The sequence below is a fragment of the Paenibacillus sp. KN14-4R genome (assembly GCF_052180255.1).
In the GTDB taxonomy this organism is placed as follows: Bacteria; Bacillota; Bacilli; order Paenibacillales; family NBRC-103111; genus Paenibacillus_AM.
Map to the genome: position 1 here is coordinate 4,042,843 of NZ_CP197466.1, position 230,686 is coordinate 4,273,528.

General features: G+C 43.4%; 207 protein-coding genes, 1 pseudogene and 1 other annotated feature (1 of these 209 cut by a window edge). Of the genes and pseudogenes, 80 read left to right on the top strand and 128 right to left on the bottom strand.

The features are described from left to right. Positions 1-74 precede the first annotated feature (74 nt). The 3 genes from ACSBOP_RS19925 to ACSBOP_RS19935 form a co-directional block, all read right to left on the bottom strand. Positions 75-1,208, bottom strand: a complete 1,134-nt coding sequence (locus ACSBOP_RS19925; RefSeq protein ID WP_442602220.1) for a PTS sugar transporter subunit IIA — start codon at positions 1,206-1,208, stop codon at positions 75-77. A 146-nt stretch (positions 1,209-1,354) separates the two neighbouring features. Further along, entirely contained in the window at positions 1,355-2,014 is a 660-nt protein-coding gene (locus ACSBOP_RS19930; RefSeq protein WP_442602221.1) for a rhomboid family intramembrane serine protease, read from the bottom strand. 35 nt (positions 2,015-2,049) lie between these two features. Next, entirely contained in the window at positions 2,050-3,252 is a 1,203-nt protein-coding gene (locus tag ACSBOP_RS19935) for an MFS transporter (RefSeq protein ID WP_442602222.1), read from the bottom strand. 183 nt (positions 3,253-3,435) lie between these two features. Here ACSBOP_RS19935 and ACSBOP_RS19940 point away from each other — a divergent pair, with 183 nt between their 5' ends. The 3 genes from ACSBOP_RS19940 to ACSBOP_RS19950 are packed head-to-tail and all read left to right on the top strand — an operon-like array spanning position 3,436 to position 7,072. Then, positions 3,436-4,611: a MalY/PatB family protein gene (locus tag ACSBOP_RS19940; protein ID WP_442602223.1), complete on the top strand. Its 1,176-nt coding sequence runs from the start codon at positions 3,436-3,438 to the stop codon at positions 4,609-4,611. 53 nt (positions 4,612-4,664) lie between these two features. Further along, positions 4,665-5,858: a MalY/PatB family protein gene (locus ACSBOP_RS19945; protein ID WP_442602224.1), complete on the top strand. Its 1,194-nt coding sequence runs from the start codon at positions 4,665-4,667 to the stop codon at positions 5,856-5,858. Positions 5,859-5,860: 2 nt separating this feature from the next. Further along, on the top strand, positions 5,861-7,072 hold the full coding sequence (locus tag ACSBOP_RS19950; protein WP_442602225.1) for a VanZ family protein: 1,212 nt from the start codon (positions 5,861-5,863) through the stop codon (positions 7,070-7,072). Between the two features lie 164 nt (positions 7,073-7,236). Here the strand turns inward: ACSBOP_RS19950 and ACSBOP_RS19955 are convergent, their stop codons facing one another. The 3 genes from ACSBOP_RS19955 to mscL all read right to left on the bottom strand — a co-directional run bounded on the left by ACSBOP_RS19955 (position 7,237) and on the right by mscL (position 8,906). Then, positions 7,237-7,932, bottom strand: coding sequence for an SDR family oxidoreductase (locus ACSBOP_RS19955; protein WP_442602226.1), 696 nt, complete (start codon positions 7,930-7,932; stop codon positions 7,237-7,239). Between the two features lie 88 nt (positions 7,933-8,020). Next, positions 8,021-8,362, bottom strand: coding sequence for a hypothetical protein (locus ACSBOP_RS19960; RefSeq protein WP_442602227.1), 342 nt, complete (start codon positions 8,360-8,362; stop codon positions 8,021-8,023). A gap of 100 nt (positions 8,363-8,462) precedes the next feature. Then, a complete protein-coding gene (mscL, locus tag ACSBOP_RS19965; protein WP_442602228.1) occupies positions 8,463-8,906 on the bottom strand; it encodes a large conductance mechanosensitive channel protein MscL in 444 nt (147 codons plus the stop codon). Between the two features lie 128 nt (positions 8,907-9,034). Between mscL and ACSBOP_RS19970 the strand changes: the two genes are divergently transcribed. Continuing rightward, entirely contained in the window at positions 9,035-9,652 is a 618-nt protein-coding gene (locus ACSBOP_RS19970) for a DUF3298 domain-containing protein (RefSeq protein WP_442602229.1), read from the top strand. A gap of 77 nt (positions 9,653-9,729) precedes the next feature. On the opposite strand, the gene ACSBOP_RS19975 is transcribed toward ACSBOP_RS19970, so the two are convergent. Continuing rightward, positions 9,730-11,019 (bottom strand): NCS2 family permease, encoded by a 1,290-nt coding sequence (locus ACSBOP_RS19975; protein WP_442602230.1) that lies wholly within the window; start codon positions 11,017-11,019, stop codon positions 9,730-9,732. A 263-nt stretch (positions 11,020-11,282) separates the two neighbouring features. Between ACSBOP_RS19975 and ACSBOP_RS19980 the strand changes: the two genes are divergently transcribed. Next, positions 11,283-12,773 (top strand): MDR family MFS transporter, encoded by a 1,491-nt coding sequence (locus ACSBOP_RS19980; RefSeq protein WP_442602231.1) that lies wholly within the window; start codon positions 11,283-11,285, stop codon positions 12,771-12,773. 129 nt (positions 12,774-12,902) lie between these two features. Here ACSBOP_RS19980 and ACSBOP_RS19985 read toward each other — a convergent pair whose 3' ends face one another. Beyond that, positions 12,903-14,162, bottom strand: a complete 1,260-nt coding sequence (locus tag ACSBOP_RS19985) for a Gfo/Idh/MocA family protein (protein ID WP_442602232.1) — start codon at positions 14,160-14,162, stop codon at positions 12,903-12,905. 251 nt (positions 14,163-14,413) lie between these two features. Then, positions 14,414-14,713 (bottom strand): dipeptidyl aminopeptidase, encoded by a 300-nt coding sequence (locus ACSBOP_RS19990; protein ID WP_442602233.1) that lies wholly within the window; start codon positions 14,711-14,713, stop codon positions 14,414-14,416. A gap of 128 nt (positions 14,714-14,841) precedes the next feature. On the opposite strand from ACSBOP_RS19990, the gene ACSBOP_RS19995 reads away from it, so the two are divergent. Further along, a complete protein-coding gene (locus ACSBOP_RS19995; protein WP_442602234.1) occupies positions 14,842-15,180 on the top strand; it encodes a DUF1904 family protein in 339 nt (112 codons plus the stop codon). A gap of 883 nt (positions 15,181-16,063) precedes the next feature. Here the strand turns inward: ACSBOP_RS19995 and ACSBOP_RS20000 are convergent. Both ACSBOP_RS20000 and ACSBOP_RS20005 read right to left on the bottom strand, forming a co-directional pair. Continuing rightward, positions 16,064-16,324 (bottom strand): metal-sensitive transcriptional regulator, encoded by a 261-nt coding sequence (locus ACSBOP_RS20000; protein ID WP_442602235.1) that lies wholly within the window; start codon positions 16,322-16,324, stop codon positions 16,064-16,066. Between the two features lie 15 nt (positions 16,325-16,339). Further along, positions 16,340-18,901, bottom strand: a complete 2,562-nt coding sequence (locus ACSBOP_RS20005; protein WP_442602236.1) for a CoA-disulfide reductase — start codon at positions 18,899-18,901, stop codon at positions 16,340-16,342. 272 nt (positions 18,902-19,173) lie between these two features. Between ACSBOP_RS20005 and ACSBOP_RS20010 the strand changes: the two genes are divergently transcribed. From ACSBOP_RS20010 to ACSBOP_RS20025, 4 genes are all read left to right on the top strand, one after another. Then, positions 19,174-20,598, top strand: coding sequence for an NAD-dependent malic enzyme (locus tag ACSBOP_RS20010; RefSeq protein WP_442602237.1), 1,425 nt, complete (start codon positions 19,174-19,176; stop codon positions 20,596-20,598). Positions 20,599-20,675: 77 nt separating this feature from the next. Beyond that, positions 20,676-20,828 carry an RAxF-45 family protein gene (locus tag ACSBOP_RS20015; protein ID WP_442602238.1) on the top strand — a complete coding sequence of 51 codons (153 nt, stop codon included), beginning with the start codon at positions 20,676-20,678 and terminating at the stop codon, positions 20,826-20,828. Positions 20,829-20,963: 135 nt separating this feature from the next. After that, entirely contained in the window at positions 20,964-22,937 is a 1,974-nt protein-coding gene (gene abc-f / locus ACSBOP_RS20020; protein ID WP_442602239.1) for a ribosomal protection-like ABC-F family protein, read from the top strand. Positions 22,938-23,002: 65 nt separating this feature from the next. Beyond that, a complete protein-coding gene (locus ACSBOP_RS20025; RefSeq protein WP_442602240.1) occupies positions 23,003-23,890 on the top strand; it encodes a methyltransferase domain-containing protein in 888 nt (295 codons plus the stop codon). Between the two features lie 68 nt (positions 23,891-23,958). On the opposite strand, the gene ACSBOP_RS20030 is transcribed toward ACSBOP_RS20025, so the two are convergent. Together ACSBOP_RS20030 and hrpB are read right to left on the bottom strand one after the other, a co-directional pair. Beyond that, entirely contained in the window at positions 23,959-24,552 is a 594-nt protein-coding gene (locus ACSBOP_RS20030; protein WP_442602241.1) for a dienelactone hydrolase family protein, read from the bottom strand. A 24-nt stretch (positions 24,553-24,576) separates the two neighbouring features. Then, positions 24,577-27,159, bottom strand: coding sequence for an ATP-dependent helicase HrpB (gene hrpB / locus ACSBOP_RS20035; protein WP_442602242.1), 2,583 nt, complete (start codon positions 27,157-27,159; stop codon positions 24,577-24,579). 249 nt (positions 27,160-27,408) lie between these two features. Between hrpB and ACSBOP_RS20040 the strand changes: the two genes are divergently transcribed. Beyond that, the gene (locus ACSBOP_RS20040; RefSeq protein WP_442602243.1) at positions 27,409-28,422 is read left to right on the top strand and encodes a PTS transporter subunit IIC; all 1,014 of its coding nucleotides are present in this window, start codon (positions 27,409-27,411) and stop codon (positions 28,420-28,422) included. Between the two features lie 162 nt (positions 28,423-28,584). Continuing rightward, a complete protein-coding gene (locus tag ACSBOP_RS20045; protein ID WP_442602244.1) occupies positions 28,585-29,922 on the top strand; it encodes a TrkH family potassium uptake protein in 1,338 nt (445 codons plus the stop codon). 50 nt (positions 29,923-29,972) lie between these two features. Here ACSBOP_RS20045 and ACSBOP_RS20050 read toward each other — a convergent pair whose 3' ends face one another. Together ACSBOP_RS20050 and ACSBOP_RS20055 are read right to left on the bottom strand one after the other, a co-directional pair. Beyond that, complete coding sequence (locus tag ACSBOP_RS20050) at positions 29,973-30,800, bottom strand: alpha/beta fold hydrolase (RefSeq protein WP_442602245.1); 828 nt, start codon at positions 30,798-30,800, stop codon at positions 29,973-29,975. Then, positions 30,800-31,777, bottom strand: a complete 978-nt coding sequence (locus tag ACSBOP_RS20055) for a MerR family transcriptional regulator (RefSeq protein ID WP_442602246.1) — start codon at positions 31,775-31,777, stop codon at positions 30,800-30,802. The genes ACSBOP_RS20050 and ACSBOP_RS20055 overlap by 1 nt, the downstream gene beginning before the upstream one ends. Positions 31,778-31,927: 150 nt before the next feature. On the opposite strand from ACSBOP_RS20055, the gene ACSBOP_RS20060 reads away from it, so the two are divergent. After that, a complete protein-coding gene (locus ACSBOP_RS20060; RefSeq protein ID WP_442602247.1) occupies positions 31,928-32,602 on the top strand; it encodes a hypothetical protein in 675 nt (224 codons plus the stop codon). A gap of 75 nt (positions 32,603-32,677) precedes the next feature. Here the strand turns inward: ACSBOP_RS20060 and tkt are convergent, their stop codons facing one another. From tkt to ACSBOP_RS20085, 5 genes are all read right to left on the bottom strand, one after another. Beyond that, positions 32,678-34,660: a transketolase gene (gene tkt / locus ACSBOP_RS20065; protein ID WP_442602248.1), complete on the bottom strand. Its 1,983-nt coding sequence runs from the start codon at positions 34,658-34,660 to the stop codon at positions 32,678-32,680. Positions 34,661-34,718: 58 nt separating this feature from the next. Then, on the bottom strand, positions 34,719-35,729 hold the full coding sequence (locus ACSBOP_RS20070) for a LacI family DNA-binding transcriptional regulator (RefSeq protein ID WP_442602249.1): 1,011 nt from the start codon (positions 35,727-35,729) through the stop codon (positions 34,719-34,721). 258 nt (positions 35,730-35,987) lie between these two features. Next, positions 35,988-36,737 (bottom strand): oxygen-insensitive NADPH nitroreductase, encoded by a 750-nt coding sequence (nfsA, locus tag ACSBOP_RS20075; protein ID WP_442602250.1) that lies wholly within the window; start codon positions 36,735-36,737, stop codon positions 35,988-35,990. 54 nt (positions 36,738-36,791) lie between these two features. Next, positions 36,792-37,448, bottom strand: a complete 657-nt coding sequence (locus ACSBOP_RS20080; RefSeq protein WP_442602251.1) for a metallophosphoesterase family protein — start codon at positions 37,446-37,448, stop codon at positions 36,792-36,794. Positions 37,449-37,454: 6 nt separating this feature from the next. Then, positions 37,455-38,294: an EcsC family protein gene (locus ACSBOP_RS20085; protein WP_442602252.1), complete on the bottom strand. Its 840-nt coding sequence runs from the start codon at positions 38,292-38,294 to the stop codon at positions 37,455-37,457. Positions 38,295-38,487: 193 nt separating this feature from the next. On the opposite strand from ACSBOP_RS20085, the gene ACSBOP_RS20090 reads away from it, so the two are divergent. Further along, complete coding sequence (locus ACSBOP_RS20090) at positions 38,488-39,030, top strand: DinB family protein (RefSeq protein WP_442602253.1); 543 nt, start codon at positions 38,488-38,490, stop codon at positions 39,028-39,030. On the opposite strand, the gene ACSBOP_RS20095 is transcribed toward ACSBOP_RS20090, so the two are convergent. From ACSBOP_RS20095 to ACSBOP_RS20160, 14 genes are all read right to left on the bottom strand, one after another. Continuing rightward, positions 38,997-40,766, bottom strand: a complete 1,770-nt coding sequence (locus ACSBOP_RS20095) for a sensor histidine kinase (RefSeq protein ID WP_442602254.1) — start codon at positions 40,764-40,766, stop codon at positions 38,997-38,999. The two genes, ACSBOP_RS20090 and ACSBOP_RS20095, sit on opposite strands and share 34 nt — an antisense overlap. A gap of 11 nt (positions 40,767-40,777) precedes the next feature. Continuing rightward, positions 40,778-41,458, bottom strand: a complete 681-nt coding sequence (locus tag ACSBOP_RS20100; protein ID WP_442602255.1) for a response regulator transcription factor — start codon at positions 41,456-41,458, stop codon at positions 40,778-40,780. A 32-nt stretch (positions 41,459-41,490) separates the two neighbouring features. Continuing rightward, positions 41,491-42,309 (bottom strand): C39 family peptidase, encoded by an 819-nt coding sequence (locus ACSBOP_RS20105; protein WP_442602256.1) that lies wholly within the window; start codon positions 42,307-42,309, stop codon positions 41,491-41,493. 691 nt (positions 42,310-43,000) lie between these two features. Beyond that, positions 43,001-44,146, bottom strand: coding sequence for an ABC transporter permease (locus ACSBOP_RS20110; protein ID WP_442602257.1), 1,146 nt, complete (start codon positions 44,144-44,146; stop codon positions 43,001-43,003). A 1-nt stretch (position 44,147) separates the two neighbouring features. Beyond that, a complete protein-coding gene (locus ACSBOP_RS20115) occupies positions 44,148-45,266 on the bottom strand; it encodes an ABC transporter permease (RefSeq protein WP_442602258.1) in 1,119 nt (372 codons plus the stop codon). A 30-nt stretch (positions 45,267-45,296) separates the two neighbouring features. Further along, the gene (locus ACSBOP_RS20120; RefSeq protein WP_442602259.1) at positions 45,297-46,232 is read right to left on the bottom strand and encodes an ABC transporter ATP-binding protein; all 936 of its coding nucleotides are present in this window, start codon (positions 46,230-46,232) and stop codon (positions 45,297-45,299) included. Between the two features lie 127 nt (positions 46,233-46,359). Beyond that, a complete protein-coding gene (locus ACSBOP_RS20125) occupies positions 46,360-47,484 on the bottom strand; it encodes a sensor histidine kinase (protein ID WP_442602260.1) in 1,125 nt (374 codons plus the stop codon). Positions 47,485-47,497: 13 nt separating this feature from the next. Continuing rightward, entirely contained in the window at positions 47,498-48,181 is a 684-nt protein-coding gene (locus ACSBOP_RS20130; RefSeq protein ID WP_442604542.1) for a response regulator transcription factor, read from the bottom strand. 71 nt (positions 48,182-48,252) lie between these two features. Continuing rightward, complete coding sequence (locus ACSBOP_RS20135; protein ID WP_442602262.1) at positions 48,253-49,152, bottom strand: ABC transporter permease; 900 nt, start codon at positions 49,150-49,152, stop codon at positions 48,253-48,255. A 699-nt stretch (positions 49,153-49,851) separates the two neighbouring features. Beyond that, complete coding sequence (locus ACSBOP_RS20140; RefSeq protein ID WP_442602263.1) at positions 49,852-50,856, bottom strand: ABC transporter permease; 1,005 nt, start codon at positions 50,854-50,856, stop codon at positions 49,852-49,854. 149 nt (positions 50,857-51,005) lie between these two features. Further along, positions 51,006-52,619, bottom strand: coding sequence for an ABC transporter substrate-binding protein (locus ACSBOP_RS20145; protein WP_442602264.1), 1,614 nt, complete (start codon positions 52,617-52,619; stop codon positions 51,006-51,008). 63 nt (positions 52,620-52,682) lie between these two features. Continuing rightward, positions 52,683-53,654: an ABC transporter ATP-binding protein gene (locus ACSBOP_RS20150; protein ID WP_442604543.1), complete on the bottom strand. Its 972-nt coding sequence runs from the start codon at positions 53,652-53,654 to the stop codon at positions 52,683-52,685. Then, positions 53,654-54,637, bottom strand: coding sequence for an ABC transporter ATP-binding protein (locus ACSBOP_RS20155; RefSeq protein ID WP_442602265.1), 984 nt, complete (start codon positions 54,635-54,637; stop codon positions 53,654-53,656). Before ACSBOP_RS20155 ends, ACSBOP_RS20150 begins: the two co-directional genes overlap by 1 nt. Before the next feature lie 224 nt (positions 54,638-54,861). Further along, a complete protein-coding gene (locus ACSBOP_RS20160) occupies positions 54,862-55,701 on the bottom strand; it encodes an SDR family oxidoreductase (protein ID WP_442604544.1) in 840 nt (279 codons plus the stop codon). A 347-nt stretch (positions 55,702-56,048) separates the two neighbouring features. On the opposite strand from ACSBOP_RS20160, the gene ACSBOP_RS20165 reads away from it, so the two are divergent. The 3 genes from ACSBOP_RS20165 (at position 56,049) to ACSBOP_RS20175 (ending at position 62,058) form a co-directional block, all read left to right on the top strand. Beyond that, a complete protein-coding gene (locus ACSBOP_RS20165; protein ID WP_442602266.1) occupies positions 56,049-57,806 on the top strand; it encodes a methyl-accepting chemotaxis protein in 1,758 nt (585 codons plus the stop codon). A gap of 145 nt (positions 57,807-57,951) precedes the next feature. Further along, positions 57,952-61,647, top strand: a complete 3,696-nt coding sequence (locus ACSBOP_RS20170) for a non-ribosomal peptide synthetase family protein (RefSeq protein WP_442602267.1) — start codon at positions 57,952-57,954, stop codon at positions 61,645-61,647. A gap of 27 nt (positions 61,648-61,674) precedes the next feature. After that, positions 61,675-62,058, top strand: coding sequence for a VOC family protein (locus ACSBOP_RS20175; protein WP_442602268.1), 384 nt, complete (start codon positions 61,675-61,677; stop codon positions 62,056-62,058). A 63-nt stretch (positions 62,059-62,121) separates the two neighbouring features. Here the strand turns inward: ACSBOP_RS20175 and ACSBOP_RS20180 are convergent, their stop codons facing one another. From ACSBOP_RS20180 to ACSBOP_RS20245, 14 genes are all read right to left on the bottom strand, one after another. After that, the gene (locus ACSBOP_RS20180) at positions 62,122-64,431 is read right to left on the bottom strand and encodes a cation-translocating P-type ATPase (protein WP_442602269.1); all 2,310 of its coding nucleotides are present in this window, start codon (positions 64,429-64,431) and stop codon (positions 62,122-62,124) included. A 279-nt stretch (positions 64,432-64,710) separates the two neighbouring features. Continuing rightward, the gene (locus tag ACSBOP_RS20185) at positions 64,711-65,577 is read right to left on the bottom strand and encodes a YitT family protein (protein ID WP_442602270.1); all 867 of its coding nucleotides are present in this window, start codon (positions 65,575-65,577) and stop codon (positions 64,711-64,713) included. A gap of 287 nt (positions 65,578-65,864) precedes the next feature. Next, positions 65,865-66,350, bottom strand: coding sequence for a CcdC family protein (locus tag ACSBOP_RS20190; protein WP_442602271.1), 486 nt, complete (start codon positions 66,348-66,350; stop codon positions 65,865-65,867). Between the two features lie 51 nt (positions 66,351-66,401). After that, on the bottom strand, positions 66,402-67,400 hold the full coding sequence (locus ACSBOP_RS20195; RefSeq protein WP_442602272.1) for an LLM class flavin-dependent oxidoreductase: 999 nt from the start codon (positions 67,398-67,400) through the stop codon (positions 66,402-66,404). After that, positions 67,400-68,638: an aminopeptidase gene (locus ACSBOP_RS20200; protein ID WP_442602273.1), complete on the bottom strand. Its 1,239-nt coding sequence runs from the start codon at positions 68,636-68,638 to the stop codon at positions 67,400-67,402. Before ACSBOP_RS20200 ends, ACSBOP_RS20195 begins: the two co-directional genes overlap by 1 nt. Positions 68,639-68,732: 94 nt before the next feature. Then, positions 68,733-70,652: an ABC transporter ATP-binding protein gene (locus ACSBOP_RS20205; protein WP_442602274.1), complete on the bottom strand. Its 1,920-nt coding sequence runs from the start codon at positions 70,650-70,652 to the stop codon at positions 68,733-68,735. Continuing rightward, positions 70,649-72,388, bottom strand: a complete 1,740-nt coding sequence (locus ACSBOP_RS20210; RefSeq protein ID WP_442602275.1) for an ABC transporter ATP-binding protein — start codon at positions 72,386-72,388, stop codon at positions 70,649-70,651. The genes ACSBOP_RS20205 and ACSBOP_RS20210 overlap by 4 nt, the downstream gene beginning before the upstream one ends. After that, the gene (locus tag ACSBOP_RS20215; protein WP_442602276.1) at positions 72,385-72,861 is read right to left on the bottom strand and encodes a MarR family winged helix-turn-helix transcriptional regulator; all 477 of its coding nucleotides are present in this window, start codon (positions 72,859-72,861) and stop codon (positions 72,385-72,387) included. The genes ACSBOP_RS20210 and ACSBOP_RS20215 overlap by 4 nt, the downstream gene beginning before the upstream one ends. A gap of 244 nt (positions 72,862-73,105) precedes the next feature. Further along, the gene (locus tag ACSBOP_RS20220; protein ID WP_442602277.1) at positions 73,106-74,125 is read right to left on the bottom strand and encodes a LacI family DNA-binding transcriptional regulator; all 1,020 of its coding nucleotides are present in this window, start codon (positions 74,123-74,125) and stop codon (positions 73,106-73,108) included. A gap of 137 nt (positions 74,126-74,262) precedes the next feature. Next, positions 74,263-77,358 (bottom strand): beta-galactosidase subunit alpha, encoded by a 3,096-nt coding sequence (gene ebgA / locus ACSBOP_RS20225; protein WP_442602278.1) that lies wholly within the window; start codon positions 77,356-77,358, stop codon positions 74,263-74,265. 359 nt (positions 77,359-77,717) lie between these two features. Next, positions 77,718-78,368, bottom strand: coding sequence for a stalk domain-containing protein (locus ACSBOP_RS20230; protein WP_442602279.1), 651 nt, complete (start codon positions 78,366-78,368; stop codon positions 77,718-77,720). Between the two features lie 192 nt (positions 78,369-78,560). Next, positions 78,561-79,088 (bottom strand): C40 family peptidase, encoded by a 528-nt coding sequence (locus ACSBOP_RS20235; RefSeq protein WP_442602280.1) that lies wholly within the window; start codon positions 79,086-79,088, stop codon positions 78,561-78,563. Between the two features lie 236 nt (positions 79,089-79,324). Continuing rightward, positions 79,325-79,861: a C40 family peptidase gene (locus tag ACSBOP_RS20240; protein WP_442602281.1), complete on the bottom strand. Its 537-nt coding sequence runs from the start codon at positions 79,859-79,861 to the stop codon at positions 79,325-79,327. 215 nt (positions 79,862-80,076) lie between these two features. Further along, complete coding sequence (locus ACSBOP_RS20245; RefSeq protein ID WP_442602282.1) at positions 80,077-80,946, bottom strand: hypothetical protein; 870 nt, start codon at positions 80,944-80,946, stop codon at positions 80,077-80,079. Positions 80,947-81,153: 207 nt separating this feature from the next. Between ACSBOP_RS20245 and ACSBOP_RS20250 the strand changes: the two genes are divergently transcribed. Continuing rightward, entirely contained in the window at positions 81,154-81,585 is a 432-nt protein-coding gene (locus ACSBOP_RS20250) for a MerR family transcriptional regulator (protein WP_442602283.1), read from the top strand. Between the two features lie 21 nt (positions 81,586-81,606). After that, on the top strand, positions 81,607-82,812 hold the full coding sequence (locus ACSBOP_RS20255; RefSeq protein WP_442602284.1) for an MFS transporter: 1,206 nt from the start codon (positions 81,607-81,609) through the stop codon (positions 82,810-82,812). A 68-nt stretch (positions 82,813-82,880) separates the two neighbouring features. Here ACSBOP_RS20255 and ACSBOP_RS20260 read toward each other — a convergent pair whose 3' ends face one another. From ACSBOP_RS20260 to ACSBOP_RS20275, 4 genes are all read right to left on the bottom strand, one after another. Next, positions 82,881-83,927: a beta-carotene 15,15'-monooxygenase gene (locus ACSBOP_RS20260; protein ID WP_442602285.1), complete on the bottom strand. Its 1,047-nt coding sequence runs from the start codon at positions 83,925-83,927 to the stop codon at positions 82,881-82,883. A gap of 3 nt (positions 83,928-83,930) precedes the next feature. Then, entirely contained in the window at positions 83,931-84,356 is a 426-nt protein-coding gene (locus tag ACSBOP_RS20265; protein ID WP_442602286.1) for a MarR family winged helix-turn-helix transcriptional regulator, read from the bottom strand. A gap of 373 nt (positions 84,357-84,729) precedes the next feature. Then, a complete protein-coding gene (locus ACSBOP_RS20270; protein WP_442602287.1) occupies positions 84,730-85,188 on the bottom strand; it encodes a hypothetical protein in 459 nt (152 codons plus the stop codon). A gap of 410 nt (positions 85,189-85,598) precedes the next feature. Continuing rightward, positions 85,599-86,648, bottom strand: a complete 1,050-nt coding sequence (locus ACSBOP_RS20275) for an HD-GYP domain-containing protein (protein WP_442602288.1) — start codon at positions 86,646-86,648, stop codon at positions 85,599-85,601. 255 nt (positions 86,649-86,903) lie between these two features. On the opposite strand from ACSBOP_RS20275, the gene ACSBOP_RS20280 reads away from it, so the two are divergent. Continuing rightward, positions 86,904-88,226 carry an anaerobic C4-dicarboxylate transporter family protein gene (locus ACSBOP_RS20280; RefSeq protein WP_442602289.1) on the top strand — a complete coding sequence of 441 codons (1,323 nt, stop codon included), beginning with the start codon at positions 86,904-86,906 and terminating at the stop codon, positions 88,224-88,226. Positions 88,227-88,428: 202 nt separating this feature from the next. Here the strand turns inward: ACSBOP_RS20280 and ACSBOP_RS20285 are convergent, their stop codons facing one another. Beyond that, positions 88,429-89,367 carry a DUF2167 domain-containing protein gene (locus tag ACSBOP_RS20285; RefSeq protein WP_442602290.1) on the bottom strand — a complete coding sequence of 313 codons (939 nt, stop codon included), beginning with the start codon at positions 89,365-89,367 and terminating at the stop codon, positions 88,429-88,431. A gap of 28 nt (positions 89,368-89,395) precedes the next feature. Beyond that, complete coding sequence (locus tag ACSBOP_RS20290; protein ID WP_442602291.1) at positions 89,396-89,605, bottom strand: hypothetical protein; 210 nt, start codon at positions 89,603-89,605, stop codon at positions 89,396-89,398. A gap of 402 nt (positions 89,606-90,007) precedes the next feature. Here ACSBOP_RS20290 and ACSBOP_RS20295 point away from each other — a divergent pair, with 402 nt between their 5' ends. The 5 genes from ACSBOP_RS20295 to ACSBOP_RS20315 all read left to right on the top strand — a co-directional run bounded on the left by ACSBOP_RS20295 (position 90,008) and on the right by ACSBOP_RS20315 (position 95,520). Further along, entirely contained in the window at positions 90,008-91,042 is a 1,035-nt protein-coding gene (locus ACSBOP_RS20295) for a BMP family protein (protein ID WP_442602292.1), read from the top strand. Positions 91,043-91,295: 253 nt separating this feature from the next. Then, positions 91,296-92,804: an ABC transporter ATP-binding protein gene (locus ACSBOP_RS20300; protein ID WP_442602293.1), complete on the top strand. Its 1,509-nt coding sequence runs from the start codon at positions 91,296-91,298 to the stop codon at positions 92,802-92,804. Next, positions 92,791-93,858 (top strand): ABC transporter permease, encoded by a 1,068-nt coding sequence (locus ACSBOP_RS20305; RefSeq protein WP_442602294.1) that lies wholly within the window; start codon positions 92,791-92,793, stop codon positions 93,856-93,858. Before ACSBOP_RS20300 ends, ACSBOP_RS20305 begins: the two co-directional genes overlap by 14 nt. Then, positions 93,842-94,747 carry an ABC transporter permease gene (locus ACSBOP_RS20310; RefSeq protein ID WP_442602295.1) on the top strand — a complete coding sequence of 302 codons (906 nt, stop codon included), beginning with the start codon at positions 93,842-93,844 and terminating at the stop codon, positions 94,745-94,747. The genes ACSBOP_RS20305 and ACSBOP_RS20310 overlap by 17 nt, the downstream gene beginning before the upstream one ends. A 41-nt stretch (positions 94,748-94,788) precedes the next feature. Continuing rightward, entirely contained in the window at positions 94,789-95,520 is a 732-nt protein-coding gene (locus ACSBOP_RS20315; RefSeq protein WP_442602296.1) for a nucleoside phosphorylase, read from the top strand. 97 nt (positions 95,521-95,617) lie between these two features. On the opposite strand, the gene ACSBOP_RS20320 is transcribed toward ACSBOP_RS20315, so the two are convergent. Together ACSBOP_RS20320 and ACSBOP_RS20325 are read right to left on the bottom strand one after the other, a co-directional pair. Next, the gene (locus ACSBOP_RS20320) at positions 95,618-97,399 is read right to left on the bottom strand and encodes an ABC transporter ATP-binding protein (protein WP_442602297.1); all 1,782 of its coding nucleotides are present in this window, start codon (positions 97,397-97,399) and stop codon (positions 95,618-95,620) included. Next, positions 97,392-99,122 (bottom strand): ABC transporter ATP-binding protein, encoded by a 1,731-nt coding sequence (locus ACSBOP_RS20325; RefSeq protein WP_442602298.1) that lies wholly within the window; start codon positions 99,120-99,122, stop codon positions 97,392-97,394. The genes ACSBOP_RS20320 and ACSBOP_RS20325 overlap by 8 nt, the downstream gene beginning before the upstream one ends. Positions 99,123-99,294: 172 nt before the next feature. On the opposite strand from ACSBOP_RS20325, the gene ACSBOP_RS20330 reads away from it, so the two are divergent. Both ACSBOP_RS20330 and ACSBOP_RS20335 read left to right on the top strand, forming a co-directional pair. Further along, positions 99,295-100,086, top strand: a complete 792-nt coding sequence (locus ACSBOP_RS20330) for a DUF6492 family protein (protein ID WP_442602299.1) — start codon at positions 99,295-99,297, stop codon at positions 100,084-100,086. A 5-nt stretch (positions 100,087-100,091) separates the two neighbouring features. After that, positions 100,092-101,468 (top strand): sugar phosphate nucleotidyltransferase, encoded by a 1,377-nt coding sequence (locus tag ACSBOP_RS20335; RefSeq protein WP_442602300.1) that lies wholly within the window; start codon positions 100,092-100,094, stop codon positions 101,466-101,468. Between the two features lie 69 nt (positions 101,469-101,537). On the opposite strand, the gene aspD is transcribed toward ACSBOP_RS20335, so the two are convergent. Together aspD and aspT are read right to left on the bottom strand one after the other, a co-directional pair. Next, positions 101,538-103,205 carry an aspartate 4-decarboxylase gene (aspD, locus tag ACSBOP_RS20340; protein ID WP_442602301.1) on the bottom strand — a complete coding sequence of 556 codons (1,668 nt, stop codon included), beginning with the start codon at positions 103,203-103,205 and terminating at the stop codon, positions 101,538-101,540. Positions 103,206-103,227: 22 nt separating this feature from the next. Further along, positions 103,228-104,916: an aspartate-alanine antiporter gene (aspT, locus tag ACSBOP_RS20345; RefSeq protein ID WP_442602302.1), complete on the bottom strand. Its 1,689-nt coding sequence runs from the start codon at positions 104,914-104,916 to the stop codon at positions 103,228-103,230. A gap of 158 nt (positions 104,917-105,074) precedes the next feature. Here aspT and ACSBOP_RS20350 point away from each other — a divergent pair, with 158 nt between their 5' ends. After that, on the top strand, positions 105,075-106,484 hold the full coding sequence (locus ACSBOP_RS20350) for an alanine/glycine:cation symporter family protein (protein ID WP_442602303.1): 1,410 nt from the start codon (positions 105,075-105,077) through the stop codon (positions 106,482-106,484). A 74-nt stretch (positions 106,485-106,558) separates the two neighbouring features. Here the strand turns inward: ACSBOP_RS20350 and ACSBOP_RS20355 are convergent, their stop codons facing one another. The 4 genes from ACSBOP_RS20355 to ACSBOP_RS20370 all read right to left on the bottom strand — a co-directional run bounded on the left by ACSBOP_RS20355 (position 106,559) and on the right by ACSBOP_RS20370 (position 110,704). Continuing rightward, positions 106,559-107,548: an ornithine cyclodeaminase family protein gene (locus ACSBOP_RS20355; RefSeq protein ID WP_442602304.1), complete on the bottom strand. Its 990-nt coding sequence runs from the start codon at positions 107,546-107,548 to the stop codon at positions 106,559-106,561. A 26-nt stretch (positions 107,549-107,574) separates the two neighbouring features. Continuing rightward, positions 107,575-108,483, bottom strand: a complete 909-nt coding sequence (locus ACSBOP_RS20360; protein WP_442602305.1) for a TSUP family transporter — start codon at positions 108,481-108,483, stop codon at positions 107,575-107,577. Positions 108,484-108,485: 2 nt separating this feature from the next. Further along, positions 108,486-109,304, bottom strand: a complete 819-nt coding sequence (locus ACSBOP_RS20365) for a TrmB family transcriptional regulator (RefSeq protein ID WP_442602306.1) — start codon at positions 109,302-109,304, stop codon at positions 108,486-108,488. Positions 109,305-109,633: 329 nt separating this feature from the next. Continuing rightward, a complete protein-coding gene (locus tag ACSBOP_RS20370; protein ID WP_442602307.1) occupies positions 109,634-110,704 on the bottom strand; it encodes a M23 family metallopeptidase in 1,071 nt (356 codons plus the stop codon). Between the two features lie 253 nt (positions 110,705-110,957). Between ACSBOP_RS20370 and ACSBOP_RS20375 the strand changes: the two genes are divergently transcribed. The 5 genes from ACSBOP_RS20375 to ACSBOP_RS20395 all read left to right on the top strand — a co-directional run bounded on the left by ACSBOP_RS20375 (position 110,958) and on the right by ACSBOP_RS20395 (position 120,996). Beyond that, positions 110,958-112,388: a PTS mannitol transporter subunit IICB gene (locus ACSBOP_RS20375; protein WP_442602308.1), complete on the top strand. Its 1,431-nt coding sequence runs from the start codon at positions 110,958-110,960 to the stop codon at positions 112,386-112,388. An 82-nt stretch (positions 112,389-112,470) separates the two neighbouring features. Further along, the gene (locus ACSBOP_RS20380) at positions 112,471-114,585 is read left to right on the top strand and encodes a BglG family transcription antiterminator (RefSeq protein WP_442602309.1); all 2,115 of its coding nucleotides are present in this window, start codon (positions 112,471-112,473) and stop codon (positions 114,583-114,585) included. Between the two features lie 30 nt (positions 114,586-114,615). Beyond that, the gene (locus ACSBOP_RS20385) at positions 114,616-115,053 is read left to right on the top strand and encodes a PTS sugar transporter subunit IIA (RefSeq protein ID WP_442602310.1); all 438 of its coding nucleotides are present in this window, start codon (positions 114,616-114,618) and stop codon (positions 115,051-115,053) included. 1 nt (position 115,054) lies between these two features. Beyond that, positions 115,055-116,200 (top strand): mannitol-1-phosphate 5-dehydrogenase, encoded by a 1,146-nt coding sequence (locus tag ACSBOP_RS20390; RefSeq protein ID WP_442602311.1) that lies wholly within the window; start codon positions 115,055-115,057, stop codon positions 116,198-116,200. 206 nt (positions 116,201-116,406) lie between these two features. Continuing rightward, on the top strand, positions 116,407-120,996 hold the full coding sequence (locus ACSBOP_RS20395; protein ID WP_442604545.1) for a S8 family serine peptidase: 4,590 nt from the start codon (positions 116,407-116,409) through the stop codon (positions 120,994-120,996). A 214-nt stretch (positions 120,997-121,210) separates the two neighbouring features. Here ACSBOP_RS20395 and cydC read toward each other — a convergent pair whose 3' ends face one another. Genes cydC through ACSBOP_RS20415 form a run of 4 tightly spaced genes read right to left on the bottom strand, consistent with a single transcriptional unit; the run spans position 121,211 to position 127,135 of the window. Continuing rightward, positions 121,211-123,004, bottom strand: a complete 1,794-nt coding sequence (cydC, locus tag ACSBOP_RS20400) for a thiol reductant ABC exporter subunit CydC (protein WP_442602312.1) — start codon at positions 123,002-123,004, stop codon at positions 121,211-121,213. Then, positions 123,001-124,722: a thiol reductant ABC exporter subunit CydD gene (gene cydD / locus ACSBOP_RS20405; RefSeq protein ID WP_442602313.1), complete on the bottom strand. Its 1,722-nt coding sequence runs from the start codon at positions 124,720-124,722 to the stop codon at positions 123,001-123,003. The genes cydC and cydD overlap by 4 nt, the downstream gene beginning before the upstream one ends. Beyond that, positions 124,722-125,738: a cytochrome d ubiquinol oxidase subunit II gene (gene cydB, locus ACSBOP_RS20410; RefSeq protein ID WP_442602314.1), complete on the bottom strand. Its 1,017-nt coding sequence runs from the start codon at positions 125,736-125,738 to the stop codon at positions 124,722-124,724. Before cydB ends, cydD begins: the two co-directional genes overlap by 1 nt. Next, entirely contained in the window at positions 125,732-127,135 is a 1,404-nt protein-coding gene (locus ACSBOP_RS20415) for a cytochrome ubiquinol oxidase subunit I (protein ID WP_442602315.1), read from the bottom strand. Before ACSBOP_RS20415 ends, cydB begins: the two co-directional genes overlap by 7 nt. Positions 127,136-127,559: 424 nt before the next feature. Between ACSBOP_RS20415 and ACSBOP_RS20420 the strand changes: the two genes are divergently transcribed. Continuing rightward, the gene (locus tag ACSBOP_RS20420) at positions 127,560-128,756 is read left to right on the top strand and encodes an MFS transporter (RefSeq protein WP_442602316.1); all 1,197 of its coding nucleotides are present in this window, start codon (positions 127,560-127,562) and stop codon (positions 128,754-128,756) included. Between the two features lie 122 nt (positions 128,757-128,878). Further along, positions 128,879-129,919 carry an S-layer homology domain-containing protein gene (locus tag ACSBOP_RS20425; RefSeq protein WP_442602317.1) on the top strand — a complete coding sequence of 347 codons (1,041 nt, stop codon included), beginning with the start codon at positions 128,879-128,881 and terminating at the stop codon, positions 129,917-129,919. Positions 129,920-129,972: 53 nt separating this feature from the next. Here ACSBOP_RS20425 and ACSBOP_RS20430 read toward each other — a convergent pair whose 3' ends face one another. Together ACSBOP_RS20430 and ACSBOP_RS20435 are read right to left on the bottom strand one after the other, a co-directional pair. Continuing rightward, the gene (locus tag ACSBOP_RS20430; protein ID WP_442602318.1) at positions 129,973-130,728 is read right to left on the bottom strand and encodes a TrmB family transcriptional regulator; all 756 of its coding nucleotides are present in this window, start codon (positions 130,726-130,728) and stop codon (positions 129,973-129,975) included. 72 nt (positions 130,729-130,800) lie between these two features. Further along, positions 130,801-131,400, bottom strand: a complete 600-nt coding sequence (locus ACSBOP_RS20435) for a sterol desaturase family protein (protein ID WP_442602319.1) — start codon at positions 131,398-131,400, stop codon at positions 130,801-130,803. A 480-nt stretch (positions 131,401-131,880) separates the two neighbouring features. On the opposite strand from ACSBOP_RS20435, the gene qoxA reads away from it, so the two are divergent. The 4 genes from qoxA to qoxD are packed head-to-tail and all read left to right on the top strand — an operon-like array spanning position 131,881 to position 135,682. Further along, on the top strand, positions 131,881-132,819 hold the full coding sequence (qoxA, locus tag ACSBOP_RS20440; RefSeq protein WP_442602320.1) for a cytochrome aa3 quinol oxidase subunit II: 939 nt from the start codon (positions 131,881-131,883) through the stop codon (positions 132,817-132,819). 33 nt (positions 132,820-132,852) lie between these two features. After that, positions 132,853-134,799 (top strand): cytochrome aa3 quinol oxidase subunit I, encoded by a 1,947-nt coding sequence (qoxB, locus tag ACSBOP_RS20445; protein ID WP_442602321.1) that lies wholly within the window; start codon positions 132,853-132,855, stop codon positions 134,797-134,799. Continuing rightward, positions 134,796-135,392, top strand: a complete 597-nt coding sequence (gene qoxC / locus ACSBOP_RS20450) for a cytochrome aa3 quinol oxidase subunit III (protein ID WP_442602322.1) — start codon at positions 134,796-134,798, stop codon at positions 135,390-135,392. Before qoxB ends, qoxC begins: the two co-directional genes overlap by 4 nt. A gap of 5 nt (positions 135,393-135,397) precedes the next feature. Further along, the gene (gene qoxD, locus ACSBOP_RS20455; RefSeq protein ID WP_442604546.1) at positions 135,398-135,682 is read left to right on the top strand and encodes a cytochrome aa3 quinol oxidase subunit IV; all 285 of its coding nucleotides are present in this window, start codon (positions 135,398-135,400) and stop codon (positions 135,680-135,682) included. Between the two features lie 110 nt (positions 135,683-135,792). Here qoxD and ACSBOP_RS20460 read toward each other — a convergent pair whose 3' ends face one another. Further along, complete coding sequence (locus ACSBOP_RS20460; RefSeq protein WP_442602323.1) at positions 135,793-136,323, bottom strand: dihydrofolate reductase family protein; 531 nt, start codon at positions 136,321-136,323, stop codon at positions 135,793-135,795. 65 nt (positions 136,324-136,388) lie between these two features. Between ACSBOP_RS20460 and ACSBOP_RS20465 the strand changes: the two genes are divergently transcribed. Further along, positions 136,389-137,291 carry a helix-turn-helix transcriptional regulator gene (locus tag ACSBOP_RS20465; protein ID WP_442602324.1) on the top strand — a complete coding sequence of 301 codons (903 nt, stop codon included), beginning with the start codon at positions 136,389-136,391 and terminating at the stop codon, positions 137,289-137,291. A 56-nt stretch (positions 137,292-137,347) separates the two neighbouring features. Here the strand turns inward: ACSBOP_RS20465 and ACSBOP_RS20470 are convergent, their stop codons facing one another. Further along, complete coding sequence (locus ACSBOP_RS20470) at positions 137,348-138,109, bottom strand: response regulator (protein WP_442602325.1); 762 nt, start codon at positions 138,107-138,109, stop codon at positions 137,348-137,350. 7 nt (positions 138,110-138,116) lie between these two features. Then, positions 138,117-139,703: an ATP-binding protein gene (locus tag ACSBOP_RS20475; RefSeq protein ID WP_442602326.1), complete on the bottom strand. Its 1,587-nt coding sequence runs from the start codon at positions 139,701-139,703 to the stop codon at positions 138,117-138,119. 84 nt (positions 139,704-139,787) lie between these two features. On the opposite strand from ACSBOP_RS20475, the gene ACSBOP_RS20480 reads away from it, so the two are divergent. Both ACSBOP_RS20480 and ACSBOP_RS20485 read left to right on the top strand, forming a co-directional pair. Continuing rightward, positions 139,788-140,822 (top strand): DctP family TRAP transporter solute-binding subunit, encoded by a 1,035-nt coding sequence (locus ACSBOP_RS20480; RefSeq protein ID WP_442602327.1) that lies wholly within the window; start codon positions 139,788-139,790, stop codon positions 140,820-140,822. A gap of 107 nt (positions 140,823-140,929) precedes the next feature. Then, positions 140,930-142,207 carry a dicarboxylate/amino acid:cation symporter gene (locus ACSBOP_RS20485; protein ID WP_442602328.1) on the top strand — a complete coding sequence of 426 codons (1,278 nt, stop codon included), beginning with the start codon at positions 140,930-140,932 and terminating at the stop codon, positions 142,205-142,207. Positions 142,208-142,334: 127 nt separating this feature from the next. Here the strand turns inward: ACSBOP_RS20485 and ACSBOP_RS20490 are convergent, their stop codons facing one another. Beyond that, the gene (locus ACSBOP_RS20490; protein WP_442602329.1) at positions 142,335-142,745 is read right to left on the bottom strand and encodes a hypothetical protein; all 411 of its coding nucleotides are present in this window, start codon (positions 142,743-142,745) and stop codon (positions 142,335-142,337) included. Between the two features lie 156 nt (positions 142,746-142,901). On the opposite strand from ACSBOP_RS20490, the gene ACSBOP_RS20495 reads away from it, so the two are divergent. The 9 genes from ACSBOP_RS20495 (at position 142,902) to ACSBOP_RS20535 (ending at position 148,882) form a co-directional block, all read left to right on the top strand. Then, entirely contained in the window at positions 142,902-143,381 is a 480-nt protein-coding gene (locus ACSBOP_RS20495; protein WP_442602330.1) for a DUF2975 domain-containing protein, read from the top strand. A 10-nt stretch (positions 143,382-143,391) separates the two neighbouring features. Continuing rightward, positions 143,392-143,595: a helix-turn-helix domain-containing protein gene (locus tag ACSBOP_RS20500; protein WP_442602331.1), complete on the top strand. Its 204-nt coding sequence runs from the start codon at positions 143,392-143,394 to the stop codon at positions 143,593-143,595. Between the two features lie 13 nt (positions 143,596-143,608). Further along, complete coding sequence (locus ACSBOP_RS20505; RefSeq protein ID WP_442602332.1) at positions 143,609-143,824, top strand: DUF3955 domain-containing protein; 216 nt, start codon at positions 143,609-143,611, stop codon at positions 143,822-143,824. Positions 143,825-143,947: 123 nt separating this feature from the next. Beyond that, a complete protein-coding gene (locus tag ACSBOP_RS20510; RefSeq protein WP_442602333.1) occupies positions 143,948-144,433 on the top strand; it encodes an anthrone oxygenase family protein in 486 nt (161 codons plus the stop codon). A gap of 166 nt (positions 144,434-144,599) precedes the next feature. Next, on the top strand, positions 144,600-145,670 hold the full coding sequence (locus ACSBOP_RS20515) for an SPFH domain-containing protein (protein ID WP_442602334.1): 1,071 nt from the start codon (positions 144,600-144,602) through the stop codon (positions 145,668-145,670). Between the two features lie 12 nt (positions 145,671-145,682). After that, positions 145,683-146,777 (top strand): hypothetical protein, encoded by a 1,095-nt coding sequence (locus ACSBOP_RS20520; protein WP_442602335.1) that lies wholly within the window; start codon positions 145,683-145,685, stop codon positions 146,775-146,777. Positions 146,778-146,930: 153 nt separating this feature from the next. Next, positions 146,931-147,293, top strand: coding sequence for a GntR family transcriptional regulator (locus ACSBOP_RS20525; RefSeq protein ID WP_442602336.1), 363 nt, complete (start codon positions 146,931-146,933; stop codon positions 147,291-147,293). A gap of 6 nt (positions 147,294-147,299) precedes the next feature. Beyond that, on the top strand, positions 147,300-148,193 hold the full coding sequence (locus ACSBOP_RS20530; RefSeq protein WP_442602337.1) for an ABC transporter ATP-binding protein: 894 nt from the start codon (positions 147,300-147,302) through the stop codon (positions 148,191-148,193). After that, on the top strand, positions 148,193-148,882 hold the full coding sequence (locus ACSBOP_RS20535) for a hypothetical protein (protein ID WP_442602338.1): 690 nt from the start codon (positions 148,193-148,195) through the stop codon (positions 148,880-148,882). The genes ACSBOP_RS20530 and ACSBOP_RS20535 overlap by 1 nt, the downstream gene beginning before the upstream one ends. A gap of 63 nt (positions 148,883-148,945) precedes the next feature. Here ACSBOP_RS20535 and ACSBOP_RS20540 read toward each other — a convergent pair whose 3' ends face one another. The 16 genes from ACSBOP_RS20540 to metG all read right to left on the bottom strand — a co-directional run bounded on the left by ACSBOP_RS20540 (position 148,946) and on the right by metG (position 165,287). Continuing rightward, positions 148,946-149,962 carry a fatty acid desaturase gene (locus ACSBOP_RS20540; RefSeq protein ID WP_442602339.1) on the bottom strand — a complete coding sequence of 339 codons (1,017 nt, stop codon included), beginning with the start codon at positions 149,960-149,962 and terminating at the stop codon, positions 148,946-148,948. A 135-nt stretch (positions 149,963-150,097) separates the two neighbouring features. Next, on the bottom strand, positions 150,098-150,724 hold the full coding sequence (locus ACSBOP_RS20545; RefSeq protein WP_442602340.1) for a DedA family protein: 627 nt from the start codon (positions 150,722-150,724) through the stop codon (positions 150,098-150,100). Between the two features lie 169 nt (positions 150,725-150,893). Continuing rightward, positions 150,894-151,499 carry a response regulator transcription factor gene (locus tag ACSBOP_RS20550; RefSeq protein WP_442602341.1) on the bottom strand — a complete coding sequence of 202 codons (606 nt, stop codon included), beginning with the start codon at positions 151,497-151,499 and terminating at the stop codon, positions 150,894-150,896. After that, positions 151,496-152,653: a sensor histidine kinase gene (locus ACSBOP_RS20555; protein ID WP_442602342.1), complete on the bottom strand. Its 1,158-nt coding sequence runs from the start codon at positions 152,651-152,653 to the stop codon at positions 151,496-151,498. Before ACSBOP_RS20555 ends, ACSBOP_RS20550 begins: the two co-directional genes overlap by 4 nt. Beyond that, positions 152,654-153,400, bottom strand: coding sequence for an ABC transporter permease (locus ACSBOP_RS20560; RefSeq protein WP_442602343.1), 747 nt, complete (start codon positions 153,398-153,400; stop codon positions 152,654-152,656). A 48-nt stretch (positions 153,401-153,448) separates the two neighbouring features. Next, positions 153,449-154,330, bottom strand: a complete 882-nt coding sequence (locus ACSBOP_RS20565) for an ABC transporter ATP-binding protein (RefSeq protein ID WP_442602344.1) — start codon at positions 154,328-154,330, stop codon at positions 153,449-153,451. Between the two features lie 197 nt (positions 154,331-154,527). Next, positions 154,528-155,355: a Cof-type HAD-IIB family hydrolase gene (locus ACSBOP_RS20570; RefSeq protein WP_442602345.1), complete on the bottom strand. Its 828-nt coding sequence runs from the start codon at positions 155,353-155,355 to the stop codon at positions 154,528-154,530. A gap of 136 nt (positions 155,356-155,491) precedes the next feature. After that, complete coding sequence (locus tag ACSBOP_RS20575; RefSeq protein ID WP_442602346.1) at positions 155,492-155,770, bottom strand: hypothetical protein; 279 nt, start codon at positions 155,768-155,770, stop codon at positions 155,492-155,494. Positions 155,771-155,870: 100 nt separating this feature from the next. Beyond that, positions 155,871-157,643 carry an ABC transporter ATP-binding protein gene (locus tag ACSBOP_RS20580; RefSeq protein WP_442602347.1) on the bottom strand — a complete coding sequence of 591 codons (1,773 nt, stop codon included), beginning with the start codon at positions 157,641-157,643 and terminating at the stop codon, positions 155,871-155,873. 24 nt (positions 157,644-157,667) lie between these two features. Further along, on the bottom strand, positions 157,668-159,413 hold the full coding sequence (locus ACSBOP_RS20585; protein WP_442602348.1) for an ABC transporter ATP-binding protein: 1,746 nt from the start codon (positions 159,411-159,413) through the stop codon (positions 157,668-157,670). Between the two features lie 320 nt (positions 159,414-159,733). Beyond that, the gene (locus ACSBOP_RS20590; RefSeq protein ID WP_442602349.1) at positions 159,734-160,204 is read right to left on the bottom strand and encodes a DinB family protein; all 471 of its coding nucleotides are present in this window, start codon (positions 160,202-160,204) and stop codon (positions 159,734-159,736) included. Between the two features lie 173 nt (positions 160,205-160,377). Beyond that, the gene (locus tag ACSBOP_RS20595) at positions 160,378-160,812 is read right to left on the bottom strand and encodes a hypothetical protein (RefSeq protein ID WP_442604547.1); all 435 of its coding nucleotides are present in this window, start codon (positions 160,810-160,812) and stop codon (positions 160,378-160,380) included. 2 nt (positions 160,813-160,814) lie between these two features. Then, entirely contained in the window at positions 160,815-161,882 is a 1,068-nt protein-coding gene (gene rlmN, locus ACSBOP_RS20600; RefSeq protein WP_442602350.1) for a 23S rRNA (adenine(2503)-C(2))-methyltransferase RlmN, read from the bottom strand. Positions 161,883-162,034: 152 nt separating this feature from the next. Continuing rightward, positions 162,035-162,583, bottom strand: coding sequence for a DinB family protein (locus ACSBOP_RS20605; RefSeq protein ID WP_442602351.1), 549 nt, complete (start codon positions 162,581-162,583; stop codon positions 162,035-162,037). Between the two features lie 68 nt (positions 162,584-162,651). After that, the gene (locus ACSBOP_RS20610) at positions 162,652-163,599 is read right to left on the bottom strand and encodes a helix-turn-helix transcriptional regulator (protein ID WP_442602352.1); all 948 of its coding nucleotides are present in this window, start codon (positions 163,597-163,599) and stop codon (positions 162,652-162,654) included. 44 nt (positions 163,600-163,643) lie between these two features. Next, a complete protein-coding gene (metG, locus tag ACSBOP_RS20615) occupies positions 163,644-165,287 on the bottom strand; it encodes a methionine--tRNA ligase (RefSeq protein WP_442602353.1) in 1,644 nt (547 codons plus the stop codon). A 51-nt stretch (positions 165,288-165,338) separates the two neighbouring features. Beyond that, positions 165,339-165,607 (bottom strand) — a binding site (T-box leader). Between the two features lie 189 nt (positions 165,608-165,796). On the opposite strand from metG, the gene ACSBOP_RS20620 reads away from it, so the two are divergent. Beyond that, entirely contained in the window at positions 165,797-166,588 is a 792-nt protein-coding gene (locus ACSBOP_RS20620; RefSeq protein ID WP_442602354.1) for an ABC transporter ATP-binding protein, read from the top strand. Positions 166,589-166,661: 73 nt separating this feature from the next. Further along, positions 166,662-168,353 (top strand): sulfatase-like hydrolase/transferase, encoded by a 1,692-nt coding sequence (locus tag ACSBOP_RS20625; RefSeq protein WP_442602355.1) that lies wholly within the window; start codon positions 166,662-166,664, stop codon positions 168,351-168,353. Between the two features lies 1 nt (position 168,354). On the opposite strand, the gene ACSBOP_RS20630 is transcribed toward ACSBOP_RS20625, so the two are convergent. From ACSBOP_RS20630 to ACSBOP_RS20640, 3 genes are read right to left on the bottom strand one after another with little or no spacing between them, the layout of a single operon-like run. Continuing rightward, positions 168,355-168,723 (bottom strand): DUF4180 domain-containing protein, encoded by a 369-nt coding sequence (locus tag ACSBOP_RS20630; protein WP_442602356.1) that lies wholly within the window; start codon positions 168,721-168,723, stop codon positions 168,355-168,357. Then, positions 168,720-169,946, bottom strand: a complete 1,227-nt coding sequence (locus tag ACSBOP_RS20635; RefSeq protein ID WP_442602357.1) for a CynX/NimT family MFS transporter — start codon at positions 169,944-169,946, stop codon at positions 168,720-168,722. Before ACSBOP_RS20635 ends, ACSBOP_RS20630 begins: the two co-directional genes overlap by 4 nt. A 3-nt stretch (positions 169,947-169,949) precedes the next feature. Further along, positions 169,950-170,630 (bottom strand): FadR/GntR family transcriptional regulator, encoded by a 681-nt coding sequence (locus ACSBOP_RS20640; protein ID WP_442602358.1) that lies wholly within the window; start codon positions 170,628-170,630, stop codon positions 169,950-169,952. Between the two features lie 160 nt (positions 170,631-170,790). On the opposite strand from ACSBOP_RS20640, the gene ACSBOP_RS20645 reads away from it, so the two are divergent. Both ACSBOP_RS20645 and ACSBOP_RS20650 read left to right on the top strand, forming a co-directional pair. Next, on the top strand, positions 170,791-171,222 hold the full coding sequence (locus ACSBOP_RS20645; protein WP_442602359.1) for a DUF6526 family protein: 432 nt from the start codon (positions 170,791-170,793) through the stop codon (positions 171,220-171,222). 123 nt (positions 171,223-171,345) lie between these two features. Then, entirely contained in the window at positions 171,346-172,416 is a 1,071-nt protein-coding gene (locus ACSBOP_RS20650; protein ID WP_442602360.1) for an LLM class flavin-dependent oxidoreductase, read from the top strand. A 78-nt stretch (positions 172,417-172,494) separates the two neighbouring features. Here the strand turns inward: ACSBOP_RS20650 and ACSBOP_RS20655 are convergent, their stop codons facing one another. Then, a complete protein-coding gene (locus ACSBOP_RS20655) occupies positions 172,495-173,088 on the bottom strand; it encodes a TetR/AcrR family transcriptional regulator (RefSeq protein ID WP_442602361.1) in 594 nt (197 codons plus the stop codon). Positions 173,089-173,253: 165 nt separating this feature from the next. Here ACSBOP_RS20655 and ACSBOP_RS20660 point away from each other — a divergent pair, with 165 nt between their 5' ends. The 5 genes from ACSBOP_RS20660 to ACSBOP_RS20680 all read left to right on the top strand — a co-directional run bounded on the left by ACSBOP_RS20660 (position 173,254) and on the right by ACSBOP_RS20680 (position 177,003). Beyond that, positions 173,254-174,141, top strand: coding sequence for an ABC transporter ATP-binding protein (locus ACSBOP_RS20660; protein ID WP_442602362.1), 888 nt, complete (start codon positions 173,254-173,256; stop codon positions 174,139-174,141). Then, positions 174,138-174,947 carry an ABC transporter permease subunit gene (locus ACSBOP_RS20665; RefSeq protein ID WP_442602363.1) on the top strand — a complete coding sequence of 270 codons (810 nt, stop codon included), beginning with the start codon at positions 174,138-174,140 and terminating at the stop codon, positions 174,945-174,947. The genes ACSBOP_RS20660 and ACSBOP_RS20665 overlap by 4 nt, the downstream gene beginning before the upstream one ends. A 449-nt stretch (positions 174,948-175,396) precedes the next feature. Beyond that, positions 175,397-175,726: an ArsR/SmtB family transcription factor gene (locus tag ACSBOP_RS20670; RefSeq protein ID WP_442602364.1), complete on the top strand. Its 330-nt coding sequence runs from the start codon at positions 175,397-175,399 to the stop codon at positions 175,724-175,726. Between the two features lie 20 nt (positions 175,727-175,746). Further along, on the top strand, positions 175,747-176,256 hold the full coding sequence (locus tag ACSBOP_RS20675; RefSeq protein WP_442602365.1) for an SRPBCC domain-containing protein: 510 nt from the start codon (positions 175,747-175,749) through the stop codon (positions 176,254-176,256). A gap of 15 nt (positions 176,257-176,271) precedes the next feature. Continuing rightward, positions 176,272-177,003, top strand: coding sequence for a class I SAM-dependent methyltransferase (locus tag ACSBOP_RS20680; protein WP_442602366.1), 732 nt, complete (start codon positions 176,272-176,274; stop codon positions 177,001-177,003). Positions 177,004-177,178: 175 nt separating this feature from the next. Here the strand turns inward: ACSBOP_RS20680 and ACSBOP_RS20685 are convergent, their stop codons facing one another. The 17 genes and pseudogenes from ACSBOP_RS20685 to ACSBOP_RS20765 form a co-directional block, all read right to left on the bottom strand. Beyond that, on the bottom strand, positions 177,179-178,015 hold the full coding sequence (locus ACSBOP_RS20685) for a hypothetical protein (protein WP_442602367.1): 837 nt from the start codon (positions 178,013-178,015) through the stop codon (positions 177,179-177,181). Between the two features lie 166 nt (positions 178,016-178,181). Further along, on the bottom strand, positions 178,182-179,177 hold the full coding sequence (locus tag ACSBOP_RS20690) for a hypothetical protein (protein WP_442602368.1): 996 nt from the start codon (positions 179,175-179,177) through the stop codon (positions 178,182-178,184). 156 nt (positions 179,178-179,333) lie between these two features. Further along, positions 179,334-179,672, bottom strand: a complete 339-nt coding sequence (locus tag ACSBOP_RS20695; RefSeq protein ID WP_442602369.1) for a DUF1801 domain-containing protein — start codon at positions 179,670-179,672, stop codon at positions 179,334-179,336. 34 nt (positions 179,673-179,706) lie between these two features. Next, a complete protein-coding gene (locus ACSBOP_RS20700) occupies positions 179,707-180,045 on the bottom strand; it encodes an ArsR/SmtB family transcription factor (protein WP_442602370.1) in 339 nt (112 codons plus the stop codon). 100 nt (positions 180,046-180,145) lie between these two features. Continuing rightward, complete coding sequence (locus ACSBOP_RS20705) at positions 180,146-180,481, bottom strand: zinc ribbon domain-containing protein YjdM (RefSeq protein WP_442602371.1); 336 nt, start codon at positions 180,479-180,481, stop codon at positions 180,146-180,148. A gap of 112 nt (positions 180,482-180,593) precedes the next feature. Next, entirely contained in the window at positions 180,594-181,226 is a 633-nt protein-coding gene (locus ACSBOP_RS20710) for a DUF2306 domain-containing protein (protein WP_442602372.1), read from the bottom strand. Positions 181,227-181,240: 14 nt separating this feature from the next. Further along, entirely contained in the window at positions 181,241-181,750 is a 510-nt protein-coding gene (locus ACSBOP_RS20715) for a GNAT family N-acetyltransferase (protein ID WP_442602373.1), read from the bottom strand. Between the two features lie 16 nt (positions 181,751-181,766). Next, positions 181,767-182,375 carry a VC0807 family protein gene (locus ACSBOP_RS20720; RefSeq protein ID WP_442602374.1) on the bottom strand — a complete coding sequence of 203 codons (609 nt, stop codon included), beginning with the start codon at positions 182,373-182,375 and terminating at the stop codon, positions 181,767-181,769. A gap of 14 nt (positions 182,376-182,389) precedes the next feature. Continuing rightward, the gene (locus tag ACSBOP_RS20725) at positions 182,390-182,977 is read right to left on the bottom strand and encodes a TetR/AcrR family transcriptional regulator (RefSeq protein WP_442602375.1); all 588 of its coding nucleotides are present in this window, start codon (positions 182,975-182,977) and stop codon (positions 182,390-182,392) included. 180 nt (positions 182,978-183,157) lie between these two features. Then, a complete protein-coding gene (locus ACSBOP_RS20730) occupies positions 183,158-185,530 on the bottom strand; it encodes an S-layer homology domain-containing protein (RefSeq protein ID WP_442602376.1) in 2,373 nt (790 codons plus the stop codon). A 183-nt stretch (positions 185,531-185,713) separates the two neighbouring features. Then, positions 185,714-186,028, bottom strand: coding sequence for an ArsR/SmtB family transcription factor (locus ACSBOP_RS20735; RefSeq protein WP_442602377.1), 315 nt, complete (start codon positions 186,026-186,028; stop codon positions 185,714-185,716). Between the two features lie 2 nt (positions 186,029-186,030). After that, a complete protein-coding gene (locus ACSBOP_RS20740; protein ID WP_442602378.1) occupies positions 186,031-186,453 on the bottom strand; it encodes an SRPBCC family protein in 423 nt (140 codons plus the stop codon). Between the two features lie 117 nt (positions 186,454-186,570). Next, positions 186,571-187,254 (bottom strand): YdeI/OmpD-associated family protein, encoded by a 684-nt coding sequence (locus ACSBOP_RS20745; RefSeq protein WP_442602379.1) that lies wholly within the window; start codon positions 187,252-187,254, stop codon positions 186,571-186,573. 160 nt (positions 187,255-187,414) lie between these two features. After that, on the bottom strand, positions 187,415-188,281 hold the full coding sequence (locus ACSBOP_RS20750; protein ID WP_442602380.1) for a M15 family metallopeptidase: 867 nt from the start codon (positions 188,279-188,281) through the stop codon (positions 187,415-187,417). A gap of 82 nt (positions 188,282-188,363) precedes the next feature. Beyond that, positions 188,364-189,459 (bottom strand): annotated as a pseudogene (locus ACSBOP_RS20755) (ATP-binding protein). After that, positions 189,452-190,147, bottom strand: a complete 696-nt coding sequence (locus ACSBOP_RS20760) for a response regulator transcription factor (RefSeq protein ID WP_442602381.1) — start codon at positions 190,145-190,147, stop codon at positions 189,452-189,454. Before ACSBOP_RS20760 ends, ACSBOP_RS20755 begins: the two are co-directional and overlap by 8 nt. Before the next feature lie 13 nt (positions 190,148-190,160). Continuing rightward, on the bottom strand, positions 190,161-190,748 hold the full coding sequence (locus ACSBOP_RS20765) for an NAD(P)H-dependent oxidoreductase (protein ID WP_442602382.1): 588 nt from the start codon (positions 190,746-190,748) through the stop codon (positions 190,161-190,163). A gap of 137 nt (positions 190,749-190,885) precedes the next feature. On the opposite strand from ACSBOP_RS20765, the gene ACSBOP_RS20770 reads away from it, so the two are divergent. Beyond that, positions 190,886-191,311 carry a MarR family winged helix-turn-helix transcriptional regulator gene (locus ACSBOP_RS20770; protein ID WP_442602383.1) on the top strand — a complete coding sequence of 142 codons (426 nt, stop codon included), beginning with the start codon at positions 190,886-190,888 and terminating at the stop codon, positions 191,309-191,311. Positions 191,312-191,376: 65 nt separating this feature from the next. Here the strand turns inward: ACSBOP_RS20770 and ACSBOP_RS20775 are convergent, their stop codons facing one another. The 4 genes from ACSBOP_RS20775 to ACSBOP_RS20790 all read right to left on the bottom strand — a co-directional run bounded on the left by ACSBOP_RS20775 (position 191,377) and on the right by ACSBOP_RS20790 (position 194,014). Next, entirely contained in the window at positions 191,377-192,150 is a 774-nt protein-coding gene (locus ACSBOP_RS20775) for a DUF4179 domain-containing protein (RefSeq protein ID WP_442602384.1), read from the bottom strand. Beyond that, the gene (locus ACSBOP_RS20780) at positions 192,143-192,718 is read right to left on the bottom strand and encodes a sigma-70 family RNA polymerase sigma factor (protein ID WP_442602385.1); all 576 of its coding nucleotides are present in this window, start codon (positions 192,716-192,718) and stop codon (positions 192,143-192,145) included. The genes ACSBOP_RS20775 and ACSBOP_RS20780 overlap by 8 nt, the downstream gene beginning before the upstream one ends. A 169-nt stretch (positions 192,719-192,887) precedes the next feature. Next, positions 192,888-193,589, bottom strand: a complete 702-nt coding sequence (locus tag ACSBOP_RS20785; RefSeq protein ID WP_442602386.1) for a lysoplasmalogenase — start codon at positions 193,587-193,589, stop codon at positions 192,888-192,890. A gap of 158 nt (positions 193,590-193,747) precedes the next feature. After that, the gene (locus ACSBOP_RS20790) at positions 193,748-194,014 is read right to left on the bottom strand and encodes an MmcQ/YjbR family DNA-binding protein (protein WP_442604548.1); all 267 of its coding nucleotides are present in this window, start codon (positions 194,012-194,014) and stop codon (positions 193,748-193,750) included. Between the two features lie 247 nt (positions 194,015-194,261). Here ACSBOP_RS20790 and ACSBOP_RS20795 point away from each other — a divergent pair, with 247 nt between their 5' ends. The 3 genes from ACSBOP_RS20795 to ACSBOP_RS20805 all read left to right on the top strand — a co-directional run bounded on the left by ACSBOP_RS20795 (position 194,262) and on the right by ACSBOP_RS20805 (position 198,996). Beyond that, positions 194,262-194,573 carry an ArsR/SmtB family transcription factor gene (locus ACSBOP_RS20795; protein WP_442604549.1) on the top strand — a complete coding sequence of 104 codons (312 nt, stop codon included), beginning with the start codon at positions 194,262-194,264 and terminating at the stop codon, positions 194,571-194,573. 79 nt (positions 194,574-194,652) lie between these two features. Next, positions 194,653-195,807, top strand: coding sequence for an MFS transporter (locus tag ACSBOP_RS20800; protein WP_442604550.1), 1,155 nt, complete (start codon positions 194,653-194,655; stop codon positions 195,805-195,807). Between the two features lie 24 nt (positions 195,808-195,831). Beyond that, positions 195,832-198,996 carry an ATP-binding protein gene (locus ACSBOP_RS20805; protein ID WP_442602387.1) on the top strand — a complete coding sequence of 1,055 codons (3,165 nt, stop codon included), beginning with the start codon at positions 195,832-195,834 and terminating at the stop codon, positions 198,994-198,996. A 62-nt stretch (positions 198,997-199,058) separates the two neighbouring features. Here the strand turns inward: ACSBOP_RS20805 and ACSBOP_RS20810 are convergent, their stop codons facing one another. After that, positions 199,059-199,844 carry an SDR family NAD(P)-dependent oxidoreductase gene (locus ACSBOP_RS20810; protein WP_442602388.1) on the bottom strand — a complete coding sequence of 262 codons (786 nt, stop codon included), beginning with the start codon at positions 199,842-199,844 and terminating at the stop codon, positions 199,059-199,061. Positions 199,845-199,958: 114 nt separating this feature from the next. Here ACSBOP_RS20810 and ACSBOP_RS20815 point away from each other — a divergent pair, with 114 nt between their 5' ends. From ACSBOP_RS20815 to ACSBOP_RS20825, 3 genes are all read left to right on the top strand, one after another. After that, positions 199,959-200,321, top strand: coding sequence for a MerR family transcriptional regulator (locus ACSBOP_RS20815; protein ID WP_442602389.1), 363 nt, complete (start codon positions 199,959-199,961; stop codon positions 200,319-200,321). Between the two features lie 89 nt (positions 200,322-200,410). After that, positions 200,411-201,580 (top strand): YhgE/Pip domain-containing protein, encoded by a 1,170-nt coding sequence (locus ACSBOP_RS20820; protein WP_442602390.1) that lies wholly within the window; start codon positions 200,411-200,413, stop codon positions 201,578-201,580. A 27-nt stretch (positions 201,581-201,607) separates the two neighbouring features. After that, entirely contained in the window at positions 201,608-202,231 is a 624-nt protein-coding gene (locus tag ACSBOP_RS20825; RefSeq protein ID WP_442602391.1) for a TetR family transcriptional regulator, read from the top strand. Positions 202,232-202,290: 59 nt separating this feature from the next. Here the strand turns inward: ACSBOP_RS20825 and ACSBOP_RS20830 are convergent, their stop codons facing one another. Next, the gene (locus ACSBOP_RS20830) at positions 202,291-202,926 is read right to left on the bottom strand and encodes a histidine phosphatase family protein (RefSeq protein ID WP_442602392.1); all 636 of its coding nucleotides are present in this window, start codon (positions 202,924-202,926) and stop codon (positions 202,291-202,293) included. A gap of 182 nt (positions 202,927-203,108) precedes the next feature. On the opposite strand from ACSBOP_RS20830, the gene ACSBOP_RS20835 reads away from it, so the two are divergent. The 4 genes from ACSBOP_RS20835 (at position 203,109) to ACSBOP_RS20850 (ending at position 205,989) form a co-directional block, all read left to right on the top strand. Beyond that, positions 203,109-203,627 (top strand): thioredoxin domain-containing protein, encoded by a 519-nt coding sequence (locus tag ACSBOP_RS20835; RefSeq protein WP_442602393.1) that lies wholly within the window; start codon positions 203,109-203,111, stop codon positions 203,625-203,627. A gap of 70 nt (positions 203,628-203,697) precedes the next feature. After that, on the top strand, positions 203,698-204,543 hold the full coding sequence (locus tag ACSBOP_RS20840) for a transporter substrate-binding domain-containing protein (RefSeq protein WP_442602394.1): 846 nt from the start codon (positions 203,698-203,700) through the stop codon (positions 204,541-204,543). Between the two features lie 17 nt (positions 204,544-204,560). Then, positions 204,561-205,229 carry an amino acid ABC transporter permease gene (locus ACSBOP_RS20845; protein ID WP_442602395.1) on the top strand — a complete coding sequence of 223 codons (669 nt, stop codon included), beginning with the start codon at positions 204,561-204,563 and terminating at the stop codon, positions 205,227-205,229. 13 nt (positions 205,230-205,242) lie between these two features. After that, positions 205,243-205,989 carry an amino acid ABC transporter ATP-binding protein gene (locus ACSBOP_RS20850; RefSeq protein ID WP_442602396.1) on the top strand — a complete coding sequence of 249 codons (747 nt, stop codon included), beginning with the start codon at positions 205,243-205,245 and terminating at the stop codon, positions 205,987-205,989. Between the two features lie 94 nt (positions 205,990-206,083). On the opposite strand, the gene ACSBOP_RS20855 is transcribed toward ACSBOP_RS20850, so the two are convergent. Continuing rightward, positions 206,084-207,544 (bottom strand): protein adenylyltransferase SelO, encoded by a 1,461-nt coding sequence (locus ACSBOP_RS20855; protein WP_442602397.1) that lies wholly within the window; start codon positions 207,542-207,544, stop codon positions 206,084-206,086. Positions 207,545-207,886: 342 nt separating this feature from the next. On the opposite strand from ACSBOP_RS20855, the gene ACSBOP_RS20860 reads away from it, so the two are divergent. Further along, a complete protein-coding gene (locus ACSBOP_RS20860) occupies positions 207,887-209,332 on the top strand; it encodes a DEAD/DEAH box helicase (protein WP_442602398.1) in 1,446 nt (481 codons plus the stop codon). Between the two features lie 61 nt (positions 209,333-209,393). Here ACSBOP_RS20860 and ACSBOP_RS20865 read toward each other — a convergent pair whose 3' ends face one another. From ACSBOP_RS20865 to ACSBOP_RS20880, 4 genes are all read right to left on the bottom strand, one after another. Further along, a complete protein-coding gene (locus ACSBOP_RS20865; protein ID WP_442602399.1) occupies positions 209,394-210,479 on the bottom strand; it encodes an alpha/beta hydrolase in 1,086 nt (361 codons plus the stop codon). Positions 210,480-210,711: 232 nt separating this feature from the next. Next, positions 210,712-211,068 carry a nucleotide excision repair endonuclease gene (locus ACSBOP_RS20870; protein ID WP_442602400.1) on the bottom strand — a complete coding sequence of 119 codons (357 nt, stop codon included), beginning with the start codon at positions 211,066-211,068 and terminating at the stop codon, positions 210,712-210,714. A gap of 98 nt (positions 211,069-211,166) precedes the next feature. After that, a complete protein-coding gene (locus ACSBOP_RS20875) occupies positions 211,167-211,613 on the bottom strand; it encodes a hypothetical protein (protein ID WP_442602401.1) in 447 nt (148 codons plus the stop codon). A gap of 254 nt (positions 211,614-211,867) precedes the next feature. Beyond that, positions 211,868-212,182, bottom strand: a complete 315-nt coding sequence (locus ACSBOP_RS20880; RefSeq protein WP_442602402.1) for a GRAM domain-containing protein — start codon at positions 212,180-212,182, stop codon at positions 211,868-211,870. 363 nt (positions 212,183-212,545) lie between these two features. On the opposite strand from ACSBOP_RS20880, the gene ACSBOP_RS20885 reads away from it, so the two are divergent. The 4 genes from ACSBOP_RS20885 (at position 212,546) to ahpF (ending at position 216,347) form a co-directional block, all read left to right on the top strand. Further along, positions 212,546-213,409, top strand: a complete 864-nt coding sequence (locus ACSBOP_RS20885) for an AraC family transcriptional regulator (protein WP_442602403.1) — start codon at positions 212,546-212,548, stop codon at positions 213,407-213,409. Between the two features lie 223 nt (positions 213,410-213,632). Beyond that, the gene (locus ACSBOP_RS20890) at positions 213,633-214,073 is read left to right on the top strand and encodes a GNAT family N-acetyltransferase (protein WP_442602404.1); all 441 of its coding nucleotides are present in this window, start codon (positions 213,633-213,635) and stop codon (positions 214,071-214,073) included. Positions 214,074-214,241: 168 nt separating this feature from the next. Beyond that, positions 214,242-214,805 (top strand): alkyl hydroperoxide reductase subunit C, encoded by a 564-nt coding sequence (gene ahpC, locus ACSBOP_RS20895; RefSeq protein WP_442602405.1) that lies wholly within the window; start codon positions 214,242-214,244, stop codon positions 214,803-214,805. Positions 214,806-214,817: 12 nt separating this feature from the next. Next, positions 214,818-216,347 (top strand): alkyl hydroperoxide reductase subunit F, encoded by a 1,530-nt coding sequence (gene ahpF / locus ACSBOP_RS20900; RefSeq protein WP_442602406.1) that lies wholly within the window; start codon positions 214,818-214,820, stop codon positions 216,345-216,347. An 85-nt stretch (positions 216,348-216,432) separates the two neighbouring features. On the opposite strand, the gene ACSBOP_RS20905 is transcribed toward ahpF, so the two are convergent. The 4 genes from ACSBOP_RS20905 to ACSBOP_RS20920 form a co-directional block, all read right to left on the bottom strand. Continuing rightward, entirely contained in the window at positions 216,433-216,969 is a 537-nt protein-coding gene (locus tag ACSBOP_RS20905; protein WP_442602407.1) for an S-layer homology domain-containing protein, read from the bottom strand. Positions 216,970-217,042: 73 nt separating this feature from the next. Beyond that, the gene (locus tag ACSBOP_RS20910) at positions 217,043-220,603 is read right to left on the bottom strand and encodes an RCC1 domain-containing protein (protein ID WP_442602408.1); all 3,561 of its coding nucleotides are present in this window, start codon (positions 220,601-220,603) and stop codon (positions 217,043-217,045) included. 293 nt (positions 220,604-220,896) lie between these two features. Then, a complete protein-coding gene (locus ACSBOP_RS20915) occupies positions 220,897-221,757 on the bottom strand; it encodes an NAD(P)H-binding protein (protein WP_442602409.1) in 861 nt (286 codons plus the stop codon). Positions 221,758-221,816: 59 nt separating this feature from the next. Further along, positions 221,817-222,242: a MarR family winged helix-turn-helix transcriptional regulator gene (locus ACSBOP_RS20920; protein WP_442602410.1), complete on the bottom strand. Its 426-nt coding sequence runs from the start codon at positions 222,240-222,242 to the stop codon at positions 221,817-221,819. 193 nt (positions 222,243-222,435) lie between these two features. Between ACSBOP_RS20920 and ACSBOP_RS20925 the strand changes: the two genes are divergently transcribed. Next, a complete protein-coding gene (locus ACSBOP_RS20925; protein WP_442602411.1) occupies positions 222,436-223,152 on the top strand; it encodes a DUF4386 domain-containing protein in 717 nt (238 codons plus the stop codon). 7 nt (positions 223,153-223,159) lie between these two features. On the opposite strand, the gene ACSBOP_RS20930 is transcribed toward ACSBOP_RS20925, so the two are convergent. The 3 genes from ACSBOP_RS20930 to ACSBOP_RS20940 form a co-directional block, all read right to left on the bottom strand. Beyond that, a complete protein-coding gene (locus tag ACSBOP_RS20930) occupies positions 223,160-223,744 on the bottom strand; it encodes a Crp/Fnr family transcriptional regulator (protein ID WP_442602412.1) in 585 nt (194 codons plus the stop codon). Between the two features lie 119 nt (positions 223,745-223,863). Next, complete coding sequence (locus ACSBOP_RS20935) at positions 223,864-225,366, bottom strand: malate:quinone oxidoreductase (RefSeq protein ID WP_442602413.1); 1,503 nt, start codon at positions 225,364-225,366, stop codon at positions 223,864-223,866. A gap of 584 nt (positions 225,367-225,950) precedes the next feature. Then, entirely contained in the window at positions 225,951-227,522 is a 1,572-nt protein-coding gene (locus ACSBOP_RS20940) for a sensor domain-containing diguanylate cyclase (RefSeq protein ID WP_442602414.1), read from the bottom strand. Between the two features lie 103 nt (positions 227,523-227,625). Between ACSBOP_RS20940 and ACSBOP_RS20945 the strand changes: the two genes are divergently transcribed. The 3 genes from ACSBOP_RS20945 to ACSBOP_RS20955 all read left to right on the top strand — a co-directional run bounded on the left by ACSBOP_RS20945 (position 227,626) and on the right by ACSBOP_RS20955 (position 229,961). Next, complete coding sequence (locus ACSBOP_RS20945; protein WP_442602415.1) at positions 227,626-228,063, top strand: LytTR family DNA-binding domain-containing protein; 438 nt, start codon at positions 227,626-227,628, stop codon at positions 228,061-228,063. 14 nt (positions 228,064-228,077) lie between these two features. Next, a complete protein-coding gene (locus ACSBOP_RS20950) occupies positions 228,078-228,506 on the top strand; it encodes a DUF3021 family protein (protein ID WP_442602416.1) in 429 nt (142 codons plus the stop codon). 150 nt (positions 228,507-228,656) lie between these two features. Then, a complete protein-coding gene (locus ACSBOP_RS20955; RefSeq protein ID WP_442602417.1) occupies positions 228,657-229,961 on the top strand; it encodes an alpha/beta hydrolase family protein in 1,305 nt (434 codons plus the stop codon). A gap of 118 nt (positions 229,962-230,079) precedes the next feature. Here the strand turns inward: ACSBOP_RS20955 and ACSBOP_RS20960 are convergent, their stop codons facing one another. After that, positions 230,080-230,686, bottom strand: partial view of a GAP family protein gene (locus ACSBOP_RS20960; RefSeq protein WP_442602418.1) — the 3' portion only. Its footprint extends 50 nt past the window's final position; the window shows 607 of its 657 coding nt (coding positions 51-657); the start codon falls outside the window, past its right edge; its stop codon occupies positions 230,080-230,082.

Consider the following 230,686-nt stretch of genomic DNA (forward strand, 5'->3'; position numbering starts at 1 on the left):
AACAAAAATAGTTTTTTTAGTAACACCTTATTTTACCTAATCCTACATGAAAAATCAACCTAACCATCACATCGTCACATGCCTCGAATGCCAATTAATTGCAGCAGATGCCCGAGACCCCGATTGAGCCATGCAATGGGCTCAACGACAAATACATACATGAGTATTCCTGTGATTGCGATACTGCATAAGGGTAAGAGAAGCAGCCACTTTACCTTTTCTAATTGGATTGGAATGATTCGAATCAGTTCAGTCAGTGCCGTGACAACATAGCCTGCTAGCCAACCAGCTGCTAGCCCCCCAAGCAGACCGCAGCCTGACGTCTGTGCAATCATGCCCCCTACGATACCCGGAGCAAACCCCGGTCTGTCCGCGATACTCACCGAGATATAAGCCGCTAATACAGGCACAATGAGTGAAAGAGCAATGCCTCCACCAATTTGGGCTAACATGACAGCCAGCCAGCTCGAATTGGCACTCGGATCTGTTACATCTATACCTAACATAAGGCTCAATATGAGCAGAAGCCCGCCACCAATAACAAGTGGAAGTACATGCGAAACACCACATGCAAGATGGTAATAAAATTTGCCCCATACCCCAACTGCCGTACGCTTACTGCGACCGTATGTTGGACGATTGCCTGTAATCGGGTCTAAGATAGCCATGCCCATCTGTTCCATGGTCACATCAGAATTAGTCGAATCTTCCATATCGATTTGTTGTTTATCAGCAAATGGAGGTTTATATAAAGCATCTTCCTGCATGGCTATCACCTCTATGGCTTGATTGGGTGTAATAGCAGCAGCAAGATTAGACCGGAAATCAGGCTCTCCTATACAAGCTGCCAAATGGGAAAGCATCTCGATCTGTAATTCACGCTGCTCCGGTGGGGTCACGATCATAAAAAACCAATGGGCCATTTGATCATCGAGCGATTCATAATCAAGGCCCACCTCACTGTAACCGTATACGAGTTGTAAAGACTTCACAGCAGCTGTGACTGCATGAGGAATTGCGACACCTTGTCCAAATCCTGTGGAGTCGAGTACTTCCCGTGCAATAATCGATTCTTTTAACGCTGCGACATCTTTTACATGCCCCTCATCCGACAGCGCGGCGATCAGTTCATCAATTACAGCTTCCTTCGTCTTCGCGCCCAAAGATAGAATGACGAGTTCCTCCGTCATCAGGTCTGCCATTCTCATCGCTGTCACGTACTCCTTCTCTCATTTAAAAGTGTATAAAAAAACGAATTACTTGCATTAGCATGTGCAAACTCCAACAAAAAAACAGTGACCATAGAAAAAACTACAGTCACTGCTTCCGTTTCTTATTTTTCAATGTGGAGTAATTAATGTCGAATAATGGAAGACTCATCTCCTGAACGCTTGCGAACCCGTCTCTTGATCGATAAGACAATAAGCGCTAGCGACACAAATCCGCCGATAAATCCACCTAAATGCGCATACACATCTACATTCGGTGTGATAATGGAAGATAAGAAACCCGCTCCGATAATGATCATAATCGTCTGCTTCGTTGCTTGATCCATGATGTCTTTACGGAATAAAGCTAAAAATAAATACGCCGCATAAATCCCATAAATCGCACCTGATGCCCCTGCCCCAATATAGTAATCTTTGTGTAACCATGCACTGAATATATTGCCTACGACTCCACTCACAAGATACAGCACCAAATACCTGATTTTACCGAGCATAATCTCCAGTGGTGGAGCGAATATGATCATTGCAAAGCTATTAAAGAACAGATGTCCTAACCCAACATGCAGGAACATTGCCGTAAAATAGCGCCAAAACTCGGGATGAAGCCCTGGTAAATCGAACATCGCTCCGAACTTGATGAGTGTTAACGAATCTTGTGAAGAGCCATACAACTGCATCAGGAGGAACATGATCACTTGAATAGCAAGCAGTGCTGTGGTGACTGGGTAATAACGAATGTATTCCTTGAAACTTTCTCTGCGCGCGAACATAACGGTATCGCTCACATCCTCTCCATTTAACAACCATTGATTTTTGATCGCTAAGCTTCTAAATCTATGTTGTCCATTTTCCTACTAGCACCAAACTTGGTTTGGAAAAATGATACCGTAAGTAAGCAAGCAATCGTCAACATCGCTAAACCGATAAACATCATGCTGCTAAAATCTTTAATTCCAAGCGCAAGAATGAGCATAATGATTCGTGTGAGACAAAGGAACCATTCTCTCCATACTAACATACGAGACTGCTGGACAACACCTAAGCTGCTCACAGCCTTAATTTGATCACCCGACCAAACGGTAATAAAGTAGAACATCCCCATCGTTGTAATCACATTCGCACAGATCCGTGTCACAGGATCTTGAACAAGCATTAACAACATCCCACTAGTGAGCAGAGCTACCGCCACTGTCAGCCAGCGATTGGACATGAACTTCAGCTTTTTGTATAGTACCAACGCTACGAGCGCAAACAACGTATACATCATATTTAAAAGTGCAATTTCCGTCTTATTTTCTGTCACACTAAATGTGAACAACAAGGCGAATAAACCTTGAAATTGAAGAATAAAGCCAGCTGCAAGACACGATAGAATAAACCACTTTGCACCTGATATGTTGAAAACTTTACGGATTCGCATCTCCTTCCAAAACGACCCTTTACTCGCCATATATGGAATCAATGAAACCTGCGGTAACTTCGTCGAAAAAAGCAACATCAGTGCGACAAAGAAAAACATGACAACAAACGAACCCGAGTACCCCATCCACTTAATAACAAGCGCCGATAAAAGTGGAACTGTCATGTTTAATATGTTACCTGTTATCGCGCTAATCGCCATATAGTTGCCGAAGTCTGTACCCTTACCTAAAGTCGATAAGCTAATATTTTGACCTGCCGAGAAAAATCCTTGCATAAGCCCAACTGGAATCGCAATACATGCAATCCAAAGCATTTGATTATCAAGCTGCAGCAGCGATAACAGCACAAATGCAATCGCACCCGAACATGCTGATAAGCCGTACAGCAATCGGATCGTTCGCCCAAACAACAATTGCGAAGCCATTCCATAAGCGATACCCCAGGCGACGAATAAGACCAAATTAAACCATGTCACATCAAAAATATGATTGCCCTGTTCCCAGATGTACAAGTTCACGAAAATCCCGATATAGATAATCACGATATTGGACACTACACCCATCAACAACAAGCTTCGTAATTCTTTCGATAAATTCATCATGCGTCCGCCTTTAGCCTGACATGGGTCTCTCTCATTCCAAATTGTATGAAATCACAAAGTTAGCTATACGTGGTCATTATACAATCAACTCTAACTAGTTGGAAATGTTTATTCATAATCTTGTAAATCCAAATTTTCCCTCGTACAATGAAAGCATCTTAAGGGGAAAAGAGGGTACTTACAATGCGATATAACTTTGATGCAATCATCGATCGAAATCATACTTTAGCCGCTAAAACCGATATGAGGATGAAATATCATGTTCCTGAGGATGCTCTCCCGATGTGGGTTGCCGATATGGATTTTGCTTCCCCGCCAGCGATAACAGATGCAATTCGCAATCGATTGGATCATCCTATTTACGGATATACTCATTTAGGAGATAACGGTCATGAAGCTGCAGTCCAGTGGATGAAGACACGTCACAACTGGACAATTGAACCTCAATGGATTGTACACGCTCCAGGAGTTGTTCCCGCACTGAACTGCATGGTTCGCGCATTTCTAAAACCAGGTGAAAAGGTCATCATCCAGCAACCGGTATATCCGCCATTCGTAAGTGTAGCCACTAACAATCATTTCGAGTATTTGAACAATGAGCTGCAAGAGATCAATGGCAAATATGAGATGAACTTAACCGACTTCGAGATGAAAGCGGCTGATCCCGCTACTAAGTTATTCATTTTATGCAATCCACACAATCCTGTTGGTCGAGTATGGAGTAAGGAAACTTTACTTCAAATTGCTGACATCTGCATCAGACATCAAGTCCTGATTGTAGCAGATGAAATTCATCATGATTTGGTATTCAAAGGCAACACACACATTCCAATTGCTTCTCTGTCTCCTGAAATCTCTCAGCAGACGATTACATGCACAGCACCGAGCAAAACGTTCAACATCGCAGGGCTACAAGCCGCTAACATCATCATTGAAAATGCCGATATACGTACTGCTTTTGTACGTGAGCTAGCGCGAACAAGCTTAGAAACCCCGAATGTTTTTGCTGGGATTGCATCAGAGGCCGCTTATCGTGAAGGAGCAGAGTGGTTAGACCAAGCGCTTGACTATATAGAAGAAAATAAACACTATGTCATGAACTACATCCAAGAGAAGCTCCCGATGCTGCGTGTATTTGATTCAGAAGCAACTTATCTCCTCTGGATTGATTTTAATAAACTTGAATTACAGCCAAAAAGGCTTACACAGTTCCTTAATCACGAAGCCAAAGTTTGGCTCAATGCAGGTTCAACGTTCGGATCAAGCGGCAATGGATTTGCACGTATGAATATTGCGTGTCCAAGATCCATTGTAATTGAAGCGATGGCACGTATTGAGAGAGCGATTAGGTTGTCATGAGGATGTATAGTGGATACAATAAAATTATCTTACTATTTTCGGAGGCCTCTTAGATGACATATGATTTTGACAAAATTGTAGATCGTAGTTGTTCCCATTCTGTAAAGTTTGACTCTAAATTATGTAACCAAATTCCTGAAGAAGCCATTCCAATGTGGATTGCTGACATGGACTTCGAAGTCGCTCCTGCAATAGCAAATGCTGTCCGCAAAAGAGCTGAGCATGCTGTTTTTGGTTACTCCAAATGTTCAGAAGCATATTTTGAAGCTGTCGTAAGTTGGATGCGTGACCGCCATGACTGGGCCATTATGCCAGAATGGATCGCGACTGCCCCTGGCGTTGTGCCTGCACTGAATTTTATCGTCCGCGCTTTCTTAGAACCGGGAGACAAGGTTATCATTCAGCAGCCTGTCTATTATCCTTTTATGAACATCATTACTTCTAATGGATTTGAATACCTGAACAATGAGCTTCAACTTGTGAACAACCGCTATGAAATAAATTTTGAAGATTTCGAAAAAAAGGCGCAAGATCCACATACCAAAATGTTCATTCTGTGCAATCCGCACAATCCGATTGGCAGAGTGTGGAGCAGAGAAGATCTAACAAGGCTTGCCGACATTTGTCTAGCCAATCAGGTCCTTATCGTCTCTGATGAAATTCATCATGATCTTGTGTTTCCTAACAGAGGCAATAAGCACATCCCGATCGCTTCGCTCTCACCAGCAGTATCCAAACGTACCCTTACATGCACAGCGCCGAACAAATCGTTCAATATCGCAGGTTTGCAATCCGCTAACATCATTATTGAAGATACGATCCTGCGCCAAAGCTTCGTCAATGAAGTGTGTAAATCCGGTGTAGGCACCTTTAACCCATTTGCACTCGTTGCAGCGGAAGCAGGTTATCGTGAAGGTGGACCCTGGCTGGATGCAACGCTTGCCTATATTGAAGGAAACAAGCAGTATGTCATGAAATTCGTCGAAGAAAAATTACCAAACTTGAGCGTCCTAGACTCAGAATCGACTTTCCTTCTCTGGATCGATTTCCGGAAACTCGGTATGGATAAATTGGAGCTCCAACGCTTCTTACGTCAAGAGGCGCTTGTGTGGCTGGATTCTGGGTTTATCTTCGGTGAGCTTGGTGCTGGATTTGAACGGATGAATATTGCATGCTCCCGTCGTATCGTGGAAGAGGCTATGAACCGAATTGAACATGCGGTTAATAAGCTTTTGGTACTGAGCTAGACATGAATGCTTATTTGTTTCCCATAAAAACAGCTCTGATCACTTTTCCGATCCTAGCTTTTTTCATTACATTGCCGTTCCTGATCTACCAATATCATAAATACAGTTACATAAATTGGCTGCGTGCTCTCGTACTGTATTCCATGTTGTTATTCTTATTAACTGCATTCTATCTCGTCATCCTGCCGCTGCCGGATGTTCGCAATACATGTGCCCTGCAAAAACCGGGTACAAAGTTCATGTCACTGCGCCCTTTTCAATTTGTGAATGATTTTTTAAAAGAAACCAAAGTGAATTGGGCACAGCCCATGTCTTATCTTCAGCTTTTCAAAGAGCGCTCGTTTTTACAAGTGATCTTTAACTTTGTGCTTCTTCTGCCGCTTGGTGTGTATTTAAGATACTACTTCCGTCGGACATGGGTTAAAGCGCTGATTATCGCTTTTGGTACATCCTTATTTTTCGAAATTACACAACTGACAGGCTTATACGGGATTTACAATTGTCCCTATCGTTTATTCGATGTTGATGATCTCATGCTCAATACAAGTGGGGCGATGTTAGGCTTTGCCATTACGCCTTTGTTTACTTTCTTTTTGCCGAAATCGAATCAATTGGACGCAAATGTAGATCTGACCACACGTCCAGTTGCATTCATTCGCAGATTGATCGCTTTGCAGATTGATTGGATCATTATTAGCATCGTGACACCAACGCTTGCATTCTCGACATCCTGGTTCATGCCTGCATTTATTATAGGTTCAGACATGTCAGTCACATCACTCACTTGGCTTGGGATTGTAATCTTCATTTACTTCATTGTAATCCCGTATCGAAACAATGGGTTTACGTGTGGGAAATGGATTCTTCGAATTAGAGTAGCAGGTCAGCATGAGCGCATTTCGTTCATCGAATTGTTGGAACGATACGGGCTATTGTATGGAGGTTTGTTAGGCGCTCACATCTTGATCACGCCCATCGGTGGGAGAATATCCAGCGGCGTTATCGTGATCATTCTAACGTTCTTGATCTTTGCCATCGATATATTCGTGGTGTTCGATGTCATTAGATGCTTGATCAAGCGTCATCGCACACTCTTCTACGAAAGATGGAGCGGAACGCGTAATATTATTGTCCCTCCAAAGCAAAAGGAGCTGACTGACACCGCGGAAGAAGCAAGTGAACCCGCTTCTGAAGATGACAATGAAACCGTCTAGTTGCTGTAAAAATAAGGAAATTTCCTTCTGATGTAAATGACATGCAAATTGACGTGCCAACTGGCACGTCTTTTTTGATAATTGAGCATTTTGCATAATTCCATTTTTAAATTACTGCAAAAATGCTCAATAAAAAACCTGGCTTATGATAGCCAGGTCCTTGCTTATTTTTGATTTTTAATAACAACTTCAGTTACAGTTAGCGATTTCCGTGGCTTAATATTATCCATGATAATATCCGCGATATCATGTGGGTCCATTAATTTCTTGGTTTGTTCCTCTGAAAATATTCCATCCCAAAACTCCGTCTTCATACCGCCCATGTATACCGCAAATACATGGATAGCCGTTTTTTTCAATTCTAGTGTTAGACTCTCTGTAAATCCCCTAACACCAAATTTACTGGCGCAATACACGGATTCCGTTACTTTCCCTTCTTTACCGGCAGTAGAAACAATATTAACAATGGTTCCTTCATTACGGTCTTTCATCCCTTTTAACACTTCTTGTGTGCAAAAAATGGTTCCTTTTAAATTAATATCGATCATTTGATGGACGGAATCTTCACTCAAGTTCTCTGCATCATCAAAATATCCAACACCCGCGTTATTAAACAGCAATTGGATGGGTCCAAGATCGCCTTGTATGGACTGAATGATCTGAGCAACTTGTTGTTTGGAGGAAACATCCACCTCATAAATAGAATAACCATGTGTTAAAGTTTTAGCCGTTTGCTCAAGCTTTGATTTCGTCCGACCGAGTAAACAAATGTGATAGCCTAGACTGGAATATTTGTAAGCAAGTGCAGCACCTAATCCACTGCCAGCGCCTGTTATAACAACAATATTATTTTTGCTCATACTTATCATCCTTTCGTGTAGTTCATTAGTTCATTTTAGCATAAAAAGAATCATCTGCTTGAAACCAAATTAACTGCACTCCTTGACGCTACCTATTAGATATATTTTCAATCCATTTATCTGAAACAACATAATTTGCAAATAACAAGACAATCACAATATATCTAAAAGCTATATTATCCGATTTAAAAAAATAAATAGCTGCTGATGCTAAAACTATCAAAAATATTGTTCTAACAATTAATATGAATTTGATTTTTTTATATTTTATTTGATTTATTTTATTTGATTTGAGTAATGTAAGTTTATTTTTATCTAATAATAAACTTACATAAAAATTATCATATTGTTGTTTTGAGAAATAATAAAGACCTATTAACAGAAGTAATATAACTACTATTGCAAAAACAATCAGTATGTAAAAAAGCATAATATATGTCTCCTTTTTAAAACCCGCAAGATGGACACTTTTTTAAAGTGTTTATCTTGCGGGTTTTTGTACAAGTCAAGAAGGGTTTTTAATATAATGCCTAAGCTTCTTTTACTTCTAAATGAGACGTGCAGTATTTACAGCGAGTAGCTTTAATTGGAACTTCAGACAAGCATTCCGGACACTCTTTGACAGACGCCGGCTTTGGCTCTTCTTTTTTACGAAAACGTAAGATTTGCTCCAAGACCATGAAAATCACGAATGCAATAATGAGGAAATCCAAGAAATTGGAAAGCAAGTTTCCATAATTCAAGGTTGGTGCATTAGCTGCTTTTGCTGCATCTAACGTATCATAATGTTCCCCATTAAGCGAAATAAACAGTGTTCTGAAATCCACTTTCCCTAATATTAATCCAATAAGCGGCATGATGAGATCGTTAACAATGGAAGTAATGACTTTACCAAAAGCACCCCCGATAATGACACCGATGGCTAGATCAATCATATTCCCTTTAAACGCAAAATCCTTAAACTTTTTAATCATCTTCAAATTTCTCCCTTCATTCGTTCCTTATTCAGTATTTCCGAATTTCTGCTGCTCCTACATCTGTTCCACAAAATAGAGGAAAAACCTTCCTCTTCACTCTATTTTTACGATAAGGATGTGTTTAGATGCCTACCTTCCAACCACCCGTCATCATTCATACAAGGACCCTCATTGCTCGTAATACCATCATTTATTATCCTGTTGTAACCGGACTTACTGACCCTGCTATCCAGCAGCACATCAATCAAACGATTTTACACGTTATGCACACATTAATGCAACAGCAGACGCATAAGCAAGATTCTTCCATTAGTCAAATGATTGGCGGTTATGAAATCAAAACCAATGAACGCGGCTTACTGAGCCTCACTCTCAGCAATTATGCCTTTTTGACACATCATGCCCATGGACTCACCTTGCTGCAGTCTCTTACCTTCAACATTCACACCAGACGCAGCTACACGCTTCAAGATTTATTTAAACCGAATAGTGACTATGTCAAAGTCTTATCCGACCTCATTGGCGTACAAATAAAAGAACGTCAAATCCCCTTACTTGGACCATGGAAAAGCATCCGTCCCGATCAATCCTACTACATTGCGGATAAATCGCTCGTTATCTATTTTCAAGAATATGAGATTAGTCCTTACTATGTCGGCACCCCGATGTTCCCCATCTCCGTGTACAGTATCGCGGATATCATCGATGAGAATGGACCTCTTGGCACAATGAGTGCCGAATGACTGACATGCAAGAAAAAAGCACAGTTGATGAGAGGATATCCCTCTAACAACTGCGCTTTCTCATGTCTATATGCGTGTTATCCCACAGCATGGAACACCAAGTTTAACAAGAACAATAGAGCAATAATCATTAACGGTATACCCACTTGCTTCCATTTGCCAGTTGCAATTTTTAAGATCGGATACAGTATAAAACCAATTGCCATGCCATCTACGATGCTAGACGTAAGCGGAATAGTCGCGATAACCAAGAATGCCGGAAGACCTTCTGTATAATCTTCAAAAGGTATCTCTTTCACGCTCTGGATCATCAGACCGCCTACAAGAATCAGGACTGGCGCAATTGCCGTGTCCGGAATCAGCTTAATAAACGGAATAAAGAACAAGGACAATAAGAATAACATACCTGTCGTTACGGCAGTAAGTCCTGTTTTCCCACCCGTTGTAATTCCCGCTGTACTTTCTACAGCTGACACGGTAGGACTCGTGCCTAATACACCTGACGCCACTACAGCAAGGGCACTGGCCTGCAAGGATCGGTTAAATTTCTCAGGCTGCTTCAACATTCCGAGCTGCCCGTGAATCAGACCCACATTTTCAAAGACAAGCACAAGCATGATCGAGAACGTCGCAATCCAGAAGGCAATTGTTCCTATACTTCCAAAGGACATCGCACCGATTGCCGAAAATGAATCACTTAGTGACATACTCGTTTGTCCTGCGTCTTCAAAGTTAATGGTTCCGCTAAGTGCAGCAAAGAGCGTACCCATCGCAATGCCGATCAGCAAATTGCCTGGAACATTCCGTACGAAGAGAATGAACATCACAATGAGCGTCGCAATCGTCAGCAGCACATGTACTTGACTCAGATCACCAAGTGCCACGATCGTACTCGGATTAGCTACGATGATGCCGCCTTTTTGAAGACCGATAAAAGCAATGAACAAACCTATTCCTACAGTAATCGCCTCTTTTAAGGAACGCGGAATCGCACGTTGAATCAGAGCGGATAACGACGTAAATGCAATGATTGTAAACAGAATGCCTGAGACAAACACAGCCGCTAAAGCTTCCTGCCACGAAAGGTGAAGTCCATGCACAACCGTATAGGTGAATAAGGCATTAATCCCCATTCCAGGTACGATTGCAAGCGGACTATTTCCCCAGAAACCCATTAACAAGCAACCTACAAAAGCCGTAAGCCCTGTTGCTACAATTCCAGCTTCAAAAGGAATCCCTGCATCTGCCAAGATTGATGCGTTTACCACGACAATGTAAATTGCCGTAATAAAGGTAACAAAACCGGCCATCATTTCTTTTTTCACATTGGTGTTATACTGGTTTAAACCAAATAATCGATTCATCATCCCTTTACTTCCTTTTAATAAACAGCCCCTCAACCCACCCAAACAGCAACTTTCTGCCATCATAGCAGTTATTATACCAGATATATGCAACCCCTGTGTGTGATGGAAAAGGTGACCTCTGAGAATTATTATTGCGCACTTGTCTCATTCTAACTCTATTAAGGGTCTAAAGTTGGTTGACGGATAAAGGAAACTCAGGTATCTTACTAAAGGAAATTAGACACAAAGCTAATTAGCTCATATACATAAAGGAGTGATGGCAAATGAGTGTAGTACAGACAAATAAAACAATGGTCATGATCGCCATAATGGTTGCCACGTTCCTCACCGCCATTGAAGGCACGGTCGTCAGTACCGCAATGCCTAAGATCGTCAGTGATTTGCACGGCCTTGAATTAATGAACTGGGTATTTTCGATTTATTTACTTATCTCCTCTGTTACCGTACCGATTTTCGGTAAATTTTCAGACTTATTTGGACGTAAGCGAGTATTAGTTATCGGAGTGCTTATTTTCCTATTGGGGTCCACATTATGTGGATTTGCGATGAACATGGAGCAACTGATCATTTATCGCTTTATACAAGGGATCGGTGCTGGTGCGATTCTACCTATATCCACGATCATCATTGCAGATCTGTATCCGTTTGAAAAACGCGCGAAGATGATGGGGCTTGTCGGTTTCGTATGGGGGGCTGCCGGCATCATCGGGCCGCTTGTTGGTGGATTTTTCGTCGACTTTGTGAGTTGGCACTGGATTTTCTTTATGAACATTCCATTTGGCATCGCAGCCATTATTCTTATCTTTATTTTCCTCAAAGAAAAAATGGAGAAAACAAAAAAATCGATCGATTATTGGGGCGCGCTTACGTTCTCAGCTGGATTATTAGCTCTCTTGTATGGGGTACAAAAAGGCAGCGAGGATAACAACTGGGTATCTCTTACTGTGCTTCTCTTATTCGCAGCATTCCTGATCTTCATGGCTGTGTTCGTTATCATTGAATCAAAGGTCAAAGAGCCGTTGATTCCACTTACCATCTTCCGATCAGTTGCGATCACATCATCCAATACGATTACATTTTTCGTACACGCCATTCTCATTGGTTTGATCGTCTATGTACCGATGTGGGTGCAAGGTGTACTCGGGTTTGGCGCAACAGAATCAGGGTTGATCCTTATGCCCATGTCGATTACGTGGACGTTCGGTTCCTTTATATGCGGCAAAATCATAGCCAAAGGTTTCCGAATCACATCGATTATCGGTACAGGGGTGTTACTGCTAAGCACCCTATGGTTGTCTACCGTTCATATGACGAGCTCGCATATTAACTTCTACTTCGTCTCTGCTTGTATTGGTATTGGTTTCGGGATTACGGTTACGCTCTATACCCTTATTGTACAATCTGCGGTAGAGCCTAATATGCGCGGGGTCGCTACCTCATCTAGCATGCTGTTCCGTACACTTGGCCAAACCATCGGTATATCCATATTCGGCAGTTACTTTAACATTGCCATTGCGCATCACCTTAGCACTAATCCTGCGGGTGCAGGCATTGAAGCTGCACAGATGAACCAACTCATTAATCCTGTTTTGGCGAGCCAGCTGCCCGATGCCACACGAACTGCACTGCGTGAAGTGCTTGTCTCGGGCATTCATGAGATTTTCCTCATTTTAATTGGGATTGCTGCATTCTCACTCATCTTAACGGCACTGCTACCGCGCAATGCGCAAGAAGCACTTAAGGGCAAGGCCTAATATAGGCCTATTGTAAAATACAAAAAAGCGGCTTACTTCGCTCCCGTGTTCATGACGGGGGAGCAAGTAAGCCGCTTTCTTATTGTTAGAGTGTGTTCAAAAAGTCTGATACTGCGGATAAAAGAAGCACTAGATAGTCAATAATTGTTTCGCATAGGTATTCAATTCAATCGGCTTCCCACCGTTTAAGCGGGACTCCTCCGCTGCGAATGCCATCAAATGACTACGTACAGAGGCAGATGCAGAAGTCAGGCCTTCTTGCCCGTTATATCCGCGCACTTCCTGCAAGAAACTCCGCACGATACCGCTGTCTCCACCGCCATGACCACTCGTCTGGACTGGGATCGTAATTTCTGTTTTCTGATGCGTAAGAAAATCATATAGTGTAATTTTATCTTCTTCTGCACGAAGTTCACCGTGCGTACCCATAATTTGAATGCGACGCTCCTGCTCAAACGTAAAACCACACATACTGAACATCGCAGTAGCACCGCTCGCGAACTCCATATTCACCACTTGATGATCCACAACATTGTTGTCACTGCGATACACACAGCGTCCATAATCGGTCTCACGCAAGCCTTGAATGATGTTCTCTCTTGTTAGATCGGGTGTAAAATGACGTGCCCAATCTCCAAACTCTTGGCTAAAATAAAACTTCGGTGCGGAGTACACACATGTCGTTTCCACTGGGCAATCTAGACAGCGAGCTGTCGATCCTTCCGGCGCGTTGCATTCATGGAAGTGCATCAAGGAGCCAAACGAACTAATGCGAGTACAAGGCTCATCCATAAGCCAGGACAAAACATCCATATCATGGCAGGATTTAGCGAGAATCATCGGACTGGATTTGTCAGAGTTATTCCAATTCCCACGTACGAAACTGTGTGCAATATGCCAGTATCCCACGTTCTCATTCAGTTGAATCGATACAACATCCCCAATTCGCTTCTCGGTGATGAGTGCCTTGATTCTGCTCCAGAGTGGCGTATAACGCATGACGTGACAGATCGTCAGTAAACGATCATTCTTTTTTGCCGCAAGCTCCATCTCCAAGCATTCTCTTGGGCTTGGTGACATCGGTTTTTCTAAGAGCACATGATACTTCTTATTCAGCGCTTGAATCGTCGGCTCATAATGCATGCGATCCTGTGTACAAATTACCGCAATATCTGCCATTTGCTCTTCTGCAAGCAATTGCTCCCATGATGCATAACAACGACCCTCTGCGATACCGTGAGTTTCTGCTGCTTTGGCAAGTCTTACCGGATCAGCTTCAGCAACAGCTACAAATTTCAATTCATGTGGGTAATGAAGTGCATAAGGTGCATAGCTTTCGAATCCTCTCGCACCCGCGCCAATTAACACTGCAGTTAATGGACTACTCATGGTATCTCTCTCCCCTTTGATACACTTTGAACTATTTTTCAAACCCCATCTTTTTCAGCATTGCTACATTGTTATTTTCGGTTGCATTTTTATCCAAAATATGTATAATACCCATCCTAATATACGATTTTTTTGTTGTCAATTAGAATTTTCTGAATATTTTGATCCGAAAAAAATCAACTAAAAGGGCTGTCCCATTGGTCTATTCACCCATGGTACAGCCCCTTCTATCTTGCATCCAAGTATTAGCCCTAATAAGGGCGGTTCAGGTTCATTAAATTTTGCAGCAAATTATCACGTGTGCGGTCTGGGCCATCTTCAATAGGTTCGCCCATATCCAACTTCTTCACATGAATTTTGTAATCGCGATCTGGAGCTACTGGGTGAAAATTCGTTGTACCGCCAAACGGCTCAACCTTATATCCTAATTCATCGAACATCTTAACGAGCTGCTCTGCTGAAGGTTTCTTGGGTTCTTGTTGTTCGATTAGACCCCGAAATGCCTTCGTCTCTCCTTCACGAATAACTTCAAAATGTACAATACATTCCATAGTGTCCGCTCCTTTGCGTTAAATCCAGATGTGATGGACATCATATTCCCATACAAAATTTCTATTATCGTTAACATTATAGTACTATTACTGCATAGAGAAGTAAAATCGAAAGGACTGAACTTAATATGCCACACATCCTTGTAAGAGGTATTCAAGTCGAGCAAATGTGCGAGATCAGTACGCCACTTGTTACCGAGCTCGCAGAATTGTGCGAATGCGATACGGATAATTTCATGATTGAAATCTTGCAAACAACTTCTGTTTTTGGAGGCAAAATCGTCGAAACTTACCCGTTCATCGAAGTCGCTTGGTTCGAGCGCGGCAAGGAAGTTCGTGACTCATTCGCCGAAATTGTCACCAAACACGTGCGTTCCCTCGACATTCCCGAAGTTGAAATTGCGTTTACAACTTTTCAGGAAAGCAGCTACTATATCAATGGTGTAAGCTGTTCGGACGAAGAGTAATTTAGCTACCACCTAACTGAATCCCTAACAACGAAGAAGCAAGCACACACGTACATGACGATGAGCTTGCTTCTTTGTTGTCTTTTAAATCAAATTAAATATTACCTTCTTAATCAAAACAGAAAGGTGGTTATCTATGGAACTTATATTAATATTGTTTCTCTTCATAATCATATCATCCCCATTTTGGGGGATATATGGACTTCGTAGAATTAGTGAAGGATACACTTATGATGAAACATATGACAAAACAACAAACATACTTCTAGTCATCTTCGGTGTACTCGAATTATGTTGCTTTTATCTGATGATTGAAAACAGCATATTTCGTCGGTTGCCCATATGGGTTGAAGTCCTATTGTGCCTCATAACCGCTTTAATGGGCTTAACATCAAGCATATTAGTACTTTTAAAGAAATCAATTAAGGTTTCCTATTATGTTCTAGCTGTATTAATATTTATAATTAGCGTGTTAATTTTCTTATATTTTATCTTTGGTCTTATTCTAATCAGCAGCTGGAAAACATTCTAAATCATTCAAAGATCTTTCTAATTCGGAGCAAAGTACGACCAAATAGCTACTATACTTCTCCTAACTGCAAGCCTAATCGAGGTATGTTATTTATATGTTCATTTCAACCGACTTACTATGTTCTTGCGGTACTTTTACTAGCCATAAATATCATTATTCTTTTACTTATAACTGCTTCCTTTTGCGGTGAATAACGACCGAGCGAAGCGAACAAAACGGTTCCGTAAAAGCGAAGCGTTCGCCTTTGTCCCCGGATTTTCACCACTTCAAACTTCATTCAAGAAATCCGGGGACAACAGCGATTGGAGGAACGTTTTGTTCGCGCAGCGGTCATATTTTTGCAAAAGTAGATTACCTCGTCTTCACCAACAAATCGACAGCCTGCTGAATAACCGCATCCGTACTGTTCCCTTTTTCCAATTCTTCTTTGATACAATGTGATAAATTGTCTCCTACCACGAGACCAATCGAACGATCCACTGCTGTACGTACAGCAGATAACTGCGTGACGATCTCGCGACAGTCCTTTTCATTTTCCATCATACTGAGCACACCTCGAATTTGCCCTTCGATGCGGCGCAGACGATTTTTCAACGAATCGCTATATTCCATAACGTTCACTTCCTCTTATATAAATAAGTTCAAACCAGCGTCCTCGGCATCGCCTAAATAGCTAGCCACCCCGCCATATTCGATTCCATCTAATAGCTCTTCCTGCTTCATACCCATTATATCCATGCTCATCGTACAAGCAACAAATTTTACGCCAGCTTCTTGTGCGTTTTTCATCAGTGTTGCCAGAGAATCAACATTTTTACGCTGCATCGCGTGTGCAATCATTTTTGGGCCCATACCCGCCATATTCATCTTGGACATCGGCAAATGGCCGACACCTTTAGGCATCATCATCCCGAACATTTTTTCCACAAAATCCTTGTTTACCGGCGGCGCATCCTGCTTCCGTAGAATGTTCAAGCCCCAGAACGTGAAGAACATCGTCACTTTCTTGCCCATCGACACTGAACCTAAAGCAATAATAAACGAAGCAATCGCCTTATCCAAATCACCGCTAAACACGACCAAAGTCGCGCCATCTTTCGGATTTGCAGGCATCACTGTAGCTGCAGATGCGGTTTGTGAGGATAAAGCGTTCGATACTTCCTCAGTCGTTGACGCTACTTTTCGATCTCCATCACCTTTGCGGATATGTGCATGCACCGTATTATTTTGCACAGACGACTCAAGTAATTCATGGCCTTTTTTCTCACACCACTTCCGAATATCTGCCGCAAAACCTGGGTCAGTCGCCTTCACTTCCAATACTTCGCCTGCCTGCATTTTTTCAACCGCATTGTATACTTGTAAAATAGGACCTGGACACTGCAAGCCGCAAGCATCGATCGTCACACTTGCTTGGACAAATGTCCCCGTATGAGACTTCGGCTGATTAAATGCTGCTTCAGCAGCTCTCACCGTTTCTTGACCGCTTGATCCACCATTATGACGTCCATTCCCAGTGGACATTCCACGCCGTGCTTCATTTTCCCGAAACACACTCGCATACGTGCGATATCCACCATCCAAGTTCTTCACTTGATAGCCATGTTCCATCAGAATTCGCGCAGCGAGATAGCCTCTTAATCCTACCTGACACGATACATACACGGTCTGATTCTTTGGCACTTCCGCCATTCGATCGCGCAAGTCATTCAACGGAATGTTGATCGAACCGGCAATAAAGCCCATTTCCCGCTCAATCGCATCACGCACATCAATGAGCAGGCCACCTTCGCGAATGATTCCATCGATCTCATGCCACTGCACCGTCTCCACAAGACCCTCGATTAGATTCGTTGCCACATTGCCCGCCATATTCACTGGGTCTTTAGCAGAAGAATACGGAGGGGCATAAGCAAGCTCTAATTCAGGAAGATCGAATACGGTCAGCCCACCTTTCATCGCAGTTGCGATCACGTCGATGCGCTTATCTGCTCCATCGAAAGACACCGCTTGTGCCCCTAAGATACGACCCGATTCTTTTTCAAAAATGAGCTTGAGAGAAATTGCAGCCGCGCCCGGATAATAGCTGGCATGCGAACTGGGATGAACATGAATGACTTCATATGAAGCCCCTACTCGCTGTAGTGTTTTCTCATTGTTCCCTGTTGCTGCAACGGTCAGATCGAATATTTTTGCAATCGCAGTCCCTAATGCGCCCTTATAACGCACATTACGACCATTAATAATATCTGCAACAACATGACCTTGACGATTCGCCCCCCATGCCAGTGGGACAACAGTAGGTTGACCATTAACAAGATCTGTCACTTCAATCGCATCCCCAATTGCATAGATGGATGGATCATTCGTCTGCAGCATGCTGTTCACTTTAATCGCACCGCGCAGTCCAAGCTCTAGACCCGCATCTTTTGCAAGGATATTCTCTGGCTGTACCCCGATCGCTAAGATGATCATATCAGTCTCCAGCTCTCTGCCACTGCTAAGTTTCACGAGCTTACCTTCATTTTCAAAAGATTGCACACCATCTTCAAGCAGCAGCTCCACACCTTTGGCACGCATGTGCTCTTGCACAATACACGCCATCTCATAATCGATCGGTGCCATGACTTGCTTACCCATCTCCACTAACGTTACCTGAATGCCTTGTTCCACGAGGTTCTCGACCATTTCCACTCCGATAAAACCGCCACCAATAACGACAGCTTGCTTCGGATGATTGTGATCGATATGATCTTTGATCCGATCTGTATCTGGAATGTTACGCAGTGTAAACAAATCTCGTGCTTTTTCTATGCCTGGTAAATCCGGTTTGATTGGCTTCGCCCCAGGAGAAAGCACCAGCACATCGTAGGACTCTTCATACGCCTCATTCGTACTTAAATTCGTTACCGTGACCGTCTTGCGATCCCGATTAATGCGAGTCACTTCGCTCAAGTTACGAATATCCAGTTGAAAACGCTTCGACATCCCTTCCACTGTCTGTACGAGCAGCTTCTTCCGATCTGTAATCGAACCGCCAATATAATAAGGAAGCCCACAATTCGCGAACGAAATGTACTCGCCACGCTCGAACATAATGATCTGATCTTGTTCATTTAAGCGACGAAGTCGTGCTGCTGTAGTCGCACCTCCAGCAACGCCTCCGACAATAATTACTTTTTTAGACATCATTCATCCTCCTTAATTAAAATATACCCACTGGGGTATATAATACCTATGGGGGTATTATGACACAAGTGACAACGCCTTGTCCAATGCAAATATTGCACCAAAACCAATCCAATTATTGCTATTTGGTGAAAACAATAATTAATGTTTCCTATTACGAGTTTTAAAATGTTCTATTAACTAAAAGTCTAATATACCAAACAACCTATGCTATGATATGGGTATATTTATGCAACATATTTTTATTTTCAGAATTCGTACAGGGGGAAATTATGGGAAACAAAATGATAGGTGCTAAAAGTATTATTCTTCGACTTGAAATCGTTACTGGGGAAATTAAATTCGGAAAAATCGCTCAATGCATTTCAGAAGCAGGCGGCGACATCGTAGCTATAGACGTCATTCATACCACATCAAATATGACAATTCGAGACGTGACAATTGATATCGTTGACACTTCTCATATTCAGAAAATTACAGATTCCATCAAAGAACTTCACGGCGTGAAGCTTGTTAACGTTTCGGATCGCACATTCTTGCTACACCTTGGTGGTAAGATCGAGATGAAACCAAAGACACCGATTCACAACCGTGAAGACTTGTCCCGTGTCTACACACCAGACGTTGCGCGTGTATGTATGGCGATTCATGAAGAACAGAAAAAAGCTTACTCACTTACAATGAAACGTAACTCCGTTGCTGTTATCTCCGATGGAAGCGCTGTACTTGGACTTGGAAATATTGGTCCTTATGCGGCAATGCCAGTTATGGAAGGAAAAGCGATGTTGTTCAAGCAATTCGCTGATGTGGATGCCTACCCAATCTGTTTGGATACGCAAAACGTCGAGGAAATTATCCAGACAATCAAAGCGATTGCTCCAGCTTACGGCGGAATTAACCTTGAAGATATTTGCTCCCCAGGCTGCTTCGAGATTGAAGAACGTCTACGTGCAGAGCTAGATATTCCGGTGTTCCACGATGATCAACACGGTACAGCGGTTGTTCTCTATGCAGGTCTAATCAACGCACTTAAAATCGTAAACAAGCCAATCGATCAAATCAAAGTCATCGTATGCGGTATTGGTGCGGCAGGCGTAGCTTGCAGTAACATCCTACTTGCAGCAGGCGTTCGCAACTTGATCGGCGTGGATCGTGAAGGTGCAATTTGTGCAGATAACGTGTATGAGAATCAAGTATGGAATGACTATGCACAACGTACGAACCCACATCGTCTATCCGGAGCATTGAGTGAAGTGATCGAAGGCGCTGACGTGTTTATCGGCCTTTCTCGTGGTGGGGTTCTAAAGCGTGCAGATGTGGAGAAAATGGCAAAAGATCCGGTTATCTTCGCAATGGCGAACCCATCTCCAGAAATTATGCCAGAAGAAGTCGAGGATATCGTAGGTGTAATCGCGACAGGCCGCTCCGACTATCCGAACCAAATCAATAACGTACTTTGCTTCCCAGGTATGTTCCGTGGCGCACTGGATTGCCGCGCAGCAACAATTAACGAGGAAATGAAACTTGCAGCTGCAGAGGCGATTGCATCCATCGTAACCGACGATGAACGCGATAAGTTCTACATCATTCCTTCTGTATTTAATACGAAGGTTGTACCTGCAATTAGAGAAGGCGTCATCCGTGCAGCAATCCGTACAGGTGTTGCAGGCCGCATTCCAAGCCAGTTTAGGAAATAATAGGCACTTCTGTGTTGAATATGATGTAAATTTTATGGTAAATTAGAATTAACTTATTTGAAAGGAGGTGAGGTAGGATGGATCGCAATGTAGTCCACAATCGTATTAGCCAATTGCCACTGGCATTATTTGGCATTATTCATGATGTAAAAGCACACGGGATCAGTCTGTCTTTTTACAATCAAACCAATACGATTCAACTAAATTGCGAGATGACACTCCTACCTTAACCTCAGACGTTTTGACGTATGAAGATCAAGGCTGTAGGGACATTTCCCTGCAGCCTTTTTCTGTGCAATAAGAGCCAGAATACTGATCTTACGAGGGCCTAAGCGAGTTGTCATCCATAGAGGAGAATATAACCCATGATGATGATAACTTTTCAACATATTCAAAAATATTACGGAGCCACGCTCGCGATCAGCGACGTAACTTTCGATGTGCGGCAGGGCGAAAGAGTGGCGTTAATCGGACGAAACGGCGCGGGTAAGACGACGATTTTCCACTTAATCAAAGGTACTTTAAAGCCTGATCAAGGACAAATCTCAATCCGCAAGGATTCAAAAATCGGCTTCTTAGCACAAATCCCGAACTATGCGGATATGACAAATGTATATGAAGTACTCGGAGAAGGCTTTCGGGAAATGCGGCTGTGGCAGGAACAAATGAAAGTGCTCGAACAACAAATGGCAGACCCTGAGCAGCTAGCAGATGCCGATGCACTTAATCAATTGCTTATGCAATATGGACGATTACAAGAAAAGTTCGAACGTGAAGGCGGTTATGAAATGGATGCGCGCATTGATCGGATCGCCAGTGGTTTGGGCATTCCTGCGTCGCAATATACAAGACCCTTCACTTCCCTATCCGGCGGGGAAAAAACGAAAGTGGGGCTTGCTGCCCTCTTGCTAACCCAACCCGATATTCTGCTATTGGATGAGCCGACCAACCATCTGGATATGAACGCCATCGAATGGTTGGAACAGTACTTAGTCACCTATAGCGGCACTGTGCTTGTCATTTCACATGATCGCTATTTTCTCGATAAAGTCGTAACGAAAGTTGTAGATATAGAAGATGGCGAAGCGAGTACTTACCATACGAATTACAGTGGCTTTCAAAAGGAAAAAGAGCTTCGGCTGCTCAATCAGTTCGCCGAATTCCAAGAACAGCAGAAGAAGATCAAGAAAATGAAAGAGTCTATCAAGCAGCTTATCGATTGGGGTAATCGTGGGAATCCACCAAACCCAGCCTTTCACACCCGTGCAGCTTCAATGCAAAAGGCGCTCGATCGGATGGAGAAAATCAAACGCCCGGTTCTTGAGCGTAAATCGATTGACCTGCACCTCACCCAAAATGATCGCTCAGGTAAGCAGGTGCTGACACTCGATGGCATTAGCAAAACACTCAGTAACAAAACGCTTTTCACCAATATTCAGGAGCAGCTTCAATACGGGGAGCGTGTTATGTTAATTGGCAACAACGGCACAGGAAAAAGTACAATTCTCAAAATGATCCTCGGGAATGTTCACCCGGATGAAGGGGACATTCGTGTAGGCTCACGCGTAGATATTGGATATTTGGCACAAGAAAATGCGCCTTTAGAGAATAAGAAAACCGTGCTCCAATACTTTCGTGAAGAATTAGGCATGGAGGAAGGTGAAGCACGCGGGCAACTTGCCCGATTCCTGTTCTTCGGGGCCGATGTGTTCAAGCAAGTCCGTGGTTTGTCTGGCGGTGAATGGAGCCGATTACGCCTCGCGCTGCTTATGTATCGCAAACCGAACTTGCTGCTGCTCGATGAACCGACGAACCACTTAGATATCGATTCACGCGAAGCGCTTGAAGAGACCTTAGAGGATTTTCCAGGTACACTGCTTGCCGTGTCGCATGATCGCTATTTCATCAATCGTCTCGCACATAAGATTTGGTCGCTGGATCGTGGATCCATCATGACGTATCTTGGGAACTTTGATCATTATTTGGAGAAAAGAGCGCCTCAAGTTTCAGGACTTACGTTCGGCGGGGATACCGCTCCTATAAGCGTAATAACACGACCGTCCGTGGATACAAGGCAAGATGAGGGTTCGAGTGGAAGAAAGACAGATGAGACTAAAGTCCGTTCAGGCAAGTCAGGGATAAAGCCTTTTACAATGGCTCGCTTGGAATCAGATATTGCGCAGTTGGAAGCTCGCTTGCAGGAACTTGATGCACAAATGTTGGCACCAGATACTTGCTCGGATGCTGAAAAACTTACGACTATCCAAACCGATCGGGATCAAGTCCAAGCCATGCTTGATCAGTTGTATGAGCGTTGGATGGTTTCATCTGACACATAATATATGTTGTAATGACATATATTATGTGTTATTATTCGGGAAACGTGCAGAGAGGAATGGTTTTCATGACTGAAGATAAGACAAAGCGACTTACGGTTTATCTACCTGAGAAAATGAAAGCAGATTTGGAACAAATGGCAGCAGAAACTGGACTCTCCATGACTCAGGTGATCGTCATGGCCACCCATAGCATACTTGCCAACTATAAGACGCACGGAAGTGCTATATTCGCCCATCTTACGAATGCCAGACAGCAAGAAGCTGCCTCTTTCGGCGCTCAATTACATGCGATAAAACAAGAAACAAACCAGATGCAGGCCTATTATGGCGCACGGGCTAATGAATATGAGGCGATTTATCATCGAGAAGATCCTGAATTTCAAGCAGAGTTGACGTTAGTTGGGGAGGCGATGAAACGCACACTAGCAAATCGTCATGTGCTCGAAGTCGCTTGCGGGACTGGCTATTGGACACAAATCGCGATGAATACGGTCAAGTACATTATGGGGATCGACATTCGTCCCGAGGTGCTTGAGATTGCGAAATCCAAAGAAATGCCTGCAAGTCAGGTGCAATTCACGCTTGGTGATGCGTATGAACTGAGTTCTATATCCGATTCATTCGATGCAGGATTAGCAAACTGCTGGTTCTCCCATATTCCGAAGAATAAGCTCGACGATTTCCTTCAAGGTTTCCATCGGAAGCTAGGTTCAGGTGCAGCAGTGTTTATGATGGACAATGTGTATGTCGCAGGTCGCGGTGGCGAATTATTAGTCAAAGAGAATTGCGAGGATACGTTCAAGCTTCGTCAGTTAGCGGATGGTTCTCAACATGAGATTCTGAAAAACTACTACACCAAAGAAGAACTGCTCGAAATTTTCAAGCCTTATGCAAAGGATTTAAAAGTATTTGTCGGTAACAGCTTCTGGTATGTGAGCTACACGGTGGCTTAAATGGAGATATATGCAAAAGGGGCACCTGATGAGGGAGCCCCTTGTTTCTTTTCAAAAAGTCTGGATTCTTATGCAAGCAATTGCTTCAGAAAATCAATGCTCTGTTCCACACATTGCCTGTGTTGATCTGGGCTGTATGTTTTGTAAAAAGGATTCATAAATCCATGATCAGCATCAACAATCGCAAGTTCCGTGTTCTTCTTCCCTTGAAGTTGGTTCGCTAAATCACGCACATCGAATGACTTTTCATTCGTAGCGAAGAACAGTAAGGTTGGACAAGCTGGTTCTTGTTCAATGTGATTACGAATTCTGGAACCATAGAATCCAATAACGCCATCCACCCCGAAGTTACTGCACAACCAAGCCATCGTTGCTCCAATGCTAAAGCCAAACAAATAGATCTGTCCGTACTTCTCTCTATGCTCACTCACAATTTGCTGAACATGCGTGACCGCTGCTGAAAAACCAATATCATTCACAAAATGCCGATACGCCTGCTCTTCTTGCTCCAAACTAAACATTCTCCCATGCAGTAAATCAGGAGTCAGAACATCGAATCCTTCTTTCAACAACAACGCTTTGAAATCAAGAATATGATCGTTTACTCCATAAATTTCATGAAGGATGATCACTAAAGTCTTTTTCGAAAAATGGTCTTGCATCGCTATGCGCTCCTTTCTTTACGGTTAGTTTCTTGGGCGAACACGGTTGGTCGGCATTGCCACTAACGGGTCATCTGGCCAATAGTGCTTCGGGTATCGCCCTTTAAGGTCTTTGCGAACTTCAAAGTAAGTCCCCCGCCAAAAGCTCGCCAAGTCCTGCGTCACTTGTACGGGACGTTGTGCAGGTGAAAGCAGGTGCAGCGTTAACGCCACTCTTCCGCGAGCGATTCGCGGTGTATCCGTTAATCCAAACATCTCTTGAAGACGTACAGCCAGTACAGGCGCACGCAAATCACTATAATCAATAGGAATACGCGAACCGCTTGGAACCGTGTAGTGCGTAGGTGCTTGCTTCTCTAACGTCCGCTGATGTTCCCATGTCAGCATCGATTCCAATACATGATTCATATTCAGACGCTGCAGATCACTTCGACTTTTCATGCCGAATATGTGCGGAGCTAGCCAATCTTCCAGCTCAGCAAGAAGTGCTTCATCTGACACACCCGGCCACTCCTTATCATGCATATGCATAAAGCGCAAGCGATCTAGGTACTGACGAGAGCTGCGATTCCACGGCAATATTTCTATCCCTTCCTCGATAACTCCCTGCAGCAGGGCAGATAAGATTGCTTCTGGATCAGGAGCAGAGAGCTGAACATCTTGCAGGTTGAACGCGCCTAATCTTGTCTGCTTACGAGCGCGTACCGCTTGTACCTCACGATTCCAAGCTACTTCTATTTTTTGTTCAATCTGATCTCCAAAATGCTTCTCCAACGTGCGTAGTTCAACAGGTGCTGCTAAATGAATGCGACTCTGTGTATCCAAATTTTCCACTTGTGCTGCAGCAAGATAAGCTTCATTTGAAAGCGGCTGTAACTGCGTCAATACCGCTCCACGACCATTACGAAGCAAGAATCCGTTCCCGTTCATCCTTCTTTGTGCGATCCGATCTGGATAAGCAAAAGCTACGAGCAGACCACAAGCATCAGCGGAAAAGCCATCAGCTTCACCAAGTTTCAACACCTGCAGCATTCGCTTCCAATTATCGGATTCGATTGCTACTCGGCGGCATGCCGCTAGATCAACCTCATAACCCTGTATCGAATAAGAGTCGCTAAGTTCGGTGCGTTCCATTGCCCGCCAACGACGTAGAATCTCTAATCGAATTCGAAGATCACTATTCGCGAAGCTGCCTTGCCCACGTATAATATCCCGTTCCCCGAGCAGTGCCGCAAGTTCACAAGCCAGTTCTCCAAGCTGTAATGGCATAGCCCGCAGCATCATATGAGCAAGCCTTGGGTGTGCACCGAGACCTGCCATTTGCTTACCATGCTCCGTTATGAGTCCTTGTTCATCCAGTGCCCCAAGCTCCCACAATAACGCTTGCGCCTTCCTAAAGGCTGCTTCAGGAAGGGGGTCAAGCCACTGTAATTCAGTCGGATTGGTAACCCCCCAAAGAGCTAACTCTAGTGACACAGATGCTAAATCCGCTTCCAGAATCTCTGGTGTACGGCGCGGCGCCAAATGTTGATCTTCCTGCTCGGTCCATAGACGGTAACATACTCCGGCCTGTTGACGTCCTGCTCGGCCCTGGCGTTGATCGGCAGATGCTCGTGATACTTGCACCGTCTCCAGTCTCATCATGCCTGTACGCACACAAAAACGCGGTACTCGCATGAGTCCACAATCGATCACGATGCGCACCCCATCAACCGTAAGACTCGTCTCTGCAATGGAAGTCGCTAGCACGATTTTCCTCTCACCCTTGCGGCATGGCATAATGGCCAGATCTTGCGCTTCTTGGGGCAAATTGCCGTACAAGGGGGCTATTCGAATATTTGTATCCAAACTGCATGTACGCAGTCTTTGTTCCACACGTCTAATCTCACCCGCTCCTGGAAGAAAGACCAGTATATCCCCCTCCTCATCCCGCAGAGCAGTCTGTATGCTCTGTACGGCACGCGTGACAAGGGCCTCCATTTCTTGCGTACGGCTTACGCCTAGAACGCCGCTAGCACGTACTCCATTCGTAACAGACCCCAAGTACCTCGTTTCAACTGGGTATGATCTCCCGCTGCTCATCACAATCGGAGCCCCGCCCATCAAATCTGCAACTGGCTCCGCTTCAATCGTGGCTGACATAACCAAAATACGAAGATCATCCCGCAGCACAGCCTGCGCCTGCAAGCACAATGCAAGCCCTAGATCGGCATGGAGATTACGTTCATGAAACTCATCAAAAATCACAACCCCCACACCTTCAAGTGCAGGATCGGATTGGATCATTCTCGTTAACACACCTTCGGTAATCACTTCAATTCGTGTGCGCGGCCCCACTTTTGTATCCAGCTTCACCCGATAGCCAACCGTCTCACCGACTTGCTCTCCCAGCGATGCTGCCATGTATCTTGCAACAGATCGAGCTGCAAGCCTGCGCGGCTCTAGCATCAGTATTCGGCTACCGCCCAGCCACTGCTCATCTAACAGCGCAAGCGGCACTTGCGTAGACTTCCCTGCTCCAGGTGGTGCGACTAACACCACATTGCTACTTGCGCCAAAGGTTTCTTTGAGCTGTGGTAATATCGTTTGAATGGGTAACTGCTCCACGATCTATTCCTCCATGACATTCCAATCTGATGATTTATTATGTATCATTTCTGAACAAAAAGAAAAACCACCGTGCATAGGTTAGTCGCCAATACGGTGGTTTTTCACGCTTTAACTATTTAGTTACTGCACACCACAGGTGTCCGCTAGTCCTTCCGATCCTCATAATTACATATTTTTTGGCGTAATGGGTTATGTTACCTGTGAAATATCTCCCAATTATTTTACAGCAAAGGATCGGCATCATTTATGAAAAAATATATCATGGAGCGTATCTTCAAAGCTTCAGCAGGAATCGCTCAAGGCATTTTGGTTACACTCGGAATTGGTTTACTTATCGAAAATATCGGCATGATTACAGGTCTACCTGCTCTTGTCACCATTGGCGCTACGACGAAATTACTAATGGCACCTGGAATCGGTGTCGGTATCGCTTATATGATCGGTGCCAATCCACTCACGATATTCTCTGCAATGGCCGCTTCAACCGTGGGTGCTGGTGCAATTACACTTACCGCTGGAGGTTACTTCATCCGAACAGGAGAACCTATTGGGGCCTTACTTGCTGCAACGCTTGCTACTTTTATCGGACGCCGGGTATCGGGTCGAACATCCCTGGACATGATGCTTGTTCCACTTTGTTCGGTCTTCATCGCTGGGTTAGTTGGCTTATGGCTATCTGCACGGATGATGCCACTTCTTGCAATCGTGGGAGGCTGGATTACAGGCATTTCTGCCATTAATCCGTTTCTTTCATCGATTGTGATTGCGGTTGTCTGGGGTATTCTCCTTCTATCACCTGCTTCCTCTACTGCTCTTGCAATTGCACTTCAACTATCCGGTGTTACAGCAGGTGCTGCTCTTGCGGGATGTGCGGCACATTGTATCGGACTAGCTGTCATTTCTGCAAAAGAAAACAACCTTGGTGCCACTCTTGCCCAAGCCGTCTGTACACCTAAGATTCAGCTGCCGAATATTACTCAAAATATAAGGATTATTGTCCCATCTCTAATTGCCAGTGCAATAACAGGCCCTGTCTCGACTTTCGTCTTCGGCATTGAAATTAGCAAAGAGTATGCAGGACTGGGCTTGTGTGCTCTCGTTGCTCCGATTCATCTTTTGACGAAATATGACGCCATGCTGATCATTCCCGCCATGCTGGTGACGTATGTGCTCATACCTGCCATTGTGTCTTATATCGTCTATCTGATTATGAAAAAAAGAGGCTGGATCCGCCCCGGTGACTTAAAAATCCCTTCCTAACCAACATCCACTTTACAAGTCAGACTCGAACTGGGATAATCTCCTTTTACCCTTTGATATATCCTTCATCGTGGATAAACAGACAACAAGGTATTTTGATATGGAAAGGTGTTGGCATTCGGTAATTAGATCTGTTCTTTGTCAACAAGGTGATCCCGTAAAATGTTTAGGAATAAGTATTTATCGCAATCTCCCCCACGTATATTAGCAATCGGGTTCGTACTTATTATTGCCCTCGGCACAATGATGCTCAAACTGCCATTCTCAACGAATAGTGGAGTTACAATTACATGGGTAGACGCCTTCTTCACAGCGACATCCGCAACGTGTGTAACGGGTCTTGTCGTGATGGATACAGGAACGACCTTTTCGGTTTTTGGACAAGTCGTCATCATCTGCCTGGTTCAAATTGGCGGTCTTGGCTTTATGACCATTTCGATGTTTTTTGCGCTCGTTCTGAAAAGGCGTATTTCGCTGCGTGAACGCCTCATTCTGCAAGCTGCGATGAATGCACATAGTTTGGAAGGTATTGTGCGACTGATTCGTCGAGTCTTGATCTATTCCTTAGCCATGGAAGGTATTGCTGCGATCTTGTTTACGATTCGCTGGTCATCGGAAATGCCGATCGAACGAGCGATTTACCATAGTATTTTTCATGCCGTATCGTTATTTAATAATGGTGGCTTTGACCTATTCGGTGAATTCACCAGCTTCCAAAAGTTCGTCAGTGATCCACTCATTAACATCGTCTCCATGATTCTAGTCGTCTCGGGTGGACTTGGTTTCATCGTACTCTCTGAAATTCTAGATTACCGAAAAACACGCCGGTTATCGCTGCACTCGAAAGTTGTCATTACGATATCCGCCACATTGACGCTTCTTGGGGCGATTGTGATTTTCGTATTTGAATTTACGAATACACGGACGCTAGGTTCGATGGATTTTGTGACCAAAGTCTACTCTGCGTTCTTCCAATCTGTCTCTGCGCGTTCATCTGGAACAAGTACCGTCGGTGTCGAAGATTTACGGCAAGCCACGCAATTTTTCATTATCTTAATGATGTTTATTGGTGCCTCTCCTGGCTCTGCCGGCGGGGGGATTAAGACGACAACGTTTGCGATTATGCTTGGGGCGATCATATCCATGTTACGTGGAAAAGAAGATGTTGTCCTATTCCGCAATCGTATTGCAAAAGAGCAAATCCTAAAAGCACTGACGATCATCTTCATGGCCTTATTCATGCTGGTAGGTGTGTCGATGATGCTCTCACTCACGGAGGGTAAGCAATTTCTCATGGTTCTGTTCGAGACCACATCGGCAGTCGGAACAGTTGGCATGTCGATGGGGCTTACGCCTGAACTAAGTACTTTCGGCAAAATTGTCTTGTGTCTCGTCATGTTCGTCGGTCGTCTCGGACCACTTACACTCGCTTACGCGCTAGGATCCAAACACAAAAAAGAATTATATCGCTACCCAGAAGGGAAGCTGATTATCGGATAAACAAGAAAAGACTTACTCCAAATTCAACTGCGGAGTAGGTCTTTTTTTCATTACAAATGGGATTGAATAAAGTTTTCCAATGAAGCTGCCAAACGCTCTGGACACTGTTCCATCAGTACATGGCCACAGCCTTCATAAACTTCAGTACGGATATGAGGCACTTGCTGCTTATACTGCTCAAATACGCGCTTGGGAATAAACCGATCTTTGGTGCCATGGATTAACAAGGTCGGGGCAGTGATCTGGTTCATTCGATTCGATAAGATACCTGTATCATCGTCAGCTAGTGTTTTGGCTATAATATCAGGCAGGTTAGGATGCGTATAGGGCTTCGTCCAATTTTCCATGAACGCAGGGGTCATATGGTCAAGAGGTAGTCCGAGCATTCTCGACATCACCTTAGGTTTCATCTGACTGCGCATTGCTTTACGGAACATACCGCTCAGCCAACCTTTTGAAGCCAACCATTTGATCGGAGGGAGCACCCCTTTGCGGAACCCATCAGGGGCAATTAATGCCAAGCTCTTAATCTGATCCGGTGCCTCCAGAGCAACATGTGTTGCTATTTCCCCTCCAAGCGAATGACCAACTAGATGGACAGGCCCGCAATCAAGTGATTTCAACATGGATATAATGCGCAACGACTGCGCGCGTTTGGAATACAGCGCATCCTTTGGTTTATCACTGAAACCCGCACCTAATAAATCTGGACAATATACGCGATAAGAGGAAGACATCTGTAGGGCTACATGCCGCCAGCAGTAATGATAGGCGGCTGTACCATGTAATAAAACGACAGGGGTTTGATTATGCGTGCCATAAACAGGAACATGCAAATTGCCTTCTGGCACTGGTATGTTAAGTACAGATGTATCCATTAGTCATCACCTCTGAAAGGAATTTGATCCGGATTGTCGATTAACCATTGAATGGTTTGTTTGATCATCTTTTGTGAATTGGCATAAGGCGCAAGAGACGGGTTAAGGATTAATAATAAATCCCACCATTCAATCAACCGATCGGAAGACATGGCATTCGAATGTTGGATAAATACTTGCAATTCCTTTAGCCCAAGCTGTGTGCCATCTTGCTGGAATAAGGATACATAATCAAGAGCTGCCAACTGCATATGTAGACTACTTTCTATTTTCCCATCGTTCATTAAAGCAATGACTGTTTCTGTTATTTGTGTATATTTCAATTGCCACGGTGAAGCCTCGATATGTTGTTCTCGCACGGCCTGCCAAAACGTCCCTAACATTCCCTTAATCTCTTGAGCAAAAGTCGCGTCACTCAACATCGCTTTCATTTTTGTCCACGCAGCAAGCTGTGACTCTGTTAAGATTTGCTGCTCAGGCACGAAACCAATATAAGAAGTGAGCATTTGCTCATTCCAATCTTCTGGCAGTTCTGGCTCAATGAAAGCATCGTGCATTTTGGCTGCTATAAAGTCCTGCCGCTGCTTCGTACTCTTATTGATAATTTCTGCAACATCATGGAGATAGTTCAATTGTGTTTCTGGATTGTCTTGTTTACTTGCCTGATGCAGAATATCTTTTATCTTTCCAAGATGATCTAATTGATGTTGGATGGCATCGATCTGCCATTTTATTGAAGAAGAGACGGGAATTTCATTGTGCAGCATCTGTTTGATGTCATTTACTTTGAATCCCAGGTACCGCAAAAACAAAATAAGCTCCAGCTGCCAAATATCTTCCTGATCATAGTATCGATAACCTACTGAACTAACATGAGAAGCAGGTAATAGGTTGATATCATCATAGTATCGGATAGTTTTTATCGTGGCTCCTGTTAGCTTCGACACTTCTCCGATTGCATAGTATTTTTCCGTCATTATTCTCACTCTCCTCCTTCTATTCATAGTATAAAGTCTCCCGTTAGAGGAGAGTCAACCACCCTCGTAAAAGCTTATAGCCCAGATGTTCCGTTTCCGTGTATAATTAATTTGCCAATATATAACAAACAAAGGATAGGGAGAGGTTCGATGAAAAAGAGTTGGAAAGTGCTCACCGGAGTATGTGCAGCCTTCATGATTGTAACGGGTTCTGTTGCAGCTGCAACATCCTTACCACGGATTTTTGTCAATAACAATGAATATGCCAGCAGTTATTTCCATTTAAACATGGTGAACGACAAGGCAATGGTATCCTTGCGATCCATAGTGGAGCATCTTCAAGGAAAAGTGACGTATACGGACGACACGATCCACGTGGAAATGCCCGAAGCATCCAAGCTAGCTAATCAAGTTCACAGTTTGGAACGAGGATTAGAGGCAGAGTCACCTGAAGATGCGGTTCAAACCTGGATTCGTGGCGTTCAAAGACGTGGCGGTGCGACGCAGTATGCTGTTCTATCACCAGCTCTTCGCGAAGCAACTAAAAAAGATTTCGAAGATTCCTACTGGGTAACTGGCGGCTCCAGTCCGCATATGGGGAAAGTCGCTAAGTTGAATTCCAAGGAAATCTCCCCCGATCAAGTTCAAATCTCATTCGATTACCCGCTCATTGCAAGCGGACAATCCTTTGATACAGGTAGTGCAGTCATCACGGTAGATAAAATTAAACGGGAATCATTCGATTATTGGGCCATTTCAAAAATTGCTTTAAAGAACCCTAATGATACAGGACTTATGATTGGGGCAGTTGAACTGAATAAATAACTAAAGAGCCCCCAACTCCGCATCAATTGCGGATTGGAGGCTCTTTCCTATTTTCCGGATAATAGCTATAAGTTCTTAAACCAAAGCTTTCACTTTGCTTACTACATTCTCAACAGTAAAGCCATATTGTTTAAGCAGCACGCCTGCTGGAGCAGATGCGCCGAATGTGTCGATACCAAGCACGTCGCCGTCTAGGCCAACGTATTTGTGCCAGCCGAGTGTTGCACCCATCTCGATTGCAAGGCGAGCACGGCATGCGCGTGGAAGAACGGACTCTTTGTACGCTGCTGGTTGCGCGTCGAACAATTCTTGAGATGGCATACTGATGACACGAGCATCGATACCAACAGCTAGAAGTGCTTCTTGTGCTTTCATCGCCAAGTTCACTTCAGAACCTGTTGCGATGAGGATCGCGTCTAGGCGTTCTTTTTCAGCACCGATGATATATGCACCTTTCTCTACAAGCTCAAGGGAGGAAGTAGCCATCACATCAAGCGGTTGACGAGTCAGTATGATCGATGTTGGCGTCTTGCTAGAAGATACAGCGAGCTTCCAAGCACCTTGTGTTTCACGTGCGTCTGCAGGACGGATCACGTTCATGTTCGGAAGTGCGCGCAGTGCAGCCAATTGCTCAATTGGCTCATGCGTAGGACCATCTTCACCAACTGCGATACTATCGTGTGTTAACACGTAAGTTACAGGCACGCTCATCAAAGAGGATAGGCGCATTGCTGCTTTCAAATAGTCGCTGAATACGAAGAACGTACTGCCGAATACGCGAAGACCTTTATGCACGGCCATACCATTCAAAATCGCAGCCATCGCGAATTCACGCACACCATATTGAATGTTACGGTTCGCTGGCTCAGCAGGTGTTAGCAAGCCTTCGCCTTTGATCATCGTCATGTTGGAATGAGCAAGGTCAGCAGAACCGCCCAAGAAGTAGTTCAAGTTCTTCGCAATTGCATTAATCGCATCTTGGCTGGAGTTACGTGTAGCTTGTTGGTAACCTGCTTCATGTGTCGGCAAGTCAGCAAATGTATCAGCAGGAAGTTCAGAACGAACTGCCATCATAAGCTCGTTGTAGAGCGCTGGGTGTGCAGCTTCGTATTGTGCCATAAGCGCATCCCATGCTGCCATTGCTGCCTGTCCACGATCAGCGACTGTTTCTTTGTAGTGTGCATATACTTCTTGTGGAATCTCGAACGGTTCGTGTGTCCAGTTGTATGCAGCTTTCGTAAGTTTGGCCTCATCTGCGCCAAGTGGTGCACCGTGAACTGCATTCGTACCTGCTTTACCAGGGGAACCGTGGCCGATTACTGTCTTCACCTCGATCAAAGTTGGACGCGCTGTATCGCGTTTTGCTTCTTCAATCGCTGCGTTTACAGCAGCTACATCCGTACCATCCTCAACGAGGATCGTCTGCCAACCGTATGCATCAAAGCGTTGACGTGTATTTTCCGTGTATGCCTCAGATAGATTTCCATCTAGACAGATGTCATTGGAATCGTACATCATGATCAATTTGCCTAACTTTTGGTGACCTGCAAAGGAACACGCTTCAGCCGATACACCTTCCATGAGATCGCCATCACCACAGATCGCGTACGTGTAATGATCCACAACAGCTAGACCGTCACGGTTATATTTTGCAGCCAAATGCTTCTCAGCAAGTGCCATACCTACTGCCATCGCAACCCCTTGTCCAAGTGGACCTGTCGTCGCATCTACACCTGCTGTGTGACCAAACTCAGGGTGACCTGGTGTTTTAGATCCATCTTGACGGAATTCCTTGATGTCTCCGATGGAAAGATCGAAGCCAGTTAGGTGAAGAAGTCCATATAGAAGCATAGAACCATGACCTGCAGATAATACAAAACGGTCACGGTTGAACCATTCTGGTGTTTGTGGATTAACTTGCAAATGCTTCGTCCAAAGCGTGTACGCCATCGGCGCAGCGCCCATCACAATACCCGGGTGACCGGATTTAGATTTTTCAATTGCATCAATACCAAGCGTACGAATGCTATTAATAGATTGTGTCATAATGGAGTTCATAAAATTCCCTGCCTTTCGAATGTTAAAATGTATCTCTCCATACTAGCACCTACCCTTACTATAATCGAGGGCTTGCTGTGCTGTTACGGATGATGAGTTCTACATCTAACACCTCCGTGCTTTGCACGAAAGTATTATTTTGCAATACATATATGAAGTTCGCTGCTGCCCGTCGCCCTATTTCATAAATGGGTTGTCTAATGGTTGTTAGTTTCGGAGACAGGTAGTGCGCGAACGAGATATCGTCAAAACCTACGACAGACACATCCTCTGGTATGCGTTTGCCAAGTTGAATTGCAGCTTCATATACCCCTATGGCCGTCAGATCATTTGTGGCAAATATCGCCGTTACATTCTGTTCAGCCATCAGCCCAAGTGCAGCTTGGCATCCGCCTTCTATCGTTAAATCCGCTGAGACGACAAGCTTCTCATCGTATAAGACGCCATGCGCTTTGAGTGCATCTTGGTAACCTCGCAGTCGCTCATTGATATTGCAAAGACCCTTGCTCTCCGCAATACATCCGATCTTTCGATGACCCAATTGAAGCAGATGCTGCGTAGCCAAGTAGCCACCTTTCCAATCGTCGACAACAATGCCGTTGTACTGCAGCTGCGAATCATGACGATCGAGAATGACAAAGGCGATGCCCTGTTCTTTGAGATACGTATAATAGTCCTGCGTGACCGTGTTCGTAGAGGAAATAATAACCCCTTCGACAAATCGTTCTTTAAGCACGTTGATGTACATCTTTTCTTTGTGTATATCGTTATACGAATTGCACAAAAATACGTTGTAATTGTGCTCACTTAGGCCATCTTCTACACCCTTGGTAATTTCAGCGAAAAATGGATTTGTGATATTTGGAACAAGCAGACCGATCGTTCTAGTCTTATTTGTTATCAATCCCCTCGCGAGTGCATTCGGGCGATAATTATGTTCCGCAATGATGGATCTAACACGTTTGATCGTGTCTTCACCAATGTTGTGGCACTTGTTATTCATAATCAAAGATACTGTCGTAATCGAAACATTCGCTTTCTTCGCAATATCTTTAATGGTGATGCTCACATACTCACTTCCTGTAGTAAAACGTTTTACTAATTCTTAAAAAAAAATCACAAATCGCTTTCTTCAAAGGAATTGTGTTCAATGTGCTTGGTTGGCACACTCTCATTATAAATACTTTTACGATGCAAAATCAACATTTGTCCATGCTTCGTGCTCGCTTTTGTGGGACGTCTCCGCCATTTTATCACAAAATGAAATAAAATAAATAAAAGTAAAAAAGGAAATTTATGTTATTTATTGAATTAATGGCTACTCCATTTACCTTTTATTCCATCCTTGCTGTTCCAAGTAAGATTTCATGTACATTCTAGATTGCTTGTTGAGCATATTCGCCATCTGGCTTGTCCACGTATCTTGACGTTTACCGCCTGTACGCTCTCCATAATAGGCTTTAATTGTGTTGTTATACTGTATGAGCTGATCCTTTGTCCGATTCTCATCCTGCTCGTATTCTTCTTCATGATACACATGCGCTAGCGGCAGACGAGGTTTTTGACTCGATTCTTGCAGCGGATAGCCGATTGTAATTGCAAAAAGCGGAATAACGCGCGAAGGCGTCTTCAGCACTTGGGCCACTTCGTCCAACTTGTTACGCAAGCCGCCGATGTAGCAAATGCCAAGCCCCATCGACTCTGCAGCAATAACTGCATTCTGCGCAGCCAATGTTGCATCAATTAACCCAACCATAAATTTCTCCGTACTCTCAAGTGCAGGTGTGACGTCGATTTCTTCCATCTGACCGATCAACTCATGACGGTGTAAATCAGCACAGAACACAAGCAAGTGACCGTTATGCTCCACATACGTCTGATTCCCGCACAATTCTGCAAGCCGCTTCTTCTTCTCAGGGTCCTTGATCCCAATTATGGAGTAGGCTTGGATAAAGCTTGATGTGGAAGCTGCCTGAGCCGCTTGCACAATGGTATGAATTTGTTCATCCGTTAATGGGCGATCCTCATATTGACGAATCGAGCGGTGATTTAGAATTGTTTCAATGACAGTGTTCATCTGCATGTCCTCCTTGGATGCCTTATTTTTGTAAAATTATGTAATTATCACACATTATAATACATCACCCATCTCTGTAGGCAAGTGGACAATCTCGATGACCTCTCCATCCGGGGTTACTTTAAGCGCACTCAATCCATTCGGCTTGTATGCACCTGTATCAATGTTCCACGCATGTGCACTTCTATCATACTCTGGTTTGCCCGATGGACATGGCGTATGCCCAATAATCTGCAGCTTCCCGATGTGCTTAAGCGGTGAACGATTCCACAACACACTTACCGGACTATCTTCTTCAAAAGGATCATTAGCCGCTATTGAAATACCCGCATGACTAACGAAAATGTGTTCATTCTCCCAACGAAGCGGAAGCCCTTCGATCCAATTCGTAACATCGGATAGTTCCATATTCGCCTTCTGAAGCTGCTCTAATGTGACCTGACCACACTGTCTAAGCCAATTATGATTCGGCCCATGAAAGATGTGTTCCATCAGTTCAAATTCATGATTTCCTTTTAAAAAGACAGCCTTCTCGCCATAAAGCTCCTTCAGCTCTCTCGCATAGTGAAGCGTCTCAGGTGTGAAATTCCCCCGATCAATCAAATCCCCCAGCTGCACTAGGATTTCCTGCTCAGGATTCCAATTGTCCTCTACAAGCTTACGAAACGTATGATAACAGCCATGAACATCTCCCACTACCAATAGATTCATCTCGTCCTACCTCTCATCTTCCCGTAACAACTCCATAATTCTCCGTTTGCGGTACAGCATCCTGCCTGTCTCGGCAACGTCTTCCACAGTCGATTTATTTAAAAATGCGCCAAACACCATCCCTACAACGGGAACCATCTGGAACAGTTTCTTCCATCCGAAATTATCAATATAAAGAACCACCGTCTCCCGCCAGCCTTGAATTTGCGAAGCAATTTGCTTTTGCTTCACTTCATCCCCAAAGGATGTCAGATCATCCAAAATCGCTTTTTTCCCCACAATATCGGAAGAAGAGAATTGCAAACATTTGACGATAAAAATACGCTCAGCAGGATCATTCGGGTCATACCCATAACAGATCGCTATCTCTTGCAGCACTTTCAGCGAAATACTGAGCACTGCGGGAATATCTATCGCAAGTGTGAAAATGCCGCCGAAGCCTGTCGTTGCACCTTGCATAAATGCCATATTCGTGCGCGATTTCCGCAAATCATCCGCTACAGCGTCCATAACAACAAGCGACAATGAATGGTTATCTCCCTCTTTATCGGTACCTGATTTTGCAGCATACTCCGCAGCTTTAGCGTCCAGCTTTTGGATAATATCCTTCTCGCTGATCAAATATTGCCCGCCCGTCTGGACATAACCGCCTACTTCATCAATAATTTGCCCAATCTTATCCTGCATAAATTTCGGTGTTAACCGATCCAATATGGCAAATGGCAATCGCCCTAACTTCTCCCAGAACCAAAGGGAACGCTGATCTTTCTCCCATGCTTCAATTTCCGCTAATGCTTTCATCCATTCTTCTTTCTTGTCCTTTTGATTCAAAACATGATTATTCATCGGATTATACCTACCCTCATTTACATTACAAGCATTTCTCTATATGATACGAAGCAGTCCCTCTTTGGTAGCGAGATTAGAAGATTAGAAGATGAGCAAACAAATTTAAGTTGCCTGTTTTTTTATGTATACATTTATTTCATAATTTCCTAGAATGGAAATATTGCTTTATTTGCACAGGAGGGTCCTCAACATGAAATCTGAAAGCATAACAAAACATTTTTACACATTAAATCAGCAAAGATGTAAATACTTGCCCAAAATACAATCATTGTCACAGGAGGAACTATGGCATCGAAATGAAGATGGAAAATGGTCGATCGGAGAGCATTTATATCACCTCTATTTAATTTTAAGAATGCTTAGAAGGGCAACTAGATTTTCTTTCGTACTTACTCCATATGCAAAATTAAAAAGAAATAAGCCATTTGCAACTGAAATAAATGACATTTATGCAGAATATAAAAACAAGAAAGGACGCGGAATGAGAGCCCCTAGAATGTTAGTACCACCAAAAAGGATACGCTATTCTTTGGATGCGAAAGCATTAGAACAATTACTATTGAACGAAACAAATGCAATGGAAGATTTGGTTCAAAATATGGAAGAAGATATTGCTGGGCACATTGTATTTTTAGATCCACTTGCCAATTATCCGAACCTCATTCAATCCATTCAGTTACTTGCTATACATGAGAATCATCATTTCACCATTATTGAAAATAGGTCAAAATAAAACATAACCCCTCTCGGCGTATTTATTACCCCAGCGTTTGCGCCGTGGAGGTCTAATATATTTTTCACAATCGCAAGCCCGAGGCCTGTCCCCACCGAATTACGCGAGGGATCAATGCGATAGAATCGGTCCCATATTCGTTCTAAATCTGCTTCGGGAATGTGGCTGGCCTCATTTTCGATGGCAATACGAATCTTACCCTCCATAGACTTGAACGTCACATAAATCGCTAACCCGCTAGGGGTGTAGGAAATAGCATTGCTGAGCAAATTCACTAGAACTTGTTCAATCCGATTACTGTTCCCCCATACAATTGGACTGCTGTCATCCACATTGAACTTTAAATTTTTATCCTCCAATTGAAAGACAAACTTCTCACTCGTTTTGATAACAAGGGGTCGTATGGAGAAGGCTGTCATGTTCAGCTTGTACGTGCCGGATTCGAATTTAGCCAGCTCCAGCATATCGGTGACAATTCGATTCATATAGGTAACCTCACCGGCTAATGCGTTAAAATAGTACTCGCTCTTATGCGCGGCTACCCCTTCTTGCAGCATGGAAATGCAGCTTTTCATCACGCTTAAGGGTGTTTTGAGCTCATGCGAGACACCTGCTACGAAATCCTTGCGTACTTTCTCAAGCTTACGCTCTTTATCTATATCCTGCTGCAGCTTACTATTGGCAACTTCCAGTTGATCGATATGACTCTTCAAATTCGCGGATAGATGATTAATACTGTTGGATAAGCTGCCAATTTCATCACTGGATGTCACAGGCAATTTTTCGTCAAAATGAAGATCGACCATCTGCTGCGTTACCCGCTTCATACGAATGAGTGGTCCTGCAATCATTTTGGAAAAATGCAACGATAGCAGGATGACGAAAACCACCGCACTTAGACAACCCAACAAGTAATACTTCCGCATCATTCCAACGGCTTCATTAACAGGCTGCAAATACGTCATGCCAAATAGGTATGACTTAATCCCACCGTTTTTAATAATCGGTTTAATGAACAACTTATTCGTGACGCCGCTTTCGACATAATCAATTGTTGTTATGGCGTCGGTCAATTGAATTTTACCAAGAACAAGCATCGCCTGAAAATATCGAATACTCCTCATAAATTCTAGACTTGTTAAGGCTGGTAATTCATCTTGATTTTTGGGCAAATGCAGCTTCGTTATCGTACCTTCAATTGTCGTCACTTTCTTTTCTTCATCCATGGATTGCTCGCTCTTCAGCAGCTTGTTGATTTCTGAGTTCATCCAATCGAATTGAGTTTTAATGGCATACCCCATAATCTGAAATGGATAAAACTTCCTACCTTGGAGAATGCCATAGGCGGCGATGTAATCACCTTCCAGAAGTTTATACAAGAGACGATTATTCACTTCTTTGAATGAAATATAATTGTTAAGTGGAATACGTATCTTGGATTGATGATACATCAGCTCAATGTAATAGTCTTCACCGATTTTCACGTTGCCCTGTGTATCCAAAATGGACAAGTACGTATGATTAGTTTCATAAAATTTTTCGATTAACGCGTTAACTTCATCCGGATCTTGTTTTTTGGACTCATACGCTTGGGAAAAGCTCTCCATCTGATGCGCCACTTTTTTCACTTTATTTTTCACATAATAATATTTAAAAAAATAGGTCTGTCCAACAAAAAAGGCTGCAAATACAAAGATAAACAGCGCCATCGTCCATATGAATAACTTAAAGGTCACACTTCGAGTCCTCATGCTTGTACCTCGAATTTATAGCCGGATCCAAATACAGTTGCAATATGTACAGCTTTATTACCTAGCTTACTGCGAAGGTTACGAATATGCGTGTTGATCGTACGATCACCCCCGTCATAATCATAGCCCCAAATATGAACAACAAGTGCTTCTCTTGTGATCACGAGTCCCTGGTTATCCATTAAATAATTCAAAATCTCGAATTCTGTATGTGTCAGATTAATTTCCTGTGCATCCACCGATACGATGCGGGAAGATCGATTGATGAGAATACCTGCAAGCTCAATCATGTTATCCGAATGCGATGAAGTAGGCTGCACCCGTTTCAGTAAAGAATTCGCTTTTGCAACCAAGACAGAAGGACTAAAAGGCTTTGTAACATAATCGTCTGCCCCCAGCTCATATCCTAGCAAAGCATCTTCCTCATCCGACCGCGCGGTCAACATAATAACCGGAACCGAAGACACACTACGAATATGACGGCATACTTCCCATCCATCCAACTTAGGCATCATGATATCCAGAATCACCAAATCAACTGTCGACTGGTCAAAGAGCGTAATGCCCTGTTGACCGTCAGCAGCTTCAATAACTTGATATTCGTTGTTCTGAAAATAATCGACAATCATTTCTCGTAAAATGGCTTTATCTTCAATTATAAGTACCGTTCGTTCCAAGCGGATCACCTAATCACGAATTAGTTCTTACATTACTTAGCCTCAGCCACAAGTTGTGGCGTTAGACCAATAGCTTGACGGCCCATTTGAATCCATGCTTGTTCAAAATCATACTTTCTCACTTTGCTTGCATTTCCAAGTGGGTCGTTGATATAAATATAGTCCTTATCATACCCTGTCATCACAACACTATGCTCACGGTATGTAACTTTAACTGGACCATTTGCTGTGTCCCATGTCTGGAAGCTACTCTCCGGCAATTCAGCATAGGAACCATTCGTGATGACCCATACAGGAGAACCATGATCGATCATCGTGTATAAATCTTTCATATCCTTGCCTGTTACATTCACCAATTGATTAGGCAAATAGGAGGAGCCCAGCTTAAATACGGCATCGGAATATACGCCTAGCCCTGGATTATCAAAAGAATACATATCCCCCACGAAACCTTCGTTCATATCGCCATGAAGATCATCATCCATAAAAGGAATCTTCGGCATGTTGCTCGCAAGCTCCATTTTCCCTACGTTAACGCCTGCAAATTGAAGCAACATCGTGAGGCTCGTTACCTCACAACCACGAGGAAGCTCCGGCATTTGATAAACAAGCGGAACATCAAGCTGTCTGCCTTCATCTTGACTCTGTTTCTGTGCATTCTGCTCCATAACCGTAGGACTCATCTGTGGAACAGCTTGTAAGTTATTATGCGAATCTATGGTTTGGTCGCTATCACTGGCAAGTGATTGATAGGAATCCCTATACCCCGTAAAGTATGAGCTATTTAAAGTAAGCACGAGGCAGAATGCTACGACAGGCAGCACATACACCCATAACTTATTCTTCTTCATGATGACAATCACACTCCCAATATTCGTAATCTCTCGTTGTCTAGTAAGAGTGTAATTGGGAGTTATCAAGATGAGATAAAGATAGATTCACACATCAATTAGTAATAGTTGTAAAAAAATGTATTGTGCCCATACGTTTGAGCGGGGGGAGGGGATGGCTAGGGGGTTCCAATCGCTGTTGTGCTCAAGTTCCTTGATTCGATTAAACAAAATGATGGAACTTGAGCACAATGGCGAACGCTCCGCTTTTCCACCCCCTAGCCATCCCCTCTTTTGTTCTACTTCGAGCTTTCTTCTCTATAATGCAAAAAAAATGCTTGGATAAAGGTTTATCCAAGCACTATTTCATATTCAATTTGTACTTAAATTCGGGATTAACGAATGCATAGTTTATATTGGAGTTGGTAATATGAAACGCTTACCAATCTACCAAGTTTACTATCCTTCTCTTGAATTATGCCAGAATAATTTTCCTGCATCATTTTTAATTGGGCTTCAATGGTCGGGCTGAATAATGCCTTAAAGAGCGTGTTCAAAAAGTCAAACGGAGGAGAAAAGAAGCAACTGGAGGAACGAAGTGTTCGCCTTTGAAATCGTGAAAATACCATATAATCTAATCAAATGTCACGATTTCAACAGCGACCGGAAGTGCTTTTTTTCTTCGTAGTGATCACACTTTTTGAACACTCTCTTAAATAAAGTTCTTCGCATGACTATTACGTCCAAACTTATAAATCGCGATCAAAAAGAATGCCACAGCGAAGGCACATATGATCAAGAAATTCATCGACAAGCTTCCAAAGCTGCTGCCTTTTTGCAATTGAGTCACTGTATCAAGCACCCAGCGTTGTGGAACAAAATCGCCAATCTGCTGAACCACCTTCGGCATAATATCGATTGGCCAGAAGCACCCAGCAAGCATGCAAGTAGGAACGAATATGAGATTCTGTAAAGAGCCAGAGGTGTTTGAGCTGTTGGCAAAAGCTACCGTCACGAGCGAGAAACCAATGGCTACTAAAGCGAACAGCATAAGGACCAACGACATCTGCCAGAATGGCAATCCTAGATCAAAATTAAACACATACCTCATCATCACGAGAGTGAAAATAATCTGAACCATCATCACACACATGTTCACAATCACATTAGAGAACACATAACTTCTAGCCTTGATGGGTGTTGTTAACAAACGATAATAAGTTCTGTTTTCTTTTTCCTTCAGAATAATCTCCGATAAGTTACCCGCGGATAACAACATAATCATCATTAGGAAACCAACCGCTTGGTACGTCATTATTTTATTTTTGGAAACATCTTCAAGTTTCGTGCTCTCTAGCTTAAACGAAGCATGTTGATAGTTATCGTACATGTTCTTGAACACAGCTGAATCACCTTTGGCAGCCTGACTAATGACTGTGATGTTATCGATATAACGATACAAATCATTCTTCACAAATGCTGTGATCTGCGCCCCTTTTACAGATACAATCTCAATATGATCTGGTTTTCCATCCTGTACAGATTGAGCGAACCCTGCATCGAACTTCACAACGCAATCCAATTTCCCGGATGTAATTTGATCATCGACAGCGGAGCTTTCGATGACTTTGACATCCACAGATTTAAGCTTCGTCAGAAACCCAATCGTATCGGTCGTAATCGGTTGATTATCCTGATTCACAATACCGATATGAAGCATCGGCTGCCCATAGTTTCCATAGGCAGCAAAGGCAATGAGAATACCAATCAGAGGTGTTAATAAGTAGAACAGCATCGTCTTCTTACTCTTGAAATTCACTCTAAAGGTATGTTGAATGAGCCAAAATAACTCGCGCACCTTACAACCCCTCCCTTTTTCTCATGGATACAATTGAAATGAGTATCATAATCACCGCGACAGCGATATTAAAGCCGATTGCCGGTATGGCTGCGGATAAATCGCCTGTGTAGATGATTTTCGTAACTGCAATCCGTACCCATGTGATCGGTGATAAATGCGTAATGATGTTAACGATTTGATCCGAAGTGTCAAATATGAAATAAGCACCGCCCAAGACGGAGAAGATCTGGATAGCGGTCGAAATGATAGATCTTGCTGAACCTGTCGATTTCGCCATATAACTTACCCCGATACCACAGCTGATCGCCAAGAGTACTTGTGTAATGAGCACGAGCGTAACAAGTCCTACATGGTCTCCCCAATTCGCATGGAACACATATTTACTAAATAGGATAAGAATGATCACATACAACGATTGAATCACAAGTGCCCCAATTATTTTACCGATAAAAATCTGCGCTTTACTAATCGGTGCCGCGATTAATCGATCTGCTGTGTGGGCGGCACGCTCGCCGCGTAATAAGTGTAGGGCAAACATGGCCCCGTACAGGGTAATCATCGATGTCATAGCGATGGCATAATAGTCCATGGCCCCCGGCTTATTCAGCGTATGAAGCGATGTCTCCTGGATATAATCCTGCTTACCGCCGCCTCCGAGCAATTGCATTGCGGCTGGATTAACCTTCGCCAGCTCCGAACCCACATTGTATTTATCTACGACTGTGGTGAGCATACCTTGAATAATGTTGCTCTCGATACTCGTGAGCTCACTGCCATAGAGCTGCACCCCATTAGGCCCAATATCCACAAATGCATCATAGCGGTTCTGCCGAACTTCTTCCTTCCCATCTTGATCCGGCGTCGCTTGAATAAAAGTAATCCCTGACTTACTCGCTTCTTCTGTTACCTTTTGAAAATAAGTGGAGAACGCCCCCGTGCTGTTATCTTGATAAAGCACCTGAATCTCTTTGACTTTTAAGGTCGTATCAAATGCATTGGAAAGAGCTGTTCCTAGAATCAACATCAATACAATTGGCAATGCCAGCATGAACAAAAATGATCTGCGATCCCGCAAACTGTTCTTTATTTCTTTAACCGCTATGTTAAAAATAATCACGTTGTCACCCTCCTTATCACCTGATTACGGTTAGTCCCGTAACTTTCTCCCTGTTAATGTTAGAAATACCATCTCAAGATTAGGTGCTTGTTCTTGCACCGAACGAATCTCGATATCTAGATTCATGAATAGCTGAATGATTTTATTCAAATTATTGACGCCAGTATCGGAATTGATCTTAACGATGTTCTCTTCCACTTGAATCGCCTTCACTCCGCTGATTTCTTTTACCTTCTCGACATTCAGATTCTGAGTTGACTTCACTTCAATCCAGATATCTTTTGTGTCCGTTATGATCGCTTTGAGCTGCTCTTTCGTGCCCTCTGCAATGATTTTCCCGTGGTCAATAATGGCAATTCGAGAGCAGATCTCTTCCACTTCTTCCATGTAGTGACTCGTATAAATGATCGTGCAGCCCATTTCATTGAGCTTACGAACCGATGCTAGGATGTAGTTACGTGATTGGGGGTCAATACCGACTGTTGGTTCATCCATAATGATCAGCTTCGGTCTATGTGCAATCGCACAGGCAATATTCAATCTCCGCTTCATCCCGCCTGAGAAGCTGCCCGGAATGCTCTTGGCTTTATCGCTAAGTCCTACGAAATGCAGAGCTTCCATCACCCTCTCATGCAGCTCTGCGCCACGTAATCCATACAACCCTGCAAAGAACTGTACATTCTCATAAGCAGTTAGATTCTCATAGATCGCAATATCTTGCGGGACGATACCAATGTTCATTTTGGCAAATTTATTAAACTTGTGGATGTCTTTACCGAGTATGGAAATTTGGCCATCCGTACTTTGGATCAGGCTGGAAATAATATGGATCGTCGTACTTTTACCTGCGCCGTTCGCTCCTAGAAAGCCAAAAATTTCGCCTTGTGCAACGGATAAGGACATATTGTCTACTGCGATAAAATCGCCATATTTTTTCGTTAAGTTTTTCACTTCTAAAATATTCATGGTTCACTTCTCCTCTTATTGAACTTTGTAAAGCAAGTATAGCGAAAAAGGATGAACCTCTATAAGTGCAGAAGTTCATCCTTTTCATATGAGAAATCTCATGTTGTTCATGTGAGGAATGGGATGCTTAAGTAGGAATGGGAAGCAGCGTCGTGACAGAGAATCCATCCGATCCATCGCTAATCACCGTACCGCTTAATGCAGCTGCGCGTTCTTCCATCCCGACGATACCGAGTCCTTTTTTAATGCGTGGTGTTCCTTTCCCATTGTCTTTCACCTTCGCTTTGACAAACTTGTTCAGCACTTGAATCTCAATGGAAATACTCGTCGCTTCTGCGTATTTCATCGTATTAGTCAGTGCCTCGGTAATGTTCTCGTGAATGATTTTCCACTGAATGGGCGTAATAATATCTAAGTTTCCTTGGTGTGTAAAATGAGTCTGGATCGCATGTTTCACTGTGAATTCATCAATGGCGAGCTTCATCCGATGAATGCCCATTTGTTCTGTAGGAGGCTTCTTATTCTTAAGGGTGAGTCGAATGTTTTCAATACCTTCTTTGGATATATGTATCGCATTTTGAAGCAGTTCAATTGATTTTTCTTTATCTAAGTCCATTAAACGCTTGGATGCTTCCATTTGAATTAAGGCAGAGGTCATGGAATGACCGATCTGATCATGGATTTCTTGTGAGATTCGATTACGTTCTTCTAACTTGTATGTGTATTCCGACTGCCGGATGAACTCGGTGTTCTCATGCAGCTTTTTGGTGATGCGCTGAATATCTTTACGTAATTGATCAGATTGTTCCTCGAGCTTCTCATATCTTGCTGCAGCGATGTGCATGGCAATGAGCAAAAACAAACTTAACAGTGCAGACAGACCATATATAGACAGATGTGCTGCATCGATGAGAATCATGCCAGGAGCAAGCGCAGTAATAGCAATCGTCCAATTATTCGTCGTGTAGTAAACAGCCAGCTCGTAGATCAAGATCGGCAGCATCAGGAGAAATATAGGATCTACTTTGGCGTAGGCCACCAGTACAATGATAATGGATAGCAGTATAAACGTTTGTCTGAGCCCATTTAGCTTGCCTTTAAACATTTGGACGACATAAATCGCCATGTTTGCGCATAGCAAAAGCAGCATGGTGATTACAAGCGTGGTAATGTCAGAAGTACCTTCTTGAGCAACATTAATGATGATATAGACTAATACAATAAATTTATTAAAAATGAGGACTAGTTCCATCGTTGTACCTCGTTTAGTCGATTTTGCCTGTCAAATAGTAAATAGCAATTTGTGTACGATGTTCAAGATTCGTTTTCCCAAGGATGGATGTGATGTAGTTCGCAATCGTTCCTTCGGAAATAAATAGCTGTTTGGAAATTTCCTTGTTGGATAAGCCTTTTGCAATATGCTTCATAATATCCAGTTCGCGCTCGGTGAATGGACTTGTATCGATAAGGGACTTCGTCTCTTTTGGCTCAGTTAAATTAGACTTAAGCTTCTCAAGTACAACGTCTTGCATCACGTTATTCCCGTTGTACACGCTGATGATCGCATCACGTATCCGCTCGGGGTCGTTATTTTTCAATAAATAGCCTTTAGCACCGTATCGAATGGCATCGAGAATATATTCATCATCATCAAAAGTTGTAATAATAAGTGGTTTCGTTGCCGTCTGCTCGCAAATGAGCTTGGTCGCCTCTACCCCGTTCATATTCGGCATACGCACATCGAGTAGCGCCACATCGACTTGATGCTTGAGGCAATAATCAAGTGCCTCCTGCCCATCTGATACCGTATCCAATACTTCAAAGTCTGCGTACGTGCTTAAGATCAGTTTCATGCCTTCACGAATAAATGAATTGTCATCTGCTAAAATAATTTTAATTGTCACTGTATCATCCCTTCGTTCAGTTATGTTCTTATTCCATTTATACATGAAAAAAGCAGAGCGAACAATCATTTCGCGCTGCTTTTACTATTGGGAACAGAGAACACTCATTTCACAACTTAATTTTTCAACCGTGGATCGAGAACATCGCGAAGTCCATCACCAAACAAGTTAAACCCGAGTACCGTAAGCATGATTGATACCCCTGGGAAAATAACGGTCCAAGGCTCTTTCTCGAAAAATTGCCTCGAATCCGAGATCATTTTCCCCCACTCCGCTTCAGGCGGCTGGGCACCGAGTCCAAGGAATCCAAGTGCTGCTGCTTCAATAATCGCAGTCGCTATACCTAGCGTTCCTTGCACGATAATCGGAGCTAAACTATTGGGGAGCAAATGAATGAACAAGATACGTCGATCCTTCATCCCTTGCGCCTTGGCAGCCATAATAAAATCCTCTTCCTTCAAGCTAAGTACCTTGGAGCGAACGAGCCTACCGAATGTTGGCACATTGACGATGGCAATAGCAAGCAAGGCATTTTCCAGAGAGGGTCCTAGTGCAGACACAATCGCAATGGCAAGCAGGATCCCTGGAAAAGCGAGTAAGATATCGAAGAAACGCGAGATCAGTATGTCTACCCATCTACCATAGTAGCCGGCAAAGACGCCTAAAATCGAACCCGCAATCATGGAGGCGATGACAGAGAAAAAGCCAACGGTCAGAGATATCCTCGCCCCATACACGATACGAGCAAATAAATCACGCCCCAGGTCATCCGTTCCGAACCAATGCGCGCTAGACGGCGGCAGTAGTCGATTCTCTAGCTCAGGGTGCTTATAGTCATAGCTTGTAAGCAGCGGTGCTAGCAAGGCAACCAAGATGAAAAACAAGATGATTACGGCACCAATCATGGCGAGCTTATTCCTGCGTAGTCCCCTCCAAGCATCACGCCAAGGGGAGTGGACTTCTTCGCTTGATTTGCTGCGTTGGGATGCCTGTGGCTCAAATGAGAGTTGTGGCATGGTTTCACCTCCAGAGTGTAGTGCTTTGTGTATGCCGACTGCGGGATGTCTATATCCTTCCTTGCTCTGTTGAAATCGTGTTCTCTTGATTAGGTTAAGAGAGGTCAGAACACGATTTCAAAGGATCACCGCTCCGCTTTCCAGGACATAGACATCCCTCCGTCTCCTTTCAAGCAGTCTTTCCCTAGCGGAAGCTTTGCTCTGCAAAGGCTTCCGCTTTCCCTTGCGACCTCACTTCGTTAGGCGCAAGTCTCTACTTACAAAGATGAGGCTCCGCCATGCTTGGTGGGGCAGGGACTTGCTCCGTATAACATCACGGAGTAAGCAACTTGCAAAGCAACCCTTGCCCCGAGGTTTAGGATGGGGCAAAAGAGACCTGAAGCGAGTGCTTCCCCAGATTGGGGGAAGCACAAGGCTTCGAAGAAATCCCGCTTTGGGAGCTGTGCGACCCAAACCTCCTGCCCACCCCCAAGCCGTGGAGTATGCTTGGGAAGTAGGGCTGTGGGTTAAAGCATCGAAGTGAGGGAGATGGAGGGTTGTTTAAGTCTTGGAGAGCGAAGCGGTGATCCTTTGAATTCATGTTCCCACCTTCCTAACCTAATCAAAGGAACATGAATTCAACAGAGCACGGAAAGACTTAAACAAACCCGCAATCGACCGCGCCCCCACGAGATCTTTCCACCCAAAGCGCCAACTCACCTACTTATAGCTAATCCGCGGATCAATGTACGCATACAACAGATCCACCAACAAATTAATCAACACAAAGATCAGCGCAATCACCAAAATCCCCGACTGAATCACCGGATAATCCCGGAAACTAATCGCATCATAGATATAACGTCCAACTCCTGGCCAAGCAAAGATCGTCTCTGTCAGCACCGCTCCCCCGAGGAGCAAGCCCGACTGAATACCGATCACCGTAACAACAGGAATAAGTGCATTTTTAAGAGCATGCTTATAGACAACGAAAAATTGCGAGAGTCCCTTTGCCTTCGCCGTACGAATAAAATCGGAACGCATAACCTCCAGCATACTCGACCGTGTCATGCGGGCAATAACCGCCATCGGAATCGTCGCTAGAGCAATTCCCGGCAAAATCAGATGCTTCAACGTTTCCACGAATTGATCGAATCGTCCTGCCAGCAAAGAATCGAGTACGTATAAACCTGTAATACTATCAACCGGATCGCGAATGTTCATCCGTCCAATCGATGGAAGCCACTTCAACTCGACAGCAAAGGCCCACTGCTCCATCAAACCAAGCCAAAATATGGGCATCGACACCCCAATGAGCGCGATAACCATACTCATGTAGTCAAACCAAGAGTTTTGCTTCCAAGCACTCAATATCCCTGCATTTACACCTACAAATACTGCAATTAGAATGCTTACAACCGTAAGTTCCAACGTTGCTGCAAGATAAGGCGTAATCTCCTTTGCAATAGACGTCTTCGTCCGTATAGAATTACCCATATCTCCAGACAACAGCTTACCCATATAGTTCGTGTATTGCTCATACCAAGGCTTGTCTAAACCCAACTGGAGCCGAAGCTCCTGCTTCGATGATTCAGTCGCTTTTTCACCCAGAATGACATCAGCCGGGTCCCCTGGAATGGCATGAATGATCGAAAATACAATCAAGGTCATGCCAAGCAGTACAGGAATGAGCATAAGCAATCGTCGCAGTGTGAAAGCCACCATATTGATTCACCTCCGCTACTACTTAACTCTTCAATAAGAAAGAACCGGAGCAGTCGGCCAAAGGAAACGTCTTGTAGCGTCTCTATGCAGACTGTGCATTTCCTAAGTGTATCCGCCTTCTGCTCCGATTCTATTCGAACGGGCTTTCCTTACTCGATAACCATATTCATGTACGTTTCTGAACCTGTTGGTGATGGCACATATCCTTTTAAGCCTTTTTTAGCTGCGAGCAGTGGTGTGGAGTGTACGAGTGGAACCCATGGAACGTCTGCTTTAATGATTTCCTGTGCTTTTTTATACAAATCTGCACGCTGCTTCTGATCCGGAGTGGATTGTGCTTTTAGAAGAATTTCGTGTAACGGATCGCTGGAATAGAACGCATAGTTATTACCGCCAATCGCTTCTTTATCCAGAGTCGGATACAGGAAGTTATCTGGATCTCCATTATCCCCTGTCCAGCCTATGAGGAAAATGTCATCCTTTTCACCTTTTTTCAAATCTTGCAGATAAGTCGCCCACTCTGGGGACTCAATTCTTGTCTTAATACCTAACTTTGCCAACTCAGCTTGCAGCGTTTCCGCTATCTTTTTCGCATTTGGCATATAAGGACGTGGAACAGGCATTGCATAGAATACGAGCTCACGGTCAAATCCATTTGGATAACCCGCTTCTGCTAACAGCGACTTTGCTTTTTCAATGTCATAAGGGTAATCCTTAATATCTTTGTTATAACCTAATAAGGACGGTGGCATTGTATTAACAGCTGGAATCGCTAATCCGCCAAAGAACGCCTTGATCAGCGCCTCTTTATTCACCGCATAGTTCAAAGCAAGACGTACTTTAGGGTTGTCAAAAGGTTTCTTCTTCTGGTTAAATCCGAAATATCCGATGTTAAAGGAAGGGCGTAAAATCTTTTGCAACGTAGCGTCACCTTCGACTGTTTTCAAATCATCCGGGTTTACATCTTCCATCAAATCCAGCTCACCGGAACGCAAGGCGGACAATCGAGCCGAGTTGTCAGGAATGGAGCGAATGATCAGCTTATCCGCTTTCGGTAAGCCTTTTCTCCAATAATCTTTATTTTTTTCTAAAGTAATAGAGTCATTACGTTTCCATTCTTTGAAAATGAAAGGTCCTGTTCCAACTGGATTATCTTTGTACTTCTCTTTGTTGTCTTTTATCGCCTTCGGACTCGCAATGCCGAAGAATGTCATCGCAATATTTTGAAGGAATGGTGCCTGTGGTTTGTTCAAAATAAACTGTACGGTTAAATTGTCCACGGCTTTAATTTCTTTAATGACGCGATTGTCCTTTGCACCAAACATATCGTTGTAGTAGTCAAAATGCTCTTCTCCAAACTTATAAGGACTCTTCGGGTCATGCCAGCGCATGAAGTTGAATACGACCGCATCTGCATTAAATTCAGTACCATCCGTAAACTTGATGCCTTTGTGAAGCTTGAAGGTATAGGTCAGACCGTCACTGGAAACTTCATAACTATCTGCCAAGTTCGGTTCAACTTCTGTCGTCCCTTCCTTGTAACGAAGCAATGTTTCCGTGATCTGTTGGGCAACTTTTGACGATTCGCCATCTGTTACAATCGCCACGTCTAGTGAAGCGGTATCGCCTCCACGACCAACGATGATCGTGCTTTGTTTGCCACCACTACTACTGCCCGTGCCCGTGCCCGTGCCCGAGCAAGCCGTGAGTACCGTGGACATCACCATAACGACGGATAGCGCCACTATTTTCCATTTTTTCATCCTACAAACCCCCTTCACTTTATCAAACAATCTATATAATCCAGCAGCGTTAAATCAGAGCTGCTAGTTATAAAGATGACAAGCCACGAAATGCTCAGAGCCCGTATCCTGAAGTGCTGGGCGAACCGCTCGACAAATTTCCATTGCATGCGAACATCGAGTATGAAAAGCACAACCTGCAGGTGCATTCGCCGGACTGGGGACATCACCCTGTAAAATAATGCGCTCCCGACGGTCACCATCAGGATCGATTGTTGGAACAGCAGATAAAAGGGCTTGGGTATAAGGATGCTTCGGATTGTCATACAATTTGTCCTTATTCGTAAGCTCAACAAGTCTGCCTAAGTACATCACACCTACTCGATCACTTATATGCTTCACAACGCCTAAATCATGCGCGATAAAAATATAGGTTAAGTCAAACTCCTTCTGCAGATCCTGCATCAGATTAAGCACTTGAGATTGAACGGATACATCTAATGCTGATACGGGCTCATCTGCAATAATAAGCTGCGGGTGAACCGCCAGCGCTCTAGCAATTCCAATACGCTGCCGCTGCCCACCCGAGAATTGATGCGGGTAACGTCTGACATGCGAGGCATCCAACCCCACCACATCGAGCAGATGCATGACACGCTCCTTGCGTTCTTTACTGCTGCCAATCTGATGGACAATCATGGGCTCTTCCAAAATACGCCCGACCGAATGACGAGGATTGAGTGAGGCGAATGGATCTTGAAACACCATCTGCATATCCCGACGTGCCCGGCGCAGCTGATCATCCGTCATTTGGGTGACATCCTTACCTTGAAACATCACTTGACCTGCCGTCGGTTCAATCAACCTCAGAATCGCACGACCTGTCGTCGATTTTCCACAACCACTCTCACCGACTAGGCCAAGTGTCTCTCCTTTTTTCACCGAGAAGGAAACATCATCAACCGCCTTGCACTGACCCACTTCCCGGCCCAAGATTCCACCTTTTATGGGAAAATACTTCTTCAAATGGTTCACCGTTAATAACTGTTGATCCATCATGCTCCCTCCTCTGGCATGTGCAGCCAGCAGCGGCTGCGATGATCTGCCTCAATTGCCATCAATCTTGGCATCTCTTTGTGGCATATCTCCATCGCATATTCACATCGCGGGGCAAAACGGCACCCTTGTGGCAGTGCTCTCGGACTCGGCACCGTACCAGGTATAGAGTACAGGCGATCTTGCTTCATGTTCATATCAGGCACAGATTGAATTAAGCCCTTCGTATAGGGATGCTGCGGATTTTTCAGAATCGCACGCTTATCCCCCTCCTCTACCACCTTGCCTGCGTACATGACGACAATGCGGTCACACATCTCAGAGACAACACCCAAGTCATGGGTAATCATCATAATCGCCGTACCTGATTTGCGGTTAAGCTGCTTCATCAAATCGAGTATTTGCGCCTGAATCGTCACATCAAGTGCAGTGGTCGGTTCATCGGCAATCAGCAGCTCAGGATCACAGGACATCGCCATGGCGATCATCACACGCTGACGCATTCCACCTGAGAGCTGGTGTGGGTACTGATCCACAACCGCTTCTGGACTAGGTATCCCAACTTTCCGCAGCATTTCGATCGTATGCTCCCGTGCCTCACGCTTGCTTATTTTACGATGCAGACGCACCGTTTCTACAATCTGATTACCACTCGTAAACACCGGGTTAAGTGAAGTCATCGGCTCTTGAAAAATCATCGCAATCTCATTACCGCGAATTTGCTGCATCCGACTCTCGGTTAAAGAAGCCAAGTTCTCTCTCTTAAATTCAATGGAACCGCTTACAATTCTTCCGGGTGGTTGAGGGATTAATCCCATAATCGAAAGAGACATTACACTTTTACCACAGCCCGACTCCCCAACGATCCCTAGAACTTCCCCTTTGCGGATTTGTATATCCACCCCATCAACAGCGGGCACACGACCCCGATCGGTAAAAAAATGAGTCTGCAAACCTTTAATCTCAAGAAGCGGTTCGGCCATGTATCCACCTTCCTTCAATTCCTAGTTTCGGTTCAATCGCTATTACGTTGTTATATGTATATTATATCTATCCAACTTCTATTATTCTCCTAATATAACATATCGATTATTAAATTCAATTATTTTCAAGTAATTTAATTAAATGGATTTTAAGTCTGTTCAAAAAGTCTGATCTACGCGGGACTTTTTGAACAGACCCTCACACTTCCTTTACTATCTACACCCTATCCATTTAAGATGACTCCACCATTGACATGCAATACCTGCCCCGTCATATAGGAGGCATCATTTGATGCCAAGAACACATAGGCCGGCGCAAGCTCTCTCGGCTGACCAGGTCGCTGCATGGGCGTATCCGAGCCATGTTCCGAAACCTGCTTGTCATCCATCGATGCGGGAATCAGCGGTGTCCAGATTGGTCCTGGAGCAACAGCATTGACCCTAATTCCTTGCGTTGCCAAATTAGCAGATAACGAACGAGTGAACGCCGTAATCGCCCCTTTGGTTGCAGAATAATCTATCAGATCAGAGCTGCCCTTATACGCTGTGATCGAAGTCGTGTTCACGATGGAAGCTCCTTGCTTCATATGACCTAAAGCTGCCTTTGTCAGATAGAACATCGAGAATATATTCGTACGAAACGTACGCTCCAGTTGCTCTTGCGTGATGTCTGTCAACTTCTTCTGAATATGCTGCTCAGCGGCATTGTTCACGAGTACATCGAGTTTTCCGAATGTATCTATCGCTTGTTTGACGACCTGCTGACAGAACGCTTCCTCCCCAATGTCGCCAGCAATTAGCAAACATTTTCTGCCTTCTGCCTCCACCATTTTACGAGTTTCTTCGGCATCGTCTTTCTCATTCAGATATACAATGACAACATCTGCACCTTCTCGTGCAAAGTACACCGATACAGCACGGCCAATACCGCTGTCACCCCCTGTGACAATCGCTACCTTATCTTGCAGCTTTTGCGATCCTTTATAATTCGAATCAACAGCCTCCGGCTTAGGATTCATCTCACTTTCAATTCCTGGCTGCTTATTCTGATGCTGCGGCGGCATCACAGGCTTCTTTCCACTTGATGCTGGACTCAATGCTATACTCCCTTTCCTCTTGAAATTCCTAACTAGTTTTCCCAAAAAAAGAAAAAAAGCTTCAATAGCCTCTAAATGAAGCCGATAATTAATAAGTGATATTGTTCACAAATTTTTTATGTCACAAAGAAATGAGTAAAAAATCACATTATTAATTATTATTCAACATGTAAAATTTGGTCTATAATAAGAAGCTGGTGTATCCGGTCTAACATCTTGTACATGTTCGAATTGGAGAGAATTGGAGGGAGACTGAACAAACAAATACGTAGATAGAGACTTATTATTAGAGGAGAAATAAGGAGTTGGAAGTATTGCAAAAGTATAGAAACTTTTCATTTATTACAAAGAACGTCATATTCTCATCCATTAACATCGTATTAATTGGGGCTATTCTTATCGTCTCAAGTTACATCATTCAACAGCGTGTACTTGTCACGCAGCTCCACAAACAAATTCAAATGGTTACGGATAACTGGGCTAATGGAATCGATGTTACCAAAGTAAAAGAGGCCATTCATGAAAAAAGCTATGAAGGTCCCGTGCAGACTGCACTTCGAGAGCATTTAAGCTCTGTTAAAAAGTTTAATCCGAACATCGCTCAAGCTTACATCTTCGGAACAGAATTACAAGATGGTAATAAAACATCGCTCGTCGCAATGCCAGAGAGCCTAATGAATGATTTCAAGAAAGAGAATGTACAGATTGGGGACATGTACGAACAACCTCAGACTGTAGCTATTGCTCTAGATGAAATGCTTAAGACGGGTAAACCCACATTCACAAGCTTTTATTCCGATGTATTCGGTACATGGGCGACCATTGCCTATCCCATTAAAGATATAGATGGCAAGATATTCGCGTATTTCGCTGCAGATGCGGACGCAAGCGCAGTTCCAGATGGCCTACATACACTTCTTACATATGAAATCTTGATTCTGCTTATCTTCTTGGTACTGATCATTCTGCTGCAAATCTTCATTACTCGCAAAACACTAGCTCCCATTAAACAATTAATTGACGGAATCGATGAAGTGAGTAAAGGTAACTTTGAAGTACAAGTACCCATTGGCAAAAATGATCTTGGATTAATTAATGAAAAGTTCAACGACATGGTTGGCAAAATTCGCGGTATGCTTATCAAAGTTAAACGAACTTCCGATGAGGTCACTTTATCCGCACGAAATCTGCTGTCTGTCACAGAGCAAAACAGTGAACATGCCAATAAGATCACAAGAAACATTCAAGAGATTTCCGATGGCATTCAAAAGCAAGAGCAAGCAACCAACGATAGCTCTAGAGCCATGTCTGAGATGGCCATCGTCATTTCTAATATCGCAGGCAGCTCATCTACCGTATCCGATGAAGCCTATGCAATGGAGTCCATATCCATTCAAGGTAATGAAATTATTCAGCAGGTCTCGAACCAAATGGGGCTCATTACACAATCGGTGACGAATACATCCAATGCGATTCAGGCACTTGATAATCGCTCCAGAGAAATCGGCGATATTCTTAGCATTATTACCGGCATCTCCAGTCAGACGAACCTGCTTGCACTTAACGCAGCGATTGAAGCTGCCCGCGTTGGCGAGCAAGGAAGAGGCTTTGCCGTCGTTGCAGGAGAGGTTCGTAAGCTTGCAGAGCAATCCGAACATTCCGCGCAGCAAATTGCTGGGCTTATCAAAGAAATTCAAACCGACATTACCAATGCCGTTCATTCTATGGAAAAAGGAATGGAAGAAGTGCAAGTTGGTATGCAAATTTCACAGCAGACAGGCTCCTTGTTTAGCGAAATATTAGCTGCAACGAAGAAAGTTTCAGCGCAAATACAAGAGGTTTCCAGTGCAACGCAAGAAATATCAGCAGGAACAGAAGAAATGACAGCTACTGCCGATGAATTACAAGCCGCAGCTCGTAGAACTGCAACAACAAGCGGCTCAATCAGCTCCGCTGTCCAACAACAGACAGCTTCCATGCACTCTATTGTGGAAGCGTCGAATAGACTCACAACTTTATCTGAAGATTTACAAGAATTGATTACCCACTTTAATGTTCAGAAAACGAAGTAATACCGTTTAAAATCACCTTATTTCAATTCAAATACCTTCCATCGACACATGGAAGGTATTTGTTTGAAAGTCCCCACTAGAAAATCATAGAGACTACCCAGAGAGAGAATTAGAGAACCCATACAGAGAGGAAGAAGAGATAACCATGCTACAATCTCAAAATTCGAATAGCGCAACCTATAACGAAGCTTTACCCGTATTGCAAATTCCACTAGATTTCGCACGTCATACAAGAACGTATACATACGCAACCTCAGATATGAAATTAAACGAAGACTTGAACCATCAGCTTTACAGCTCGCATACACAAGAGGAGCACCATCTTTTGTTCTTATCCGCTTACCTGACTTGGATCTACCGATTATCGAATGAAAATGAGATGTTCGTCGCTACTTCGACTAAGGACCACCCGGTTACACCGATACAACTTTCAATCGAAGGCAGCCAATCCTATAAAGCTGTATTGGATCTTGTACAGAAAGGTTTCCAGGACGCACCCAAAGCAGCAGCAAGACATACAGAACCTGAATCGATCTTCAGCGTTAATGCGAATTCAGATCATCCTAATCAACCTGAATATATGCTGAATTGGCAGCTGCATGAGCGCAATGGACAGTACAACATCCGCGTTGAATACGATCAGTCGCTGTTTAAAGCAGAAACCATCAAGCGTTACATGGCCTACTATACCCTGTTACTAGCTGCTGCTTTAGAGCATCCAAATACGGCAATAAACAGCACGCCACTCCTACTACAAACGGATATCAATTTATATGAAGAACTCAATCGCACACAAGTGGATTATCCAAAGAATAAAACGATCCATCAAATGTTCGAAGACGCTGTTAGTCAGTTTCCAACCAACTGTGCACTGGCTTCCAGTCATGGAGAATTAAGTTACCAAGAACTAAACGCACGTGCGAACCAATTCGCCCGCCTACTGCTCGACAAATTGCTGCAAAAAGGTGATTTTGTTACGATTCTGATGGAAAGAAGCTTAGAGACGATTATTAGCATCCTCGGTATCCTTAAAGCCGGCGGGGTTTATGTACCAGTCGATCCTGAGCATCCAGAAGAACGCAACAGCTACATTATTGAGGATACGAAATCCGCTTTTGTCGTCACGAAAGAAAGCTATATCGAGCAGACCGAGCACCTATGCGCAAGCATCAATACGGTCAAAGAAATTCTGCTGCTCGACTCGCGCCTAGACGCTTATGAGACGAGCAATGTGAATTTGGCTATACAACCAGACGACCTTGCTTACATCATCTACACTTCTGGTTCTACAGGCCGTCCAAAGGGCGCACTAATCGCACATGAAGGCGTAGTGAACCTCGGGGCTGTTGTAAAACGGGACTGCAACATTAATGAGCATGAGGTGCTGACACAATTCGCAACTTACAGCTTTGATGCATCCGTTTGGGATACGGTTGGGGCTTTATTTTATGGAGCCAAATTGTACTTACTGTCACCGGAGGAGCGGATTTCTGTCGAGGAGTTTGCTGAAGCAATCGAAAGAACGCAGACGTCGATCATTACGATTTTGCCAACCGTATTCTTTAATCAGCTCACCACATACTTATCTGACGAAGGCTTTAAGAAACTTGCGAAGGTAAAGTTAATTACGGTTGCGGGCGAGGCTTTGTATGGCGAAATGGTACGTGCCTTCCAGCGTAAATTCGGGGAACAGATCGACATTGTGAACGTCTATGGGCCTACCGAATGTACCGTTGCAACCACAACGCACCGTATTAGCGGATTCATTCCAGAAGATCTTGCGAACGTTCCAATCGGGAAACCGATTCATAACTACAAAGTATATATCGTCAACGAGGCGGATCAACTATGTCCGGTTCAAGTCCCTGGGGAACTGTATGTAGCAACCGTAGCACTTGCCAAAGGCTATCTGAACCAACCTGAACGAACAGAGCAATCATTCATCCCGAATCCGTTCCATCCGAATGAACGCATCTACAAATCAGGAGATATCGTACGACTCTTGGAAAACGGCACAATCGAGTATGTCGGACGACGAGATTCACAGATCAAGATTCGTGGACACCGTATTGAAATTGGTGAAATTGAAGATTGCTTCTCCAAATATCCGAACGTACAAGACGTTGCGATCATTCCGAAAAAAGATCGTGACAACCAGAACATGCTCGTTGCCTTTTTCACATCACAAGATCAGTCCGAACTATCTGTTGCCGATCTGAAAAAGTTCCTTGCTGAACACCTGCCTTCCTACTTCGTGCCAAAGTTCATCTGCCAAATGGATCAGATGCCCATTGCACCAACAGGCAAGTTGGATCGTAAAAAGCTGGCTGCCATCGAACATACAGAAGAGCATTTGCCAAGCGATGATTACATCGCACCCGAGAATGAGGTCCAACAAATCATCGTGCATGCTTGGGAAGAAGTGCTGAACACGAAGTATATCGGTATCCATGATGATTTCTTCCAGATGGGCGGAGACTCCTTACAGATTATCCATCTGCTTGTCCTGTTGAAGCCGCATTTTGCTGGACTAAAGATCAACGACTTTTTCCAATGCAAAACGGTTTATGAACTGTCGCTACGTGTTGAACAATTGGCACAAGCGGTTCAAGTAGAGGAAGAAACAAGCGGTCACTGGGAAGTTAGTGATCTGAATGAACATCCTGTTCGAGTTGAAGGTCCAGTCCATGTAGAGGATTACGGACAACCGAAACATGTCCTATTAACGGGAACGACTGGATACTTAGGGTCACACCTGCTTTATGAGCTGTTAATGAACTCCGATGCACATATTTATTGCTTAATTCGCCAATCTGCGGCAGCTCCGAGCTTAGAGCGTTTGCAGCAGATTATGAAGCTGTATTTTGGCAATCAAATTGTAGATGTAATGAAAGATCGCGTGACGATTGTTGAGGGCGACTTGGAAGTTGATAAGCTTGGGTTGTCTGAAGAGGATCAAGCGATGCTTCGTACCCACGTAGATACGATTCTGCACAGCGCCGCTGACGTCAGACACTTTGGGGATGCGGCAAGCTTCGCAAAGACAAACATTCTTGGCACACAGTACTTGCTGGACATCGCACAGTCGAAGAAAGGCGTTCGCTTCCACCATGTATCGACAATCGGTATCCCAGAAGATCTTGCTTTGAGCGGTCAATGGGAATCCGTGTGCGAGAAGCCTGATTTTGCCGACGATCTAAAGGTTGAGAATGTATACACGAATAGTAAGCTGGAAGCGGAAAAACTACTGCTTGCTGCTGGGAAAAAAGGTACTGCCGTTACCATCTATCGTGCTGGTAATTTAACTTGTAACTCGGGAACAGGCCGATTCCAGAAAAATATCGACAGCAACGCGTTTTATCGGATGATCAAAGCGATGCTCTTACTGGGTAAAGCACCAGAGGCGAACTGGTATGTAGACTTTACGCCGATTGACTATGCAAGCAAATCCATTATTCACTTCGTCATGCGCAAGGATACAATCGGACGCTTGCTCCACATTGTGAATCCAGAGCCAATCTTGTACGCATCATTCATTGATATGATTCGTGCTTGCGGGTATGAGGTCGAGACCATGAAGTTTAGCCGGTACATGAACTGGGTATTGGATAAAAATAACAAGCAAAGTGCAGAAGCCCTGCAGCTTGCGATGGCACAGCTTGAAGGTGATGGTGCGAAAGACTCCAAATACCGTTATGGCTGTGCAGAAGCATCGCAGATGTTAGAAGATACAGGGGTGCAGTGTCCGCCTGCCGATCTGGCATTTATTCGCAAAATGATTGAGCATGCGGTAGAGGTTGGCTACTTCCCAGCCGCTCGGGTGCTGCAAGAGCAGAAGTAAAGAGAATGAACTAGTGGAGGTACATGTATGGAGAACATGTTACTGATGTCACACTGCATATTCCCAACTCTGGATATATGGAGAACTGCGAATTATTATGAACAAAAATTAGGATTTAGGGTTGTCCCTTATTTGGATGCGAAGGAACCGCATATTTGCCTATATCGTGACGCAACCGAAATTATTCTTACCCAATCTAACGGGCAAGAAGTCATACCTAATCGCAAACTGTATGGATACGGGTACGATGCCTATTTCATCACACGCAATCAAGTGGAGCTGCAGGAGCAATTCACTGTCGCTGGCGTGAACATCGTTCGACCCTTAACACATACAGACTACAATAATACAGAGCTTGTTATTGAAGATATCGATGGTAGATGGATCGCTTTCGGTATCAAGCAAGGTTAACGACAAGAACCCTTAGCCAAGCATTACGCTTGAACTATGGGTTCTTTTTATCTTTTTATCTTCCTATACCCATCTTCTTATCAAGCGATTGCCAAGAGATAGCAACGGCCATGTCAGCAGGACAAGCACAAACGCTGGCAAGACGCTTGGTAGCGAGGTGAGCATAAAGATATTTTTCCCAATTGGTGTTAGGAACGCTGCAAGGAATAGCAGCAGCATGCCAATGACCAATTGGATTTTCAAGCCACTTAAAGGTCTTGCGATCCGTGTGAGTACGACTAAGCTTGAGCCACCAAGTACGAGAACAGCAAGTGTGCGCGATTCTTCGATACCAAGTCCGCTTTTAAATGCGTAAAGGAACATCCCAATCGTCACGCCTGCAAGGATAATCGCATTGGGGATCGCCGATCGCAGGACTCTTTTTAAAAATCCAGGATTCACACGCTCTTGATTCGGACTCATCGCTAAGAAGAAAGCCGGAATCCCAATCATTAATCCACCAATCAGTGTGACGTGTATCGGCATAATCGGATACGGCATCAAGATAAAAGAGAAGATAAGCGACAGCAGAATGGAGTACACCGTTTTAGATAGGAAGAGCACGGATACTTTCTCCAAGTTATTGATGATCTTCCGACCTTCCAACACCACTTTAGGTAGAACGCTAAAATCAGAGGTAAGCAGCACGAGCTGAGATACTGCCTTCGCCGCATCAGAACCGTTCGCCATCGCAATCCCGCAATCCGCTTCTTTAAGTGCCAGTACATCATTCACGCCGTCTCCCGTCATGGCAACAGTATGGCCTTTTGACTGTAGTGCCTGAACGAGTAATTTCTTCTGATGCGGTGAAACACGCCCGAACACGGTATATTCCTCTATAATCTTCGCAAGTGATTCCAAATCTTCAGGCAATGTCCTTGCGTCGATGTACGCCTCTGCCCCCTGTACGCCTGCCCTAGCAGCTACCGCAGAAACAGTAATCGGGTTATCGCCAGAGATGATCTTAATCGTCACCCCTTCTTTGGCAAAATAGCGTAAAGATTCCGGCGCTTCCTCGCGAATCCGATCCGCAATGAGCAGCAGCGCAACAAGCCGAGGCTTGCTAATCATGCCCTGCATAAACGCATTTTCATCCACCTGAGCAAGCAGCAGCACACGTCTGCCTTTGAAGGCTTCCTTCTCTACTACCTCCTGAACTTGCTCATACTCCTCTTGCAAAATCATCTCAGGAGCGCCGATTACCCAAGCACCCTCTGAGTCGAACGCAGCGCCGCTCCATTTTTTATCGGAGGAAAAAGGAATTTTGTGTGTCACATCCAAGCTAGGCGCTTGGCTATACCGATCACGAATCGCCTGCTGGGTCGGATTCATACTAGGCAATGCATGAACAACTCCAGCAAGTATCTCCTCCACCCGATTCTTTGGATCATGACCAAGCTGCCTCACATCGACAAGATCAAGATTGCCTTCTGTAATTGTCCCTGTCTTATCCAGACACAGCACATCCACACGCGCAAGTACTTCTGTCGCAGGGAGTTCCTGCACCAGAGTCTTATGCTTTGCCAATTGAGCAATCGCTACGACAAAGGTCGCACTCGTCAGTAATACCAGGCCTTCTGGAACCATACTCACAATACCAGACACAGCCGCGATCACAGCATCGTGCCATGTGCCGTGTGCGAACATCAATTGTGTCAGGACAAGCAGCGCACCGATCGGAATGACCAACCACATAATGATCTTGAACAACTTATTCACCGCTGTCTGAAGCTCGGAATTAATTTGTTTGAATCGCTTCGCCTCACTCGCAAGTTTTGCCGCATACGTATCGGAGCCTACCTTCGTTACCTTGGCATAACCGCTTCCCGCTACAACAAAGCTGCCAGATAAAATCTGCGCGCCTTCGCGCTTGCCGATAGGGTCTGCTTCACCTGTAAGCTGAGATTCATCTACTTCCAGCATGCAACCCGGCAAAACTTCACCATCAGCAGCAATTCGATCACCAGGCTTTACAATCATCACATCATCCATGACGAGCTCTTCTGTCGCTATCGCTTTCTCTTGACCGCTTCGCAGCACCTGAACATGCGTCACATTCAGAACAGACAGCTTCTCTAACGTGGCTTTCGCACGCAACTCCTGAAACAATCCGATACATGTATTGAGTATAACAACGCCAACAAACAGCGCATTTTTCGGTGATCCTGCTAACAATACGGCTGTAGCAAGAATGACATTTAAAAAGTTAAAGGTCGTAAATAGATGCGTCCGCATAATTTCCCAAAATGTCCGAGAGGGAACCCGCGGCAGCCTATTGACTTGATCTTGTTCAATTCGAATACGTACTTCCTCTTCAGTAAGACCAACTCTCATGATGCAAACTCCCCCCTGGAAGTAATCATTACTTCTATTTCTCTGTTTCTAATACTAAGACAGCTAGCTTGCATGAACTATCGAATTGGCTTACACCAATCTTACAAAATTGACAGATTCACCAATAGATCTATCCTATCAGATGAACTTTTCCTCTTTCTTAACAGAACCTTACGTTTTTCTTAAGCTTCTTTTTACGAAATAGCTTTAAAATAACGCAAAAAACCTCAGCCCTTGTTGGGGAGCTGAGGTTTTTTGAAATTGCCTTTTCGTATTCAACTAATGAATATTGTTCTTCTGGAAGTTACCGCCAAGCACATCGGAAACCGCCTCAATCGCGATAAACGCACGATCATCGATTTCATGGACAATCGCTTTTAGCTTTGCAAGTTCAAGACGTGTAACCACGCAATAAATGATTTGAATCTCTTCTTTTTTGTAACCGCCTCTGGCATATATAAAGGTTGTGCTGCGCCCGAGTCGATCCATGATCGCTTGAGCCACTTCCTCGTATTCACTCGAAATAATCGTAACCGACTTGGATTCGTTCAAACCTTCGACCACGATGTCGATCAATTTAAACGCAATATAATAAGTAAAAATGGAGTACATCGCTGAATCCCAACCATATACAAACCCTGCAGCGACGAAAATAAATACGTTAATCATCATGATGATCTGTCCGACTGGAATACGGAACTTTTTCGATAATAAAATAGCAACAATTTCAATTCCATCTAAGGAACCACCAAAGCGAATAACAAGTCCTACACCAATACCTAAAATCAATCCACCGAACAAGACCGCCAGCAGCTTCTCATTCGTAAAAGCTGGCACACTATGCAGCCACGCTGTCGTTACAGACATCACCGCAATCCCGTAGAGCGTTGAGAACGCGAACGTCTTACCAATTTGTTTAAACCCGAGTATCAAAAAAGGTACGTTGAGAATAAAGAGGAATACACCGAGGGGAAGCGAGGTTATTTTGGATAACATAATCGAAATACCCGCAATACCACCATCAACAATATCGTTCGGTACTAAGAATACCTCCAGCGCTAAACCCATCAGTACGGCACCTATCGTAATAAAAATAAATTTCTTAATATAATCAAGCAACGTAATCTTCTTGTGTGTTCTTGGCAATAAATTTCCTCCTTGAAACCAGTATCGTTATTCTTCCTGTATGGACTGCCGGTTATACGCGAATCCGGACTCCGTCATTCGTCGACATAATTCCAACAAAAAACAGCTGACTACCCCCCTTTAAGACAAAAGGTTTACTGTTCCACTTACTCCGACCCTATAATCGTATATAAATATTCCTCATTTGGCAAGGTTTGATCCATTTAAAGTGTGATGAATATCACTTTATTTTTCTTTTTCAAGCACGAAAAATCCCCTTGGCATAGCGCCAAAGGGGATTAGACGTATTACAAATTCATTTCTTTTGCCAATTTCTTGTATTCACGAGCCATCGCAATGCGCCAAGGCAAAATCATACCGAAAGCTAGAATGAAAAACAGCGCACCTGTCTGGGGTATACTTATATACTGCTCAATCCAATCATGCAGGAACAGCCGAATGGCAAGCAATCCTACGATAATAAAAATAAATGATTTAGATCGAGTAAGAAGAATTTCTTCGCCAACCACATGCAGCTTGGAAGTGCGAATGAGCGGATAAGCAAACAGCAGGGCGCCTACGAGAAAAGCTACAATTCCCCAAGTCCAAGGAATCCGCATCATCGGGACAACGAACATCAAGAATCCTGTAGACATGCCAAGTGGCGGGATAATGATCTTCCGCATATTTGTTGGTTTGTCTGAGCTTTTCAGCCTTAAAAAAATGACGAGCAGTCCCCCAACTAGCGACACTATGATCGATAAGTAGTGGGTAGGAATCACGATCCCTCTCATGTTATACACATCCTTCATTATCCAAGTTGCTTTTCAACCCCAGTTCTTAGTTTAGCTGAACGCTTTCGCGATTAACCGATAGGATTGCAGCTTATGTTCAATATCATGCGTGATCGTCACAATCATGATTTCATTTGTCTGGTACGCTTCACTTAGCTCCAGTATACGCGCCTTGACTTGTTCAGGGTTCCCCACGATCATTCGCTTGCGGTTTTCCTCTATCCGCATGCGATCAACAGGTGTATACGGATAGGAGCGTGCTGTTTGTACAGAGGGTACGCCTGTCGAGCTAAAGTCGCCTTTAGACATCAAGAGTAAGGTCAAATCCAGACTTGAAGCGATCTCACCTGCTTGCTCCTCGGTTTCTGCACATACTGCGAATATGGCAACCATCCCCTGTGGCTTACTGCCTACAATCGAGGGTTGGAATGTCTCTTGATAACGACGCATCACATCCGCTCCACCCTGCCCATTGATAAAATGAGCAAAGGCGAACGAGGCCCCACGCTTGGCTGCGAGCGCAGCACTATCACCACTCGATCCAAGCAGCCACATCTCTGGCCGTGTTTGAATCATGGGTGCCGCATGTAATCCGCGGAAGCGATGTTGATCCGTTTGATCATGCAAATAATCAATGAGATCGTCCAATTGCTGTGGATAACGATCCACACCACTCATCTTGCCTTCCTGCAAAGCTTGCGTGGAAAGCGGCATTCCACCCGGCGCCCGACCTAGACCCATGTCCACTCGCCGCGGATACAGCGCCTCTAAGAGACGGAAATTTTCCGCTACTTTATAGGCACTATAGTGCGGCAGCATCACACCGCCAGAGCCAATACGAATGCGTGAAGTCCGTGCTCCCAAGTGGGAGATCAACACTTCCGGGCTTGAGCCTGCTAAATTTTGCGAAAAATGATGCTCAGACACCCAGAAGCGCTTATAACCCATCATCTCTACTTCTTGCGCGAGACGTGCTGTGTTCTCAAGCGCCTCGACTGCACTGCTGCCTGAGGAGATGGGGGTTTGATCCAGCACACTTAATTCAATCATTAAGCAAGCGCCCAGTTACCATTTCTCATAATCGGCTCGCGCTTACCGTCTTTCGTAATACCGTCTACATTCAATTCAGCAGATCCGATCATGAAATCAACGTGAGTTAAGCTTTGGTTCACACCATGAGCCGCTTTCTCTTCGTCGGACATCTTGGTTCCGCCTTTAATGTTCGTTGGATATGCGTTACCAATTGCAAGGTGACAAGACGCATTTTCATCAAATAAAGTATTGAAGAAGATCAAGTTGGTCATGGAGATTGGAGAATGATGCGGCACTAATGCCACTTCGCCAAGACGGCTGGAACCCTCATCTGTGTTAACCAAGTGTTTCAATGTTTCGTAGCCTTCTTCTGCACTGAAATCAACGACTTTACCATTCTCAAAAGTGAGTGAGAAGTTGTTGATTACCGTACCGCCATAATTAAGCGGCTTCGTGCTGCGTACTGTACCGTTCATACCATTTTTATGTGGCATTGTGAACACTTCTTCTGTTGGCATATTCGGTCTGAACGGTCTGCCGCTTTCACTTACAGCACCGCCACCAGCCCAAATATGATTCTCCACAAGATCAAGTGTGAAATTCGTACCTGGTGCTTCGTATGCAAGTTGCTTATATTGCTTACCATTTAAGATCTCAGCAACTTGGTGCAATTTATCGCAGTGTTCTTGCCATGCTTGAACAGGATCTTCAGCTGGAATACGTGTTGTTTCAAAAATAACATCCCACAGCTTCGCAACTGCATCATCATCGCTCTCCGCATTTGGGAACACCTTACGTGCCCATTCCACAGTCGGGTAGCCGATCAAGGACCATACCGCACGATCAGACATTAAGTATTCACGGTACTTGCTCATTGCTGTAGAAGCTGTTTTGGTATTCGTTGCAATACGCTCTGGGTTAATACCTGTAAGCAAATCTGGGTTCGGTGCATAGATCGTTAAGAATGCTGTATCATTTGCTGCCATTTCTTCAAAGCCTTTTGCTCTCCACATCGGGAATTCTGTGAAAGCGACATCAGGTGCCAACTCATATTTCGTACGCGTTACTACATCATCGTTCCACTCCACCATGACGTTCTTTGCTCCGGCTTCGTACGCTTTCTTCACCACTAGGCGCGCAAGATCTGCACTGCCGATAGAAGCATTCACTACCAATGTCTGACCTTCTTGTAGGTTGATCCCTGTGCGGATCGCTAGATTCGCATACTTCTCTAAATTTTGCTGGAATTGACTCATCGATAATTCCTCCGTATACAATGATATTTTTTATTGACTATGCCTCTATTTACTATACCTCTGAGGACATCTTTTTCCAACATTTTTCGGTTCATTAACCCACGTCTTGTGCCAGAGAATGACCGGCAAATTGGCTATTGTACAAATCAGCGTAAAAACCACCTTTTGCAAGCAGTTCTTCATGATTACCTTGCTCAATAACACTACCCTTATCCATCACAAGAATGAGATCTGCATCACGAATGGTTGACAATCGGTGAGCGATCACAAAGCTCGTTCTACCTGTCATAAGCGTGTTCATCGCTTTCTGAATGTGCACCTCAGTTCGTGTATCTACACTGCTCGTTGCTTCATCAAGAATTAGAATCGTCGGGTCCGCGAGAATAGCGCGTGCAATCGTTAATAATTGCTTTTGACCTTGCGAAATGTTAGAAGCCTCTTCATTGAGCACTGTATCATAACCATCCGGCAATGTGCGAATAAAGTGATGTGCATGTGCCGCTTTCGCCGCATTCACAATATCATCCTCGGTCACATTCTCACGACCATAAGCGATGTTATCTCGAATCGTACCGTTAAATAGCCATGTATCTTGCAACACCATTCCGAACATACTGCGCAGATCACCGCGCTTCATATCCGTAATATTAACTCCATCAATCATAATCCGACCTTCACTTAGTTCATAGAACCGCATTAACAAATTGATTAAAGTCGTCTTCCCTGCACCTGTCGGTCCGACAATCGCCACCATCTGGCCTTGTTTTACATCAATGTTCATATCCGCAATGAGCGTTACATCTTCCTTATAGCCGAAGCTGACATGCTCGAACGCGACATTTCCTTTTGCCGATCCAAGTGTCTTCACGTTATGACCAGACGCTTCTTCCACTTCTTCCTTCTCATCCAATAGCTCAAACACCCGCTCCGCCGATGCAATCGTCGATTGAATGATATTCGCAATGTTAGCTGTCTGTACGATAGGCTGTGAGAACTGTCTTGCATACTGGATAAAGGCTTGAATGTCCCCGATCTTGATCGCGTTACGCGTCACAAGCACACCGCCGACCACACAAATCAGCACATAACCAATATTATTAATGAAGCTCATCAGCGGCATGATGATGCCGGATATAAACTGCGCTTTTTGACCAGAGTTATATAGTCTATCGTTAATTTCTTCGAACTTGGCAATCGATTTCTCTTCATGACCGAATGCTTTAACAATGTTATGACCGGTATACATCTCTTCAACGTGCCCGCTAAGCTTCCCAAGTTCTTCTTGTTGTCCTTTAAAATAACCCTTAGACCGTGATGTAATTGCCTTAATCACGACAAAGCTTAGTGGAAGTGTCAGCATCAGAATCAATGTCATGAGTGGACTGATCGTCAACATCATCACAATCACACCAACTAACGTCACGATGGATGTAATCAGCTGTGTTAAGCTCTGCTGCAGCGTACTGCTAATGTTATCCACGTCATTAACGACACGACTAAGAATTTCCCCGTGTGTCTTCGAATCGTAGAACTTCAGCGGCAAGCGTGCCAACTTATCATTCACTTCTTGACGTAAATCATAGACTGTCTTCTGGGCTACACCTGCCATGAGATATTGCTGAATGTAGCTGAACAAAGCACTTATTAGATAGAGAGCTGCCAGGACGCCAAGAATTTGCAAGATCGCTGAAAAATCGATGTGTGCGCCCGGTATCCTTTGCATTTTACCCATTACGCCTTCAAAAAGCTTCGTTGTGGCATTCCCTAATATTTTGGGGCTGAGAATCGCAAAGATTGTACTGATGATTGCCGTAATGAATACCCCAATTAGTTGATACTTGCGCGGCTTTAAATAACCCATTAGGCGCTTGAGGCTGCCTTTGAAGTTTTTTGCCTTCTGCGTCGGCATGCCCATACCCATGCCCCTACCCATGCCCATTGGACCGCCCGGATTCTTCGGGCCTTTGCTGGACCCTGCCTGATCTTGAGGGCGTTGCTGGTTTTCTCCACTCATGCGATTCCCTCCTTTTCCTGCTCCGATAATTGGGAGGACACAATTTCTCGATACACTTCGCTTGTTTCCATCAACTTACGATGACTGCCGATCCCTGCAACTTTTCCTTCATCTAATACAATAATTTGATCGGCATCCATAACCGTAGTCACCCGCTGTGCTACGATAATGACCGTAGATTGTGTCGTTTCCTCTTTTAACGCTGCACGCAGTTTCGCATCCGTCTTTAAATCAAGGGCAGAGAAACTATCATCGAACACATAAATCTCTGGACGTCTAACCAATGCCCGAGCGATCGAAAGACGCTGTTTCTGACCACCCGATACGTTCGTACCCCCTTGTGCAAGAATGGACTGATAACCTTCCGGCATATCTGCAATAAAGTCACTGGCTTGTGCAATCGTTGCCGCATGCGTCACTTCTGCATCTGTCGCATTCTCTTTTCCGTAACAGATATTGTCTGCAATTGTACCCGTGAATAACACGGCTTTCTGTGGCACATAGCCAATCTTAGCCCGCAAGCTTTCCTGTGACATCTCGCGTACATCCACACCATCCACTTGAACATTCCCACTGCTAATATCATAGAAACGAGCAATAAGATTGACGAGTGTCGATTTACCTGATCCGGTACCCCCAATAATAGCTGTTACTTCACCCGGACGCGCATCGAAGGAAATACCGGATAGCGCAGGCTCTTCTGCACCCGGATAACTGAACACTACATCCTTAAAAGATACAACGCCTTTAGTTGGTTTACTTGACTGCACAGAAGCTGCAGGATCTTTTACTTCAGGAACCATGTTCAGAACTTCATTAATCCGCGCGGCAGATACGGAAGCACGCGGAATCATCACGAACATCATCGACAGCATGATGAGGGAGAACATAATTTGCATCGCATATTGAATGAATGCCATCAAATCACCGACTTGCATACTTCCTTCGTCGATTCGAATCCCACCAAACCAAATAATGGCGATTGTTGAAAAATTAAGCACCAGCATCATCACTGGCATAAGTGCTGCCATAATTTTATTTACTTTAATTGATGTTTCCGTAAGGTCCCTATTCGCAGCCCCAAAACGCTTCTTCTCATGATCAATCCGGTTAAAAGAACGTACAACACGAATGCCCGTCAAACCTTCACGCAGTACAAGATTGAGCTTATCGAGCTTCGTCTGTACGACCTTGAAGAGCGGTATTCCTTTACTTGTAATAGCCGCAATAGCAAGCACAATAATCGGAATTACCGCTACAAAAATCAGTGACAACTCCGCATCCTTGGATACCGCCATAATGATACCGCCGATACACATCATCGGTGCCATAATCATCATCTTTAGCATCATCGTTAACACTTGTTGTACCTGATTAATATCATTGGTCGTTCTCGTAATTAAGGAAGCTGTACCGATTTTATCAAACTCCTGCATGGAGAAATTCTCTACATGCGAGAACACTTTACCACGGACGATTCGCCCAAATCCGACTGCCACCTTGGATGAAACATAACTGGCAATGATAGAGAAAACCGCACCAATTGCAGCAATAAGCAGCATGAATGCGCCGATTTTGATAATATATGGCGTGTCAGCTTTCACTATCCCAAAATTCACGATATCTGCCATTAATGTAGGCAAGTAAAGTTCAGATAAGCATTGTAAAAAGACAAGCACCAAGACGAATCCAATTAGCATCCGATAGGGCTTCAGATATCGAAATAACTTGATCAAACCTGTTCACCTTCCTTTGTATCAGATTCTTTCTTCCCATGAAAATAAAAAGAAACTTCGTTCAATAGCTCTGCAAGCATGTTGCTTCGTTCCTCACCTAAATGTTCAATTAATCCTGCAAAAGAAGCGTTCATCCCATCCATTGCCTTCTGGGTCACTTCCTCGCCTTTATCTGTCAGCTTAAGTCGGACTGCACGTCGATCCTCCGGATCTTCGTAACGCTCAACAACTCCGCTTTCTTCCAACCCATTAATTAATTGTGTAACGGTAGGCATCGAGATATGGAGCAGCTTGCCAATATCCGACACTTTCAAATTCGCGCCCGTACGTCTTGGCCCATGCTTCATGCAAAATAAGACCCGCACCTCGCTTGGTTTATATCCCATAACCGGGCGCCCATGCCATTCCGCCTTTCGAAATTGCATGAAGGCACGCATTAGTTTCTGTGAGGTTGTTCCTTCTGGATATTCCATGAATCTCCCCTCCTTTTATTTAGGTTTACAAATGTTTTAGCTCTAATTTAATTAGTGTTACTAAGTATATGACTGAATACTTTAGTTGTCAAATAAAATGGGTCCTCTTAAGATACACCCCTATTATGAACACAAGATGAACGACAATGCCTAATCTTTGACGACTACTTCGTTTCATAGTAAAGAGACCGCAATCTCATGAATGCGGTCTTGCTTCTTTTCTACTTGCTTTCATTGCCTCTAACTACTTCCGAAGAGTACTCGTAACCTTGCAGCAGCTCTCTCGAATGATCAATTCTGTTGGGATCACAACTTTCTTCGCAATGGTGCGATTACCTTGAATCCGCTCAAGCAGCAGATCAAGTGCGGTTTCACCCATAAACTCACTGTATAGCTTGATGGTCGTAAGCGATGGTGTCATGAACTGTGCCACTTTAATATCATTGAAGCCCACAATACTGATGTCCTCCGGCACCTTCAATCCCCGCTCCTGAATCGCACGAACAGCTCCAATCGCCATCGAGTCATTTGCGGCTACAACTGCTGTAAAAGAAGCCTTGGATGCCAACAAATCATTCATCAATCGGTAGCCATCTTCCGCAGAGAACTCACCTACTTGAACAAGACCCGAATCATATCCGCCTACCTTATGCATCCAAGCTTCATACGCCACCTCGCGACGATCTACCTTACTTGACACCCCTAGCTCATCCTTGCCTCCGATAAAAGCAATCTGCGTATGTCCCAAGCTGTGCAAATGGTTCATCGACTGCTCCACTGCGTCCGCCAAATCGACCATCACCACATCAAATCGATGATCCACAGGGAGTGAATCAATGAACACCATATTGGCATTCAGCCGGCTCATCTGCTCAACTTCATCCTCACACACTGGACCAACCACAAGAAGTCCCGCTAGATCCCGTACATTAAAATTCGGATCATCCTTATGCCCTTTGATGAGCTGGATTGACTTCTCCTGCGCAGCACCTTCAATACCTAGACGCATTGCGAGATAATAAGGATCATTCAGTTCTTCACTCTTGGCAAACGTCATGATCATCCCAATTTCTATTTTCTTCGGCGAAGACTTGATCTGCTTTTCACTCTTAGTCGATTTCTTATATTCAAGTTCTTCGGTTATTTCAAAAATACGACGTCGTGTCTCATCCGACACCGATAAAGTCTGATCAAAATTCAATACTCTCGACACCGTCGATATCGACACATTTACCTTCTCTGCAATATCCTTCAGCGTTGCCATCTATCTCACTCCAATATCTCAACCTTGTATCTTCCGATTGTACTGTCTTTTTTACTAAAAATAAAGTAAAACAAATAGGAGCAAGCCCATCCAAATCGGATGGGCTCGTTGTATCTACTATTGTATATCGTTACCGCTCACAACCTATTTTCCCGAATCGTCTCCTTTGCCTTCCGCACATCCGACACTTCCTTGTTCGAGTACACAGACAGCTTAATTTTCAAATGAAACGGCTCAAACTTGCAGCGATATTTGTCCAATTGGTTCTGACCACAAGAGTTGGAACCAAGTCCGTTCTGTTTCACGTCCAAGTTGAGCACAATGTAATCCCGTTTCTTGAGCTCAATCGTATGCTTCGCCGCATCCAAGTCCTCTGCCTCATAATACATCGCACTAAAGTCCATGGAGGGATAGCCAACAGCCAACAGCCCTACACCATAACGATCCGTTAAACGTGCCCAACGGGTATCGGTGTGGTTCCCATTTTCCTGTGGAACGACGTAATTCGTGAACATACCATCCACAGACTGCTCATACACCCCGAACAGCCCTGCTTGCTTGGAATCCACATACGTTTCCCCTGGTCCGCGTCCATACCACTTACCATTCTCACAGTCCTTACTTACATGCATGTTCACGCCGATGCGAGGTAACATCGCAGGGGCATTTTCAACTAAACCACTAGGCTCACCGCTTACATTCAGCAGTACATCCCCATTCGGATAAATACGGTAGTCATAAACCGAGCGATAATACCATGAAGCATTCGTTGCACCATTCATTGTCTCTACTTGCACGTGAACATGATCAACATGCTGCTCATAACTCACATTCTCAACCACCTCATGCATCAAGTGCATGAATGTCGTCTTTTTGTAATCTTCGACGATATACATATCGTTATCAATGGGTGCACGCCAGAACTGCAGGGCTGGACCCTTCTCGACAACCACCTTGCCGTTACGTGTCCATGATTTCATAGATCCTTTTACCGTATCAAAAATAATCTCGAACTCTTCCCCCTGTACCACCAACTCACAGTGTTGCTCGATCATCACAAGCAAGCCGCTTGGTTCGATGTAATAAGGTTCCGTCACAATTGGCAGCAGCAATTGTCCTGTGGCAAGTTCATGTCCACGAGGCGCCCATTTGTAGGAACGATTCAGCACATAGGAGATATTCAAGTAATAGTCTGTACCCCGTTCAGGCTGCCAGTCCAATGTATAATCCAATTGAATCTCCTTACTGGAACGCGCCGCAATACCACTTAAATTGGCTCTACCTGATAAAAGAATTTCATCATCTTTTACAATGGAATAGATCAGATCCAAGTGATCCAGTGTGCTAAAGTCATACTTGCTCTCTACGCGGATGATACCTTTTGCTAGATCAACGGCATACGTATGAACGGGTTCAATGACCTTCTTATACTCCAACAAGCTTGGTGAAGGTGTGCGGTCGGGCATAATCAATCCATCTATACAGAAGTTGCCGTTCGTCGGATCATCACCAAAGTCGCCGCCATAGCGGTAATAGACCTTATCATCCTCATGAATCGTCTGAATACCATGATCAAACCACTCCCAGATGAATCCACCTTGTAATTTGTCATGCGCATAGAACAAATCTTGATATTCTTTCAAGTTTCCTGGGCCATTGCCCATCGCATGTCCATACTCACACAATATATGTGGTTTAGAAGGAGTCTCAGCAATCGTCTGCATGGTGCGTTTTTTTGTGGAAGATTCATCTAATCGCTCTAACCACGAATACATCGTCGACAGCACATCCGTTACTTCTGCTTCACGATCTCCTTCATAATGAACCAGACGTGTGGGATCCAGCTCTCTGGTACGTTTCGCCATCGCTCTGAAGTTACAACCGAACCCCGATTCATTGCCAAGTGACCACATGATAATCGAAGGGTGGTTCTTATCTCGGTGCAGCATACGTTCCAAGCGTTCTACATAGGACATTTCCCAAGCGGGATCGTCGGAAATCCAGTTGTATTTCCCCGTTAACTCGAACCCGTGGCACTCCAAGTCCGCCTCATCGATCACATACATCCCATACTCGTCACATAAATCATAGAGCCATGTGGAGTTCGGATAGTGTGCGGTGCGAATCGCATTGATGTTATGCTGCTTCATCAAGTGAATATCCTTGATCATATCTTCCCGCGAAACCACGCGGCCCGTAATCGGGTGATAATCGTGACGATTAACCCCTTTGAACTTGATGGCCACGCCATTAATCGTAAAAGTGTCACCTTTCAGTTCGATTTTACGGAAGCCGACTTGTTGTGGAATGACTTCAGTAACGGAATCCCTCTGCTTAAACGTCAATAACAATTGATACAAGTTCGGCGTCTCTGCCGTCCATAATTTCGGCGCTTCAATGACTTCCTCTATTGTCACTTCATCTTGTGCAGGCGTTTCACCACTGACAACGATCCGTCCTTTATCATCTAACAACTCATAAGCAATGGAATTGCCCACCTGCAAGTTGCGCACAACAGCCGATATTTGCAGCTTAGCTGCTGTATAATCCGCATTCAAATCCGTCACAACAGTAAAATCTTCAATCCCAACCTTTGGCTGCGTATACAAATCCACATCACGGAATATACCGCTGAGCCACCACATATCCTGATCTTCCAAGTAAGTGCCATCTGACCATTGGTAGACGCGCACGGTAACGTCGTTCTCACCTGCTTGCACATAAGACGTCACATCAAATTCAGCGAGCATTCTAGCGCCTTTACTATAACCAATCTCCTGTCCATTCACCCATAATTGATAAGCCGAATCGACCCCATTAAATCGTAAAATGACCTGCTGATCCTTTAGCCAGTCTTCACAAATGGTAAAGCTGCGTTTATATATCCCTGTCGGGTTGTCTGTCGGCACGAAAGGCGGATTAATCGGGAAGTTGTACCACAGATCGGAATAGTGCATTTTGCCATAGCCTTCTAACTGCCAATTACTCGGAACCGTGATCGCATCCCACTTCGTCACATCAAATGCAGACTGCTCAAATCCAACCGGACTATATTCCGGGGCTTGTAAGAAGAGGAACTTCCAAGAACCATTTAAGCTTTTAAAATGATGGGTATACCCCGGTTCATTCGTTTGTGCCTTCTGCTTACTTGAAAAAGAATGAAAGAACGCGCGCGGCTTCATTCGATTCAGATGATTTTGTCCGATATTTTCCCATAGTTTCATTGCACGCATATGAGGTTCCCCCGTCATCTATGTATTTAACAAGGAAAACATAACACACAATTTTACTACATTCAATCATTTTTTACTAAGTTTTTTACTATCTTTTTTTACTATAGTATTTTCAAATTAAGTGCCTATTAACGAATATTATTTTACTAAAAAATGAGACGTGTGATTGATCGAACGGATGAACAAGTGGGTTTTCGATGATATGGGGCTAGAAGCCTTTGAAAAAAGAGGGAGGAAGCGGCTAATGGGATCCGAAGCAACAAGTGTCCACAATTCCAAGATGCCGCGGCAGCTTTAACGTGCTATCAAAAAAACAGGCTCAACCGATTCGATTGGCCTGTTTCTCTATTCGAGCATGATTATTTGTAATAGGAAGTGGTTACTGGGACAAATACACCCTCAGTACCATAGAAGACATTAACTTCCTCAAGCCCTGCAACATTGAGCTCAATAGTTTTCATACCATCTTCGATGGAAACGGTAACTTCTTTTAACAAATGCCCTTGCGTATCTTTGAATTCAAGATTGACTGAAGCTTCAATTGCAGCCACTTGCAAGTATAGCTTTTGGAATTTCTTGTTCGGTGTTAGTTGGAAATTACTTCCACCATTTCCTTTCGCGATCAGTACTTCTTTATAATCTGTGCCTTTATATTTGGTAAGATTAGGGTCTTTTATTGAAGTATAGAAGGTTTGATTCGCGTTAATAGGCGTACCCTCAACTTTTTCTCCTAACAGAACGCTGTCTGTCGCAGGATCATAATCAACGGCTACATTTAATAAACCTGAGATGGCACGTATAGGTACATAAGTCGTGTCATCATAGGAAATAGGAGTTAGAACGTTTCCCTTCGTATCTAACAGCTGTGTTGTTTTGCCATTCACTTTGACCTTAATATCGTTATTCAAGTATGCCTTTATTTCCTTCATATTAGTGCCCGCATAAACCCCAGCCCCTGCACTTAACAACATGGACGCTCCAATGATCGATACTACGATTGCTTTTTTCATCGGTTATTCCCACTCCTCAATTTTATGTATTTGTACAAATGAATACTTGAGTATTATATCAGAAAATTTTAACTTTTGTAAAAATATGGTGGTGACAAAAAACAGGCTCAACCACGTGGGCTGAGCCTGTTCTCTGTTCTCTGTTCTCTATTCTCTATTAAAATGGTCTATTTCTCTATGAACAGCTTGTCCTTAGCCAAGCACTCTAGTACCAACGATAAATTTACCTGCCCAATAACCTTTGCTCATATCACTAATGACAACACCGTTCTTCGGATTTAAGTTGTGAATGAACTTGCCATCTCCCATGTAAATCCCAACATGTCCAATCTTGTTAGGGTCTTTCACGCTAAAGTGAACAAGATCGCCTTTCTTCAAATCACTTACATTCTTAATAGATTGACCTTGCTTGCTTTGGCTTGTAGCGCCCCACTTCAAATTAACGCCTTGCTTGGCATATACAAACTTAGTAAAAGAAGAGCAATCAAAAATGAGATTCTTCGGATCGTTCTTCCCATATACATATCTAACTTTACCCATAAGTGATTGAGCATCATTGATAATTGCATCGGCTTTTTGGGAAGCCGTTGTATTGCTTGATACGGCTACAGCCGCTTGTACTGGCCCTGCTGTAATCATTGCTGATGTACCTAATAGTGCAACAGTGAGGCTTACCCCCATGAGTACTTTCTTCCACTTAGCTGTCTGCGTTTTTTCCATAACGGTAATGCCTCCTGTGTAATCGTATTTTGTCTTCCTGCTAATAGCATAACAGAATAAAAATACACAGCATTTACCACGTATTGAACAAACCCATGTCTCCCTTGAGTTTGAGGCTCTTTATTAATATTCAATTAAAAACATGTAAGAAAATCTTCTTGCAAATCGTAGATTTTGCACATACAAAAAAACAGACCAACCACTTGGGTTGAGTCTGTTTTCTGAACAGCTTGTCCTTATTTAAGCACTCTAGTACCTACGATAAATTTACCTGCCCAGTAGCCTTTGCTCATATCACTAATGACTACGTCGTTCTTCGGATTTAAGTTGTGAATGAACTTACCATTTCCGATATAGATCCCAACATGTCCGATTTTTTTAGGGTCTTTCACGCTAAAATGAACAAGATCACCTTTTTTCAAGTCTTTTACATTCTTAATGGATTGACCTTGCTTACTTTGGCTTGTAGCGCCCCATTTCAAATTAACACCTTGCTTTGCATACAGATATTTGGTGAAAGAAGAACAGTCAAAAATGAGTTTCTTCGGATCATTCTTTCCATATACATATTGAACTTTACCAATCAGTGATTGTGCATCTTTAATAATCGCATCTGCTTTTTGAGAAGCTGTTTTATTAGTCGATGCTGCTGCCGTAGCGGTTGCAGCTTGTACAGTTGAGGTTGTAAATAGAGTTGTTGAGCCCATCAATGTGACAACAAGGCTTACCCCCACGAGTGCTTTCTTCCAGTTTTTCGTATACGTTTTTTCCATAACAGTAACGCCTCCTGTGTAATCGTAATCTGCTTATCTACTAAGTAGCTTAACAGAATGAAATTAAACAGAATTTACCATAGATGGAACAAACGCCTGTCTCCCAAGCGATTGAAACCCTTTATTAATATTCAATTAGAAACTTATAAGAAAATCTTCTTGAAAAACGCAAACTATCGATTTTTGTGATTAACACCTAGATTTAAGCGTATTTACTAGGGTTTTGTAGAACGGATCAGCCATTCGACGAGCTGAAGTGCTTTATCCTTTTTCGTCGTATCAAAGCGAATCAGTGCATATTTTTCTTTGTCATTGATCGGAATAGATTTGAAGAAGCTGCTGTTCGATACATCCACTGCATACACGTGCTCCTGTGGTTCCTTATCTGTCTTCGCTACATACATTTTGCCAGATAACAGATCACTAGGTAATCTGCTCGTTAATTCATCCAGTGGAATAAATCCACTCTGCTTAACGTAAGCCTCCATATGATGACGATCCATAATATAGACATCCGAACGATCCGACATCATGGAAATGACACTCTTCTGCTGCAAGGCCATCTCGTAGGAATCTTTGGGCTGCTCCAGTGCGATGGTCAGAGCTGTCTCGACACGCTTCCATTCTGGAAAGGCTGGAAGAATGACATCTGAGACTTTATCTGGCTTATCCAGTCTATAGTCACCGAAAAACATCACACTCACGTCAATTGGCGGTTTTGCAGCTTCAGCGGCTTTCTCCGCTTGACGATCGAGGAAACTTTTCACACCGAACACCGCGCCTATAATTAGTAATATCGCGATAAACACATGCATTTTGTGATAGTAAAAGAAATGTTCAACCTTACCTGTTGGTTTCATGGCCGTGTCATCTACATACTGATCAAGTCCCATTAATCGGTTGTATGCCTCATTTATTTCATCCACGCTTACTTGCGTATCAGACGAGTTCTGCTCATTCGAAGTCACTTTGCTGTGCGAACGCGCTTTTTTAAGTAAGAGTCCATAACGATCTTCAATTTGCTGCTTCGTTGCATCCTCTGGAACACCGAGAATTGCGCAGGCTTTCTTCATCTCTTCATTCATCCCATCACCTCAGGTCGTGTTATGCATTCGATTCATTATAACAAAGCTCAGCAGCGTTTGTCTCAAAGGAGAAACCGTCTCGCAGTCGGAGATGCATAGAATAAGCCCAACGATATAAACTATATCTCATATACCAAAAGTTAACGTTGACGTTAACGTTATGCATATCTATAATCATAAATACAATTACGAATTTGGAGTGATAATATGACTTGGTTAAAAATTGATGACGTCTCGCAAAGATGCGGTTTGACGAAAAGAACCATTCGCTACTACGAGGAAATTGGTCTTCTCTCTCCACCTCAAAGAAGTGAAAAAGGAATTCGCCTCTACACCGAAGCCCATATTGAACATCTTCAAAAAATCACCAATGCGAGAGAGGTGCTGGGTGTCTCCCTGCAAGAGTTACAACAGTTCATCTCGATTAGCGAAACACTTGAGACGCATCGCAAAGGATATTGGAGTATCGAGGATCAGAAGGAGAAATACGCAAAACTATTAGAGATCGATCAAATCATTAGTGATCAACTGAAGTTAATTGAGCAAAAAATTGAAAAGATACATGTCGTTCGGTCTGAATTGTCTACCTTGCAAACACGAGCGCGGACGGCTATTGCCCGTATGGAGCAAGAACAATAATAGATGGAGGTTTAATTGTTCATGGGATCTAAATCATTACATCTTAAGCAGCACACAGGCATGATGAGCCAGCCGAAGGCAGTATGGGCTGTTGCGTTTGCCTGTGTGATCGCATTTATGGGACTAGGGCTCGTTGATCCGATTTTACCTGCACTAGCCAAACAATTAGATGCAACACCGAGCCAAGTTTCCTTGCTTTTTTCTAGTTATAACCTTGTGACTGGTCTTGCCATGATCATTACTGGTGTTGTTTCCAGTCGAATCGGTGTGAAATGGACGCTGCTTGTCGGCATTCTCTTAATCGTTATCTTCTCTGCGCTTGGTGGATTATCCGGCAGTATTGACCAAATCGTCGCCATGCGCGGTGGTTGGGGTCTAGGTAACGCGTTGTTCATTGCTACTGCGCTTTCAGCCATTGTCGGCTTATCCACGGGTGGGACAGCAAGAGCGATCATTTTATATGAAGCTGCCATTGGTCTTGGGATCTCTGTAGGTCCTTTGCTTGGTGGCGAGCTCGGTTCCATCTCTTGGCGTGGTCCATTCTTCGGCGTCAGTGCTTTAATGGCCATTGCTTTTATTGCAATTTCAATTATGCTGCCGAAAATTCCGAAGCCTACAAAGCGCGTATCCATCACCGATCCATTCAAAGCGCTGCGTCATGGCGGACTTTTCACATTCGGAGTTGTCGCATTCCTATATAATTTTGGATTCTTCACTTTAATGGCGTACACGCCGTTTATTATGATGAATCATCTCGATGAGCACGGCTTAGGTTATGTATTCTTGGGATGGGGCTTAATGCTCGCGATTACTTCTGTCTTCGTGGCACCTTTTTTCCAAAAGAAATTCGGCACCATTCGTTCGATGTGCATCATGTTGATCATGTTCGCGCTTAACCTTGTTGTAATTGGTATCAATACGGATTCGATTACAGTTGTGGTGACATCTGTTGTTATCTCCGGTGCATTCCTTGGGGTGAACAACACGCTGATTACGACTGCGGTTATGCATGCCGCGCCCGTCGAACGTTCGGTTGCATCGGCTGCATACAGCTTCGTTCGTTTTATCGGTGGTGCGATTGCGCCGTTCCTTGCAGGAAAGCTTGCCGAGTGGTTCAACCCCCACATTCCGTTCTATGTAGGCGCAATTTTCGTGGCGTGTGCGGTTGTTACGGCTGGTATCGGACGAAAGTTCTTGAAAAATATTGATGCGGAGATTGCGCATTGATCGTTAGTGAAAACAAAGTCCTCCTTTGAACATAATGTCCAAAGGAGGACTTTTTCATGATCGAGGACTCATTCGGCTTCCTGTTTATTTTCCATTTTACTTACAATCATTTCTTTCAGTTGTATTGGATTGTCTGAGCGAATCGCTACTTGTGAATATTGTTTTTGAATGCCCATAAACAAGATGACGCGAACAGGCTCTTTCATTTTCAAAATCAGATGGGGGTGAACTTTTTCAAAATCCTTCGCCATAAAACTCATCCTATCTTGTGATAATTTACTTTGTAGAACGACTGGGTCTTCGATGATACACGCGATATTCGCAAATTGAATTTCAGCACGCTTGAGTAAGCCAAGTGAGAGGAACATCGATTCTTTGTTCATATGTATGGGATTTAATCGAATCGCTTGAATATCTGCAATGAAAAATATTAACGAATAGATGTTAAGGATGAGTAAAATAATCGAAATGACGACCGATTTTTCATGCAGCCACCAATGTAAAACCAATGTTTCAATGACAATCGAGTGAATCATCATGATTTGAGCGGCGATATAACTCGAATTTTTATACAGCGTCATACCGGTTGGGGGCTTCTTTTTCCAAGTGAAAAAAGCGTAATAGAACACCATCGCCTCCGAACAGATGGCATGAATAATTGGGTTTTTGATGACATATTGATCCACTGCCTGTTGAAAAGAAAAGACTACCGGTAGTTCACTCGATTTTACCTTTCTTACGATTTGGGGCATGTAACGAACAAATGTGACTATCAGAATCAGTTCAAAGAAGATTAACGCAGCCTCTACGGCAATTCCAGCCCAAGTCACAGCTGCAAAGGGCTCTAAAAAAGGCTTTGGAATGAGAAATCGAGCTAATATACATCCTGCCGCTGATAAAACAATCGCTTGCTTGATCGAAAATTTCTTGGTGTACAGCATACAATATACAGGAAGCATAATGACGAGATCGATTAATGAACCGATGACTACCCCATTCGTCTGAGTTGGAAGAAGCTGTTTCCCGATGGTCGTATGATAAAGCATAAAATTGCTGCACAGCATAAAGCCCAACAACAGCAGCCAAATGGATTTTCCCCTATTGCCCACAAACATGGACTAATCCCCCTCTATTATGGAATTTAATTTTTTCATAATACGGACCAACTGCTCCAAGTCTTCTAAAGGCAGCTGTCCAAAAACCGTGCGATTAACCTCATCTTCAAGCATGTGCATGTCTTCAAAATAGCGTTCTCCCTTCGCCGCAGGCTTTAATATGATTTCCCGACGATTTTCTTTATTAATCGTACGGGTGATGTATTCTTTTTCCTCCAATTTATTCAGAAGTTGACTAACTGCACTCGCGGATATATTCAATTGAATAGCTAATTCCTTCGTTGAAGATCCGCCTGTCCGGATCAGCTCTAATAATAAAACCTGCTTAGCTGTAAGCTGATTATCCATTTTGTGCTGATATTTTGTTGCTAATCGAAGGTTTAAATGATTTTGCAATTCGCTGTATTGCTGAATAAGATGTTGTTTCACATTAGGTACCTCGCTTAATTATGAAGTTAACTTAACTATAAACCGGAATAAATGATAAGTACACTCCCAATTCCGATCATTCAGAAAAATAATAAAAAAATTGTCTAAGTCTTGAACAGACCTAGACAACTTGGCATTAACTTCAGGCTCTTATTTATACACACGCTCAATGTGCAGCGATCTGACTTCATTCAAATCTTCAAGTATACGGGCCAAATGTTCCAGGTCTTCAGACCGTATTCGCTGATTTTACTTCCGTAGAGCAATGGCAAAAAGAACGGCTCTGTTCGCATGTTTTACGACAGGGCCGTTCTTCATTTTTCTTACAATTTATCGAAATAGATAGGCAACTTACTCAAAAAATAATATTTTATTACAGGTCATCTCTTGCCGATAAAAGATATGGAGATTGACTGCCATCATTGTTATTAAGTTTAACAGTATATTCACCAGAAGGAAGATCACCGTCAGCCGGAACAAAATAACCTGTTCTTGCATCATTTGCCGAGATAGAACCACTCCAAATATTAACTCCATAAGAATTTATCACTGAATAATTAAAGCTTTTCGTACCTTTATTTTGAATGTATATTCTTAGATTGCCTTTTGAGTACGTGAAGCTTGTTTTTAATTGGCCATGAAAAACAGCATCCTCATAGGCTATTTGAGCATATGGTTTAATGCGAAGAGTTGGATCAACGAATTCAGTTTCTACAGCGTCAGGGTTAACTCCTTCTACAACCTTAGCCGGTGCAGCATAAGCGCTACCAGCAACCAATAGTGTTGAAATTACCAGAAAAGATGCTAGCACTGTTTTAACGTTTTTTACCATGTATATAAACCTCCTATTATTTGATTCAATTCATATTTTAATATAATAAGTAACTATTTTCCAATAAGGCTTAATATCTATTTATTCATGAATTTTGTCCCGTAATAACGAGTAAAATGTAATTTTCTGTTTCATTACTACTTTAATCCCCTATTATCCCTCTTAATTCGACATAATGTAACTTTATTTTGATATGTTACATAAATAATATGGCACTAGATTCCTATAGAAGAGGTCACCTCACGAAAAGGGATTAATCGTACACTAACGAATCCGACACAACGACCTTAACGTACTATATTTCCCGTTTCGTGATAAAAGCACATGAATTTTACGGACATGCAAAAGGTCGAGGCAGAGCGTCTTCATGCTCTTACCCCGACCTTTTTGCAATACTTATGACGAATGTATCATGCCAATAGCAACCGCTCAATATGCAGCGTCCTCATTTGGTTCAAATCAATGAAAGTTCCATCTTCCAACTGAACTAGCGGATCAAGCTGCGCATAAGCATTGAGCATAACAACTTTAGCGCGTCGCCCGTCCGTGAGCTGAACACTGCGTCCAAGAAGAGCCTGCATCATTTGATCTAAGATGAGATGAATCATCCTTGGTTCCAGTTTTCCAAACGCTTGATCATGAAGGTACTGAAGTAATGCGTAAAACGGTAAAGCCGCTTGTTGAGGGCGATTCGAGATAAGGTGATGAATGGTGTCCGCGATTGCGACAATTTGGCTGTGGTAATCGAACTTCCCCGCACGAATGCCGAATGGGTATCCGCTCCCATCCAGACGCTCGTGATGCAGCAGCGCAATCAGAGCTTGGCGGCGGCTCGTCCCAACCGTATCTCTGATCAATTGATAGCCAAAATGCGTATGCTTCTTCCGATAAGCATACTCTGCCGGCAAGAGCGGCTCTTCGTTATCCATGAGATCTGGAGGTAAGCGAGTCTTTCCAATGTCATGAAGCAAAGCGCCGATGGCAAGCTGTGTAAGCTGTGGTTCTTTCATCTGAAGCCATTTTCCAATACGGACGGCAAGAATACTCACGCAAATGGGATGCCGATAGGTGTAGTCTGCTTTCGTCTGAAGCTGCTCGAATAAGGTGAATACATCTTGTTGTTCGGAGGAGCGCATGATAAATGGGAGGATTTGCTGTCTGATGTCCCACAGCGGAATTTTTTTCGTAAAACGAACATCATCATAAATGACTTTCATATGTGCGGCGCATCCATCCATATGAGGGTGATAGCCAAGCTCTGCTAACGTGACAGGCTTCTGCAAGCTAATGAGGTCACTTTCTTCAAGCTCAACGCCATGCATATCAAGGAGTCTTAGTCTGACATGATCTAGAATCGTCTTCGCGGGTGCAAGCAGATCACCTCTGTAATTGTGCGTATCCCGCTTGAGCTGCCTGCCGATAAAGGGGTGTCTGGGGTATGGCCGATATTGGATTATCAATTGCATCCTCCTGACCGTGGGTAGAATCTATTATTCTCTCGTTACATTCTATGACCCCAAATAAGGAATATACCGACTCTCTGAATAGCATTTCTCTCCTTACATAAAATATGTTCCAAGTGATATTAGAAGCGACATCGATATCGCATGACCGCTTTCGTCGCGCAAAGTGACAGGCATGGCACATTAACGTATAATGGAATATATGTGAAAAAAATAACAACTTAGAACAGCTGAAAGTGATGTGAATAGCTCATGTTTTTGATTCAACTCGTTATTGTGTTACTTGCCATCTTTGTAGGAGCGAGACTAGGTGGTATTGGACTTGGTGTAATGGGAGGACTTGGGCTTGCCATTCTAACGTTTGGCTTCGGTCTTCAACCCACTTCACCACCAATCGATGTGATGTTGATGATTGCGGCGGTCATCACTGCTGCAGGCGCACTGCAAACTGCCGGGGGGATGGATTACTTGGTTTCCTTAGCTGAAAAGGCACTGCGCAAAAACCCCAGTCACATTACGTTCATGGGACCGATCGTGACGTATTTGTTCACTTTTTGCGCGGGAACGGGTCATGTGTCGTATTCGGTTCTACCTGTTATCGCGGAAGTATCTAGACAATCAGGCGTACGCCCAGAGCGGCCTTTATCGATATCTGTCATCGCCTCTCAACAAGCCATTACCGCAAGTCCAATCTCGGCAGCGACTGTTGCTCTCGTCTCCTTACTTGCCGGTTATCAAATAAGTCTTATGGATATCTTAATGATTAGTGTGCCTTCCACATTCATTAGCTGTATGATCGCAGCCTGGATTATGACGAAAGTCGGCAAAAATTTAGATGAGGACCCTGAATATCAAAAACGACTTGCTGATGGTACGATCGATGCGGTCGTGAAGACGCAATCCGAAAGTGTGACGGCCATGAATCCTCGTGCCAAATTGTCCGTCGTGTTGTTCCTCTTGGGCGTCGTTCTTGTCGTCCTGCTCGGATCGATGCCACAGCTTCGCCCGGCATGGGAGACTGGCGGCAAGTTAGTCCCACTTAACATGGCCTATGCCATTGAACTAGTGATGCTATCAATAGCGGCACTCATCCTGCTGATCTGTAAGGTGAATGCGTCTCACCTCATTAAAAGCAACGTGTTCCTTGCGGGTATGCAGGCGGTTATCAGCATCTTCGGTATTGCTTGGCTCGGTGATACGTTCTTCGCAGGTCACATGGATCAGATCAGTATGTGGATTAAAGACAGCGTCACAGCTGCTCCGTGGCTATTCGCTATTGCACTCTTCATCCTGTCGATTCTTCTGTACAGCCAAGCCGCAACGGTACGTGCACTCGTACCTCTAGGCATCGCCTTGGGTTTGCCGCCTGCTGCACTCATTGCCATGTTCCCAGCAGTAAACGGCTACTTCTTCATTCCGAATTACCCAACCGTTATTGCAGCGATCAACTTTGACCGCACGGGAACGACGCGAATCGGCAAATATGTGCTGAACCACTCGTTCATGCTTCCTGGACTAATCGCAACCGTGCTTGCGGTCACAATCGGATTCGGACTTGCGCAGCTTATTTTATAAGGCGCTTCTTTAAATAAATAAGTGATTTCAAAAGCCCCTCCTACAACTCGGCTATCGAGCGATTAGGAAGGGCTATTTTTATCGGAATCGAAGTTAAACAGACTGAAAAGAGTTGACGTCGGCTGCCGAAGCAAGCACAAAAAACGCCCAAACTCAAAGAACGGTTGACGTTCTTCGACTTCAGGCGCTTTTGCTTACGAAACTATGATTTTTGCTTCTGGTCGATCACTTGGTCCTGTGCCGGTTGCTCCGATTGCTCTGATTGCGTCGGTTGCTCCGACTGCTCTTTCTTCAATCCGGTTCTTTTGCGAATAAATCCCCAAATAGCACCGCCGGCCAGCACAATCACGATCCCAAACTTCTTCAATAGAGGGATGAGCAAAGCAAGCAAGCCCGCTTTTTTGGCAATCGCCAGACCCGCGCCTCCAAGAATTAGTCCAGTCAAGCCGAATTCAGCTACCTTATCGGTTTTGCTGTCAAAATCCTCATACCGTTGACCCTGCTTTAGTTGAAACTGCGACAGGATCTTATCGGTAAACACTTTACGGTCCGCCTTCAAATTCGCCGGGTCTGATACGAGTATCGCTGAGATATAGCCTTTGCGTGATAGAATCTTTACATTGTAGTTAATAACACCGTTGTTCTTAGAATCATGTGCCAATAAAGACCACGTCAAACTGTGCAAGGTGTTGTCATAGAACGGTGCAACATCCCATTTGTCAACGAATAACTGGTTTTCAGGACTTAAATCCTTATTCATTTCTTCCGTGCCTTCTTTGTAGCTCTTCAGCAAGGCATCAGCATCAATTTTCGTTTTTTCCTCGTCTTTAACGTGTCCCGATTCGGAATATTCGAAGAAAACGGCCCAATCCTGTTTTTCGTCCTTTGGAATGACCAAGCCGATTTCTTCCCCGCTTGCTTTCATTCCGTTCTGTGTTATGTACTTTTTCGTATTTTCAGCATCAAGAAAAACAAAATCATTGCCCAACTGTAGTTCTGCTAAACCAGTTCCCACGTCGATTTTCTTTCCGCCTTCTACCCAATTCAGCTGCTCTTTGGCGAATGCGGGAGCCGCACACACCATCATAATAAAAGTCATAACACTTACTGATTTTAAAAGTTTTGCTATCCACGATTTCAAAAAAAACTTCCTCCCAAACCATGTGTTCTTACGCTGCGGACGACGTGTCCTTCTTTCCCTTAAATAAATGAATACCTACTAGGATGGCGCCGATAGCCGCAACAGCAATTTCGACAATGGTTTGACTTCCGCCAAAAATGTCTTCCAAAACGTTAAATAATTTGAATTGCAGACCGAACTGCGGCAGTATGAATGCCCCTAACCCCAAAATTAAAAAAATGATGCCTGTACGTAACATAATTTAACCTCCTTAATAATGGAAAATACCTATGTAGGTTATCACATAATACAAATAGTGACAATGTTTATACTTCTCTGGAACAATCCTTAGAGGCCGCAAATCACGTTGGAGACACCCAATCTTCGTTTTCGGGATACTGGTCTTTTTCCGAACAAATTTCAATCAGAAATGGACAAATTATGACTAAAACACGAACATTTATTATTAATAGTTAACGAATCGTACATATTTTTTATCAAAAGGATATTCCCTTTCCGCTAATTTTAAGTATAATGGAATTTGTGTCAATTGTTCGACAAAATTCTACAAATTTAATTTTTCAAATTAGATTGACAAATTCCTATAAAACCGATAGGATTTGTTAAAAATAAAAATTGTTACATAAAGGGGTAGAGACTATTGAAAAAAATGTTGATGCTCGTCTGTGCACTTGTGTTATTCATCACGGCAGGCTGCGGAGCAAAAAATGCAACAACAGAAGGTGCTGCAGGAAATACAGATAAGCCAGTAAGTAAAGATGCGAAGAAAATCGCACTTGTACTACCTGAAAAAATTGGTGTAAACCCATTCTTCCAAATCATGGACGAAGGTGCTAAAAAGGCAGGCAAAGAGTTCAACGCTCAAGTTAAAACGATTGAATCTACTGACCCTAACGCATTCGAACAAAATATGAGAGCGGCTGTTGCCGATAAATATGATCTGATTATTACAGCAACTTTCCAAGCGGAAGATGCATTGAAAAAAGTATCTGCTGAGAACCCTGATCAAAAGTTCGCAATCATTGATACGGTTATTGAAGGTCCTAATGTCCGCTCGGTTGTCTTCCGTGAGTATGAATCCTCCTACTTGCTAGGCGCTGCTGCTGGCTTGTCCACAAAGACAAACACAGTTGGTATCGTAGCTGCAATGGACATTCCGATGATCAAGAAGTGGACTGTTCCTTTTGAACAAGGCTTGAAAGCAACAAATCCGAACGCGAAATACCTTGTCAACTATGTAGGTGGATTTACAGACCCTGCAAAAGCGAAAGAACTTGCGATCCTTCAACAATCCAAAGGTGCTGACTTCATTCTAGGCGCTGCTGCTGTTGGTGACCTTGGCGTATTCGAAGCTGCGAAAGAGAAAAACTTCTTCACAGCAGGACAAGATATTGACCACACAAGCAAAGATCCGGATCACATCGTATTGTCTCAATTAAAAGGCGCTGACACAGCTGCATACGAAACAATCAAAGACTTCGTAAATGGTGCATTCAAAGCTGGCGTTGTGGACTATGGTCTGAAAGAAAAAGGTGTAGGTGTTCCATTCGTAACACATGATTCCCAAACCAAAATGAATCCTTTCCTAACAGCTGAGACAATTACAAAATTGAAGCAAATCAATGATGACATCGTATCCGGTAAGCTTGTTCTTAAAGATCCATTGAAACAATAGTACAAATTTCCGGCATTTGCCGCCATTCGGACCGACTGCTTCTACACTCGCAGTCGGTCTTCAGTTTAATCATTCAAAAACTTGGGAGAACAGAAGTACCTCCGGTCGCTGTTGAAATCGTGAATTTTGATTGGATCAAATGGATTGTATATTCACTCTTTCAAAGGCGAACATTTCATTCCTACGATACTTCTGTTCTCCTCCGTTCAACTTTTTAATACCATTCTTAAACACGTCCAAAAGGGGTGCTGTCATGCTGCTGCAAATGGAGCAGATTACGAAAAAATATGGGGACTTCACAGCGAACCATGCGATTGATTTCTCACTTCGATCAGGTGAAATTCACGCTATCGTCGGCGAGAACGGTGCAGGGAAAACAACGCTGATGCGGATGCTCTATGGGATGGAGATTCCGACTTCTGGATCGATCAAGGTACGAGGTAAAGAAGTAGCCTTCCAATCACCTCGGGATGCGATTGCAAATGGAATTGGAATGGTACATCAACATTTTATGTTGTTCCCTTCTTTTACAGTTGCTGAGAACATTGTCATCGGTTCGGAGCCAACGCCTGGCATCGGATTTAATCGCAAACAAGCGGTTCAGCAGGTCGAAGCGCTAAGCAAACAATTCGGTATGCCCGTTCCACCCGATAAAAAAGTCGCAGACTGCTCGCTCGGTACGCAGCAGCGTATGGAAATTCTGAAAGTGCTCTATCGTGGAGCCGACATCATTGTGCTCGATGAGCCTACTGCTGTCTTAACACCTCTTGAAGTCAATGAGCTGTTATCAGCGATCAAAAATCTAGCAAGTCAAGGCAAGAGCATTATTCTAATTACACATAAACTCCATGAAGTTATGGAAGTTGCCGACCGCATTACGGTCCTTCGCAGTGGTAAAGTAACAGGTACTTTAGAGAAAGCGGACACGAACATCGAAGAACTTTCCCGCTTGATGGTCGGCAGAGAACTTGCTCCAGTAATTAAACAAGCATCGATGCAAGGAGAACCTGTCCTACAAGTGCAGGATATAACGGTTCAAGGCGCAGGAGGCAAGCCTGTTGTAGAAAAAGTCAGCTTCACCGTACATGCGGGTGAAATTGTCGGAATTGCAGGGGTGTCGGGCAACGGTCAGACGGAGCTAATCCAAAGTATCTGCGGATTGCTTCCAACACACGCAGGCAGCACGACATTGCTGGGTACTCCCATCTCTAACAAGCAGCCGAATGAAATTCGCCAAACAGGCCTTGCACATGTTCCAGAAGATCGCTATCAATGGGGTTGTGCCAAGGATCGCACCGTTCTCGATAACGGAGTGATGGGCTTTCAGCGCAGCAAACAGCGAATGGGGATTTTGAATAAAAAAGCCCTTGGAGACATGGTTGCGGGTTGGGTAAAAAAATTCGACATTAAGACATCATCCATTCATACGACAGCTCAGTATTTATCAGGCGGTAACTTGCAAAAGCTGATTGTCGCACGTGAGCTTGCACAGGAGACACCTTTTCTAATCACTGCCGAACCTACTCGTGGGGTAGACATCGGTGCCATGGAATTTATTCATGATCAATTATTAGCGAAACGTAAAGAAGGCGGGGCGATTCTGCTTGTGTCCTCGGAGCTTTCCGAAGTCATGAAGCTATCTGATCGCATTCTCGTCATGTATGAAGGTAAAGTGGTTGGCGAAATAAGCGGCCATGAATCAACCGAAGAAGCGCTCAGCTTCTTAATGGCTGGAGGAGGTAGCAACCATGAATACAATTAAGCAGCAAGCCAAAGCGCTTGCTCATCCTCTCGCTGCTCTCGCAATTGGCCTGATCGTAGGCGCGCTGGCAATCTTACTTGTCGGAGGATCTGTCTTTGAGACTTACGGACAAATGTGGAAAGGTGCTTTCGGAAGTACGTATTTCTTCACCAATACATTAACGAGAGCTGTACCTATTATTTTGATTGGACTTGGACTTGCTCTCGCTTTCCGAGCTGGATTCTTCAACTTAGGGGCTGAAGGACAGCTTGTCCTAGGTGGAATTGCTGCTGCACTAACAGCCCTTTATTTACCGGGACCCGGCTGGATGAAGCTGATTGGCGCCTTACTCGCAGGTATTGTCAGTGGTGGCTTGTGGTCCGCTTTTGCCGGATGGTTAGATGCCAAATTTAAAGTCAATTTATTGATTACGACCCTACTCTTAAACTATGTCGCTACTTTATTTGCTGGATATTTAGTAGCAAATCCGTTCAAGGATACGAAAGGTTCAGCAGCACTTGCCCAATCCGCTATGATTGATAAAAGCGCTTGGTTGCCGAAGCTCATGGCTGGATCAAGTTTGCATGCGGGCTTCATTATAGCTGTAATTGCGACTATCGTCCTTTTTTGGATTATGCGTAGAACGGTATTCGGATATGAAATGAACATGACGGGCAGCAATCCATTTTTCGCGATGTATGGTGGAATTAAATCTTTGCCAATGGTCGTAACGACTATGTTCATCAGCGGCGGATTCGCGGGTCTTGCAGGTGCAGTTGAAGTACTTGGCATGCAGTATCGCTATCTCGATGGTGCATTAACGTCACCCAACTATGCATGGTCCGGACTCATGGCCGCCCTTCTCGCAGGGTCCAATCCGATTGGAACAGCGTTTGCCGCCATCTTACTCGCAGCACTCCAGACGGGTGCTATGGGTGTAGAACGCAACACCGAAGTTCCACTTGAAATTGCAAGTGTCATCCAAGCTGTTATTGTCGTATTCGTATCGGCAAAATTCAGCTATGCCTTTATTAAACGAAAGAAAGAGAGGAATACAAATGGAACAACTGTTTGATCTCTCTTTAGTCAACTCTACGATTCGAATGGTCGTCCCGATTCTATTAGCCGCACTTGGCGGACTGCTTTGTGCTCGTGCTGGCGTATTTAACGTAGGTTTAGAAGGATTCGTACTCGTGGGCGCTTTCTCAGCAATCTTAGGCAACTACTTGCTTGGCAATGCGTTTCTTGCTGTATTGTTCGCCGTCGTCTGTGTCATGGTCTACTCCCTACTCTTCGCTTATGTCGGCATTCATCTGCAGGCCAATGTGATTGTAGTCGGGATATCGATGAACTTCCTTGCTTTAGGATTAACGACGTTTTGCTTAAGAGCCATTTTTCATGTAAAAGGCGCTTATTATGATAAGAACATGGTCGGTCTACCCAAATGGGACATTCCAGGGCTTGGCGGTATTCTGACAGGATTATCCCCCCTTGTGTTCCTTACCTTTATACTTGTTATTGCCCTGCACTTCTTCCTGTTCCGCACGGTTACAGGATTCCGCCTCTTAGCAGTCGGTGAGAATGGCGTCGCAGCTAAAAGTATGGGGATCAAAATTCACCGTTACCAATACGGTGCGATCATCGCCTGCGGTGCTTTTTGTGGACTTGCCGGCGCACAGTTGTCACTTGGTAACCTGACAATGTTCTCAGAAGGTATGACAGCTGGACGTGGATTTATCTCCTTGGTTGCGATGATGCTGGGACAATTCAGTCCGCTCGGCGTCATGATCTCCAGTCTATTCTTCGGACTTATGGATGCCATCAGTATTCGACTGCAAGGATTTGCGTTACCAACCCAATTTACAATGATGATTCCTTATATCGTCACTTTAATTGCTTTGTTCTTCTTTAGAAAAAGCAGCTATTTATCCGATGCTCAGAAATCGAGTGGTAGTTCGAGATAGGTCTACAAAACCCATTTATTCAAAAAGGAGCTTGATCCATCATGTACTTGCCAATCCTAGAAATTAACTCCGAAGATATGCCCGCTTACGCAATTGTGTGTGGCGACCCGCGCCGGGCAAAAGCAATCGCAGATCAGTTAGACAATGCAAGAGAGTTGTCTTATGCGAGAGAATACCGCACATTTGTCGGTGATTTCCAAGGTGTTCACCTAGCTGTCGTCAGTCACGGCGTAGGCTGCCCGGGAGCAGCTGTATGCTTTGAAGAACTTATTCGTGCAGGTGTCAAAACGATCATTCGTGTAGGTACAGCAGGTTCGTATTCTGCTGACATTCCATCTGGCAGCTTAGTCATCAGTACCGCTGCCGCTCGTGAAGATGGTCTATCTCGTCAGCTTGTGCCAAATGGCTTCCCTGCTGTTGCAGACAGCGCTGTAGTTGATGCTTTATCCCAAGCAGCTATTGGCGCACCGGGCGTTGTACGCAAGGGCATCACGCTATGCGTGGATGCATTCTTCACAGGCGTTGAAGAAATCCCACATGCGAAATACAAACAAGCCGGCGTCCTTGCAACCGAGATGGAAATCTCCGCTTTGTACGTTGTTGCTGCCCTTCGTGGTATCCGCGCAGGTGCAATTCTCGCTATCGATGGCTTCGCTGACAGCGACCTCGCCGGCGAATACGACCCGCACACGAATTCTGTCGCAGACGCTGTAGAGCGTGAAATCACCATCGCTCTCCACGCTATTGCCAACTTGGCAAAAGCAGAAGCGTAAGAGTTGCGTTAAACTGAAAAAATGGGTTCGTAATAAACAAGCACACGACCGAATGATGATTCGATCGTGTGCTTGCTGTATTTTACATATCCAACAATTACGCTTTTAATCGCACTTGATTGCTGTGTAATCCGTAATAAAACCCTTGTTTTTGCAATAGAGATTCATGAGTACCCTGTTCAATAATACGTCCATCTTCCAAGACGAGAATCAAATCTGCCTGTCTGATTGTATTTAAGCGATGGGCAATGACAATGTTCGTTCTACCCTGCATAAGGCGATATAACGCTTCTTGAATCTTAATTTCCGTAATCGTGTCAATGCTGCTCGTAGCTTCATCTAGAATGAGAATCGACGGATCAGCTAACATGGATCTAGCGATGGAGAGCAGCTGTTTCTGACCTTGGCTAATCCCGCTTCCATCTTGATCAAGCACCGTTTCATACTGCTTAGGAAGCTTCATGATGAACGAATGGGCATTGGCTAGCTCTGCTGCTGCTTCTACCTCTTCATCACTAGCTGTCAACTTTCCATAGCGAATGTTATCACGTATTGTCCCTTGGAAAAGGAATGAATCCTGCAGAACAAAGCCCATATGCTGACGTAAACTTTGGCGCTTTATCCCCGCAATTGACTGCCCGTCCAAGTAAATATGACCTTCATTCAAATTATAAAATCGCGATAACAGCTGGATAATCGTCGTCTTCCCCGCCCCCGTTGGGCCTACTAAAGCCACTGTCTGACCTGCCGCAGCACGGAAGCTAATGTCAGATAACGTATTCCCATCTTGTTCATAGGTAAACGACACATGTGCGAACTCAATATCCCCACGTACACTTGTAAGCGAAGTGGCATGCTGCTCATCCTGCTCTTCCTTCGCTTCGTCTAACACCTCAAACACCCGCTCCGCTCCTGCAATTGCAGATAGGAATGTATTGAACTGATTGGCAAGATCATTAAGCGGCCTCGTGAACTGACGTGCATATTCGCAAAAGGTAACGATCACACCGATCGATACCATCTGGTTAACCGCCAATATGCCACCCGCTCCTGCAATAAAAGCGAAACTTAAGTTATTGAGTACGTTCATGAGCTTAGGAATAAACCCGGAGTACGTTTGTGCCCAATAACCAGATGTCCGCAATTTTTCATTTTTAATATTAAACGTATCAATGACCTTCTGCTCCTGGGAAAATGTCTTCACGATCTTCTGACCCGAGAACGTCTCCTCAATAAATCCATTCAAATCACCCAGATTGCGCTGCTGTTCTTTGAACAGCTTCCCTGTGCGATTCGTAATCCACTTCATCCCCATGAACATGAGCGGAACGATGAGCAGTGTAATGACGGTAAGTAGAGGGCTCAGCCAGAGCATAAGCGTTATCATTCCGACAAAGGTCAGCACACTGGACGATATTTGGATAAAGGAGCTATTCAGCGTCTGACTGACACTATCGATATCATTCGTAATCCTGCTCATCAGTTCCCCGTGCTGCCGCTTTGTAAAATACGAGATTGGCAGCTTATGCAGGTGTTTGAATAAGTCTGTGCGCATGGCATAAATCGCTTTTTGCGCAGCCCCGATCATCCAATAATTTTGCAGCCATAGCGAAAGGGAATGCAGGATATAGATCGCGACAAGCAGAATGATAAGCGTCAGCAGCCCTTGACTATCCTTCGTCACAATATAAGTGTCAATCGCTTTCCCGATTAAGTAGGGACTAAGCAGGGCAAGCAGTGAGCTTGTAATGACCATAATGAGGATCAGGACAAGCATCCCTTTATAAGCAGATAAATAAGTACCGATCCGGGACAATGTTCGCGCCCAGTTCTTCGGTCTTGGCTTCCCTTTCTCCGATGTTTGAACTTTTTTAGGCATGGGAAACCGCCTCCTTCCCATACTGGGATTCCACAATACGTTGATAAAGCTCACACTGCGCAAGCAGCTGCTCATGGGTGCCCTGTGCAAGCAGCGTGCCATTTTCCAATACCATGACATGGTCCGCTTGGATCGCTGTACTCACTTTTTGCGTAATGATAAGTGTTGTACATGGGTATTCATGCAGGGATTCCATCAGCTTTGCTTCTGTATTCGCATCAAGTGCGGATGTGCTATCATCTAGCAGCAAAATTTGAGGCTTACGGATTAGTGCCCTTGCAATGGATAAACGCTGTTTTTGCCCACCGGATAGGTTGACCCCTTTTTGCCCAAGAACGGTTTCATACTGCTTAGGAAGCCTCATAATGGTCTCGTGAATTTGTGCATGTTGGCAAGCTTCTATCACTTCCTCCATCGATGCATCTTCTTTGCCCCATAGCACATTCTCCCTCACCGTGCCTGTAAACAACATCGCCTCTTGCGGGACGAATCCGATCTGATTGCGGAGCTGCTCCAGCTTCATCTGACTAATATCAAACCCGTCAATGGACACTTTGCCGCTATTCACATCATAAAGCCGTGGAATGAGCTGGAATAACGAGGATTTGCCTGAGCCCGTAGCTCCTAGAATGGCAACGGTGTCTCCCCCTTTAACTGTGAACGAAATCGACTGCAGCACCGAAGAATCATAACCAGGGTATTGAAAGGAAACATCCCTAAATTCAATTGCACCCCTTGTAACTTGATAGGTATCATTTGCATGACTAGCATCCGTCAAATCAATCTCTGTCTCTAATACTTCTGAAATCCGTTGTGCAGATGCCTTCGCACGTGAAAGGTTCATCAGAATAAACGAAATGACGGAAAATGCACCCGTTATACGCATCGAATAATTGATGACCGCAACCACTTCCCCGACATTCACTCCACCTGCAATGACTTCGACATGACCGAACCACAAAATACTTAATACACTCAAATTCAAGATCAACAGCACGATTGGAAACGTAAGCTCCACTAAGCGCAGTGCAGACATCGTCCGTTCCTTTAATGCTTGGTTAGCCTGACCAAATCTCTGAATCTCGTGATCTTGTCGAACGAACGCCTTAATTAAGCGCATGCCAAGTAAATTTTCTCGAAGTACACTGTTCGCTTGATCCAGACGCTCCTGCACGGATCGAAACAGCTTAAATCCCCGCTTCATACTCCATACGAGAAATACGAATAAGAGCGGCATCACCACAACGAGAATAAGCGCCAACTTATAATCAACGAGAAGCGCCATCGTCATACTTCCAATAATTAAGAGCGGAGCACGCATCATGATGCGTAAGGCCATAAATACTAAATTTTGCGCCACCGAGACATCACTTGTGACTCTAGTAATTAAGCTTGCAGATTGAAATTGATTAAAATTTGCAAAAGAGAACTGCTGGATCTTTTCAAATAACCGTTTGCGAATATCAAACCCTACATGCTGACTGACATAAGCGGCATAGTACGAATTGATAATACCCGATAGAAATCCAAGCAAGGACATGCCGATCATGACGGCTCCCCACCAATAGATCAGAGACAAATCTTTATGGGCAATGCCTTCATTAATAATTTTTGCCATGATCATGGGATGCCATAGTTCGACAGCAAGCTCTGTGAGCATCAACATGATCGCAATACCCATACGCCAGCGGTATGGTTTTAAGAATGGGAACAGCTTCTGCATGTATTCTCCTCCGTTTCATGTTGTGATTTGCCATCAATTATATAATATTCAATCAATTCTGTCAGAAATGATAGGCACCGCATACGCTTGACTATTTTTCCTCTATCATCCAAGCAAGTAGATCCATACGCTCATATCATAGAATAACTTGTTATGTATTGGAGATGAATAGATGTCTACAACCAAGATCGATATCATAATCCCTGCGATTGAAAAGGATCTCGTCACTCTCCCCTATACCATCGATGGGATCCGAAAGTACGTGCAGCACCCCATTGGTCAAATCCTAATCATATCCCCTCAAAGTAAAGCGATAAAGCAATTGTGCCAGCGTAAACACTGCAAGTTTATTGATGAAAAAACGGTATTGCCCCTTACGAAAAATGACATTCATCTTCGAACAACGAAGTGGGAGCGTTCAGGTTGGATGTATCAGCAATTGTTGAAATTAAGTGGAGATACGCTCAGTTCTCAAGATTTCTTCCTTGTCATGGATGCCGATACAGTACTCATTAGACCACACGTATTTAGGAAAAATGGCAAGACGATCTTCTACTGCCGCACTTGGAGCCATGATGAATATTTTAAGGCATATAACAAGCTGCTTGGCATCCAAGGCCGTGCCCGTTTATCATATGTCACGCATTACATGCTCTTTGAACGAACGAAATTGGCCGCTATGAAAAGAAAGATAGAAAAGAGACATCACATGAGATGGTACGCCGCCATATTAAACAAGGCAACCAAGCGTAAGGCGTTCAGCTTCTCTGAATTTGAAACCTACGGAAATTATGTGCGTGCCACCTATCCCGGACAATCCATCCAGAAATTATCACGAAATAGAGGCTTACGTACGAATATGAAAAACTTATCTCCTACTTCCTTACGAAAACTTGCTAAGAAATTCAAATCCCTCTCCTTTCATAAACGAAAAGCCTATACCTTACGTTCATTAAAGAGGTGATCACAATGAAAATTGTTCTGTTATCAGGCGGTTCAGGCCAACGATTGTGGCCCCTGTCCAATGAAATGAGATCCAAAGTTTTTCTTAAATTGCTCATGACAACAGAAGGAAAACGGGAATCGATGATCCAGCGTGTCATTAGGCAGCTAGACAGTGCTAAACTGCTCCGTGATACGGTGATTGTGACTCATGAAAGCCAGATTGAGATCATGATTAACCAAATTGGTGATGGTATCCCGATCCTCAGCGAGCCTTATAAGCGTGGAACATTCACAGCCATTGCTTTGGCAGCCGCTTACTTCCACTCCACCTTGCAAGTCGATCCAGATGAAATCATCGTCTGTCTGCCTGTTGATTTATTTGTCCACCCTGCTTTCTTTCATATCCTTCATCAGTTGCCCGAACAAATTGCCAAATCGAAAGCCGATCTCGCCCTGATTGGTACATCCCCCAAGTCTCCTTCTAGTCAATTTGGATATATCGTACCGAGATTGGATCATCCCGAAGAAAGTTATTCTCTCATCGACCATTTTGTTGAAAAACCAGATCAGCAGACAGCTGCCGGCCTAATTGCCAATCATGCCTTATGGAATTGCGGTGTGTTTGCCTTTTCTCTTCAATATATGTTGGATCAATTACAGACTCATGACCTTCCTCTTAATTATGATGATCTACTAGGTTGCTATGAGCAAATCGCTGTGCGCAGCTTTGACCACACGGTTGCGGAGAAAGCTGCTCATGCGATCGTGATTCCTTATCAGGGAGCGTGGGAGGATATCGGAAGTTGGGCGGCCTTTACCAAGCATTGGGGAGGTACTGTCATAGGATCAGGCGATGTTTCAGAGGACTCCATTCATACCCACCTCGTCAATGAGCTTCCCTATCCAATTCGGGTAATTGATGTGCCCGATGTCATTGTCGCAGCAAGCCCCGATGGCATCCTTATCGCGAGCAAGAAGAGCAGCAATCGGATTAAGGAGCTTCTCCAGAACAAGAATATTTCCCACAACCCTAGATTTGAAGAGCGTAGATGGGGAACGTGTACCGTGTTGAATCATTCCTATGATGCAGAAGACATAGAAACCTTAACGAAGAAGATCGAGCTCTTCTCCGGTCAAGATATGGGGTACATCTTTCATTGTAAAAGACAAAAAATCTGGAACATCCTCTCGGGTTCAGGCGAAATCATCCTAAACGAAAAGATAAAATCAATTCAGCCAGGTGACGTTGTACAAATAGCGACGGGTGTAAGACATGGAATATTGGCTCATACGCCGCTATCTATCATTGAGGTACAAATTGGAACTGATCTTGTAGAAGAGGATAAGGCGCAAATCGCGAAGAATTGGAAAGATACGCTAACCTTTTGTGCAATCGAATAAAACATGACAAACAGCCCAGACAAGCCTAGATCTGGGCTGTTTCTTATCCATCATCCAACGGATGTTTCGTTACTTCTCACCTTTCCATGCCTTTACATAATCATTCAATGTCAGCTTAAGTACTTTTCCAATGCGGGAGTACGCTTCATCATCCAAATTTGCAAGCGAGACGCGAATCGACCATTCCGGTCCACTAAAGCCGCCGCCATTTAACAAGACAATTGAAGATTCTTCTGCTAGTCGGAACAAAATGTCGATGGGCTCATACGTTTTTTGTAAATAGGCTGCAAATTCCTTATCATAGTTATGCTCCGCCCATACCAGCAAATCAATTTGTGTGTAATAAGAGGCATCATACGGATCATGCTCGAACTGGATACCAAGTCCATCGTAGAGGAGTTTCTTTCTACGGCGACAAATTTCGATGGTCATCTGCTTGTACTTATTGTCTGTATCCATCAATGCGAATAAACACATCAATGCCATTTGTACTTGCTGAGGCGTAGATAAACCTGCTGTATGATTGAGCGCCACTTGCCGGCTGTCTGCCACCATACGATCAATGAACTTAATCTCTGCTGGATGCAGTGTCAGTTCACCATAGCGCTTATCCAACCGTTCTTTATGCTCATCCGCTAATTCACTTATCAATTTATCAAAAATATTGTCTTCATGAATGGAGATGACCCCAAGCCGCCAACCTGTCACACCAAAATATTTGGAGAAAGAATATACACCGATCGTATTATATGGAATATCCGCCATAATTGAACGGAAGTTATCAACGAATGTGCCGTACACATCATCGGAGATCACCATGAGATTCGGGTTATCATTTTTCACAATATCCACCATTTGTTTCACTGATTCTGGCTTCATAGCAATCGAAGGCGGATTGCTCGGATTGACCGCAAACAATGCTTTAATACGCTTATCTTTCAACTTATCAAGTTCGGACCGTGGGAACTGCCAGGTATGTGCGCCATCAGCAGTCATCTCGGATGCTTCGATATGGATGACATCAAAGTGATAACGTGGAAGACGCGGAATCTCTAAGTAGGGTGTAAAAACAGGCACCAAGATCGCAATCGTATCTCCCGGTTCTAACAAGCTGTTCGCAATCAACGTGTCAAAAATATAACACATCGCCGCTGTCGCGCCTTCCACTGCAAATATTTGAAATTTACCGTTGGACTCGCCGCTGCACATCTCTTTTACCACGTAATCGTGCACAACTTTCTCCATATGAATGAGCATTCGATCTGGCACAGGGTAGTTATCCCCGATAATGCCATCTACGAGCTCATGGACCCATGCATCAGGATCAAACCCCTTGTTAGTAATACCGTATTGGACCATATCTCTCAGCATGGATGATCCTGGCATATTCTTTCCATCCCCACTCAAAAATGCTTCGAATCGACCCGCGATTCCATCCTTCTCTGGCATCCCAGCGAGATGATCTTCGTGCCATACACGACGACATTCATTGACGGAAAAATGCCCAAGTGTAAAGAAAGCATCACGCGGTGAAGCCGCAATCCAGTTGGGGTTTCCCCTCCCTGCATTTAACATGATCTTCGCGCTCTTCTTACTACTGCCTTGCGCGAATTGAATCAATTTATTTTTTAATTCAAAAGGACTGATCTCCCCATATGTTCGCTCGATCTCGCGGCGCTGTAAGTTATCGACACCTGCTAGACTATCTATTTTCTCCAAATCTACATCTATGCTCATGTTTGGTTCATCTCCTTGTTAGTTAAGACAAAAAAGCTACGATAATGGCTCCCCACACCGTGAGGAGAATATTACCGATCGCATAAGTGACAGTATAACCAAGCACAGGAACCTGACTTTTCGCAGCCTCTGTCAGAGCACCGATAGCTGCTGTTGTCGTTTGAGCGCCTGCGCAAGCGCCGAGTGTAATGGCAGGATTGAATTTAAAAACGAATTTACCAAGCAGTGTGCCCACGATTAAAGGAAGCAGTGTAACAACAATACCTGCGAGCAGAATACTTATCCCGGATTGCTTCAAGCCGTTCACGAACCCAGGACCTGCATTAATACCAACCACAGCAACAAACGTTGTCAGACCTACATTGTTGAACACCCACACAGCACCCTCTGGAATACGTCCGAATGTGGGCTTAAGCGAGCGAATCCAACCAAACAACAGTCCCATAATAAGAGCCCCGCCACTTGTGGTCAGACTAATTGGAATACCAGCTACTTTAAGCGCTGGAATACCGATTAATCCCCCTAGCAGTACGCCAAGACCTACGAACACCATGTCCGTTTCAAATGATTTATGCGCTGGATAACCGACTAATTTGGCTGCTGCTTCGACATTAGCCTCTGTGCCTGTCAACACAACGACATCACCACGGTGCAGTGGAGTTGAAACTTTAAACGGCAGTTCCTCTCCCTGGCGGCGAATGCCTTTGACATATACAGCGCGTGTTAACATCTGGAATGCAAGGTGACGAATTGTTTTGCCAGCTAAATCCTTGTTTGTGACAACCACATCTAATGTCTCCACATTGAACTCGAACAGATCAGCATCGAATACCTCATCACCCATTGGGTGCTCAAGGAAATCAGGGATATTCTGACTTAAGATACTGACAACCGCAACATCCCCTTGTTGGATGACCGTCTTTGGCGTAGCATCGATGATCTTCCCTTGATGCTTCAACCTTATGATAAAAATCCTTCGCTGCTGTGAAAGGAACTCGTTCTCAATCTCTTTGACCGTCTTGTCCAGATAAAGGGGGCTGTCCACGACATAAGCGCGATACACATTGTATTCATAACCAGAGGTAATTTCTGTATTTGTCTGTGTGGCTCCCACTTGCTCCTCCAGTTTCTTACACTCTTCGACCAGATTCACACCGAGCAGTTTCGGTCCTAGTGAAGAAACGTACCATGCCGCACCGATCGTGCCGAATATGTACGTGATCGCATAACCAACCACAATAAAGCTTGTCATCATCTTCTGCTGATCAGGAGGTATGGCTAATCGTCCTATGGCATCCGAGGCCACCCCTATAGCAGCCGATTGCGTCAAGGAACCTGCGAGAAGCCCCGCGCCTTGTCCCGCATTGAATCCAAGAATCAGCGACGCGCCATATGCTGAAAGAAGCCCCACTACACAGACGATTACCGCAAATAAGACTTGAGGCAGTCCATCTTTTTTTAAACCATGCACAAATTGCGGACCTACCTTATACCCCATCGAAAATAAGAATAGCAGGAAAAAAACAGCTTTCACCGTTGGTGATACTGTGATGTGCAATTGACCCACAAGTACGCCAACAAGCAGAACTCCCGTGACCGATCCAAGTGTAAAGGAGCGAATTTTAAGCTTCCCCACAAAATAACCACCGGCCAAGGTTAGAAAAATGGCAAGTTCGGGATAATTCTCAAGCGTTTGAACGATCCAGTTCATAATTTCCTCCTAAACGGTGTGTTAAGCGTACTATTCCCAAAAGATAGGACAATCGATCTTCTTTTTTAAAAATAATAATAAAGTTCCATATCCGCTTAAAATTATATATAATTTAATCCAGTTCATAACAAACTACCAACTAGAGGAGGTCGCTAACGATGTTATTAACTGTTGTATCCGGAATCAATAATGTCCTTTGGACGTATTTAATAACTGCTTTTTTAATCGCAGTTGGCATCTACTTTACCGTTCGCACGAATTTCGTACAGGTGCGTTATGTCGGTCAAATGTTCAAATTGCTGCGAGAAGGCACCAAACGAACATCCGGTGTTTCGTCCTTTCAAGCCTTTTGTATCAGTACAGCGGCCCGAGTTGGGACAGGCAATATTGCAGGGGTTGCCATCGCGATTACCATGGGAGGGCCCGGCGCAGTCTTTTGGATGTGGATCATTGCCCTTATAGGCGCAGCTTCTGCATTCATTGAAGCGACGCTCGCCCAGATTTTTAAGAAAAAAGATACAGATAGCTTTCGAGGGGGTCCTGCTTATTATATGGAGCAAGGGCTGGGCAAGCGTTGGCCCGGTGTTCTATTCTCCATCCTGATTACGATTAGTTTCGGACTCGTCTTTAATGCTGTACAAGCCAACACCATTACTGCGGCTTTTGAAGCGTCTTTTGGTTGGAATAAGCTGACAGTGGGAATTGTGATTGCGGTTACGCTCGGTTTTATTATTTTTGGAGGGGTCAAGCGAATTGCCCGAATCTCCGAAATCATCGTCCCCGTTATGGCGGGCGGATATGTACTTATGGCTTTATATGTCGTCACTGCGAATATCACGATGCTTCCGGATGTGCTAGGGACGATTGTGGGCAGCGCATTTGGCTGGCATGAAGCATCAGGCGGCGCGATGGGGGCAGCCTTACAATGGGGGATTAAACGTGGCTTATTTTCAAATGAAGCCGGTATGGGAAGTGCACCGAATGCCGCAGCAACGGCGGATGTGAGTCACCCCGTCAAACAAGGGCTTATTCAATCATTGGGTGTGTTCGTGGATACGCTGCTCATATGCAGCTCGACGGCTTTCATCGTCTTGATCGCAGGCAATTATGCGGATAGCGATTTGACGGGGATTGTACTGGCGCAAGCCTCGTTAAGCTCCGTCGTCGGACCTTGGGCTAGCCTGTTTTTGACGCTAGCGATCCTGTTATTTGCTTATAGCTCCCTCATCGGGAATTACTATTATGGGGAAACGAATATCGAGTTCCTTAATGCGAACAAAAACTGGCTGCTTCTGTACCGCTTAGCTGTGCTGGGCATGGTTATGTTCGGAGCGCTCAAAGAAGTGCAACTGATCTGGGATATGGCTGACTTATTTATGGGCTTTATGGCATTAGTGAACCTCATTGCAATTGCAATACTGGGCAAATACGCCTTTGCGGCCTTGCGAGATTATTCCAAGCAGAGTAAAGAAGGGAAGAATCCCGTCTTTTATGCGAGCAGTATCGAAGGTTTAGACCACATCGAATGTTGGGAGAAAGAAGCGAACCAGGAAATCACCGCGAGTTAAGGATATTCGTAATATGAAAAATGAGGGCATCCACACTTAGGGATGCCCTCATTCTTACTAACAGCGATGCTGCCTTAAATTTCTACAATTTGCCCTACGTTAAGCTCTAACGCTTTCTTATAAATCTGATGTGCCGTTACAACATCAAGCACAGCCGTTCCAACTGTTTTGAAAAGAGTGATCTCTTGCTCGGTTTCTCTTCCTTTCACTTCGCCTAGAATCACTTGTCCGAGATCACCATCGAAGTCTCCCTCCGAGACGATGCCCTTTTGCATCGGAATAATGAAATCTCCCGCTTCTGCAAGGACGCCTTCTTTGGTATCAAAAATAACTTTATCTGCCTGCTGCACAAGGGTTTCCGGTAACTCCTGCATCTCTGGTGTGTAGGCACCCACCCCATTGACATGGGCACCTTTCTTCACGAGTTTGCCATCGAACACAGGTCTTCTCGATGTTGTTACTGCTGTTATGATATCTGCGTCTTTAATCGCTTCATTGCCATCTTCAACAGCTATTATTCTCGTGTCAAAATGAGTAAATGCTTGCTGCATCTCCGCTGCAAATTGCTTCGCACGCTCAAAGTTAATATCGAACACTCTGACTTCCTCTAAATCTCTTACATTTAACATGGCTTCGAGCTGCGTACCCGCTTGTCCTCCCGTACCGAATAACACAGCAATCTTCGCATCTTCCCTAGCTAAAATATCAGTCGCCGCACCTTGAACCGCACCTGTTCGTAGTTGGGTTAAATATGTACCGTCCATAATAGCGCACACTTCACCGGTTTTTCCATCCATCAAGATCATTTGGGCTGGCACAGAAGGTTTACCAAGCTCAATGTTCTTCGGGAAAACCGAAACAATTTTAATACCCGTTGCATCAAGCTCTTCGACATAGGCTGGCATAAATAAGCTTTGTCCTTGCTCTTTCGGGATATCTATGTTTACTCGTAGTGGTACGACACTTTTTCCTTGTGCATACATACGTAACGCATCTTTATCGGCTTGAATGGCATCTTTCATCGTAAACACTTTTTTAATATCTGCTTTTGTCAGTATTAACATGATGGTCCACCTCGTCCTTCTACTGTTTATGCTGTTGCTGGGTGTTGTTCGTTTTTCGCTGCTTTAGCTGCTTTTAATTCATTGATTAACATGCTCACGCCACTGTAAAGAAGGATGGCTGCAACAACCCATTGAAGCATCGATACATCTAATCCTTTTACTAAGTACACACCTACTAGAACACCAATCACACCAAAGGTGGATGTAAATAACGTAATTTTTCTGCTGTATTGTCCGTACTTAATGAATTCCATACTGCCGATTGGAACCGAGAATGTGCAAGCACCCATCATAATTGGGAATGCAACCGCTGGGTTCATACCCAGTGCGTAAATCGTAACCATGGTTAATGCGTAAGAACCAATCCCAATATTATTTAAGGCACCGAATACGAATAAACAAATACCTGCAATGACAAGTTTGCTGCCGCTTAATCCAATTGCTGTACCACCCGAAGGGATCAAGTTAAATTTACCTGCCAGAATGAATAGTGTCGCAATAATAAGTCCCACACCAATAAATCTTCGAATCGCTTTAGGCGAAAGTTTAACAACAAATCGAGGTCCAATATACGCACCGATGATTTGAGCAATGATACATACAGCTAATGTTAAAATATCAACTTCAATAACAGAGATAAAAGCTAAGGCAGTTACGGCCACAGGTATCACACATTGTGCATTGAGTGTACCTGGCAGCATTTTATCCGACACTAGCTTCTTCTTACGATAAAGAATGGTCGACACGGCGAAATCCGAAACCCCGAACGACGAGAAGAAGAATATGATTGGCGATGAGATAGCTAGTAATAGGTTGTTACCCGGTTCTTTTTTCAATTCCTGCTTGTTCTTCATTACATCCATCACGAATCTTAAAGCAAAAACACCATTTACGATTACGATTAGCGCTAATATCAGTGTTGTTACTGTCATCATGCTCAACCTTCTTTGCTGATTGATTTAAAAATACTTCGAATTCCTTTCAACTCAACGCCAAATTTATGTTTTGCATCTTCCCCCAAAGCATCAATAAGCTTTAAGCAATACGCATCATGGCTTATATTTTCTTTGGCCAAGAAAACCATCGGTGTACTTTGTGTCCAAATGACTTCGGCATTCTTTTCATTTTGGATATGACCGAAGGTGACTTCCTTGGAATCGACAACGATGTTAATCCATCTGCCTCCACTTTCCCTCAGCTTATCTTCTTCGAAACCATGCTTATAATAATGCTGTAAATCAACATCATAATCGTGATTGCTGCTGTAGAGAATGATAACGACTTGATCTAGCCTTGCTTCCACATCCTTTAATTCCTCGATAATCTGTTCAATATCATCCTTCCAGACCTGCACATACACTTCGCTCTTTGCTTCTTTTAATACATGCTTACATTTGTTGAAAATATTCTTGTACCCTTTGATATACCAAAGCTTCTCAAGATCCATGGTCTGACTGTAGCTTGAAAGTTCCTTTTTCACTGCTGAAAGGCGATCATCCACATTGCACTTGATGTTCTCTACAAACTCATCAATCGGTACCGCGCTATAGTGAACTGGATTTGTCTGCTTCGAGACAACAATACAGCCCTTTTCCATCAACATTTCGAGAATGTTATAAACCTTCGAGCGCGGGACTGAGGAGTTTTTACTGATTTCATATCCAGTGCCTGCACCATCTTGTAATAAAGATATATAAACCTTTGATTCGGATTCTGTGAAATGAAAACTCTTTAATAATTGAATAATTGGAGCCATGTCTCCTCACCCCCTATTGAAAAATAAGTTCATTTCTCTTTATTGTTTGTGATTAATTTCACGTTCTAGTTGATTCTTATGTCTCGGTAGCTACCCTTGGTGACTATTATACAGCAGAATTTTTTATTTGTAATTATTTTCACAAAGTTGTCAACTCATTTATGAAATGGCTGCACGCGAAAAAAAGAAAAATCCGCTCAAACCTAGCAGTGACGCCTGATTTGAGCAGATTATGGGGTGTGAATCTATGCAATTATTTATTATTGTATAGTCGCTTATTTGTGATAATTTTTACTGCATTTATCTGAATAGTTGTCATTTAAATGAGTTTACGGCGCACCTTGTTCAAGCCAATGAAAGGGCGTTGTACCGAAAAATAAGTTGGGGTTAACAGGTGTGTTATTCGCCCAGAATGTAAAGTGCAGATGGGGACCCGTCGAAAAACCCGTAGTACCCACAAGACCGATGACATCGCCTCGCTTTACTCGATCCCCTGCCTTCACAAGCAGCTTGGATAGATGTGCATACTGGGAGAACAGGTTCATCCCATGGTCCAAGTAAATCGAATTCCCTGTTAAATACAGACTATCTGCTAGAGCAACAACCCCATCATTGGTCGCATGAATCTCTGTTCCTTCAGGCGCCGCGAGATCAATCGCTGTATGACGGCTATCTAATTTATCATTTACATAACGGGTATAGCCGAAAGGCGTTGTTAAGACACCTTCAATCGGCTGCATGAAATTAGACGTAAATAAGAACGCCGGGCTCGACTTACTGCGCGCGAGATTAATCTTCTTCTGATCGGCTTCAATTCGCCCCGTGTCCTGCCGCATACTTTCCATTTGTTTTGTCACTTGAATACGCTGCGTTTCAAATTTCTTATCCGTTATTGTTAAGAATTGATCCCCTATCGGGTATTTCCCCGCTTTCATCGTAATGGGGATCGGTACATACGTGTAATAACCCGTTCCAAAGCTTAGCAGCTTATACTTCTTGTCCTGCCAAGTAAGTTCTGCTGGCTCTTGGTGACGGACGAGGATGACATCACCAGGAGCCGCCTTAGCGGGAATTAATGTCCAATTGGCCTCCATTGCATCCTTTGCAATCCTTGTGTTCGTATAATAAGCCGCTTCCTTCGCTGAGGTTTTCAACTGTGCCCGCTCTTTTTCCATAAAAGCTTGCCAATTGTCTTCCATTTCTTCTTGCTCCACGCGTTGACGATTCGCGACTTGTTCCGTCATACCGAGTGAGACAGCACGCTGATCCACATTGGCTGTAAGAGACAAGCGATAGGTCAATCCCCCAATTGCCCCAACTATGATCAAACCTATCATGGTAAATACAAAACGTTTACGAGGATATGGCGTAGATGAATGCCGCTTTTTTCGAGGGTTCATTCGTGCGACCTCCTGCATTTTATATGGAAAAATAACCCTTTTATTGTAACATACCCCCGCACCTGAAAGTACTGATAGCATGCGTTTTTTTGTCTCTTAATATAAATTTGACAACATTGCCTATGACGAGAATGCGTTTTCATTTTATTGAACACCCTATACGCGCGAGCTTAGAATAAGGGCATTCGCAAGATCCATATACAATGAATCGCAAGAATCGTTGCGTTTGCTTTTATTCAAAGGGGGAATCGAAATGAGTCAGACAGCAAGCAAAAGCGGTATCCAAGTTCAGGTCCAACGATTTGGTCGCTTCCTAAGTGGGATGGTCATGCCGAATATTGGGGCATTCATCGCATGGGGATTAATTACAGCATTATTCATTCCAACAGGTTGGCTTCCCAACGAAGGCCTAGCGTCTCTAGTTGGTCCAATGATCACATATTTACTACCACTTCTTATTGGTTACACCGGCGGTAAAATGATCCACGGTGCTCGAGGCGGGGTACTTGGTGCACTCGCGACAATGGGGATTATCGTAGGCTCCACAATCCCAATGTTCCTCGGTGCAATGGTAATGGGTCCACTTGCCGGATACCTAATGAAAAAAGTGGATAAACTGTTCGAAGGTCGCATTAAAGCCGGATTCGAGATGTTAGTGAATAACTTCTCCGCAGGTATTCTAGGTGCAATTCTTGCATTATTAGCCTTTAAAGGTGTAAGTCCAATCATTGCAGGCGTAACGGACCTTCTAGAAGCTGGTGTGCGAGCAACCGTTGAAGCTGGTTTGCTTCCGCTTGTAAGTATATTCGTTGAACCTGCAAAAGTATTGTTCTTGAACAACGCAATTAACCATGGCGTATTCGGGCCAATCGGACTAAAAGAAGCAGCTGAAGCTGGCAAATCCATCTTCTTCTTACTAGAGTCCAACCCAGGTCCAGGTCTAGGTATTCTTCTAGCTTACATGCTTGTTGGTAAAGGTGCAGCCAAACAATCCGCACCGGGCGCAGCAATCATCCACTTCTTCGGGGGTATTCATGAGATTTACTTCCCGTACATCTTAATGAACCCGCGCTTGATCCTTGCTGTAATCGCTGGTGGTGCAAGCGGCGTATTAACATTCAGCTTACTTGGTGCAGGACTTGTTGCAACACCATCTCCAGGTAGTATTTTCGCACTCGCAGCAATGGCGCCAAAAGGCGGACTACTTCCAGTCCTAGCTGGTGTTATTGTCAGCACAGTTGTTACATTCTTAGTCGCTTCCATCTTCGTTAAATCTTCCAATGCAGACAGTGATTTGCAAGATGCAACTGAGAAAATGAAAGCAATGAAAAATAAACCTGCCGATCAACCTGCAGCAGTAAACGTACAAGCTGATGTGACAACAACAGCTACTGAAATGCCTACTACCGTTAACAAAGTCATCTTTGCCTGTGATGCAGGTATGGGTTCAAGTGCCATGGGCGCTTCGATCATGAAGAAAAAGTTCAAAGAAGCCGGGCTTACTATTGACGTTACGAATAAAGCAATTAATGATTTGCCGCAAGATGTAGACGTTGTGATTACCCAGAAAACATTGACAGATCGGGCGAGAACAGTCGTTCCGAACGCTTACCACATCTCGGTTGATAACTTCCTATCCAGTCCGAGATACGATGAGCTGGTCAATAAACTTAAAAACGCATAATCCATTTAGATGGAAGCGGCTCATCTCTTAGATGGCAAAGCCGCCTTCCATCTTTTCAAATCGTTAGAGGGTGATCAATACCTTGAAAGGTTTAAATATTCCATCCCGGCAGCGTGGGATTCTATTCCTGCTGCTACATCGAAATAGTGTGACAGTCGCTGAAATTGCGCATGAGCTGGATATTAGCTCTCGCACCGTCCATCGGGAATTGAAAGAGATTGACGCGCTTATTCAGCCCTATCAGCTGAGGTTATTAAAGAAAACGAACGTCGGATTGGAACTTGCCGGTGATCCAACAGATAAGGATCAATTGGCGCATGCCCTGCTCTTCACATCGGTGCAAGTCTATACCGTCCCAGAACGCAAAGCGTTCCTTGCAAGTACGTTACTGGAATCTAGTGAACCTGTAAAATTGTTCAGCTTATCCAATCCGCTTAAAGTCACACCTGCGACGATTACGAGCGATTTAGATCAATTAGAACCTTGGCTAAAGTCGTATCAACTCTTGCTCATTCGCCGTCGCGGTTACGGCATTGAGCTAAAAGGTTCTGAAGCAGATAAGCGCAAGGCGATGCTTGCACTGTTATTTGAACATTTTACAGAAGCTGAGTTATTCATGCTCATCCAGGGTGGTGCTGCAAGTGTCGAGAAAATCGGGCAAATGTCCGCATCTTCTGCCAAATTGCTGGATCTCATCGCCCAAGACAAGCTGCCAGAGATCGTTCGCTTGTTAAATGAAATGGACTCCCAGTGGCTTGAACCGTTTGCCGATACGTCATTTGTTCATTTTGTCATCTACTTGGCATTGATCATCAAGCGTATTGAAATGACTGGTTCTTTAAAGCTAGAACCCAAACAAATTCAAGAAGAAATGGGTGTACAAGAGCTTGAGACAGCTCGCATGATTCTCGAGCAAGTTCGAGCGCTTTTCACATCATCTGTTCCATCGGAATCCGAGTTATACATGCTCGCACTTTATATTAAAGGCGCGAAGCCTCGTGTAACCGATCATTCCTGGATTGACGCGGATAACATTGAATTGTCGACAATGGCATACGAAATTATCGGATACTGTGACAAACGCATGCATACCAATCTCACGACAGATCGTGTACTCATGCAAGGGTTTATCGCTCATTTGGTACCATCCATACACCGTGTCAAACAGATGATTCCAACGAATAACCCTTATATGGAACAAATTCGACAAGATTACAGTGAACTCTTTGATTTGATGCAAGAGGCCGTTACGCAGGTCATGCCTCACTTACGAATACCTGAAGGGGAGATTGGATTCCTTGTCATCCATGTTGCAGCAAGCTTAGAGCGAAGAGATACCAGACATGAAAAATATCGAGCGCTCGTGTTCTGCTCCAGTGGGATCGGAACATCCAAAATGCTCGCCAGCCGCATTCGCAACAAAATCCATGAGTTCGATACGATCGAGAATGTATCTGTCTTTGATCTAGATAAAATTGATCGCCAAGCCTATGACATGATCATTTCGACCGTAAAGCTGCCCATTCCAACATCGGAATATGTGCTGGTCAGTCCCTTGCTCACACAAATTGAAGTCGATAAAATTCGCTCCCTGCTGCAATCTCGCACCGTTCACCTTGTGAAATCCGACACAGAGCAGCAGGTGCAGATGATTACACCGACTCCTACGGATTCATCGAGTTTGATGCAGATGAAAATCTACTTGGATGAATCGATCCATTTGGTTCACGGATTTAACGTTTATCCCGTTCGAGATCCTGATCTCAGCATGAAGGATCTGATGAATGAAATTTGCGACCAAATGGAACAGTTGGGTGTTATTAAACAGAGTCAGAATCACGAAGTGGCGAATCAGCTTTTAGAGCGTGAAAAGCTTGGAGGACTTGGCATTCCGGGTTCAACACTGGCCCTGTTCCACTGCCGGCATCCAGCTGTGCTTCATACATCCTTTACGATTCATATCTTGCAAAAGCCACAGCACCTCTTATCCATGGAGGAGCGCACAATGCCTGTTACACACATTATGCTGCTGCTTAGCCCGCTTCACGTACAGCCAGAGCAGCTCGAAGTCCTCAGCTTCTTGAGTTCCCTGTTCGTAGAACGAGAGAACATTGATCGATTCAACACCGAGGATGTACAGGCCATGAAACAGTTGCTGTCCGAGCGGTTACACCATTTTTGCCATACTAAATTTTAATTGAACAACCATCATGAAGGAGTGGAGAAAATGTCTAACAACATCCTAACTACAGAGAAAATCATGCTAAATGCTGCACCTGCAACAAGAAATGAGGCCATTACACTTGCAGGTGAATTACTTGTGAAAGCCGGTCATGTGACAGAAGGATATATCAGCAAAATGATCGAACGCGAGGAAATCGCAACCACCTACATGGGCAATGCAGTAGCGATTCCTCATGGAACTTCAGAAGCTAAACATACGATCCAATCTACAGGAATTTCTGTCGTTCAAGTGCCTGGGGGCGTAGACTTTGGTGATGGGAACATTGCACAATTGCTATTCGGCATTGCTGCGATTAACGATGAACATCTCGATATTATCCAGAATCTAGCCATTCTTATTTCCGAAGAAGAGAATGTAGACAAATTAGTGCAAGCCAAATCTGCTGCTGATATCCTCGCCCTTATTGAAGGAGGCGAATAGCATGCGCGCAGTCCATTTTGGAGCAGGCAACATTGGTCGTGGGTTTATCGGGTTATTGCTTCGAGATGCAGGCTATGGCGTAACCTTCGTTGATGTGAATCAAGAAATTATTGATGAAATCAATCGTCGTCAGGAATATGTCGTGCGTATCGCGGACAAAAGCCAAGAAGAGATCATTGTCACGGGTGTTCATGGGGTAAATAGCCTGGATGAGGCGGCGGTAATTGAAGCGATTGCTGATGCGGATCTCGTGACGACAGCAGTCGGGCCCAACATTTTGGCGCGGATTGCACCTACGATTCGTAAAGCGATCCTACACCGTCTAACCAAATCTCAAAAGCCGCTTAACATCATCGCTTGTGAGAATATGGTTGGCGGAAGTACTGCGCTCAAAGGCTATGTGATGGAAACCTTATCTCGTGCTGAACAAGATCAAGTTAAGCCATTTGTCGGTTTTCCCGATTCAGCAGTCGATCGCATCGTTCCGAATCAACAGCATGAAGATAAATTGCTTGTCGAAGTTGAGCCATTTTTTGAATGGGTGATTGATCAATCTGCATTTGTTGGTGAAGTACCTGCGATTGAAAAAGCACATTTTGTTAACGACTTAACACCATTCATTGAGCGTAAACTGTTCACAGTTAATACCGGTCACGCCATTGCTGCCTATCTGGGCTATACATTTGGTGTACTGACCATTGCAGATGCTATCAAGGATGATCGTATTCGCCGCATGACAATGGAAGCGCTGGAGGAGTCCGGTGCTGTACTCGTGAAGAAATATGGGTTTAACCCTGATGATCACCGCGCGTATATCCATAAAATATTAGAGCGTTTCGAGAATCCTTACCTAGCAGATGAAGTGACTCGCATTGCCCGCGGCCCTATCCGCAAGCTTGGACCCAAGGATCGCCTCGTGAGTCCGGCTGTACAAGCCATCTCCTATGGTATCGAACCTAAGGGACTTGCTAATGGGATGGCTGCAGCGCTATTATTCGATTACGCGAATGACCCTGATGCTGTTGAATTGCAGCAAAGCATCCAGACCAATGGGCTTGGTGCAACGATTGTTAATTACTGTGGAATTGTTCAAAATTCCGCACTTCACCGTTTAATTATAGAAAAGGTTGAAGAATTACGAGGTTAATATGAAGTAGAATTAGAACTCATACATGCAAATAGGGATGCCATCCAAAAGGATGGTGTCCTTTTTATTTTTTCCTATTTTTACAAAAAAGGGTTTTTGTGGGTTTCATAGAAGAAGATAGCATATCCTATTTTTTCCATACATATCCTTTACAGTTGCAAAATGGGATTCAAATTCCAAAGAAATGAGGGAACAGATTGAGAAAAATGAAAATGTTTAAGAAAGCATCATTCTTAACACTCGCACTCTCGTTAGTCGCATCCAATGGCCTCTTACTATCTACGAGCAGTGTGAAGGCTGAAACAGTCATTGAACTTACCAAGCAATCATCCACTCGAATTTTGAAATCTCAGGAACCAAAAGCATTCATCTCTCCCCGTCTGAACTTAAAATCAAAATCGTCTGAGATGATCCGGGTTATTGTACAACTAAGTAATCAACCTATTGCTGTAGGAAATTATGCTGCAAAAATCGGTATCAGCTCATTGGCAGCCGAATCCACGAAGTCGAGCATCAGCGCTCAGCAGACTTCTTTTGCGCAAGAAGCGAGCAGCAGAGGCATCCAGTTCAAAACGAATTACAAATTTGACACCGTTCTGAATGGCATGGAAATTACCATTCCTGCGAGTCAAATTCAGGAACTATCCAACATACCTGGGGTTGTATCCGTATACGAGAATAGTACGTATTACGCTATCCCAGCTGACAATCCGCCAGGACAGATGACGGATAAAGTCAAATATGACGATGGACCGCTTAAACAGATCGGTGCAGATTATGCGTGGGCCAATGGGTTAACAGGAAAAGGCGTAAAAGTCGGTGTTATCGATACAGGTGTTGATTACTTCCACCCTGATCTCGAAGATGCTTACGCTGGTGGATATGACTCCTATTACAAAACAAAAGATCCTTACGAGGAAAAGCCTGATCTAGATCCTGCTAGGCCTTTTGTAGGTACCTACCATGGTACACACGTTGCGGGAACCATTGCCGGTCGAGCAGCCAACCCAACCTCAGAGATCGTTCAAAAAGGGGTTGCGTATGAAGCAGAAATGCACAATTACAAAGTACTTGGACGTGATGACAAAGGCAAAGCAACAGGTTCCTCTGCACAAGTCATTGATGGTATCGAACGTGCTGTAAAAGATGGCATGAACGTCATTAACTTATCACTTGGCTCCGATAGTGCTAAAGACCCGAATAGTCCTGATTCTTTGGCGATTAACAATGCCGTCTTATCTGGCGTTGTGGCTGTAGTCGCAAGCGGTAATGCAGGCGATAAAGGTCCTTATTACTACTCCATGGGATCACCCGCTTCAGCGATGCTCGCGATCTCAGTTGGTGCAGTGACAAGTCCTTTTAACCATTATTCAACAACCGTTCAGAGCTCTCTTATACCACCTGCTGCACTTAAGCCGAGTCATGTTGATTCATTGATTGAACTTACTCCTATTGTTCCTTCTCGCCAATTAGAACCGAAACCCATCATCCCAGACCCTCCTGTCGTTCACACACAGTCTGTAAAGTCTCCTAAGGATGAGAACCTTCCTGTTCCATCTACTTCACCTAATCCAGCACCTGTTGGTGGTGGCGGTTCAACTACTCCGCCTTCTACACCACCTGGTGTCGAGAATCCACCGACGGCTCCTACTACACCACCTAACACAGAGACTCCACCTATTGTTCCTACTACACCGCCTAGCACAGAAACTCCACCTATTGTTCCTACTACGCCGCCTGTAACACCTGCAGTCCCAATCACTGAACTAGCTGCTCCTGCAGTTAACCTCGACCACAATCTTCAAACCATGGGTTGGGAAACGGGTAAAGATGATTTTGCAGCCATCTTGGGCTCTGAGCCAATTGACGCCGTATATGCTGGACTTGGTGACATTCCAGATTACGCTAGTATTAATGCAAAAGACAAAGTGGTATTCGTATCTCGTGGTTCTCTTGCATTTGTGGATAAAGTAAAAAATGCGAAGAGTCATGGTGCAAAAGCCATTGTTATTTTCAATGGAATCAATAAGGTAAGCGAAACCGTTCCCGATCTCTCTGAAAATATTAATGGTCGTGATTCCTTCGCCAATGTTTCCATCGGAGACAACTTCGACTTCATCCCTACCTTTGACATGGAAGGAAAGGCAGGACGGAAGCTTGCAAAAGAATTGACTAGCACACCAGGTACTTCGCTCAAATTCACATTTAATAAACCGTTTAATAAAACAATTATCGCAGGGGACGATATGGCAGCATTCAGTTCCAGAGGCCCTGAATCCGATAACAACTTTAGCATTAAACCCGACTTCACTGCGCCAGGCGTTAATATCCTCTCCACATGGCCTGCTTACAAAAAATATTTCCCAGACGCATCTTACGACAAAGCATACGACCGTATCAGCGGAACAAGTATGGCAACTCCTCACGTTGCTGGTTTAGCTGTACTCTTGAAACAAAAACACCCGGAATGGACACCGTTTGATGTTCGTGCTGCGTTAGCCAATACATCTGAACAGATCTCCAACACCAAAGGTGTCATGTACGATGTATACTCGCAAGGTGCTGGTCGGGTTAACATCAAGAATGCCTTGCAAACACCTGCTTTGCTGCAAACGATTGATTCCATTGAAATTTTGGATAAAAACTTAGTTAAGCAAAAGGTCACCAACTACAACTCCAGTGCAAGCTTTGGCCTTATGAAAGCAGGTGAAGCTGGTAAATTAGAAAAGCTTCAACTGAAAAATATCTCTGGAAAATCTGTAAGCTACGCTGCATCGATCAAGATGCACGAGAAGGTCACTTCTGATCCTGCTAAGCCAATCGATACACCAGATATAAACAAGATTACTGCCGTACTTGGCGGACTCGATAACGGCAATCAAATTACGGTTGGCGCAGGTCAGACGAAGCCATTCTCGCTGACAGTTAACCCAAATGCCGATGCTGTTAATGGTGTATATGAGGGAGAGGTTGTGCTTACAAGTGCAGGTGATCCAACGCTTCATCTCCCATTTGTCGTGAACGTGGGTACTAAAATGCCTACAACCGGTTTTGCATTGCAAGATATGGCGCTTACGAACGACTACATCGTAACCAATGGTACTAAAGATCAAAAAACAACGGATATCTCCTTCCAACTCAATGCAAATAACTACAACCTCATTATGGTTGAAGTTTATGGGTTTGATGAAAAACGCATCGGAACAATGGGAGAATATACAGATCGAGATCCTGCCACTGGGAAATTAAAAATGTTAACACCTGGAAAATACAATTTCAAAGACATTGATGAGACCTACTATAATTTTGTAGATGGAAAAGAGATTAAAGGTACGCTCAAAGAAGGCAACCAGTACATTCTATCTGTTCTTGGTGCACAAATTGATAGCCAAGGTGATGTTGTTAAGGATGCCGCTGGCAAAGATATTATTTCGTCCGTCGAAAAAGTTTTCGGTGTAAAAACAATCAAAACGACGCCAACACCTACTCCAAATCCTGGCGATAATAACACTGGCGGCGGTGGTGGTGGTTCCAGCACAGGAGGCGGCACGACAACAACACCAACGCCTGCGCCAGCAAGCAATGGCTCCTCTACGAGCGTCGTTAATCAAGGTCAAGCCGTTGTGAATGTGAATGCTTCAGTAAGTAAGAGCGGAAATACCGTTACAGCGAAGGTTTCCGATTCCGATCTGCAAAATGCATTAAATAAAAATCCGAAATCACCTGCAGCTCTCGTTGTTAACGTGCCAGTAAAAGGTAATGAATTACTCAACTTCACGCTCACACCAGCACAAGTTGCAAAACTGCAAAGCGGAAATCAGGATAATTCAGTTGTCATCAGCAACGGATCAGCGTCTCTTGCACTGCCTGTATCCGCACTGAAGAATGTTCCCGCCGGCGCTGGAGTCAACGTGACCATTGGCTCGGCTGATGATCAAAGCGCGAAATTTACCAGTAAACTTCCGGGCACTAAAATTCTTAGCACACCTGTATCTTTCGAAGTCAATGTGGTGAATGGCACTACATCAAGTCCACTTGATGTCTCTTCACAAATTTTCATCAAGCGTGCATTCAATGTTTCAGGCGACATTAATACCGATAATGCGGGTGTCTTGTACCTCACAGGTGATGACGTGAATGGCGTTCCAGCCACAATTACGCGTAACCTTGATGGTACGAAGACGGTGACGGTCAGTCGTCCGGGCTTCTCGACTTATGCCTTGGCAACACGTCCTGTCGCATTTACGGACATTAGCACATCATGGGCACAATCCCGCATTCAGGGACTTGCGAACAAATTCCTGCTCTTCGGTACAACAGATACGACCTTCTCACCAACGAAAGACGTAACGCGTGCTGAATTTGCAGCCATGCTTACTCGTGCACTTGGCTTACAAGCCAAAGGTACTTCCAAGTTCTCGGACGTAACGCCAACAGACTGGTTCGCAGGTTCTGTAGCAGCTGCTTATGAAGCAGGCTTAATCAATGGCGTAGGCAATGACAAGTTCGATCCAAACGCTGTTATTAGCCGCCAAGACTTGGCTGTAATGGTAGCTCGCACGCTGAAGCTGCTCAACGTTCCAACGAAGAGCTTGCCTGGTCGCGAACCATACGCCGACATGCCTGTCATCGCTCCTTATGCACAAGAGAGTATCAAGACCCTCACGGAAAACGGACTGATAGCTGGCGTGAAAACAGATGATGCTACTTTATTCTTACCAACACAATCCACAACACGTGAAGCCGCAGCCTCTGTCATCTACTTCTTATTGCAAAAAGGAAACCTGATTAACTAGTACGCAAGAAAAGCGCCCCTCTCGTCATCGACGAAAGGGGCGCCTTTGCTATATATAAGCTGTAAAAAAAATTGAACGAAGGAGAAAAGATGCACTGAAGGAGCGAAGCGATCGCCTTTGAAAGAGTGAAATCCCTTCATTAACCTAATCAAAATTTCACGATTTCAACAGCGACCGGAAGTGCTTCTTTTCTCCGCAGTGACCTGATTTTTATTTACACACTCGGCCGATCCAAATGGTACAAATTACGATAACGCGGGAATTTCTCCATCAGCTGCTCATGTGTTCCCCGCATCTCAATCTTGCCATCCTCCATAAAAATCACTTCGTCCATATGCTCTGCTCCGACCAGATGATGCGTAATCCAGATTAACGATTTACCCTCCATGGTCTGGAACATCGTCCGCAGTAATTCACGTTCCGTCCGTGGATCAAGTCCAACCGTCGGCTCATCAAGTATGACCACCGGTGTCTCCTGGAGCAGGACACGAGCAAGCGCAATACGCTGCCGTTCTCCACCCGAGAACCGTTTCCCTGCTTCTTGCATTTGCGTCTGATACCCATTTGGTAAGGAATCAATTAAGGTACCCAGCCGAACCTGCTCGGCAACCGCTGCGATCTCCTCATCTGAAGCGCTACGTCTACCAAGTCTCATATTATTGGCAACTGTCGTATCGAATAAATGCGGGCTCTGATTCAACACAGAAATAATACTTGGAATGCTCTCACCATAAGAATCGGCTGGCAATCCATTGATGCTCACTTCCCCGCTCACTGGCAAAATTGCACCTTGAATGAGCTTCAATATCGTCGATTTACCAGCGCCACTACGACCGATGATCGCAATCTTTTTCCCTTGCGGGATATCCAGCGATACATCATCAACGCTCCACAATTGCTGCCCATCGTCCACACCAGCAACAGCCTGAGCCTCATAAGCAAAACGAACATGTTGGATATGAATATCCGCTTGTTGCTTCGCTTGGTTTAGCACTTCATCGCTAATCGTACTGACATCAGTGTCATTCCTAGCACCATGGGTTGCCCCGTCCCCGACAGGCTCATTAATCGCATTCAATCGTGTTAGCGAATCCTGATATTGGGGTATTTTTTCAATGGCTTCGGATATCGGAATAAAGGCATCCATAATCGGGAAGGTCACGAGCACGAATGCCGCGATGAATGTAACCGCCATTTTACCATCCGCATATTGCTGCCCCGTCCAATAAATAAGTGTGACGACAATCAATCCGACCACACCTTGCGCGATCATATTTCGCCATCTGCCCCAACTGCTTAGCGAACGTTCCACCTTCGTAACATGCGATTCATCAGACTCATACGTATCCAGAAATTGTGCCGATCTACCGCTAATTTTCCAATCGCTAATACCGAGCACAGCATCTGTCAGCTTTTGATACAACCCGCTGCGACCTGCTTTCATCTGCTTCTGTTTCTTAATCGTAACGACGAGCGATACCCAAGGAAGTACAACGATCAGAATGAGTAGAAACGCTGCCATTACGAGCGCGAACTGCCAATCCCACCAGCCTATCACACCAACATATACGGCATACATCAAGGCAGCGATGACAGATGGGAAAATAGTGCGAATATACACATTTTGCAAATGTTCTATGTCATCCGCTAGCACGCTGAGAATATCGCCTGTACGGAAACGGGAACGAATAAACAGCGCCTGTGGCTCTAGAATCCGATACAAACGTACGCGCATTTGCGATAAGATTCGCAGCACCGCGTCATGTCCCACTAGCCTCTCCACATAATGAACAACTGAGCGACTAATTCCGAACGTACGCACAAGCACAATTGGAACATACACCATCAGAATGTTCTCTGGCCTTAACGCTGACTTCGAGATAAGAAAGCCCGATGTGAAAGTGAGCATACTCGCACACAATAAGGTCAATGCACCAAGGGCAATAATAATGACAAAACGCCAGAAATACGCTCTCACATAAGGAAGTATCCATTGTTCCCGGTTCATGATATCCCCTCCAATTGCAGGGCAACCATCTCATAGTAAACGCCCTTACTTGCCATTAGCTGCTCATGCGTCCCCATCTCTGCTACCTTGCCTTGATCCATGACGATAATCCAGTCCATATCCGGCATCCAATGTAAGCGATGCGTCGCAAGAAACACGAGTTTATTCGAAAATAACTCAAGCATCGTCTCTTTCAGTTCGTACTCGGTCTCAATATCAAGATGCGCCGTTGGCTCATCCAACAAGATCACCGAACGCTGACTGAGAAAGGCCCGCGCTAACGCTACACGCTGCTCTTGCCCTCCACTGAGCATACGACCGCCATTGCCAATTACTTCTTCAGCACCACCAGGCAAGCTTGCAACTAATTTGGTAAGCCCGGCAGCTTCAACAGCTTTACTCACTTCTTCCATCGACGCCTCGGGGTGATAGAAGCGAACGTTATCTGCAAGTGATCCGCTAAAAATGTACGGATGCTGCGGGATATACGTCGTCTTTTTTTGCCAACTCTCACTCGTTAGCGAACTGTACTCGTTGCCATTGATGCGAATACGGCCCGATGTAGGTCGAAGAAATCCACCCAGTACATCAATAAGTGTGGACTTTCCCCCTCCACTTTCTCCAACGATACCGATCTTGTTCATACCCGATAATGGCAGGGAAACATCTTGAATGGATGGCCTGCCGCTGCCTTCGTGCACAACACCAATCCCGTCTAACACCATTGAACTATCGTTCGTCCATACTAAATCCTCATTGATCACCGCCTGCTCTTCTCCCGGCTCATCAATAATCGCTTGTATAGCCTCGCCCGCTTCTTTACCGTTCAAGGTTGCATGATAATCTGCCCCGACCATCCGAACAGGCAGGAAATACTCCGGCGCTAGAATCAGAATCGTCAGTCCAGTCATTAGCGTCATATTACCGTTAACGAGGCGCAGGCCCAGACTCACCGCCACTGAAGCCACAGACAACATCGTAAAGAAATCGAGCGCGAATGAGGATAAAAAGGCAACTTTTAGCGTTCGCATCGTTGCTGAGCGGTAGCTGTCACTTACTTTCCCAATCGTCTTACTATGGTTGCGACTCTGCCCAAGAAACTTCAAAGTCTCAAGCCCACGAAGCGAGTCGACAAAATGGTTCGACAGCTTCCGATACGACTCCCACTGCTCATTCATTTGCTTCTTCGCAGCTAGACCGACTAAGATCATGAACACAATCAAGATTGGCATGGCAAGCGTCAGAATGACACCCGCCGTCACATCCTGCATATAGATATACGCCAGAATAAGTACAGGTGTAACTGAAGTGCTGATCATACGCGGGATGATCAACTCCAAATACGTTCGGAACTTGGTCACACCTTCCAGTACGAGGGTCACCAAATTACCCGTTCCAGCTGTCTGTGCAAACCGAGGTCCAAGATGGAACAATTTCTCCATCAACTTCTTACGTAAAGAAATCCCAGTTACCTCTGCAAAGCGATAAGCGATTTTTTGCTGCAGATTACCCATAACCTGACGTATAAAAAAAGCGAGCATAAACAGAGCAATTGTGCCCGTCTGCTCGCTTAATGACTCCCCAGCAAAAAGGGCGGATAATGCATCCGCCAACCATTTTGCCTGAAAAAGTATAGAAAAGCTTTGCACGAGAATGATGATCGTGATGAGGAAGAGGATCGGTTTGATCCCTTTATATCCGAGCAAGTTTCTACCCATTAGTACTCCATATGCTCCTTCTCATTAATCCGTTTATGGAAAACGAAGTAACTCCAAATCTGATACCCCAGCACGAACGGGAGCAGCGTTAACGCCACAATCGTCATCACTTTGAGCGAGTATGCCCCTGAAGCTGCATTTGTAATCGTTAAGCTAAACAAAGGATCAATCGAACTAATCATAAGTCGTGGGAACAAGCCCACAAAGATCGAAGCTGTCGCAAGAACAATAATGGCTCCTGTCATCCCGAACGCCCAACCATCACGTTTTTTCGACATGAATACACCAGTTAAGATATACACGATAACACCTAGGATACCAATTGCCGTTAGAATACCGCCTCGAGCTTCGAACACGTCCGTCATGAAGTACGTCATCACAACGAATGTCACAAGTAGGGCAGCGAGCGGTAAGAGTAATCTTTTAGCCATAACACGTGCCCGCTCTTGTAATTCTCCCACTGTTCGTAGAGTTGTAAACATCAAACCATGCACCAAGCATAGAACCGTCACCGTAAGGCCGCCTACAACCGTGTACGCATTAACAACATCGAATAGTCCTGCTTGCATATTCATATTCTGATCGATTGGAAGCCCTTGAATTAGACAAGCGAATACGACACCGAATAAGAACGGAGGAAGTGAACTTCCGAAGAAAATCACCCAATCCCATGTATTTTTCCAACTATCTGCTGATACCTTACCTCTAAATTCAAACGCAACACCGCGTCCAATTAATGCAAGTAGAACGAATACAAGTGGAACATAGAAACCGCTGAATAACGTTGCATACCAATGCGGGAAAGCCGCGAACATAGCCCCACCCGCTGTAATTAACCATACTTCATTCGCATCCCAGAAAGGACCGATTGAATTAATTAACACGCGACGCTGACCGTCTGTTCGAGCAAGCAGCTTCGTCGCCATCCCAACACCAAAGTCGAATCCTTCTAGGAAGAAGAAGCCAACGAATAATACAGCGACCAGAATAAACCACAATTCAGGTAATGTTAGCATGATTGAGGTTCCTCCTTATCGAATGGATCGTTAGATTGCTTGTGATCTTTTTGATGATGTCCATCCGGACCCTTCTTAATCTCACGTAGGAATAAATACACAAGGACAATGCCTAGAACCGTATAAATCAGTGTAAAAGCAATGAATGAGAATAACATCGAGCCTGCGCTCACATTTGGAGAAATCGAATCGGCTGTCTTCATTAGTCCAAATACCGTCCAAGGCTGACGACCAATCTCAGTCATGATCCAACCCGCCGTGTTCCCGATAAATGGTAGTGAGATAGACCAGATCATTAGACGCCAGTACCAATTGTTGTTTTGATCCAGCTTTTTACGCCATGCCAGATAAGCCCCATACATACTGAGTAAAATCATCGCGCATCCCGCTACGATCATAATACGGAAACTCCAGAAAGTTGTACGTACAGGTGGAATGTAATTTCCTGGTCCATATTTCTGTTCATATTCGGCTTGAAGTGTCTTCATCCCTTTAACCTGACCGGAGAACTCTCCATAGGATAGGAAACTCAGCAAGTAAGGAACTTTAAGTGATACCGAATTTTGCTGCTTATGGGGATCGATTGCTGCGAATACGGTCCAAGGTGCCGGATCCTCACTATCTTCCCATAGACCTTCACTTGCTGCCATTTTCATTGGCTGTGTATGAATCAAGTATTCCGCTTGTTTATGACCGAAAAGTGCAACTGAAATCGATGAAATCAGTGCAATAATGATTGCAATTTTAAAAGATTTTTTGAAAAACGTTACTTGTTGTTTCTTCAGCAATTTCCAAGCACTAATACCTGCAATCAGGAAAGCACCTGTTAAGAATGCGCCGAACACCGTATGCGGGAATTCCCACCACAGTTGACCATTACCAATTAAGGCAAAAAAGTCATTCATCTCTGCTCGACCATTATTCATCTCAAAGCCAACAGGTCTTTGCATGAACGAGTTCGCAGCTAGAATCCAGAACGCGGATATAATTGTTCCAATGGATACGAGCCAGATGCACATCAAATGCAATTTTTTCGATAAACGCTCCCAACCGAATATCCATAAACCAAGGAATGTTGATTCCAGGAAAAATGCTAATAAAGCTTCAACCGCTAGTGGTGCACCGAAAACGTCACCGACAAATCGCGAGTAATCCGACCAGTTCATACCGAACTGGAACTCTTGCAGAATGCCCGTTACAACACCGACCGCAAAGTTAATGAGGAAAAAATGCCCCCAGAACTTCGCCAATTTCTTGTACTTTTCATCCCCTTTAATGACATACATCGTTTCCATCAACGCAATTAGTAACGCAAGACCAATTGAGATGGGTACGAAGATAAAGTGGAAAATGGTCGTTGATGCGAATTGAAGACGTGATATTAAAATCGGATCCATGGTTCCCTTCCCTCTTTCTCTCATAATTTCAGCACATGATCTAAAGGTGATACATTTTAGCTGACAACCCCATATTTTTCAGTGATTTAAGTTATTGTCGATTACGGGTTGTGTGCTGCTTGCCCGGTAATACAGAGAATATTTTAATAAGAAAAAATCCCCTTGTGATACTTTTAACAAATAAACCGGATTTTTATTGTGACAAAAGTCACAAAGTATATCAAGTGGAGGATATTAAACATTAATTTTCAGCTGTTTGTCACAATATATAAAAATACTGGAAGTTTTAGCGTCAATTACTAGCTTCATAGACGGATTTAAAAAGCGCCTTCTTCTCTCATAATTTGGGCTTGCGATATCGATCAAATAAGGTTACCATTACGGTGGTAACCTTTTAAGGTAAAGAAGGAGTGTTCAAAAAAATATGGATCGTCGTGTATATATGCTGGCTATCGCAGCCTTTGTTGTAGGAACGGTAGAATTAATTATCGGAGGAACGCTGGATTTAATTGCAGCGGATTTGAATGTATCGGTTAGTGCGGCGGGGCAGCTCATCACCGTATTCTCGGTTGCTTTTGCGATTGCTGCACCCATTCTATTCGCCATCACAACCCGAATCGAACGTAAAAAGCTGCTTATTTTCACATTAGGTGCTTTTTGCTTGGGGAATGTGCTGGCATTCTTGAGCCCTAATTACAATATGTTGATGGTATCGAGAATCGTCTCTGCGGCAAGTGGCTCCCTGCTCGTCGTCTTATGTGTCACCGTTGCCTCACAAATTGTTCAGACCGCCTATCGCGCCCGCGCGATCGGAACCATTTATATGGGAATCAGCGGTTCACTCGTGCTCGGCGTACCACTTGGACTTGTGCTGAGTAACGCCTACGACTGGCGTGCTCCGTTCCTTTTAGTTGCAATTCTAACGCTCGTTGTCATGGTCGGTATTCATTTCTTGCTTGCGCCGATTCCGGTTAAGCCAACAGCAATCCCCTTGTGGAAACAGCTGGGAACACTTAAAAACCGTAAAATCTTAACTGCACAATTGACTTCCTTGCTATTTTTGACTGGGCATTTGACACTTTACGCGTATTTAACGCCTTACTTAATCACAACCTTGCATCTTGATGCGTCTTGGATCACGATTGTCTACTTCATCTTCGGCTTATCGGCAGTTGCTGGTGGTGGATTCGGGGGATGGTTGGTCGATAAATGGGGCTCTACGAAAAGTATTGTGGTCATTATTTCCGCATTCTTAGTCGCCATTTGTGTGCTGCCGCTCGTTACGAACTCCCTGTATGTATTCTTAGTCGTCATGGTACTCTGGGGTGGTTTAAGCTGGGCAATCACACCTGCTATTCAGAACTACTTAATTGAATCCGCACCGGATTCCGCTGAAATTCAGCAGACATTGAACAACTCAGCGCTCCACCTTGGTATAGCATCAGGTTCTTCCATCGGCGGACTTGTCATTCAGCATTATTCCGTTACGGCGAACCCTTGGGTTGGCGGCAGCATTATTGTCTTCACACTACTGATTGCCGTCTACTCCATTACAAGGCCTATCCAAGCCGTATCTCGCAGCAAACAGCCTGCACAAGCTTCAATTGCCGTCGAAAATTAATACAGTTCCTGCCTAGCAAAACGGAGCCCCGCACAAGCGGAGCTCCGTTTTTTCAATCTGGTTGCAACTTTTATGTAGGAAATGTGTCTAACATTTAACCGAACCAGGAGGAGGCTGTTATTTTGATAAAAAGAAAACTACGCAACCTCACCACGATCAGTCTGATTATCCTTTTGTTTATTAGCTTATCGCCAGTTTCAGCGCTAGGCAAAGAAACCACATTCACAGATGTTCCGAAGGAGCATTGGGCATATGAATCCATTGTATGGGCGCAAGAGCAAGACATTGTGTCAGGATATCCTGATGGTACTTTTAAACCTAATCAGATTGTTGGACAAGTCGCATTCCTATCGATGCTCATTCGCGCATATGTCCCGAAAGACAAATTACCACAGACAGAAGACGATGACCGGCTAGGTCCTTATTTGAGATACGCCGGCATCATGGGTTGGAATACCATTGTACCTCCTTCAAGCAAATTAGGTGAATTACCTGGAGCACCAAAGGGTAGTGCTAGGTTTAACGTCACACTTCAACGCAGTCAGGCAGCTAAAATTATCACAAATGCCAATGGAAGAAACTATGAAACGGATGATGCGATCCAGTTTTTATTGGACAGCGGACTTGTACATGGAAAAACAAGTCCCACAGTTGAGGGCTACGAAGCCCATGATTACTTAACACGTGCCGAGGCAGTTACAATTATCAAACAACTCAAAAACAAACAGACTCAGCTATATCCCAGTCCTCTATATCAGTCCCAGTACGATCCAACTACTTTAAATCTAAGTCCCTATGAGAATTATCCGCTAATCATCCAATTACCACAGAATGAGCCTTTTGATAAGTTTAGCAAGATCATATTAACAAACCCTACAACAGGTTATACACGTACCACTGATTCAACCTTTACCCTCAAAGGTACTGTTTCTTCAGCCGTAGGTGACCACCTTGAATTACAAGTTGAATATTGGAATGGATTTTCTTTCACATTTTTAACAAGCATGACTACTATTTTTGATAAAGAATTTTTCACGCAAAAGATCACATTGCCCTCAACCGGTCTTTATCGCATATCCATCAAATCCGAGAATATAGTAGAGGGAAAATTAAACGATAATACCGTTCTAGTCACCTCTTTCTATCTCGACTATAAAAATTAAAAAACAAGCGTGTTCAAAAAGAAGTTAACAGACTTTTTGAACACGCTATTTTTTTAATACTTCAATTTCATTAAAATCGCCCGGATCTCCTCATCGTTCATCAAGAGATCGTAGTATTTATCTGTGATTCGCACCAGCGCCACATCGTGATAGAAGAACTCGCTAAAAAATTTCACGAACGGCTGCGCCCCGGTCTTCATCGCCTGCCACTTCTGATTCTCAAGCCCTGCGAACAGCACTTCTCGATCATCAATGACGATTAACCGATAACGCTCCAGACCATGCTCGTCCTGTGGGATAAGCGTCTTGATGTTCGTTAGGCTAGTCTGCATCTTACCCACGACAAGCGCTTCGACATTAATTCCTTTACGTTCCTGCGCCTCAAGCAGCGGCAGAAACTCCGTATAATCATCATTCCACGCTGAGAATAGAATCGATTCCTGTGCATATTGAATGAGCTCTAGACTTTGTGCGCGAATCGACGAATCGATCTTCAAGCTCCATACTCGATCATCTGCGAATGCGCGCTTTGCAGTCTGCTGCTTCAGCTTCTTAATATTATCTTGAAACTCCGCGGTTAACTTCTCAATGACAATCGCAGAGGGTAAAGCCGTATAGAGCTTCTTCTTCTCAGACACCGAATCCATCAGCATGCCTTTATCGATCATCCGCGTCAGCACTTCGTAAATCTTCGATTTGGGAACGCCAGAATATTTCACAATCTGAGTTGCATCCATCGGTTCCTCGCTCGTAACAAGCGCTTCATATACTTGACTTTCATATTGAGAAAAACCAAATTTCTGCAGCATAGGTCCTCCCGGTATCATTCATGTCATTTTCTCCAGTTTAACGGTATTCTCTATCACAAAACAAGCATACCCCTACATGGAGGTATGCTTGTCTGTTGATTGCTGCGTATGGGATTGATCGAGCTTATTGGTCTGCATCACTTTATCGAACACCGGGTGTGTCACCCCATACCATTGATCGGGATCTTTAAAATGATGGAGCAGATGCACCTTCTTCATCCACCGACCCAAAGCCGTTCGTGGTGCAATAGGACGATGTGATACAAAATGCGTCCACTCATACACCAGATGATAAGCGCAAAAACCGACCATCATCGCGCTTGCCAGATAAAAATCACCCCAAATAAGGATAAGTGCAATCCACAGCAACCCGTGATACGGGACGTTATACGTGTTCGGCGTCAACAAAAACTTCATATTCGTAGGATCATTATGATGCAGATCATGCCCTTTAATTGCACTTGGCATCAATTTAATCGCTGCAGCGTGAAGTAAAAATCGGTGAATAAAGTATTCTGCGCAAAAAAACAATACAACCCCAGCAACGAGAGCAAGAGGCGTCCAAACCTGAAGCTTGAGGCATGCCGCTGCGGTATAAATCACAAACATAATCGATATAAAAAGTACTCTTGCATCCAGCCAAAATTCTTTTCTAAGACCGGTTTTCTCCATGTAAACATCACCCATTTCCAGTATACCGAATTACTATCTGTTTTGTCTAAAATTTCTATTAAATTTATGTGATTTTAGAAGCAAATAGGGCCGAAAAACGATGATTTATGTCATTTAGTAAGCAAAATTTAACATGCTATTATGTGTCTACACATCATTCATAATTTTAATAAAATTATGTCAATTTCCCTTATGTACCAACGAAATCATGGCGAAAAATTGAACTATGATATTAAATTCACATTTATGAACAAAAATCAAAATCGGCGAATTTGGCGTTTCTTACGTGATTTTAAGGACATTTGGAGAAAAACCACTTTTCCGACCTTCCATTTATACATGTTTATTAGATATATATGTCAGATATGGATGACTATGTTGTTTGTTTTTACTTCGAATAGTTACTAAGATATACGGATGAATGAGTGAACCCAATTAATGCAACCAACATTTTAAACGCTCAAAGAAAGGGGTTTCTTGATGAAAAAAAGAGGAGCGCTATCTCTATTTCTTATCGCACTTGTTGTCCTTCTAACAGGTTGTGAATCCTCGCTAGCCGTACTTGATCCAAAAGGACCCGTCGCGAAGACACAATCCAACACCATTATTATCTCCATGTACATCATGGCTGGCGTACTCCTAGTGGTTTACGTATTGTTTGTTTATATGCTAATCAAGTACCGCGCTTCCAAAGCTAAAGCTGGTTATGAACCTCCGCACGTCGAGGGAAGCAAATGGTTAGAGATGACATGGACTGCTATTCCTGTCATTATTGTCGTTATTCTATCCGTCATTACAGTTCGTACGACCAATGAGGTAGAAGCCGTTCCAAAGGATTATCAAGATCAAAAGCCAATGGTTATCTATGCGGCTACTTCGAACTGGAAATGGCATTTTAGCTACCCAGAAGAAGGCATTGAGACTGTTAACTACCTGAACATCCCTACAAACAGACCTATTGAATTCCGTCTCTACTCGTATGGACCGATCTCCAGTTTCTGGATTCCACAGCTTGGTGGTCAAAAATACGCGATGAGCGACATGGTCAATAAATTGAATTTGGTTGCTGAACATCAAGGATCATTCCTTGGTAAAAACGCCAACTTCTCGGGTAAAGGCTTTGCGAACATGGACTTTGAAGTGCTAGCGATGTCATCAGCGGACTACAGCAAATGGGTAGATGAAGTGAAAAAGACAGCACCTCCGTTGTCCGAATCCGAATTCAATCAAATACTCGAAGCTACGCAAGTTGGACGCAAAACATTCTCCTCCACACACCTTAGCTTCAGCCCACCGCCAGAAGGCGAACATGCTGGGCATAACCATGGTGGAGAAGACATGAAAGATATGAAAAATATGAACCACGATACTCAGCCTAAATCGGAACCAAAAACCGAGAATCAGCACTCGCATCAATAGAACAAGAACCGCTTAGAAAGGAGTTACACCTCAATGAAACCGAGTGGATTTACTATAGCGACCGAGCCAATGATCATTGGCGCTATGATCAGTATGATCGTTGCTGCCATCGCGATTGTCGTAGGTCTTACCTATTTTAGAAAATGGGGATATTTGTGGAAAGAATGGCTCACAACCGTTGACCATAAGCGTATTGGCGTCATGTATATTATTTCTGCGCTTGTGATGTTATTACGTGGTGGCATCGATGCATTAATGATGCGTACACAGCTTGCCGCACCCGATATGAAATTTTTAGATGCACAGCACTACAACGAAATATTTACAACCCACGGGGTTATTATGATTTTGTTCATGGCGATGCCATTTATTTTGGGTCTCATGAACGTCGTCATTCCACTGCAAATCGGTGCGCGTGACGTCGCTTTCCCTCGTCTGAACGCAGTCAGCTTCTGGTTGTTCGCTGCAGGGGCTATGCTATTTAACGTCTCATTTATTATCGGCGGTTCACCAGATGCTGGTTGGTCGGCATATTTCCCGCTAGCGAGTCTAGAATTTAGCCCGACTGTCGGCAATAACTATTACAGCCTAGCGTTACAGCTTTCAGGTCTGGGTACACTCATGACCGGTATTAACTTTATTGTGACCATCCTCAAAATGCGCGCACCTGGTATGAAGCTCATGCGCATGCCGATGTTCACATGGTCTTCCCTTATTACTTGCGTCATTATCCTATTCGCTTTCCCAGTCTTGACTGTGGCACTTGCACTGATGATGATCGACCGTATTTTTGGAGGACAATTCTTCACAATGGCCAATGGCGGTATGGATATGCTGTGGGCAAACCTATTCTGGGTATGGGGACATCCTGAAGTTTATATCGTTGTCCTGCCTGCATTCGGTATTTATAGTGAAATCGTCTCGACATTCTCGAAGAAAAATCTTTACGGCTACAAATCGATGGTTTTCAGTATGGTTGCCATTTCCTTGCTTTCGTTCCTTGTATGGGCCCATCATTTCTACACAATGGGTCACGGCGCGATGGTTAACGGATTCTTCTCCATCACAACGATGGCCATTGCAATTCCAACCGGGGTTAAGATATTTAACTGGTTATTTACCTTACAAAAAGGAAAGATCAGCTTTACCACCCCGATGCTGTACACCCTAGCTTTCATTCCGATCTTTACAATCGGCGGGGTAACCGGTGTTATGCTTGCGATGGCAAGCGCTGACTACCAGTACCACAATACCATGTTCCTAGTTGCTCACTTCCACTACGTGCTTATTCCAGGTACTGTGTTTGGAGTAATTGCGGGTATGTACTACTGGTTCCCGAAAGTATTCGGATTTAGATTAAATGAACGTCAAGGTAAACTTGCCTTCTGGTTCATTGCTATCTCTTTCAATGTGGCATTCTTGCCGTTGTTCTTCCTTGGTCTTAACGGTATGACACGCCGGATGTACACGTACTCAGAGAGCACAGGCTTTGGTCCACTGAACTTAATCGCAACCATCGGTGCAGTTGGTCTTGCAATTGGTTTCGCGATTCTCGTATACAACATTTACTGGAGCTTCCGCTACGCACCAAGAGATACGAACGGCGACCCATGGGATGCTCGTACCTTGGAGTGGAGCACACCAAGCCCCATTCCGCATTACAATTTTGCTATCACACCTGTTGTCGATGGCTTGGATTCCTTCTGGTTTGCGAAAAAGAACAAAAAGTCCCTTTATGCAGGTAAAAAATATGAACCTATTCATATGCCTAACAATAGCGGACAGCCGTTTGTTCTAGGTGTGGTGTTCTTCTTCCTTGGCTTCTTCCTCGTATTTAGCTGGTGGACACCTGCCATTATTACTGCCGTCATCTTATTTATCCTAATGGCTTACCGCTCCTTTGAGCGTGATCATGGTTATCATGTTTCGGTAGATGAAATCACAAAGACAGAAAAGAAATTGCGAGGTGATCAAGCATGAAAATCGATGACACTTTGCCGCTTGAATATTCAACCGAAGAAAACAGCAACCGAATCTTCGGATTCTGGTTGTTCCTAGGCGCTGAAATTGCACTATTCTCCACATTATTTGCTGTCTATTTTACGCTTTGGAATCGCACAGGTACGGGCCCAACTGGCTTTGAACTTTTTGAAATTAAAGGCGTCATCATGGAAACATTCTTGCTCTTAACAAGTAGTTTCACTTGTGGGCTCGCGATTCACAGTATGCGACTTGGTTTGAAAAAGCCGATGATGGTGTTCTTCTCCATCACCCTGCTGCTTGGACTTGGATTCCTGACTGTAGAGATCAGCGAGTTCATCACTTACATTCATGATGGTGCTACGCTTCAGACAAGTGCATTCTTATCTAGCTTATTCGTATTACTTGGCACCCACGGTGCGCACGTTACCTTCGGTCTCTTCTGGGGACTTGGTATTCTGATTCAAGTGAAGCGTCGTGGATTTAACCCGGATACGGCGAATAAATCCTTTATCTTCTCCTTGTACTGGCACTTCTTAGACGTTGTCTGGATCTTTATCTTCAGCTTCGTCTATCTGAAAGGAATGATGTAAAGATGATGAAACAACTATTCCCGATTCGTCATGTGATGGGTTATATCTTCTCTCTCATCCTTTCCATTGTTGCTCTTGCCGTTGTTTTCTACGACATGCCGGCTGCTGTAGGTATGGGGATTCTGATTGTATGTGCGATCATTCAAGCTTCATTACAGCTGTTCGTGTTCATGCACGTTGATGAGTCTAAAGAGAAGAAATCGTTGTACCTCAACATCATTTACGCCTTGTTCGTAGGTCTTGTTACGATCTTCGGTACACTGTTTACGATGATCTGGGGTTATCAATAAGATTAAGCCAGCTAAGCTTAAAAATATATTCATGCAAACCAGCCTATCCCTTCAAGGGGCAGGCTGGTTTTTTGTTGCTCAATAAGTTGTATGTCTAATTCGAGGACGCATTACTTTGTATAGTGTACAATCACAAGCTGACCGACCTGCTCAGTTTTGACCAAATGGAATTTACTCTCTACCGTTCCTTGGGGAAAGAGTGGAATACCCTCGCCCAAGATATTAGGGGTGATGGCGATCTCGATTTCGTCAATGAGCCCTTTTTCTAAGCAAGCTTGAACAATTTGACCACCGCCAACGATCCAAACATCGCCATCGGCTTCTTCTTTTAGCTTAGGAATAAGCGTCTCCACAGATTCTGATGTAAACATGACATGTGGAGCTGGAGGTTGCTCGGATCTGGAAAGAATGTAGCATGGCTTACCTACATAGAGGAATTCCTCCGAAAGTGTAAGTATTTCCTCATAGGTTTTCCGTCCCATGACTACAGTTCCGACTGTCTGATAAAAGGCTCCGTATCCGTTGTCCCCGCCGTCACCTTCCACTTCAAGCAGCCAATCGATTGCTCCATCTAACCTCGCGATATAACCGTCCAGACTCATTGCAACATATAACACAACTTTATTATTTTTCATCTTCATCGCTCCCTTCTGATCCTTATGCTACACTATAACTATGACAAAATATGACGTAGTTAGGTGAGAATATGAATGAACGAAGATTAGCCATTATGCAGATGATGGACTCTCGCAAAAAGTTTACCGCACGCGAGCTTGCAGAACGGTTTGAAGTATCGATTCGCACCATTCAGCGCGATCTCGATTATTTACAGCAAATTGGCTTTCCGCTATATACAGATGTAGGTCCGCACGGGGGTTACCGCGTACTGCCTAACCGAATTTTACCGCCGCTGCAGCTGAATCAGAATGAAGCTTTTGGGTTATTTTTGATGATCCAGTATTTAGAGAAGGTGCAAGACTTTCCGTACGAATCTATTCGCTCCCATCTAGCAGAGCAGTACTATGCAGGGTTACCATCCGATGTTCAAGATTCGATTGATCAAATGAAGCAGCATATTGCGTTTATCCAGCATCAACCTGCTGAACCTGCGCCCTTTACAACCAAGATCCTACAAGCAGCGATGGATAAAAAAGAAATTGTGTTCTCCTATCTATCCGCAAGTGGCATCAAGCGTACGCAAGCTTACCCATTTGGCATTTATTTTGAAAATGGATTCTGGTACATGCCAGCAAAGCGGAATCTAAGGATTATTCTTTATCGTGTAGATCGAATGAAAGAGCTGAACGTTTTGGAGCAAACAGACCCCTCCGTCCCTACTCTACATGAATGGTTCGCGATGTCTGATGAACGGGAAAGCATGGAAGTTGTATTGCATTTTACGGATATGGGGGTGAGAATCGCGCAGTCTGAACCTCTTTTTCAAGGTATCCAAAATAATGAATGGAATGGGCAAGTTCCAATTGAGGAACTGCCTTTCCTATCACGTAAATTGCTCAAATGCGGACCTGAGGTGAAGGTCATAGCCCCTGTAGAATTACGGGATCTAGTCCTTAGTCTGTTGAAAAAAAGTATTGAACAGTATGATTAGAATGCAATCGAGAGGGCCTTCACTCTCACCATACGAAGCGGTGTTTTTCTATTTTTTCAAGCTTTTTGCTTGTTTTGGTCTTTTTGTTCATGACGCAGTACATAACGGTTGACCGGACGGCCAATGCCGCCGTAGTTGACTTCCAGGTACACAACGTTTATTTTCTCCAGATATTCGAGGTATCTTCGAGCTGTTACCCGAGCAATACCGACGCTTTCCGCGACTTCTTCCGCAGACATCGTTCCATCATGGCCGCTCATCACTTTGAGCACTTGTTTCAACGTATTGGGATTAAGGCCCTTCGGCAGATCGGCGTTCATATGAAGAGAACTTGGAGTCTCAGGAGCTTCATGGCCGATCTCTTTGAGTCCTTCGCTGCTGAGCAGAATTTCATCGACGGCTTCTTGAGTTATCAGCTTACCCTGCTCCAGCAGATGTGCTCTAGATCGATAGCGTTCTAGTGTTTGCTTGACCCGCTCTAGCTTGAAAGGCTTAATGATATAGTCAATTGCGCCATATCTTATCATCGTGCGAAGTGTCTCCGTATCGGTTGCTGCTGTTACGACGATCACATCTACAGGCAAGGATATTGCGCGAATTTGCTGCAGCGTACCGATCCCATCTAAGGAAGGCATGAATATATCGAGGAAAACAATATCGGGCCGCAGCTCCTCAATCAACCGCAAGCCATCAACACCATTGCCAGCTTTGCCAACTACTTTGAATCCTTCTACTTGTTCGATAAACATTCGATTCACTTCTTGTACCATCGGATCATCTTCGATGAGCAGCACGTGTATGTTATCCTTATTAGCCATCACTATGTTACACCTCTTCTCTCATTGGGAAAATAATCTCCATCGCCGTACCCAATCCTTCGGTCGAATCACATCTGAGCTCACCTTTGCCTTTGATCAAAATGGCATTTAACAAATAAAGTCCCATGCCGCGATGCTCGCCTTGTTTGGTTGAGAATCCTTGTTCTAAGATGCGAGCCTTCGTTTCTTCTGATATCCCGCATCCGTTATCTTCAACTAGAATGGAGAACCATTCGTCATCATGTTCGACACTAATAAACACTGTTTTTTGTTCCACGTTGGACGTGGCAAGTGCATCGAACGCATTTTCGATCAAATTACCGAGCAGCAATACGATATCATGGCGATCCAAGCTGTCTGGGAAATGACGCATGATGCTTTTGGAATCAATCGTTACTTCAATATCGAGTTCCTTGCCACGGCTGACTTTGCCAAGCAGCAGACCCGCCACACCGTCATCTTCAAAATGCTCCTGTATAAACTTCGTCAGCTCTTCTTGCTGGTCAGATACTTCAAACAAATATCTCAGTGCTTCATCATACTTCCCAAGCTGAATCAGACCTGCTACGGTATGCATCTTGTTCATATGCTCGTGATTTTGCGCGCGAAGCGCATTGACGTATTCCTTAACCCCCGTTAATTCTTCCGCCATTCGGGTCACATCCGTTCGATCCTGAAAAATCGCAATGGCACCCATCGTCACACCGTGATCAATGATTGGAATCCGATTACTCCAAATTAACGTACCGCCGATTAACAGCTCATGATTCAGGACCGGAACTTTGAGTTCCAGTATCTCCGGTAATCGGGAACCCGGAATAATATCAAGTATGTATTGATCGATGACATCTTGCTTAACATCAAAAATCTGCTTGGCTCTTTCATTAAAAATCGTAATTCGCTCGTTGCGGTCAATTGCAATAACACCCTCATGCATGGCTTGGAAAGCGGCTGTATGCTCACGGTACATAGATGCAATCTCGTGCGGCTCTAGGTTATACATTTCGCGTTTAATGTGCCTAGCTAACATCGCAGAGCCAAACATCCCGAATGATAGAGATAATAGAATCGTGACGATAATTGCGCGCTTCTGCTCAGGGATAAGTTCAAGAAATGTAGGCATAAGCCCGCCGACAACGACGACCCCGACTTGTTCATGATTCTCGTTCATAATCGGTACGAAAGCACGCAGTCCGACACCTTTCTCCCCTCGGACCTTGGTGACATACATATGCTCAGCAAAGGCAGCATCTGCGTCTTCTTCTTGAAAAGTAGTTCCGATCCGTTCAGATAACGGGTGAGAAAGCCGCGTTCGATTCATATCGAGCACAACGATATATTCAACATGATTGAGAATTTTGATTTTATTCGCAACAGGTGCGATGTGGGCAGCTGCATCGGGCATGTTAATATGCTCGGCAATGCTGGGTAAATTAGCCACAGTCTGGGCTGTTGTAGTCAGCTTCTCTCGCAAGCTATCTTCTTTTAAGCTAGATACGCTTCCAATCACTACGACGCCGCCGATTAAGAGAGAGAACAATACCAGGCCGAACGCGAGAAGCATGATTTTCCAATAGATGCGAAGCCGGTTCAAACCCTTGTCCTCCTTCCAATCCGTTTACCTTTCCCTACCATTGTGCAATAATAAGTCTAAATTGGCAACAGGAGGAGCTCGACATTGAAAGCGATTACAGGAATTGGAATATTTGTCGTGGTGGGGCTTCTTACCGCCTATACGGTCGGATTTCAACCGAACTTGAAAGAACAGCTTCCTTACGATGATGAACAGAGAGGACTGAAAGATCAGATAACGATCAAATTCAGCCATGTTGTAGCGGAAAATACACCGAAGGGGTTAGCTGCTGATTATTTTTCCAAGCTTGTCAAAGAAATGTCCCATGATCGTGTCGAAATTCAAGTGTATCCCAATGGGATGCTATATACCGAAAACACAGAAGTAGCAGCGCTTAGGCGTGGAGATATTCAGATGATGGCACCTTCTTTTTCAACGATGAGTGCAATTAATCCCGCTTGGCTTGCAATGGATTTACCGTTTGCTTTTGAAAATCAAGATGAAGTGGAACAGACGTTAAATGGTGCGCTTGGTGAAAAATTGTTCGATACACTGAAGCCATTCGGACTGAAAGGCGTTGCCTTCTGGTTCAATGGGTTTAAGCAGTTGACCAGTAGTACGAAACCACTGCGTACTTTAAACGATTTTCATAATGTGAAATTCCGCATTCAGCCAAGTCCTGTCATTGAACGTCAATTTCAAGCATTAGGAGCTTCGACTTCGATTATTCCATTTAATGAGGCGTATCATAACTTAGCCGTTGGCAATGTAAGCGGTCAAGAGAACACGATATCGAATATTGTCAGCAAGAAGCTGTATCAAGTTCAGCGCTATATGACGATCAGCAATCATGGTTATTTGGGTTATGCGGTCGTGTTTAACAAAAATTTTTGGGACAGCCTCCCGCCGGATATCCAGGAGATTCTAAGTGAAGCACTGCGTAAGACGACGGAATGGACGAATCATGAAGCCGTGAAGCATGAGGAGGATCTGATATTTTTACAAAAAAACAATTCGATCCAAATTGACTATCTCTCCGAAGAAGTACACAAGCAATGGAAAGATGAGTCCAAGGCGATCTATGAAGAGTTCGCACCGAAAATTGGCCGTGATCTGATGAAGTACATACCTGGCCCGTAAGACCAAAACGAACAATATGACCATATTCTTGTATGCCTTTTTCTTCTCTTATACACTGAGTTCATTAAATAAAGCGTTTTCATAAAAGAGAAACTGAGGTGTACATCGTGAGAATTTTAAAGAATATGACGGTTCAAGTTTTGCTAGCGATCGTATTGGGTATTCTTTTTGGTCATTTCTTTCCGAAAAGTGCTGTAGAAATGAAAGTACTTGGTGACGTTTTTATTAAACTAATCAAGATGGTAATTGCTCCAATCGTGTTCTTCACTGTTGTGCACGGAATTGCAAGTATGGGAGACATGAAAAAAGTTGGCCGCATCGGCGGTAAAGCACTTTTGTATTTTGAGATTGTAACAACAGCTGCACTAGCAATTGGTCTTACGGTTGTAAACATTGTAAAGCCAGGTGTAGGTATCGATATTTCAAAAGCAACTGGTGACGTTTCAACTTATGCGAAGCAAGCAGCTGAAAGTGGATCATTCAAGGATTTCCTAGTGGGAATCGTGCCTGATAACATTGTGGCTGCATTTGCAAAAGGCGAGCTTCTTCCAATTCTATTGTTTGCAATCCTGTTCGGTCTATCGATGACTGCAATGGGAAAAAAGGCAGAGCCAATCGTTCTTTTGTTTGATCGTTTATCCAAAGCATTCTTCGGCGTGGTGAACATGGTGATGAAGCTTTCTCCAATTGCTGCCTTCGGCGGTATGTCTTTCACAATCGGTAAATTTGGGCTTAAATCATTAACTTCCCTTGGCGCTCTAATGGGTTCTGTATATTTAACAATGTTCTTGTTTATCGTAGTTGTACTTGGATTAATTGCAAAGGCTTACAAATTCAATATCTTCAAGTTCATCGCTTATATCAAAGAGGAGATTATGCTGGTACTAGGTACTTCTTCTTCCGAATCTGCATTGCCTCGTATGATGGATAAGCTTGAGAAATATGGAGCTTCCAAATCCGTTGTTGGTCTCGTTGTTCCGACGGGATACTCCTTCAACCTGGATGGTACATCCATCTATCTGTCGATGGCAGCTATATTCGTCGCACAAGTATCCGGTGTGGATCTAACGATTTGGCAGCAAGTTACGCTTCTTGGTGTATTGATGCTAACATCCAAAGGTGCTGCTGGGGTAACAGGTTCAGGCTTTATTACACTAGCTGCAACGCTCGCTGCATTCCCGAACATTCCAATCGGAGGTATGGCGCTCCTTCTTGGTGTTGACCGCTTCATGTCCGAAGCACGTGCAATTACGAACTTGATCGGTAACGGTGTAGCAACAATTGTTATTGCGAAGTCGGAGAATGAGTTCGATCCGAACCGTGTGACGGCGGTAGAAGTATCGAATGATTATCTCGATGAAGGCGTAGTGCCTGCTAAAGCTTAATAGTTCTAAGTATTTCGATACATTTAAATACTAGAAAATTTTTAACCGCCATACTATACAGAACTTACTTGTATGCTCACAGAGCATACTTTTTTTTTAATAGGGGGAAGCCATGAGAGTGGTTTCCCTACTTTATTCCCGGTAATAAGCCTTGTATGTTAACTTTTCCTAAAGAGACAATGTAAGTATCCAAATCCTTTACACTTTTTTCATCTATTGCTTTGAAGTAAGTTTTATTAAGTTTTAAATACCCTGTACTCAAGTAATCCAATTCACCTGTAATCTTTAATGTAAAATTTTGACCAACTGAAAGAGGGGCGTCAATCAGTTCATAATTGTTAGTTTTGATCTCATTAATAATTTTTTCAATTGCATCTTTGTCCCCCAAAATTAGTTCATTTCCATCACCATACTTAACTTTAATTTCATTAGGAGTCAAAATTGTTTTGGATAAATTTCTTTCTGGTAGTCCTTTGTTGCATCCGAAAACAGGAATTAAGAACAAAACAATTACTAATATTTTTAATGTATTTTTCACAAAACTCGCCTCCTTGTATTTTTGATGGGAATAGACTAAAACTTTTTATTCACTACGTAAATCAATAAGTATATATCGTTTTACGATAAATTTTTATTGACTCATGTCTATTTTTTAATTATGATAGGGTTAAGTTATTTAGGGGAGGTTATGTTTGTGAAACAAAAGGAATTATCAATATGGTTAAAGTTGATAATTGTTTTTTGCGGATTGTTTGGTTTGTTATTTTGTATATATGTTGGTCCTGAAACTGGAAGGGAAATTTTACTGGGCTCAGAAAATTTCAAAACGCTGTATAAACCCTTAATTACATTCATTTGGGTTACAGGGGTTCCATTTTTCATTGCTTTAGTCTTAGGATGGCGGATATGTTCGGATATTGGTTCCGATCTCGCTTTTACCATTAAGAATGCGGATAGGTTGAAAATGATCAGTATTTTATCAATGGTCGAAGGTCTTTTGTACATTATCGCATTACTGTATCTTTTCGCAGACGGAAGTTATCATGCTAATGTTTTAATTGTGCTTTTACTGATTCTATTTTTTTCAGTCGTTATTTCTGTATTTACTTCTATGCTTTCTCATTTAGTTAGAAAAGCTAGTGAGATAAAGCAAGATAACGATTTAACGATTTGAGGTGTTGTAGATGAGTATCATAGTAAACCTTGACGTTATGCTGGCTAAGAGAAAAATGAGCGTTACGGAATTATCTGAAAAAATAGGAATCACAATGGCGAACGTGTCAATATTAAAAAATAGCAAAGCAAAGGCTATAAAATTTTCAACGTTAGAATTGATTTGTGAAGTGTTAGAATGCCAACCTGGCGACATTTTAGAATATAAAAAATAAAGGAGAATGCAGGATGAAGAGAAAATACCTTTTAGCTTCAACACCAATATTTTTAGGCGTGGTTTGTCTAATTATCTCAAGTATGATTGGTTCAAGCGTGGCTCCAGACGGTACATTGATAGAACCATTCTACTTGATTCCACTCAGTTATCTATTATTTTTTAGCGGTATTATTTCATTATTGTTTGTGGCTGTCATTTCGACGTTCAAAAAAAGTAAACATCATTGATACTTCAAGCTCCGTTTCTTAAGGTGACACCTGGGTTCATATTGTGAGTGATGATTCCAGGTGTTATACTTAAGTGAAATTTCCCAAAATATAGTTGTTGTGGGTTAGCTTAGGAGGTTCTCGATGAGTGACCGTATTTTATTTATCCTAACGTATTTCTCGACACTTGGATCAGGCTTGGTAGCAGGGTTGTTCTTCATTTTCTCCGCATGTGTCATGACTGCACTCTCTAAGATACCTTCTGAACAAGGCATTAACGCGATGCAGTCGATTAATTCAACGATCCTTAATCCGTTGTTCATGCTTGTGTTTATGGGAACAGCCTTAGTCAGTGTCGTGTTGGCCATTATCTCTTTTATGAAGTGGGGAGATTCTGGCGCGATCTACCTACTTGCTGGCAGTCTGTTCTATCTCATCGGCTTCCTCGTCACAGTCGCATTCAATGTGCCACTCAATGGTTCACTTGCCACTGTTGATCCCAAGAGCGCTTCTGGCGCCAACTTCTGGACCCATTACCTGAATGTCTGGACATCTTGGAACCACGTGCGCACCCTTGCATCCATCGCCTCTTTAGCATCCTTCATTCTCGCACTACGTCAGATGAAATAGTCTATACACAAAGCGAGTGCCGTCTGTACTTGCTTTTTTCTATTTCAAATCAGCATGATTTGATCATAATCACCTCTCAAATTTATACAAAAATAGACATCAACATCGTATAATAGGAATTGATTGTATTTTCATACAATATTCTAACATTTATGGAGGTTGGCGAATGGGGTTATTTTCATTTATTAAGGGTCAATTTATTGAAGTTATTGAGTGGATGGAGAATACGGAGTCGATTATTTATCAGTTCCCCGCCTACGACCACGCAATCAAAATGGGCGCAAAGCTCATCGTACGTGAATCTCAAGCGGCTATTTTCCTCAATGAGGGTCAAATTGCGGACGTATTCGGTCCTGGCACGTATACGCTAAGTACGCAGAACATGCCTGTGCTGACGGCACTCAAATCTTGGGCGCACGCGTTTAATTCACCATTCAAAGCCGATGTTATCTTCGTGAACACAGCTAATATTACCGATCAACGTTGGGGCACGACGAATCCAGTCATTATGCGTGACCAGGAGTTTGGTATCATCCGTCTGCGTGGGTTCGGCAAGTACGCGTTTAAGGTCAACGATCCTGCCTTGTTCATGAAAGAAGTATTCGGTACGAAATCGCACTTTAGTCCAGAGCAGATTAGCGGAACGCTCAAATCGATTATTGTCTCCGGTGTTTCCGATCTCTTAGCAGAGTCACGTATTCCTATCATTGATTTTGCTCTGCACTATGACGAATTAAGCCAACAAGGGATTACGAAATTTCAATCGCAGTTTAACGCAATTGGTCTTGAACTGACCATTTTCCTCATTGAGAACATTTCACTTCCAGAAGATGTGGAGAAAATGATCGATAAACGCTCGTCGATGAACATTGCAGGCAACCTCGATGCCTATATGAAATTCCAAACGGCTGAAGCACTGCGTGAAGCAGCTAACAACCCCGATGGAGGAGCAGCTGGCACAGGTGTAGGTCTAGGCGCTGGTATGGCAATGGGACAAATTGCTGGCCAGATGATGCGACCAGATCCTGTCCAATCGCAGACTCCATCTCAAGTACCTGTTCCACCGCAAGCAGATCATACGGTTCCTTGTGGCTCCTGCCAACATCCGATGTCGCCCACGGCTAAATTTTGTTCAGAATGTGGCGCTGTGCGTGCGGAAAAATCATTTTGCTCAGAGTGCGGTCAACAGCTCGAACCCGGTATGAAATTCTGTTCCGGCTGCGGGACGAAGGTGTAAAGGGGGCTAATAATGAGCATGCCAGAGGCAATCAACCAATTCCCGTGCTCGGGATGCGGTGGACAGATGGTGTTCGACTCCGATACTCAGCATATGAAGTGCGTCTATTGCGGTCTTGAAGTGCCTGTTGAAAATACGAACCAAGCGCCCGTCGAACACGAGTTGGACTTTGACGCGATTGATCGTGATGCATCAAGGGATTGGGGAACAGCCCAGCAGACGATTCATTGCGAGAACTGCGGAGGGGAAGTGCTGATTCCACCTCATCAGACAGCGACTTCCTGTCCATTCTGTGACTCTCCGAAGGTACTGCCACAGGGTACACCTGACAGTATACGTCCAGAATCCATTATTCCTTTTCACATCTCCAAAGAAAAAGCAATCGCTTCTTTCCTCCAGTGGAAGAAGAAAAAATGGTTTATGCCGAACTATTTTAAGAAAGAGCATACCGTCTCTAAGTTAACCGGCATTTACGTTCCATTCTGGACCTTTGATTCCAGTACCTATTCTACATATTCTGCAGAAGTCGGTGTCTATCATTATCGGACTGAGACGCGTACACGTACGGTTGACGGTAAGACCGAGACTTACACCGAACAGGTTCGATATACGGTTTGGCATCATACAAGTGGTAATTATGATCGTTGGTTTGATGATGTATTAATACCTGCCTCTACTCAGCACGAAGCTGGTTTATTGAAGAAGTTTAAAGATTTTCAGCTCAAGCAGCTCATCCCTTACAGACCAGAGTACTTGAGCGGATTTATAGCAGAACGTTATTCGGTTCCTCTACGCAGTGGCTGGAGCAGTGCGCAAGATCAGATGAGTAATGACTTAAACAGTGATATCCGTCGAAAAATAGGCGGTGATGAGATTCAAAATTTAAACATATCTACTTCATTTAGTGATTCGACTTACAAACATATTTTACTACCACTATGGAGTGCCGTTTACTCCTATAAAGGCAAAGTTTATCGCTACTTGGTGAATGGAGAAACGGGACACGTATCGGGGCACGTACCAAGAAGTCCGATTAAGATTGCGTGCTTTACTCTAGCTTGTCTAGCTGCGGTGGTCTTATTATTTTTATATTTTCAAAAAAAATAATTGTACGCAAGACTGTCTCCAGAGGTTCGAACGAACCGTGGAGACGGTCTTTTTTTAATTTTAGATTAATTTGGAAAATACTCCTTGACACTCGAACTCAAAATCATATATAGTTGGTTACACAAGTAATCAACCAAACAGGAGGTGCGGCAATTGACTTTTATATTAGATGACAGTCGTCCAATCTTTATGCAAATTGCGGACAAAATTGAAGACGACATCATCGAGGGCAGATTGCCCGAAGAGTCGGTGGTTCCTTCCAAGAATCAATTCGCGTCATTTTACCAGATTAATCCTGCCACTGCGGCAAAAGGTGTCAACATGCTGGTCGATCAAGGCATTTTGTATAAAAAAAGGGGGCTAGGCATGTTTGTCGCACCCGGTGCACATGCCGTATTGATGGAGAAACGCAAAGAGAAATTTTACGAGCAATATGTCGTCACCATGGTGAAAGAAGCTGCAAAACTAGGCATTACAGCCGAACAATTAACCGAAATGATTCGGAGAGGGGAATAGTTCACAATGAATCCTATTGTTAAAGTTGAACGATTAACGAAATCTTATGGCAATTTTACGGCGGTAAATCAAGTTAGCTTCGAACTCGAAGCGAATAAAATTTACGGTTTTCTCGGGCGCAACGGTGCGGGGAAGACCACGATCATGCAGCTCATCACTGCTCAACTATTTGCCACAAGCGGAGAAATCAGAGTATTCGATGAACATCCTTGCGAAAATGCAAAAATCTTAAATCAAATCTGCTTCATCAAGGAAAGTCAGCGCTATCCCGATGCATTCCGTGTAATGGATGTGCTGAACGTGGCAGAATCCTTTTTCCCCAATTGGGATGCGGCATTTGCTAGCGACTTAGTGGAAGATTTCAGACTTCCTTTGAAACGAAGAATGAAGAAACTATCTCGTGGTATGCTCTCTTCCGTCGGTATTATCGTCGGGCTCGCCAGCCGCGCACCACTTACGATGTTCGATGAGCCGTATTTGGGACTGGATGCTGTAGCTCGCACCATTTTCTATGATCGATTAATTGAAGATTATACAGAGCATCCACGTACGATTATTTTATCTACCCATTTAATTGATGAAGTCAGCAAAATTCTGGAGCATATCATCGTCATTGATAAAGGTCAGGTGATGATGAATCAAGATGCCGATGCAATCCGTGGTCGAGCGTTCACAGTCGTTGGCTCTACGGTGAATGTCCAATCTTTTGTAAAAGGAATGAACGTCATCAACAAAGAATCGCTCGGCGGACTGATGACGGCTACCGTGATGGGCGGTCTACAAGGTGTGGATCGTAAACAAGCGGAAGCTCTGGGGCTAGAGCTTGCACCGGTCTCTCTGCAGCAACTAGTCGTTCATTTAACCGATCGTCAACGTGATCATAAGGAGGCAGCTATCTAATGAATCGAGTGCTTCGTATTGTAAATATGCATGTTCAAGAAAAGATGGGGTGGTTCTACCTTCCACTCATAATTCTCTTCTCGAGCTTCGCTATCAATTTACTCGTCGGTGTAAGCATGAAAAATGAAGAAGGCTTCTCTTCCGGTGGTATCGCTTCCATCTTCGTGTATGTGCTTATCATTGGGGTCATGGTTTTGGCACAAACATTCCCAATGGCAATCGGCTTTAGTGCACGTCGAAAAGATTATTTCTGGGGCACAAGCTTAATGGGCTTTCTTGTCTGCTTGGGTTTTTCACTCGTGGTATTCTTGTTAGCGATTATTGAAGGCAGATGGACGGAGGGTTGGGGCGTCAACCTTCATTTTTTCAACCTTCCCTTTATTAGCCAATTGCCGCTGATTCAACTGTTCGCTGTCTTTTTCATCATCATGTTACACCAATTCTTTTTAGGGTTTGTCTTCTCCATCATCTACAAGCGAGTTGGGCGTAACGGGATGTTCTTCTTCTTCATCGGTCTTGGACTGGTGCTCACACTCGGCGTTTTATTAATCAGTTCTAATCACTTGTGGGGTAATATTTACGATTTTCTAATTCAAAATAGTGTCTTCGATATTGCCTTGTGGCTCATTCCACTCCTTGCGATTTATATGGCAGTATCCTATACACTGCTGCGTAAGGCTACCGTATAATATCATTAAAAAAGCAAGCTCGTCACTGCACGCAGCAGTGATTGGCTTGCTTTTGTTACCTACCTATTGCCCTTCGGCCTTCTTCTTGCGGCTACGCTTAATATCCTCAAAACCGATAAAGTCCCTGCTCTCCTCATCCCATACGCGGTGACGAAGTGAGCGCAGGCTTGTGCGCAGGGTGATCGTAGGCACATCTCGCAGAACAGGATTCGATGCATGTGCGGATGATAAATAGTAGTTCGGCACACGCGGGCTTAAGTGGTGAATATGGTGAAACCCAATATTGCCCGTCATCCAGTGTAAAAATCTCGGAAGGCTGTAGAACGAACTGCCCTGCATCGCTGCTTTCACATAATCCCAATTCGGATCATGCTCATAATAGGACTCTTCAAATTGATGCTGCACATAAAAGAGCCAAATCCCTGCAATCCCCGAGGTAAGAAAGATGGGACCTTGAATCATCAGTGCATGCTGCCATCCAATGAGCCAGCACAATAGGGCTGCTCCGCCAGCTATACCTAAATTCGTAATATAGGTATTGATTCGCTCCTTTGCACCCACATTTTTGCGGTTAAAACGATAATTCACGAGGAAAATATAGATCGGTCCAAGTCCGAACATCACAAGCGGATTCCGATAAAGTCGATAAGCGATCCGTCGCATAAGTGGCGCTGAGACATACTCATTGACTGTGAGTGTCCAGATGTCCCCTACTCCTCGCTTGTCCAAGTTACCACTTGTTGCATGATGAATCGTGTGACTGTGTCTCCACTGCCGAAACGGAACGCAGGTCATGATTCCCGTAAACGTCCCCACAATTTCATTCGCAATTTTATTTTTAAAAAAAGATTTATGACAGCAATCGTGAAAAATAATAAACGTCCGAACTAAGAATCCACCTGCAATAACAGCAAGTACGAGCGTGATCCAATACGACACCGATAGGCATAAATAGGCCGCGTACCAAATTAGGAAAAAAGGAATTATCGTATTGATAATCTGCCACACACTATGTTTCAAACGCGGTCTTTCAAAAGGTGCGATGTCTGTACGCCATCCACTTTGCTGCTCATGTTTCATCTGTTCAGCCTCTTCCACATTAAGAATGTTCTACATTTTTCTACAAGTATGTTCGAATCCGGTGAATAAAACAATATGAAATTGAATAAAATCATACATTCGGTCAGATTCTGGACATATCTTAGACATATTCATTTATGCTTTATGTCCTTTCCTTGTGCGAATCCAAGCGATAATCTTTTGCTTATTTTGTTTAAAATACATGCCGATGACCACGCCAGCCACCAATACAACGATCGCTACTATTGAATATTTCGTAACCATGTGAAGCAGCTGTTCGATTTGGGCGCCGAAAATTTTACCGATCATCACATAAGTCATTACCCATACAAATCCACCCATGGAGTTATAGAAGAAAAAAGTGCTCACCCGAACCCTTAGTATGCCGGATACATAGCCTGTGAAGTGCCGCAAACCGGGGATAAAGTAGCTGACCAAGATCAGTTTGTTGCCATATCGATCGAACCATTGTGTAAGCTTGACGATTCGTTCTTCATTAAGGAAAACAAACCTCCCATATTTCTCAAAAAAAGGTTTTCCTAGTTTATAACCAATCACATACGTAATGGCTGTACCTATAATAGCTCCAGCATACGAATAGACGATGATAAGTATGATATTCATATTCGCTACCGTGGTCATGTGACCTGAGATTGCCATTGCCAATTCCCCTGGGAAAGGCAGCGCTATCGACTCGGCGAATAATCCTAGAATCAAGACTAGATATCCATAATGTTCAAAAAGATTGCTCATCCACTCCATATTTATCTACACTCCTAATTTCAACCTCTTGCTACTTAAGATTAACAAAAAAATACAACTGCTATAACAATCCAAGGTTTAGTTTCCTTCTCGACTTTAGTCGGGGTATAAAATAGCAAAAATCCCTGAGCTGACCCAACGGCCATATACTCAGGGCTTTTGACATCACTTATTCTAACCAGCCTTTATCGCGTGCGATGGTAATCGCTTCGATTCGGGTATGTGCGCCAAGTCGGCTCATCGCCTCAGACATATAGTTACGTACAGTGCCGTGCGATAAGAACAGTGCAGCACCAATGTCTTGCATCGTCATCCCCTGTGCGGCATAACGCAGCACTTCACGCTCACGTGGAGACAATGGACAAGGATCATCCCAGACCGCGAGTGATAACTCGGGGCTGATCACTCTTTTACCTGCATGCACCTGCCTGATCGCATCGGCTAACTGATCACTGGTGCTCTCTTTTAACAGATAACCGCCGATCCCACTTGCCACTGCCCTTTGAAAATATCCCGGTCGTGCAAACGTGGTCAGCATCAGCACCTTACAGGGAAATCCAAGCTTATTCACAGCTTCAGCTACGTCTAGACCTGTTTTTAGTGGCATTTCAATATCGAGAACAGCAATATCTGGCTGCTCCTTCTGAATAAGTGCTAGCGCAAGTTCCCCATTCTCTGCTTGTCCAACCACTTCAATATCGTCTTCCAATGATAAAAGGGTCGCTAACGCTTCCCTTAATAGCCGTTGATCTTCACCTAATAGGACACGAATCATCCTGCTGCACCTACCCTTTCATTACGTATTGTTCGTGGGATGTGCAGCGCGATCTGAGTGCCTTGACCCGGTTCTGACTCTACCGTCAAAAAACCATCTACAAGTGCAAGTCGCTGTTTCAATCCTGCAATCCCGCTCCCACTTGCCTGTTTCATTCGTTCTTGATCAATTCCAATTCCATCATCGGTAACGACCAACCGCACCAAACCTTCTTCAATTTCAAGATCAGCGCTGCATGCTGACGCACGGCTATGGCGGACGATGTTCGTTAATGTCTCGCGGAAGCTCATGGCGAGAATTGTCTCCTGTAAGGGGGATAAAGGTAAGCGTTCAGGTTTGGCATCCATATAGCACGGATCCGTAATTGTAAACGCAATTCCCGCTGCTGCGCACAATGCCTTGGCATGCGTGTACTCTTCATGTAACCCAACCACACGCATCGTAGTTACCAGCTCGCGCATTTGCTTGAGCGCCGCCCGTGCTGTCTCACTAATTTCCTTTGCTTCCTGCTGCGCCTTCTCTGGTGCGCGCACGACAAGCTTCCCCATTAATTCTCCCTTGAGGGAGATTAACGATAACGTATGTCCAAGTGTATCATGCAGCTCTCTAGCAATCCGCTGACGCTCTTCCTGTTGCGCCATTCGCTCCAATTGTTCGGTCGCTGCCTTAAGCCGTTCGGCCATCTGCTTGTAGTTGGTCTGATTATAGAGGATAAATGGTGTGCAGCATACGCCAAACAGCGGTGGAAGCATGACGAACAGAATCACTATCCCTGTTTTGACATAAAGAGGAATAGTGAGAATGACGACCGCCATGGTAAAAACAACGGCAACGATTCTCATAAACCGCAGACTTTGTTTACTCAGCGACATGGCAAGGAGAAATCCAATATAAGCATAAACAGGATGGTAGAAGATCATGAAAATTAGAATCACGATCAATTGAATGATGATGAATAGCTGCGCATGGGCTGTACGCCAGAACTGCTCACGATATGCTATGACAAATAGAAGCAGCAAAGAAAGCCCAATCCCAATTCTCAGGGGGGGCTCGTAAAGAACTAAGACTAATAGTGGAATCAATAGATTGGCAAGTGAGACAAGTGGTACGATACCTTCACTAGCGGGGAACAATTTTTCTCGGATGGATGTCATTTATACCGCTTCCCGTCGATTTAAGATATATCCTGATAATAGCATAAACACGATGCCACAGCCGATAAGAATTACCCAATCTAGCAATGCGGGAGCACTTCCGCTTAACATATTCCATGCTCCGTGTGCGTACCGATACGAAGGTAACCATACTCCAATCTGCCCCATCCAGCTTGGCAATCCTTGAAGTGGCATCCATAGTCCACCCAAGATAGCAAGTGCCATCTGCACAACGTTCGCAATCGCTACGACCGCATCCGCATTTTTCATTGTTCCTAGTAAAGCACCAATGGCTAAGAACGGCAAGCTGCCAAGCCATAACCATAAACCACATACGAACCACTGTAAAATGGTCATATCCATATCATAAGCCACATGTCCAGCAGAGAAGATCACAAGAATCGTAAGGAGATGTACGCCCATGTGAGCAATCATTTTACTGCCAATCCATACGGACGGTGTAAGCGGAGTTAACTTTAGCAGTCGCACCCAACCATCCCGGCGCTCGTATGAGATGCGGATTCCAAATTGGCTCATTGCTGTACTGATTAAGCTGAATGCCGTCATGGACATTAAGGAATATTGGGCATACGTTGTGGATTCAATCGTTTTATTCGCGCCACTTAAGCTTGCAAATAAGAAATAGAATGCGAGTGGCATTAAGATCGAGAAGAGTAGGAAAAAAGGGCTGCGTATAATGCGTAAGCTTTCGGCTTTCGTTTGGCTAATTAACATGTTCTTGTTCATCGTGTGTTCCTCCTCGTGTGTTCTTTAACGAATCTATTCTCAGTTCATTTATTTTGTTAGCGTGCGAAATGCGTCTTCAAACTTAGCGGCGTGGACTTCGATATCAGATACACCCCAATTTTTCTGCAATAATACAGCTAGTAATTCATCGGTTTGACTCACATGCAAGCAGATGCGAGATTGGATATACTCCACTTTTTTAACGCCAGAAAGCTTATATAATTCCTCTTCATTCGGTGTATGTACGGCTCGGAATGATACGGTGCGAAGTGCGCTTTGTTCTTTCAACTCTTGCGGCGTCCCTTCTGCAACGATTCGTCCGCCCGCGATAATGCTGATGTGATCCGCAACTGCGTCCGCCTCCTGCAAGTCATGTGTGGTTAGCAAGATGGATCTTCCATTTGCTGCTAGTGCCCGAATCGTATCCCAGAAGCGAGTTCTTGCCTCCACATCCATACCTACTGTTGGTTCATCAAGTAAGATCAATTCAGGATTTCCAACCAAGCTTTGTGCAAATGCTAGCCTGCGGCGCTGCCCACCCGATAATGTAGATGCACGGCGTTTGGCTTCTTTATGAAGTCCTGAGATGTCTAACAGTTGTTCCAAAGACATTGGATTCTTATAGTAGCTTCGGAACAATTTGAGTACTTCCACCACCGTTAAGCCGTCAGCTGCTTTCACATCCTGCATGAGTGCGCCTACCTGCTGCCGTAATTCACTTGTTCCTGCCGGCTTGCCAAGTACGTTAATTTCACCGGATGTTGGCTTGATTAAGCCGAGAATCATCGAGATTGTGGTTGTTTTACCCGCTCCGTTAGGACCAAGCAGTGCGCTTATTTTTCCTGCTTCGAACTTCAAGTTTATTTGATCAACAGCGCGGTAGCTGCCGAATTGTTTCGTGACGTTTTTCGCTTCGATTATAGATGTCATGGCTTATCATCCTTTGTGCTTTTGTGTGTTTCGCTTGCTATGTTCTTATTGTAGGTCATGTGCGCTTATGCCCGTTAGTCGCCAATGTCATTTGTTTCACATGACAAATGTCAGAAAGTCAGACCCATGCGTGTTCACAAAAAAAGAGACGACCCAGCACCCTAATCAGGCACCAAATCGTCTCCTCATTAATAAACTTACCCTACAACTACCTCGTCAAAAATATACTTCTCCACGACCTTCGCTACACCATCGTTCATATTCGTATCCGTCACATACTGGGCGACAGCTTTGATGTCATCGGGTGCATTGCCCATTGCAACACCAAGTCCTGCAAAATGGATCATCGACAGGTCATTATAGCTGTCTCCAATCGCGATCACTTCATCCTTCGTGATGCCAAGCTGCTTGATCAAATGATCTAAGCTTGCTCCTTTATCTACGCCTACCTCTGTCACTTCCAAGTAGAACGGCTTTGAGCGCATGACATTCAAGCGGCCTGCAAGCTCCTTCTGCAGCTTCTTCTCTACAACTGCGAGATAATCAGGGTCTGCAACCATCAATCCTTTAACAACCGGCTGCTGCACGTAGGAAGTAAAGCTCTCCACCTCAACGATACGCATACCCGTCAATTCCGATTCAATATGGATATATTTATTATGGCGTGCTTCGGTGATGATATCGTCCCCCACATAAGAAAGAATCTCGATACCCTCACGTTGGCTAATCGCGTACATCTCATGGATTGTCTCTACCGAGAGTGTACTGCTAAACAGCACCTCGTCGGTCTGACAGTTCGTAATCTTTGCCCCGTTAAAAGACAGAATAAAGCTGCCATACTTCGCAAGCTCCAATTCTTTTGCAATCGGCAGCATCGCATACGTCGGTCTTCCAGATGCAAGCACGACCTTCACTCCTGCTTCTTGCGCACGCATCAGCGCTTCTTTCGTACGTGGCGAAATGGAGTAGTCGTCACGCAGCAGCGTATCATCCAGGTCAAGCACGATCATTTTATAAGTTGTCATTCTCTAAATCCCCTCCGCTAGATCATTCTCCTTTCATGGTACCGTGGCTTGTACCGACTGTCTATACCAACTTGCACACAAAAAAAGACCCACACCCCGTAATAACCGGAATGTGAATCTCCTCATCTGCCTTGGATTAATCCAAGTAGCCTGCTTCGCCTTTATCGATTAAATAAGCCATTTCAGCATCCAAGATCGCTTCCACTGTCATCTCATCCAGCTTCACGTTCGTCTTGCTCAATACATAATCCACAAGATCATCGAGGTCGATATCGATCTCCCCTTTGGAATCTGCTTTCGCGCTGTTAATAAAGGCTTGTTCATGATTCAAGACGATCTCAATACTCTTTGCATCTGCCTTCGTCTTGCCTACTATGTATTGCACAAGCTCCTGCTCATTGATTTGCTCACTCATAAATGGTCAACTCCTACTCTGTGTTCGTATACCCATTGTACCATAATGTACCCGAAGCAAGCATTTCCATGCAACAAGAGCCTGTCACTTCCTAAATCGATTATTTCGACACTGAACTTACCACCGGTGCACTCGATTTTTCTCCACCTTTTTGCAGTTGATACATCTTGAAGTAACGACCTTCAAGTGCCATCAGCTCATCGTGGTTGCCTCGCTCGACAATTTCACCACGATGGAGGACGAGAATTTGATCCGCTTCACGAATCGTGGACAATCTGTGCGCAATAATGAACGTTGTCCTTCCTTCACTCACGACCTTAAGTGCCTGTTGAATCAAGCCCTCTGTCTCACTATCGATGCTCGCTGTCGCCTCATCTAGAATCAAGATCGAGGGGTCAAACGCAAGCGCTCTAGCAAAAGAAATGAGCTGCCGTTGTCCAGACGATAGTGTACTTCCCCGCTCCACCACAGGCTCGTCATAGCCATTAGGCAACTGCTCCACGAAGGAATCTGCACCTACGTCTTGCAGTGCCTTTTTGACATCATCCAATGTAATATTCGGGTTATAGAGGCTTACGTTAAATTTAATATCCCCTGCAAAAAGGAACGGGTCCTGCAGCACAATGCCCATATGCTTACGCAAGGCCTGCTTGGAATAAGTCGTAATATCCCGTCCATCGATCGTGATCTGCCCTGATCCGGGTTCATAGAAACCGAGCAGTAAGTTCATAATTGAGCTTTTACCTGAGCCGGTATGACCGACCAATGCAACGGTTTCCCCTTTACGTGCTTCGAACGAAATCTGCTTCAGAACGTTATCGCCTTCTTTGTAAGCAAATGATACGTTATCGAACTTCACTACACCCTCAGGTCGTTTGACTTGGTCCGTTTTCTCAATTTCCATGCCCTCTATGTCCATAATCGCAAATACCTTCTCCGCCGATACGAACGCACGCTGGGCATTGGTCATTTGATCGAAGATCCCGATAATCGGTTGGAAAATCCGTCCCACGTAATCACCAAAAGCATAGAATACGCCAAATGATATGGTTGCTTGCAGCGCATCCCGACCAAAATACCAGATGACCATCGCCATCACCAAGCTCCCAATCGTCCCTACAATGTTACGAGAAGATAGCGCGAATACCCTGAATTGCTTGATCTGGTTCACATAACGGTCGTTATTGAGTTCCTCAAATTCCTCTAACGTTTTCTTTTCTCTGCGGAACGCTTGAATAATAGGCATTACGACGATAGATTCGTTAATTTTCGCATTCATATCACTTAACCGTGCACGCATAATGGTGATGAATACCTTGGAGTATTTTAGATGCACCTTCATAATGAGCGCGAAAATAGGCAGCAAAATTAAACAAATCAGCGCAAGGCGTGCATCAAGTGTAAATAACGCCACATAAATACCCAATAACTGAACAAAGCTGACGACGAAAGTCGCCATGAAGCTCATGAACAAATCACGAACAGCCTCTGTATCATTCGCAATCCTTGATACGACTTGCCCAATCGGGGTATTGTCGAAGTAACGCAAGGATATGCGCTGAATATGTGTCATGAGATCCATCCGCATATTTTTAATAATTTGCAAGGCAGTAGACTGTAGCATATAAGATTGTGTAAAAGTGCTGATACTTCCTACGACTAAAAGCAATAAGTATATCCCTAGCAGCCCCAGAATAGGCGATAACTTAGGAGCATCAGATGCAAGATATTGGTCAATAATCATCTTGGTAATATAAGGCCCGCACAGCTCCGCACCTACTGAGATACACAAAATGAGCAGGGCAGCGATAATTCTATATTTGTAAACAAGTGCATACGAAATAAGTCTTCTTGACGTGGATTGCTTTGGCATCCATACACCTCCTTTAGGGTCTTGCTATTCTTCCAAACTTGCTTCCATCTGCTGACGTTCCCATTGTTCTTTATACCATCCGCCAAGCATCATCAACTCTTCATGAGTACCCTCTTCAATAATGCGTCCTTCATCTAGTACCAGAATCCAATTCGCATGACTCACTGCTGACAATCGGTGAGTCGTGATTAGAGTCGTACGACCTGCGCGCTCCATTCGAATCTGATGTAAAATACGGCTTTCTGTCCTTGCATCAACCGCAGATAGTGCATCATCAAGCAGCAGCATCTCTGCATCAATAAGAAGGGCACGCGCAATGGCGACCCGCTGCTTCTGACCACCAGAGAGCATGACGCCATTTTCCCCGACGATGGTCTCTAAACCTTCTGGCATCTGAGCAATATCTTGTGTAAAAGAAGCCATCTCAATGGCTTTGGCGATCTCTTCAGGCGTTGCATCTGGCTTGCCAAGTGCAATATTATCCCGAATAGATTTCGATAACAGCATATGCTCCTGTGGCACATAGCCAATATAACTTTTCATCTGCTCGATTCTAACTTGCTCAATCGGAACATCGGCAATAAACAGTGTATCTGGATCGACCGCATATTGGCGCAATAGCTGCTTAAGCAGTGTACTCTTCCCACTCCCTGTACGACCTACAATCCCAAGTGTTTGCCCCCGTTCCAATCGGAAAGAGACATCGATTAGACTCGGCTGATTGGCAGTTGGATACGTAAAGGTGAGCTGCTTCATTTCAATGCTTGATACACAATCACCAAGTTCAACTGGAGCATCTACATCCTCTAAGTCGGCCTTTTGAGAGAGTGAAGTATCCAATCGGTCTACCGAAGCACTTCCCCGCTGCAGTACGTTAATGAACTCACCAAAAGAAATCATCGGCCAAATCAACATACCCAAGTAGATGTTAAAAGAAATAAGCTGTCCGAGTGAAATATCCCCTTGAATAACAAGATAAGAACCATATCCAATTCCAATCGAAAAGCTAATCCCAACGATCAATGTGATCATAGGTTGGAAAAGAGCATTCAGAATCGATACCTTCTTATTCTTATTCATCACTTCCGAAGTTACTGTATCAAAAGCATTCAAATCATGATCTTCCTGCACATAGGAACGAATAACCCGAATACCCGAGATTGATTCAAGCGCATGATCGTTCATTTTGCCAAAAGCTGCTTGTGCCGCTATAAAACGTGTACGAATCTTCTTACCCAGTATATTAATGACAACCGCTAAGAAAGGCAGTGGGATAAGGGCGGCAAGCATTAATTTGTAGTCAATGAACGTAACCATCATCGTAATGACGACAGATGCTCCAACAAGTGTATTCACGATTGTCATCACACCGTATCCCGCTGTCTGACCGATCGCAAGTACATCATTGGTTGCCAGTGCCATTAATTGACCTGTGCTGTTACGTTGGAAAAATCCCGGCGTCATTTTTGTCAGATGAGCAAGTAATTTTCCTCTGAGCAATCTTTCTATTAACGCTGAGTTACCAAACAACGTTGTGAGCCAAATATACGTCATCACATACAAAAGCAGAGAAAGTCCGACTAGAATAAACACGGTTTGCGTTAAATCTTCTGAAGTTAAATTCCCATTCTTAATATGATCAATCGTACTTCCTATCATTTTGGGAGGGATCGTGGATAGTAAACTCACCCCTGCCATGAATAGAATTGCAATGGCATATCTTCCCCATCTTTGTTTGAAAAACCACTGTAATCGAATAACAAACGACAATCATTCCACCTCTTTTTGTATAAATTATGAATAGTCAAAATATAAACTGGGCGAAAAAAGCCATTAGAGTAGTAACGCTCTAACGGCCTTCTATTACTATAAGAGCGTGTTCAAAAAGTCTGATCACTTCGGAGAAAAGAAGCACTAAGCATATGCTTCCGAAGCAAGTTTTCCTACGGAAAACCCTTGAGGTCGCTGTTGAAATCGTAAAAGGCGACAAAACTTTTCCGAAGGAAAATGTTACATCGTAAGAATATCCTACAGTTGCTTCTTTTCTCCTCCGTTCGACTTTTTGAACACGCTCTATAAGTTAAAAATCATTATTTAACTGAAGTTAAACTTACCAAAGCTTTTATCGTTCCCAAGTGAATCGCTTCGTGAATAACAGCAAAGTTAATCAACTCGCCAAAAGTATGGAAAGTCATAGGTCCCAATACCACAGGCTGTGGTAATGTTTCTTCAAGCACTTCTGGAGATGCCTCAGATATAGCGCTTAATTGTGCAGATAAGTACTGAACAAGCTCATCCTTGGATGGTGGCGTCTCTGTCCAATTGGATGGTCTTGAACCTGTTCCGAATAAGCCGTTATATGTTTCTGGAAGATTAGAATGTAAAGGTAATCTTGCTGAGAAGAAATACTCCAAGCAGCTTACAATGTGACCCACTTGCCATCTGATTGTGTTGTTAAACCCAGCAGGCTGGATATCGAACACTTCCTCTGGGATTGACTGTACGGTTCTTAACACCATATTATGGACTGTCTCAGCTGTGTTTAAAATAACATGTGACATTTTCATTCCTCCTTCTGTGGCCGCAAAATGACCCACATGAATGATCATAGCACAACGTCTATCATTAAACTATACGATTTTCATGATCAATTTATTGATTTCCATCTAAAATTTCGAACATTTGTTTGCCCATATAAATTGCAATACCCCAGTCCTAATCTAGCAACATTCATCTACCAAAGTTCAGGCTTCGTTACCATGAACCAGAGCATGACTAGAAGGAGGATCAGGTACGTCCAAGTCGCACGTCTTAGTGCCTGTACAACCTTCTCCACATCAAGATCAGGCTCATTGAACTTTCGAAGTTTCGGTGAGAAGGCTCTTACCAAGAACAGTGAAGAACCTACTAATAGCGCCAGCGTTATCACGATCCAGGATGTGCTCCACGACCAATGCCCAATAAGGACAAGTCCGATGCCAGAAGCAACTAAGACATGTCCCATATGTTTCGCCAGACGATTGGCAGAGCGGAATGTATCCAAATACGCATTCCGCGCTGCAAGCTCAGCCGTACGCAGCTTAGCCAACATCGGTAATAAGATAAAGAACGGTCCAATGGACGTAATCGCACTTATAATGTGGATATACAAAAATAGTTTGTACCACATATTCATGTTTCGTTCTTCGCATCCTTCATCTGCTTACTGCGTAATTGACCGCAGGCTGCATCAATATCTGTTCCATGCTCTAGACGCACGCTGCAGCTAATTCCTTGCTTCTTCAATACATCATAAAAAGCTCGAATCGTCTCTTGATCGCTGCGTTGATATTGATCGAGTTCATCTACTGGGTTATAGGGGATCAGATTCACATTCGTGAGACTACGCTTATCTGCCAATAACTCAGCAAGTTCAAGCGCATGCTCCTTCTGATCATTGACGTCTTTCAGCAAAATGTAGCTGATCGTCAGACGACGCTTCGTTTTGGCCAAGTAATAGTCTACAGCTTCCATCAATTTCTCAATCGGATATGCACGATTAATTCGCATAATCTTCGTACGCAATGCGTTATTCGGCGCATGTAACGATACCGCTAAGTTGACTGGCATCTGATTATCTGCGAACGCTTGGATTTTGTCAGGAATACCGCTTGTCGATACCGTAATATGACGCGCACCAATAGCAAGTCCTTTGTGATCGATAATCGTACGTAGAAAATCAACCAAGTTGTCATAGTTATCGAACGGTTCGCCAATGCCCATTACGACCACGTGGCTCACTTTTTCGCCTTTTCCTGCCTGATCGAGGTAAAGCTGCACTTTCATCAACTGCTCGACCACTTCACCGCTAGATAAGTCGCGGCTTTTCGCTAACAACCCGCTTGCGCAGAAGCTGCATCCGATATTACAACCCACTTGTGTCGTCACACACACAGATAGGCCGTACTTTTGCCGCATCAATACGGTTTCAATCAGATTGCCGTCACTCAAGTTAAATAGAAACTTCACCGTGCCATCTGCAGATTCTTGCTTGGTATTTACATCTAGCGTCTGAATCGAGAAATGTTCTGCTAACAACGCCATACAGGCCGGATTGACCTCTGTCATGTCAGCGAAATTCGTAACCCGCTTGCGATATAAGTAGTCCCATACTTGGGAAGCTCGGAATTTTTTATGCCCACGTTCCAATAACCATTGCGTTAATTGATCCATCGTTAGTCCATATATGGAAGCTTTCATTGTCGTTATCCTCTTTTCAAAACTTTAAATTCAGTCTGTTTATTATTGTCCCAGAATCTATTTATGAAAACAAGGGTAACGTACTGCCATCGTAAGCCATCCTAACAAAAGAGAGCCCTGATCCGGGGCTCCCTTGTACAATTGCATCTCTTTTAATTGGATGAGGTAACGAACTTGCTCTTCAATCGCGCTTCTTGCAGCAAATGATGACGGTAGTGCATCTCCACCAGATTGAACCAATCCCGCGCATGTAAAGGGCCAAGTCTTGGATGAGCGACTTTATATTGCAGATTTGCCTGTTCTAGCTTAGGTGCAGTCTCCTTCATACGCATAAGTACAGTTTGTAGTCCGGCAGCAATCTGTTCCTTGCTCTCTGGCTGCGATGGTGTATATTGCGGAGAGGATGGTACTTGAATTTGAATGGGCGGGAATCCGCCGATATTTTGCATCGTCTTCCATGCCTCAGTGGGTTCACCCGTAAAGATAACGGCATCTCCACTTTGTGACAAACATTGATCGGCATTGCGAAGCTGCATATAAAGTGCTGAATTCACGAGATGCACGTACATCTGCCCTAACGACCATTCATCTTCATGTTCGACATGGGTCAATTGTTCCATAGTGAAACCGTCTATTTCCTGCAAATAGTGATTCGTCGTTTCTTCTAATTGCTGCAAAATTTGAGTTGTTAATGTGTTCATACGTTTTACACAGCTCCTCTTGTTCTTGGATAATGTAAGTATATGAAACCGCTACTGACAACAGTATGTCAGTAGTGTTTAAGCATTTTTTCAACTTCTTCACGCATTTGATTTCGCAGCGATAAAGGCTCTAGTACGACGACACCAGCCCCCCAACCCAGCAGCCATAGCAGTAATTCCTCCGGTTGTCTGACACGGCAAGTCACCAATAAACCCTGCTCATTCTCCTCAACCGATTCCATATAAAAATGTTGTGATTCCTTCACCCGATCCGCAATCTCCGGCCGTACTTGAATACGTACGATTACATGCCGATCATCAGCTGGCTTATAATCTTGCAAGTGAAAGTTAGCAGGAAACGGAAAGGTATCTTCCAATATCATCAAGTCTGTCATGCGTGACAAGCGAAAATGGCGTATATCTCCCCTTAGCTCACAATTTGCGATTAGCACCCACGAACCATAGGCAAAAACAAGCCCATAAGGAGCAATTGTACGTATACTGTGACGATTATCGTCTGCATGGGACGTATTCTTCGAGTAATGGATTTTAACTTTCCGTCTACCTAATATGGCTTGATGCAGCGTTTGAAAATAAGCCTTTTCCCCTCGATGCATTCTAGATCGATGATCAGCAAGCAGTCGGATTGAAGTACGCACTCGATTCGTCTCACTACGAACTTGCTCGGGTAAAATGGCTTCGATTTTGCTCCGTGAGGATACCGCTTGCGCCCCATAATTGGCATCAAAAGCATTCTCAACGAAATCCGCACCGATAAGAAGAGCCACGGCTTCTTCCACTGTAAAGCTCACAGGAGGCAGGAAATACCCCTCCATCAACGAATAGCCAATCCCAGGCATACTGGCGATAGGAATGCCCGCCTCGCTGAGCGATTGCATATCCCGATAAATCGTCCGCACACTTGTCTCGAATCGTTCCGCCAAGTCTTCTGCCCGTGTCACGCTATTGCGCTGCAGTTCAATTAATATCGCAAGCAATCGATCTGTTTTGTTCAAAGTGTGCCACCTTCCCCAGACTACTACCTATATGTGTTCTGAAACTATATACCTGACTTCTTCTTTAACTCCTCTGTTTCCTCCTCAATCCGTTTCACATCTATGCGTTCGAAAAGGAGCTGCAGGTTCGCTATCTCCTTGTTTGCAGCAACTGAAATCAACTGCCACGACGGCTGATCCAGCGAGAGAAACCCTCTAATCTTATCACAGGAAAAAGGAATAAACGGCTGCAGCAGATTCGCTAAATTCGCGATAATTTGCACACATGTATGCAAGGTATACTCGCTTGCTTTACGGCTTTCCTTGAGTTGTGCCCATGGTTTTTGTTCATCGATGTATTTGTTTGCTTTGCGTACGGTGGTGAATATCAACTCTAACGCAGCTTTGAGGTGACCCCCTTCTATTAAAGCGCCTGCGTTAACATAGAGCTGTTCCAGATCCCCCGCCCATTCTTCTTCAAAAAGACCATCTGGCACGCGCCCATCAAACGACTTGTTAATAAATGTGAGTGTCCGATTCACAAAGTTACCGAAAGCACCCAGCAGCTCCCCATTATGGCTGTAAATGAACTCACGCCAAGAAAAATCCGCATCCCGCTTCTCAGGTCCATTCGCAATGAGAAAATAACGAATCGAGTCCGGATCATAACGGCTGAGTAAATCTGGCACCCACACCGCCCAGTTGCGGCTTGTGGAGAACTTCTCACCTTCAAGCGTCAAATATTCACAGGAAATAATGCGATCCGGCAAATGAAGACCCCCTATACCCTCTAGCAGTGCAGGCCATATCAGTGTATGAAATGGGATATTATCTTTACCATGCACATAATAGGAAGTAATCGGCTTCACCCCTTCCTTCCAAAATGACTCCCAACTACCACCTGTCCGCGCTGCCCACTCTTTACTTGCCGATAAATACCCGCTGACCGCTTCAATCCAGACATAAATCTTCTTCCCCTCGAACCCTGCTACCGGCACATCTACACCCCAAGTTAAATCACGTGTTGCCGCACGATCTTGAAGCCCTTCCGATAAATAACGCCTTGTTAGCTGCACCGCATTATCCTTCCACCCTTGCGCTTGACCCGCATACTTCTCTAACTCCGCTTGAAACTTAGATAATGCCAAATAATAATGCGCCGTCGGGCGTTCCACAGGCACATTCCCACAAATCTTGCACCATTTATCTGTCAGTTCGGCTGGGTCTAGTAAAGTCGAGCAATACTCGCATTGATCTCCTCTCGCACGCTTGCCGCACACGGGACAGGTGCCTTCCACATAGCGATCCGGCAGGAATAGCTGGTCCGTCTCACAATACGTCTGCAGAATCGTTTTCGGGTACAAGTATCCTTTTTCCAAGAGCTGTCGAAAAACATCTTGAACAACAGTTTGATGAAAAGGCTGATCTGTGCGCGTGTAGAGATCATAAGTAAAACCAAGCTTCTGGAAGCAATCGATAAATTCCTGATGAAATCGATCTGCAATCTCACTCGGCGACACGCCTTGTTGGCTGGCTTGAACCGCAATCGGAGTCCCATAGCAATCACTACCAGATACGTACAATACATGCTCGCCTTTAGCGCGGAAATAACGAGCAATGACATCCCCCGGCAGTAGACTCACCAATCTCCCTAAGTGAAGCGGACCATTCGCATACGGCCAAGCGCCACCAATAAAAATATTTCCCATACGGATCTTCCTCCTTTTTATTAAAAAAGAATACAAAAAAAGCCCTCATCCCAAAGGGACGAGAGCTGTATGCTCACGTGGTACCACCCAATTCTAGTAAACGCCTCACGGCATTCCCCTCTTCAGGTACGACGCTAAATACGCGTGTATACCCTAGCACGTTAACGGATGCGGGTTCCGGCGCAGCCTACACCCCAATTGGGTTTCGATGCGCAGCTCCAAGACCATATTCCCCTCGCTTTTTCTTTACTCCTTTTCAGCTGCCGGAGCTCTCTGTTTAAAGACGTTACGAAAGTACTCTTTCTCATCATTGCTTTTGAAGTGTTTTCAATTTAATGGAAATTATATATAGCGAAAGTTTTAAAGTCAAGATGCTAATTTTTGCATGTGACAAGAATATATTGACAAATTTCAGCAATCAAATTATGTTATTAGAGTGTTTTGTTTGATAATGATTATCAATATCATTTTTTAAGTGCCTTTACAATTTGAAGGAGGCTGATGGATTCATGGTTCGCTTGTACACGGATGACCTGACAATAGGCTATGGCGAACGCTTCATCGTAAAAGATCTTAGCGTACACATTCCAGATAAAAAGATTACGACGATTATCGGAGCAAACGGTTGTGGTAAGTCAACACTGCTCAAAGCCATTACTCGTATTATTCCGCATCAATCGGGGGCGATTATTCTAGATGGTGCAAGTATTGCCAAAGAAAACACCAAGCTGCTGGCGAAGAAGATGGCCATTCTGCCGCAAACGCCAGAGAGCGCAAGTGGCTTAACGGTTGGCGAGCTTGTATCGTACGGACGATTTCCTTATCAGTCCGGCATCGGACGGTTAACCGCTCAAGATATTGAGGTCATTGACTGGGCACTCGAAGTTACAGGAACCCATTCATTCAAGGATCGATCTATTGATGCTTTGTCAGGCGGACAGAGACAGCGGGTGTGGATTGCAATGGCGCTGGCTCAGCAGACGGAAATTATTTTCCTGGATGAACCCACTACTTACCTCGATATGGCGCATCAACTTGAGGTATTGGAGCTTTTACAAAAGTTAAATCAAGAGCAAGAGCGCACGATTGTCATGGTATTACACGATTTAAACCAAGCAGCACGCTTTGCTGACTATATGATTGCGCTCAAGGACGGGCAGATTGTTAAAGCTGGAACTTGTGAAGAAGTGATCGATCGCGATGTACTAAAAGAAGTGTTCCAGATTGACGCTCAGATCGGATATGATCCACGTACCCTGAAACCGATGTGCGTAACTTATGACTTAATTAAAGGAGAATGATCGGCATGAAGCTACTATTCGGGCGCTCCCACACATAACTTATGGTAAAAATGAACCTAGGAGCGGTGTATGCATGAAGCTTGAAAAGCCTAACTTTCTCGTCATCATTGTCGATGAAGAGCGATATCCGCCTGTCTATGAAAGTACAGAAATGCATGAATGGCGAAAGCTAAATCTCCCCACACAGCAGCTTTTAAAAGAGCATGGGATGGAGTTTCATCGGCATTACATCGGTAGTGCGGCATGCAGCCCGAGTCGTGCCACCCTATTCACAGGGCATTACCCCTCGCTGCATGGCGTCACCCAAACCACTGGCATTGCCAAACAAGCTTTCGACTCCGACATGTTCTGGCTGGAACGCAATACCGTGCCTACAATGGGGGATTATTTTCGTGCGGCAGGGTACCAGACCTATTACAAGGGGAAATGGCATATCTCATATGAGGATATTATCATTCCCGGCACACATGACAGCTTAAACAGTTACGACGCCATTACCGGTGTCCCTAATCTGGATCGGGAGCAATTATATGATCGCGCCAATCGATTAGACGACTTTGGTTTCTCTAGTTGGATCGGACCTGAACCTCACGGCAGAGACCCGCGCAACTCCGCTTCCTCTGCAGCAATAGGACTAAGTGGCCGAGATGTCGTATACGGTACAGAAACCGTGGAGCTCCTTGATACACTCGACCGTAACCAGCAGCAAGATCCGAATGCTCCACCCTGGCTTGTCGTCGCCTCTTTCGTGAATCCACATGACATTGTGCTGTATGGCGCGATCGCTGAGCAAGTTCCTACGTTTCAGTTCACGGTAGATCCGATGCCGGATGTGCCCCCACCTCCAACCCTGCACGAATCACTTCGTACGAAACCGCGCTGCCAGCCTAGTTACCGCGACATCTACCCGCTCGCGTTACAACCTATTCCCAACAAAGAGCATTACCGTAAACTTTATTATCAATTGCAAAAAAACGCTGATCAGCAGATGCAGCGCGTATTTGAAGCTCTTACAAGGTCCTCGTTCTATGACAATACAATCGTCTTATTCACTTCTGACCACGGTGATTTACTAGGCGCACACGGCAACCTTCATCAGAAAATGTACTGTGCCTACGAAGAGGTGCTTCATGTTCCTTTTATCATCCACAATCCGCAATTGTTCCCGCAGCCTGAGCATGTCACGGCACTCACCAGCCACTTGGATCTTCTGCCGACAATGCTCGGACTTGCGAATGTAGATATAGAAGCAATTAATCGCCATTTGCGGGAACGATTTAGCGAAGTTCAGCCCTTTGTGGGTCGCGATCATTCTTCCGCTATTTACAATCAGAATCCGGCAGCGATAGCGGATGAGACGATTTATTTTATGACAGATGACGATATTACCCGCGGTCAGCACCAAATCAATGTGTTAGGTATGCCCTATCCGTCTGTCGTGCAGCCGAATCATATCGAAACCATCATCACAACCATCCCGTACTTGGGTACAAGACAGCTGTGGAAGCTATGCCGTTACTTTGATAATCCTCAATTCTGGAGCCAGCCGGGGATCCGAGATTGTACCGAAACCGGCCAGATCAAGACAACACCCGAGATGGACGAATATGAACTATATAACCTAACCGAAGATCCGCTTGAAACATGTAATTTAGCCAATCCAGCGTTTGCAACCTCTCAATCCAAAGGCATCCAAAGTTGGATGATGCAGCAGCTAGATACGCAGCGTAAGCTTAAGCGGCAAGTTCCACAGACCGTCAACTAGCTTAATCCAGACCGTGCAGAGTCTGAAGAGCAGCTTGTTGATCTTGTAAAAAGAACACCTGCTTGCCATGATTGCACTCATAAATGAAATCCTTCAAACTCTTGCTCGAATAACCACTAAAATCGCCAATAATTGCAATTTTCACTTGATAATTCGTATATTTTTGCAAAATTTCACCTGCAAGCTTCGTACTTAAATCGAAAAAATCTTCTATGATATTCGATTTATTAAGAATGATCTTGTTGCAATCATCGGTGTAACTCACTGTTGCCATCAGATCAAGCGCATCTTGAACGCTACCTATTACAAGCCCAGAACTTTCAATAATAGCAACCTTGGAGTTGCCTTGTGTATCGATTACGATATTCATCCTCTCTCCACCTTCCCAATATATCGATTACTTCCTGCCCCTAGTCCAACGAAGAGCAGCACGACGTCCGCTACCACTAGAATGACAAGCGGCAATGTCCAGTTATGTGTGACGTCATGTAAAAATCCAAACAACGGTGGTCCAGCAGCAGCCAGTAAATAACCAACCGATTGCGCCATACCCGATAGCTCAGCAGCTTCGTAAGTGGTTTGCGTACGCAGCGAAAAGAACATCATTGCTAGACTAAAAGCGAAGCCGCATGCGATCCCGATCAAGCTCATCCATACCAATAATAACGTGCGGTCCCCTAGCCAAATGTCTGCGATTCCAACACCGAACAGCACACTGGTCAGTACAACCAACGTCCGCTGATTGTTCATTTTACCTGCAAGTACAGGCACGATAAATGTAAATGGAAGCAGAATCAACTGCATAATCGACATCATCCAACCCGCTGAACTAGCGTCTACACCTTTCTCACCCATAATCAAGGGAAGCCACGTAAGGAGGACATAGAAAATCATCGATTGCATCCCCATGAACAGGGTAACTTGCCATGCCAGCGGGGATTTCCATAATGAGACGTGCGTATCGTTGGCGGTGACTGTTGCAGTTGCCTGAAGCTTGGTGCTGCGCATTTGTGGCATCCAGAGCAAGATGGACACGAACGCCAAGACTGACCAAATCCCAAGTGCTCCCTTCCAACCCAGACCCAATTGTTCTGCAAAAGGCACACTGACACCTGAAGCAATCGCTCCGAATAAATTCATCGAAACGGAATAAATTCCTGTCACAAGTCCGGTATGGTGAGAGAAATTTTGCTTAATAAGACTCGGCATAAGCACGTTACATATCGAAATAGCCAAGCCTATTAATATTGTACCTACAAATAATGGAATTGCATATGCCGAGGATGAACGTACGCCAATTCCCATGACTAGCAGGATCAGCGCCCCAAGCAATGTGGACGCCATCCCAAAGCGCCTTGCAATCTTAGCCGCGAACGGAGAAAGCAGCGCAAACGCTAGTAAGGGCAGAGTCGTAATTAACCCTGCAAATGTATTAGATAGATGCATCGCATCCCGAATTGTACTTACTAAAGGTCCTACCGATGTTAAAGGAGCTCTTAAATTCGCCCCGATTAGTATGATTCCAATAATTAGCATCCAGCTTCCACTGGGAAATGCTTTGACACCTGGTGTCTGTTGTGAAGCGCTACTCATGTCTTATTTCATCTCCAAGAAAATATTTCGTAATTCGTTCATGTCCTCCTGCACAGCGAGTGCAGCTTGTTCAGGCTGCTGCGCCAGAATCGCTTGGACAAGCTTTTGATGCATGTTCGTTTGCAGCCTTTGACAGCATGTTCCTAGGAAGGACACAATCGATTCTTTTACAACATCAATCAGATGGGTGTAGAGATCCAGCATAATCTGATTCCCCGTTGACTCCACAATCGCCAGATGGAATTTCAGATCCGCCTCGATATATAGCTTCAGGTCGGAACTCTTTTTCAAAGATTCACATTGTTCCATGTAAAAAAGAATCTTCTCCATATCCTGCTCCGTACGGCGCTCGGCAGATAGCCATGCCACCTCACGTTCAATCGCGAAGCGAACTTCCAATGTATCCAGCAAGCTCGTCTTCTGCAAACGTCTTTGAAACATCGTACCTAATGCACTATTCGAACATACATAAGTGCCGTCACCTTGCTTGGTTCGCAATAAACCTGTATGTGTAAGAGCTTTAACCGCCTCCCGCAAGGAGTTGCGACTAATGTTAAGCATCTCCATCAGTTCCGGCTCACTTGGTATCTTCTTACCTACAGGCCACTCGCCTGATTCAATTAATGCTTCCATCTGTTGTACGACTTGCTCCGGTAACGTGAGTCGGGTCGTTTTGATTAGCATAACTCCATACCTCCAAACGTAGGATGTTTAACTGTTTGTATCATAGCATAAAGCTGAGGATGAAGCATACTCTTATTATTATTTTGTTGATAATGGAAATAAGTAGAATACTATGGCCCTTTGTATCGTTATAATTAAGTAAGAAGGAGGTTGGAAATTCATGAGTAATCCCAAGCCGCAAAGTTATAACAATCACGCCAAGTTTCATCCGCTGTACCATTTTGTACTTGCTCCGCTCACCCTCATCCTGTTTATCGCTGCTATTGTATCGATGTTTCAAGAGGACTTTGAATTCAATTCGATCTTACTCGCGGTTCTCTCCCTTTGTGCAGTGCTTCTAACAGCGCTTTCACGCATATATGCAACCAAGCTGCAAGATCGGATCATTCGCAATGAAGAGGCCGTACGCCATATCCAGCTCACGGGTAAACCCCTTGATCCAAGACTGAGCTTACGGCAAATTATTGCCCTTCGATTTGCATCCGATGCGGAATATCCTGCGTTATGTGAAAAGGCGGCTCAGACAGGCATGTCATCTCAATCCATTAAGCAATCGATTAAGAATTGGCGTGCAGACCATCATCGAGTCTAGTCTACACTTAAACGGCAGCAATGCCGTTTTTTTATTTGCATTTTACAGGATGAATAAATAACTTACTAAACTTGATAAACTAATTAAAAGTTAGTAAAATAGAAATAAAAGGGGGCAGAACTCATGACTGAACGAACAACACCTATGGAAATAGGTATTAGTACATTTCTAGAAACAACGCCCAACCCCGCAACTGGCAAAGGGATGAGCCATGCTGAGCGGCTGCGCAATGCGGTTGAAGAGATCGTATTGGCGGATCAAGTCGGTCTGGATGTCTATGGGATTGGGGAACATCATCGTATTGATTTCGCGGCTTCTGCACCTGCCATTATCCTTGCAGCAGCAGCTCCAATGACGAAGAATATCCGACTTACGAGCGCTGTTACGGTGTTATCATCCGCCGATCCTGTTCGCGTATTCCAAGACTTTGCAACCCTTGATGGCATTTCGAATGGTCGTGCTGAGATTATGGCAGGTCGGGGTTCATTCATTGAATCGTTCCCGCTTTTCGGACACAGCCTTGATCATTACGATGAATTGTTCGAGGAGAATTTGGAGCTGCTACTTGCACTTCGTGAATCGGAGAAAGTCACTTGGCGCGGCGGTCATCGCCCTGCGATCGAGAATCTTGGTGTGTATCCAAGACCTGTTCAAGATCCACTACCTGTATGGATCGCAACAGGCGGTAGTCCAGAGTCGGCCATTCGTGCTGGTGTTCTGGGTCTGCCGGTGGTATTCGCCATTATTGGCGGCATGCCAGAGCGATTCGCTCCACTTGTTAATCTGTATAAACGTGCTGCCAAAGAAGCCGGACACGATCCAAGCAAGCTTCAGATCGCCACCCACTCTCATGGCTATATTGGAGATACGAACGAGCAAGCAGCGGAGAAACTCTTCCCTGCCATGATGGCACAGTTCAACACCATTGGACGCGAGCGTGGTTGGGCACCTTATACCCGTGCTACGTTTGATGATGCAGCCAGTCTGCGTGGTTCGTTGTATGTCGGTGATCCTGAATATGTCGCTGAGAAAATAGTGTTGCTTCGCCAAAACCTTGGACTCACTCGCTTCTTCCTACATGCCAACGCTGGCACCATGACACACCAAGAGGTGCTGCGTTCCATCGAACTGTTCGGCACGAAAGTTGTGCCTATCGTTCGTAAGGAGCTTGCTCGAATGGAAGGCACCGAGTAAACACGGATCCCGGTAAGATATGAAAGCGTGCAAGTCTACTAAGACTGCACGCTTTTTGCGTTGAGACAAGTATTTCTATTAAGGCTTCCCACAAATCCCATAGAAGAACATATGAACCATACTCTCAAATAATTTGTCTACATCCCCGCTCCGCTCCGCCATCTCCAGCATGACCTCATACTGATTCATATACAGCTGAATAAAAGCTAACGCCCCCTCAACCGTCACACTCTCTGGAATCTCACCGCTATCTTTCCCCTCCTGAATGATTTGAACGGTCAGAGGGACTGTTTTCTCACTGAACAGCTTCTCGATATATTGGCTCAATTCATGATCTTCCATCATGATCTGTCCGATTAGGCGGGGTGGAATTTCCCTATACGTCCCCGTTTTCTGCAAAATAATATGTTCAATCTTCTCCTTAAATGTATGATCTTCATTCATGTAAGCCTCAAAATCAGCAATCGCCCTATCGACATAATCCATGAACACTTCACGAACGAGTGCCTCTTTACTTCCAAAATAGTTATAGATCGTCACTTGCGACACATTGGCCGCCTTCGAAATGTCTGCAATTCGAATCCGCTTCGGATCGGAAGTTCGCATCATCTCCAAAGTGGTTTTCATGATTTTTTCCTTTATTAAATTCGCTCTTTTCTCAAAACCGTTCATGTTCGTGCTCCTTGCCTGCAAGATTTACATATCATTATGTAATTTTGAAATATGAACATAAATATATTTCATAAATAGATTGACGGAATAGTTTTACAGGTATATTATAACATATGAAATATATCATTCATAATATTTCATTTCTTCATTTCTGGAGGTGCACCCATGTTAACCGTTCAACATTTAACGAAAACATTTTCAAATGGGAAGGGCATTAAAGATGTGTCCTTTTCGGTGAAAAAGGGCGAAGTGTTTGGCTTTCTAGGACCCAATGGGGCTGGGAAATCCACGACGATCCGTCATATCATGGGCTTCATGAAGCCGGATCAAGGAAATGTAGAAATCAACGGGCTGGATACTTGGCGCAATCCAGGGAAAGTCCAATCATACATCGGGTACCTGCCTGGCGAAATATCATTTATCGAAGGAATGACAGGGAAATCGTTCTTGGATTTCATGGCCAATATGCAGGGCATGAAGGACCACAGCAGACGTACACAGTTAATCGACCGCCTGCAATTCGATGTCCAGACACCGATTCGGAAAATGTCCAAAGGCATGAAGCAAAAAGTCGGGATTGTCGCCGCATTCATGCATGATCCGGCAGTCATTATTCTGGATGAACCAACCTCGGGTCTGGATCCGCTCATGCAAAAGGTATTTATCGAGATCGTACTCGAGGAAAAAGCGCGAGGAAAGACGTTCCTCATGTCATCCCACAGTTTCCCCGAAATCGAGCGGACGTGCGACCGCGCTGCAATTATTAAAGACGGTGCCATCATTACGGTTAAAGATATCCACGAACTGCAATCCATGCAGCGAAAGTTGTTTGAAGTTATTTTTGAGAAAGAAGCAGATGCTCTTGCCTTCCTTGGTTCAGGATTGCGGATTGATTCCCATGATGGCAATCGGGTTAAGGTTGCTGTACAAGGCAATTATGATCAATTTATTGCGGAGACGGCAAAGTATAAGGTACGCAGCATCGATATTTTTACACAAAATTTAGAGGATATCTTCATGAATTACTATGATCGGAAGGGGAGCGAACTATGAATACCACTTTATATAAACAAATGATGAAAGTGAACTTAAAGGGTTTCATGAATTTTGCTATTGGGTCCGCCTTTTATATCCTGCTTATGTTCGGACTCTACCCTTCCATTGCCACCAGCGCGAGTGCGATTGATGAACTGGTCAAAGCGATGCCAGAAGGAATTGCGAGGGCTTTTAGCTTAAGTGGATTCGGTAGTGCGGAGGCTTTCATCTCAGGCGAATACTACGGACTTATTCTCGTTCTGATCCTCGCCATCGTATGTGTCCAAGTTTCCACGCAGCTCATGGCGAAATTGGTCGATCAAGGCTCGATGGCCTATATCCTAGCTACCCCGACGACAAGAGGAAAAGTTGCCTTCTCCCAAGCTGCCGTTCTCGTGACTGGGCTGTTCATGATCATCGCGGTTACGACTCTCGCTGGATTAGGCGGAAAAGCCTGGTTCCTCGGTGATGCCTATGCGTTCGATACATCGCGATTCATACAAATGAACTTGATGGCGTTCTTACTGTTCTTTGCCGTTAGCGGTATCTCCTTCCTCGTATCTGCTCTATCCAATGATGAGAAAAAGGCACTCGGCATCTCGGGTTTGATCACTTTTTTATTCTTCAGTCTAGATCTGCTCGGCAAAATAAGCGACAAGATCGACTGGATGCGCAACCTATCTATCTTCTCCCTATACAGACCTGCTGATATTGTAAAAGGCCAGGGGGATATCCTCGTTCCTTGCATGGTGCTAGTTGCAATTGGGATCGTTACATTCGCACTTGCCATCTTGCTATTCCGCAAGCGTGATCTGCCGCTATAATCATTCAATAGCATATTCAACAAAACAAGCCGCCCCCTAGAGGTCGGCTTTATTCCTTTTTCTTAATTATTTTTAAAAGAATATCAGTCAGAATTAGTGAAACAAAAGCCAGAAAGAACAAAATAATAAGTTGTACCGTAGATGTCATTGCCATCGAATATACAAACATATCTTGAGCAATTAACTTAAATATTCTCAGCAATATGTAAAAAATGGCTATGAACACGAGACCATATACGGTTTTATTTGCTAGAATCCTAATATTTACCACCTCTATCCCTTCTTCAATATAATCTAATGTTCAATAGAACACAATTACAGCAAAAAGACGTGAACAGGTTGCAGTCATGCATTTTTTAAATATTCATTGACAGGAATATTCTCTGCATAGTATATTTTAAATAGAATAACAATAAATGTAAATAATCCAGTAAAGGAACATCTTAATCATGGATATGACAACATTTAGCGCACTGGCAGAACCCAATCGGTTACGTATTGTCGAACTGCTGCTCGATGGTCCCATGAGTGTGGGCGATATTGCTCTCCGACTTGATCTTCGCCAACCTCAAGCCTCGAAGCATCTTCGCACCTTGTTGGAGGCTGATCTTGTTGAAGTGGAAGCAATCGCCAATCGTAGGAACTACAAGCTCCGATTAGAACCGTTTCAAGAAATGGATGCATGGCTCGATACTTACCGCGGTACTTGGAACGAACAATTTGACAAGCTAGAGACTTACTTGCACAAGCTGCATTCCAAAAAGAACAATTCCAATTAAATTTTTAGGAGGTAAAGTCAATGTCGAATCCAATGATTACGAAGGTAATGGGTCAGGAACTCATCTTAGAGCGTGTTTTTAACGCACCACGCGAACTTGTATTTAAAGCTTTCTCCGATGCGGAACACTTAAAGCACTGGTGGGGCCCTCGCGGTTGGACACTTTCCGTCTGCCATGTTGATTTCCGTCCAGGTGGCATCTGGCATTACTGTATGAAGTGCATCGACGAGAACCAGGGAGATTTCTTCGGATATGAATCTTGGGGAAAAAGTGTCTATCAGGAAATTGTGGATGGCGAAAAAATCGTCTATATCGACTACTTCTCAGATGCTGATGGCAATGAAGCAGAAGGCATGCCCTCCTCACTCATTAACTTAATTTTTGAAGAGTTTGAAGGAAAGACGAAGCTTATCAATATCGCGAAATACGCTTCCGCCGAAGCCCTGCAATCTGTCATCGATATGGGAATGGAACAAGGAGTTGCACAAACTTGGGATCGTTTGGCTGAGCATCTACAAGCTATGCAATAATCGGAGTTGAACCCTATGAAACAAAACAAATACGATGATCATACGTTCTTTTCTGCTTATTCCCAAATGTCACGCTCGATCAATGGGCTAGAAGCTGCTGGGGAATGGCATGTATTCCAATCCTTATTGCCTGATCTACGCGATAAAAGTGTGCTCGATCTAGGCTGTGGATACGGCTGGCATTGTCTTTATGCTCGTGAGCAGCAGGCAAGCTCGGTTATAGGCGTCGATATTTCTGAAAAAATGCTGCAAAAAGCGCGTGAGTTAACATCGGATCCCGCTATTACATACTTACAGATGCCGATTGAAGATATCGACTTTCCAAGTGAACAATTTGATGTCGTAATAAGCTCACTTGCATTCCATTATGTCGAAGCTTTCGCAGACCTTTGCAAAAAGGTATACGATTGCCTCAAACCAGGCGGATCTTTCATTTTCTCCGTGGAACATCCAATCTTCACATCTCGTAATGAACAAGATTGGCACTATGACAATGAAGGTAATAATCTGCATTGGCCTGTCGATCACTACCAAGCTGAGGGCATGCGCAACACTTCATTTTTAACAGACAATGTTATCAAGTATCACCGTACCATCGCCACGTATTTCAATGCATTGCTTGATGCTGGATTTACAATAAAAGCGGTAAGTGAGCCAGAACCTTCAGAAGAAATGTTGGAGACAGTTGCGGGGATGAAAGATGAACTTCGCAGACCCATGTTCTTGATTATTGCGGCTGTAAAATAGAGTGGAACATACAAAGCGGCAGGTTCGAACATCGTTTCCATGTTCAAACCTGCCACTTCACTGTTAGCTGCAGATAAATACCTTTATTCCGTATAACCCACGGAAGTATTGATTCCGATTGAGTTTGCTTTTTCATCCCAAGCTACACCGAAATCGATCGCTTTGCCGATATCTCTTAATTTGAAGTAAATATATTGCCTTTTTTAATAATACTACATTTTGCTACATAAGTAGCATAACTAAAAATTCCAATAATAATAATGATTCCGCTATACCACTGTCCCAAAAATATAACAAAGAAAGATCCTACAATAAACAAACCAAATATTAACCAATTTACTATAGTATGTATGAATCTCTTCTTAAGTAAAACTTCATAAAATATGATATCAATAAGTAGAAAAAATAACATAGCTGCAATTAGAATGGAAACTATAAATACTTTTTGAGTCCAGTCATTGCTATATGCAATTAATCCAGTCATCAAAATAGACATTAATAGTAAAAATAAATTTATTAAGGTATGGATTAATGGTTCTATAAAAGTAGAAAGTTTAGTTTTATAGTAGACCTTAATTAAATCTGTAAATCCCCCATTAGTTCTGTAGGTAACTGAATCAAATTGTGTATGTTTCAAGCGCATCTTCTCATCTCTTACCTTTTTTCCTAGTTTTTTTAATTGATCATATTTAGCTTCTTCATCCTCACATTCCATCAACTGATCAAATTCATTTAGTAATTCACAGGGTAAGTATGAACTTACTTTTGTAATGCTTTGATCTATTAAAGTTAAGTCTAACCTTTCCTTCAATGTTTTCCTTATTACAGCTTCAAACTCAGAATAAACCTCAATTGCTTTTTCTGTTTTTGTTATAGTATTTTTTTGATATTCTACAATATAGGTACGAAATTGTTTATAAAGCCACACAAATGCTAGTGATAACAAAATATAGATTGTTGCTGTCAACGTGTCTGGAAATAAACTTTTTATTAATGAAATAATATCATTCATATCAAAACCTCCGTTTTTAGTAACTTATATATTCCATTACGCAGAGAAACCAACTATAGTTCCTCATTTTTTGATTATTCTATTTTTAACAATCAAAAGTGGCAGGTTCGAACATTGTTTCCATGTTCAAACCTGCCACTTCGCTGTTAGCTGCAAATATATACCTTTATTCCGTATAACCCATAGAAGTATTGATTCCGATTGAGTTTGCATTCGCATCCCATGCTACACCGAAATCGATCACTTTGCCGATATCTCTTAATTTGAAGTAGTTGCTGCCATTAATCTCGTAAGCTTGGAATGCAACCTCTTTCCCATTTACATATACTTTAGCTGATGTGACTTTGGCATCTTTAGCAGTTGGATTGGCTGAGACGACAAGCTCGCTGCCATCCGATTGATATGCCTTGCCGCCCGTTAAGCTAATCGCATTCTTCGCTCCATCCCACTCAACACTGAACTGTTTATCCGTTCCCTTAATCGCTTGTGCAAGATCACGTAATTTGAAGTAATTGCTGCCACCGATTTCGTAAGCTTCGAATGCGACTTCTTTACCATTCACAACCACTTTAGAAGCTGTTGGCTTAGCTAATTTCACTTCTACTGCCTTTGCAGTTGGTTCTCCCACTTTCGTGTTTGCCGCATCTTTATTTACAAATATGAAATAAAGATCGTCCGTACCAAAAATCATTTCGCCTTCTTTATCATAAACCTCAAAATCTAGCGAGAAAACTTTACCTTCAACAATATCTTTTAGATCTTTATCAATAGCAAACGCAGGATTATAGACGAGTCTGCCATTTGTAAACTCTTGATCTTCAAAACTACCTAATTGACCTTCACCTAGAATTCCTGGATAGGAAAGAACAAAATTTGCGTTCTTATCCGTCGTTAAAATCTCATAGAATGGGTATCCACCTTTTGTATCCTTTTGTGGTGTCTCCATCACAATGGCTTCAAATTCAAGAGTTTCGCCATCTATATTTACTTTCATTTCCTTTGTCCCGATGTAATTAGGAACAACAATTTTAAAGCTGTCCCCTCCACCATCAAAATGAATTTCCTTCCCCTGAATACCTGCTGCCAAAGCGGGTACAACTGCAATACTGGATACTACCATTGTCATCAAAAGAACCATGATCGCGACTTTCAATCTTTTCATCCGTTCTGTCCCCTCAATATGTATATTTGACGCTTTTATAAGAACATCAACCTACATGATAACAGAATATTCAATGTTGTTGTATGAAAAATAACGCACAAAGGCGTTATTTTATGAACAATATGATATTTTTTCAAGAACTACCTCTATTATTGGCTAAGCAACTTCACGTAACAGCTTCTCTAGCAAGCTGTAATCAAACTCCGTACCTTCGCGAATTTTGATCGCTTTGCGTTCTGGTTTGTCAGAGGGTTCAAAAAAGCCTTGTGGTGCTTCTAGCGATTCCGCATGAAAGATCGTCACGTTAATCCAGCCCTTTGCCGGGAAAAATACGCAAAGCTGCTTCCCATTCACGGTGTAATAAGCTTGCTTATATTTCACTTGTTCTTCGACAGCTGGTACTGCCTGATGGATCGCCTCACGAATTTGATTACAAATTTCAACTTGCCACTGTGCATCAATTTGCTCAATATATTCCGTTACTTTTGCATTCATCCTATTATCCTCCTTTTATTTGAAAATGGAGCGACTATGTCGTATCGTTGTCCTGCCCGCTATTATGCAATTGTTGTAAATACTGTTCCAATCGGTCAAATCGCTCCTCCCATAACCGCCTGAATGAGGCTAACCATACATCCATTTCTTCAAATGGTTGTGGGCAAAGCTTATATATTCGCTGATTGGCTACCGGTTGTACCTGTACAATGCCGGCTTCACAGAGAACTTGCAAATGCTTGGAGGTCTGGGGCTGCCTAAGTCCTAATTTCTCAGCAATCTCCCCAACGGAATAAGGTTTTTCACGCAGCAGCTCAACGATACGAAGACGGTTGGGTTCAGCTAAAGCATGCATCATTACATTCATAACCATAATATATCACCTTCATTTATTCATGTAAATGAATATTCTATTTGAAGAATACATAAGTTTTATCTATAAAAATAGACCCCTAAGGGGTCTTGTATCTGGATTAAACCTTTTTCACAAATTCCGATTTCAACTTCATTGCGCCAAAACCATCAATTTTACAATCAATATCATGATCGCCATCGACGAGGCGAATGTTTTTGACTTTGGTACCGATTTTTAAAGTGGATGAGCTTCCCTTTACTTTCAAGTCCTTGATCACAGTGACCGTATCGCCATCGTTCAAGACGTTTCCGTTGGAATCTCTGACAACCTTGTCGTCTCCGCCGTTATCCGCTTCAGTCCCTGCCATCCATTCATGGCCACACTCCGGGCATACAAGCAGGTTTCCATTCTCATACGTATATTCGGAATTACATTTCGGGCAATTCGGCAGCATAATTTTTCATTCCCTCTATTCGTTAGTTGTTAATCCTATCAGAAGTTCCTTATAGGGTTGTATGATAGCATAGTCTCCTCTAAGAGACAAACCAGAACACCCGTACTACTCATCACAATTTGGCCCCTGCTCTTACCATTCTTCTACGTATGATTAACTCAATAACTAGCAAATTAGGCAACCAGCACAACCAAGCGGTTACTTGGTAAGCAGTCTCAAATTCCCCGAATAACATCATCAATGGCATTTGATACAATCTTAATGTAACTGCTGCGAACGTAATCGCATAACTGCGCAGCATCCAATTACGATGAGCCGTTATATGGTTCCTCATAATCTTCGCAATAGCCATAAATGTCGTATACATCCACAGCAAATCCATTATAAAGAAACCCGATCTTGCCACCCATCCCCCACTTGCAGACCATGACAGATAAATGCCAATTAGACTGCTTATTCCAATACAGACCACATATAACTTCCCTAGTCCTCTGTGTATGTGTTGAGATTTCTGATTGCGCTGCTTACGAAAGATTTGAAAAGGACCAATCAGCAGGGCTAAAGATCCCGTTACAATATGCACGTATAGAAAGTAAACCCACGGTGTAATTTGAAAATTCGGACTTTTTAACTTAAAATTAACCAATCCGGCCAGTTTCGGATCATAGAATCCGTATTGAATGAGTGCATACGCAACGATTAAGAAAGCGAACAAGAAAACCGCGAACGTCCTTGTTTTACGCATGTAGCTAATCCCCTCTACAAAATTTTTTCAAAGCATCTATAAGGCACTTGTCGAAAAGGAAACTTGATCTCGCCAACTTGCTGATATCCAGCTCGCTTATACATACTTAATGCACCAGCATTACCCGTATAAACATCCAAGCGAATATCGCTATTTCCTTGCTGCAGCGCCAGATTTTCAGCGAATTGCAGCAATTGCTTGCCTATGCCTTGACCTTGATAGTCAGGATGTACAGCCAGCCGATGAATACAAGCAGATTTTCCTTCTCTTTCACTCCAAGGCAATGAACCGTAACGGTCACTTTGCTTCGTATCTAAGACAACCACGCCGACAATTTGATTATCCATTTTTATTCCAAAAAGATTCCGCTCTCGCAGATCCCTTCCTATGATAATGCCATTGGGGTAAAATCGATCCCATTGATAATTACCTTGGCTTTGTAAATGCTTCGTTACCGTTCGAAATAACGACATGATCCCTTTCTTATCTTTGCTTTCCAATCTCATAATGGTCAATTCCATCATAACTGCCCCCCATTATCTACGCATTCCGCTTAATTTCATCTAATCTTCTTGCCGAATGCTTTCTGAAGATGACCGTCCAAGCGATCGCCGCTCCAATAAATCCGTATAAAACTAAATTCGAGAGAGCAAGGAATTGTGCCGTTGTTAGCTGAAATACCATAAACGTACGGACAGCTGCTTCTAGGAACAAGATAATACCCCATACCAACGTCATGAGTCTCATGACATAGCGGAAGTACGCATACTTCCAATTGCCAGCAAAATCCGGATTGCCAATAAAACGTTTAGCTAGATGGAACATAATCGGTTGCTGAAATAACAAGGACACTAAGAATATCAATCCCACCGCCCCAGTAATCATCGACTCGCGGATAAGCAATACTTTTTCACTCCCACCAAGTGCAACGAGAGCTAATGTAAAAATAAAAGTGAACAGCATTAAGGAGCCGAAGGCATCAAACTTGCGATGCTTGATCAAGTGAACCAAATTATCGATTAATGGAACGGTAGTAGCAATGGAAAGTGCCGCAATGCCCGACATATATTCAGAAAGCCAGACATAAAGCACCCAAGGAATAATACCGTTAATAAGTAGAGTAAAGACAACATATTGACGTTTTGACATAACTAAATCTCTCCTCAATGATTAGTTAAAGAACGGAACATAAAGTTCATCAAATCCTTCATATTCATGCCGCTCGACTCTTGTCGGATCATATTTTGCACCCGTAATCCATACATGAACGTGAGAAGACTTTCCGCTGTTTTCTCCTTTTCTACTGTCGCTGGAATCAAACCACTTTGCTGTCCGATTTCAATCCACTGCGCGCATGTGTTCAATGTATATTGGAAAACGCCTTTCATGATGTCCGACACTTTGGGATTATCCATCTGGCTCAGCAAATAAATAAAAATTTTATTCGTCACATCTTCATGATGTGTCGTTTGCATCATCCCGGCTGCTATGAGCTGTAAGGGATTTTCTAAGCCTTGTGATTTCGGACTCATAACCACTTCATGGAACTTCGTATTCATTTGTTCGATCTGCGCCTTCAATACTAGACCCAAAAGCTCATCTTTCCCTGTTACATAATGATAAATGGCGCCTTTTGATAAACCTGTTCGGCTGATAATATCTTGCAAAGTCGTTTGTCTACAGCCCTTCTCACGAATTAACGCTTCTGTTGTATCTAGAATAATCTGAAAACTTGAATTAACTTGCTCCATGTCATTTCCTACTTTCTATGCATCGGTTTCGATCAGTACCGACCGTCGGTCTGTTGATGGTTTGATCATATAATACCGACCGTCGGTCTGTCAACTATATTTTGGAAAATAAGCAGCCTACTTTTTATGTGCAAAAAAAGAACACCCTATCCAAGGGTGTCCTCCTACCTCGTCATGCTGCTATTTGCTCAATTGCTGCATCAAATTCATAATAATCGTGATCGCTTCCGCTCTCGTTGTCGTACCACTTGGCTCGAACTTGTTGCCATCACGACCCTTGATAATTGCTGCTTGTTGAATTGCGGCTACTGCACCTCTCGCCCATGATTCAATGTCGTCGTCATCAGCAAAGTTTGTTGGAACAACAGAACTGTTATCGACATGAATACCATATGCCCTAGCAATCATAACAGCCAGCTCCATCCGCGAGATTTCCTTGTTAGGAAGGAAGTTACCGTCACTATAGCCGGTTACAATACCTGCTTCAACAGATTGTGCGACTGCTTTCTTCGCCCACTCTCCAATGTTCTGAGCATCTGCAAAGTTTAATTGTGCACCTAGACCTTTAGGCTTTAACGCATTCATCAGCATAACTGCGAAATCTTGGCGTGTAACGATACCATCCGGCTGGAATGAACCATCGGCATAGCCCTTCACTATACCTTGCTGCACAGCTTGTTTGATCTTGTCTTCTGCCCAGTGTCCAGTGATGTCGGAGAAAATAGTCCCCTCTTCTACCTTGATTTCTTGATTAACGACGAGTACAGCGAATTTTGTAAAATGATCCACTTCCCCCGTGATCATATTACCTTTCACCTGCGCACCTGTAATTTCAATCGACTTCTTAGCTGTTTCATCGTAATAGAAAAGTCCTGCGCGCTGTTTCTCTTGGATCAAAGATGGATTAAATTTCATCGTGATTTGGACAAGCTTTTTAAAATTTTCAATGCGGTTTTTCAATAGCTCAAACACAGAACTGGCAAGCACTTCACCTTGTTTAGTCAAACTTGACGTGTCTTTGAGTTGATCGACTGTAATTTGCAGGGATTGAGCTGCTGCACCTTCTGGAATGATAACTATTAATGCATCGCCAATTACAAGTTGCCCTGCTTTTCCTGCTGGGATCACTATTTGACCACTAGTTGTTGATGGAGATGGTGTTGGTGTCGTTGGTGCAGGGTTAGAAATCCCCCCGCCAGATGAACCACCTGATGAGCCGCCATCGTTATTGTTTCCATTATTGCCACCGCTTGAAGCCGCAGCACGCGTTACAATGATCGTATAGGACTTCGTTGTTTTACCATCTTCTGCTGTCACGATTACCGGAAGCGTGTTACTACCTTCTTTGAGCACTATACTAGTACTTGGTTTACCACTTGCTTCTGATTTCCCACCGATTGTAAGTTTTGCATGATCGTCTGTCGCAGTTGCAGTAACCTGCACACTGGAGACGGCATTCGCAACACTTGCTGTGTATTCAGTCTTGTTAGCTGCAAAATCAGGGCTTAACTTACCGCTGGAGAGTGTAAGTCCGCTTAGTGTCGCATCCGTGCTTAATGGCGCTTTACGATTTACCGTAATTGTATAGGGTTTGGCGTCTCCAAGTTGTGGGATCACTTGAACTGTAATCGTATTACTTCCTTCATTCAGAGGTACATCAATCGTATCCTTACCTGACGAGTATGCTTGTCCATTCACTTTAACCTGAGATGTCTTATCTAATGCTTCAGCCTTTACAGCGATCTGTACTACAGAGCTTGGAACCTTCACCGTATACGATGTCGTACTTGGGCTAAACGCAGGACTTAATTCACCAGCTGATATTTCTAATAAGGAAAGGGTAGTAGAGAATTCATAAGCCTTCGTTGAATCATAGATTTCCGTTGTTCCTGAATACAACTTAACGGGTACTTGGGATAAGTCTTCTGGCTTGTCCAACTTGATATCAAATTGAACTACACCATTTTTTGTATAGTATGCATATCCTCCATTAACAAGACGCTGCTCATAATTGATTGACGATTTAGAATCATTATCATAAAGAGTAACGTTATTAGGTACCCCAATACTTACATCTGTACCATCAGCTACCGCTTGTCCACTTGCGTCATTTAGCTTATATGTTGCACGTACAAATGGTGTGGGGGTTCCGGAAAGATCATTAAATTTGACTACTTCCGATTTTACAAATTGCGCTTTCGCTGCAGGTTTAGAAGGCTTGGGATTCGACTGGTTTAAATCTACAGTCACCGAACTGCTAGAGTTGAAACCATAATAAGAAGGAACCCAACTCACAGTGCCATCACTTACATAAGCGCCAACAATGACCCGATTAGGATCGGTTTTTATCTTAATTTCGCCACTTTTCTGATTACCCGAATCATTAGCTTCAATGCCATCCGCATAGCGAACAAATATCTTCTCCTTAGGAGCAAGGGTGCCCGTCATATAAAATGTCACTTCACTAACATTCCTCCCCACACATGCACTGAGCAGCAATACAAACACCAACATCGTTCCAAGAATACGTAAACTGTTTACTGTATGTTTCATCCTCTACTTCCCTTCCATTGTCATACGACTTTTATAAAGACCTATTTCTCATCCTATCAATCATGCAATCCCTCTCCTAGTGAGTATTGTCATCACTTTGTCATGTGACATTTTTCTATAATTTGTTAGTTCATACGACAAAAAAGCCGAGATCATGCGAACATGACACTCGGCTTCCTTTATTTATATTTCGGTATCAGACTCCACCAAATCTTTAAGCGCAATCAGATGCTTGGACCAATATTGTTCGAAAAAGGATACCCAATCCTTCATCTTGGCAAGCGGTTCTGGCACCAATCTGTACCTCGTTTCCCGTCCGACCTTCGTACTTCTAACAAGCCCTGCTTCTGCAAGTACAGCCAGATGCTTATTAATTGCCGTTCGGCTTATTGAAAAATGCTGCGTCATCGCTGCGATCGACAGCTCTTGATCAGCAAGCAGTTCAAGCAGCTTCCGACGAGTCGGGTCAGCGATGGCTTGAAATACATCGTGCTCCAAGACTATGCCTCGATATAAGCGGATAGGCTTTCATTCACAATCTTCACCCATCCGCCATCCATCATGCCGCGAACAACGGAATGAGGTTGACCGAACTCTGTCACTTTCTCAGCATCCCAACCGGAGTGAATCAGCGTGAACTCGGTTTTATCAGCGATCTGCTTCAATTCAAATGTCAGGTGCCAGTCCTTACCCCAATCAAACCCAACACGATTCGGAGGGTCGAGTTCTGTTATTTTACAAGGCGAATCGCCGAATGGTCCTGCATGAAGAATGAACTCTTTTCCCAAAATAGCTTCAAACGTACTTGGCATCCACCAGCACGCAATCCCTTCTGCTGTGGATACGGCTTTCCATACTTTATCAATCGATGCGTTTAGTAGAATGGTTTGACGAATTTCTGGTAATGTCCCTTGTTGCTGCATCACGATACCTCCAAAAATATTATTATAACACGAAAAGGTGTTACTTTATATTATAACACCATTAGGTGTTATTTTAACGACTTTTGAAAGAATGTATGCAGGGAAATTATGTATGAGTTAGGCTTGATCCTTGCGATAAAGTTCTCGGCTCTTATAACCCGCTTGGAGAATCATCCTCATTTCCTCGCGGCGACTGGCTTTGGTCGCTTCTTGCTTGGCACTATACACATAACGTGCCCAGTCTTTGCGATACCCAGGGGTCAGGGATTGATAAATAGCCAGCAGCTCTGGCGTATCCGCCAAATCCTGTTCCACACTTGGAATTAACTCGATGTAATCATCTACACATTGACTCGGTTTGGACGAAGGTTTGTCTAGCTTTGCTTTCGCCTTCGCGTCCTCTTTAAGGCCAACAACCGTAAAGACATCATCCAAACCGACCATTCGAGCAAATTTAATACTGCTTGTCCCGATGTATCCATTCTCGTCGCTACCTAGCCCCTCTAGCAACTCATCACGATGAATAAATGTAGGATAAACTTTGTTTCCTTTTTTCGGATAAGCCGCAAAGAGGTAACCATTAGGCTTCAGATGATGTTGTTCAATCACTCCATTCACAAGAGACTTCAGTGAATCCATATCTAGTACAAAAGCAAATATAAGATCATACGCACCACGATCCTTAAGCGCCGTATCATAACCATTAAGCTCTACCAAATAATCGCTTCCTTCAGGTTCACTCAAAACAGCGACTTGTTCATATTTATGTAAATTTAGTTTTTCTACTATCGATTTAGACATATGATCTTCATCTCCTACACATAATTAGACGCTTCATCTAAGCTTAGATGTATGTTTATTATAGCCACAAAAACATCTGGAATAAATAAAAGACACCTCGCATGAAAGGTAGCATTCGCCTTTGTACGAGGTGTAATAAGAATACCATAATTTACATATATCATAGAGCGACTGTCACAATAACACCGTCCATATTGTTGCCCGAAATCTCGATCTGACCCTTGCTCGGCACCTGAATTGTCGTGTTACTGGTAATCCGGTGATAAGCGATTTCGTATTTCTTGCCCCCAACCGTACTCGAGATGGTCTTTTGTTCTTTCAGGAAATCCAAATATTCTTCCAAAGATAAATTCTTTTGCCGCATGATCATGCTATGTGGCAATCCCACGTAGCGAAAATGCCAGGGCTCATGCTGAATGCCCGTTATGTCCGTTTTATCTTCGGGATAGCGTAAAATAAAACCATAGGTCCAAGCATTTTTTGTCAGCCACTTTCCTTCAGGCGCTTGGCTCATTTTCTTTTGGGAAGATCCAATATCAAGGGATAAACCTACGTTATGTTCGCTGTAACCCGCTGGCATCGCATAATCAGCACCCATTGTTTGATAAAGCTTACTTTGCTCTTTGCTGTCTCGGTAACCACTGCTTATTAAAAAGTGATTAACCCCTTCTTTTCCGGCATCCTGAATCATCGTTGAAAAGACTTGTGCCACACTTTTAGACAACTTTATCGAGTTATCCAGCAAACCATACCCAGTTAACAAATTCTTATTATGGATCAGATCGACCACATCCGATTTAATACCCGCTTGATGTACAGGAAAGTTCTTATTAACCAGTATTAGATTTCCTTCGTAAATTTGATCTTTTTCCACTTTTATCGTTCGATCATTACTTTGGGAAGATTTCTCTATAGTGGTGTAGTCTTCTTTACCTTGACCCTTGTTTTCGATTTTCTGTTGCAGTTGAAAAGCTTGATAGCCTAGTACCAAAAATAGAACGACAAGCAAAAAAAACCACTTCTTCATTGTTAGTGTCCTCCTTAACCTTACATGCATTCAGGATAAGGAAAACTTTTTAAAAAGAAGTGGTGCAAACTTAAAATTTTTCTTAAATTTTTAAATCATGTGGTAAACGCACTTCAAATAACGTACGAATCAAACTGCTTTGGACAGAAATCATACCGATGTTGCTCCACAATATTTTTCGCAATAAACAAACCAAGGCCCGTACTCCCACCCTGATGCGTTCGAGCTTGATCCCCGGTATAAAACATATCAAAGAGATGGGGTAACTCTTCCTCAGGAATGCAATCCCCATAATTGATGACTTGAACCACCACATCACCTGCATCTAGATGGCAATTGATATCTACAAACTGGCCGTCTTTTCCATAGCGGATAGCATTCGTCAGGAGATTCTCAAATACACGCGCCAACAACTCCCCATCTCCCGAAATACCCGAGTGTGGAGTGATATTCAATCTAGCTACCAAGTGATTTTTCTCAAAAACCGGATATAATTCTTCATTTAATTGGATGAGAAGTTCACTAAGATCGATTTGTTTTTTTTCAATGGTAAGCATTCCGTAGTTCATTCTAGTGATTTCAAATAGTTCATCAATGAGCTTCTCTAGGCGCTGCGACTTGGTAAAAGCAATGGTCGTATAATGCTTAATTTGTTCCGGAGTCAATTGATCATCCTGAAGAATAAAATCTAAATAACCTAGAACAGAAGTCAGCGGCGTTCGCAAATCGTGCGCTAAATTTAAGATTAATTGATCCTTACTGCTTTCTGCAAAATCGCCTCTTTCAACCGCCCTTTGCAGCTTTTCACTTGCCATATTGATGTCTTCCGCAATGTCCTTAAACTCGTCATTGGATTTAATTTGAATGCGGCTTTCAAAATCGCCATTGGCAAGCCGATGAATACCCGTCGATATTTCATTAAAATAAGCTGCATAAGGCTTCGTAAGGAAAAAGAAAAACAAAATCGCAAGCGGAATGAAAATGATCAAGAAGAAGTTAAAATCACCAAAATCATTTATCCAATAGCGAACCTTAGCTAACGGATCTTCAAACCGGACGCCTACATAGTACAGTTGAAGAACTTTATAGAGCAAGAAGGTGACACTACCCGACAACAGCATACTTAACCCTAATAATACGATCATTTTTGATCGAAAGCTTCGCATCAATCTAGCCATTGAATGTATATCCCACCCCCCAGACGGTTTTGATTAATTTATTTTTATTGTTATCTTCACCCAATTTTTTTCGTAACGTGCGGATATGTACCATGACCGTATTTCCACTCTCATAGTAGGCTTCCCCCCACACTTGTTGGAAAATGTTTTCCGCACTAAAGACTTTCTTAGCATGAGCCGCTAAAAGATATAAAATATCAAACTCTTTTGGCGTTAACTCGATCTGTTGACCATATAACATGACGGTCCGTTGATCCGGATCAATGGTCAATCCTCCCGTCTCCAATACAGACTTGTTTTCCATTGAGGGTTGATTAAGCCGCATGGATCGCCGCAGCTGTGCATTTACCCGAGCGACCAACTCCATAGGGTTAAACGGCTTGGTCATGTAATCGTCCGCCCCCATCACAAGCCCCGTTATCTTATCCAAGTCAGATGATTTAGCACTTAAAAAAATAATCGGCATATGATATTGCTCTCGAATTTGACGGGTCACTTCATGACCATCTAGCTTGGGCATCATGATATCTAATATCGCCAAATCAATCGATTGCGATTGAATCGCATGAATAGCTTCTTTGCCATCCGATACTTTGATCAGATGGTAGCCCTCTTTTTCTAAATGCAAAGCAACCAAGTCCGCAATCTCAGCTTCATCATCCGCAATTAAAATCGTGGTGCGCTTCATCCATCTCCCACTCCTAAGTCTGAATCTTCTTGAAATATTGATAAATTCGATTTAATTTCTTTGCATGCTTCCCATTCGGATTCTCCATGTTCCCAAACTCGAAAAACTTCACGTTTCTTATACCCACATATTGAAATACAGCTTTTTTCATTAATACTTGATGTACATTGTACAACCAGTATAACAGATAATGGGTCGGTCCTTTCATCGTTGAAACACAAACAACGGAGCGTCCCTTCAAAAGTCCTTCTGGAAATAGCCCACCCTTATCTTTATACGCGAATCCAGAAGCAAACATTTGATCGATAAAGCCCAAAAGCATAGCAGGAGGCCGCCCCCACCAGATCGGATATACAAAAACGATTTTATCCGCCCATTTTATTTGTTCACGATACTTTTCTAGTTGAGGGTCTATGTACATGTCACGTCTGCGTTTTGTTTTATTAAATGTCAAAATGGGGTTAAACTCTTCTTCATACAAATCCAATACCTGAATCTCTTCAATATGAGGGTTCTCGCTGCTGCCTTCAATGACTTTTTGCAAAAATGCATAGTTCAGGCTCTGATGATTAGGATGTGTATAAATAATTAACAAATTCATCGTATCACTCCATTACTTATCATTTGATAACAAGATTATAATATTCACCTATTTTATTGTCAAATGATAATTATATAATGATAATTGTTTTATGATAATAATTTTGATACGATAACAAGCAAGAGGGGGGTTAACACGTGAATAAACATGCTTTATTTCAAAAATTTGTCCAGTTTACTGCTTCTATGCATCAGGTAGTCAATGATATGACCAAAGATGTGAAACCTGATGGTATTACAGCCGTTCAATATAGCATACTTGAATACATTGCGACCAGTCAGCCCATTACCCTTAGCCAAATTAGTGAATGTCTACATATATCCATGCCAAACACGAGCCGTGAATTAAAAAAACTAAGCGAGAAAAACCTACTTGAAAAATTGGATGCTGCCGAAGATCGACGCAAGCAATATATCTGCCTTTCCACAGCAGGACAAACCATGATGGACAAAGCATTCGAACAAATCGAAGGCAATTTTTTGCAACGCATCAAGGACGCTTCCGATCAAGATCTAGAGGAAATGGACCATGCTTTGGATGTGCTTTATCAGAAACTTGATTAATTCGCGACAAAAAAACGTGGAAACCCTGAGGTGTCCACGTTTTTCATAGGAATTTTATGCACGGATTACTTGGCGCCAGGAGTTGATGCCTTCGGTTGGTTAATTGGAAGTTGGCCTTTCCAGCTTCCCTTCGTTCCGCCGATGCGATTCACATTGACTTGCAGCACCATCTCTTGCGGCAGCTTTTTACCATCCGTCACGAACGCGATCAACCCCTCTGGCTTACCTTGGTCGGCGATCCCTGTATTTAGTTTGTTACCTTTGGAGTCCGTAAGGTAGAATGGCAGATTATCAGCGTTTGCAGTACCGAAAAAGTTCAATACATTAAAGCCCTCCTGACCAGGTACGTTATAGGTAGGACTCGTGGTCTGCTTTCCATTTTCCTTGCCGTCAGTACGCATAGTCAAACCTTGGGTATCAAATTCATACGGTACTAACGTTCCATCTGATTTTTCAACTTGGTAATGCACAAGTACTTTGGAATCTACTACATACACCTCTTTGAAATGAAATGTTATACCCTGATCTGTAATTTTGTAATCGATCGGAACAGTGAGTCCATCCGCTGCTGCTTGTTTGACTTGGTCGTTCACCAGTTCGTTCAGATTCTCTTTGTTTTGGCTAAAGTAAGAGTTGTTAAGCGCGTATGCACCTGTCGGGATCAGAACAGCAGCTGCTATGCTGAAAGCTAATATTTTTTTCTTAAATTTCATTTGAGTATTCTCCTTTTGGGCGTGAAATTGTTTAAAGTTTTGCCGAATCCGTTGATCCAGCTCATTCGGAATTTGAATCTCCTCGACATATTTCGTCAATGCTTCGTTTAAATTTGGTTTAGACATTTTTTAAAACAACCTCCTGCACCAGATGAGTACCGAATCTTTGTCGAATTTGCTTCAGCGCCAGACTATTTCGTGACTTGACTGTGCCGACGGGTATACGAAGCAACTCAGCGATTTCGTCGTTGCTGTAGTCGTAGTAATACTTGTATAAGACTACAACACGCAATTTATAAGGCAGCTTGCCTATAAAATTCAGCAATTTCTGCTGTACCTCGCTTTGGATCAGCAACTCATCCGGAAGCTCCGGAGGACGATGCTCTTGATTCATGTCATGCTTTTGCAATAAGCGGAACCTCCGCCACACTTGCCTGCGCCAACTGCTAATTTGATTCATGACGATTCCATTCACCCAATACATAAAGGGACGCGAGCGGTCAAAGGTCGGGAGCGATCTGAACATCTGGCAATAAACTTCGTTCACAATGTCATTGACATCTTCCTTATTGCGAATCAGCATCGTCACCGTGCCATACACTTTCTTCTTCGTTAAATCGTATATGACCTCAAATGCCGCCTGATCTCCTTCAATCAGTCGATCTATCCATAAACTCAATTCCTGATCATTCATCTGGGGGGCCCTCCAAACTGTATATACACCCTTTATTGGCTCCATCATGAAAAATGGTTCAATTTTTTTATAAGTACTTTAATTATATCGAAAAAAAAGGCACAGCCTCCTCAAAAAATTGAGGAACTGTACCTTTTTAATATTAGATGGACTTTTTCAGCGGCCTCGTTCAGATCAGTTCGCTCTGCTGTACGATGCGCTTCTTCGATAGTCTCTTGTTAGTAAATACACTAGATATGCTCCCCGCGATCAGGAGCTGTGCGGCGAAATAAGTCAACATGATCCAAAGACCAGAAGCCGGCACAGCTCCGACGAATTTATTCCATGCCAAGATCGAGTCTGATGCAACGAACAAAAGCGCACCCATGACTGCATGCCCATTGCGACTCAAAAGCGCTGACCAGCACATGACGGAAATGATGCTCAAATAGATCACGACCGGTAACCACAAGCCACTCTGCCCTTCACCGCTCATGATACCATCGTACAACTTCGAACCAACAAACCATGAATAGATTCCAATCGGAACGATACCTAACATCGTTATAATTGAAATTCGCCACCTTGTGAGCATAGCTGCAATATAGAATAGGTGACCCACCATAAAGGATAATAATCCGAGCATAAACCAACGGTCCCCTACGTTTAATAGGAACGCATCGCCCAAAATGCTAAACACAAGTCCAATAACAACTAATGCTTTATACTTGCGCGAACGATCTGCAGGCTCAGAACGAAGTGCGAGTACAATAATGAACAGCATGGGCAGCAGCTTGAAAACCCAGTGAAGCGCGGTGCTATCCAGAGAAAGCGTAGCTAAATGAGTGAGTCCTGTCACCAGAATAGCAAAAATTAGCCATCTTTGAGCCATGGTCATATCCCCCTATAAAATCGATTCGACCTACATTTATCCATTTATTCCCATTATAGTTAACCTTATTATACCTTCTAATCTGCTTCATTCCAATACAAAATGAATGCGCTTTCTACAGTTTCCACAAGCAATAAAAAAGGCACCTCTATAGGCGCCTATGCTAACTTCTCCCGCTCCGCTTTGGTCAATCCTTTTACAACAAGACGATACGAATGATCGATCATGGATTTCAATTCTTCCTCCGGCACATCGCCATCCGCCTTAACCGTATTCCAATGCCGCTTATTGAGATGGTAACCCGGTGTAACGGAGGCATACTGCATACGCAGCAAATCTGCCATCTCTGGCTCACATTTAAGGGAGATATGAACACCGCCCTCTCTTTCCGCTAATATGGCGAACATCTTTCCACCAACTTTCATAACTAATGGCTCTGGACCGAATGGGTAATCTTCTTGCACCCCTTTATGCGATAAGCAGTATTGCGTCCATTTTATAATCAACTCATGCACCCCTTTTTTCACAATGATCTGACGGACAACCTTTATGTATAAATATTCGCTAAATAGGGTCGTTCTCCTCCAAATTCAGTAAGGAAGGAGCATGGGCAAGAGGATGAATCGTTTTTATTATATTTACAAATCTATAAAAGTAGATATAATAACCTTTATGGAACCTTTATTGATATATAAAGCTTTGTCTAACCAAACCCGTAGTCAAATTATGCTGTGGTTAAAGAATCCCGAACAATTTTTTGATGAAAAGCCCTATTTACAACAAGGTCTCAATTTTCGAATTGGTGTATGCGTGGGGGATATTCAAGCTAAAGCGGGACTTGCACAGTCTGTGATCTCAAGTTATTTGCTGACCATGCAAAAAGCTGGTTTGTTGGAATCTGAGCGAATTGGCAAGTGGACATACTATCGTCGGAACGAAAAGACCATACAGGAATTTTACACGTTTATCCAACAGAAACTATAGATAAGAGAGGAGGTCTTTTTTTGGTAATTCATATCTAGATTTCTGTATATATAAATATAATTGGAGGCTTACAATGAACATGAAAAAGGTTAACCCTTTTCTAATTATTATTCTAGCTTTAGGCGTATTCAGCATTATTACAACGGAAATGGGTATTATCGGTGTTCTCCCCCAGATCACTCAAAAATTTCATATATCAACTTCACAGGCCGGATGGCTTGTAAGTATATTTGCCTTAGTGGTTGCCATTTCAGGTCCATTCCTGACATTACTCACCTCGGGTATTAATCGTAAAATCGTTCTATTAACCGCTGTGCTTATGTTTGCGATCTCAAATATGGTTTATGCATATACAACCCAATTTGAAGTGATGTTTATCTTCCGTATTCTCCCCGCTCTATTTCATCCCGTCTTTTTTTCGGTTGCTCTCGTCACCGCAGCCAAACTTGTCCCTCCGGAAAAAAGCAGCAAAGCCGTCACGAAGGTTTTTGCTGGGATCACAGTCGGGTTTGCCTTTGGTGTACCCTTGACTTCCTATCTCGCTGACAAAATTTCGTTAGAAGCCGCTTTCCTATTTGGAGCTCTTGTAAGCTTAATTGCCTTTGTTGGGATACTGGCTTGGCTTCCTTCCTTGCCTGTTAAAGAAAAAATGTCTTATGGCAAGCAGCTTGGTATCTTGCGCAAACCCCAATTGTGGTTAAATATCGTGACCGTTATTTTTATCTTTGCAGCGATGTTTTCTGTGTACAGCTACTTTGCTGATTATCTGGGACAGATCACGCATATGAACGGGTCCTGGATTAGCATCCTATTGATGGCCTTTGGTATCATCATGATTTTTGGCAATTTTGTATTCGGGAGCTTTTTGCATAAAAACATGACCAAGACCGTCATCATGTTCCCTCTGCTATATGCGGTTATCTACTTACTCGTTTATTGTCTGGGTTCTTACTTCATTCCGATGATTGTTATCGTAATCATTTGGGGAGCCGTGCATTCCGGCGGGCTCATTGTCAGTCAAACATGGCTAACGACAGAGGCAAAAGAAGCACCCGAGTTCGGCAACAGTTTATTTGTCTCATTTTCCAATCTTGGAATTACGATCGGGACTTCTATTGGTGGTTGGTTTATTTCTCACTTGGGCCTACATCAACTCATCTGGAGCGGAATCCTCTTTTCACTGCTTGCTGTCTTATTCATCCTGATAAAAATTAAAATTTCCAAAGGAATATAGGCTGTTTATGTTGAAGTTGTTGGTATGATGCGACTAAAAAATAAAACTACTTCTAAAAATATAGCCATAATTATCTTGTTTATCAGCGTTCTCCTCGGACTACGTTGGGCTTGGGCCGAAACATTTGCCGCTTCAAAATACCCTCATGTTGACCATGGGGTACTAGACATGCGAGGTTGGGACTTAAATAACTCCCCTTCCATCCCTTTAAAAGGTGAGTGGCAATTCTATCCTGAAAAATTCGTTTCTCATCCGGATACGCAGTTGGCAGAAAACCAATCCCGCGATATTCAGGTTCCTGGAGATTGGGGCAGTGCACTAAACAATGACTCAGGCTTCTCGTATGGATATGGTACGTATCGACTACGTATCCTAGTTGATCCGCTGGAGCAGCCTGTTGCATTTTGGTTTAAAGGCATACAAGCCTCGTCAGCAGTGGAAATTAACGGGGTGGCAACGGGCGGTTTTGGCAATCCTTCCGCAAATAGTAGTGGGTACAAGCCCAAGAGCATCTCTTACACAAACTCCTACTTTGTAGAAGGTACGACAGAGATTGAATTACTTATTCGAGTAGCCAACTTCGACGATCCTTTCTATGGTGGTATCCAGCACACCATCCGCTTCGGCTCTCAGGCAGCGATTGACTACGTCCGTTGGTACTCGATCGGGTTTCAAATGGTTACATTTATTATTTTGCTGCTTCATGGTATGTATGCTTGTATCCTCTACTTATTTAATCGTCAACGAGCTTTCCTCGATGTCGTTCTGTTAATACTAGCGGTCGGAGTATCGGTCGTAGCAGGTCATGATAACTTGCTCTTGTTATGGTTACCACTCAATTATACATGGGGGATCAAGATCAAATTGCTCTCTCTTTTGTGGCAAACTTTTCTATTACTTCTTGTTTTCAGGAGATTCTCTTTGCTTCCTCCAAAGAACAGATGGATACGTGTGTACACCGTGGTGCTTATTCTTTACTCTGTATTCATACTGGTTGCGGGCGCTCCAATGGTGAATGCAACGGTTGATTTACGTCTATTTTCTTTATTCTATTTATTTCCATTTATTTGGTTCGTTTATATAGTCGGAACCATGATCTTCAGAAGGCATTCTGACAAAGATATTGTCTTCTTGCTGCTATCCGCAGCAGGCATCATATCTAACCTTCTCTGGAGTCTATGGGATTCTCTTAGAGAGGTTACCGTTGTTTATTATCCCATCGATATCCTTGCAGCCATTATTGGTTACTCGACTTACTGGTTTAAAAAATACTTCCGACATTCCAGTGAAAATACCAAACTAAACGAGCAGTTAAAAGAAGCCGACAAGCTGAAGGACCAATTTCTAGCCAATACTTCACACGAACTGCGAACACCCTTGCACGGCATTATGAATATTGCTCAGACCGTTGTCGACAAAGAGAAAGACAAGTTAAATGAGAAAAGCCTGAAAGATATGGAACTGCTTATCACAATAAGCCGCCGTATGTCTCATATGCTTGGCGATCTTCTCGATGTCGCACGACTTAAGGAACACCGCATTGTGCTGCAGCAGGAGCCCTTAAAAATCCAATCAATCGTTCCCGGCGTCATCGGGATGCTTAAATTTATGATAGAGGGCAAGCCTGTCGGGTTAAAAATAAATATTCCAGAGTCGTTGCCACCGGTATGGGCTGATGAAAAAAGACTGGTGCAAATTCTGTATAACTTATTGCATAACGCACTTAAATACACGGAAAAAGGAACAATTTCGGTTTCTGCCGAGTCTCGGAATGGACAAGCCATCATCCATATCTCCGACACCGGGGTCGGCATGAATGAGGAGACACAGGCGCGAGTGTTTCTCCCTTACGAACAAGGGTCTTACGGAATAAGCGATGGAAGAGGAATCGGGCTAGGTTTGAGCATATGCAAGCAGTTGGTAGAATTGCACGGCGGTACATTAACCGTTCGCTCCAAACTGGGTAAGGGCTCCGTATTCAGTTTTGAACTACCGTTAGCTAACGTGTCGGATATCCCACTGTCACACCCACATCTTCATCACAATCAGATAACAGAAGGAACGGATGAGAAGCACGCTGGATTAATTTATCCAGACACCGCAATGGGTGAAATAGCAGCCTCCGTACTTATTCCGCCGCTTCTGGATGACAAGAAGATGAACATACTTGCCGTTGATGACGACCCCGTCAACCTAAATGTGCTCGTTGGGATCCTTTCGACGGAACCTTATAACATAACAACAGCTACTTCAGCCTTCGAGGTGCTGGAGCTGCTAGGCAATGAGCGATGGGATCTTCTGATTGCCGATGTCATGATGCCACACATGTCCGGCTACGAGTTGACGCAAAGAGTAAGGGAGCATTACTCCGTATCAGAACTTCCGGTATTGCTGCTGACTGCGCGTAGTCAGCCTGCTGATATCTACACTGGATTCTCGTCAGGAGCCAATGATTACATGACCAAACCTGTAGACGCTCTTGAACTCAAATACCGAATCCGAGCACTGATCACGTTGAAGCAATCGATAAATGAACGCTTGCGCATGGAGGCCGCCTATTTACAGGCACAGATTCATCCTCATTTTCTATTTAACACGCTTAATTCAATTATGGCACTCAGTGATATAGACACGGAAAAAATGCAAGATATGGGGGATGCTTTTGCCTCATTTTTAAGGATTAGCTTTGATTTTCTAAATACAGGGGAACTAGTCGAGCTTTCTCATGAACTGGAGCTTTCCAAAGCCTACTTGTATATTGAAAAAGAACGGTTCGGAGATAGGCTGTCTATCGTATGGGAGGTTGATCCCGGCATTAACTTGCTCATCCCTCCACTTTCGATTCAACCATTGATTGAAAATGCTGTTAAGCACGGTCTCCTGAGTCAGAATAAAGGTGGTACGGTTCATATTCGGATTACTCGCCACGACGGATTTACGCGAATTGAAGTCATGGATAATGGCAAGGGAATAGAGCAGGACAAGGTCTTGCAGCTGCTAAGCCCAACCATAAATGGAAAAGGTGGAATCGGCTTTGCCAATACGAACCGGCGATTGATGCAATTATATGGTCAGGGATTGTCTATTGTTAGTAAGCCTAATGAGGGAACAACCGTATCGTTTGTTATCCCAGACAACCGAAATAAACAGAATGTGAATGTCGGTCAAGACAAACCAAAAGAGGCATGAATAAATGCCTCTTTTCCATCCATCACGAAATTTCCAAACTCGGTTACAATAACCTCAAGGAACTATTGGTTTTTTGTTATGTTCGCATTTTCTCTGTACCTCGTCACATATGGATAAATCGGATCTCTTAATTGGAAGTCATACGTTTCACCATTCACAATTCCTACAACTTTGCTACTGTCATATAAATCGAGCAAGAAACCGGCCATTTGCTCCGCTGTATGGTATTTAGGGACAACACCATTATATTCAAAATGATCAACATTATAGGACCGTTTTGCAAATTCGGTCTCTGTTGCACTCGGAGCCAAGACTTTTGCTTGCATGGCTGCTCCTTTTCCTTTCAATTCTTGTGCTAGACCTTCTGTAAAGGCACTTACATAGAACTTTGTCGCGCAGTAGGTCACAGCATCGGCAACAATTAGATATCCTCCTCCTGAGGAAACATTGATGATTTGCGTTCCTTCAACATCTGCATAGTCACGTACATAGAGAGAGGACAGGACAGTTAATGCTTCAATATTCAAGTGAAGCATCGTCTCAATTTTCTTTAAATTTTGTTCCCCAACGGAAGCAAAGTTCCCAAACCCCGCGTTGTTGATCCAGGTCTCGATCTGATAATCCTGAAGACTTTCGTAGAATTCATGAATATTTGCAGTAACGGATAAGTCAACGGTTCGAATGATAACATCGAGGTCTGCGTTAATGTCAGCCACTTTTGATTTTAACTTTTCCAATTCTTCCGTTCTACGGGCTGCTAGGATTAAATTTTTTCCGCGAGCCGCAAAAGCAAGAGCTGTTTCATACCCAATTCCTGAACTGGCACCCGTAATAACCGTATATTTCATATAGATACCTCCTGAATTTTTTCAATATCTTTTGTTGTGATTAAGGTTATGAGTTGATTATACTGATTAGAGTAAACTCTAAGTCAAGAAAAAAGATCCATGCGGAGGTTTCTTATGCACACCATTGGTGAAGTAGCTAAAATTTTAGGGATAAGCACACATACATTACGGTATTATGAAAAGGAAAAAATTATTATTCCCGTTCGTGATGCCAGTGGAGACAGGCGATATAATGATTCACATTTGAACTGGCTGCGATTTGTTATCAAGTTAAAAGAAACACAAATGCCCATCGCAAAAATAAAAAAGTATGCTGCATTATTTTTAGAAGGAGACCATACCACACTAGATCGATTAAACCTTTTAAAAGAACATAAACACTCCATAAAGAAACAAATCAGAACGTTAAAAGCTGCTGATGAGATGCTTGAACATAAAATTGCTTCTTACAAAGATTTCATCAGTAAACGAGATTAGCTCTTTATTGACACATTTGAGCAGCTCCTTATATAATTAAACAATCATTTAAAACATTTGTTTAATAAAAAATAAAGGAGAGATCCATCATGGTTCATGCTTTACGAGCATTTTTCAAAAAAGGTACCACATTCGTTGGAATTGGAACAGCGATCATTTTTCAATTATTATTTAGTGTCATCTGGATGACAGGCTATAGCGGGGTGTCCAATAATACAGACCAACTTCGCATTGTTGTCGTGAATGAGGATCATGGCGCAATGGGCAGTAAAGTAACGAGCAATTTACAAACCAATCTGCCGTTCCAAGTATCGACACTATCTAAGATTGATGAGGCACAGACCGCTCTGAATCAGAGGGATGCTCAGTTAGTCGTGCATATACCTGAACAATTCACCGCGACATTAGCGGCTGCAGGCAAGCAAGCTGTTATTGACTATACCATTAACGAATCGAATGCTTCACTCATTAAGAACATGATGCAAAGCGTTGCTGCTAACATTACAACTACTGTGAATAAAGAAGCTTCAGCAGCAGGTACAGAGGCTCTTATTACGAAGATGAATAACAGTCTGCCAGCCGAGCAAGCTCATTCCATTGCACAAAACTTAGCGGATAAGGTTGCCTCTAATGTACAGTACATGAACAAAGTGAAGGACATGTCCAACCAGATGATCCCTATGATGTTGACTTTAGCCTCGATCGTAGGGACAATGATTATGGGCATGAATATCAATCAATCTTCACTTGCCATTGGGAATGCGCATAGCAAATGGCACAAGTTCGCAGCACGAAATGTCATTAATGTAAGTTCTGCTATTGTGGTGGGACTGATTGGAACGAGTGCAGTGATGCTGCTTGGTGGCGCGACACAGTATGGTTTTATGGCCATGTGGGGATTCGAGGTTACATTCCTTCTGGCGTTCATGTTCGTAGCCCAGATGTTCTTGATCCTATTCGGCAGTGCCGGCATGCTGCTTAATATCGCAATGTTATCGTTACAGCTAGTGTCATCGGGCGCGATGATTCCTCGTGAACTCCTATCCAGCTTTTATCGTCAATTGAGTGAATATATGCCAGCTACCTATGCGGTAGATGGGATGATGAATATATTATTTGGCGGTCCAAATCCTCTGGCCGACGCAGGTGCACTAGCTTGTGTAGCTGGCACAGCGCTCCTTGTTAGTGTGATCGTAGTCAGCTTGAAGAAGAACCGCGTACCCGCTTCAGAGCTCGTTATCGATACGCAGACTGCATAATTTATACGTATAAAAGGAGACATTTGCATGACGACTAACCTCGAGCCAGATATTAAACAGCGTATTATGAATGCTGCTAGAGAACTCATTTCACAACAGGGCTTTGATGGAACGACTGTCAGACAAATCTGTGAGCATGCAGGTGCGAATGTCGCACTTGTCTCCTATTATTTTGGCGGTAAAGACGGCTTGTTTCAGGCTATGATGAGTCAAATGTCACCTACCGAACGTTTGAAAGAATTGAATGATCTTACAGCTGACCCTGATCAATCTGTTCGATTTATTATTCGAGAAGTCATTTTATTTAGGCAGCAGAATAAAGAATATGTGAACATCATTCAGCGAGAGATTTTTTCACAATCCCCGCGTATGGAATTTGTCCAAAATATCAATCTCCCCCTCTGGCAAAAATTAAGAACCATCCTTCAGATTGGAAGAGAGCATGGCATTTTTCAATTTGAATCCCTTGATAACACGTTGATGTGTATGATCGGTACGCTCTTATTCCATAAGAATAGTGTATATTTTGGGCCAGTACTAACAGAGGGCAAACAAGAGATAGAGACAACGATTCGAAATACAACTCAATTTTTATTAAATGCGTTAGGATACAAAGGTGACACTTCCACATATAAAGCAAACGAATCATAATCCAGCATCAGAAAATGGCCCGTTACTTGTGTCTACACAAGCTAATCGGGCCATTATTGTTATTGAGAACCCGTCCAATCAGCTAACGTCAATTTCCCCGCGATTTCGTAACCTTTACCCTGCCCTCTCGGCTTTACGATTACAGTACCGAAATCAGCTATTTCACCCAGTCCCACCCCTTGAGGGAAGCTATGCGCAATCACGACTTGATTCATGCCCGCAGACGGAATCATCTCTAATTTAGCATCTAAATCTGCCAATGTTCTTGCCTGCTCTTCAGAGGTTGTATCCTTGTTGTTTAGCTTGTAAATGTTGAACCAAAAAGGATCGACTTGAACCCGATCTGCGCCAAAAGCTAATGCTGCCGATTGCCTTGTTCGACAGAAGGGACTTGCTTGAACTGGCGTTTGGACGGGAATCTGTAAATTCTTTATTGACTCTCCAAATCGTAAAGCTTGTCTCTTTCCTTCCTCAGAAAGATTCCGCTGCGTTGAACAATCGTCAAAGACAAGGTTCGGCTGATCTTCCCCTACGTTTGCTTCTCCATGCCTAACATATAAAATGTAGCCGCCCTGACGAAGTGACGCGAGTAACGAAGGACTGACAGGCCTAGATTGACCGTCTGCCGCTGCAGCCATGTGAATTGGAATAATTAGAAACACGGATAACATAACTGTCCAAACTATCTTTTTCATCCTCTTATATCCTCCTCATGGGAATGCAAATTCTCAGGCGTAGTATGCACATCTCATTCAATAAAATCTAGTTTGCAGTAAAAATGAATTAAGAATCTTCTCACAATTAATGTTGACAATTCTGATCGGAATTATTATAGTTTATTAATAAAATAAAGCTTTTCGGAAAGCGGGTAGAGAAAATGACGAGTCAAATTGAGAACACTCAATTGAGTTTTGGACAGAAAGACGCTCCTGTAAAGGTTGAAGTATTTTTAAATTTAACCTGCCCTTACTGTGCGACTTTTTATGGTATTGCGGAAGAGGTGTTAAAAGACTACTTAAATAATGGACAAGCCGAGTTCATAGTTAAACATTATGACAAACCGAGAGAAATGCTGTTAAATGGAACGCTAGTTAACCTGTTCCTAGATTATGAGGACCCTTCGCGTGTCCGACAAATTTTAAAGGAATTATTCGAAACCCAAGAACAATGGGATCAATTACATAATCAAGAAATTAAGCATTTATTAGCAACCAAGTATCAATTGCAAGAAGAGCCCGAGAACACGGACATTAGCTTAAAAGTAACGGCCGAAGCCATCCGCAGGAATGTGAAAATGGTGCCTACTGTTTTTATCAATAACAAAGAATATCAATATCCAAAAGAAATAGATGCAGATGAATTGAAAGCTGAAATCGAGAATGCGCTAGCGAAATAGGATCAGCTGTCATTTAAATCCGACTTTACCGATGTGAATATATGATAATCACAAATTAATGGAGGCAATTATGAAACATCCTACATACAGACCTTATAGTCTACTTATCATTCTAACCCTATTTGCAGTCATCCTTTCCGCTTGTGGCGCGGATAAAGCTGCTGGTACCGCAGGTCAAGATTCAGCGAAAGAATCCAAAGAACCACCTGCTAAAAAAGTACTTCGCGTCGGGACATCCGGCATCTATCCCCCTTTTGTATCAAAAGGTAAAGATCAGAAATTAGAGGGCTATGATGTAGACGTACTAAACTTAGTCGGTGAAAAATTAGGCTATCAAATTGAATGGACGGTTGCTGAATTTTCCGGTCTATTCGGCATGATGGACAGTGGAAGAATCGACACAATTGCGAACCTAATTGCCGTTACAGATGAACGAAAAAAGAAATATGACTTTACAGATCCTTATGCCTACTATTCCGTCACACTCGTTGTGAAGAATGATCGCGATGACATTAAATCGATGCAAGATTTGAAAGGTAAGAATCTAGGCGCTTTACTTGGAAACAACATGCATAACTATGCAACGAAGTGGAATAAAGAAAATGGGAATGAAATTAATATCAAGGCTTACCAAGATGTAAGTGGTACCTATCAAGAAGTCGCATTAGGTCGAATCGATGCTTTCATTGATAGCAATTTTGTGGCGCATTCTCGAATTAAAGCAGAAGGTTTGCCGCTCAAAATTTTCTCCAAAACTCCACTTTATACAACTGAGAATGCATTCCCGTTTGTTAGAAACAAAGAGAATGAAGCATTCATTAAGCAGTTCAGTAAAGCCTTGCAAGAGTTAAAAGATGAGGGCAAATTGAAAGCACTATCGGACAAATGGAGCGAAATCGACGTTACAAAGCCTTAATGGGTGGTGTCTTCTAGATGAATTTTGATGTGATTTATATGCTTGAACTTCTTCCATCTCTACTTAAATATTTGCCGCTTGTTCTCTTCATAACCATTCTAGCTTTTATATTATCTGTCCTATTAGGACTATTATTTACATCTATTATTAAAAATAAAGTGAAAATCATTCATCCTATTTTACTTGTTATTATTTCGTATTTTCGAGGGACACCGTCATTAATTCAAATTTTTATTTTTTATTTTGGGATTCCGCAGCTCATACCTGCCATGAAATCCATGGATGCGATCACTGCCGTCATTATAGCGTTAAGCTTACGGAATGCTTCCTTCTTGTCTGAAGTTTTCCGTTCTGCATTTGCATCCGTAGATAAAGGCCAGGCGGAAGCCGCTTTATCCGTTGGCATGACTCGGTGGCAAACGTTAAGAAGAGTTGATCTTCCTCAGGCAACAAGAACCGCCATCCCACCAACTGGCAACTATTTCATTATGATTTTTAAAGAAACGTCCCTGGCATTTACGATTGGAGTCACCGATATGTTAGCGCAGGCGAAGCTGGAAGCAGCTGTTACGTATAAGTTTCTCGAAGCCTTTCTAGCTGTTGGGCTAATCTATTGGGTAGTAACCGTGATTTTTTCTTATATTCAATCTCGAATCGAATTGAGAATTGAGAAACCATATCGATAAGAGGAGAATGGTTATGATTAAGATCGATAATCTACATAAGAGCTATGGAGATCATGACGTATTAAAAGGAATCAATCTCCATATTGAAAAAGGGGAAGTTATCGCCATCATCGGTCCATCGGGATCAGGGAAATCTACCTTTTTACGATCGCTTAACTTTCTAGAGCAGCCTCAAAAAGGCAGCATTACAATTGATACCATTCAAGTCCACGCCGAAAAACTTGATAAGGAAAATGTACATCATCTGCGTCAGAAAACGGCGATGGTTTTTCAGAATTATAATCTGTTTAAACATAAAACAGCACTTGAAAATGTGACGGAATCCCTTGTCTTGACGAGAAAAATGAAAAAAGCAGATGCTGTCCAAATTGGTAAACAGCTTCTTCAAGAAGTAGGGCTAGAAGGAAAGGAAGATCACTACCCTGCCGCGCTTTCTGGCGGTCAACAGCAGCGTGTAGGAATTGCAAGAGCACTCGCGCTTGATCCCTATGTGATTTTATTTGATGAACCGACATCGTCTCTAGATCCAGAATTAGTGCAAGAAGTGCTGCATGTCATGAAAGAAGTCGCTAAGAAAAATACGACGATGATTATCGTGACGCATGAAATGAATTTTGCGAGAAACGTAGCGGATCGAGTCATTTTTATGGCAGATGGGCACATTGTAGAAGAAGGAACACCAGAAGAGATTTTTATGCATACAAAAAATGAAAGAACGAAAAAGTTTCTTAAGAATTATTTAAACACCCTGCATGCATAACGGAATCATCCAGAAGATTAACTATACAAAAACGCTACCGACAACATGGTGTCAGTAGCGTTTTTAACATGATATCCGCGAAAAATCTGCCTTATTACGTACCGCAATAAGTTCGGTAAGGCTTTGTCGACTCCGATAATGTACAGTACTCAGCTTGTTCCTCGGAGTATGCGTATGGGTTAGATAAAGCAGTAAGCAACTGTTCCATTACGCTGTAATCTCCTTGCTCCGCTGCTTCTAGTGCAGCCTCAACCCGGTGGTTTCTTGGGATTACGGCAGGATTGCTATCTCGCATTAACTGATTGGAGGCGTCTTCTGATTCCTGCTGTCTGCCTAGTCTCGCCTTCCAGAGCTCCCGCCACTGAGTGAACGCTGCGGACTCGAACAGGTCTGTCTCCTCAAGTGTACTCATGGTTAAGGCGCGGAAGGTATTGGTATAGTCTGCCCGATATTGTTCCATCAGACGGAGAAGATCGTTAATCAGCTCTTCATCCTGATTCTCTTCACTAAATATCCCCAGTTTGGCTCTCATACCCTCAAGCCAATTCGCATGATACAAATCCGTAAACGCTGAAACCTTGTCTTGAGCAAGCATGACAGCCTGCTCCTGATCATCGTGCAAAAGCGGCAACAGCGACTCAGCAAATCGTGCCAGATTCCATCCAGCAATATTTGGCTGATTGCCATAAGCATAGCGGCCTTGTGAATCAATCGAACTAAATACCGTTGTGGGGTCATATGTATCCATGAAAGCACAAGGTCCATAGTCGATCGTTTCTCCGCTAATGGCCATGTTGTCGGTATTCATCACCCCATGAATAAAGCCAACAAGCTGCCATTTGGCAATAAGCGCTGCCTGATGTTTGACCACTGCCTCAAGAAGCCCAAGATATTTGTTCTCATCCGCTTTAACTTCTGGATAATGACGTTCTAGTGTATAGTCAGCAAGGTGTTGGAGGTCCTGAACAGTGCCATATTTAGCAGCGTATTGATAAGTACCGACACGTATATGGCTGGCAGCTACACGTGTCATAACGGCACCCGGAAATTCTTTTTCGCGGATTACGAATTGTCCCGTTGTCACGACGGCTAGACTGCGTGTGGTTGGAATACCTAGGGCATGCATGGCTTCGCTAATGATGTATTCGCGCAGCATTGGACCGAGTGCAGCTCGGCCATCCCCTCCACGGGAGTAAGGCGTTCTCCCAGAGCCCTTAAGCTGTATATCCAGTCTCTCCCCTTGAGGTGTGATCTGCTCGCCAAGTAGATCAGCCCGACCGTCTCCTAACATGTTGAAATATCCGAATTGATGGCCTGCATACGCTTGTGCAAGAGGCGAAGCCACTTCAGGTATCTGATTCCCAGCAAGCACCTCTACACCATCACTACTTTGCAGCGCCTGTATATCCAAACCCAGGGATACTGCCAGCCGCTCATTGAGTATAATCAACTTCGGTGAGCGAACAGGAGTTGGGTTAATACGAGTAAAAAATAATTCCGGTAGTCGGGCATAGCTGTTGTCAAAGTTCCATCCTGTTTCTGTACGCTTTGTCATAGACTCTCCTTTACTTCTTTTGGATTTTTGTATTCTTATATTCCTCATCGTTATTTCTAATGTCTACTTCTGCCATTATATTATACCGTTACCAGCCGGGTAACGATGCAGCAATAATGTTCGATGTAACAATTTTTAGGATTAGTTTATGACACCCATCACTATTACTGGTATAATTCACAAAAAACTGGAGGAGAGACAAGCAGATTTTCCCACCGTTAAACATGAATGAATGAAATAAGTAAGCTTATACTGGATTCCGAGTATAATAGATGAGTATACGGAAGATGAACGGTGTAAATCTGTATGTATAATTCGAATATAACGTAGATGAGGTTAAACATGAGTGAGAAGCATTTTACAGATTATCAATTAAGTGAAGAGATCGTGCGAGCCCTAAATAGCATGGGCTTTGACACGCCAACCGAGGTGCAGTCGGAAGTCATTCCTGTTGCGCTTCAGAAGAAGGATCTTGTCGTCAAATCGCAAACAGGCAGCGGCAAAACAGCTGCTTATGGTATTCCGCTCTGCGAGCTTGTAGATTGGAACGAGAATAAGCCGCAGGCATTGATCCTAACGCCAACCCGCGAACTTGCGCTACAGGTCAACGAAGATATAACGAACATTGGGCGTTTTAAGCGAATTAAGGCAACGCCTCTTTTTGGGAAACACCCTTTTCATATGCAAAAGGCCGAGTTAAAGCAAAGAACGCACATGGTTGTAGGTACGCCGGGGCGTGTGTTGGACCATATTGAACGCGGCACGCTCTCGCTAGAGCGTATTTCCCATCTCGTTATAGATGAAGCAGATGAGATGCTGAATATGGGCTTTATTGAGCAAGTACAGTCGATCATTGGGGCGCTGCCTAGTGACAGGGTTACCATGTTATTTTCCGCTACTTTTCCAGAGGATGTAGCCAGACTGTCACGCAAATATATGGACAATCCGGTCGAAATTGAGATTACGGCAAGTGGTGTAACGACAGCCACGATTGAACACTCTCTTATTCAGGTGATGGAAGCGGACAAGCTTGCGCTGCTTCAAGATCTACTCATTGTTGAAAGTCCTGATAGCTGTATTGTTTTCTGCCGTACGCAGGAGAATGTGGATAAATTGTTCAGAGAAATGGCTGATCTCGATTATCCATGTGATCGTATTCATGGTGGTATGGAACAGGAAGATCGATTCGAAGTAATGAATGCATTCAGAAGAGGACAATTCCGGTTCTTGATTGCGACAGATGTAGCTGCCAGGGGGATCGACATCACGAACATTACCCATGTGATTAACTACGATATTCCACTTGAGAAGGAAAGCTATGTTCATCGCGTAGGACGTACTGGACGTGCGGGCATGACAGGTAAAGCGATTACCTTCGTTACGCCTAAGGATAATAAGCGATTATCCGATATTGAAGCGTATATTGGGTTTGCGATTCCGAAAGTAAAGGCTCCCTCTGAAGAAGCGGTTGATCGCCGTAGAGAAGATTTTGAACAGAAACTAACTGTTGGACCTGAGCCAAAAAAAGATAAGCGCGAGCAATTAAACAAGCAGATTATGAAGCTTAACTTCAATGGCGGCAAGAAGAAGAAACTTAGGGCTGTAGACTTTGTCGGGACAATTGCTAAGCTTGACGGGGTAACCGCAGATGATATTGGGATCATTACAATTCTCGATAACGTGACAGATGTTGATATTCTGAACGGCAAAGGACCGCTTGTGCTTGAACTGATGAAAAATACGACGGTAAAAGGCAAGTTGTTAAAGGTGCGCAGAGGGAATAAGTAAAATTCAAAGAAGCAATGAGCGTAGTCTACTTGACTGCGCTTATTGCTTCTCATTCATACAATTATTTAACTTGATTTTGTTTTAGAAACTGATCGGTTTCTTCCAGTAGTTTGCTTCTGTTCTTCTCGTATAATACCCAGTGCGTAGCCTCAGGAATAACGACTTCTTTTTTTATTTTCGTCCCCGTTAGTTTATCAACAACCTTCTTCTCCGCAAAAAAGTCAGAATCGCCATAGATCACAAGCACAGGAGAAACGATTTTTGAAAGATCATAAAGCGGGCGATTACTCCAAATTGAATACAGATCTTGCAAAGGTCCCATTGGACGGCGAATGGCATTTTTTTCTCGATTTTTACTAGTTGGATCTGCATCAACAAATACGTCTCTCACGTGATCCCAAGCATCTTGGGTGACCAATTGTCTATTATCCATCATCATATGCCAATGGTGCATGGCTGGATCGAAATCAATCACTTGGTAAGCAGGAGCACCTGGATTAAACTGCCCGGGCGCCTTCTCCGTTTCAAACGGTTTCGTCATAACAGGAAGCGTAAATCCGTTCATGAATCCGTAAAGGACGAGCTTGTTGACCGTTTCAGGTCGTATAGTCGCATATTCCGCGCCTACTACCGCCCCCCATGACCAGCCCACGATATTCACTTTGTCCACGTTTTGTTTTTTCTTTATGTACTCTACTGCAGCAGTTAAATCTTTCAGCGCATCTTGATGTGTTACAACAGGTTTATTGGACTGTGGTGAGGCATCCATTTCTTTAGGATAAGTAGATTTACCGAATCCTCGAAAGTCCATTGCCCAAGTATCGTAACCTTTTTTGGCGAAATCATCCATCCAGGAGTAACCCTCAACGTCAAAAGCTTTAGCTGTCGGCACACTAAACGGTTCTAGAAAAAGCACCACTTCATTTGTTGTAGGCTTGGCCTGATCTGTCAATTTTTTATGCCGAAGATAAATTTCCATCCCTGAAGTTGGTTCTGGAATCTGTAACTCTTCCAATTGAACGCTTGCTTGTTTTACTTGAGAGACACCTTCACTACTTTTTGTATTTCCTCCACAGCCGCTAAGCATGATCGCGATACATAGAAATACAGTTAGGGATAAACCTAACGATTGTTTGCTATACTTCATGGAAACCTCCCTATTATTATGAAGAAATAAAATACCTACCGATTTATTGTATGGCTACCCCATAAATAAACAAATGACTCATGTGGGCTATCTTTTTCAGAATTTATTAAAGTTGTGTGACAACACGACCGTTTACACAACAACTGCTGTGAGCATTTCTTTTTTAGAATTAAAAGAAGCAATGAGCATAGTCTACTTGACTGCGCTTATTGCTTCTCATTCATCCAATTATTTATCTGAATAACACTTTGTCTACATTATATTTAGCCTTTAGTTCATTAATAATATACGTTTCATAGATTTCTCTATGGACAGGGTCTTCGATCAAACAAACATCAATTTTAGTTACTTCATCTCTATTGTTTTTAATTACCGATACTGAATCCTCAAAATGTTTCTTTATTCTTGGTCTTAATTTTCTTGCTTTACCAACGAATAACAGCTCCTCATTGTCGTTGTAAAACATAAAAATACCGCCCATATCTCTAGGAATCAGATGAAAATCAGTAAATCCGTAAATATGACTCAACTGCGGATTATCCTGCTTAGCAATGGAAACATCCGGTGTTGGAATGGTTATGTTAATCACTTTAGCTCACTTCCTCTTTCTTTATTGGTGTAAATGCTATCACATATCTCCATGTAATACCATGCAGAGAGGTTAATGGTATAAGCATTATTGAATCCTCAACGACCTGCTTCAAATTCATTTTTTATTAATTTAGTTAAATCATTTGAAGAAATATAGTAGTAAACACTATTTTTTAAAATGTTATCCCTGTTCAGTAGATTTACATTATCGCTTCGTTGAACTTCTAAAACATCTCCGTATTCACTTACTCCTATCCATTTCCCTGATTTTAATTGAAAATCAATTCCCCAGACTGACGTAGTCCCGTTTCCGTTATCATTATCTTTAATAAATGCTGCCTTGTTGAATAATTGGACAAAAGTTTCGTATTTTGTTTTGTCTAGCCATATGGTGTTTAAATCATGATGAATTAGTATCTCCTCAATGTCATTAACTGAAATTTTTTGATGATACAACGATGCTTTACCATAGGAAAACCACCAGATACAACAACCAATAACTGCAACTAATACTATTGACACAATGATAACTCTTTTTCTCATCTGGTAGAGCTCCTTCAGCAAGTCGGGTGAAACCCATTAGTTATTAATCTCTAGATTAGATTAAACAATCTTATAGTATTTTAAATATGCGTCAATTGTTTATTATTGTATATATTTACATTATTTAGAGTAATGTATTTCGCGAGTGTTTTACGTAAATTAAGCCAGAGGTGAATATACAATGAGAAAAATTTTGGGAACTAGTACACTGGTACTTTCCTTATTATAGAATTTTACAAATGCTCTAAATCACTTTATACAACGTTAACTTTAGCGTTTATATATATCTCTATAATTTTTTCTCTATCTATCATTTTAAATTTATATTCCTGTTCTTTATTTAAAGTAATTTTCAATCCCTTAGACATTGTTTGATTGAACTTCTCGACTTTCAAAATATCGCTATTTAGAAATTCAATATATTCTTGTTGCAAATTAATCTTTTTAGACTCAAATATCGTGCGTTGATTTGTCAACCTTAAGTCGCCAATAACTTGTTCTTTCGGATTTATATAATAATAAACTTGATAACTTATTAGCAAAGTTTCGTCATCTTTTAATTCGAACAATGTAATTCCCCCCATTGTTAAATGTCTATATAGGATATAAATAAAGCTAGAATAATAATACCACGATATAACACTAGCAACGTCTCCGCCGTAAACAATAGTTCGAAGTGGACATGATGATGGGCGAATCTGAACTGAGTTTACACAAAATTTTTGACAGACCCAAGAGAGATTAGAAAATGGAGCCTGTTATACAATTTGCTATCGCAGTATGCAAAAGAAAGACAGCGTAAATTCAATAAAATGAAAGCAATGGATTTATAAGCAACCTAAAACCTTATTTTATGGAACCTGTTCATAGAAAGCGTATAATGACAGGATAGATCGATGCGTCAGTGATAAGATCAATTAACAGGGGAGGTGATGTGGTTGGATTGGCTTATTCGTATGAAGGACGCGCTAGACTTGATAGAGCAGAAAATGGAGGAACAGTTGGATATAGGCGAGATTGCAAAGGTAGCTTGTTCATCCTCTTCTCATTTTCAACGCATGTTTCTTATGTTAACCGGATTTACAGTGGCCGAATATATTCGCAAACGAAAACTAACATTAGCTGCACAGGAGTTGGCAATGACAACCTCTAAGGTGCTAGATGTAGCGCTAAAATATGGCTATGACTCACCCGAGTCCTTCTCTAAAGCGTTCCGGAAAGTCCATGGCATTCCTCCTTCAGAGGCTCGCAGTCCCGGAGTTAATCTTAAAGCCTTTCCCCACATTTCGTTCCACCTATCACTGAAAGGAGACAAAGATATGGATTACAAAATTATCGAGAAAGACGCGTTTACAGTTATCGGGAAATCTTTTCAAACGACAAAAGATGGTGAAAATTTACGACAAATCCCGAAATTTTGGGAGGATTGTAACAAAGACGGCACAACTGACAAGCTTCGCAGTATTGGTAGAGATAAAGATCTTCTAGGCATCTGTATGGATATACAACACGATTCAGATCAATTTACATATTTAATTGCCGTAGAAGACAGTTCAGGAACAGTAGCCGAAGGGCTAGTCTCAAGAAGCATTCCTGCTTCTACTTGGGCGGTATTCACATCAGAAGGTCCACTGCCGGGAGCTATACAAAACGTGTGGAAGCGAATTTTTCAGGAATGGTTTCCAGCTACAGGATACGAGCACTCGGGAGGACCTGATCTTGAATTATATCCTCTAGGGGATATATCCGCAGAAGATTACCGGTGCGAGATCTGGGTTCCTATCGTTAAAAATTAAATGAGATGTTCAGGCTGCAGGTTAAAGCCTAAACAAACACAAATGGCATCCGCAAGGTGCCATTTTTTTCTTTAAATAAATGCTTTCGTATTCAACGTACAGTGCATCTCCGAAGCTATGCGCGGCGTCAAGATGGCCCATGCCTTTTTACACCAATCGTTGGGATCGTGGTAAGATTGAAATTAGAATTATACTATCAACGACAATGTAATGGAGATCATTTATGAACATAGAGATTGCTAAAATTACAAGAACAAATGAAATTATTGAATTTTTCGATCTTCATTTAAGTAGAGATAACGACGCCATTTATAGTCCTGAGTTTTTTTGTAAGGATGGCGTTCGAGCAGCAGTAAGGAATGGGCGAGTGTTAATTGCATGCAATGGCGAACACATTGTTGCAGCACTCCGATTTTATAAGAGGAAGACCCAAGATATCCTATCCCTTTATCAATTTGCAATAGATGAACCCTATCGAGGTAAAGGATTAATTCAGAAAATGCTATCTTCGCTGCAGTCTGGCAACGTTGAAGTGTGTTGTCCATCCTCTTCTGTCTTTAATGCCTACTATGTTAAAACGGGATGGACGATTTTAACTCGTGATGAAAAATTAATTCGCTGGGTTTTGACTCCTGATAAAAAAGAAATGAGTGAGTATAAATAAGATGACGAATACTCGATTTCAATTAAGCGCATAATGAATGCTGAATGTAACAACTGATAATGGATCTCATTTTATACTCAGTATAAATCTTCTTGACAGATTGCATCTTTTATTAAATAATAATAATTATAAATAACAAACTATAAACCATTAAAGGAGATATTAAAAATGTCATTAATCGGAACAGAAGTACTACCATTTCAAGCATCTGCATTTCAAAACGGTAAATTCATCGAAGTTACAGAAGAAAATTTCAAAGGTAAATGGAGTGTAGTTTGCTTCTACCCAGCTGACTTTACATTTGTTTGCCCTACTGAGCTTGAAGATTTGCAGAACCAATATGAAACTTTAAAACAACTTGGTGTTGAGGTGTATTCCGTTTCAACGGATACGCATTTCACGCATAAAGCATGGCATGAAACCTCTGCCGCTATCGGTAAAGTTACGTATATTATGATCGGCGATCCATCCCATGTGATTTCTCGCAACTTTGATGTATTGATCGAAGCTGCCGGTCTTGCAGATCGTGGTACATTCATCATTGATCCAGATGGCGTTATTCAAACGGTTGAGATTACAGCTGGCGGCATTGGTCGTGATGCAAGTGCTCTAGTAAACAAAATCAAAGCAGCGCAACACGTTCGTAACCATCCAGGTGAAGTTTGCCCAGCGAAATGGCAAGAAGGCGGACAAACACTTAAACCAAGCCTCGATCTTGTAGGTAAAATTTAAGGTGGTCTTACAATGACATTAGATCAAGAAATAAAAACACAATTAGAACAATATCTCCAGCTCTTAGAAGGCGATGTTGTGCTCAAAGTTAGTGCAGGCGCCGATGATGCATCTGTAGAGATGATGGCGCTTATTAATGAACTTTCCAGCATGTCTTCGAAAATAACGGTGGAACAAACGCAGTTATCTCGAACGCCAAGCTTTAGTGTAAATCGTGTGGGTGAAGACACTGGCGTCATCTTTGCCGGCACTCCACTCGGGCATGAGTTTACTTCATTCGTATTAGCTCTCCTGCAGGTTAGCGGCAGACCTCCAAAGGTTGAACAAAGTGTACTTGATCAAATCAAGAGCATCCGTGGTGAATATAAGTTTGAAACTTACATTAGCCTCAGCTGCCATAATTGTCCGGATGTCGTCCAAGCCCTGAACTTGATGAGCATCTACAATCCTGGCATTACGCATACAATGATTGACGGTGCAGTCTACAAAGAAGAAGTAGAAAGTAAGGACATTATGTCTGTACCAAGCGTTTACCTGGGTGGTGAATTCTTCGAAAGCGGTCGTTTGACGGTTGAAGAACTTCTTGCCAAACTGGGTACTGCTCCGGATGCGTCAGAGTTTGACAATAAAGACCCTTATGATGTACTTGTTGTTGGCGGCGGCCCATCAGGTGCAAGTGCAGCCATCTATGCAGCACGTAAAGGGATTCGTACAGGTATCGTAGCTGAACGTTTTGGCGGTCAGGTCAATGACACTTTAGGCATTGAGAACTTCATCAGCGTGAAATATACAGAAGGTCCTAAGCTCGTCGCTAGCATTGAAGAGCAAGTGAAAGAGTACGGCATTGACGTGATGAAGATGCAGCGTGCCAAACGTTTAGAAAAGAGCGATCTGATTGAGATCGAACTGGAAAACGGTGCTGTGCTGAAGAGTAAGACGGTCATCATTTCCACAGGTGCTCGCTGGCGCAATATCGGCGTACCGGGTGAAGATAAGTACAAGAACAAAGGGGTTGCTTACTGCCCGCATTGTGATGGTCCTCTATTCACTGGAAAAGATGTCGCAGTTGTTGGTGGCGGTAATTCCGGCGTCGAGGCAGCGATTGATCTTGCAGGTATTGTGAAACATGTAACCGTTCTAGAGTTTGCACCAGAGCTAAAAGCTGATGCCGTGCTGCAAGATCGCCTTTACAGCTTGCCTAACGTAACAGTTCTGACGAACGTCCAAACGAAAGAATTAACAGGTACTGACAAGCTTAACGGCATTACCTACATCGATCGTGCTACAGGAGAAGAGAAGCACATTGAGCTGCAAGGTGTGTTCGTACAGATCGGTCTTGTCCCTAATACCGATTGGTTAGGTGACACGGTTGAACGCACTCGTATGGGCGAAATCGTTGTCGACAGCCACGGTTCTACGAACCTACCTGGCGTGTTTGCTGCAGGCGATTGCACGAATAGCCCGTATAAACAAATCATCATTTCGATGGGATCTGGTGCTACAGCGGCTTTAGGAGCCTTCGATTATCTGATTCGCAATTAATCATCATTATTAAGACCATATGAATAACAAAGCCACTCCCATCGGAGTGGCTTCTTTGTGTCCTTTTAAAGATTGATTGATTATACTATTTTTTACTCTCTCTGCCTTGGTCGTCCTTCACCCATTGATGCGCTTTGGCCGCTTCTTCGATTTCATAGAATGCCCAGTGGCTGCTTGTTACATCAGTAAAGCTTGGTGACTCGACTCCATACAGCGGCCCACGATCGAACAGGCGATTTAATATTTTCACTGCTTCTGCGCGGGTAAGCTCTTGGTTTGGTTTGAACGTATTGCCCTGATAACCTTCCATAATGCCATAAGCTTGGATGCGCATAATCGCTTTGTATGCCCAGTATTTGTCGGAAAGATCAATATAGATCGTGTCGTGACCTGTGCTAGCGTTGGTTTTGTCTTGCTTCGCCATCCAGCGATCCACGATGACGGCCATCTCCGCTCTCGTAATACCATCCTCTGCGCCAAAGCGTCCATCCGTGTAGCCCTGCATTAAGCCTACCTGATTTACGATCTCTATATCTTGGAATGCCCAATGCTTCGCGTTCGTATCCTTGAAGGATGACGTTCCATTGCCTTTGTACTCTGTTTCGAGATTACGTGCGAGCATTGCCGCCATTTGAGAACGGGTTACGGTTTTCTCCGGACCGAAGGTGCCGTCAACATACCCTATAATATACGACTTATGCGTTCCCGCTTTGGCTTGCTGATGCGCCGCAAAGTACTCCTTCCAGCCAGCCTTTCATATAGACCATGGTGAACGTACTGAATTTGTTGATGTTGAATTGGATGCCCAACTCGCCTTGCTTGTAACTAACCAATTCACCGCGAATCAATTCCTTGGTGCCGTCGCTATGCTCGGCGAAGATGACGAGATTGTCCAAGATCACTTGGCGTTCGGCTTCATTCTGCGGCAAGCTCTCCTTAAGCGGCAGAACAAGCGTCACGGGACGGCTCTGCATGTTCGTTTCGATCTTCATCGGACGGCCCAGGATCTTGATCTCTTGCCCCTTGGAGATTTCCCGGACTTGTTCTTCCTTCTTCGCCCGCTCCTCCACCGCTTTCCGTTCACTCTCTTGCTTAATCGGAACAAGACGGAAGTAGAGGTCCTTGTTGAAGCCATCCAAGGATTCGCTTGGAATGACGATACGGACATTGTTGGTGTAGATATCGAGATTTGCTTGCCCAGCCGCCAAAGCGCCTACCGCGCTGATAGGAAGTTTTACATCGACCTGGGACACTTTGTCTTTCTCGTCAGGGATGACGATGCGGGCGGTTTTGTCCGTTTTATTCTTTAACCGATCTGCCGCTTCCTTCGCACGCTCCGACGTAAGTATGACTTCGTCTTTCACCGTACCGTTCAGCTCTGTCGTGCGGGTGATCGGCGTTTTGGAAATGACTTCTCCTTCCCCTGCCCGTACATCAACCACGATCTCTTCTTTAGTTGGTGTTGAAGGCGATCCTGGTGTTATTGGCGTTGGATCAGGATTCGGATATGGTCCTGGATTCGAAGGTGCTTTTACCGTTTGAGTTACGTTAAACGCAACACCGGTCATGTTCGTTGCTTTTACCGTAACCGTCGTCGTATAGGTCCCTGCTGCCAAGCCATCTTTTGCTTTAATTGCAAAAGTTGCAGATGGCGTATCTTTATCCAACTTCGTTACAGCAGGCCCCGCAATTTCGAAGCTTCCTGCATTCGTTCCATTGATCGCTACAGATAGATTCTCCAGGTCGCCTGTGCCTGTACGAGTAATCGTAATTGGCTTCGTTTCCTGAGTGCCACTTGCGTAACCAGCAGTCAATTCCGTTAACGTCTGGTTACTTATTGGCGCAATTGTATAGGCTTGGTTCTCTGTCCATTTGGCATATAAGATCAGGTTTGCAGTTACGGTATCTGCCTTGAAATCCCAAGGATCATTATACGCAGTATCCTTATACCAACCAGCAAATGTATAGCCTGTTCTTGTCGGAGCTTCTGGTACTGTGATCTTTGCGTCCTTTGCAATATTGGTTAGAGGTAGTACTTCACTGCCTCCCCCTGAATCAAAAGTTACAGTGAAAGTAAGGCCTGCAACATCCTCTGCATAATTTTTATTAACTTTCGTGCCATTGCCTAGCTGTCCATCAACATTATTACCCCAAGCAATGATCGTACCGTCATTCTTCATTGCGAGGGAATGCCCGGTATAATCACCTCCTGCGGAAATAGCAACAGCGTCACGAAAGATGTTCCTATCTTGGTTGAGCACGATTACTGGTACAGGACTATTCTCATTGCTCAGATTGCCTAACTGGCCATACTCATTATATCCCCATGCCCAGACTGAACCATCGTTCTTTAAAGCCAATGTATGCGTAGAACCTGCATCTATCGCCATCACATCCGAAAGTCCGTTTACTTGCGTGAGAGGATAGGTGATTGTACCATTGTATCCCCACGCCCATACCTTGCCGTCCTTATCTAAAGCAACTGTAAATTTCATGCCAGCTGTAGCAGACACTGCTTTAAAGTCCGAACCATCGCTGTGAGCTACTTTCTCAGGTATATATTTTTTCACAGTATAATCATGTGAACCCCACATCCAAAGTGTACCATCCATATCAATTGCTAATGTTTGGTTGTATCCAGCAAATATGGATTGGGCGATCAACGGGGTCATTCCATCTGCAAGCATGACCCGCTTAGGTTGAGATACATGGGCGTCTGTGTTTCCAATCCCTAATTGACCTTCACTATTCAATCCCCAGGTCCATACAGTACCATCTCCCTGTAGAGCTACAGTATGAGACGTGCCTGCTGCAATTGCTCTTGCATCAGCAATATTGTCTACCATGTAGGGTTTGTTTCGACTTGATCCAATACTCCCATTCCCCAATTGACCGTCGCTATTACTCCCCCAGCTCCATACACGTCCATCGGGATCTAATGCCACAGTGTGAGAACCTCCTGCGGCGACTTGCACGGCTACGAAATCAGTCCCGTCCTCTTTCTTTACTTGCATAGGTGTTTTGCGATTGGTTTCAAATCCTGCATCTCCTAATCCAAGTTGACCAATATTATTCGCTCCCCATGTCCATACAGTGCCATCTGTTTTAATAGCCACGGAATGAGATCCACCCGCTGAGAGTGGTAAATATTTTGCTAATTTCTGGATGCGATGATTGCCGTAATCGGCTACATACACATTTCCCATGCGGTCGATCGCAACGCCCGTTGGATAGTCAAACTCACCGAGTTCGCTTCCCCAACCATTATCGGGAACATTTGGACCCTTGTAATCTTTCCCCCACTTACTCCATTTATTTGTTGCTATCGTAAGCTTCTGGATGCGATGGTTGTTGCCATCCGCTACATATAAATTCCCTTGGCTATCTACCGTAACGCCGTATGGTTCATCAAACTCACCAAGGCCGCTCCCTGATCCGCCACCGGCTTTCTTCAACTCACTCCATTTAGGTGTATATATATATGTTACCTTACCAGTTGCTTCATCAACTATTTGACTTTTTTCGATCTCTACCTTCTGAATGCGATGGTTCTCGTTATCCGCCACATATACAATTCCTTTGCTGTCCACCGCCACACCGGTTAGCTGTTTAAACTCACCGAGTTTGCTTCCTGTCAATTGTCCGCTTTTCCCCCATGCAATCCATTCCCCTGTGGCTGCATCGAGCATCTGGATGCGCTGATTTGTCGTATCCGCCACATAAACATTTCCGTCCTGGCCTACCGCCACATCGGATGGATTGTGAAACTCACCGGGTGCGGTTCCCCAACCATAATCGAGAACATTTTTACCATTGTACTCTTTTCCCCACTTGCTCCAATTCCCTGTGACGGCATCCCACTTCTGGATCCGATGGTTTAATTTATCGGCAACATAGATATTGCCGCTGTTGTCTACAGCAATGCCTGTTGGACTATTAAACTCTCCAGGGCCACTTCCTGCTACTCCGCCACTTTTCCCCCACGCGCTCCATTTGCCTGTGGATATATCGAGCTTCTGGATGCGATTGTTATCATAATCGGCGACATATACATTGCCTTTGCTATCTGTTGCCACACCGATTGGGTGTCCAAACTCACCCAGCGCAGTGCCTTTTTCTGATCCGATCTTGCCGTATTGACTCCACCCTTGCGCTGCTTGTACAGGGTTTGCAAATAGAGTGGTTGAGATCATCAAGATTACAAAGCACCATACGAGCAATTTTCCTGCAAACTGATTTCTACTTCTCCGATTCATTTCTTTGATTTCCTCCTTTTTAAGCTTAGCTTGTATGTAAGCCTTTTACGTTCTACCAGATACTTTCCATGATTCTCACAAAGTATCAAATATCATCCTAGCAAAGCTCACTCACAAAATTCTCACAAGAAATCGGAATAGAGATCAAAAAACGAGTCGGCAGATCGAAAATGAAGCTCTGATTAATGAAAACAACCTTAGCCCGGTACAATACCGAACTAAGGCTGTAGCAGTCATACGTTCTAGCGGCTATCTTCCGTACATGATTCCAAACAACAGATTACTCTTCCTTGTCACATCTCCCATACGCCGGTTGCTGCTGCGGTTTTTGCGTAGTCTGCAAAATCCCGTGGCTCCCGCCCTAGGGCGCGCTGGACACCGTCAGTCAAATGAGAGTTGCGGCCATCAAGCACCTGGGTAAACAAGTAGGATAACAACGCCACGTACTCTCCTGGCACCTCTTGCTGCTCCAGCATAGACAGGAACTGCTCATGGGTAAGATTCGTATATCCAACCTCTCTACCACTCGCCTTGGCAATGGTTTCCGTTGCTTCTGCAAAGGTAATAGCACGGGGGCCTGTGAGCTCATAAAGTTGGCCGATATGCCTGGCTTCGGTTAATGCCGCGACCGCGACATCCGCAATATCCTCCGCATCAATAAACGGTTCTGTCACACCTCCGGCAGGCAGAGCAACCTCGCCGCCAAGCACCATATCCAGCAGGAAGCTTTCGCTGAAATTTTGGCAAAACCAGCTTGCTCGCAGGATCGTCCAGTCTGCACCCGAATTCTGTAAAACCTTCTCACTGAGTTGAGCTTCTTCCTCTCCCCTGCCCGACAAGAGTACTAAACGCTTCACCCCGTTATCCACCGCCATTCTAACAAACCCTTCGATTGCATCGGCAGCTCCCGGAACAGCGAGATCAGGGTAAAAGCTGATATAGACTGCTCTCACATTCGCCAATGACGGCAACCAGGTATTCGGGTTCTCCCAATCAAAGGGCAGTTCCCCAGATCGGGAACCGATTCGTACCGGCAAGCCTAGCTTTGTAAGTCTCTCTGCTACACGACGGCCCGTCTTTCCGGTTCCGCCAAGCACCAAAATAGGTTTCTCCGCACCGGAATCCTTAACTACTTCCACAGCCTGTTTGTTCATTCAAATTCCTCCTCATAATTGTTTGCGCAAGCAAACTTTATTCAAAAATCAAATGAGAATCATTTGATCTTTTCCAATTGGTTGCTGACTTCGTCTAATTGAAGCGAGAGTGCGTCACTTTCTTCTCCGAGAATAGCTACATAGCGGCTCCGAAGATTATTCCAGCACTCGTTAATGCTTCCTTCCAGCGCTTTGCCTTCTTCCGTTACGTAGATGAGCGATAATCTGCCTTCTACACGATTGAATAGCAAGCCTTTCGAAGCAAGCTTCTCAATAAGGCGAGTCACCGTAGATGGCTGAAGGTGTAGGATTTGCCCTAGTTCTTTCTGTGAAATTCCGTCATTTTCATACACGGCCATAAGCAAAAATGCAGAGTTTGGAGACATTCCACTAGACGCAAATTCATCTTCCGCCATTTTGCTAATTACCCTACCCAGACGATTTGCTGTGAAGTAAAGACATTCTTTAAGATAAACCTTCAGCATGATTAAGACCTCAATTCTATGTTGTATATAATTGCTTGCACAAACAATTTTACCTGATATTCCAATTTATGTCAATGGGATTTCTGGCAGAATTGTCATTTCGCAAATATTTGCTCGCTTGACTTAAGTCAATGACTAGTCATACTCCTCCTCATTAAAATGAAAATAAAAAATGTCCTATAGGAGGCTATTTATGGCTATTTCAGCAAAAGAACGATCCCATCAGCGAAAAGCTGCTCTGACAGCTGGCGTTTCGCTTATCATCATGACACTTGCTTCATTTTTTTCGTATGGATTTGTCCATGCAAGCCTTGTGGTACAAGGAGATGCCAGCGCCACATTTCATAACATCATGTCATCAAGTATGCTTTTCAAAGCTGAAATCTTCGGTTGGCTCATCATCCTGATTTGTGACATCGTGGTCGCCTGGGCTTTCTATATTTTCCTGAAGCCAATGAATAATGGCCTTTCATTGCTTGGTGCGTGGTTTCGTCTTATCTATGCGGCTATATTGGGAATAGCGATTTTGAATTTAATATTTGTGTTACTACTGTCCAGCAGTGCAGACCCTTTATCTATATCCGATCAACTTCAAGCACAAGCCATGCTGTATTTAAAAGCTTTTGATTCCATATGGTCTATGGGTTTAATCATTTTTGGCGGGCATTTGCTAATTGTGGGCTATGTGGCTTTCAAATCAGACGGCATCATACCTAAAATCATAAGTGTCTTATTGTTAATTGCTGCTGTAGGCTATATTCTCATACACCTATGTAACATGTTTCTTCCACAATATGATCAGATCATTACCATACTTAAATTTGTATTTACTGTGCCCATGATTGTAGGAGAATTAGGCTTTGGGTTATGGTTGTTGTTAAAAGGAGGGAGAGTCTCTATAAAGGCGTGACATCCGCTTAATTATAATCTTTGTGGACCCGCTTCTTGATTCTACTTAATGACTCTGGGGTAATACCAAGATAACTTGCCAATTGATGTTGAGGTACACGATCGACTAGATAAGGTCTTTTTCGTAATAGTGCTTTGTAGCGTTCTTCAGGTGGAGAAGCGATAAATGAAGCCCATTCATCTTGTACCTCACCCAGGTTTTCCTCTACCATCTTGCGTGTCATGGTTTCCAATTGTGAATATTTATTAAACATGTCATTTTCGGCATCAAGATCACCAACAACCAATATACAGTCTTCTAGACAAGTTAATGAGTACGCCGATGACTTATCTTGTTTATGTTGATTGAAAATCGAAGCTGCTTGCTCTTCTGTATAGAAATTGGATGTGACCTCTTTTCCCGTTTCATCTATCGAATACTGCCTTACACATCCTTTCAATACGAAATAACATGTATCAGGGACATCTCCTTGTCTAAGGAGCATGGTTCCCTTTTTGTATTCTTCAATACGTATATCATCAATAAGTGCCTGTTGTTCTTCTTCGTTAAGTGATGTAAATCTAGTCAAATACTTGAACAATATGCTTTTCATTTTGCTTTCCTTTCATCTCGTAGATAAAGTCATCTAAGATTGCAGACAAAGCTAAACAGCCTCAGCCCCATGGAATTCAGGACGAAGGCCGCTTAACGCATTTTTATTTTTTGTACAGCCTACATGACAGGTTGCAGCTCACGGTTTAGACCAAACGTCTGCGCTGTTGAAGTATAAATTTCTTGGAAAAGCTCTGGATTTTTCTCCAGCGACACGCCATAAGAAGGAATCATTTCTTTTATTTTCGGTTCCCACTCTTTCATATGTTGTGGGAAGCATTTTTCTAATACCTCAAGCATAACGTGAACGGCAGTGGAAGCACCCGGAGAAGCACCGAGCAATGCAGCTATCGAACCATCAGCGCTACTCACAACTTCAGTACCAAATTGAAGTGTTCCTTTACCGCCGGCCTCCGTATCTTTAATAACTTGCACACGTTGACCCGCTACTACTATATCCCAATCCTCAATTTTGGCGTTCGGAATAAACTCGCGTAATTCTTCCATACGCTTTTCATTCGATAACATAACTTGCTGGATCAGGTATTTTGTCAACCCCATCTCTTTTACACCTGCCGCCAACATCGTGAAGAGATTATTAGGTTTTACGGAACCTATCAAATCAAAATATGAACCTGTTTTTAAGAACTTGGGTGAGAACCCGGCAAACGGTCCAAACAGCAATGTTTTTTTGTTGTCGATATATCTTGTATCAAGATGCGGCACAGACATTGGAGGAGCGCCAACCTTAGCTTTACCGTATACTTTTGCATGATGCTGCGCGACAACTTCCGGATTGTTACATACCATAAATAGTCCGCTTACCGGGAAGCCTCCAATATGCTTTGACTCAGGTATACCGGTTTTTTGTAGTAAAGGCAGACTTCCGCCCCCACCGCCGATAAAGACGAATTTTGCAGTATGGCGTTCGACGATACCATTATCGACATTGCGCACTTTCAATTCCCACAAGCCGTCGCTCGTACGTTTCATATCCTCAACACTATGCTTATAGTTCATCTCGACGTTGTTACTCTTTAAGTGGTCAAACAACATGCGTGTTAAAGCACCAAAGTTGACATCCGTTCCAGAGTCGATTTTTGTTGCCGCTATCGGTTCATTCGATGTACGGCCTTCCATGATAAGCGGAATCCATTCCTTCAGTTTTTCAGGGTCATCGGAAAATTCCATCCCTTGAAACAGAGGATTGTTTGACAGCGCTTCAAAACGTTTTTCCAAAAACGTTACATTTTCTTCCCCTAGTACTAAACTCATATGAGGTATTGGCATGATAAATTCCTGCGGATTACGAATCAGATTGCTGCTTACAAGATAAGACCAAAACTGTCTTGAAAGCTGAAATTGTTCATTAATTTTTACAGCTTTTCTAATATCTATAGATCCGTCAGACTTTTCGGATGTATAGTTAAGCTCGCACAGTGCAGAATGGCCCGTACCCGCATTATTCCATTCATTAGAGCTTTCTTCTCCTGCGTTTGCAAGTTTCTCAAACACTTTGATTTCCCATTCCGGTACTAATTCTTTTAGCAGTGACCCTAAAGTCGCACTCATGATTCCGGCACCAATTAAGATAACGTCTGTTTTGGTTTGTCTGTTGCTCATGTTTACCGTCCTTACACGCTAATATTTGAAGAAAAGATGTAAGCGCTACCGCCATGCTTAGGCTCTCACCATTATTTATAGATTAAGATATTTACTATTAAAATGGGTAAGAAGTGAGAGACCGTCCACAAACTCTAGGAATACACAAAAACCAAGGCCATAACCCAACTACTTGCAAGGGTTGTGGCTTTGGTTTGCCATTTTCAGTGAATAGCCGCCCTCGAGTTCCTTAGTTGCGCTGTACGGGTTTACTTTAATAATGAAAATACTCCACTTTCCATTACATTTTCCTGCAAAATCAACAACGAATTGAAAAAACAGCCTTAACAGCAAAAATCAACCTGAGACTTGAAACAGATGTACTCAGGGGAAAAGAAATGCTTAACTCTATTTTAGACGTCTTTTATTTAACTGTATACCCAAAAAACGATTGAATCTACCCAATTTTCTGATATAACGATGTGCAGTCCTATCATTTGATGGTTATTAATCTAATATATCATAGAAACATTCAATTGTTAGTACTGATTTTGAACATCGTGTAAAAATACGGAATAAAACTGTTGGCCAGACCAACCTGCTCACTAAAACTTGTGATTACCGAGTGATGCTACGCTTTTATTTCTTCCCGTATTCTTCGCTTCATACAAACATTGGTCAGCCATTTCAAATAAAACGGAAAGATTAGTCGTGCAAACTGGATAAGAAGCGATTCCCAAAGATATTGTAATGATGTCGCCGCATGGACTCACTGTGCTTTCTACTTTCTTTCGTAGTTTTTCGGCAACTTGGTACGCTTCGTCATTATTCATGTTGCGGAGAAGTAACACAAACTCTTCACCGCCAAAGCGGCAACAAATATCTTCTTCCCTAGATACTTCTCTCATTTGTTCTCCCAAAAATTTCAGAACCTCATCACCTTTAATATGGCCAAATGTATCATTAACCCGCTTAAAATGATCAATGTCCAGTATGATGATTGAAAAAGGTACCCCGTTCTCTACCCACTTCTGAGTCTCTTCATCCAGCGTGCGTCGATTTGTAAGTTTTGTCAACGGATCTGTTTTGGACTGATATGCAAAATAGTCTACTTTATCATGGAAAAAACCAAGGCTATAGGTCAGTGCTCTTTTTAATTGAATCGCTTCATAATACCAGACTCTAACCTTGTTCAAACTTTCGTCTTGATTATTTTGGGTGCTTGATTCCGTAAAGTACGCTAGTTTTTGTAAGGGTCGAGCAATTACCCTTGAAATAAATAAGATAAGGATTAGAGATAACAATAAATACGGCAATGATTTCATAATCATTTCATTCATCATGTCGGTTGTTGGTGCTAATGTAGCATTCGTGGGTCGCTGTGATACAACCCCCCATCCAACAGCCGGGATATAGGCATATCCTGCAAGCATGTCAACATTTCGTGTGTTTATGATACGTGCAGATCCACTCTCTCTTTTCATCAGTTGCTGTACGACCGGATTTTGCGGCACGCGATCATTGATCCGATCTTGCATTTGGTTATAAATAATGCGACCGTCTTCGTCTACAACGTATACATAAGATCCATCCTTGTAGAAATGCTCTCCTAAAATTTTGTTCAAAATATTTTCTTCCTTTAAATACAAGCTGCCGCCAACTAAACCAAGGTATTTCCCATCTTCATCAAAGATCGGATGAGAAATAAAAATAATTAACCGCCCAGTGATGGATACGTAGGGCTTTGATATAAGTGGACTTTTCCCATTTAAAGCTTGCTGTCCACCTGTAGAATCTAGTAATTTCCCAACTACATCTAGCGTTTGTGGTGAACTCGCTAAGATCTCACCATTTGCAGCGACAATCACAACCGAATTAAACGTATCTGTCTGATTTTTCAAACGATCCGCCTCTTGAAGAAGCTTTGTCTTCGATTCATCACTTCTCATGTATAACGAAATACTCTTTGAGCTCAGCTCCAACGTTTGAAGTGTCATTTTAAAGAAAACTTCTGTTGTATTGGCAAGCTTTTGTGCATAGACTCGGTTAGTTTCTAAAGTATTTTCAATAAGTGTCTTCTGACTTATCCGATAACCAGATAAAGTGCTGCTGCACAGAGTAAAAATAACCGAAATCAGTGCTACTGATAAAATTAAGTGCTTTAACGAAAGCTTCATGGATGTAATTTCTCCTTATTACATTTCTGTTAACTAATATACCATATTCTGATATATTTAAAATTAATGACTATTAAGAAATAAGGCTCTCGTGGGTGATCATATGAAAGTTTCAATTGAAGAAATAAGCAGAGAACAGGAAGAAGAAATCCTCATCAGGTGTCATGAGGTGGATGATGAGATATGCGAAATCGTAAACAAGCTGAGAACAGAAACCCTCATTATAATCGGATATCAAGACGACAGTGTTAACCGTATAAAACTTAGTGATATCTATTATTTCGAGGCAGTTGACGGAAAGGTTTTTACTTACAGCAAGGACGACGTTTTTGAGGTAAAACAAAAGCTTTATGAGTTAGAGGAATTATGCAAAGGAAAGAAATGTTTTCGTGCATCCAAATCAACTATTTTGAACATAGCTAAAATTTCATCTATTCATCCGTCCATAAGTGGCCGATTCGAAGCGGTGCTTGATAACGGGGAACGTGTTGTTATATCCAGGCAGTATGTGCCTGATCTAAAAAATATGCTGGGATTGTAAGAGGAGGGAGACATATGAAGCTTTCTGGATTTGTAAAAGAGATTATTAAAGATTCCTTGATCATCTTCGCATCCATAATAATTATTATTACGATTTTGCGACAAATTTTTTATCCTGATATGGCCTTTGATTTGAAGTCGATTTATATCATAATGACATTCTCACTAATTGGTGCATTAACGGGATTTATTTTGTATTCTCCTAATGATCTAAGTGAGAAGCAAATGCGTATAAGAATTGTAATTCATTTTTTTGCTTTAGAGATTATATTGATTTCCCTTGGAATTATCATTGGTATTATAAATAGTGCATTAAGCATAATCATTCTTGCATTGCAAATTGCGGTAATCTATGTCATCGTTCGCCTGCTGTCATGGCAAAATGACAAAAAAGTAGCCAAAAGCATCAACGAAAAACTAATGGCATTGAAGAAAGATATTTGAGAGCAGCGGTGAGCTTCATAGCTTATCGCTCTTTTTTTGCATCTTATTGGCCTGTAGATACAGCTTATTGATTTTCTATATACATCCTTTCAACCATTTTTTATGATGAATTCATCAAAAATGCTTAAGAAAGCGAAGGGAGTAATTACTATGGGAACGTTAATATTGTTTATTACTTTGATGATCGAGATTGCTCTTGCAATCTATTGCATGGTAACGAAGAAAAACCATCAAAAAACAAGGAATTGGATCAGGATTGCTGTATGTATTGCATTTACAACGCTCACACTTTTATCGGTTATCATTTGGAGTTTCCGCTGGATATTGTTTGCTATACTGCTGTTTATACTGGCGTTAATCGGAACGGTTTCGCTGATCCGCAACAAAGCAAATACCAAGGAATACAAAACCTCTCGTATTGTCACAAAAGCAATTATGATGACATTTGTGCTGGTATTTGCGCTTGCACCTGCACTTGTTTTTCCACAGCATAAATCGCCAAAAGTTACGGGTAAATATGAAGTCGCCACAACAACTTATACTTACGTTGACAAAAACCGTATTGAAGAATTTACCGACACCGGTAAAAACAGATTTGTGAATGTGGAATTTTGGTATCCCAAAAATGCCGACGGAACCTATCCGCTTGTGGTATTTTCACACGGGGCATACGGTATTAAGGCAAGCAACACCTCTACCTTTACGGAGCTTGCAAGCCACGGGTATGTAGTCGTTTCCATCGATCATCCCTATCATTCCTTTTATACCGCTTCAGAAGATGGAACGACTGCTTTGATCAATTCAGATTATATGCGTGAAGTCAGCAATTCCAACAAAGGGGGCATTTACACGATAGAGGAACGCTACGGACTCATTCAAAAATGGATGAAACTGCGAACAGACGATATGAATTTTGTTATTAATACGATACTTGAAAAAACAAAAAGTGACAATAATACTATTTATCAACATATCAATACAGAGAAAATAGGTGTGTTCGGGCACTCCATGGGTGGCGCAGCAAGTGTTGGGCTAGGCAGAGAACGTAAAGATGTAAACGCAGTTGTCAATATTGATGCCCCATTCTTTAGTGAGCTTGTTTACAAGAGAGAAGTTGATGATTTTGTGGCAAGCGACAAAGCCTACACGACTCCACTTCTTAACATTTATTCTGACGATGTTTGGACACAGCTCGAAAGCATCTCCACTTATGTGGCAAACAAAACCACTAATGAAAACTTTAAAGAAGCATATACCGTTCATTTTCAAGGTGCCAAACATTTAAGCCTGACCGATTTATCACTTTTCTCTCCTCTACTTGCCAATATGCTGCAAGGCGGAAAAGCGCATATTGATGAATATTACTGTATTGAAACTGAAAATGAACTTATTCTTCAATTTTTTGACTATGCATTAAAGGGCATTGGCCGCTTCACGTCCAAAGGGACATATTGATTTAAGTGATTGCGGTTGTTGCGGCACATCATTTAAAAGGCCCGTATTAGCACTTCAAACATGCTAATCGGGCCTTCTATTTCCATCGGGAGCAATGTGTTTCATGTTATTGAATTCCCTACAGATAGTCCAAACTATTATAAATCAAAATCAGCCCAACGATACTCATAATCCATGAAACAGCCGATCCCGAATACTTCGAAAGCTTGATTCGAAGCCTTTCCAATGGTCTTTGCATCACTCGCCCTAATAATAAATGCAATGTAAACACGATTAATGGCGGTAGCACCATAATTAAGTTATAACCAGCTAAAGTCGGGAGCCACTGATAAACTGCTAAATTTGAGGTAGACATAAGACCAATCGCTGCAAAATAAGGCAATGCCATCCCCACTTCAATTAATGATGTCGTGAACCCAAGCGCAATCATGGATTTTTTACTTTTTGACTTCGGCCTTGGCAAATCGGATTTTTTATTCTTAGGATAGTAAAAGCTTACTATAAACAGAAGCACTCCAATGATCAGCGTAATCCAGCTTACGATACGATTTTGAAAGATGGAGGAGAATGCAGCAAGTAAAAAATCTAGGCCTAACATAATAGCAACACCTACCAAAAAATAAAATGCTGCGACTGTTAATAAATAAATCATTAAGCGTGAACTCAATCGCTCTTTTTCAGTTAATAACAAATATACCGTGACCCCCAAAGTTGCAGGACTAAGC

Bases quoted from the DNA above. Each gene is read 5' to 3' on its own strand.
- ACSBOP_RS19940 (WP_442602223.1), top strand. From the start codon at position 3,436: ATGCGATATAACTTTGATGCAATCATCGATCGAAATCATACTTTAGCC.
- ACSBOP_RS20775 (WP_442602384.1), bottom strand. From the start codon at position 192,150: ATGTCTAAACCAAATTTAAACGAAGCATTGACGAAATATGTCGAGGAG.
- ACSBOP_RS20720 (WP_442602374.1), bottom strand. From the start codon at position 182,375: ATGTCAAAACGTCAATATGTTGTCTTTACTCTACTTATTAACGGTATT.
- ACSBOP_RS20130 (WP_442604542.1), bottom strand. From the start codon at position 48,181: ATGTATAAATGGAATAAGAACATAACTGAACGAAGGGATGATACAGTG.
- rlmN (WP_442602350.1), bottom strand. From the start codon at position 161,882: ATGAAAGCTTCCATATATGGACTAACGATGGATCAATTAACGCAATGG.
- ACSBOP_RS20060 (WP_442602247.1), top strand. From the start codon at position 31,928: ATGAAAAAGAGTTGGAAAGTGCTCACCGGAGTATGTGCAGCCTTCATG.
- ACSBOP_RS20750 (WP_442602380.1), bottom strand. From the start codon at position 188,281: ATGAAGAAGTGGTTTTTTTTGCTTGTCGTTCTATTTTTGGTACTAGGC.
- ACSBOP_RS20215 (WP_442602276.1), bottom strand. From the start codon at position 72,861: ATGGAATATCCAGAAGGAACAACCTCACAGAAACTAATGCGTGCCTTC.
- ACSBOP_RS20650 (WP_442602360.1), top strand. From the start codon at position 171,346: ATGACTGAACGAACAACACCTATGGAAATAGGTATTAGTACATTTCTA.
- ACSBOP_RS20085 (WP_442602252.1), bottom strand. From the start codon at position 38,294: ATGAATAATCATGTTTTGAATCAAAAGGACAAGAAAGAAGAATGGATG.
- ACSBOP_RS20175 (WP_442602268.1), top strand. From the start codon at position 61,675: ATGGAGAACATGTTACTGATGTCACACTGCATATTCCCAACTCTGGAT.
- ACSBOP_RS20625 (WP_442602355.1), top strand. From the start codon at position 166,662: ATGAAGCTTGAAAAGCCTAACTTTCTCGTCATCATTGTCGATGAAGAG.
- ACSBOP_RS20170 (WP_442602267.1), top strand. From the start codon at position 57,952: ATGCTACAATCTCAAAATTCGAATAGCGCAACCTATAACGAAGCTTTA.
- ACSBOP_RS20730 (WP_442602376.1), bottom strand. From the start codon at position 185,530: ATGAAACATACAGTAAACAGTTTACGTATTCTTGGAACGATGTTGGTG.
- ACSBOP_RS20890 (WP_442602404.1), top strand. From the start codon at position 213,633: ATGAACATAGAGATTGCTAAAATTACAAGAACAAATGAAATTATTGAA.
- ACSBOP_RS20545 (WP_442602340.1), bottom strand. From the start codon at position 150,724: ATGGAGTGGATGAGCAATCTTTTTGAACATTATGGATATCTAGTCTTG.
- ACSBOP_RS20810 (WP_442602388.1), bottom strand. From the start codon at position 199,844: ATGAAATATACGGTTATTACGGGTGCCAGTTCAGGAATTGGGTATGAA.
- ACSBOP_RS20000 (WP_442602235.1), bottom strand. From the start codon at position 16,324: ATGGAATATAGCGATTCGTTGAAAAATCGTCTGCGCCGCATCGAAGGG.
- ACSBOP_RS20605 (WP_442602351.1), bottom strand. From the start codon at position 162,583: ATGAACACATTAACAACTCAAATTTTGCAGCAATTAGAAGAAACGACG.
- ACSBOP_RS20330 (WP_442602299.1), top strand. From the start codon at position 99,295: ATGTCTACAACCAAGATCGATATCATAATCCCTGCGATTGAAAAGGAT.
- ACSBOP_RS20305 (WP_442602294.1), top strand. From the start codon at position 92,791: ATGAATACAATTAAGCAGCAAGCCAAAGCGCTTGCTCATCCTCTCGCT.
- ACSBOP_RS20680 (WP_442602366.1), top strand. From the start codon at position 176,272: ATGAAACAAAACAAATACGATGATCATACGTTCTTTTCTGCTTATTCC.
- ACSBOP_RS19975 (WP_442602230.1), bottom strand. From the start codon at position 11,019: ATGATGAATCGATTATTTGGTTTAAACCAGTATAACACCAATGTGAAA.
- ACSBOP_RS20700 (WP_442602370.1), bottom strand. From the start codon at position 180,045: ATGGTTATGAATGTAATGATGCATGCTTTAGCTGAACCCAACCGTCTT.
- ACSBOP_RS20385 (WP_442602310.1), top strand. From the start codon at position 114,616: ATGTCTAACAACATCCTAACTACAGAGAAAATCATGCTAAATGCTGCA.
- ACSBOP_RS20040 (WP_442602243.1), top strand. From the start codon at position 27,409: ATGAAAAAATATATCATGGAGCGTATCTTCAAAGCTTCAGCAGGAATC.
- ebgA (WP_442602278.1), bottom strand. From the start codon at position 77,358: ATGCGTGCAATGAAACTATGGGAAAATATCGGACAAAATCATCTGAAT.
- abc-f (WP_442602239.1), top strand. From the start codon at position 20,964: ATGATGATGATAACTTTTCAACATATTCAAAAATATTACGGAGCCACG.
- ACSBOP_RS20785 (WP_442602386.1), bottom strand. From the start codon at position 193,589: ATGGCTCAAAGATGGCTAATTTTTGCTATTCTGGTGACAGGACTCACT.
- ACSBOP_RS20050 (WP_442602245.1), bottom strand. From the start codon at position 30,800: ATGGATACATCTGTACTTAACATACCAGTGCCAGAAGGCAATTTGCAT.
- ACSBOP_RS20905 (WP_442602407.1), bottom strand. From the start codon at position 216,969: ATGCTCGCACGTAATCTCGAAACAGAGTACAAAGGCAATGGAACGTCA.
- qoxD (WP_442604546.1), top strand. From the start codon at position 135,398: ATGAAACAACTATTCCCGATTCGTCATGTGATGGGTTATATCTTCTCT.
- aspD (WP_442602301.1), bottom strand. From the start codon at position 103,205: ATGAGCATAGATGTAGATTTGGAGAAAATAGATAGTCTAGCAGGTGTC.
- ACSBOP_RS20550 (WP_442602341.1), bottom strand. From the start codon at position 151,499: ATGATTCGTGTCCTATTAGGTGAAGATCAACGGCTATTAAGGGAAGCG.
- ACSBOP_RS20310 (WP_442602295.1), top strand. From the start codon at position 93,842: ATGGAACAACTGTTTGATCTCTCTTTAGTCAACTCTACGATTCGAATG.
- ACSBOP_RS20780 (WP_442602385.1), bottom strand. From the start codon at position 192,718: ATGAATGATCAGGAATTGAGTTTATGGATAGATCGACTGATTGAAGGA.
- ACSBOP_RS20505 (WP_442602332.1), top strand. From the start codon at position 143,609: ATGAAGAGAAAATACCTTTTAGCTTCAACACCAATATTTTTAGGCGTG.
- aspT (WP_442602302.1), bottom strand. From the start codon at position 104,916: ATGAACTGGATCGTTCAAACGCTTGAGAATTATCCCGAACTTGCCATT.
- metG (WP_442602353.1), bottom strand. From the start codon at position 165,287: ATGGGAAATATTTTTATTGGTGGCGCTTGGCCGTATGCGAATGGTCCG.
- cydC (WP_442602312.1), bottom strand. From the start codon at position 123,004: ATGAACCGGGAACAATGGATACTTCCTTATGTGAGAGCGTATTTCTGG.
- ACSBOP_RS20375 (WP_442602308.1), top strand. From the start codon at position 110,958: ATGAGTCAGACAGCAAGCAAAAGCGGTATCCAAGTTCAGGTCCAACGA.
- ACSBOP_RS20690 (WP_442602368.1), bottom strand. From the start codon at position 179,177: ATGAAAAGATTGAAAGTCGCGATCATGGTTCTTTTGATGACAATGGTA.
- ACSBOP_RS20105 (WP_442602256.1), bottom strand. From the start codon at position 42,309: ATGAAGAAGAATAAGTTATGGGTGTATGTGCTGCCTGTCGTAGCATTC.
- ACSBOP_RS20940 (WP_442602414.1), bottom strand. From the start codon at position 227,522: ATGAAGCTTTCGTTAAAGCACTTAATTTTATCAGTAGCACTGATTTCG.
- ACSBOP_RS20150 (WP_442604543.1), bottom strand. From the start codon at position 53,654: ATGGATCAACAGTTATTAACGGTGAACCATTTGAAGAAGTATTTTCCC.
- ACSBOP_RS20835 (WP_442602393.1), top strand. From the start codon at position 203,109: ATGACGAGTCAAATTGAGAACACTCAATTGAGTTTTGGACAGAAAGAC.
- ACSBOP_RS20430 (WP_442602318.1), bottom strand. From the start codon at position 130,728: ATGCTGCAGAAATTTGGTTTTTCTCAATATGAAAGTCAAGTATATGAA.
- ACSBOP_RS20630 (WP_442602356.1), bottom strand. From the start codon at position 168,723: ATGAATATCGTAATCGATACACAAGGCAACTCCAAGGTTGCTATTATT.
- ACSBOP_RS20500 (WP_442602331.1), top strand. From the start codon at position 143,392: ATGAGTATCATAGTAAACCTTGACGTTATGCTGGCTAAGAGAAAAATG.
- ACSBOP_RS19990 (WP_442602233.1), bottom strand. From the start codon at position 14,713: ATGGAATGTATTGTACATTTTGAAGTTATTCGTGAAGGAGAGACGAAG.
- ACSBOP_RS20200 (WP_442602273.1), bottom strand. From the start codon at position 68,638: ATGAGTCAATTCCAGCAAAATTTAGAGAAGTATGCGAATCTAGCGATC.
- ACSBOP_RS20645 (WP_442602359.1), top strand. From the start codon at position 170,791: ATGAGTAATCCCAAGCCGCAAAGTTATAACAATCACGCCAAGTTTCAT.
- ACSBOP_RS20080 (WP_442602251.1), bottom strand. From the start codon at position 37,448: ATGAATCTATTGGTAGTGGGAGATGTTCATGGCTGTTATCATACGTTT.
- ACSBOP_RS20815 (WP_442602389.1), top strand. From the start codon at position 199,959: ATGCACACCATTGGTGAAGTAGCTAAAATTTTAGGGATAAGCACACAT.
- ACSBOP_RS20685 (WP_442602367.1), bottom strand. From the start codon at position 178,015: ATGAATGATATTATTTCATTAATAAAAAGTTTATTTCCAGACACGTTG.
- ACSBOP_RS20865 (WP_442602399.1), bottom strand. From the start codon at position 210,479: ATGAAGTATAGCAAACAATCGTTAGGTTTATCCCTAACTGTATTTCTA.
- ACSBOP_RS20055 (WP_442602246.1), bottom strand. From the start codon at position 31,777: ATGACGGAAAAATACTATGCAATCGGAGAAGTGTCGAAGCTAACAGGA.
- ACSBOP_RS20465 (WP_442602324.1), top strand. From the start codon at position 136,389: ATGAATGAACGAAGATTAGCCATTATGCAGATGATGGACTCTCGCAAA.
- ACSBOP_RS20855 (WP_442602397.1), bottom strand. From the start codon at position 207,544: ATGACAAAGCGTACAGAAACAGGATGGAACTTTGACAACAGCTATGCC.
- ACSBOP_RS20335 (WP_442602300.1), top strand. From the start codon at position 100,092: ATGAAAATTGTTCTGTTATCAGGCGGTTCAGGCCAACGATTGTGGCCC.
- ACSBOP_RS20415 (WP_442602315.1), bottom strand. From the start codon at position 127,135: ATGGATCCGATTTTAATATCACGTCTTCAATTCGCATCAACGACCATT.
- cydB (WP_442602314.1), bottom strand. From the start codon at position 125,738: ATGCTAACATTACCTGAATTGTGGTTTATTCTGGTCGCTGTATTATTC.
- ACSBOP_RS19960 (WP_442602227.1), bottom strand. From the start codon at position 8,362: ATGCTTTTTTACATACTGATTGTTTTTGCAATAGTAGTTATATTACTT.
- ACSBOP_RS20955 (WP_442602417.1), top strand. From the start codon at position 228,657: ATGGGAACGTTAATATTGTTTATTACTTTGATGATCGAGATTGCTCTT.
- cydD (WP_442602313.1), bottom strand. From the start codon at position 124,722: ATGGGTAGAAACTTGCTCGGATATAAAGGGATCAAACCGATCCTCTTC.
- ACSBOP_RS20660 (WP_442602362.1), top strand. From the start codon at position 173,254: ATGTTAACCGTTCAACATTTAACGAAAACATTTTCAAATGGGAAGGGC.
- ACSBOP_RS20850 (WP_442602396.1), top strand. From the start codon at position 205,243: ATGATTAAGATCGATAATCTACATAAGAGCTATGGAGATCATGACGTA.
- ACSBOP_RS19970 (WP_442602229.1), top strand. From the start codon at position 9,035: ATGCCTACCTTCCAACCACCCGTCATCATTCATACAAGGACCCTCATT.
- ACSBOP_RS20135 (WP_442602262.1), bottom strand. From the start codon at position 49,152: ATGCCACAACTCTCATTTGAGCCACAGGCATCCCAACGCAGCAAATCA.
- ACSBOP_RS19950 (WP_442602225.1), top strand. From the start codon at position 5,861: ATGAATGCTTATTTGTTTCCCATAAAAACAGCTCTGATCACTTTTCCG.
- ACSBOP_RS20620 (WP_442602354.1), top strand. From the start codon at position 165,797: ATGGTTCGCTTGTACACGGATGACCTGACAATAGGCTATGGCGAACGC.
- ACSBOP_RS20320 (WP_442602297.1), bottom strand. From the start codon at position 97,399: ATGCCTAAAAAAGTTCAAACATCGGAGAAAGGGAAGCCAAGACCGAAG.
- ACSBOP_RS20300 (WP_442602293.1), top strand. From the start codon at position 91,296: ATGCTGCTGCAAATGGAGCAGATTACGAAAAAATATGGGGACTTCACA.
- ACSBOP_RS20260 (WP_442602285.1), bottom strand. From the start codon at position 83,927: ATGTTTGTGGGCAATAGGGGAAAATCCATTTGGCTGCTGTTGTTGGGC.
- ACSBOP_RS20470 (WP_442602325.1), bottom strand. From the start codon at position 138,109: ATGGCTAATAAGGATAACATACACGTGCTGCTCATCGAAGATGATCCG.
- mscL (WP_442602228.1), bottom strand. From the start codon at position 8,906: ATGATTAAAAAGTTTAAGGATTTTGCGTTTAAAGGGAATATGATTGAT.
- ACSBOP_RS20250 (WP_442602283.1), top strand. From the start codon at position 81,154: ATGACTTGGTTAAAAATTGATGACGTCTCGCAAAGATGCGGTTTGACG.
- ACSBOP_RS20820 (WP_442602390.1), top strand. From the start codon at position 200,411: ATGGTTCATGCTTTACGAGCATTTTTCAAAAAAGGTACCACATTCGTT.
- ACSBOP_RS20875 (WP_442602401.1), bottom strand. From the start codon at position 211,613: ATGAGAAAAAGAGTTATCATTGTGTCAATAGTATTAGTTGCAGTTATT.
- ACSBOP_RS20355 (WP_442602304.1), bottom strand. From the start codon at position 107,548: ATGTTAATACTGACAAAAGCAGATATTAAAAAAGTGTTTACGATGAAA.
- ACSBOP_RS20830 (WP_442602392.1), bottom strand. From the start codon at position 202,926: ATGAAAAAGATAGTTTGGACAGTTATGTTATCCGTGTTTCTAATTATT.
- ACSBOP_RS20580 (WP_442602347.1), bottom strand. From the start codon at position 157,643: ATGCCAAAGCAATCCACGTCAAGAAGACTTATTTCGTATGCACTTGTT.
- ACSBOP_RS20010 (WP_442602237.1), top strand. From the start codon at position 19,174: ATGGGAAACAAAATGATAGGTGCTAAAAGTATTATTCTTCGACTTGAA.
- ACSBOP_RS20595 (WP_442604547.1), bottom strand. From the start codon at position 160,812: ATGTGGTACAAACTATTTTTGTATATCCACATTATAAGTGCGATTACG.
- ACSBOP_RS19980 (WP_442602231.1), top strand. From the start codon at position 11,283: ATGAGTGTAGTACAGACAAATAAAACAATGGTCATGATCGCCATAATG.
- ACSBOP_RS20535 (WP_442602338.1), top strand. From the start codon at position 148,193: ATGAATCGAGTGCTTCGTATTGTAAATATGCATGTTCAAGAAAAGATG.
- ACSBOP_RS20435 (WP_442602319.1), bottom strand. From the start codon at position 131,400: ATGGAGAAAACCGGTCTTAGAAAAGAATTTTGGCTGGATGCAAGAGTA.
- ACSBOP_RS20315 (WP_442602296.1), top strand. From the start codon at position 94,789: ATGTACTTGCCAATCCTAGAAATTAACTCCGAAGATATGCCCGCTTAC.
- ACSBOP_RS19925 (WP_442602220.1), bottom strand. From the start codon at position 1,208: ATGAGAATGGCAGACCTGATGACGGAGGAACTCGTCATTCTATCTTTG.
- ACSBOP_RS20740 (WP_442602378.1), bottom strand. From the start codon at position 186,453: ATGCAGCAACAAGGGACATTACCAGAAATTCGTCAAACCATTCTACTA.
- ACSBOP_RS20910 (WP_442602408.1), bottom strand. From the start codon at position 220,603: ATGAATCGGAGAAGTAGAAATCAGTTTGCAGGAAAATTGCTCGTATGG.
- ACSBOP_RS20155 (WP_442602265.1), bottom strand. From the start codon at position 54,637: ATGGCCGAACCGCTTCTTGAGATTAAAGGTTTGCAGACTCATTTTTTT.
- ACSBOP_RS20120 (WP_442602259.1), bottom strand. From the start codon at position 46,232: ATGAATATTTTAGAAGTGAAAAACTTAACGAAAAAATATGGCGATTTT.
- ACSBOP_RS20705 (WP_442602371.1), bottom strand. From the start codon at position 180,481: ATGCTGCCGAATTGCCCGAAATGTAATTCCGAATATACGTATGAGAAT.
- ACSBOP_RS20230 (WP_442602279.1), bottom strand. From the start codon at position 78,368: ATGAAAAAAGCAATCGTAGTATCGATCATTGGAGCGTCCATGTTGTTA.
- ACSBOP_RS20520 (WP_442602335.1), top strand. From the start codon at position 145,683: ATGAGCATGCCAGAGGCAATCAACCAATTCCCGTGCTCGGGATGCGGT.
- ACSBOP_RS20025 (WP_442602240.1), top strand. From the start codon at position 23,003: ATGACTGAAGATAAGACAAAGCGACTTACGGTTTATCTACCTGAGAAA.
- ACSBOP_RS20930 (WP_442602412.1), bottom strand. From the start codon at position 223,744: ATGAAAAGCATATTGTTCAAGTATTTGACTAGATTTACATCACTTAAC.
- ACSBOP_RS20920 (WP_442602410.1), bottom strand. From the start codon at position 222,242: ATGCTGAAGGTTTATCTTAAAGAATGTCTTTACTTCACAGCAAATCGT.
- ACSBOP_RS20715 (WP_442602373.1), bottom strand. From the start codon at position 181,750: ATGATGGAATTGACCATTATGAGATTGGAAAGCAAAGATAAGAAAGGG.
- ACSBOP_RS20370 (WP_442602307.1), bottom strand. From the start codon at position 110,704: ATGAACCCTCGAAAAAAGCGGCATTCATCTACGCCATATCCTCGTAAA.
- ACSBOP_RS20090 (WP_442602253.1), top strand. From the start codon at position 38,488: ATGAAATCTGAAAGCATAACAAAACATTTTTACACATTAAATCAGCAA.
- ACSBOP_RS20675 (WP_442602365.1), top strand. From the start codon at position 175,747: ATGTCGAATCCAATGATTACGAAGGTAATGGGTCAGGAACTCATCTTA.
- ACSBOP_RS20045 (WP_442602244.1), top strand. From the start codon at position 28,585: ATGTTTAGGAATAAGTATTTATCGCAATCTCCCCCACGTATATTAGCA.
- ACSBOP_RS20390 (WP_442602311.1), top strand. From the start codon at position 115,055: ATGCGCGCAGTCCATTTTGGAGCAGGCAACATTGGTCGTGGGTTTATC.
- ACSBOP_RS20280 (WP_442602289.1), top strand. From the start codon at position 86,904: ATGTTTTTGATTCAACTCGTTATTGTGTTACTTGCCATCTTTGTAGGA.
- ACSBOP_RS20760 (WP_442602381.1), bottom strand. From the start codon at position 190,147: ATGAAGCGCACCACGATTTTAATTGCGGATGATGAAGCTGAGATTGCG.
- ACSBOP_RS20575 (WP_442602346.1), bottom strand. From the start codon at position 155,770: ATGAGTGAGCAAATCAATGAGCAGGAGCTTGTGCAATACATAGTAGGC.
- ACSBOP_RS20125 (WP_442602260.1), bottom strand. From the start codon at position 47,484: ATGGAACTAGTCCTCATTTTTAATAAATTTATTGTATTAGTCTATATC.
- ACSBOP_RS20420 (WP_442602316.1), top strand. From the start codon at position 127,560: ATGGATCGTCGTGTATATATGCTGGCTATCGCAGCCTTTGTTGTAGGA.
- ACSBOP_RS20860 (WP_442602398.1), top strand. From the start codon at position 207,887: ATGAGTGAGAAGCATTTTACAGATTATCAATTAAGTGAAGAGATCGTG.
- ACSBOP_RS19945 (WP_442602224.1), top strand. From the start codon at position 4,665: ATGACATATGATTTTGACAAAATTGTAGATCGTAGTTGTTCCCATTCT.
- ACSBOP_RS20030 (WP_442602241.1), bottom strand. From the start codon at position 24,552: ATGCAAGACCATTTTTCGAAAAAGACTTTAGTGATCATCCTTCATGAA.
- ACSBOP_RS20640 (WP_442602358.1), bottom strand. From the start codon at position 170,630: ATGCTAATCAAAACGACCCGACTCACGTTACCGGAGCAAGTCGTACAA.
- ahpC (WP_442602405.1), top strand. From the start codon at position 214,242: ATGTCATTAATCGGAACAGAAGTACTACCATTTCAAGCATCTGCATTT.
- ACSBOP_RS20460 (WP_442602323.1), bottom strand. From the start codon at position 136,323: ATGAAGATGAAAAATAATAAAGTTGTGTTATATGTTGCAATGAGTCTG.
- ahpF (WP_442602406.1), top strand. From the start codon at position 214,818: ATGACATTAGATCAAGAAATAAAAACACAATTAGAACAATATCTCCAG.
- ACSBOP_RS20140 (WP_442602263.1), bottom strand. From the start codon at position 50,856: ATGGTGGCTTTCACACTGCGACGATTGCTTATGCTCATTCCTGTACTG.
- ACSBOP_RS20270 (WP_442602287.1), bottom strand. From the start codon at position 85,188: ATGGTAAAAAACGTTAAAACAGTGCTAGCATCTTTTCTGGTAATTTCA.
- ACSBOP_RS20245 (WP_442602282.1), bottom strand. From the start codon at position 80,946: ATGAATGAAGAGATGAAGAAAGCCTGCGCAATTCTCGGTGTTCCAGAG.
- ACSBOP_RS20235 (WP_442602280.1), bottom strand. From the start codon at position 79,088: ATGGAAAAAACGCAGACAGCTAAGTGGAAGAAAGTACTCATGGGGGTA.
- ACSBOP_RS20005 (WP_442602236.1), bottom strand. From the start codon at position 18,901: ATGTCTAAAAAAGTAATTATTGTCGGAGGCGTTGCTGGAGGTGCGACT.
- ACSBOP_RS20560 (WP_442602343.1), bottom strand. From the start codon at position 153,400: ATGAACAAGAACATGTTAATTAGCCAAACGAAAGCCGAAAGCTTACGC.
- ACSBOP_RS20570 (WP_442602345.1), bottom strand. From the start codon at position 155,355: ATGACAACTTATAAAATGATCGTGCTTGACCTGGATGATACGCTGCTG.
- ACSBOP_RS20655 (WP_442602361.1), bottom strand. From the start codon at position 173,088: ATGAACGGTTTTGAGAAAAGAGCGAATTTAATAAAGGAAAAAATCATG.
- tkt (WP_442602248.1), bottom strand. From the start codon at position 34,660: ATGAACTCCATTATGACACAATCTATTAATAGCATTCGTACGCTTGGT.
- ACSBOP_RS20800 (WP_442604550.1), top strand. From the start codon at position 194,653: ATGAAAAAGGTTAACCCTTTTCTAATTATTATTCTAGCTTTAGGCGTA.
- ACSBOP_RS20255 (WP_442602284.1), top strand. From the start codon at position 81,607: ATGGGATCTAAATCATTACATCTTAAGCAGCACACAGGCATGATGAGC.
- ACSBOP_RS20195 (WP_442602272.1), bottom strand. From the start codon at position 67,400: ATGATTGAATTAAGTGTGCTGGATCAAACCCCCATCTCCTCAGGCAGC.
- ACSBOP_RS20915 (WP_442602409.1), bottom strand. From the start codon at position 221,757: ATGAACAAACAGGCTGTGGAAGTAGTTAAGGATTCCGGTGCGGAGAAA.
- ACSBOP_RS20635 (WP_442602357.1), bottom strand. From the start codon at position 169,946: ATGAGTAGCGCTTCACAACAGACACCAGGTGTCAAAGCATTTCCCAGT.
- ACSBOP_RS20945 (WP_442602415.1), top strand. From the start codon at position 227,626: ATGAAAGTTTCAATTGAAGAAATAAGCAGAGAACAGGAAGAAGAAATC.
- ACSBOP_RS20935 (WP_442602413.1), bottom strand. From the start codon at position 225,366: ATGAGCAACAGACAAACCAAAACAGACGTTATCTTAATTGGTGCCGGA.
- ACSBOP_RS20205 (WP_442602274.1), bottom strand. From the start codon at position 70,652: ATGAGTGGAGAAAACCAGCAACGCCCTCAAGATCAGGCAGGGTCCAGC.
- ACSBOP_RS20015 (WP_442602238.1), top strand. From the start codon at position 20,676: ATGGATCGCAATGTAGTCCACAATCGTATTAGCCAATTGCCACTGGCA.
- ACSBOP_RS20745 (WP_442602379.1), bottom strand. From the start codon at position 187,254: ATGTCTAAATCGATAGTAGAAAAACTAAATTTACATAAATATGAACAA.
- ACSBOP_RS20710 (WP_442602372.1), bottom strand. From the start codon at position 181,226: ATGCGTAAAACAAGGACGTTCGCGGTTTTCTTGTTCGCTTTCTTAATC.
- ACSBOP_RS20950 (WP_442602416.1), top strand. From the start codon at position 228,078: ATGAAGCTTTCTGGATTTGTAAAAGAGATTATTAAAGATTCCTTGATC.
- ACSBOP_RS20695 (WP_442602369.1), bottom strand. From the start codon at position 179,672: ATGAATGCAAAAGTAACGGAATATATTGAGCAAATTGATGCACAGTGG.
- qoxC (WP_442602322.1), top strand. From the start codon at position 134,796: ATGAAAATCGATGACACTTTGCCGCTTGAATATTCAACCGAAGAAAAC.
- ACSBOP_RS20350 (WP_442602303.1), top strand. From the start codon at position 105,075: ATGTTATTAACTGTTGTATCCGGAATCAATAATGTCCTTTGGACGTAT.
- ACSBOP_RS20290 (WP_442602291.1), bottom strand. From the start codon at position 89,605: ATGTTACGTACAGGCATCATTTTTTTAATTTTGGGGTTAGGGGCATTC.
- ACSBOP_RS20360 (WP_442602305.1), bottom strand. From the start codon at position 108,483: ATGATGACAGTAACAACACTGATATTAGCGCTAATCGTAATCGTAAAT.
- ACSBOP_RS20395 (WP_442604545.1), top strand. From the start codon at position 116,407: ATGAAAATGTTTAAGAAAGCATCATTCTTAACACTCGCACTCTCGTTA.
- ACSBOP_RS20555 (WP_442602342.1), bottom strand. From the start codon at position 152,653: ATGACATCCATCCGAGAAAAATTGTTCCCCGCTAGTGAAGGTATCGTA.
- ACSBOP_RS20515 (WP_442602334.1), top strand. From the start codon at position 144,600: ATGGGGTTATTTTCATTTATTAAGGGTCAATTTATTGAAGTTATTGAG.
- ACSBOP_RS20160 (WP_442604544.1), bottom strand. From the start codon at position 55,701: ATGCCGCCGCAGCATCAGAATAAGCAGCCAGGAATTGAAAGTGAGATG.
- ACSBOP_RS20795 (WP_442604549.1), top strand. From the start codon at position 194,262: ATGGAACCTTTATTGATATATAAAGCTTTGTCTAACCAAACCCGTAGT.
- ACSBOP_RS20365 (WP_442602306.1), bottom strand. From the start codon at position 109,304: ATGGCTCCAATTATTCAATTATTAAAGAGTTTTCATTTCACAGAATCC.
- ACSBOP_RS20180 (WP_442602269.1), bottom strand. From the start codon at position 64,431: ATGAGAGTTGGTCTTACTGAAGAGGAAGTACGTATTCGAATTGAACAA.
- ACSBOP_RS19985 (WP_442602232.1), bottom strand. From the start codon at position 14,162: ATGAGTAGTCCATTAACTGCAGTGTTAATTGGCGCGGGTGCGAGAGGA.
- ACSBOP_RS20845 (WP_442602395.1), top strand. From the start codon at position 204,561: ATGAATTTTGATGTGATTTATATGCTTGAACTTCTTCCATCTCTACTT.
- ACSBOP_RS20565 (WP_442602344.1), bottom strand. From the start codon at position 154,330: ATGACATCTATAATCGAAGCGAAAAACGTCACGAAACAATTCGGCAGC.
- ACSBOP_RS20925 (WP_442602411.1), top strand. From the start codon at position 222,436: ATGGCTATTTCAGCAAAAGAACGATCCCATCAGCGAAAAGCTGCTCTG.
- ACSBOP_RS20805 (WP_442602387.1), top strand. From the start codon at position 195,832: ATGATGCGACTAAAAAATAAAACTACTTCTAAAAATATAGCCATAATT.
- ACSBOP_RS20840 (WP_442602394.1), top strand. From the start codon at position 203,698: ATGAAACATCCTACATACAGACCTTATAGTCTACTTATCATTCTAACC.
- ACSBOP_RS19995 (WP_442602234.1), top strand. From the start codon at position 14,842: ATGCCACACATCCTTGTAAGAGGTATTCAAGTCGAGCAAATGTGCGAG.
- ACSBOP_RS20220 (WP_442602277.1), bottom strand. From the start codon at position 74,125: ATGGCAACGCTGAAGGATATTGCAGAGAAGGTAAATGTGTCGATATCG.
- ACSBOP_RS20765 (WP_442602382.1), bottom strand. From the start codon at position 190,748: ATGAATTTGTTAATTATTTATACACATCCTAATCATCAGAGCCTGAAC.
- ACSBOP_RS20190 (WP_442602271.1), bottom strand. From the start codon at position 66,350: ATGAGAGGGATCGTGATTCCTACCCACTACTTATCGATCATAGTGTCG.
- ACSBOP_RS20540 (WP_442602339.1), bottom strand. From the start codon at position 149,962: ATGAAACATGAGCAGCAAAGTGGATGGCGTACAGACATCGCACCTTTT.
- ACSBOP_RS20725 (WP_442602375.1), bottom strand. From the start codon at position 182,977: ATGGAGCAAGTTAATTCAAGTTTTCAGATTATTCTAGATACAACAGAA.
- ACSBOP_RS20670 (WP_442602364.1), top strand. From the start codon at position 175,397: ATGGATATGACAACATTTAGCGCACTGGCAGAACCCAATCGGTTACGT.
- ACSBOP_RS20825 (WP_442602391.1), top strand. From the start codon at position 201,608: ATGACGACTAACCTCGAGCCAGATATTAAACAGCGTATTATGAATGCT.
- qoxA (WP_442602320.1), top strand. From the start codon at position 131,881: ATGAAAAAAAGAGGAGCGCTATCTCTATTTCTTATCGCACTTGTTGTC.
- ACSBOP_RS19935 (WP_442602222.1), bottom strand. From the start codon at position 3,252: ATGATGAATTTATCGAAAGAATTACGAAGCTTGTTGTTGATGGGTGTA.
- ACSBOP_RS20665 (WP_442602363.1), top strand. From the start codon at position 174,138: ATGAATACCACTTTATATAAACAAATGATGAAAGTGAACTTAAAGGGT.
- ACSBOP_RS20530 (WP_442602337.1), top strand. From the start codon at position 147,300: ATGAATCCTATTGTTAAAGTTGAACGATTAACGAAATCTTATGGCAAT.
- ACSBOP_RS20510 (WP_442602333.1), top strand. From the start codon at position 143,948: ATGAGTGACCGTATTTTATTTATCCTAACGTATTTCTCGACACTTGGA.
- ACSBOP_RS20590 (WP_442602349.1), bottom strand. From the start codon at position 160,204: ATGTCACATGTTATTTTAAACACAGCTGAGACAGTCCATAATATGGTG.
- ACSBOP_RS20145 (WP_442602264.1), bottom strand. From the start codon at position 52,619: ATGAAAAAATGGAAAATAGTGGCGCTATCCGTCGTTATGGTGATGTCC.
- ACSBOP_RS20240 (WP_442602281.1), bottom strand. From the start codon at position 79,861: ATGGAAAAAACGTATACGAAAAACTGGAAGAAAGCACTCGTGGGGGTA.
- ACSBOP_RS20325 (WP_442602298.1), bottom strand. From the start codon at position 99,122: ATGCAGAAGCTGTTCCCATTCTTAAAACCATACCGCTGGCGTATGGGT.
- nfsA (WP_442602250.1), bottom strand. From the start codon at position 36,737: ATGAACACTGTCATTGAAACAATTCTAAATCACCGCTCGATTCGTCAA.
- qoxB (WP_442602321.1), top strand. From the start codon at position 132,853: ATGAAACCGAGTGGATTTACTATAGCGACCGAGCCAATGATCATTGGC.
- ACSBOP_RS20885 (WP_442602403.1), top strand. From the start codon at position 212,546: ATGTGGTTGGATTGGCTTATTCGTATGAAGGACGCGCTAGACTTGATA.
- ACSBOP_RS19955 (WP_442602226.1), bottom strand. From the start codon at position 7,932: ATGAGCAAAAATAATATTGTTGTTATAACAGGCGCTGGCAGTGGATTA.
- ACSBOP_RS20790 (WP_442604548.1), bottom strand. From the start codon at position 194,014: ATGAAAGTTGGTGGAAAGATGTTCGCCATATTAGCGGAAAGAGAGGGC.